The 230686-nt window shown below is 70.3% G+C and carries 193 protein-coding genes and 2 tRNA genes (2 of these 195 cut by a window edge); 112 read left to right on the top strand and 83 right to left on the bottom strand.

Going from position 1 to position 230686, the window contains the following annotated elements:
- Positions 1-388, bottom strand: partial view of a GAF and ANTAR domain-containing protein gene (locus tag ACX80L_RS06505; RefSeq protein WP_459288440.1) — the 5' portion only. It extends 329 nt beyond the left edge of the window; the window shows 388 of its 717 coding nt (coding positions 1-388); it begins with the start codon at positions 386-388; its stop codon lies beyond the left edge, outside the window.
- 265 nt (positions 389-653) lie between these two features.
- On the opposite strand from ACX80L_RS06505, the gene ACX80L_RS06500 reads away from it, so the two are divergent.
- Positions 654-1394 carry a GAF and ANTAR domain-containing protein gene (locus tag ACX80L_RS06500; protein ID WP_459288439.1) on the top strand — a complete coding sequence of 247 codons (741 nt, stop codon included), beginning with the start codon at positions 654-656 and terminating at the stop codon, positions 1392-1394.
- Positions 1395-1430: 36 nt separating this feature from the next.
- Here ACX80L_RS06500 and ACX80L_RS06495 read toward each other — a convergent pair whose 3' ends face one another.
- Both ACX80L_RS06495 and ACX80L_RS06490 read right to left on the bottom strand, forming a co-directional pair.
- Entirely contained in the window at positions 1431-2141 is a 711-nt protein-coding gene (locus ACX80L_RS06495; protein ID WP_459288438.1) for a GAF and ANTAR domain-containing protein, read from the bottom strand.
- Positions 2142-2219: 78 nt separating this feature from the next.
- Positions 2220-3125 (bottom strand): hypothetical protein, encoded by a 906-nt coding sequence (locus tag ACX80L_RS06490; RefSeq protein WP_459288437.1) that lies wholly within the window; start codon positions 3123-3125, stop codon positions 2220-2222.
- 265 nt (positions 3126-3390) lie between these two features.
- On the opposite strand from ACX80L_RS06490, the gene ACX80L_RS06485 reads away from it, so the two are divergent.
- Positions 3391-4200: a hemerythrin domain-containing protein gene (locus tag ACX80L_RS06485; protein ID WP_459288435.1), complete on the top strand. Its 810-nt coding sequence runs from the start codon at positions 3391-3393 to the stop codon at positions 4198-4200.
- Positions 4201-4336: 136 nt separating this feature from the next.
- Entirely contained in the window at positions 4337-4492 is a 156-nt protein-coding gene (locus ACX80L_RS06480) for a hypothetical protein (protein WP_208739579.1), read from the top strand.
- Between the two features lie 48 nt (positions 4493-4540).
- On the opposite strand, the gene ACX80L_RS06475 is transcribed toward ACX80L_RS06480, so the two are convergent.
- Together ACX80L_RS06475 and ACX80L_RS06470 are read right to left on the bottom strand one after the other, a co-directional pair.
- A complete protein-coding gene (locus tag ACX80L_RS06475; RefSeq protein ID WP_133082679.1) occupies positions 4541-4774 on the bottom strand; it encodes a hypothetical protein in 234 nt (77 codons plus the stop codon).
- A 102-nt stretch (positions 4775-4876) separates the two neighbouring features.
- Positions 4877-5323 (bottom strand): hypothetical protein, encoded by a 447-nt coding sequence (locus ACX80L_RS06470; protein WP_133082680.1) that lies wholly within the window; start codon positions 5321-5323, stop codon positions 4877-4879.
- A 75-nt stretch (positions 5324-5398) separates the two neighbouring features.
- On the opposite strand from ACX80L_RS06470, the gene ACX80L_RS06465 reads away from it, so the two are divergent.
- Positions 5399-6211: an SDR family oxidoreductase gene (locus ACX80L_RS06465; protein WP_459288433.1), complete on the top strand. Its 813-nt coding sequence runs from the start codon at positions 5399-5401 to the stop codon at positions 6209-6211.
- Positions 6212-6254: 43 nt separating this feature from the next.
- On the opposite strand, the gene ACX80L_RS06460 is transcribed toward ACX80L_RS06465, so the two are convergent.
- The 4 genes from ACX80L_RS06460 to ACX80L_RS06445 all read right to left on the bottom strand — a co-directional run bounded on the left by ACX80L_RS06460 (position 6255) and on the right by ACX80L_RS06445 (position 10738).
- A complete protein-coding gene (locus tag ACX80L_RS06460; protein ID WP_459288431.1) occupies positions 6255-7175 on the bottom strand; it encodes a carbohydrate ABC transporter permease in 921 nt (306 codons plus the stop codon).
- A 28-nt stretch (positions 7176-7203) separates the two neighbouring features.
- A complete protein-coding gene (locus ACX80L_RS06455; protein ID WP_459288430.1) occupies positions 7204-8172 on the bottom strand; it encodes a carbohydrate ABC transporter permease in 969 nt (322 codons plus the stop codon).
- Positions 8172-9482: an ABC transporter substrate-binding protein gene (locus ACX80L_RS06450; RefSeq protein ID WP_459288428.1), complete on the bottom strand. Its 1311-nt coding sequence runs from the start codon at positions 9480-9482 to the stop codon at positions 8172-8174. Before ACX80L_RS06450 ends, ACX80L_RS06455 begins: the two co-directional genes overlap by 1 nt.
- Before the next feature lie 281 nt (positions 9483-9763).
- Complete coding sequence (locus ACX80L_RS06445) at positions 9764-10738, bottom strand: aldo/keto reductase (RefSeq protein ID WP_459288426.1); 975 nt, start codon at positions 10736-10738, stop codon at positions 9764-9766.
- Positions 10739-10874: 136 nt separating this feature from the next.
- Here ACX80L_RS06445 and ACX80L_RS06440 point away from each other — a divergent pair, with 136 nt between their 5' ends.
- Both ACX80L_RS06440 and ACX80L_RS06435 read left to right on the top strand, forming a co-directional pair.
- On the top strand, positions 10875-12173 hold the full coding sequence (locus ACX80L_RS06440; protein WP_459288424.1) for an AI-2E family transporter: 1299 nt from the start codon (positions 10875-10877) through the stop codon (positions 12171-12173).
- Entirely contained in the window at positions 12170-13150 is a 981-nt protein-coding gene (locus ACX80L_RS06435) for an NAD(P)-dependent oxidoreductase (RefSeq protein WP_133082686.1), read from the top strand. The genes ACX80L_RS06440 and ACX80L_RS06435 overlap by 4 nt, the downstream gene beginning before the upstream one ends.
- Here the strand turns inward: ACX80L_RS06435 and ACX80L_RS06430 are convergent.
- Positions 13147-14088: an NAD-dependent epimerase/dehydratase family protein gene (locus tag ACX80L_RS06430; RefSeq protein WP_459288422.1), complete on the bottom strand. Its 942-nt coding sequence runs from the start codon at positions 14086-14088 to the stop codon at positions 13147-13149. The two genes, ACX80L_RS06435 and ACX80L_RS06430, sit on opposite strands and share 4 nt — an antisense overlap.
- Positions 14089-14220: 132 nt before the next feature.
- Here ACX80L_RS06430 and ACX80L_RS06425 point away from each other — a divergent pair, with 132 nt between their 5' ends.
- On the top strand, positions 14221-14943 hold the full coding sequence (locus ACX80L_RS06425; RefSeq protein ID WP_459288420.1) for a TetR/AcrR family transcriptional regulator: 723 nt from the start codon (positions 14221-14223) through the stop codon (positions 14941-14943).
- A 297-nt stretch (positions 14944-15240) separates the two neighbouring features.
- Positions 15241-16494 (top strand): glycosyltransferase 87 family protein, encoded by a 1254-nt coding sequence (locus ACX80L_RS06420; protein WP_459288418.1) that lies wholly within the window; start codon positions 15241-15243, stop codon positions 16492-16494.
- Here the strand turns inward: ACX80L_RS06420 and ACX80L_RS06415 are convergent.
- The 4 genes from ACX80L_RS06415 to ACX80L_RS06400 form a co-directional block, all read right to left on the bottom strand.
- Positions 16481-17326, bottom strand: a complete 846-nt coding sequence (locus ACX80L_RS06415; protein WP_459288416.1) for an SDR family oxidoreductase — start codon at positions 17324-17326, stop codon at positions 16481-16483. The genes ACX80L_RS06420 and ACX80L_RS06415 overlap by 14 nt on opposite strands.
- Positions 17327-17409: 83 nt before the next feature.
- Positions 17410-19224, bottom strand: coding sequence for a glutaminase A (gene glsA, locus ACX80L_RS06410; RefSeq protein WP_459288414.1), 1815 nt, complete (start codon positions 19222-19224; stop codon positions 17410-17412).
- A gap of 47 nt (positions 19225-19271) precedes the next feature.
- Entirely contained in the window at positions 19272-19733 is a 462-nt protein-coding gene (locus ACX80L_RS06405) for a hypothetical protein (protein WP_459288413.1), read from the bottom strand.
- Between the two features lie 55 nt (positions 19734-19788).
- Positions 19789-21240: an APC family permease gene (locus ACX80L_RS06400; protein ID WP_459288411.1), complete on the bottom strand. Its 1452-nt coding sequence runs from the start codon at positions 21238-21240 to the stop codon at positions 19789-19791.
- Between the two features lie 194 nt (positions 21241-21434).
- Between ACX80L_RS06400 and ACX80L_RS06395 the strand changes: the two genes are divergently transcribed.
- On the top strand, positions 21435-22106 hold the full coding sequence (locus ACX80L_RS06395; RefSeq protein WP_459288409.1) for a pentapeptide repeat-containing protein: 672 nt from the start codon (positions 21435-21437) through the stop codon (positions 22104-22106).
- A 32-nt stretch (positions 22107-22138) separates the two neighbouring features.
- Here the strand turns inward: ACX80L_RS06395 and ACX80L_RS06390 are convergent, their stop codons facing one another.
- Positions 22139-23557, bottom strand: coding sequence for a CPBP family intramembrane glutamic endopeptidase (locus tag ACX80L_RS06390; RefSeq protein ID WP_459288407.1), 1419 nt, complete (start codon positions 23555-23557; stop codon positions 22139-22141).
- 4 nt (positions 23558-23561) lie between these two features.
- Positions 23562-24290: a YoaK family protein gene (locus ACX80L_RS06385; protein ID WP_459288405.1), complete on the bottom strand. Its 729-nt coding sequence runs from the start codon at positions 24288-24290 to the stop codon at positions 23562-23564.
- A 123-nt stretch (positions 24291-24413) separates the two neighbouring features.
- Between ACX80L_RS06385 and ACX80L_RS06380 the strand changes: the two genes are divergently transcribed.
- The 6 genes from ACX80L_RS06380 to ACX80L_RS06355 are packed head-to-tail and all read left to right on the top strand — an operon-like array spanning position 24414 to position 32130.
- On the top strand, positions 24414-26081 hold the full coding sequence (locus ACX80L_RS06380) for an ABC transporter substrate-binding protein (RefSeq protein WP_459288403.1): 1668 nt from the start codon (positions 24414-24416) through the stop codon (positions 26079-26081).
- A gap of 1 nt (position 26082) precedes the next feature.
- Complete coding sequence (locus tag ACX80L_RS06375; RefSeq protein WP_459288401.1) at positions 26083-27036, top strand: ABC transporter permease; 954 nt, start codon at positions 26083-26085, stop codon at positions 27034-27036.
- Entirely contained in the window at positions 27036-27926 is an 891-nt protein-coding gene (locus ACX80L_RS06370) for an ABC transporter permease (protein ID WP_133082698.1), read from the top strand. Before ACX80L_RS06375 ends, ACX80L_RS06370 begins: the two co-directional genes overlap by 1 nt.
- Positions 27927-27931: 5 nt before the next feature.
- Positions 27932-29740 carry a gamma-glutamyltransferase family protein gene (locus tag ACX80L_RS06365; protein WP_459288399.1) on the top strand — a complete coding sequence of 603 codons (1809 nt, stop codon included), beginning with the start codon at positions 27932-27934 and terminating at the stop codon, positions 29738-29740.
- Positions 29724-31382: a dipeptide ABC transporter ATP-binding protein gene (locus ACX80L_RS06360; RefSeq protein WP_133082700.1), complete on the top strand. Its 1659-nt coding sequence runs from the start codon at positions 29724-29726 to the stop codon at positions 31380-31382. The genes ACX80L_RS06365 and ACX80L_RS06360 overlap by 17 nt, the downstream gene beginning before the upstream one ends.
- Complete coding sequence (locus ACX80L_RS06355) at positions 31372-32130, top strand: GntR family transcriptional regulator (protein WP_459267554.1); 759 nt, start codon at positions 31372-31374, stop codon at positions 32128-32130. Before ACX80L_RS06360 ends, ACX80L_RS06355 begins: the two co-directional genes overlap by 11 nt.
- Here the strand turns inward: ACX80L_RS06355 and ACX80L_RS06350 are convergent.
- Positions 32099-33355: a phospholipase D-like domain-containing protein gene (locus tag ACX80L_RS06350; protein ID WP_133082702.1), complete on the bottom strand. Its 1257-nt coding sequence runs from the start codon at positions 33353-33355 to the stop codon at positions 32099-32101. The two genes, ACX80L_RS06355 and ACX80L_RS06350, sit on opposite strands and share 32 nt — an antisense overlap.
- 54 nt (positions 33356-33409) lie before the next feature.
- The gene (locus ACX80L_RS06345; RefSeq protein WP_133082703.1) at positions 33410-34153 is read right to left on the bottom strand and encodes an MBL fold metallo-hydrolase; all 744 of its coding nucleotides are present in this window, start codon (positions 34151-34153) and stop codon (positions 33410-33412) included.
- A gap of 174 nt (positions 34154-34327) precedes the next feature.
- Between ACX80L_RS06345 and ACX80L_RS06340 the strand changes: the two genes are divergently transcribed.
- Positions 34328-34591, top strand: a complete 264-nt coding sequence (locus tag ACX80L_RS06340) for a hypothetical protein (protein WP_459267555.1) — start codon at positions 34328-34330, stop codon at positions 34589-34591.
- A gap of 52 nt (positions 34592-34643) precedes the next feature.
- On the opposite strand, the gene ACX80L_RS06335 is transcribed toward ACX80L_RS06340, so the two are convergent.
- Both ACX80L_RS06335 and ACX80L_RS06330 read right to left on the bottom strand, forming a co-directional pair.
- Entirely contained in the window at positions 34644-35399 is a 756-nt protein-coding gene (locus tag ACX80L_RS06335; RefSeq protein WP_459288397.1) for an SOS response-associated peptidase, read from the bottom strand.
- 106 nt (positions 35400-35505) lie between these two features.
- Complete coding sequence (locus ACX80L_RS06330; protein ID WP_133082706.1) at positions 35506-35916, bottom strand: hypothetical protein; 411 nt, start codon at positions 35914-35916, stop codon at positions 35506-35508.
- Positions 35917-36174: 258 nt separating this feature from the next.
- On the opposite strand from ACX80L_RS06330, the gene ACX80L_RS06325 reads away from it, so the two are divergent.
- Positions 36175-37095 carry a phosphodiesterase gene (locus tag ACX80L_RS06325; RefSeq protein WP_459288395.1) on the top strand — a complete coding sequence of 307 codons (921 nt, stop codon included), beginning with the start codon at positions 36175-36177 and terminating at the stop codon, positions 37093-37095.
- 12 nt (positions 37096-37107) lie between these two features.
- Here ACX80L_RS06325 and ACX80L_RS06320 read toward each other — a convergent pair whose 3' ends face one another.
- The 5 genes from ACX80L_RS06320 to ACX80L_RS06300 all read right to left on the bottom strand — a co-directional run bounded on the left by ACX80L_RS06320 (position 37108) and on the right by ACX80L_RS06300 (position 42429).
- Complete coding sequence (locus ACX80L_RS06320) at positions 37108-37908, bottom strand: MSMEG_6728 family protein (protein WP_459288393.1); 801 nt, start codon at positions 37906-37908, stop codon at positions 37108-37110.
- Positions 37909-37950: 42 nt separating this feature from the next.
- A complete protein-coding gene (locus ACX80L_RS06315; protein ID WP_432206147.1) occupies positions 37951-39480 on the bottom strand; it encodes a stealth family protein in 1530 nt (509 codons plus the stop codon).
- Positions 39481-39665: 185 nt separating this feature from the next.
- The gene (locus tag ACX80L_RS06310; protein ID WP_459288391.1) at positions 39666-40835 is read right to left on the bottom strand and encodes a glycosyltransferase family 4 protein; all 1170 of its coding nucleotides are present in this window, start codon (positions 40833-40835) and stop codon (positions 39666-39668) included.
- A gap of 87 nt (positions 40836-40922) precedes the next feature.
- The gene (locus ACX80L_RS06305) at positions 40923-41672 is read right to left on the bottom strand and encodes a potassium channel family protein (protein ID WP_133082711.1); all 750 of its coding nucleotides are present in this window, start codon (positions 41670-41672) and stop codon (positions 40923-40925) included.
- A gap of 121 nt (positions 41673-41793) precedes the next feature.
- On the bottom strand, positions 41794-42429 hold the full coding sequence (locus ACX80L_RS06300) for a DUF1684 domain-containing protein (RefSeq protein WP_459288389.1): 636 nt from the start codon (positions 42427-42429) through the stop codon (positions 41794-41796).
- An 81-nt stretch (positions 42430-42510) separates the two neighbouring features.
- On the opposite strand from ACX80L_RS06300, the gene ACX80L_RS06295 reads away from it, so the two are divergent.
- Together ACX80L_RS06295 and ACX80L_RS06290 are read left to right on the top strand one after the other, a co-directional pair.
- A complete protein-coding gene (locus ACX80L_RS06295; RefSeq protein WP_459288387.1) occupies positions 42511-43263 on the top strand; it encodes a TSUP family transporter in 753 nt (250 codons plus the stop codon).
- 79 nt (positions 43264-43342) lie between these two features.
- A complete protein-coding gene (locus tag ACX80L_RS06290; protein WP_459267561.1) occupies positions 43343-44623 on the top strand; it encodes a cell division protein PerM in 1281 nt (426 codons plus the stop codon).
- A gap of 245 nt (positions 44624-44868) precedes the next feature.
- On the opposite strand, the gene ACX80L_RS06285 is transcribed toward ACX80L_RS06290, so the two are convergent.
- Entirely contained in the window at positions 44869-45315 is a 447-nt protein-coding gene (locus ACX80L_RS06285) for a hypothetical protein (RefSeq protein ID WP_208740429.1), read from the bottom strand.
- A gap of 56 nt (positions 45316-45371) precedes the next feature.
- Here ACX80L_RS06285 and purN point away from each other — a divergent pair, with 56 nt between their 5' ends.
- Together purN and corA are read left to right on the top strand one after the other, a co-directional pair.
- Positions 45372-45953, top strand: a complete 582-nt coding sequence (purN, locus tag ACX80L_RS06280) for a phosphoribosylglycinamide formyltransferase (protein WP_459288385.1) — start codon at positions 45372-45374, stop codon at positions 45951-45953.
- 1 nt (position 45954) lies between these two features.
- The gene (gene corA, locus ACX80L_RS06275) at positions 45955-46971 is read left to right on the top strand and encodes a magnesium/cobalt transporter CorA (RefSeq protein ID WP_133082717.1); all 1017 of its coding nucleotides are present in this window, start codon (positions 45955-45957) and stop codon (positions 46969-46971) included.
- A 117-nt stretch (positions 46972-47088) separates the two neighbouring features.
- Here corA and ACX80L_RS06270 read toward each other — a convergent pair whose 3' ends face one another.
- A complete protein-coding gene (locus ACX80L_RS06270; RefSeq protein WP_459288383.1) occupies positions 47089-49806 on the bottom strand; it encodes an alpha-amylase family glycosyl hydrolase in 2718 nt (905 codons plus the stop codon).
- 150 nt (positions 49807-49956) lie between these two features.
- Between ACX80L_RS06270 and ACX80L_RS06265 the strand changes: the two genes are divergently transcribed.
- Positions 49957-50559: a DUF6318 family protein gene (locus tag ACX80L_RS06265; protein WP_459288381.1), complete on the top strand. Its 603-nt coding sequence runs from the start codon at positions 49957-49959 to the stop codon at positions 50557-50559.
- A gap of 74 nt (positions 50560-50633) precedes the next feature.
- Here the strand turns inward: ACX80L_RS06265 and ACX80L_RS06260 are convergent, their stop codons facing one another.
- Positions 50634-51986, bottom strand: a complete 1353-nt coding sequence (locus tag ACX80L_RS06260; protein ID WP_459288380.1) for an MFS transporter — start codon at positions 51984-51986, stop codon at positions 50634-50636.
- A gap of 141 nt (positions 51987-52127) precedes the next feature.
- On the opposite strand from ACX80L_RS06260, the gene purH reads away from it, so the two are divergent.
- Complete coding sequence (gene purH / locus ACX80L_RS06255) at positions 52128-53732, top strand: bifunctional phosphoribosylaminoimidazolecarboxamide formyltransferase/IMP cyclohydrolase (RefSeq protein WP_459267564.1); 1605 nt, start codon at positions 52128-52130, stop codon at positions 53730-53732.
- Between the two features lie 177 nt (positions 53733-53909).
- The gene (locus tag ACX80L_RS06250) at positions 53910-56132 is read left to right on the top strand and encodes an NADP-dependent isocitrate dehydrogenase (RefSeq protein WP_459288378.1); all 2223 of its coding nucleotides are present in this window, start codon (positions 53910-53912) and stop codon (positions 56130-56132) included.
- Between the two features lie 134 nt (positions 56133-56266).
- Here ACX80L_RS06250 and ACX80L_RS06245 read toward each other — a convergent pair whose 3' ends face one another.
- The 8 genes from ACX80L_RS06245 to ACX80L_RS06210 all read right to left on the bottom strand — a co-directional run bounded on the left by ACX80L_RS06245 (position 56267) and on the right by ACX80L_RS06210 (position 65529).
- Positions 56267-57346 carry a Gfo/Idh/MocA family protein gene (locus ACX80L_RS06245; protein WP_459288376.1) on the bottom strand — a complete coding sequence of 360 codons (1080 nt, stop codon included), beginning with the start codon at positions 57344-57346 and terminating at the stop codon, positions 56267-56269.
- 115 nt (positions 57347-57461) lie between these two features.
- A complete protein-coding gene (locus tag ACX80L_RS06240; protein ID WP_459267567.1) occupies positions 57462-58559 on the bottom strand; it encodes a substrate-binding domain-containing protein in 1098 nt (365 codons plus the stop codon).
- Between the two features lie 77 nt (positions 58560-58636).
- Positions 58637-59938, bottom strand: a complete 1302-nt coding sequence (mmsB, locus tag ACX80L_RS06235) for a multiple monosaccharide ABC transporter permease (protein WP_133082725.1) — start codon at positions 59936-59938, stop codon at positions 58637-58639.
- Positions 59939-59962: 24 nt separating this feature from the next.
- The gene (gene mmsA, locus ACX80L_RS06230) at positions 59963-61501 is read right to left on the bottom strand and encodes a multiple monosaccharide ABC transporter ATP-binding protein (RefSeq protein ID WP_133082726.1); all 1539 of its coding nucleotides are present in this window, start codon (positions 61499-61501) and stop codon (positions 59963-59965) included.
- A gap of 125 nt (positions 61502-61626) precedes the next feature.
- Positions 61627-62850 (bottom strand): ROK family transcriptional regulator, encoded by a 1224-nt coding sequence (locus tag ACX80L_RS06225; protein ID WP_459288374.1) that lies wholly within the window; start codon positions 62848-62850, stop codon positions 61627-61629.
- 32 nt (positions 62851-62882) lie between these two features.
- Entirely contained in the window at positions 62883-63404 is a 522-nt protein-coding gene (locus ACX80L_RS06220; RefSeq protein ID WP_133082728.1) for a DapH/DapD/GlmU-related protein, read from the bottom strand.
- Between the two features lie 91 nt (positions 63405-63495).
- A complete protein-coding gene (gene purU, locus ACX80L_RS06215; RefSeq protein WP_459288372.1) occupies positions 63496-64356 on the bottom strand; it encodes a formyltetrahydrofolate deformylase in 861 nt (286 codons plus the stop codon).
- Positions 64357-65529, bottom strand: a complete 1173-nt coding sequence (locus ACX80L_RS06210) for an FAD-dependent oxidoreductase (protein ID WP_459288808.1) — start codon at positions 65527-65529, stop codon at positions 64357-64359.
- A 433-nt stretch (positions 65530-65962) separates the two neighbouring features.
- Between ACX80L_RS06210 and glyA the strand changes: the two genes are divergently transcribed.
- From glyA to ACX80L_RS06185, 5 genes are all read left to right on the top strand, one after another.
- Positions 65963-67270 carry a serine hydroxymethyltransferase gene (gene glyA / locus ACX80L_RS06205; protein WP_459288370.1) on the top strand — a complete coding sequence of 436 codons (1308 nt, stop codon included), beginning with the start codon at positions 65963-65965 and terminating at the stop codon, positions 67268-67270.
- Between the two features lie 153 nt (positions 67271-67423).
- Positions 67424-68314 (top strand): bifunctional methylenetetrahydrofolate dehydrogenase/methenyltetrahydrofolate cyclohydrolase, encoded by an 891-nt coding sequence (locus ACX80L_RS06200; protein ID WP_208740646.1) that lies wholly within the window; start codon positions 67424-67426, stop codon positions 68312-68314.
- A gap of 59 nt (positions 68315-68373) precedes the next feature.
- A complete protein-coding gene (locus ACX80L_RS06195) occupies positions 68374-69315 on the top strand; it encodes an ABC transporter ATP-binding protein (RefSeq protein ID WP_208740647.1) in 942 nt (313 codons plus the stop codon).
- Positions 69308-70180: an ABC transporter permease gene (locus ACX80L_RS06190; RefSeq protein WP_459288368.1), complete on the top strand. Its 873-nt coding sequence runs from the start codon at positions 69308-69310 to the stop codon at positions 70178-70180. Before ACX80L_RS06195 ends, ACX80L_RS06190 begins: the two co-directional genes overlap by 8 nt.
- Positions 70177-71010, top strand: coding sequence for an ABC transporter permease (locus ACX80L_RS06185; RefSeq protein WP_208740648.1), 834 nt, complete (start codon positions 70177-70179; stop codon positions 71008-71010). Before ACX80L_RS06190 ends, ACX80L_RS06185 begins: the two co-directional genes overlap by 4 nt.
- A 3-nt stretch (positions 71011-71013) precedes the next feature.
- Here the strand turns inward: ACX80L_RS06185 and ACX80L_RS06180 are convergent, their stop codons facing one another.
- Both ACX80L_RS06180 and ACX80L_RS06175 read right to left on the bottom strand, forming a co-directional pair.
- Complete coding sequence (locus tag ACX80L_RS06180) at positions 71014-71709, bottom strand: sortase domain-containing protein (protein ID WP_133082735.1); 696 nt, start codon at positions 71707-71709, stop codon at positions 71014-71016.
- Positions 71710-71724: 15 nt separating this feature from the next.
- Entirely contained in the window at positions 71725-72501 is a 777-nt protein-coding gene (locus tag ACX80L_RS06175) for a hypothetical protein (RefSeq protein WP_459288366.1), read from the bottom strand.
- A 171-nt stretch (positions 72502-72672) separates the two neighbouring features.
- On the opposite strand from ACX80L_RS06175, the gene ACX80L_RS06170 reads away from it, so the two are divergent.
- Genes ACX80L_RS06170 through ACX80L_RS06150 form a run of 5 tightly spaced genes read left to right on the top strand, consistent with a single transcriptional unit; the run spans position 72673 to position 76759 of the window.
- Positions 72673-73155 (top strand): hypothetical protein, encoded by a 483-nt coding sequence (locus ACX80L_RS06170; RefSeq protein WP_133082737.1) that lies wholly within the window; start codon positions 72673-72675, stop codon positions 73153-73155.
- 16 nt (positions 73156-73171) lie between these two features.
- Complete coding sequence (locus ACX80L_RS06165) at positions 73172-74053, top strand: exodeoxyribonuclease III (RefSeq protein WP_459288364.1); 882 nt, start codon at positions 73172-73174, stop codon at positions 74051-74053.
- Positions 74050-75093 (top strand): tryptophan--tRNA ligase, encoded by a 1044-nt coding sequence (gene trpS / locus ACX80L_RS06160; RefSeq protein ID WP_459288362.1) that lies wholly within the window; start codon positions 74050-74052, stop codon positions 75091-75093. The genes ACX80L_RS06165 and trpS overlap by 4 nt, the downstream gene beginning before the upstream one ends.
- 3 nt (positions 75094-75096) lie before the next feature.
- Complete coding sequence (locus tag ACX80L_RS06155) at positions 75097-75696, top strand: 2'-5' RNA ligase family protein (RefSeq protein ID WP_133082740.1); 600 nt, start codon at positions 75097-75099, stop codon at positions 75694-75696.
- The gene (locus ACX80L_RS06150) at positions 75656-76759 is read left to right on the top strand and encodes a YihY/virulence factor BrkB family protein (RefSeq protein ID WP_459288360.1); all 1104 of its coding nucleotides are present in this window, start codon (positions 75656-75658) and stop codon (positions 76757-76759) included. The genes ACX80L_RS06155 and ACX80L_RS06150 overlap by 41 nt, the downstream gene beginning before the upstream one ends.
- A 172-nt stretch (positions 76760-76931) precedes the next feature.
- Here ACX80L_RS06150 and ACX80L_RS06145 read toward each other — a convergent pair whose 3' ends face one another.
- The 4 genes from ACX80L_RS06145 to sdhC all read right to left on the bottom strand — a co-directional run bounded on the left by ACX80L_RS06145 (position 76932) and on the right by sdhC (position 80443).
- Positions 76932-77720 (bottom strand): succinate dehydrogenase iron-sulfur subunit, encoded by a 789-nt coding sequence (locus ACX80L_RS06145; protein WP_133082742.1) that lies wholly within the window; start codon positions 77718-77720, stop codon positions 76932-76934.
- The gene (gene sdhA, locus ACX80L_RS06140; RefSeq protein WP_459267573.1) at positions 77720-79498 is read right to left on the bottom strand and encodes a succinate dehydrogenase flavoprotein subunit; all 1779 of its coding nucleotides are present in this window, start codon (positions 79496-79498) and stop codon (positions 77720-77722) included. Before sdhA ends, ACX80L_RS06145 begins: the two co-directional genes overlap by 1 nt.
- Before the next feature lie 88 nt (positions 79499-79586).
- Complete coding sequence (locus tag ACX80L_RS06135; protein ID WP_133082744.1) at positions 79587-80054, bottom strand: succinate dehydrogenase hydrophobic membrane anchor subunit; 468 nt, start codon at positions 80052-80054, stop codon at positions 79587-79589.
- 5 nt (positions 80055-80059) lie between these two features.
- Positions 80060-80443, bottom strand: coding sequence for a succinate dehydrogenase, cytochrome b556 subunit (gene sdhC / locus ACX80L_RS06130; RefSeq protein ID WP_133082745.1), 384 nt, complete (start codon positions 80441-80443; stop codon positions 80060-80062).
- Positions 80444-80786: 343 nt separating this feature from the next.
- On the opposite strand from sdhC, the gene ACX80L_RS06125 reads away from it, so the two are divergent.
- From ACX80L_RS06125 to ACX80L_RS06035, 19 genes are all read left to right on the top strand, one after another.
- Entirely contained in the window at positions 80787-81926 is a 1140-nt protein-coding gene (locus ACX80L_RS06125) for a sugar phosphate nucleotidyltransferase (protein ID WP_133082746.1), read from the top strand.
- 140 nt (positions 81927-82066) lie between these two features.
- Positions 82067-83212, top strand: a complete 1146-nt coding sequence (locus ACX80L_RS06120; protein WP_432206149.1) for an amidohydrolase — start codon at positions 82067-82069, stop codon at positions 83210-83212.
- Between the two features lie 271 nt (positions 83213-83483).
- Positions 83484-84596 carry a BMP family lipoprotein gene (locus ACX80L_RS06115; protein ID WP_459288357.1) on the top strand — a complete coding sequence of 371 codons (1113 nt, stop codon included), beginning with the start codon at positions 83484-83486 and terminating at the stop codon, positions 84594-84596.
- A 150-nt stretch (positions 84597-84746) separates the two neighbouring features.
- Entirely contained in the window at positions 84747-86291 is a 1545-nt protein-coding gene (locus ACX80L_RS06110) for an ABC transporter ATP-binding protein (RefSeq protein WP_133082748.1), read from the top strand.
- Complete coding sequence (locus ACX80L_RS06105; protein WP_459288354.1) at positions 86288-87679, top strand: ABC transporter permease; 1392 nt, start codon at positions 86288-86290, stop codon at positions 87677-87679. The genes ACX80L_RS06110 and ACX80L_RS06105 overlap by 4 nt, the downstream gene beginning before the upstream one ends.
- Positions 87676-88968, top strand: a complete 1293-nt coding sequence (locus ACX80L_RS06100; protein ID WP_459288352.1) for an ABC transporter permease — start codon at positions 87676-87678, stop codon at positions 88966-88968. Before ACX80L_RS06105 ends, ACX80L_RS06100 begins: the two co-directional genes overlap by 4 nt.
- A 13-nt stretch (positions 88969-88981) precedes the next feature.
- Positions 88982-89377, top strand: coding sequence for a cytidine deaminase (locus tag ACX80L_RS06095; RefSeq protein WP_459288350.1), 396 nt, complete (start codon positions 88982-88984; stop codon positions 89375-89377).
- 93 nt (positions 89378-89470) lie between these two features.
- Positions 89471-90757 carry a thymidine phosphorylase gene (locus ACX80L_RS06090; protein ID WP_459288348.1) on the top strand — a complete coding sequence of 429 codons (1287 nt, stop codon included), beginning with the start codon at positions 89471-89473 and terminating at the stop codon, positions 90755-90757.
- Positions 90758-91080: 323 nt separating this feature from the next.
- Entirely contained in the window at positions 91081-91764 is a 684-nt protein-coding gene (locus tag ACX80L_RS06085; protein ID WP_133082753.1) for a VTT domain-containing protein, read from the top strand.
- A 24-nt stretch (positions 91765-91788) separates the two neighbouring features.
- Positions 91789-92934, top strand: a complete 1146-nt coding sequence (locus ACX80L_RS06080; protein ID WP_133082754.1) for an adenosine deaminase — start codon at positions 91789-91791, stop codon at positions 92932-92934.
- Between the two features lie 8 nt (positions 92935-92942).
- Positions 92943-93641 carry a MazG nucleotide pyrophosphohydrolase domain-containing protein gene (locus ACX80L_RS06075; protein ID WP_459288346.1) on the top strand — a complete coding sequence of 233 codons (699 nt, stop codon included), beginning with the start codon at positions 92943-92945 and terminating at the stop codon, positions 93639-93641.
- Between the two features lie 153 nt (positions 93642-93794).
- Positions 93795-95075: a phosphopyruvate hydratase gene (gene eno / locus ACX80L_RS06070; RefSeq protein ID WP_133081978.1), complete on the top strand. Its 1281-nt coding sequence runs from the start codon at positions 93795-93797 to the stop codon at positions 95073-95075.
- Between the two features lie 97 nt (positions 95076-95172).
- Positions 95173-96012: an FtsB family cell division protein gene (locus ACX80L_RS06065; RefSeq protein WP_459288344.1), complete on the top strand. Its 840-nt coding sequence runs from the start codon at positions 95173-95175 to the stop codon at positions 96010-96012.
- 55 nt (positions 96013-96067) lie between these two features.
- Positions 96068-96859: a DUF501 domain-containing protein gene (locus tag ACX80L_RS06060; RefSeq protein ID WP_459288342.1), complete on the top strand. Its 792-nt coding sequence runs from the start codon at positions 96068-96070 to the stop codon at positions 96857-96859.
- Positions 96859-97803, top strand: coding sequence for a Ppx/GppA phosphatase family protein (locus tag ACX80L_RS06055; RefSeq protein ID WP_459288340.1), 945 nt, complete (start codon positions 96859-96861; stop codon positions 97801-97803). Before ACX80L_RS06060 ends, ACX80L_RS06055 begins: the two co-directional genes overlap by 1 nt.
- A gap of 4 nt (positions 97804-97807) precedes the next feature.
- Positions 97808-99256: a S8 family serine peptidase gene (locus tag ACX80L_RS06050; RefSeq protein WP_459288338.1), complete on the top strand. Its 1449-nt coding sequence runs from the start codon at positions 97808-97810 to the stop codon at positions 99254-99256.
- A gap of 35 nt (positions 99257-99291) precedes the next feature.
- Positions 99292-100731 (top strand): FAD-dependent oxidoreductase, encoded by a 1440-nt coding sequence (locus tag ACX80L_RS06045; protein ID WP_133081983.1) that lies wholly within the window; start codon positions 99292-99294, stop codon positions 100729-100731.
- Positions 100732-100847: 116 nt separating this feature from the next.
- A tRNA-Leu gene (locus ACX80L_RS06040) sits at positions 100848-100920 on the top strand.
- Between the two features lie 240 nt (positions 100921-101160).
- The gene (locus ACX80L_RS06035) at positions 101161-102558 is read left to right on the top strand and encodes an ABC transporter substrate-binding protein (protein WP_133081984.1); all 1398 of its coding nucleotides are present in this window, start codon (positions 101161-101163) and stop codon (positions 102556-102558) included.
- Positions 102559-102704: 146 nt separating this feature from the next.
- Here the strand turns inward: ACX80L_RS06035 and ACX80L_RS06030 are convergent, their stop codons facing one another.
- From ACX80L_RS06030 to ACX80L_RS06010, 5 genes are all read right to left on the bottom strand, one after another.
- Positions 102705-103415: a hypothetical protein gene (locus tag ACX80L_RS06030; protein ID WP_459288336.1), complete on the bottom strand. Its 711-nt coding sequence runs from the start codon at positions 103413-103415 to the stop codon at positions 102705-102707.
- 150 nt (positions 103416-103565) lie between these two features.
- A complete protein-coding gene (locus ACX80L_RS06025) occupies positions 103566-104309 on the bottom strand; it encodes an ABC transporter ATP-binding protein (protein WP_133081986.1) in 744 nt (247 codons plus the stop codon).
- A complete protein-coding gene (locus ACX80L_RS06020; RefSeq protein WP_459288806.1) occupies positions 104306-105286 on the bottom strand; it encodes an ABC transporter ATP-binding protein in 981 nt (326 codons plus the stop codon). The genes ACX80L_RS06025 and ACX80L_RS06020 overlap by 4 nt, the downstream gene beginning before the upstream one ends.
- 143 nt (positions 105287-105429) lie before the next feature.
- On the bottom strand, positions 105430-106410 hold the full coding sequence (locus ACX80L_RS06015) for a branched-chain amino acid ABC transporter permease (protein ID WP_133081987.1): 981 nt from the start codon (positions 106408-106410) through the stop codon (positions 105430-105432).
- Between the two features lie 9 nt (positions 106411-106419).
- Positions 106420-107760 carry an ABC transporter permease subunit gene (locus ACX80L_RS06010; RefSeq protein WP_459267587.1) on the bottom strand — a complete coding sequence of 447 codons (1341 nt, stop codon included), beginning with the start codon at positions 107758-107760 and terminating at the stop codon, positions 106420-106422.
- 294 nt (positions 107761-108054) lie between these two features.
- Here ACX80L_RS06010 and ACX80L_RS06005 point away from each other — a divergent pair, with 294 nt between their 5' ends.
- The gene (locus ACX80L_RS06005) at positions 108055-108909 is read left to right on the top strand and encodes a Bax inhibitor-1/YccA family membrane protein (RefSeq protein ID WP_133081989.1); all 855 of its coding nucleotides are present in this window, start codon (positions 108055-108057) and stop codon (positions 108907-108909) included.
- Positions 108910-109006: 97 nt separating this feature from the next.
- On the opposite strand, the gene galK is transcribed toward ACX80L_RS06005, so the two are convergent.
- Genes galK through ACX80L_RS05990 form a run of 3 tightly spaced genes read right to left on the bottom strand, consistent with a single transcriptional unit; the run spans position 109007 to position 112076 of the window.
- Positions 109007-110161: a galactokinase gene (gene galK, locus ACX80L_RS06000; protein WP_459288333.1), complete on the bottom strand. Its 1155-nt coding sequence runs from the start codon at positions 110159-110161 to the stop codon at positions 109007-109009.
- Positions 110158-111282 (bottom strand): galactose-1-phosphate uridylyltransferase, encoded by a 1125-nt coding sequence (galT, locus tag ACX80L_RS05995; protein WP_459288331.1) that lies wholly within the window; start codon positions 111280-111282, stop codon positions 110158-110160. The genes galK and galT overlap by 4 nt, the downstream gene beginning before the upstream one ends.
- The gene (locus tag ACX80L_RS05990) at positions 111279-112076 is read right to left on the bottom strand and encodes a DeoR/GlpR family DNA-binding transcription regulator (RefSeq protein ID WP_459288329.1); all 798 of its coding nucleotides are present in this window, start codon (positions 112074-112076) and stop codon (positions 111279-111281) included. Before ACX80L_RS05990 ends, galT begins: the two co-directional genes overlap by 4 nt.
- Before the next feature lie 126 nt (positions 112077-112202).
- Here ACX80L_RS05990 and ACX80L_RS05985 point away from each other — a divergent pair, with 126 nt between their 5' ends.
- From ACX80L_RS05985 to ACX80L_RS05970, 4 genes are read left to right on the top strand one after another with little or no spacing between them, the layout of a single operon-like run.
- Complete coding sequence (locus ACX80L_RS05985; protein WP_459288327.1) at positions 112203-113114, top strand: aldose 1-epimerase family protein; 912 nt, start codon at positions 112203-112205, stop codon at positions 113112-113114.
- Positions 113115-113148: 34 nt separating this feature from the next.
- Positions 113149-114480, top strand: a complete 1332-nt coding sequence (locus tag ACX80L_RS05980; protein WP_133081994.1) for an AI-2E family transporter — start codon at positions 113149-113151, stop codon at positions 114478-114480.
- Positions 114481-114521: 41 nt separating this feature from the next.
- On the top strand, positions 114522-115781 hold the full coding sequence (gene ilvA / locus ACX80L_RS05975) for a threonine ammonia-lyase (protein ID WP_459288804.1): 1260 nt from the start codon (positions 114522-114524) through the stop codon (positions 115779-115781).
- 12 nt (positions 115782-115793) lie between these two features.
- Entirely contained in the window at positions 115794-116396 is a 603-nt protein-coding gene (locus tag ACX80L_RS05970; RefSeq protein WP_459288325.1) for a rhomboid family intramembrane serine protease, read from the top strand.
- A 6-nt stretch (positions 116397-116402) separates the two neighbouring features.
- Here the strand turns inward: ACX80L_RS05970 and greA are convergent, their stop codons facing one another.
- Positions 116403-116894 carry a transcription elongation factor GreA gene (gene greA / locus ACX80L_RS05965; RefSeq protein WP_133081996.1) on the bottom strand — a complete coding sequence of 164 codons (492 nt, stop codon included), beginning with the start codon at positions 116892-116894 and terminating at the stop codon, positions 116403-116405.
- A 204-nt stretch (positions 116895-117098) separates the two neighbouring features.
- Positions 117099-117533, bottom strand: coding sequence for a DUF4307 domain-containing protein (locus ACX80L_RS05960; RefSeq protein WP_459288323.1), 435 nt, complete (start codon positions 117531-117533; stop codon positions 117099-117101).
- A gap of 70 nt (positions 117534-117603) precedes the next feature.
- Between ACX80L_RS05960 and mca the strand changes: the two genes are divergently transcribed.
- Entirely contained in the window at positions 117604-118527 is a 924-nt protein-coding gene (mca, locus tag ACX80L_RS05955; RefSeq protein ID WP_459267594.1) for a mycothiol conjugate amidase Mca, read from the top strand.
- 82 nt (positions 118528-118609) lie between these two features.
- The gene (locus tag ACX80L_RS05950; RefSeq protein ID WP_208740664.1) at positions 118610-118927 is read left to right on the top strand and encodes a hypothetical protein; all 318 of its coding nucleotides are present in this window, start codon (positions 118610-118612) and stop codon (positions 118925-118927) included.
- A 27-nt stretch (positions 118928-118954) separates the two neighbouring features.
- Here ACX80L_RS05950 and trhA read toward each other — a convergent pair whose 3' ends face one another.
- Positions 118955-119707: a PAQR family membrane homeostasis protein TrhA gene (gene trhA / locus ACX80L_RS05945; RefSeq protein ID WP_133081998.1), complete on the bottom strand. Its 753-nt coding sequence runs from the start codon at positions 119705-119707 to the stop codon at positions 118955-118957.
- Positions 119708-119889: 182 nt separating this feature from the next.
- Here trhA and ACX80L_RS05940 point away from each other — a divergent pair, with 182 nt between their 5' ends.
- Both ACX80L_RS05940 and ACX80L_RS05935 read left to right on the top strand, forming a co-directional pair.
- Positions 119890-120657: an isoprenyl transferase gene (locus tag ACX80L_RS05940; RefSeq protein WP_133081999.1), complete on the top strand. Its 768-nt coding sequence runs from the start codon at positions 119890-119892 to the stop codon at positions 120655-120657.
- Positions 120658-120936: 279 nt separating this feature from the next.
- Positions 120937-122247, top strand: coding sequence for a PhoH family protein (locus ACX80L_RS05935; RefSeq protein WP_459288802.1), 1311 nt, complete (start codon positions 120937-120939; stop codon positions 122245-122247).
- 91 nt (positions 122248-122338) lie between these two features.
- Here ACX80L_RS05935 and ACX80L_RS05930 read toward each other — a convergent pair whose 3' ends face one another.
- Positions 122339-123094 carry a hypothetical protein gene (locus ACX80L_RS05930; RefSeq protein WP_208740667.1) on the bottom strand — a complete coding sequence of 252 codons (756 nt, stop codon included), beginning with the start codon at positions 123092-123094 and terminating at the stop codon, positions 122339-122341.
- 57 nt (positions 123095-123151) lie between these two features.
- Here ACX80L_RS05930 and ACX80L_RS05925 point away from each other — a divergent pair, with 57 nt between their 5' ends.
- Entirely contained in the window at positions 123152-123658 is a 507-nt protein-coding gene (locus ACX80L_RS05925) for a prepilin peptidase (RefSeq protein ID WP_459267597.1), read from the top strand.
- 5 nt (positions 123659-123663) lie between these two features.
- On the top strand, positions 123664-124134 hold the full coding sequence (locus ACX80L_RS05920; RefSeq protein WP_459267598.1) for an NUDIX hydrolase: 471 nt from the start codon (positions 123664-123666) through the stop codon (positions 124132-124134).
- 71 nt (positions 124135-124205) lie between these two features.
- Here ACX80L_RS05920 and ACX80L_RS05915 read toward each other — a convergent pair whose 3' ends face one another.
- The 5 genes from ACX80L_RS05915 to ACX80L_RS05895 all read right to left on the bottom strand — a co-directional run bounded on the left by ACX80L_RS05915 (position 124206) and on the right by ACX80L_RS05895 (position 129548).
- Entirely contained in the window at positions 124206-125906 is a 1701-nt protein-coding gene (locus ACX80L_RS05915) for an MDR family MFS transporter (RefSeq protein ID WP_459288320.1), read from the bottom strand.
- Positions 125903-126586, bottom strand: a complete 684-nt coding sequence (locus ACX80L_RS05910; protein WP_459288318.1) for a TetR/AcrR family transcriptional regulator — start codon at positions 126584-126586, stop codon at positions 125903-125905. Before ACX80L_RS05910 ends, ACX80L_RS05915 begins: the two co-directional genes overlap by 4 nt.
- 85 nt (positions 126587-126671) lie before the next feature.
- Positions 126672-128108, bottom strand: a complete 1437-nt coding sequence (locus ACX80L_RS05905; RefSeq protein ID WP_459288800.1) for a class II fumarate hydratase — start codon at positions 128106-128108, stop codon at positions 126672-126674.
- A 61-nt stretch (positions 128109-128169) separates the two neighbouring features.
- Complete coding sequence (locus ACX80L_RS05900) at positions 128170-128784, bottom strand: carbonic anhydrase (RefSeq protein WP_133082007.1); 615 nt, start codon at positions 128782-128784, stop codon at positions 128170-128172.
- Between the two features lie 26 nt (positions 128785-128810).
- Positions 128811-129548, bottom strand: coding sequence for a DUF4245 domain-containing protein (locus tag ACX80L_RS05895; protein WP_459288316.1), 738 nt, complete (start codon positions 129546-129548; stop codon positions 128811-128813).
- A 154-nt stretch (positions 129549-129702) separates the two neighbouring features.
- Between ACX80L_RS05895 and glpX the strand changes: the two genes are divergently transcribed.
- Both glpX and ACX80L_RS05885 read left to right on the top strand, forming a co-directional pair.
- A complete protein-coding gene (gene glpX / locus ACX80L_RS05890) occupies positions 129703-130755 on the top strand; it encodes a class II fructose-bisphosphatase (RefSeq protein WP_133082009.1) in 1053 nt (350 codons plus the stop codon).
- A gap of 57 nt (positions 130756-130812) precedes the next feature.
- The gene (locus ACX80L_RS05885) at positions 130813-131856 is read left to right on the top strand and encodes a lipid II:glycine glycyltransferase FemX (protein WP_459288314.1); all 1044 of its coding nucleotides are present in this window, start codon (positions 130813-130815) and stop codon (positions 131854-131856) included.
- On the opposite strand, the gene manA is transcribed toward ACX80L_RS05885, so the two are convergent.
- The 4 genes from manA to ACX80L_RS05865 are packed head-to-tail and all read right to left on the bottom strand — an operon-like array spanning position 131853 to position 136588.
- Entirely contained in the window at positions 131853-133217 is a 1365-nt protein-coding gene (gene manA / locus ACX80L_RS05880; RefSeq protein ID WP_459288312.1) for a mannose-6-phosphate isomerase, class I, read from the bottom strand. The two genes, ACX80L_RS05885 and manA, sit on opposite strands and share 4 nt — an antisense overlap.
- A gap of 49 nt (positions 133218-133266) precedes the next feature.
- On the bottom strand, positions 133267-134871 hold the full coding sequence (locus tag ACX80L_RS05875) for an LCP family glycopolymer transferase (RefSeq protein ID WP_208740671.1): 1605 nt from the start codon (positions 134869-134871) through the stop codon (positions 133267-133269).
- The gene (gene purE / locus ACX80L_RS05870; protein WP_133082270.1) at positions 134868-135371 is read right to left on the bottom strand and encodes a 5-(carboxyamino)imidazole ribonucleotide mutase; all 504 of its coding nucleotides are present in this window, start codon (positions 135369-135371) and stop codon (positions 134868-134870) included. Before purE ends, ACX80L_RS05875 begins: the two co-directional genes overlap by 4 nt.
- Positions 135372-135394: 23 nt before the next feature.
- Complete coding sequence (locus tag ACX80L_RS05865) at positions 135395-136588, bottom strand: 5-(carboxyamino)imidazole ribonucleotide synthase (RefSeq protein WP_459288309.1); 1194 nt, start codon at positions 136586-136588, stop codon at positions 135395-135397.
- A gap of 317 nt (positions 136589-136905) precedes the next feature.
- Between ACX80L_RS05865 and ACX80L_RS05860 the strand changes: the two genes are divergently transcribed.
- The gene (locus tag ACX80L_RS05860; RefSeq protein WP_133082014.1) at positions 136906-137466 is read left to right on the top strand and encodes a GtrA family protein; all 561 of its coding nucleotides are present in this window, start codon (positions 136906-136908) and stop codon (positions 137464-137466) included.
- On the opposite strand, the gene ACX80L_RS05855 is transcribed toward ACX80L_RS05860, so the two are convergent.
- Positions 137441-138175: a TIGR03089 family protein gene (locus tag ACX80L_RS05855; protein WP_459288307.1), complete on the bottom strand. Its 735-nt coding sequence runs from the start codon at positions 138173-138175 to the stop codon at positions 137441-137443. The two genes, ACX80L_RS05860 and ACX80L_RS05855, sit on opposite strands and share 26 nt — an antisense overlap.
- A gap of 228 nt (positions 138176-138403) precedes the next feature.
- Between ACX80L_RS05855 and ACX80L_RS05850 the strand changes: the two genes are divergently transcribed.
- The 3 genes from ACX80L_RS05850 to ACX80L_RS05840 are packed head-to-tail and all read left to right on the top strand — an operon-like array spanning position 138404 to position 144266.
- On the top strand, positions 138404-138994 hold the full coding sequence (locus ACX80L_RS05850; protein ID WP_459288305.1) for a WhiB family transcriptional regulator: 591 nt from the start codon (positions 138404-138406) through the stop codon (positions 138992-138994).
- On the top strand, positions 138991-142413 hold the full coding sequence (locus tag ACX80L_RS05845) for a glycosyltransferase (RefSeq protein ID WP_459288798.1): 3423 nt from the start codon (positions 138991-138993) through the stop codon (positions 142411-142413). Before ACX80L_RS05850 ends, ACX80L_RS05845 begins: the two co-directional genes overlap by 4 nt.
- Positions 142410-144266: a DUF5719 family protein gene (locus tag ACX80L_RS05840; RefSeq protein WP_459288303.1), complete on the top strand. Its 1857-nt coding sequence runs from the start codon at positions 142410-142412 to the stop codon at positions 144264-144266. Before ACX80L_RS05845 ends, ACX80L_RS05840 begins: the two co-directional genes overlap by 4 nt.
- A gap of 15 nt (positions 144267-144281) precedes the next feature.
- Here ACX80L_RS05840 and ACX80L_RS05835 read toward each other — a convergent pair whose 3' ends face one another.
- A complete protein-coding gene (locus ACX80L_RS05835; protein WP_133082017.1) occupies positions 144282-144776 on the bottom strand; it encodes a metallopeptidase family protein in 495 nt (164 codons plus the stop codon).
- Positions 144777-144900: 124 nt separating this feature from the next.
- Here ACX80L_RS05835 and ACX80L_RS05830 point away from each other — a divergent pair, with 124 nt between their 5' ends.
- The 4 genes from ACX80L_RS05830 (at position 144901) to ACX80L_RS05815 (ending at position 148605) form a co-directional block, all read left to right on the top strand.
- Positions 144901-145287 (top strand): DUF3499 domain-containing protein, encoded by a 387-nt coding sequence (locus ACX80L_RS05830; RefSeq protein ID WP_459288301.1) that lies wholly within the window; start codon positions 144901-144903, stop codon positions 145285-145287.
- 108 nt (positions 145288-145395) lie between these two features.
- Positions 145396-145587: a Trm112 family protein gene (locus ACX80L_RS05825; protein ID WP_133082019.1), complete on the top strand. Its 192-nt coding sequence runs from the start codon at positions 145396-145398 to the stop codon at positions 145585-145587.
- 56 nt (positions 145588-145643) lie between these two features.
- Entirely contained in the window at positions 145644-147143 is a 1500-nt protein-coding gene (gene ahcY / locus ACX80L_RS05820; protein WP_133082020.1) for an adenosylhomocysteinase, read from the top strand.
- A gap of 157 nt (positions 147144-147300) precedes the next feature.
- A complete protein-coding gene (locus ACX80L_RS05815) occupies positions 147301-148605 on the top strand; it encodes a L,D-transpeptidase (RefSeq protein ID WP_459288299.1) in 1305 nt (434 codons plus the stop codon).
- Positions 148606-148636: 31 nt separating this feature from the next.
- Here ACX80L_RS05815 and ACX80L_RS05810 read toward each other — a convergent pair whose 3' ends face one another.
- On the bottom strand, positions 148637-149437 hold the full coding sequence (locus tag ACX80L_RS05810; RefSeq protein ID WP_459288297.1) for an RDD family protein: 801 nt from the start codon (positions 149435-149437) through the stop codon (positions 148637-148639).
- Between the two features lie 181 nt (positions 149438-149618).
- Between ACX80L_RS05810 and ACX80L_RS05805 the strand changes: the two genes are divergently transcribed.
- Positions 149619-150608 carry a stage II sporulation protein M gene (locus ACX80L_RS05805; RefSeq protein WP_459288295.1) on the top strand — a complete coding sequence of 330 codons (990 nt, stop codon included), beginning with the start codon at positions 149619-149621 and terminating at the stop codon, positions 150606-150608.
- Positions 150609-150714: 106 nt separating this feature from the next.
- Positions 150715-151890 carry a TIGR01906 family membrane protein gene (locus ACX80L_RS05800; protein WP_459288293.1) on the top strand — a complete coding sequence of 392 codons (1176 nt, stop codon included), beginning with the start codon at positions 150715-150717 and terminating at the stop codon, positions 151888-151890.
- 19 nt (positions 151891-151909) lie between these two features.
- Here the strand turns inward: ACX80L_RS05800 and ACX80L_RS05795 are convergent, their stop codons facing one another.
- Together ACX80L_RS05795 and ACX80L_RS05790 are read right to left on the bottom strand one after the other, a co-directional pair.
- Positions 151910-153745 carry an AMP-dependent synthetase/ligase gene (locus tag ACX80L_RS05795; RefSeq protein ID WP_459288796.1) on the bottom strand — a complete coding sequence of 612 codons (1836 nt, stop codon included), beginning with the start codon at positions 153743-153745 and terminating at the stop codon, positions 151910-151912.
- Between the two features lie 39 nt (positions 153746-153784).
- Positions 153785-155416 (bottom strand): dolichyl-phosphate-mannose--protein mannosyltransferase, encoded by a 1632-nt coding sequence (locus ACX80L_RS05790; RefSeq protein ID WP_459288291.1) that lies wholly within the window; start codon positions 155414-155416, stop codon positions 153785-153787.
- Positions 155417-155700: 284 nt separating this feature from the next.
- On the opposite strand from ACX80L_RS05790, the gene rsmI reads away from it, so the two are divergent.
- Both rsmI and ACX80L_RS05780 read left to right on the top strand, forming a co-directional pair.
- Positions 155701-156522 (top strand): 16S rRNA (cytidine(1402)-2'-O)-methyltransferase, encoded by an 822-nt coding sequence (gene rsmI / locus ACX80L_RS05785; protein ID WP_459288794.1) that lies wholly within the window; start codon positions 155701-155703, stop codon positions 156520-156522.
- 150 nt (positions 156523-156672) lie between these two features.
- Positions 156673-158154, top strand: a complete 1482-nt coding sequence (locus ACX80L_RS05780; protein ID WP_133082024.1) for an aldehyde dehydrogenase family protein — start codon at positions 156673-156675, stop codon at positions 158152-158154.
- Positions 158155-158242: 88 nt separating this feature from the next.
- Here ACX80L_RS05780 and ACX80L_RS05775 read toward each other — a convergent pair whose 3' ends face one another.
- From ACX80L_RS05775 to ACX80L_RS05765, 3 genes are all read right to left on the bottom strand, one after another.
- Positions 158243-160678: a transglutaminase family protein gene (locus ACX80L_RS05775; RefSeq protein ID WP_459288289.1), complete on the bottom strand. Its 2436-nt coding sequence runs from the start codon at positions 160676-160678 to the stop codon at positions 158243-158245.
- Positions 160675-162189: a DUF58 domain-containing protein gene (locus ACX80L_RS05770; RefSeq protein WP_459288287.1), complete on the bottom strand. Its 1515-nt coding sequence runs from the start codon at positions 162187-162189 to the stop codon at positions 160675-160677. Before ACX80L_RS05770 ends, ACX80L_RS05775 begins: the two co-directional genes overlap by 4 nt.
- Positions 162190-162255: 66 nt before the next feature.
- A complete protein-coding gene (locus tag ACX80L_RS05765; protein ID WP_133082027.1) occupies positions 162256-163275 on the bottom strand; it encodes an AAA family ATPase in 1020 nt (339 codons plus the stop codon).
- A gap of 186 nt (positions 163276-163461) precedes the next feature.
- On the opposite strand from ACX80L_RS05765, the gene ACX80L_RS05760 reads away from it, so the two are divergent.
- The 9 genes from ACX80L_RS05760 (at position 163462) to ACX80L_RS05720 (ending at position 175988) form a co-directional block, all read left to right on the top strand.
- Entirely contained in the window at positions 163462-164439 is a 978-nt protein-coding gene (locus ACX80L_RS05760; RefSeq protein ID WP_459288285.1) for a TatD family hydrolase, read from the top strand.
- A 401-nt stretch (positions 164440-164840) separates the two neighbouring features.
- On the top strand, positions 164841-165728 hold the full coding sequence (rsmA, locus tag ACX80L_RS05755; RefSeq protein ID WP_459288283.1) for a 16S rRNA (adenine(1518)-N(6)/adenine(1519)-N(6))-dimethyltransferase RsmA: 888 nt from the start codon (positions 164841-164843) through the stop codon (positions 165726-165728).
- Positions 165729-165756: 28 nt separating this feature from the next.
- Positions 165757-166728, top strand: a complete 972-nt coding sequence (locus tag ACX80L_RS05750; protein WP_459288281.1) for a 4-(cytidine 5'-diphospho)-2-C-methyl-D-erythritol kinase — start codon at positions 165757-165759, stop codon at positions 166726-166728.
- A 36-nt stretch (positions 166729-166764) separates the two neighbouring features.
- On the top strand, positions 166765-168585 hold the full coding sequence (locus ACX80L_RS05745) for an ABC-F family ATP-binding cassette domain-containing protein (RefSeq protein WP_459288279.1): 1821 nt from the start codon (positions 166765-166767) through the stop codon (positions 168583-168585).
- Between the two features lie 33 nt (positions 168586-168618).
- Positions 168619-169689 (top strand): glycoside hydrolase family 26 protein, encoded by a 1071-nt coding sequence (locus tag ACX80L_RS05740; protein WP_459288277.1) that lies wholly within the window; start codon positions 168619-168621, stop codon positions 169687-169689.
- Positions 169690-170245: 556 nt separating this feature from the next.
- On the top strand, positions 170246-171595 hold the full coding sequence (locus ACX80L_RS05735; protein ID WP_208740684.1) for a glycosyltransferase: 1350 nt from the start codon (positions 170246-170248) through the stop codon (positions 171593-171595).
- Positions 171592-173433 carry a right-handed parallel beta-helix repeat-containing protein gene (locus ACX80L_RS05730; RefSeq protein WP_133082034.1) on the top strand — a complete coding sequence of 614 codons (1842 nt, stop codon included), beginning with the start codon at positions 171592-171594 and terminating at the stop codon, positions 173431-173433. Before ACX80L_RS05735 ends, ACX80L_RS05730 begins: the two co-directional genes overlap by 4 nt.
- Positions 173430-174500, top strand: a complete 1071-nt coding sequence (locus tag ACX80L_RS05725) for a right-handed parallel beta-helix repeat-containing protein (RefSeq protein ID WP_459288274.1) — start codon at positions 173430-173432, stop codon at positions 174498-174500. The genes ACX80L_RS05730 and ACX80L_RS05725 overlap by 4 nt, the downstream gene beginning before the upstream one ends.
- Before the next feature lie 78 nt (positions 174501-174578).
- The gene (locus tag ACX80L_RS05720; RefSeq protein ID WP_208740686.1) at positions 174579-175988 is read left to right on the top strand and encodes a UDP-glucose dehydrogenase family protein; all 1410 of its coding nucleotides are present in this window, start codon (positions 174579-174581) and stop codon (positions 175986-175988) included.
- A gap of 111 nt (positions 175989-176099) precedes the next feature.
- Here ACX80L_RS05720 and ACX80L_RS05715 read toward each other — a convergent pair whose 3' ends face one another.
- Positions 176100-177239, bottom strand: coding sequence for a GNAT family N-acetyltransferase (locus ACX80L_RS05715; RefSeq protein ID WP_459288271.1), 1140 nt, complete (start codon positions 177237-177239; stop codon positions 176100-176102).
- A gap of 257 nt (positions 177240-177496) precedes the next feature.
- Positions 177497-178834, bottom strand: a complete 1338-nt coding sequence (locus ACX80L_RS05710; protein ID WP_459288269.1) for a right-handed parallel beta-helix repeat-containing protein — start codon at positions 178832-178834, stop codon at positions 177497-177499.
- A 291-nt stretch (positions 178835-179125) separates the two neighbouring features.
- On the opposite strand from ACX80L_RS05710, the gene ACX80L_RS05705 reads away from it, so the two are divergent.
- The 5 genes from ACX80L_RS05705 to ACX80L_RS05685 all read left to right on the top strand — a co-directional run bounded on the left by ACX80L_RS05705 (position 179126) and on the right by ACX80L_RS05685 (position 187499).
- Positions 179126-179197 (top strand) — tRNA-Gln (locus ACX80L_RS05705).
- 104 nt (positions 179198-179301) lie between these two features.
- The gene (gene glmU, locus ACX80L_RS05700; RefSeq protein WP_459288267.1) at positions 179302-180798 is read left to right on the top strand and encodes a bifunctional UDP-N-acetylglucosamine diphosphorylase/glucosamine-1-phosphate N-acetyltransferase GlmU; all 1497 of its coding nucleotides are present in this window, start codon (positions 179302-179304) and stop codon (positions 180796-180798) included.
- Positions 180795-181775, top strand: a complete 981-nt coding sequence (locus tag ACX80L_RS05695; protein ID WP_133082039.1) for a ribose-phosphate diphosphokinase — start codon at positions 180795-180797, stop codon at positions 181773-181775. The genes glmU and ACX80L_RS05695 overlap by 4 nt, the downstream gene beginning before the upstream one ends.
- A 256-nt stretch (positions 181776-182031) precedes the next feature.
- Positions 182032-184785 (top strand): LuxR C-terminal-related transcriptional regulator, encoded by a 2754-nt coding sequence (locus ACX80L_RS05690; protein WP_459288265.1) that lies wholly within the window; start codon positions 182032-182034, stop codon positions 184783-184785.
- The gene (locus tag ACX80L_RS05685) at positions 184785-187499 is read left to right on the top strand and encodes a LuxR C-terminal-related transcriptional regulator (RefSeq protein WP_459288264.1); all 2715 of its coding nucleotides are present in this window, start codon (positions 184785-184787) and stop codon (positions 187497-187499) included. The genes ACX80L_RS05690 and ACX80L_RS05685 overlap by 1 nt, the downstream gene beginning before the upstream one ends.
- Before the next feature lie 404 nt (positions 187500-187903).
- On the opposite strand, the gene ACX80L_RS05680 is transcribed toward ACX80L_RS05685, so the two are convergent.
- Complete coding sequence (locus ACX80L_RS05680) at positions 187904-188290, bottom strand: VanZ family protein (RefSeq protein ID WP_459288262.1); 387 nt, start codon at positions 188288-188290, stop codon at positions 187904-187906.
- A gap of 364 nt (positions 188291-188654) precedes the next feature.
- Between ACX80L_RS05680 and ACX80L_RS05675 the strand changes: the two genes are divergently transcribed.
- The 13 genes from ACX80L_RS05675 to ACX80L_RS05615 all read left to right on the top strand — a co-directional run bounded on the left by ACX80L_RS05675 (position 188655) and on the right by ACX80L_RS05615 (position 210065).
- Positions 188655-189305, top strand: coding sequence for a 50S ribosomal protein L25/general stress protein Ctc (locus ACX80L_RS05675; protein ID WP_133082043.1), 651 nt, complete (start codon positions 188655-188657; stop codon positions 189303-189305).
- Positions 189306-189319: 14 nt separating this feature from the next.
- Positions 189320-189907, top strand: a complete 588-nt coding sequence (pth, locus tag ACX80L_RS05670; RefSeq protein WP_133082044.1) for an aminoacyl-tRNA hydrolase — start codon at positions 189320-189322, stop codon at positions 189905-189907.
- 198 nt (positions 189908-190105) lie between these two features.
- A complete protein-coding gene (locus ACX80L_RS05665; RefSeq protein ID WP_459288259.1) occupies positions 190106-192745 on the top strand; it encodes a LuxR C-terminal-related transcriptional regulator in 2640 nt (879 codons plus the stop codon).
- Entirely contained in the window at positions 192742-195420 is a 2679-nt protein-coding gene (locus ACX80L_RS05660) for a helix-turn-helix transcriptional regulator (protein ID WP_459288257.1), read from the top strand. The genes ACX80L_RS05665 and ACX80L_RS05660 overlap by 4 nt, the downstream gene beginning before the upstream one ends.
- Before the next feature lie 460 nt (positions 195421-195880).
- Positions 195881-197371 carry a sugar transferase gene (locus tag ACX80L_RS05655; protein WP_459288255.1) on the top strand — a complete coding sequence of 497 codons (1491 nt, stop codon included), beginning with the start codon at positions 195881-195883 and terminating at the stop codon, positions 197369-197371.
- An 80-nt stretch (positions 197372-197451) separates the two neighbouring features.
- Positions 197452-197898 (top strand): adenylyltransferase/cytidyltransferase family protein, encoded by a 447-nt coding sequence (locus ACX80L_RS05650; protein ID WP_133082048.1) that lies wholly within the window; start codon positions 197452-197454, stop codon positions 197896-197898.
- Between the two features lie 56 nt (positions 197899-197954).
- Positions 197955-199133 (top strand): DUF1972 domain-containing protein, encoded by a 1179-nt coding sequence (locus ACX80L_RS05645; RefSeq protein ID WP_459269286.1) that lies wholly within the window; start codon positions 197955-197957, stop codon positions 199131-199133.
- Between the two features lie 160 nt (positions 199134-199293).
- A complete protein-coding gene (locus tag ACX80L_RS05640; protein ID WP_459288254.1) occupies positions 199294-199992 on the top strand; it encodes a DUF4352 domain-containing protein in 699 nt (232 codons plus the stop codon).
- Complete coding sequence (locus tag ACX80L_RS05635; protein WP_459288252.1) at positions 199989-201251, top strand: hypothetical protein; 1263 nt, start codon at positions 199989-199991, stop codon at positions 201249-201251. Before ACX80L_RS05640 ends, ACX80L_RS05635 begins: the two co-directional genes overlap by 4 nt.
- A complete protein-coding gene (locus tag ACX80L_RS05630; protein ID WP_459288250.1) occupies positions 201244-206694 on the top strand; it encodes a PKD domain-containing protein in 5451 nt (1816 codons plus the stop codon). The genes ACX80L_RS05635 and ACX80L_RS05630 overlap by 8 nt, the downstream gene beginning before the upstream one ends.
- A 74-nt stretch (positions 206695-206768) precedes the next feature.
- Positions 206769-207512, top strand: coding sequence for a CDP-alcohol phosphatidyltransferase family protein (locus tag ACX80L_RS05625; protein WP_133082052.1), 744 nt, complete (start codon positions 206769-206771; stop codon positions 207510-207512).
- The gene (locus ACX80L_RS05620; RefSeq protein WP_459288248.1) at positions 207503-208834 is read left to right on the top strand and encodes a Wzz/FepE/Etk N-terminal domain-containing protein; all 1332 of its coding nucleotides are present in this window, start codon (positions 207503-207505) and stop codon (positions 208832-208834) included. The genes ACX80L_RS05625 and ACX80L_RS05620 overlap by 10 nt, the downstream gene beginning before the upstream one ends.
- Positions 208827-210065, top strand: coding sequence for an O-antigen ligase family protein (locus tag ACX80L_RS05615; protein WP_133082054.1), 1239 nt, complete (start codon positions 208827-208829; stop codon positions 210063-210065). Before ACX80L_RS05620 ends, ACX80L_RS05615 begins: the two co-directional genes overlap by 8 nt.
- On the opposite strand, the gene ACX80L_RS05610 is transcribed toward ACX80L_RS05615, so the two are convergent.
- The gene (locus tag ACX80L_RS05610) at positions 210030-211883 is read right to left on the bottom strand and encodes a right-handed parallel beta-helix repeat-containing protein (protein WP_459288246.1); all 1854 of its coding nucleotides are present in this window, start codon (positions 211881-211883) and stop codon (positions 210030-210032) included. The two genes, ACX80L_RS05615 and ACX80L_RS05610, sit on opposite strands and share 36 nt — an antisense overlap.
- A 326-nt stretch (positions 211884-212209) precedes the next feature.
- On the opposite strand from ACX80L_RS05610, the gene ACX80L_RS05605 reads away from it, so the two are divergent.
- The 3 genes from ACX80L_RS05605 (at position 212210) to sufU (ending at position 215257) form a co-directional block, all read left to right on the top strand.
- A complete protein-coding gene (locus ACX80L_RS05605; RefSeq protein WP_459288244.1) occupies positions 212210-213358 on the top strand; it encodes a glycosyltransferase family 4 protein in 1149 nt (382 codons plus the stop codon).
- 129 nt (positions 213359-213487) lie between these two features.
- Positions 213488-214804 carry an aminotransferase class V-fold PLP-dependent enzyme gene (locus ACX80L_RS05600; RefSeq protein WP_459269258.1) on the top strand — a complete coding sequence of 439 codons (1317 nt, stop codon included), beginning with the start codon at positions 213488-213490 and terminating at the stop codon, positions 214802-214804.
- Entirely contained in the window at positions 214805-215257 is a 453-nt protein-coding gene (sufU, locus tag ACX80L_RS05595) for a Fe-S cluster assembly sulfur transfer protein SufU (protein WP_133082057.1), read from the top strand. It begins immediately after the preceding gene.
- Here sufU and ACX80L_RS05590 read toward each other — a convergent pair.
- Genes ACX80L_RS05590 through ACX80L_RS05575 form a run of 4 tightly spaced genes read right to left on the bottom strand, consistent with a single transcriptional unit; the run spans position 215254 to position 219142 of the window.
- Positions 215254-216951 carry a sensor histidine kinase gene (locus ACX80L_RS05590; protein ID WP_459288242.1) on the bottom strand — a complete coding sequence of 566 codons (1698 nt, stop codon included), beginning with the start codon at positions 216949-216951 and terminating at the stop codon, positions 215254-215256. The two genes, sufU and ACX80L_RS05590, sit on opposite strands and share 4 nt — an antisense overlap.
- 9 nt (positions 216952-216960) lie before the next feature.
- A complete protein-coding gene (nhaA, locus tag ACX80L_RS05585; protein ID WP_459288241.1) occupies positions 216961-218316 on the bottom strand; it encodes a Na+/H+ antiporter NhaA in 1356 nt (451 codons plus the stop codon).
- 42 nt (positions 218317-218358) lie between these two features.
- Positions 218359-218586 (bottom strand): SCO4848 family membrane protein, encoded by a 228-nt coding sequence (locus ACX80L_RS05580; RefSeq protein WP_133082060.1) that lies wholly within the window; start codon positions 218584-218586, stop codon positions 218359-218361.
- Positions 218587-218644: 58 nt separating this feature from the next.
- Positions 218645-219142, bottom strand: coding sequence for a DUF2505 family protein (locus ACX80L_RS05575; RefSeq protein ID WP_133082061.1), 498 nt, complete (start codon positions 219140-219142; stop codon positions 218645-218647).
- Positions 219143-219382: 240 nt separating this feature from the next.
- On the opposite strand from ACX80L_RS05575, the gene mfd reads away from it, so the two are divergent.
- Positions 219383-222982 carry a transcription-repair coupling factor gene (mfd, locus tag ACX80L_RS05570; protein WP_459288238.1) on the top strand — a complete coding sequence of 1200 codons (3600 nt, stop codon included), beginning with the start codon at positions 219383-219385 and terminating at the stop codon, positions 222980-222982.
- 112 nt (positions 222983-223094) lie between these two features.
- Here mfd and ACX80L_RS05565 read toward each other — a convergent pair whose 3' ends face one another.
- The 4 genes from ACX80L_RS05565 to ACX80L_RS05550 all read right to left on the bottom strand — a co-directional run bounded on the left by ACX80L_RS05565 (position 223095) and on the right by ACX80L_RS05550 (position 226802).
- Positions 223095-223382, bottom strand: a complete 288-nt coding sequence (locus ACX80L_RS05565) for a hypothetical protein (protein WP_133082063.1) — start codon at positions 223380-223382, stop codon at positions 223095-223097.
- A 33-nt stretch (positions 223383-223415) separates the two neighbouring features.
- Positions 223416-224096, bottom strand: coding sequence for a deoxyribose-phosphate aldolase (deoC, locus tag ACX80L_RS05560; protein WP_459288236.1), 681 nt, complete (start codon positions 224094-224096; stop codon positions 223416-223418).
- Positions 224097-224174: 78 nt separating this feature from the next.
- Entirely contained in the window at positions 224175-225911 is a 1737-nt protein-coding gene (locus ACX80L_RS05555) for a phospho-sugar mutase (RefSeq protein WP_459288234.1), read from the bottom strand.
- Positions 225912-226001: 90 nt separating this feature from the next.
- Positions 226002-226802: a purine-nucleoside phosphorylase gene (locus tag ACX80L_RS05550; RefSeq protein WP_459288232.1), complete on the bottom strand. Its 801-nt coding sequence runs from the start codon at positions 226800-226802 to the stop codon at positions 226002-226004.
- Between the two features lie 117 nt (positions 226803-226919).
- Between ACX80L_RS05550 and ACX80L_RS05545 the strand changes: the two genes are divergently transcribed.
- The 3 genes from ACX80L_RS05545 to ACX80L_RS05535 all read left to right on the top strand — a co-directional run.
- The gene (locus ACX80L_RS05545; protein WP_208740702.1) at positions 226920-228320 is read left to right on the top strand and encodes an NAD(P)H-quinone dehydrogenase; all 1401 of its coding nucleotides are present in this window, start codon (positions 226920-226922) and stop codon (positions 228318-228320) included.
- A gap of 160 nt (positions 228321-228480) precedes the next feature.
- Positions 228481-229893, top strand: a complete 1413-nt coding sequence (locus ACX80L_RS05540) for an MFS transporter (RefSeq protein ID WP_133082068.1) — start codon at positions 228481-228483, stop codon at positions 229891-229893.
- A 198-nt stretch (positions 229894-230091) separates the two neighbouring features.
- A protein-coding gene (locus ACX80L_RS05535) for a serine/threonine protein kinase (protein ID WP_459288230.1) crosses the window boundary here: on the top strand, positions 230092-230686 show its start. 779 nt of this gene lie beyond the right edge of the window; 595 of the gene's 1374 nt are visible here — the first part of the coding sequence; it begins with the start codon at positions 230092-230094; the stop codon falls past the right edge of the window.

Genomic DNA, 230686 nt, shown 5'->3' with positions numbered 1-230686 from the left:
TGCTGCCCTGGATCAGGGGCACGCTCTGGCAGGACCGCACCCCCATGGCGGCGGCGGCCTCGGCCCATCGCGGCCACAGCTGGTCGGCGGCGGTGGTGTCGTCCGCGCGGACGGGTGCGCTCCTGGACCAGGCGGTGAGGCAGGGACCCTCGGAGAACTCGTACTGCAGTTCGTCGGCGCGGCGGACCAGGGTATCGGTGGCGCCGGTGCTCGTGCGCTCCCCGCGGTGGATCAGGGACACGCCGGCCCCGACCGCGCCGGGGATGAGGTCGCGTGCAGCTTCGGCGAGCAGGTCGACAGCGTGCTGCACGGTCTCTTCGGTGAGGAGGAGGCCACGGACGCGGCCGAAGACCACGGCCAGTTCGTTGAGATTGGGCTCTGAGTGCAAGATAAGCCTCGGGATGTCCAGGTGCCGGCCATGCCGGCACTATGCCGTGCCCACTTCTGGACACGTCAAAGATAGTCAACGGGTGGAAGCGAGGCAAATTGCCCGGCCCCGATACCCGATGCTTCGTCGGTCAGGTCGATCTCGTCCTCTGCGTCTGTCCTCACGCCGCTCCACTCGCTAGCATTGTCGGTAGTTGTTCAGCAGCCAGCAGCTTCCTGATCGTCGCGCCCGCCTCAAGGGCGTTGCAGTGCAAGGGGGACATGTCATGGGCGAGGCGTTGGACTTCCTGCCCGGAACGGATGCAAGGAGCCTGCTCCAGGACCTGCTGGTGGTGAGCGCCGGCCTCGACGAGTTCCTCGACGGGCTCGTGGGTGCCGCGGCGGCCGTGCTCTCGGACGAGCATTCCGAGACCCTGACCAGCGTCACCCTCCTGCGTCCCCGGAGCAAGGCCACCATAGCGAGCAGCTGCCAGACGGCCCGCCGACTCGCGGACATCCAGTACCGGTTCGACGACGGCCCCTGCATGAGGGCGGCAGCCACGGGCCGGACCGTAGATGTGCTGGACTTCGCCGCTGACGGCACCTTCCCGCTCTACGCCTCCGCGGCCCTGCAGCGCGGCATCCGCTCCAGCCTCGGTGTCCCCGTCCCGCTGGACGGGCCGGAGAGTGTCGCGGTCACCTACTATTCCCGCGAGCCGGGTGCGTTCCCCGAGGAGAAGGTGGAGCGGGCGGAACACTTCGCCGCGGAGGCGTCCACGCCCCTGCGCCTCGCTCTCCGCCTCGCGCGGCTCACGGAGCGGGCGGAGCACCTCGCCGCGGCCATGGAGTCACGCACGACCATCGACCTGGCAGCGGGAATCATCATGGCGCAGAACCGGTGCGGCCAGGAGGAGGCGATCGAGATCCCGCGTGCAGCCTCGAGTTCCCGCAACATGAAGCTCCGCGATCTTGCCTCGAGTGTCCTCACGAGCACGGTCGATGCGCCGGTCAGCACGCACTTCGACTGAGCGCCGGGATCATCGACACGAGCGGTGCGTCTCCGGTCAGGGGTGTTGGGTGGCGGAATTCACGACGCGTTCGGCGACCAGTCGGAGCTTCATGTTCCGGCTGCTGGCGGCCCGTTGCAGGATCGCCATGGCGTCGGCCTGGGAGCACTTGTTCTGGAACATGATGATCCCGACCGCGGTGTTGATGGTCTGTCGGGAGGCGAGCGCCGCTTCCAGGTTGTGGTTCTCGTCGTCCGCCGACGCGGCGCGCACGGCGAACCGCAGCGACGACGACGCCGCCTCGGCCAGCGCTTCGGCGGCCTTGATGGCTGCCGATGGAAAGGCATCGGGCTGGGCGGCGTACAGATTGAGAGCCGCACGTCCGCTGTCCTCCAGGGCGAACGAGACACCCAGGATCGATCGGACCCGGCGGGTGTCGAGCCGCTCGAGGTACACGGGCCAGCGCGCATCCCGGACGGTGTCCGGGCAGTACACCGAGCGTTCCGTCATGGCGGCCTCGAGGCACGGGCCCTCGTGGAAACGGTTCTGGAACTCGTCGGCCTGCCGTGCGACGGCGTCGCTCGCTGCCAGGGTGCCGGCTTTCCGACGCCGGACGAGCGTGATGGCACAGGATACGGGAACCGCTCCGGAGAGCCGCTCCGCCGCCATGACGGCGAACTCGTCGAGGAACTCCTGGATACCCGCCGTCTCGGTCAGGAGGGAGAACAGCTCGTCATTGACGTCGCTCAGTACTTCCTGCTCGGTCACAGCTCTTCCCTCGGCCTGGCGGATACTCCTGATCTCGGTTCTAGCCTACGCCGTTGCCCGGGCCGGCGAGGGAGCCGTTCAGGGGCTCAGGGCGCGGACCTGAGCCGCGGCGGCCTCTTCCGCCTTCGTCGCCCGCGCGAGGGCGCGGTCGGCGGACGCCGCCTCCCGATCGAGGGCAGCCGCCTCGGCGTCGACGTCGGTGATCTCCCGGCGGAGTGCGTCGAGGCGTTCCTCGAGATCCTCGATGGAGGCCGTCAGCCCATCGCGCCGCACGACGAGCCGCCGGGATTTCTGCTGCAGCCCCGCCGCTGCCTCCTCGGCCTCCATCCGCTCGTGCTGAGCGGCCGCGAACCGCGCGTCGGCTTCCTTCCGCCGGCGTGCAGGGACCGCGGTCGGCTCCGGCGTCCGGTGACACGGGCCCGCGGCGCCCGTGTCGGTCGCGTCGTCCGTCGCCGTCGTCTCCCCGTCCGCGGGTGGAGTGAAGGGGCCGGCCACCGCGCCCTCGAGGTCCACGGGATCCCAGCCGGTGACCTCGAGCGTCCGGACGAGCCGGCCGGTGAGTACCGCCGCAGCCGCCGCAGGATCCGCGAGGGCGGCCCGCAGGGTCTGCTCGACGCCGGGCAGGGCTGCGGGGCCGATGGTGTGCCCGATCTCCGCGGCGGCATCGAGGGACTGCCGCGCGACGGCGGTGAGGAGGCGCTGTCGCTGCTGGCCCAACGCGTTCAGTTGGGCACGGTCGAGGCTGTCCTGCGCCTCCCTGAGCGAGGCACCGAGCTCGAGCACCTGCTCCACCTCGTTGCGCCGGCGATCGACGAGGACGTTGACGAGCCAGGCCGCCGCGGCCGGCTTGGGTAGCTTCCGCAGGGTCGCAGCGAGGTCCCTGGCGCCCTCCCCGGTTGCTTCCTTCGCCGCGGTGTTCCGGGCCTCCGTGAATCGATCGAGCGGCAGGACGTACAGGGCCTCTGCCTGTTCCACGAGGTCCATGGGGCTGCGGTGTCCTTTCGTGGTGCTCGTTACGGCCGCCCCGGGCGGGCCGGCCGCCGTCGTCGGGGGAGGGGCAGCGGCACCCGTGCGACCAGCGAGGGCCGGACCACGGGCCCGGACTCTCACCGGGGAGCACGCCCGATTATAGGCACCGGACATCGGCGGCGACAGGGGAGCGCGCTCCTGTTCCCGACGGCGGCGGGCGGGTAGAGATGGGAGGGGTGCCATCCCGGCACCGCCTTCCGTACGGCCCCAGGGAGACTCCGTGTACACCTCGGTTGCAGACCAGACCACCGAACAGCTCGGTGGGCCGCTCAGCGTGCTCGTCCGCCAGAAGCGGGACCACGTGAGGCTGAGCGCGTTGCTCGAGCAGCTGCGCGGGACGTCCGGCGAGACCCAGGCCGACGTGCTGCTCGACATCTACCGGCTGGTGTTCCCCCACGCGTTCGCGGAGGAATCCGTCCTGTGGCCCGTGATGCGCAGGGTCCTGCCCGACGGCGGCGAGCTCACGCTGGAGGTGGAGCGCGAGCACCAGGAGGTCAACGAGCTGGTGCAGAAGCTCGAAGGACTCCCGGACGGCTCCACCGAACGGGCGGATGTCCTCGGGCGGCTCGCCGAGGTGCTCGACGACGACGTCCGTGACGAGGAGGACTCCCTCTTCCCCCGGCTGCAGGCCCGGGTCTCCCGCCGGGAGCTGCAGGTGCTCGGCGTCCTGTGGGAGGTGGTGCGGCGCATCGCGCCGACGCGGGCCCACCCCGTGGTGGCACGGCGCCCGCCCGGCAACGTCGTCGCCGCCCTGCCGCTGTCCGTCCTCGACCGGGGACGTGATGCCGTGGACCACGCGCTCCTCGGCGCTCCCGGGAGCCTCGTCCCCGCGCTCCACCGGATCAGTTCGGCACTGGCGCGGGCCTCCCACGCCGTCGAGCTGCTGCCGATCATGCGCTCCGGCGAGGACCCCTCCACGCGGTACGTCGCCGGCAGGCCGCCGTTCCCCTGGGTTGCCGTCCTCGTCTGCCTCGCTGCGGCGGGGCTGGTCGGCGCCGGGGCCCGGCGCGTCCTCCGGCGGAACGGTTGAGCCCTGGCGTTGCCGGTGTCCATCCGGCGGAGTCGCGACGGCCGGTGGTGGCGCAGGACAGGCAAGCGGTGTGTACTGGGGTCTTCGCGGATGCGTGGGCATGTCGCGGACCTGATGCACGGAAAGGACCCGCCCTATGGAAGCACGATGCCCCAGCTGCGGATCGGCCCTGATCGAACTGAGCGAGGACCAATGGCCGGCGGAGGGGCCGGTGCCCGACGGGACCCTCGCCGTCTTCCAGTGTGAGCAGAACCACAGGATCCTCGTGGGGGAGACGCAGGTCCAGGCGTAGGCCGCACGATCCGATCGGGACGTGGCGGGCGCCCCTGGCCGCCCTGCCCTAGGCGCCGGTACCGCCGGCGTCCCGGATGATGCGCGTCAGCTCGTCCCGCAGGGCCACTGCCTCGTCGACCGTGAGCTGGAGGCGATCGCCCTGCTCCATCCAGCCCACGCTGATGGTCGGCCTGCCCTGGTCGTCGGGCGAGGGGGACAGCCCGACCGCCAGGGCCCGGCCCCCCGTCCGTGTCACGTCACCGACGATCAGTTCGCCGCCGTCGTCCTCTGCAACTGCCATGATTCCTCCTGCAGGTCCTGTGCTGTTCCTCCCATGCTGGCGGGACGCGGACGGCGGTGTCCACTCTTTGTTCCGCATCGGGGCGCCGGACGCCGTCGGTGCCTAGCCGGCATCCGCCGCACGGAGTGCGAGGTTGGGGTGCAGCAATTCGAAGCCCTCGTCGGTCAGCGCATTCCGATCGATGTCGTCCGGCAGCAGCACCACGGTGGCCCTGCTGTCGCGGATCGTGGCGCCTGCGCTCCCGGGTACGAGCGGCGCGCATTCCAGACCGACCCCGATGCCCTCCTCGACGAGGAGGCAGGCTATGTCGTCGCTGCCGGTGCCGGCCGTCGGCCTGGCTGCGAAGTACTCGACACCGTCGCGTTCGGCGAGGAAGCGGGTGGTCGAGAGGTCGATGCCGTCGAGATCCGTCCGGATGGTGAGGACGTCCTGGTCCGTCTGGTCCCGATCGAGGACGCCCAGCACCGGCCCCAGGCCGCATGCGGCCAGTCCGAGCAGCACGCTGCAGCATCCGGCGACCAGTGCCGGGCAGCGGGGGATGCGGCGCATTGATCTCCTGGGGGCGGAATCGGGGTGGATGATGCTCCCAGCCTAGCGAACGGGCGCACCCCTAGGCTGGGAGCCATGGAGTCCACCCGTGCCCTGTCCGGTCGTACCTTCGTCGTCACCGGGGTGAGCCGACGCAGGGGCATCGGCTACGCCGTCGCGTCCCGCCTCGCGGGCATGGGCGCGAGCCTGTTCCTGCATTCCTACGCTCCGCACGACGCCGAGCAGCCGTGGGGCGCGGACGACGTCGACCTCGTCGTCGCGGGGATCCGCGGCCTGCTGCAGGACGACGCGCGGCTCGCCCACGCGAGTATCGACCTCTCCCGGCCCGACGGCGGCGAACGGCTCATCGCCGAGGCACGGGACGCGCTCGGACACCTCGACGGGCTCGTGTGCAACCATGCGAGGAGCGGGGGCGACGGCCGGCTCGGTGACATCTCCTGGGAGGACCTCGACGCGCACTGGCAGGTCAACACACGCGCCACGATCCTGGCCACCAGGTACTTCGCGGACCAGCACGACGGCAGGGAGGGTGGCCGCGTTATCTGGCTGACGTCCGGGCAGGTCGCCGGTCCGATGCCCGGCGAGATCGCCTACGCCGCGTCCAAGGCGGCGCTCGCCGGGCTGACGGCGTCGGTCGCCGACGACCTCGTTGACCGGCGCATCCTGCTCAACACCGTCAACCCCGGCCCGGTCAACACCGGGTACCTCGACGAGAACACCGCGGACCGGCCTGCCGAGGTGCTGCAGCAGGTCCTCCGGCACTGCCCGTCCGGGCGCTTCGGCGAGCCCGACGATCCGGCACGGCTCATCGCCTGGCTGCTCGGGGACGAGGGCCGCTGGATGGTGGGCCAGGTCCTGAGTACGGAGGGCGGCTTCCGCCGCTGGTGACCCCGTGCGGACCTCGGCGCCCAGGCAGGCGGCGTCCGCACGACTAGCGGATGCCGCTCCGGGCCAGCCCCTGCACGAAGTACTTCTGGAACGCGAGGAACATGATGACGATCGGCGTGATGGAGACCAGCGCCAGCGCCATGATGGCGCCGTAGTCCGCCCCGTACTGGCCCCGCAGGTACAGGAGGCCGATGGGCAGCGTGAAGAGCTCGCTGTCCTTCAGTGCGATCAGCGGCCAGGCGAAGTCGTTCCACTGGTACATGACGGTGAGCAGGACCAGGACGGCGATGAGCGGCTTGCAGAGCGGCAGGACGATCTGCAGGAAGATCCGGAGGGTCCCGGCGCCGTCGACCTTCGCCGCTTCGATGAGCTCGTCCGGGATGGCGATGATGAACTGGCGTGCCAGGAAGATACCGAACGCCGACGCCGCCGACGGGAGGATGACGGCCCAGAAGGTCCCGTAGATGCCGAGCTGCGTCACGAGGCGGAACTGCGCCACCATCAGCACCTGGACCGGGATCATCATGGTGCTCAGGACGAGCAGGAAGATCGCGCCCTTGCCGCGGAAGTCCAGCTTGGCGAAGGCGTAGCCCGCGAGCAGGTTCACCGTGACGGTGAGGACCGTGACGAACGCGGTGATGACCACGGAGTTCCCGAACCAGGTTGCCGTGGGGAAGCTGCCGAAGACCGTGCGGAAGTTGTCGAGGCTCCACGAGGACGGCCAGATGTGCAGCTCCCTGCTGAAGACGTCGGCGTTCGGCGAGAAGGCGAGCGTGACCATCCAGTAGAGCGGGAACATCATCACCAGCCCGACGGCGACCGCCGTGACCAGGCGGGCGGCTGCGGCCACACGCTGGGCCGGCGGTACATGTCTGACACGCGGTACGAAGCCGCCCGGAGCGTCGTCGGTCCTCGCTGCGGCGGTGCGCGCGCCGTCGTCCTGGAGCGGGAGTGGTCGGGCCATGGGGGGGTCCTGTCCTGGTGGTCCGGGGCTATCCGGCAGTGTCGCGGGAGCGGTTGCCGCGCCACTGGATCGCCGTGAAGAGAAGGGTGAGCAGGAAGATGACGATGCCGATCGCCGCCGCGTAACTCTGGTCGCGCGTGACGAAGCCGTTCTCGTAGGCATAGGTGACCAGCACCGACGTCGAGCGTCCCGGGCCACCGCCGGTCATCACGAAGATCGTGTCGAAGACCTGGAAGGAGTAGATGACGTCCATGATCAGCAGGAAGAACGTGGACGGTCCCACGAGCGGCACCGTCAGGTAGCGGAACTGCTGCCACGGGCCCGCCCCCTCGAGGCGTGCGGCTTCGTAGAGCTCGGGCGAGATGCCCTGCAGGGCGGCCAGGTAGATGACCATGTTGAAGCCGACTCGGATCCACAGGGTCACGAGGATGATCGACGCGAACGCGGCCGACCCCTGCGACTGCCACGGGATGACGGCGAGCCCGCCGTCGCGCAGGAGCTTGTTGACGATCCCGGTGGCCTCGTCGAACAGCAGGACGCCCATCAGGGCCGTCGCCACGCCCGAGATGACCATGGGCAGGTAGATGAGGGTGCGGAACAGCCTCCGCCCGGGAAGGACGGAGTTCATGAGGACGGCGAGGCCCAGCCCGAGGGCGAGGCTGAGCGGCACCGTGATCAGCGTGAAGACCGCGGTGTTCAGGGCGGACTGCCAGAATGTGGGGTCCGCGATAAGGCGTTGGTAGTTCGCGAGCCCCACCCATCCGCTGGCGCCGAAACCGCTGGATTCCTGGAAGCTGATCAGGAAGGCCCAGCCCAGGGGGAGGAACAGGAAGATCCCGAGCAGGACGAGGTTCGGGCCAAGGAAGCCGTAGGAGGCCAGGGTGGCGCGCTGCCGCGACGACACCCGCCGGGTCCTCGCGGCATAGGTGGCGGCCGGGGAGGCGGGTGGATCGGTCCTGCCGGTCGACTCCTCGCGCGCCGACGTGCCGGCGGACATCAGCCGGCTGCCTCGTCGACTGCTGCCGCGATGTTCGCCAGCGTCTCCTCGACCGGCTGGCCCTGGACGAACGCGGCCTCCAGCTGGTCGCGGAGCTTCGGGTTGATGGTCGCCATGGCGGGGGAGGTGAGCTGCTGGACGTCACCCGGTTCGAGCGTCGTCGCCTGCTCCACGAAGATGCCCGCGATGTCGGGCCGCGTCTGGTAGTCGAGGTCGGCGTCCACCAGGCTGGTCAGGGTGGGCAGCTCCATCGCGCGGGCACAGAAATCGGACATCTGGTCCGGTTGCGTCATGAATTTCAGGAACTCCGCGGCGAGGTCGGGATTGCGTGCGTTCTTCGTGGCCACGAGGGCGTTGCCACCGAGATCGCAGGCGCCTCGCTGATCGCGTGGCAGGTAGGTGGCCCCCCACTCGAAGTCGGTGATGGCCTCGTCGAGGCTCGGGAGCACGAAGTTGCCGACGAAGGCCATGGCGGTGGTGCCGGCCGAGAACGCATTGTCGGCGTAGGTCGAGGACTTCACCGAGCTGCTCGGAGGCACCAGGCCGTCGGTGAAGAACCCCTGCGTGAACGCGAGGGCCTTCGCGCCGGCATCGGACTCGATCGCGGATCCGGTCAGGTTCTCGTCGAAGAGCCGTCCCCCCGCCTGGAACAGCCAGCTCAACCAGCGGGTGGACCCGCCCAGCTGCCAGTTGTAGACGAAGGGGAAGAGGTCGTCGGGGAGGGACCCGCGGAGCTGCTCCGCGACCTGGCGGAACTCGTCCCAGGTCCAGGCGGAGTCGAGGCTGTCCGGGACACTGCCGATGCCCGCCTGCTCGAAGAGGTCCGTGCGGTACACGACGGCCGAGGTGTCCGTCTGGTGGGGCACGCCGTAGGGCTTGCCGTCGAACTGGACGGCCTGCCACATCGCGGGGAGGAACTCCTCGCCGGCGGCGGTGTCGAAGTAGCTGCCGAGGTCGAGGAGCTGGTCCTGGCTGCTGTAGGCGCCGATGGTGCCGTAGTCCACGCGGAAGAGGTCCGGAGCCGTGCCGGCCTGCAGCTGGGCGTCGATGTTCGAGAAGATCTGCTCGTAGGGGACGAGGTCGAGCTCGACCTTCGTGCCCGAGTTCGCGGCCTCGAAGGCGGCGATGCCGCGGCGGAAACCCTCCTCCTCGGCGGGGCTGCCCCAGGTAGTGAACGTGAGGGTGTTCTCCCCGCCGTCGTCGCCGCCCTCCGACCCGCCGCCCCCCGAGAATCCCGCGCAGCCGTTGAGCGCTGCCGCCGCTGCGAGGAAGCCTGCACCACCGAGTATCTGCCGTCTGGAAATGGTCATCGATCTGCCTTCCGAGTGAGCGTGGTCACAACGTACAGCACAGCGCCGACAGCGCAACCACCCTTGCTCCCCGGGAGGAGGTGCGCTAGGGCCCGGCCGGTGGCGACCTACCGCTCGAAGACCGCGCGTCCGCCGACCGGGTCACCCCGCCCGAGCCGGCGGTGGAGGCACCGAGGCGGCCTCGGGGGTCGGCGCCTCCGAGGGCACGAGCGGTTCCATGCCGGCCGGGTCGGGGCGGGAGCGGTGAGGGACCACATCCGCTCACGGCGCGAGGACGGACCTCAGAACCCGACGAGGGGGTGGGGCACGTAGTGCTCCTCCAGCGCGCCGACCTCGTCCTCCGTGAGCTCGAGGTCCAGCGAGGCGAGGGCGTCCTCGAGGTGCCGCGGCTTGCCGACGCCGACGATCGGCGCGGAGACCACGGGATTGCGCGACACCCAGGCGAGGGCGACCTGGGCGCGGGTGACCCCGCGCGCCCCGGCGGCGGCCCCGACGGCGTCGGACACGCGCCGGTCCGCGTCCAGGGTGCCGTAGAGGGTCTTGCCGAAGGAGTCCGTCTCGGACCGCGACGTCGTCTCGTCCCACGGGCGCGCCAGCTTCCCGCGCGCGAGCGGGCTCCACGGCAGGACGCCGACGCCCTGGTCCGCGCACAGCCCGTACATCTCGCGCTCCTCCTCGCGATTGATCAGGTTGTAGTGGTCCTGCATCGTGACGAAGCGGGTCCAGCCGTTGATGCGCTGGAGGTAGAGGGCCTTCGAGAACTGCCACGCATACATGGAGGACGCCCCGAGATACCGCACCTTGCCGGCCCGAACGACGTCGTGCAGTGCTTCCAGGGTCTCCTCCAGCGGGGTTCCCGGGTCGAACCGGTGGATCTGGTAGAGATCCACGTAGTCGGTCCTAAGGCGCCGGAGGCTGTTGTCGAGCTCCGCGAAGATCGCCTTGCGGGACAGCCCGGCGCCGTTCGGCCCCTCATGCATGCGGCCGTGCACCTTGGTGGCGATGACGGTCTCCTCGCGGCGGGTGAACTCAGCCAGCGCGCGTCCGACGATCTCCTCGCTCGAGCCGTCGGAGTAGACGTTCGCCGTGTCGAAGAAGTTGATGCCCGCGTCGACCGCGGCACGGATCAGGGGGCGGCTCTCCTCCTCGGTCAGCGTCCAGGGGTGGTTGCCGCGGTCCGGTTCGCCGTAACTCATGCAGCCGAGGGCGAGGGGCGAGATGTCGAGGCCTGTGGAGCCGAGTTTCACGTAGCGCATGCGTTCCCTTTGCTGGCGTCGGAGGTGTTCCTCCACCCTAGCCCGGGCTCCTCCGTCGATCCGAGGGAGGAGCCCGGCGGGTGCAAGCGGCCGGCCCACCCGGCGCCGCCGGCCGGGACTAGGGCAGGATGGCTGTGTGACACCTGCAGACTCCGACAACCCGGCCGACCCGACCTCCGCGCGATCCCGCTCCCGCCGCTGGCGGCTCCCCGCGGCGCCCGCCCCGGCGGAACCGCACGGCTCCTCGGTGGCCCGGCGCTTCCGCCCCCACGCCTTCGCGGAGGGACTGAAGGCCAGTGCCGCCTGGACGGCGCGCAGCATCATCGTCCTGGCAGGACTGGTCATCCTCTGGTACATCACCGGGGCCCTGTGGTCGATCGTGCTGCCCACGCTGTTCGCACTGCTGCTCGCCTCGGTCCTCTGGCCGGTCAACCGGTTCCTGCGCAAGGGCCTCCCGAAGGTGCTCGCCGCCCTCGTGACGCTCTTCGGATTCCTCGGCCTCGTCGGCGGGATCGGAGCGCTGACCGTTCCCTCGATCGCCGGCGGGGTCGCAGACCTCTCGACGCTGGCCCGGGACAATGTCGCCGACCTCGCGGATTTCGTCGCCGGGCCGCCCCTGAACCTGGACGGTGCCAACCTGGACGGGATCGTGGACACCGGCCTGAGCCAGCTGCAGGCGAACGTCGGGAACATCGTCACCGGTATCACCACGGGGCTGAGCGAGCTGACCTCGGGCACCGTCGTCGTGCTGCTGGCGCTCGTCTTCACGTTCTTCTTCCTCAAGGACGGCGACCGCTTCCTGCCCTGGGCGGGGCGGTGGACCAACTCCGCGGCGTACGCCCACGCCGCGAGCATCGCCGGCGGGGCCTGGAAGACGCTGTCCTCCTACATCTTCGCGCAGGCCACCGTGGCGCTCGTGGACGCCGTGTTCATCGGGCTGGGCCTCGTGCTGCTCGACATCCCGCTCGCAGTCCCGCTGGCCGTGCTCGTGTTCTTCTCCGCGTTCATCCCGGTGGTCGGAGCTATCGTCTCCGGCCTCGTCGCGACCCTCGTGGCCTTTCTGGCCTACGGCTGGGTGACGGCACTGATCGTCCTCGGGCTGGTGGTGCTCGTGCAGCAGCTCGAGAGCAACTTCATCCAGCCCCTGCTGGTGGGCCGCACCCTCGAGATCCATCCCGCCGTGGTCCTCGCCTCCGTCACGGCGGGCGGCACGATCTTCGGTATCATCGGCGCCTTCCTCGCCGTCCCCACCACGGCCGTGGGGATCGTGGTGCTGCGGTACCTGCGTGACCTGTCGATCGAGCACCGCCCGGAGACGGGCGTCGCCTCCGGTGATCCCGCCGCCTCGCCGCCTGCCGGCGGGGCCGGCGAGCCTGTACCGGACACGGGCCCGCCCCCGGCCGGCCCCGTGGGGCACCGGTCGGAGCAGTCATGACCGGTCGTCCCGTGGTCGCGGTCCTCGAGGGTGCGACGCCGGTGCGCGGGCTCGAGCGCGTGGCCGAGGTGGCAGAGGTCCGGGTGGCGCAGGCGGCTGGCCTCCCCGGAGCCCTCGACGGCGCCGACGTCCTCTACCTCTGGGACTACTTCTCCGGAGCGCTCCCCGCGGCCTGGCACGCAGCCGGCTCCCTCCGCTGGCTGCACGTCGCGGCCGCCGGCGTGGACAAACTGCTCTTCCCGGGACTCGTGGCCTCCGACGTCGTCGTGACCAACGCCCACGGCATCTTCGACCAGCCGATGGCGGAGTACGTGCTGGGTGCCATGCTCCACGCCGCGAAGGGTTTCGGGCCCCTGCGGGACTCCCAGCGCGAGGCCCGCTGGGCCTGGCGGGAGGGCCGCAACATCGCCGGTTCCCGGGCACTGGTGGTGGGCACGGGCAGCATCGGCCGCCATACCGCACGACTGCTGCGGGCGGTCGGGGTGCGCGTCGAGGGCGCGGGCAGGGTCGCGCTGGAGCACGACGACGATTTCGGCCGCGTGCACGCCGCCGCGGACCTGGCCCGGGTGGTGCCCGGGTTCGACTGGGTCGTCCTGGTGGCCCCCCTGACCCCGTCCACCGAGAACATGATGGGCGCCGAGGCGATCGGGGCGATGAAACCGTCCGCCGTCCTCATCAACGTGGGACGGGGGCGGCTCGTGGACGAGGCGGCCCTCACCGGCCGACTGCGGGCCGGGACGCTCGCCGGAGCGGTCCTCGACACGTTCGCCGTCGAACCGCTGCCCCCGGAGAATCCGTTGTGGTCCCTGCCCACCGTGCTCGTCACGCCGCACATGGCGAGCAATGCCGATTCCTGGCTCGACGACCTCGCCGCGCAGTTCGAGCGGAACTTCCTGCTGTGGGTCGAGGGGCGGCCCCTGCCGGGTGTCGTCGACAAGGCCCTCGGGTACGTGCCCTCCGGGCGTCCGCCCGGCTAGGCCGGTGTGGCGGCCAGCTCTCCGCGCCACCACCGTACGGTCTCGTCGAGGGCGGCCTCCAGCGGCGTGGGTGCGATGCCCAGCAGCCGCTGCGACGACGTCGAGTCCATGACGAACGGCCGGTCGAACTGGTAGGACATCTCGGCCAGCTCCCGCACGGACGGCACGACCACGCCGAGTCCGCGGAACAGCCAGCCCGGTGTCCCCGTCAGGCGGGGTGCGGCGACTCCGGCCGTCGATGCGAAGGCCTCGACGAGCGCGCGCTGCGTGAGGGCGGGGAGGGTCGGGGCGTGCAGCACCCGATCGCGGACGCGCGGCAGTTCGGCCGCCGCGATCATCGCCGCGGCGAGGTCGGGGACGTAGGTGAACGAGTGTGCGGCGTCCGGACTGCCCACGAGCCGGATCGGGCTGCCGTCCAGCACGGCCGGCACCATCCGGTCACCGGCGTGCGCCATCCGCACCCTCGGCCCGAAGAAGTCCGACGCGACCACCGAGACGGTGTCCGTCGCGGACGCTGCCCGCGCCGCCAGCAGGGCCGTCCGGACACCGCGCTTGCCGCCTTCCGCAGCGCGCTCGCCCTGCTCCGTCATCACCTGGTCCGGTCTGCTGTAGGAATACAGGCTCTCGGGGAACACGACGACGGCGCCCTCCCGCCCTGCGGCCTCGAGCACCACGGACTCGGCCGCGGGTAGTTCCCGCTGCCAGGCCGCCGCGGAGTAGGTGCTGCCGTGGATGCAGGAGAAGACCGCGACCGCCCCGGTGATGGCGGTCACGAGGGCGGAGGCGTCGGACACGTCGACGACCAGCTTCTCGACGAGGGGGTGGTCCGGCCCGCTGCCGGACCGTGTCAGGATGCGCACGGAGTCCCCGCGCGCTGCGAGCTGTTCCGCGACGGTCCAGCCGACAGGTCCTGCTCCGGTGACGATGTACTGGCTCATGGTGTGCCTTTCGGGCCGTAGGAGAATGAGAGCAGTGCTCTCGCTTCCAAGGATGCACCCTCCTCCGGATTTGGTCAAGAGCACTGCTCTCAAAAGTTGACACTGCTCTCATCCGGCTGCCAGAGTGACCCCATGGCCGGAACACCGCGCGAACGCGCCCGCGAACAGACACTCAGCGACATCACCCTCATCGGCCGCCGTCAGCTCGGGGAGGTGGGCGCCGCGGCCCTCTCCCTGCGTGCCGTGGCGAGGGAACTCGGCGTCGTCTCCTCGGCCGTCTACCGCTACGTCGCCAACCGCGACGAACTGCTCACGCTCCTCGTGGTCGACGCCTACAGGGAGCTCGGTGACGAGGTCGACGCCGCCGTGGATTCCGCGCCGCAGGCTGCCCTCGGGCGCTTCACGGCACTCGCCGGCGCCGTCCGGGCATGGGCCGTGCGAGAACCGTCACGTTATGCGCTGCTCTACGGCAGCCCCGTCCCCGGCTACGAGGCGCCCGCGGAGCGGACCACGACCCAGGGGACCCGCGTCGTCACGCTGCTCGCGCACATCGTCGACGACGCCTGGCGCGCGGGGGACCTGCACGGCGCCGCCGGACCGGCACCCGCACGACTCGCGGGCGACTACGGCGTCATCCGCGACCAGCTGTCGCTCGCCGCGCCGGACGACGTCCTCGCCGCCACCGTGCAGGCCTGGTCCGCCCTCTTCGGTGCCGTCTCGTTCGAGGTCTTCGGTCAGTACGGCACCGATACGTTCAGCGATCCGGACGCGCTCCACGACTACACGGTCGCGCGACTCGCCGCGCAGCTCGGGCTCCGCGACGTAGGCGAGCAGGACGCCCAGGGAACCGCCTGACTGACGGGCAGCACGGCCGTGGGCCCTGGACCCCGGTCGCCCACCGAGCGGGTGCCGGCCGAGCTCCACCGGGCGGAACTCCTCACCCGCCCGGGGCGGCATGTGCCCGCCCGGGCCGCCCTCGCGCAGGCGGAGGCGCTCGTCGATGCGGCGGAGGGGAAGGGGCCGCGGAGTACCTCGCCTCCACCCGCGAGGTCGTGGCCGAGGGGAGTCCGGCGCGTCCCCGGGGGATTGGCGTCGGCAACGCGGCGGGTGAGACACTGGCGGCTGCCGCCACCCCGCTGATCAGGAGCCGCCGTGCGCATCCGCCTGCCCCGTCCGGAGACCCGCAACAGCGCGCGCCCGGTCTGGCTGTTCTTCGCCCTCGTCCACGCCGGTTTCCTCGCACGCCTGCTGCCGTTCGTCCTCGGGGGCGGAGTGCTCAGTGACATCCGTTTCTACCGTGAGTGGGCGTACCAGGGGCTGGACGACGGCGTCTGGCAGGGGATCGACACCGCCTGGGTGTACCCCGTCGGAGCCCTCGCGCCGATGGTCCTCGCCACCGTCCTCGGCCCGTACCTCTATCAGCTCGCCTGGTTCCTGCTCTTCGCCGCGCTCAACGCCGTCGGCACAGCTGCCCTGGTCCGGCGGCGCACACCGTCGTCGTTCACCGCCGCCTACTGGTGGCTGACGGCGACGGCACTGCTCGGGCCGGTCGCGGTCGGCCGGATCGACGGCCTGACGGCGCCCCTGGTGATCACCGCACTGCTCCTCGTCGCCGCGCGGCCCTTCGTGGCCTCGCTCGTCCTGAGTGCCGCCACCTGGATGAAGGTCTGGCCGGCCGCCGTCGTCCTCGCGGCGCTCGTCGCCGTGCGGAAGGGCCGGCTCCGCATCCTCGGCGCAGGCCTCGCCCTCACCGCCGGCATCGCCGCCGTCGTCGCGCTGACCGGTGACGTCCGCAACCTCACCGGCTTCCTCAGCGCGCAGGGTGCCCGCGGCATGCAGCTCGAGGCGCCGCTCAGCACGCCCGGCGTGTGGCAGGCGATCACGGGGACCTCGGGCGCCTACTTCTTCGAGGACGAGGTCATCAACACCATGGAGGTCCGGGGTGCGCTGAGCGGGGTCGTCGGGGACCTCATGACCCCGCTGATGGCGCTGACAGTCCTCCTGGTCGCCGTGTTCCTCGCGGTCGCCCTGCACCGCGGAGCCCCGGCCGATGCCCTGCTCGCCACGGGGGCGCTGGCGCTGGTGAGTACCCTCGTGGTGTTCAACAAGGTGGGCTCCCCGCAGTTCATGCTGTGGATCGCGGCCGTGATCGCCGGAGGACTCGTGCTCGACCGCGCGTCCGAGTGGCGCTACCCGGCCCTCGCCATGCTGGCTACGGCGGGCCTGACGACCCTCGTGTATCCGGTGTTCTACGACGCCCTGCGCTACGAGCTCGACCCGGCCGTCGCCGTCCTGCTCACGCTCCGGAACCTGCTCGTGGTGAGCATCCTGGTCTGGTCCCTCGTGCGGCTCGGACGCCTGACCGCCCGGGCGCGGATCCCCGCCGCCGCGGCTACGGGTGCCTGACGCCCTGCCCTGCCAGGACGGCGCGGTAGCCCTCCCGGTACGTCGGGTGGGTGAAGGAGAACCCCGTGGACCGGAGCAGGCTGCTGTCCACCCTGCGCGCGCCGCCGCGGGTCGGGGACACCTCGCCGCGGGGCGGCTCCGGCAGGCCGAGCTCTCCGGCGAGGAACTGCAGCACCTCACCGAGGTCCACGGGTAGTTCGTCACTGCCGAGGTAGATGGGTGCGGGAGCGTCGACCGCCGTGACCAGGTGCACGATCGCCGCCGCGGCGTCGTCGCGGTGGATCCGGTTCGTCCACTGCGGTTCCGCCGGCAGCACGGCCGCGCCGGTCCTCACCTGGTCGATCAGGCGGGTGCGGCCCGGCCCGTAGATCCCCGAGAGCCGGAGGACCGTGCCGCGGTCCGAGCGGCGGAGGAGCACCTGCTCGGCCTCGCGGACGAGGCGGGCCGTCGGGGCGGGGCTCTCCGCCGGTGACTCCTCGGTGACCCAGCCGCCGTCGAAATCCCCGTACACCGCGGTGGAGGACACGAAGAGGATGCGGTGCGGCCGGACGCCGTCGCGGTCGAGGGCGTCCAGGACGTTCCGGGTCGCGTCGACATAGGCGCTGCGGTACGCGGCCTCGCTGCGGTCCCCGGCCGCCGTGGCGATGACGACGACGTCGGTGTCGTGCGGGATCGCGGGCAGTGCCTGCGTCAGATCCGCCGCCACGCCCTCGATCCCCGCCGGGATGCGCCCGGGGGAGCGCCGCCACCCGACCACCTGTTCCCCGCGCGCGGCCAGCCGGAGGCCCACCTCGGTCCCGAGGTCTCCGCAGCCCGCTATCAGCACCGTCATCGCGCATCCGTCCTTCGTCTTCGGCCGAGCCCTGGCAGCCGGTCCGTCCGCCAGTCTAGGGCGGGCGGGACCGGCGTCGTCCACTAGTCCCGGATGCGTACCGCGGTCTCCCTCAGGTACAGGTCCACACGCGTGTAGGCGTCCCGCGTCAGGGCCTTCCAGAGTTCGACGGCGAGTCGGGGGTCCTCCTGCTCGATCGTCCGGATGGCCCGGGCCGTCAGCACCTTGACGTGCACCTCCTCCAGGGCCTTGACCGTCGTCTCCTGGCGGTCGTCGCTGCCGAGGGCCAGCTCCCCGAACGTCATCCCCGCGCTCAGGGTGGTCAGCCGGAGCCGCCCGCCGGAGGGGCCGGGGACCGAGGTGGAGATCCTGCCGGAGAGGATGAAGTAGACGCCGCCGAAGGTCTGGCCGACACGGCGAACCACATGGCCCTTCTCGTACGTGCGATCCTCCATCCGCCGGGCCAGGGCCTCGACGTCCTCGTCGCTCAGGGGGCTCAGCGCCGGGCACTGGGCCACCTCCACCTCGGCCGGGAGGACCAGGTCCCCGCCGTAGCGGGTGATCAGTTCGTTCTCGCACCACTCGACCGCGGCGGTGCGCGTGTCGAACGTGGGGACCGCGCGGTCCACGTCCCGGAAGGTCTCCGCGAGCGTGCCTTCGCCGTCGATCAGCACCAGCTCGCGGTTCACCGTCGCGAGGTTCTCACGCACCTCGCCGAGCAGCCGGAGGGAGACGTCCGCGACCTCGTCGACGCGGCGCAGATCGAGGATCACGAAGTCGACGTCGTCGTCCAGGCTGCTGAGCTCCCGGACCATCGATTCGGTGCCGGCGAAGAGCAGGTCACCGTTGAGTTCGATGACCATGGCGCGGTGGCCGTGGTCGCGGAGGACGTCCATCGCCTCGTCGGTCCGCCGGATGCCGGAGGGAGCCGCCGTGATGTCGTAGGTCGCGCGGATGGCCGATCGCCCCGCCCGCGCGGCCCGCACGAAGTGGAGCTCCATGTCGCGGGAGAGCCGCTGGCTGGTCGCCATGCCGCGCACACTGCTGCCGTGGTCGTCGAGGGGTGGCGAATAGACGGCGAGGCCCACCTGACCCGGGAGCACGGCGATGGTGCCGCCGCCCACCCCGCTCTTGGCCGGCATGCCCACCGTGCTGATCCACGAGCCGGCGTCGTCGTACATCCCGCACGTAGTCATGACGGACAGGACCCGCTCCACGGCGGACAGGTCCATCGCCTCGACGCCGGTCAGGGGATTGCGGCCCGAGTTGGCGAGGGTCGCCGCCATGACGGAGAGGTCCATGCAGGTGACCATCACGGAGCACTGGCGGAAGTAGTCCTCCAGAACGGGCGTCGGGTCCTCCTTGATGATGTCGAAGGACCGCAGCAGGTAGGCCAGGGCGCGGTTGCGGTGTCCGTGCTCGAGCTCGGACCGGAAGATCTCCTCGTCCACGCCCAGCTGGCGGCCCGCGAAGGCGGAGTAGGTGTTCACGATGCGGCGGAACCGGGTGTTGCCGCCCCGGGACCGGACGAGGGACGTCGCCGTGAGCGCACCGGCGTTGATCATCGCGTTCGACGGCCGGCCCGTGCCCGGCGCCAGCGAGATCTCGTTGAAGGAGTCGCCGGAGGGCTCAACGTCCACCTTCGCGTCGACGGCCTCCATGCCGAGATCGGAGAGCGCCAGCCCGTAGGTGAAGGGCTTGGAGATCGACTGGATGGTGAACTCCTCGCGGGTGTCACCGACCTCGTACATGTATCCGTCCACGGTGGTCAGGCAGATCCCGAAGTTGTCGGGATCGACGTTCGCCATCGCGGGGATGCTGCTGTACGGCTTGCCGTCCCGCAGTTCGGAGATCTCCCGGTGGATGGTCCTGAGGTAGCTCTCGATCGGCGATTCCATGCTGTCCACCCTACGGGGGCCGCGCCGGCAGGACGCCCGGGCGCCGGTCAGCGGGTGCGCAGGGTGTGGCGGATCGAGAGCACGAAGAGCTGGACGACGGCGGTGCCGCCGCCGAGGAGGATCAGCGGCGGCGCGGCCGTCACGGTGTACTGGAACCACGGGGGGCCGGTGGGGCCCGACGGCGCGAGCGCCATGCTCTCCAGGTACTGCTGGTCGTGCAGGATCGGCGCCACGAGGAGGTAGGTGCCCGCCGCCAGGAGGACGCCCGCGACCAGCCACACCCACACGTCGAAGGGATTGCGGGGCGTGTCGTGCGCCGGGCGCGCCACCGTCCCGGGTCCCACCTCGCGGATCTCCGACGGATCGGCCGTGCGCCCGATGACCTGCGGCAGGGCGGGTGCGAGCGGCGCGGGGGATGCCATCCGCGATGCCGCATCGCCGTCGCCGCCACGCTGGTAGATGTCTGCGTAGCGTGGATCGTAGGTGCCCTGCATGCGGTCGCTGCTCATCGGATTCCCCCCTGGACTGACGATCGCTCCAGAGTAGATCATCGGCCCACCGAGGTCATCGGCGGCCGGACAGCTGCTCGAGGAGGCGCTCCTCGGCGTCGTGCCCCGGTGCGATGCCGCGGGGGATCCGCAGCAGGAAGACGACGCCGAGCACCCACCAGAACCCGAACAGGATCCACGGAGGCGGAGTGAGCGCTGCCGGCATGCCGGGGAGGTAGAGGCTCAGCAGGCAGACGCAGAGTACGACGGCGATCCAGCCGATCACGGTGCCGCCGTTGCCCGCCCCGCCGATGCGCAGCGGCCGCTCCATGGCCGGTTCGCGCCGGCGCAGGATCACGAAGACGAGCGCCACGAGGATGTAGGCGAGGACGATGCTCGGGGCTCCGGAGTCTACGAGCCACCCGAGCATCTGCGTGCCGAAGAACGGCGCTGCGAAGGACAGTGCGCCGATGAAGATCAGCGCGTTGACGGGTGTCCGGTAGCGGGGATGGAGGACGCCGAACCACCGGGGGAGCATGCCCGATCGTGACATCGAGTACATGAGGCGGGAGGCGCCCAGGAGCAGGGAGTTCCACGAGGTGAGGATGCCGGCGATCCCGCCCGCGATCAGGACGTTCGCCATGATGTCGGACCCGAACATCGCGCCCATCGCATCCGCCGTCGCGATGTCCGCGCCCGCGAGTTCGTCGGCCGGCATGGCGGAGGACGTCGTCAGGATCGTCATCACGTACCAGATGGTGGCGAGGACGACGGCGACGACGACGAGCCGGCCGATCTGCCGCGCCGGGATGTTGACCTCCTCCGCGGACTGCGGGATGACATCGAAGCCCACGAACAGGAACGGCACGACGACGAGGACGGCGAAGAAGCCCGCCGAGCCGCCCGTGAGGAAGGGCTGCATGTTCGCCGTCGAGCCGCCGGTGAAGCTCCCGAGGACCAGGACCAATCCGATGACCAGGAGGAAGACGACGACGAACGTCTGCGCCGCGCCGGCGATCTTGACGCCACGGATGTTGATGAGCGTGATCACGACCGCGGCGATGGCGCCCACGAGGGCCCAGGTGAGGTGCACCTGGTCGCCCGCGACGGTCCAGAGCGGGATACGGCTGAGATCCGGGAAGATGTACTCCGCCGTGCGGGGGAGTGCCACGGCCTCGAAGGCGACGATCGTGACGTAGCCGCCCGTGATGGCCCACGACCCGACGAAGGACCAGCGGGGCCCCATGCCTCGTAGCAGGAAGTTGTGCTCGCCGCCCGCCTTCGGCATGGCTGCCGTGAGTTCGGCGTAGGTGAGGCCGACGACCCCCATGATGACGCCTCCCGTCACCATCGCCAGCACCGCTCCGCCGGTACCGGCCGAAGCGATCCAGCCGCCGGTGAGCACCACCCAGCCGAATCCGATCATCGCCCCGAAGCCCAGGGCGAGTGCGTCCCAGTTGCCGAGGACCTTCAGGAGCGAGGCATCCTGCCCGCTCGTCGTGCCTGCTGCGCTGTCCGGTGTGGGCATGGCTACTCTTCCTTGGCTGGCCTCGTGGTTCCGGGCCGGAACCGACCGTACAGCGCCCTCCGGCGCTGCGCTGTGGGGCTGTGGTGGGTCCACTGTAGGTGATCCGGGGAGCCGGGTGAACTGTTGCGACGGCGCGGGTGCTTTGATGGAGGACGAGCTGCAGCAGGTGCGGCACCGGGACGATCGGGGAAGCGATGACACCGCGGGCAACACACAACAGGACTCCCGCGCCGCGGCTTGCCCTGCGGGCGCCGCAGGGCGTCACCCGGGTGGCCGAGCCGCGGCTGCTCGACGGCGACCACCGGGAGGGCGAGCACTACGAGCGGACCTCGTTCGACGGTGGGGAGCTTGCCGGCATCACCCTGCAGGAGTGCCTGCTCGAGGGCGTCTGCCTGAACGACACGGACCTGCGCGGCGCCCGCTTCCTCGAATGCGCCCTCGAGGACACGTATGCGCCGGTCTTCCGCGCACCGCGGAGCAGCTGGCGGGAGACGTCCCTGCGGAGCACGCGGTGGGGTTCCGCCGAGCTGTACGACAGCCGGTTCGACGCGGTGCACCTCGACGGCGGGAAGCTGGACTACGTGAACCTCCGCAGCTCCCAGCTGACGGACGTCCTGGTGAGCGACTGCATCATCGGCGAACTGGATCTGACCGGGGTCCGGGCGACCCGGCTGGCCCTGCGGGACTGCACCATCGGAACCCTCACCCTCGACGGCGCACAACTGAAGGACGCCGACCTGCGCACGAGCACCTTCCGCAGCATCCACGGTCTCGACGGCCTGCGCGGCGCCACGATCGACGAGTACCAGCTGCAGCTGCTGGCGCCGTTCCTCGCCGAGAGCATGGGTCTGCGCATCGAGGGGTGAGCCCGGATCACCGCCGCGGGGGCACCAGGCCGTCAGGCGGATGCGGACGAGCCGGTGCCCGGGTAGCCGGGTCCGCCGGGGTGCGCCGTGCCGGAGGGATGGCCGGGGCCCGGCGGATGGGCCGGTCCGGACGGATGCCGGTCGGCGGTGTAGTCCCGGCCCGGAGCGGGTGATGGCGCTGCCACGGAACCCTGTGCTGCGGACGAGGAACCGGACGAGGAACCGGACGCGGTCCGAGGCACCGGTGAGCGTCCGGACGGGCCCCCTGCGGAGGCCGCCGGCGCATCGACCGACCGGGCCGAGGTCGGGGCGGCAGATGAGGCGGGGGCGGGTCCGGCGGCCGGTGCGTAGTGCGCGGCGTCGTACTGCGACGGGTCGTAGGCGTGTCCCGGCGACCGAGGCAGCGACCGTGACTGAGGCAGCGCCGGCCCCTGCGCCCAGGGTGTCGCGCCGACCGGTGCCTGTCCGGCATGGGCGAACGGCGCGGGCATCCCGGCCGGGACCGAGGAAGCGGGGTAGGGCGGGCGCTGGACGGCGGTCAGGGGGGCCGCGGTGCGCGTCCGGGCGATGCCGCGGCGGTCCGCGAGGCGGACGATGACGACCGTGGTCACCGCCATGGTCGCCACGGACACGACGAGTCCACTCACGGAGCCGTCGGTCGAGTTCACGTCGACCAGCCCGAACGCACCGAGCACGAAGATGGTCATGTTGTTGATCGCGTGGACGGCGATCGCCGCCTCCAGGCCGCCGGTCCGCCACGTGAGCCAGCCCGCGACGACAGCGAAGACCGCGACGTCGGCCTGGCCGAGCGGGTCGTAGCCGTGGCCGAGGACGAAGAGCGGGACGGGCAGCAGGATCGCGAAGGCCGGGTGCCGCAGCCAGCTCCCGATCGCCTGCATCAGGAAGCCCCGGAAGACGTACTCCTCCGCGGCGGCCTGGAACGGGACCGCGAACAGGGACAGGGCCAGCAGGACGAGCAGGATCGTCGTGTCCTGCTGCACGGGGGCGGCGGCGGCCTCCTCGGGGAAGAGGAAACCGATCCCCGTCGAGACGGCGAGGCTCACGAGGAAGACGGACAGCGCCGCGACGGCGCAGACCCCCAGCCAGCGCCAGCGGATGCGGCCGGCCACCGAGGAGAGCAGGCCGAGGGGCCGTGGCCCGACGATCAGCACAGCGAGTGCGAGGGCGGGGATCATGAGGATCAGCGAGGCCAGGGTGAAGGCGAAGATCACCGGATCGGCGAGGTCGATCGCCGCTGCGGCGTCGAGGTAGGGCCCGATATCCGCCGAGGAACTCAGTGCGAGGACCACTCCGACGATCAGCAGGAGTACCGTGAGGACCAGGTAGAAGGCGACTCCGAGCAGTGCGGTGAGGAGCGGTCTCCACCAGCGGTGCTGCGGCCACGAGTGGGCCAAACGGTGGAATTCGAACTGCCGGTCAACCTGTTCCATGCTTCTACCGTAGTGCGGATTCCTTGGCGTTCTCTGCGACGGATTCCTTGCGGTCCCGCCGGTGGCGCAGGTGCCCGAGGAGTGTGACGACGGCGGAGAGCAGCGCCGATACGGCGATGCCGAGCCAGAGATCCACCGTCAGGGTCAGGGCGCCGACCACGGCTCCGGCCATGATCAGCGCGATGGCGGAGAAGCGGCGCGCCCAGAAGGGACTCTTCCCGCCGGCGAGGCGGGAATCCGAGGCGAGGCCCGTGATGGTGGACGTGACGACCACCGTGGTGATCTCGGCGACCTTCAGGCGCTTCGCCGTCGCGGCCTGGACGCCCATCATCGTCGCCAGCACCGACGTCGTGATGCTCCCCAGCACCTCCTCGGCGTGCACGTCCACGAGGGCGACGTACACCGTGAGGGCCGTCAGGCCCACGGTCACGGCCAGGAGGGCGATCGACGTGCGGCCGGACCACCCCTCCGGGCCCTTCCGCAGGACACGCCCGGCGAGGGCGGCGCCGACCATGAAGAAGACGAGGGCCAGTGCGGGCCGGAGGATCGGCAGGTCCGCCCCGCCGGCGAAGGCCATGCCCAGCAGCACCACGTTGCCCGTCATGTTGCCCGTGAAAACCCGGTCCAGGCCGAGGTAGCCGACGGCGTCGATCACACCCGTGGAGAAGGTCAGGGCGAGCATGAGCCACAGGTGGAGCCGGTCGGTCGCTATACGCGGATTCTTCTTTCCCATGAATTCCCTCGGTAACAGCCTTGAAACGAATGTATACGAAGCTTATCGTCGTACAGGCGATTGTATTCAATCTTTCGATCTCCCTGCAGAAGCAGTTCCATCCTTCCGTTCGTGAGGAACCCCATGCAGCACTCCACCCCCACCCCGGCACCCCGCAGGAGATCCGCCCGGGCCGCCGGACTGCTGGCGGCCGCGGCCGTCGCCGTGACGGTCCTGACCGCATGCCAGCCGGTCCAGCCGTTGCCGGCCGCCCCCGTCCGTGAGGACGTCACCAGCGTGCCCATCGGGGACGCCGCAGTCCGTGAGGGAGGAGACCTCGTCATGGCACTCTCCGCCGAGCCGGACAAACTCGACCCGACGACGTCATCGTCCCTCTACACGCGCTACGTCATGCAGACCATGTGCCAGAAGCTCTACGACATCGACGCCGACGGGGAACTCGTACCGCAGCTCGCCACAGCGCTGCCGGAGATCTCGGACGACGGACTCACGGTCACGATCCCCGTGCGCACCGACGCCGTGTTCGCCGACGGTGTCCCCTTCGACGCCGATGCCGTGCGCGCCACCCTGGAGCGCCACCTCACGCTCGAGGGCTCGACCCGCAAGAGCGAGCTCGGGCCGATCACGGAGATCCGTGCCGTCGGCCCGGACCGTGTGCAGATCCGCTACGAGCGGCCCTTCGCGCCGCTGGCGGCCGCGCTCGCCGACCGCGCGGGCATGATGCTCTCGCCCGAGGCCATCGAGGAGAAGGGCGCGGACTTCGGGAGCAGCCCGGTCTGCGTCGGACCCTTCAAGTTCGTCGACCGCGTGCCGCAGACCTCCATCACCGTCGAGCGCGATCCGCTCTACTACGACGCCGCCAACGTGCACCTGGACACCATCACCTACCGGATCATCACCGACGCGAACATCAGGGCCGCGAACCTGCGCTCCGGCGACGTGCAGGTCGCCGACACCATCTCGCCGCAGGACATCGACGCCCTGCTCAAGGAGGACGGGCTCGGAGTGCTGCAGGTCGGCTCGCTGGGCTACCAGGGCCTCACCGTGAACGTCGGCAACACCGACGGCGTGGGGGAGCCCGTGGGCACCATCGCCACGCCGCTCGCCCAGGACAAGGCCATCCGCCTGGCGCTGTCCATGTCGATCGACCGGGAAGCCCTCGTCAACACGGTGTTCAACAGCTGGTTCGAACCCGCCTGCTCACCCGTCTCGCCCGACAGCCCCTACGCCTCCGAGGCCAGCGAGGCGTGCCCGCCGTACGACCCGGACGGCGCGAAGAAGCTGCTCGAGGACGCCGGCGTCGAGACGCCGTACCCGATCGAGATGCAGGTGACCAACACCCCGGACACCCTGCGCTACGGTCAGGCGCTGCAGGCCGCGGTCGCCGACGGCGGCTTCGACCTCACCGTGGTGCCGGTCGAGTACTCCACGCTCCTCGACGTGCAGTCCCAGGGCGACTTCGAGGCGCTGCAACTCGGCTGGTCCGGACGCATCGACCCCCACGGCAACATGTTCAACTTCCTCTCGACCGGCGGCGGCAACAACTACTCCGGCTACAGCAATCCCGAGGTGGACGACCTGCTCACCGACGCGGCCCAGATCAACGACGTCGCGGAACGCGCGGCACTGTACGGGGACGTCGTGGAGCGGCTGCACGAGGACAACCCCCTGATCTACCTGTACCGGCAGCGGAGCCTGACCGCGTACAGCACCGACATCGCCGGTGTGGAGACCTTCGCCGACGGCGTCGTGCACCTCAGCGGCGCGGCATTCATCGAGACGGAGAACTGACATGGGCCGTTACGTGTTCACGAAACTCTGGCAGTCGGTCCTCACCCTGGTCCTGGCCTCGATCGTGGTCTTCGTCGGGGTGCGCCAGCTTCCCGGCGACCCGGCCCTCGCCATGGCGGGGGAGGAGGCGACACCGGAACAACTCGCCGCGGTCCGCGCGGAGATGGGCCTCGACCAGCCGCTCGTGGCCCAGTACCTCGCCTTCGTGCGCAACATGTTCCGCGGCGACTTCGGCGAGTCCACCCGGACGGGGACACCCGTGACCGAGCTGATCGCCACCACGCTGCCCGTGACGCTCTGGCTCTCGGCGTACGCGATCGTCGTGGCGATCGTCGTCGGGATCCTCTTCGGCGTCATCGCCGAGCGGTTCCGCGGCCGCTGGCCTGAATGGGTGGCGAACGCCTTCGCACTGGTGGGCCTGTCCGTCCCCAACTTCTGGCTCGGTATCCTCGCCATCCTGTATCTCGCGGTGACGCTCGGCTGGTTCCCCGCCTCAGGCTATGTGGATGTCCTCTCGGATCCGCTGCGGGGCCTGTACTACCTCACGCTGCCCGCGCTGATCCTCGGGACCGGGCTCGCAGCGGTGATCATGCGGCAGACCCGCGCCTCGATGATCGAGACCATGACCACCGACTACGTCCGTACGGCCCGCGCGAAGGGGCTGGGACGGAGCCGTGTGCTGGTGCGCTACGGGCTCCGGAACTCGCTCATCGTCGTCGTCACCATCGTGGGCCTGCAGCTCGGTGGCCTCATCTCCGGGGCCGTGGTCACCGAGCGGATCTTCGCGCTGCCGGGCTTCGGCAAGCTCACCCTGGACGCCGTCTTCACCCGCGACTATCCCGTCATCCAGGCCGTGGTGCTGATCATCACCGTCAGCTACATCCTCATCAACCTCGCCGTGGACATCCTGTACTCGGTGGTCAATCCCAAGATCCGTGTCGGAGGAGCCAACTGATGGCCGTCGAAACACTGCCCCCCGGAACCGCCGGGGCAGGCCTGGGCTCCGGCCGCGGCCGCATCCTGTCCTCGCTCCGCTCCAACCCGCTGGGCATCACCGGCGGCGTGATGCTCGTCGCCGTCGTGCTGGCCGCGCTCCTCGCCCCCGTGCTCGCGCCCTATCCGCCCACCGAGGTGCACTTCGACACCCCGTTCCAGCGGCCCCTGACCGAGGGCTTCCTGCTCGGCACGGACGACCTCGGCCGTGACGTCCTCTCCCGTCTGCTCTTCGGGATCCAGACCTCGCTGCAGGTGGGTGTCCTCTCCGTGCTCCTCGCGGTCGTCATCGGGACGCCGCTCGGTCTCCTGGCCGGGTACTCCCGCGGATTCGACGCCGTCATCTCACGCCTGACCGACGTCACCCTCGCCTTCCCGTTCCTCATCATCGCCGTCGGACTGGCCGCGATCAGCGGGCCCAGTCTCGGCAACGCGGCGGTCGCGCTCGGCATCGCCCAGATCCCGACGATGATCCGGGTGGTGCGCGGCGAGACGCTGCGCATCAAGGAGAGCGACTTCGTGCTCGGCGCCCGCACCATGGACGCGTCGCCGACCTGGATCATGCTGCGGCACGTGCTCCCCAACGCGACGTCGGCCATCATCGTCCAGGCGACGGTCATCATGCCCGTCGCGGTGATCGGCGAGGCCCTGCTGTCCTTCCTCGGGCTCGGCATCCAGCCACCCACACCGAGCCTCGGCATCATGCTCTCGGACGCCCAGCAGTACATCTTCCGGGCACCCAGCGCGGCCATCTTCCCCGGCATCGCCATCGCCGCGATCTGCCTCGCCTTCAACCTGTTCGGGGACGCCCTCCGCGACGCCTTCGACCCGACGAACACCACCCGAAAGTGACGACGATGACGTACACACCCCCACCCTCCTTCACCACGCGGCCCACCCTCCAGGGCACCTTCGGCATGAGTGCGTCCACGCACTGGCTGGCCACCGCCTCCGCGCAGGCCGTGCTCGAGCGCGGTGGCAACGCCTTCGACGCCGCCGTCGCCGGCGCGTTCGTGCTGCACGTCGTCGAACCCCACCTCAACGGACCGGGCGGCGACATGACGGGTGTCTTCGCCACGGCCGACGAGCCGGGCCGGCCCGTGGTGCTCATGGGACAGGGCCCGGCACCGGCCGGTGCCACGCGTGAGCACTACCTCGCCGAAGGCCTCGAACTCGTCCCCGGCGCCGGAGCCCTCGCCGCCGCCGTCCCGGCCGCCGTCGACGCCTGGCTGGTCCTGCTGCGCGACCACGGGACGTGGGAACTGGAGGACGTGCTCGCCTTCGCGATCGGCTACGCCCGCGACGGCCACCCGGTCGTCGGACGCGTGGGGGCCACCATCGCCGCCGTCGCGGATCTCTTCACCGAGCACTGGCCCACCTCGGCGGCCCTCTGGATGCCCGAGGGCCGCCCCCCGCGCGAGGGCGAGGTCATCCGCAACGAGGCCTACGCCCGTGTCCTCGGGTCGCTCGTCAGCGCGGCCTCGGACGGCGCCACCCGCACCGAGCGGATCGACGCAGCACGCCTCGAATGGCGCACCGGCCTGGTCGCGCAGGCCGCCGCCAAGTTCGTCCGGACGCCGCACCGGCACTCCTCCGGCCTCGACCACGCCGGCGTCCTCACGGTCGACGACTTCGCCGGTTTCGAAGCCGGCTACGAGGAGGCGACCACCCTCGAGTTCCGCGGCTACACGATCGCGAAGACCGGACCGTGGGGCCAGGGCCCGGCCCTGCTGCAGACCCTCGCCATCCTCGACGGGTTCGACGACGAGCGCCTCGACCCGTCCACCGCGATCGGCGCGCACACCATCCTCGAGGCGCAGAAGCTCGCCATCGCCGACCGCGAGGCGTACTACGGCGACGCCGACGTGCCCCTGGACCACCTCCTCTCGGCGGGCTACGCCGCGGAGCGGCGGGCCCTCATCGGCGACGAGGCATCCCTCGAGTTCCGCCCCGGCACGGTGCCCGGCGTCGAGCCGTTCCTCCCGCCCCTGCGCACCGGCTACACCCCGCCGGCACTCGCCGACGGGAGCGGGTTCGCCGGGGTGGGCGAGCCGACCGTCTCGCGTGAGGGGGAGACGCGCGGCGACACCTGCCACATCGACGTCGTCGACTCGGCAGGCAACATGGTCTCCGCGACACCGAGCGGCGGCTGGCTGCAGTCCTCGCCCACCATCCCCGAACTCGGCTTCTGCCTCGGCTCACGGCTGCAGATGACCTGGCTCGAGGAGGGCGGCCCGTCCACGCTGCAGGCCGGGAAGCGGCCCCGCACCACGCTCACCCCGACGCTCGTCCTGAAGGACGGCCGGCCCGTGGTCGCCCTCGGGTCCCCCGGAGGCGACCAGCAGGACCAGTGGCAGCTGCTGTACCTCCTGCGCACGATCGTCGGCGGCTACTCGCCCCAGCAGGCCATCGACGCCCCGTCCCTCCACACGACATCCATCCCCGGCTCCTTCTGGCCGCGCACCTGGGAGCCGGGCGGTGCCGTCGTCGAGGACCGGCTCGGGGCGGACGTCATCGCCGACCTCGAACGGCGGGGCCACGTCATCACCCGGGCAGGGGACTGGTCGCTCGGCCGGCTCTCCTCCGTCACCAGGGACCACGAGACCGGCGTGCTGTCGGCCGCCGCCAATCCGCGAGGAGCACAGGGCTATGCTGCAGGACGCTGAGAACATCCTGGAAGTCACCGATCTCGAGGTCGCCTTCGGCGGAACACCCGTGCTGCACCGGGTCGGCTTCTCGATGCGGCGCGGCGAACGCGTCGCCATCGTCGGGCAGTCCGGGTCCGGCAAGTCGACCGCCATCGGGGCGATCCTGCGGCTGCTCCCGGGCAGCGGGCGGATCACGCACGGTTCCATCGTGCTGGGTGCCGGACGCACCCGGGGCGACGTCGTGGACCTCGCCACCGCCTCCGAACCCCTGATGCGGGGCATCCGCGGCCAGCGCGTGGGCCTCGTGCCGCAGGACCCCATGTCCAACCTCAATCCGGCCATGAAGATCGGTCCGCAGGTGGCCGACGCGATCGTCGCCAGCCGGCGCGACCTCGGGAAGCCGGATCGGGCCGACGTCAAGAAGCGGGCGATCGCCCTGCTCTCCGAGGCCGGGATCCCCGACGCCGGACGCCGCTACGGCCAGTACCCGCACGAATTCTCCGGGGGCATGCGCCAGCGCGTGCTCATCGCGATCGCCCTGGCGGGAGAGCCGGAGCTGCTGATCGCCGACGAGCCGACCTCGGCGCTCGACGTCACCGTGCAGCGGCAGATCCTCAACCACCTGCAGTCGCTCGTCGACGCGCGCGGGACCTCGCTGCTGTTCATCACGCACGACCTCGGGCTGGCGGCGGACCGCACGGACCGCATCATCGTGATGTCGGAGGGCCGCATCGTCGAAGTGGGGACGCCCCGCGAGATCCTGCTGGACCCCCGGGAGGAGTACACGAAACAGCTCGTCGCGGCGGCGCCCTCGGTGGCGGCGGTCCTCGACGCGGAACCCCTGGCCGAGCCGCCGGCACCGGCGGAGGTCCGCCCGCCGTCGATCCTCGTGGTCGACGGCCTCGTCAAGGAGTTCGCCCTCCGCGGGCAGCGCGGCGGCACCGTGCGGGCGGTCGGTGACGTGTCCTTCGAGGTGGCACGCGGGACGACGACGGCGGTGGTCGGGGAGTCCGGCTCGGGCAAGACGACGGTCGCGCGCATCATCCTCGGGCTCGAGACCGCATCATCGGGGGAGGCCCTGATCGACGGGGAGTCGCTCACCACCACGCGCGGGAGCCGGCGCCGGGCCCTGCGCCGGAAGGTGCAGCCCGTCTTCCAGGATCCCTACGGTTCCCTCGACCCGACCTACAGCATCGAGCGCCTGATCGACGAGCCGTTGCGCATCTTCGGCGTGGGCGACCGCTCGAGCCGGCAGGAGAGGGTCGCCGAACTCCTCGACCAGGTGGCCCTGCCGCGCAGCGTCGCCCAGCGCCGGCCGAACGAGCTCTCCGGCGGGCAGCGACAGCGCGTCGCCATCGCGAGGGCCCTAGCCCTCGAACCGGAGCTGCTCATCTGCGACGAGGCCGTCTCCGCACTGGACGTCCTCGTCCAGGACCAGATCCTGACGCTGCTGGCAGACCTGCAGGAGCGGCTCGGGCTCACATACCTGTTCATCACGCACGATCTCTCGGTGGTGCGCCAGATCGCCCACCAGGTGGTGGTCATGCGGTCGGGCGAGGTCGTGGAGAGCGGCCCGGTGGACGACGTGTTCAACCGCCCGCGGGCGGACTACACGAAGGAGCTCCTCGGAGCCATCCCCGGTGCGGCCTTTGCGGCCTGACCAGGACGCGGCGGCGCCGCAGCGCGTCCTCGACGCCATCCGCCGGGACATCATCTTCGGTGCGCTGCGCCCCGGCACGCGCGTGACGGAGGCGGCGCTCGCCGGGAGGTACGGTGTGTCACGCGTGCCGGTGCGGGAGGCGCTGCGGGCCCTCGAGGCGGAGGGTTTCGTCGAGTCGAGGCCCTACGCCGGGTCCACTGTCGCCGAGATACCGCTCGATGACGCCGAGGACCTCTTCGCGGTGCGCGGCGTCATCGAGTCGACGATCGCCCGCCGGGCGGCGCGCCGTGCTGCGGCGCAGTTCGCGGCGGACGCGCCGAGCGCCGCGTGGTGGTCGGCGCGGCGCGCCCTGACCGACATCCTCGACGACGGCGACCGCGCCGTGGCGGCCGACGCCCTCGTGGACCTGCCCGAGCTGAACATCCGGTTCCACCTCGGCGTCGCGGAGCTCAGCGGGAGCTCCTCGCTGGCCGCGCTCCTGCGGCAGATATCGGGGAAGATCGAGTGGCTCTACGCGGCCGACGTCGACAACCGTGGCAAGCAGTCCTGGGGCGAGCACCGCCTCGTGATGGCGGCGATCGACGCGGGGAACGAGGCCGAGGCGGAGCGGCTCATGGCCGCCCACGTGGGATCCTCCCAACGGGGCTACCTGGAGCGCTTCTCGGCGCCCTCCTCGGGAGCCGGGGCCGGGGCCGCCGGAAGTGCGGGACCCGGGACTACAGGAACGGGCGCAGCGGAGCGAGGATGAGTTCGCTGGCGCGGGCCACGACATGGCGGCCCTCCCACTCCTCCTTCGTGAGCACGCGGCTGTTGGAGGAGTCCACCTCGAAGATCTGCTCCATCGTGGCGGCGAGTGCGCGGTCGAAGATCTCCAGGTTGATCTCGTAGTTCCCGGTGAGGCTGAGGCGGTCGATGTTGGCCGTGCCCACGGTGCTCCACTCGCCGTCGATCGTCGCGGTCTTCGCATGGATCATCGAGTTCTGGTACAGCAGGATCTGCACGCCGGCCCCGATGAGCGACGAGTAGAACCCGCGGGACAGCCAGTCGGACACCACGTGGTTGGATTCCTCGGGCAGGATCACGCGCACATCCACACCGCGGCGGCTCGCCCGCAGGAGGGCGTCGAGGATCTGGCGGTCCGGGATGAAATAGGCCGTCGTGATGAAGATGTGCTTCTCGGCACGGTTGATCGCGTCCAGGTAGATCCCGCGGATGGGGAACACCAGGTACGCCGGGATGTTGTTGACCGCCCGGATGCGGGGCTCCCAGAAGGAGGCGCTGAGATCCGGCAGGAGGGGCCTGCGCGGGATGGCGCGGAGGTTCCAGAAGCTGACGAAGGCCTCCCGGAGCTCCCAGACGGACGGACCGCGGATCTCCAGGTGCGTGTCGCGCCACTTCGTCGCATAGTCCGCGCCGATGTTGTAGCCGCCCACGAAGCCGACCTCGTCGTCGACCACGAGGACCTTGCGGTGGTCGAAGCCGGTTCCGCGGATGTTCGTGAAGACGATGGACGGGCGGAGGACGGGGAAGCGGTAGGCGTTCACGAGGGGGTGGAACGAGTAGAAGAACGGATTCACCACGAGGTTCGCGAAGCCGTCGTAGATGACGAAGACCTTCACACCGCGCTCCGCTGCCCGGTTCACGGCATCGCGGAACCGCGCCCCGACGGCGTCGCCCTTCCAGATGTACGTCTCGAGGAGGACCTGGTGCTCGGCCTTGTCGATCGCCGCGATCATGGCGTCGTAGAGGTCCTCGCCGTAGGTGTAGACCGTCGTGTCCGTGTCGGCGATCGTCGTCCGGAAGGTGCCCGGCTGCGGGAAGCCCGGACGCCTGGTACGCCGGCGTTTCTGGTAGGCGTCCACCCCGACGAGCCCGGCGATGACCACGGCCTGTGCCGAGAACAGGGTGACGGCCGCGCGTTTCGCCGTGGTGCGTGCGAATCCGAATATCGTCTTCTGCTTCAGCCAGCCCATGCGCCCAGCGTATCCTCTCGCCGTTGCACCGATGCGCCCGACGACGGCACGCGCCTAGTGACCGCCGACCTCCAGCGCCTGGGCCACCGCCGACTCCACGCCGGCACGCCACGGGAAGCCGTGCCCCGGCAGGACGGTGCGGGCCGCCGTGGCGCGCAGCGCGTCGAGCGAACGCAGTGCCGTGGCGGTGTCCGCCGTCGCCGCTCGCGCCACGACCTGCGGACCCGGGTGTCCCGTGTACGGGTCGAGGGTCACGAGGGCGTCCCCGCTGATCACGGCGTCGCGGTCCGGGAAGTGCAGGCCGCAGTGGCCCCTGGTGTGGCCCGGGGTCGGGACCACGAGGGGGGCGCCGGGCAGCGCCGCCGCCGCCTCGGGGGTGAGCGGGAGGGTGTCGCGGATGCCCTTGACGGCCACGGCCCCCGCGACGGTCATCCGCAGCAGGCCCGGAACGGCCCGCGGATACCTCAGGGGGTAGAGGAACGGCGAGCTCTCGTGCTCGTAGCTGTAGGGGTGTGCGGCGATGTGCGCGTCGTCCGGGTGACAGTACACGGGGATCCCGTACCGGGACCGCAGGTGCTCGGCCGTGCCCACGTGGTCGAAGTGCCCGTGCGTCAGGACGACGGCGCGGATGTCCCCGACCGCCCTGCCGATGCGGCCCAGGGCCTCCAGCAGCACGGTCTTCGACCGGGGGAGCCCGGTGTCCACGAGCAGGATGCCGTCGTCGTCCTCCACCAGGTACACATTCGTCCTGGCGTGCTCGACGTAGTGGATGCCGGGCGCGATGTCCGTCCTGATCATGGTGTCTCCCTCTCTCCTCGCCTGACTCCGACCCTAGGCACCGCGGGGCAGGGCGACAAGCATGCGCGGAAGGGTTCTGCGGGCTTCCCATCCGAGGTGCGCGTCGCTACGTTGATGAACAGACCGACGACGGTGCGCACGGCGGCCGGTGGCGGTAGCCGGGAAGGTACGGGAATGAGCACGGGCATGAGCGAGGAGGAGCAGCAGCGCCGCACGTGCGCCGCGTTCCGGTCCACGAGCCTGAGCACCTACGACCTCTGGCTCCGGTACTTCAGCCTCGGCGGCAACGTCGGGGAGGAGGAGATCGACGCCTACCTGTACAGCTCGTTGCTGCTCCCCCCGTTCGAGCGGGACATGCTGGCACTCGCCGTCAACGAGTACATCGCGGACCTGCCGCCGGCCCCGCGGGCCACGTTCAGCGGGACGGACCGGTCCTGACCTCGGTGACCTGACGTCGGTGACCTGACGTCGGTGACCTGACGTCGGTGACCTACAGGAGCGTCTGCTGTTCCCCGTCGGCCGTGACATCACCGGGGAGGGGGTCGATGAGGTCCGGCCCGTTGTTCCGCACGGAGCCGACCCGGTCGCCCACCAGGCGCGGGACGAGGTGCGGGTCCGGGATGGCGTCGAGCAGTTCCTGGACGGCCGGGCGCGAGTCGTTCCGCGGATCGAGCCAGTCCCCGCGCAGCTGCGGCGGGACGATCACGGGCGTGCGGTCATGGATCTCGCCGAGGGCGTCGCTCGCCGGACGCGTGATGATCGAGCAGCTCACCACCCACGAACCCTGGGGATGCTCCGCCGACGCGGTCGAGGGGTCGCGCCAGAACTCGTACAGCCCGGCGAACCCCAGGTGCGAGCCGTCGGCGCTGTGCAGGTAGACGGGGGTCTTCGACCCGTCGTCGTTCTTCCTCCACTCGTAGTACCCGTCGGCGGGGACGAGTCCGCGGCGCTTGAGCGCAGCGGCACGGAAGGACGGCTTCTCCAGAACGGTCTCGCTGCGCGCGTTGATCATGCGTGCTCCGACCGCCGCGGACCGCGACCAGGAGGGGATGAGCCCCCAGCGCGCCGGCTCGAGCCGCCGCGTCAGTTCCCCGGTCTCCGGATCCAGCCGCTCGACGACGAGCTGCACGGTGTCCGTCGGCGCGACGTTCCACGAGGGTTCGACCTCGTCCACGAGCGCCTCGTCGACGTCGAAGGCGTCGATGAGGGCGGCCCTGTTGCCTGCGATCACGAAGCGCCCGCACATGCCGTTCCTCCCGTGTCCTGTGGGTCCTCCCGGAGCGAGCCCCAGGAGGGACCCGGCTGTGCCGATGCGCCCGGACCCTCCTGGCGCATCGGACGCCGCAGCCGGTCTACTTCTTCCTGCGGTCCAGGATGAGGGACAGGGCGATGCCCACCATCCAGACGTCCTTCGCGACGGCTGTGCCGTCCTGCGTGGGACGGATGCCGTCCTCCTGGGTGAGTTCGGGGGTCCGGAGGTACATCGTCATCATGCCCGACGAGAAGGCGAGCAGGCCCAGACCGGCCACCCTGCTCGGGACGAACGGCGCGAGCAGCACCGAGCCGAGGGTGATCTCCGCCGCCGCGAGGTACCTGCCGAACTTCTCCGCCTCGAGCCGGCTCAGCTGGGGGAAGGCCTTGGCGGCCATGGACTGGAGGTAACCCGCGGAGCCCTCGTCCAGGCCGGTCTTCCCGAGGCCCGAATTGAGGATGAAGGCGCCCGTGGCGAGACGGAGGGGGATGTGGCTGGGGCGGAGTCCCATGGTGATGCCTTTCGCTGCTGGAAGAATGCTTCGCTTGTGAAGCCTACGGCGCGTGCTGCCGCCCCGCCAGTACTCCCGCATTCCCTCCGGGCACCCGGGCGGCCGCCCGGCGCGGGAGGGTGCCTGCGGGATCGCCGCTGGTGCCCGCGCGCAGGAGTTTCCCCGATGTTCTCCGACGTGCCGCAGTGAGTTCATCGGGTGGGCCGGCACCTCTGCTGGAATGGTCGGACACGACGATCAGCTATCGGAGTAGGTTCCATGGTCCCCAGGACAGCAGAACACCCCCGGCCGCAGCACTTCCTCCTCCACCTGAGCGACACGCACCTCGTCGCCGGCGACGGTCCGCTGTACGGCGCGGTGGACAGCGAGCAGCGGCTGCGGGAGGTCTTCGACGACCTCGAGGCGTCAGGCGCGCGCCCGCAGGCCATCGTGTTCACGGGCGATCTCGCCGACAAGGGGGAGCCCGGCGCGTACTCGAAGCTCAGGGCCCTGGTGGATCCTGCGGCGGCCCGCCTCGGAGCCCGGGTCATCTGGGCGATGGGAAACCACGACGACCGGGCCGCCTTCCGGGCGGGCCTCCTCGACGAACGCTCGTCCGTCCGCGCGGACGCTCCGGTGGATGCGGTGCACTTCGTCGACGGACTGCGCATCATCACGATGGACTCGACCGTTCCCGGCCACCACCACGGCGAGTTCACCGCCGAGCAGCTCCGGTGGCTCGCGGGTGAGCTGGAGGTGCCCGCACCGCACGGGACCATCCTCGCCCTGCACCACCCTCCCGTTCCCAGCGTCCAGGACCTGGCCGTCCTGGTGGAACTGCGGGACCAGCGCTCCCTCGCCGGTGTCGTCCGCGGCTCGGACGTGCGGACCATCCTCGCCGGGCACCTGCACTACTCCACGACCGCGATGTTCGCCGGCGTCCCCGTCTCGGTGGCGAGTGCCACCTGCTACACGCAGGACCTGCTGTTCGACGGCGGCGGCACCCGCGGACGGGACGGCGCGCAGTCCTACAATCTCGTGCACGTGTTCGAGGAGACGATCGTCCACTCCGTGGTCCCGGCGGGCCGCCACACCCCGGTGGGCGAGGTGGTCCCCCGGGAGGAGGCCCGCCGCAGGCTGGACGCGCACGGCGTGACGATCACCGACGGGCGCCGGGTGCGCGAACTCGCCTCCGCCTGAGGCGCGGGCCGGTCAGTCGTCCAACGCGTCGGGCAGGCCGACGCTGAACAGCGTCCTCGGATCCTGCAGCAGCGCGGGTGGGTCGAAGTCCGAGCGCTCCAGCCAGCCATGGAGGCTGGCCGGGCGGAGGAGTCCGTCCTCGTGCATGAGGACGCGGCCGACGCGACCGGTACGGAAGTGCCGGCCGTCCGGATCGGCGATGGCCACGGCGTCGCCGTCCTCCAGTGCCTCCTCGAACGTGTGCAGCTGCCGCTCCCATTTCGGGGCTGCGCGCCCGCTGGGCGGGACCGGGGGCATGAGCAGCGTGGCATCGCCCTCCGGCGGATGCGACGCCGCACGCCACACCCACAGCCGGCGCCCCTCCGGCTCGGCCGGGACGAGCTCGTGCTCCGGTTCCGGCCAGACGTACGGCAGGTCCTCGGGGATGCCGGGGAACCTGCTCCGGTAGATCTCCGGAGCCTTCTGGATCAGGTTCGACTGGTGGCTGACGTGGAGGGCCGGGTCCCCGAGCCATGGCGGCATGGCCACGTCGGGGTCCTCGAGGACCCCGGGCGCGAACTCGAGGATCTGCCGGTGCGTCGTGTCGGCATGCCCGCGGGAGACCCACTCCGCGACCATGGCCAGCCCGTACACGGTCAGCGCCGGGACGTAGCCCATCCACATGCGGATCGCGGGGTGCTGGCGCCAGCCGTAATCAGGGATCACGAGTGCGCGCAGTGCCTGCAGGGTCTCCACCCGTTGCTTGCCGAGCCTCGCCTGGTCCAGCACCGCGGCGCTCGCGGCGAAGTCGGGGTACGGCAGGAAGGTCTGCATGCCGCCAGTCTCGCATGCGTCCCCGACGCCGGGACGGACGCCTCAGATCTCCCAGGGAGCCTTGACCGGGAAGTACTTCTCGAGGAAGTCCCGGACCAGGTGGGCCCGCTCCTCGGCGGGGACCTCGGGGAAGCTCCCGTCATTGAGGCAGAAGAAGTCCTGGTTGCGCTTGTCGAGCAGCTTGATGAGGCTGCTCAGCCCGGAGCGCATCGTGGTGTCGACGTACTTGACCTTCGCCATCTCCTGGGTCACGGCACGCCCGGTGAGCAGGGCGTAGTAGTGGTACAGGGAGTTGGTGACGGAGATGTTGTCCTTGGCGCGGAAACGCGACGCCGCCGTGGCCGCGAACTCGGCCGCGAACTCGTCCTCCATCTCGAGCAGCACGCTCTTCCGCAGGGGCGCTGCCGTGTGCTCGAGGTGCCGGGTCGTGATCCTGCCGAAGCGCTCGTGCAGCAGGCGCCGGTTGACGCGCGCCGCGTTCTCGAATCCGCTCCGGTCGGCGTCGTTCTCGCCGAGTCCGATGCGCGTGTCGGCCTCGATGAACTTCGTGATCCCGCCGGGCGAGAAGAACATGTCGGGAGCGACGGGACGTCCGAAGAACATGTCGTCGTTCGAGTACAGGAAGTACTCCGACAGTCCGGGGATGTGCTGCAGCTGTGCCTCGACGGCCTGGGAGTTGTGGGTTGGCAGCACGGACGGATCGCTGAAGTGCTCCTCGGAGCGGACGAGCGTCACCGACGGGTGGTCGGCGAGCCAGGCGGGCCGGTCCGAATCGGTGGCGATGAAGATGCGCCGCACCCATGGCGCGAACATGTAGACGGAGCGCAGCGCGTACTTGAGCTCGTCGATCTGGCGGAAGCGCGCCTCGTGGTCGTCGCCCTCGCCGACCACCACGCCCTGCATGCGGGCGGCGCGGGCCGCCTGGTACTCGGGGCTGCTGCCGTCCACCCAGGAGAAGACGAGGTCGACGTCGAAGTCGATGTCCGTCGCGTGGTCCGCGAACATGTTGTCGATCGTCGGCCAGGAGAGGCCGTGCCGTACCACCTCGCCACGCACCACCTCGGCAGCGGGCAGGGTGCGGCGGGTCAGGGAGTTCTCCACGGGCAGCTCGATCGTGGTCTCGCCCAGGGCCCAGAGCTCGATCTGCACCCCGGCGGACGGCCCGTAGGCGAGACCGCCGAGGGGCTCGATGCGCGGGCGGAACAGGCGGAAGATCCGGGCCCTGCCGCTCTTCGAGAGCTCGCCGTCACCGACGAGCAGGGTGGTGCGCCGCTTCGTGTCGACGGTGCGGGAGTAGAAGGGCTCGTCGCGGCACGCCTCGACGAGCGCTGCGCGGAGCTTCTCGCGGTCGTTCAGGTCGACGGCGATCACGGGCCGCTGGTCGTTGCCGCGCACCAGCAGGAACCCGATGCCGGCGTCGTCGAGGGCCGTGCGGATGAACAGCAGGTCCTCGACCATCGCCTGGTGCGGCGTGCGGTCGGAGTTGATCAGCGTGAAGCGCCGTTTGACCGTGGTGATGTCGGAGCGGCCGTCGAAACGGGCTACCGCCGCGCGAGACGCCGACTCGAGGATCTCGGCTTCATTCTCCGGCTCGGGTGCGCCGAAATAAATGTCGTGTTGGGCAGCGGTGTCTGTAATCGGAACCTCCGGGGGTGGGTGTGTCGAATCCCCATGATAGGGCCTGTGGGGGTGCCGCGATTGCGACGAGGCACGATACCGCTTCGGGTGGGTGCCGTCCAGCCTTCCGGCCGGCGGGTTCAGTGTTGCACGGGAGCCCTGCGGTGCTCGGCGACGTCCGCGCGTTTCCGCTGCACGGCGATGGCCTTCCCGTAGTAGGTGGTGAGCTGCTCGCAGAGGACGGGCCACGTGCGCCCCTGCACCGAGGCGTGGGCGGCCCGGCCGAACGCGCGGCGCTTGGCGTCGTCGCCCACCAGGTCGGCCACAGCGGCGCGGAGGCCCTGGAGGTCCCCGGGCCCGTAGATCCATCCGGTGCGCGACGGGTCCACGAGGTCCAGGGGGCCGCCCCGGCCCACCGCGACCACCGGCACCCCGGAGGCCATGGCCTCCTGGATGGTCTGGCAGAAGGTCTCGGACTCTCCCGGGTGGACGAAGAGGTCGAAGGTCGCCACCCTGCGCGCGAGGTCGAGGCCGGCCTGGAACCCGGCGAAGTGCGCGCGGGGCAGGCGTGTCCGCAGCTCCTCCTGCTGCGGACCCGATCCGATGATCACGAGGCGGGTCCCCGGCAGCGCGTCGAGCACCGCGAGGTCCTCCACCTGCTTCTCCGCGGCGAGCCGGCCCACGTAGCCGATGATGCGCTCGTGCGGCTCGGCGACGGTGGCCCGCCAGGCGGCGTCGAACCGGTCGGGTGAGAACCGTTCGGTGTCGACGCCGCGCCGCCACAGGTTCAGCCGCTGCACCCCGCGGGACCGCAGCTGATCCAGCGCGGCGGAGGACGGGACGAGCGTCAGCGTCGAGGCGTCATGGATGTTCTGCACGCGCTGCCACAGCAGCGGTTCCAGCCACGGGAAGCCGTAACGCGCCGCGTATGCGGGCACCTCGGTCTGGTAGACGGAGACGGTGGGCAGGCCGAGCTGCGCACTGGCCTGCACGGCACGCCAGCCGAGGACGAAGGGGGAGGCGACATGCACGACGTCGGGCCGGAAATCCGCGAGGAGCCGGCGCACCCGGGCCACGGTGCCGGCGGCGAGCCGCACGGTCGCGTACCCGGAGAGGGGTACGGAGGGCAGGGCGTGGACGGGGTAGCCCTCCACCCACGCCGGTGCCTCGTCGTCGGACCGGGACGACGACGGCGCGATCACCAGGACCTCGTCTCCCCGGCTGCGCAGGTGGGCGAGCACGTGGAGCAGCGACTGGGTGACCCCGTTCATCTGGGGCAGGAACGATTCTGCGACAACGGCGATCCTCACCGGCCCAGCGTCGCCCGCGCAGGCGGAGGGGTGGCCACGGAAGGATGGAGGCCGGGTGAACGTCGGGCGAAATCGCCGTCCCGGCGGTCACTCGGGGCCGGGGCGACCCTGGTGGGAGCCGTGGGTGAGCTGCCGGGTCAGGGTGTCGATCTGCAGGCTGACGCTCTTGAGCTGGTCCTGGACCTGGGTGTCGGACTCGGCGGTCCGGCCCTCCGCGGCCTGCGCGGCGGCGACGTTCTCCACCAGCCATGAGGCGAACGCCGCGGTGACGGCACTGAGGACCCCGATCCCGCCGATCATCAGGCCTGCCGCGATCAGGCGCCCGGGTCCGGTGACGGGGTAGTAGTCGCCGTAGCCCACGGAGGTGACGGTGGTCAGCGCCCACCAGAGCGCATCGGGGAGGGTCACGATGGTCGCCCCCGGGGCGTCCTGTTCGACGTCGAGTACCGCGAGTGCGCCCGCGTACCCGAGCACCGTCATAGCGGAGACGACGTAGAGCACGATATGGCCGCGCAGCGCGTCACCGCCGGAGCGGTTGAGGACGCGCAGGAGGGGGATCAGCCGCAGCAGCCGGAGGGGCCGCAGCATGGGCAGCAGCAGGATGACGAGTTCGTGCAGGTGACGGAGGAACCAGCGGCCGCGCGCGGGTGCCAGGGCGAGATTCACGAGGTAGTCGAGGAGGAAGAGCCCCCAGACACCCCAGACGACACCCTCGAGGAATCGCGCGGCGGCAGGTCCGGGATCTCCCGTGACCTGGATCGAGTAGGCCGCGAGGTAGAGGACGGCGGCGATGATGAGGGGCACCTCGGAGCGACGGCGCCACTGGTCCTGCTTCATCGGGTCGTGTTCATCGGGTCGTCCTCATCGTTCGGGCTCCTCGCCGGTGGACGGCGCCCACGTCGCCGTAGCTCCCAAGCCTACGGACTGCCGGGCCGTCGCGCAGTGCCGGCCCGACCGGTCAGTACGCGCGGTAGAGCTCGCCGACCGGGGCCTCGTCGAGCAGCCGGTTGCCCGGCCCGGGCAGGGGGCAGGCCCACTCCTCGTCGTAGGCGCAGGAGGGGTTGTAGGCGAAGTTGAGGTCGACGACCAGGCTGCCGGGTGCGCGCCCCTCACCGAGGTGCGCGCCCTTGATCGTGTCGAGGACGTAGCGTCCGCCGCCGTACGTGCCGCCGGGCCTGCCCGCGGTGGCGTCCCGCACCGGGAGGAAGAGCCCGCCGCCGTAGGATCCGAGCTTCCAGAGGGCCAGTCCACCGAGGCCCGGCAGCAGGAGGGTGCCGAGGCGGTGGAACGGCACGACGCCGTCCGTGCCGGTGGCGACCTCCATCAGTTCGCCCGCGCCGTCGTCGTCGAGGATCGCCTCGAAGCGGAAGGCGGGATCGTAGGGCGCGACGGCCAGGCCGCGGAAGGAGGACCTGGCCTGTTCCGACAGGGCCGACGCCGGATGGACCCGGAACAGCTCGTCGCGGCCCGTCCGCCACAGGGCGTGCGCCGCTTCGGGGGACTCCGCGACGGCGCGCTCGCGGACGTCGGCGTACAGGCCGAACACGCGCCGGCGCCAGTCGGCCGTGGCCAGTGCGGTGGTGGCTGCTGTCATACGGACAGGCTACCGTCGGGCGGTGCTCCACGGCAGGCGGACCGGGTGAGCGGGTGGTTGCCCCGGCGTACTGTAGCTGGGGTGACTCTCGGCATCTTCTGCATCGTGCTCGCCTCCGTCCTCGTGGGGGCCGTCGCGCAGCGCATCGCCGGACTCGGGTTCGCCCTGCTGATCGCACCCTTCCTCGTGATCATCCTCGGCCCGCACGCCGGTGTGCTCCTCGTCAACATCTGCGGTGTCGTGTCCTCGACGATCATCGTGGGCCGCGTGTGGAAGGACATCGACTGGAGCATGTTCCGCTGGCTGGTGGTGCCGTCCCTGTTCGGGTCGGTGCCCGGTTCCTTCCTCGCGGTGGCCGTGCCGTCGGCGCCCCTGTCCGTCACCGTCGGCGCCGTCGTCCTCGTGGCACTGACCATCTCCCTCGTGCTCCAGCGCTCCGACGTCGTCGTCCGCGGCAACGTGCCGAAAGTGGTCGCGGGCTTCACGGCGGGCCTCACCAATTCCATGGCCGGCGTGGGCGGCCCGGCGGTGAGCGCGTACGCCGTCCTCTCCCGCTGGCCGCAACGCCCGTTCGCCGCGACCCTCCAGCCCTTCTTCGTCTGCATCGGCACCGTGACGCTGGTCGCGAAGCTGATCCTCGACCCGTCCCAGGCTCCGGTGCTCGCGCCGTGGATGTGGATCGCGATCGGGCTGGCCATCGTCGCCGGCATCTTCGCCGGCGAGAAACTGGGACGCTTCGTCCGCGACCACCAGGCCCGGCTGTTCGTCCTCGTCATCGCGTTCGTCGGCGCGGGGCTGGCCGTCGTCAAGGGGCTCGTCGACCTCCTCGGGTGACAGGCGCCACCGGGCGGGCAGCGGTCGGCGCCCGCGTCGCTCGGCCCCGGCGGAGGCTCCCGGTGGCACCATGGAGGGGATGAAACTCCCCACCAAACCCCGTTCCCTTCCCATGCCCCTGTGGCTGCAGGGGGTGTTCGAGCTCGGCCAGGCCGCCCTGATCTCGGCGCTGCTCGTGGTCCTCCCCGTGGCCGCCGTCTGGCTGACGGGCGGATTCGCGGACCGCACGGCCGAGTCGGCGGCGCGGCTGGCCGGCCAGGGATGGCTCGTGATGCACGGGGTCCCGCTCGTCCTGCAGTTCCCGGCAGGCGTGGCCGGAGCCGAGGCGTCCGCGGGGCTGTTGCACGTGATCCCCTTCGGCCTCATCCTGGTGCCGTTGCTGCTCGCGTGGCGGGCAGGGCGGCGGCTCGCCCGCGCCTCCTACACGGATCAGCTCTGGCAGGCCCTGCTCGGGGCTTTGGTCACCTATGCCGCCATCGGCGCGGCCGTCGCCTACGTGTCCACGAGCGCCGACGCCTCCGCTCCGTTGGCCGCGGGAGCCCTGATACCGCCCGTCTCCGCCGGGATGGGCCTGATCACCGGTGCCTACCGTGAGGCCGGCGCCTGGAGCCGCCTGGTCGGTGTCGACTTCGCGGCGTGGGTGGGCCGTACGAGCCAGCACTCGCGCTGGGCGGGGTCCTACGCGTGGTCCGTCCTCCGCTCGGGGTTCCTCGCCGTGCTGGTCGCGGCGGGCCTGTCCGCGGTACTGCTCGCGGTGGCGATCGGCCTGAACTGGGCGGGGATCGCGGCGATCTACGAGCGGATCGACGGCGGGATCGCCGGTGCGTCGGTGGTGACCCTGCTCCAGCTCGGGCTCCTGCCCAACTTCGCGGCGTGGACGATGGCCTGGTCCACGGGGGCGGGATTCGCGCTCGGCACGGGCAGCTCCATCACCCCGCTCGCCAGTACCGTGGGTCCGCTGCCCGCCCTGCCCGTCCTCGGCGCGCTGCCGGCCGGCATCCTCGAGTACGGCTACGCCGCGCTGGCCATCCCGGTCGTCGCGGGACTCCTCGCCGGCTGGTGGTTCTTCCGCGAGGGCGAGAACCACTTCGACGAGTGGCTCGTCCTGCACAGCAAGCAGCGCTGGCTGACCGCGACGGCGTCCACCCTGGCCCTCGCGGGGCTCATCGGCATCGCGGCCGGGCTGGGCGGTGCCGCCGTCGCCGCCCTCTCGCGTGCCTCCCTCGGCCTCGGCCGTCTCACCGAGCTGGGGCCGGATCCGCTGACCGTCGGCCTGTGGTTCGCGATCGAGGTGGCCGTCGGCGCCCTCCTCGGGCACGCCGTCGGGCCCCTGCTCGAGCGGGAACCGCGGCGGCGCTGACGCGCCGGTGTCGGCCTGCGCTGTCGGGGCGCCGCTCCGCCCGACGCTTCTTCGGCCCGGGCGCCCCTCCGCCCGACGCCCCTCCGCCCGACGCCCCTTCGGTCTGGGCGCTACCAGTCCGGCCGCTACCAGTCCGGGCGCCACCAGTCCGGCCGCTACCGGCCCGGGCGCCACCAGTCCGGGCGCTACCGGCCCGGGCGCCACCAGTCCGGGCGCTACCGGCCCGGGCGCTACCAGTCCGGGCGCTACCGGCCCGGTGCGAAGCCCTCGAGCTTCCTGAGGCCTTCCTCGCAGTCCGCCTGCGCCTGCAACGTGAGGGCACGGGACATGCAGTCCTCATAGTTCTGCGTGACGGGCCACAGGAGGACCGAGGCCGTGGTCCCCGCCGTCAGGAACAGGGCGGCGGCGAGGCCGAGGGCCGTCGCGACGACCACGAACCGGGACAGTTTCGCGCTGATCGCCTTGACGAGCGCGACGACGCCGGCTCCGAGGGCGAACAGCGCCAGGACGAGCCCGAGGACCTTCCAGGGCAGGACCAGGCTGCTCGCGACCGCCCCGCCGAGCAGGGCCAGCAGGAACAGGCGCAGCCACAGCCCGGCCGACGCGGCGCGCGCGGCAGCGGCGTCGTCCGGACCTCCCCGCCCGCTCCCGACGCTGCGCGATCCGCTCGGTCTGGTGCCCTGCTCCGTCATCGTTCCTCCCTCGGCATGGTTCAACCCTAGGTGAGACGAGACCCTAAGGTTGAGCCATGCGCATCGTAGTACTCGTCTCCGGCAGCGGATCGAACCTCCAGGCCGTGATCGACGCCGTCGCCGACGGCAGCCTTCCCGTGACCATCGCCGCCGTGGGGGCGGACCGGCCCGGGACGGGCGGCGTGCAGCGGGCGCGCGACGCCGGCATCGCCACGTTCGAGGTGGACTTCCGGCAGTACGGGGACAGGGCGGCATGGAACCGGGACCTCACCGAGGCGGTCGCCTCCCACGCTCCGGACTACGTGGTTTCCTCGGGCTTCATGCGGATCGTCGACCAGCACTTCCTGGATGCGTTCCCCGACCGCTACCTGAACACCCATCCCGCCCTCCTGCCCAGCTTCCCGGGCGCCCACGGTGTCCGTGATGCCCTCGCCTACGGGGTCAAGGTGACGGGCTGCACCGTCATGATCGCGGACGCCGGGGTGGACACCGGCCCCATCCTCGCGCAGGCCCCGGTCGCCGTGCTGCCCGACGACACGGAGGACTCCCTGCACGGTCGCATCAAGGTCGAGGAGCGCCGGCTCCTGATCGAGACGCTCGCGGGGCTCGCGGCCGACTCCGCCGCAGCGGGAGCCTGAGATGCCCGTCGTCGCCAACGCCGTGTACGTCGGTGGGGAGACCCGCATCGATCCCGAGAACCTCGACAAGACGTTCGAGATCATGCGGGACAGCGGTGGTATGGGCTGGATCGGCCTGTACCGTCCCGAGCGCGAGGAGATCCACGCGGTCGAGGCCGAGTTCGGGCTGCACCCCCTCGCCGTCGAGGACGCCACCAACGGACACCAGCGGGCGAAGCTCGAACGCTACGGCGACACCCTCTTCCTCGTGCTGCGCCCCGCGCGCTACCTGGACGCCGAGGAGAAGGTGGAGTTCGGGGAGCTGCACCTCTTCGTCGGCCATGACTTCGTGGTGACCATCCGGCACGCCGAGTCACCGGACCTCGGCATCGTGCGGCGGAGGCTCGAGGCCGATCCGACGCTGCTCGCCGCCGGGCCCCAGGCCGTCCTGTACGCGCTGCTCGACCAGGTGGTCGACGAGTACGAGCCCGTGGTGCGGGGCCTCGAGAACGACATCGACGAGATCGAGGACGAGCTGTTCGGGGGAGCGCCGGATGTCTCGCGCCGGATCTACGAGCTGCATCGCGAGGTGATCGAGTTCCAGCGCGCCACGCAGCCCCTGGAGGCCATGATGGACGCCCTGCTGCGCGGGTCCGAGAAGTACCAGGTGGATTCCGAGCTCGGACGCAACCTGCGCGACGTCCAGGACCATGTGATCCGCGTCGTCGAGCGCGTGAACACGTTCCGCGCCCTGCTGCAGAATGCCCTCACGGTCCATTCGACGCTCGTGGCGCAGCGCCAGAACGAGGAGATGACGCGGCTGACGGAGACGTCGCTGAGCCAGGGGGAGGAGGTCAAGCGCATCTCGTCGTGGGCGGCCATCCTCTTCGCGCCGACCCTCATCGCCTCCGTCTACGGGATGAACTTCGACGTCATGCCGGAACTGCACTGGGCCCTGGGCTATCCGTTCGCCCTCCTGCTGATGGTGGCGATGGGCATCGGGCTGTGGTGGACGTTCAAGCGCAACGACTGGCTGTGACCCGCTCCGACGTCTCGAGGCACGCGGGAAGGACCACTGGTCAGGCCTGCATGACCAGCCCGTGACGGCGGCCGGGACCCGAGGGGGCCCGGCCGCCGTCGTGCCGTGCAGGCGGAGTCAGCGGGTGCTGATCACCTTGGTGCGGTGGTCGTAGACGAACGTGATCGGACCGCCCGGATGGGTCAGGGCGATATTGGTGCCGTTGAACGCGCCACCGGCTCCGTAGTTCTCCGTCCAGGACCGGTTCAGGGCGGCCTTGTACTCGTAGCTGCCGGCGGGCAGCTCCTCGATCCCGAGGAGCCAGGTCCGCGATGCGGCGTCGAACGTCATCTGCGCCTGGTCGCACGCCGGGTCCCAGTCGGCACCGCAGCCCAGTTCGGAGTCGAGGCTGCCGGCCACCGCCACCGTCCTGGGCTGCTCGATGACCGATCCGACGCGGACCGTCCTGGTATCGCTCACGGACGTACCGAGCACGGCCCGGTACTGCACCCGGGTGCCCTCCGCGAGGTCCAGGGAGGCGAGGTCGTCGACCGCCGTGTAGGTCGGCGACGAGTCGTCGGTGCCGATCGGGGTCCAGGCCCCACCCGCGATGCTGCGCTCGATCGTCACCGTGTACTCGGAGTCCCCGGGACTCGCCGTCGCGGTGACCTCGACGTCGCCCTGCACCTGCGTGCCCTCGGCGGGCAGGCCCATGGTGAGCCGGGGTGCGGGGACGACGGCCGACGCGGTCGGGCTCGTCCTCGTGTGCCGGCCGTTGTCGAGCACGACGGCGCGGTACTCGACGGCGGTCCCGGCGGGCAGGGCGCTGGTGTCGTGGTAGACGCTGTAGGGGGCGTTGTCGTCGGTGCCGATGCTCGTCCAGCCGCCGCCGGGCGTGCGTGCCTCGAACGTGACCTCGTAGAACGAGGAGCCGGCGACGTCGGCCGCCACCCGGGTCCGGCCGTTGTCCTCGGCGGCAGGGGTGGGCTGCTGCAGCGCGATCGCCGGCGCCTTGCTCGAGTGCGGGACCTTCCCGGAGAGCTCGTACACCACGGTGGACAGTGCGGGGACGGTCACGCTCAGGGTGCCGTCGGCGGCCGACCTCGCACGCTTCGGCGCATCCCCGTACACGAGGCCGAAGCTGCGCTTCGCCGCGTAGGTGGGGATAGCTGCGGTCTGCGGCTCGGTGCTGTTGTTCAGCGCCACGACGTACTCACGCTGCTCCTCGGCATCCGTCCGCGAGAACGCGTAGATGCCGGGGCCGTCCGCGGCGTAGCGGTGCTGGTGGGCGCCGTCGCGCAGGGCCGGGTGCTCCGCGGTGACCCCGGCGAGCGTGGCGATGCCGCGGTAGAGCGGGTGGCCGGTGTCGAAGTTGTCGGTCGCATGCGTCGCGGCGGTGCCGAGCAGGTCGTCGTCGAGGTACTCGGGCACCTGGCTCGCGAACAGCGTCTGGCGTGCGTCCTGGTCACCGCCGGGGCCGGTGAAGCCCTGCTCGTCGCCGTAGTAGATCACAGGGTTGCCGCGCGAGAAGTACATGAGCTCGTGCGCGAGGGTGTCCCGGGCCAGCAGCTCGTCCTCGGCGGCGCCCGGGTTGTCGGCGGTGAGGAAGCTGCCGATCCGCCCCATGTCGTGGTTCCCCAGGAACGTCGGAAGGCTGTACGCGTTGGAGTCCGCATCGGTGTACCAGTCGTCGCCGGCGAAGAAGGCCTGCAGGTCCGAGGCGGGAGCACCCTGGGACGCATAGCCCCGCGCCGCCGCCTGGAACGGGAAGTCGAGCACGGACTGCATGCGGTTGCGCGTGGTGAACTGCGAGGTGAAGGACTTGGTGGTGTCGAAGACCTCGCCGAACATGAAGAACTCGTCCTTGCCCTGCTCCTGGGCGTAGGAGAGCACCTCCGGACCGAAGGCCTGCCAGAACTCGTCGTTCACGTGCTTCATGGTGTCGATCCGGAAGCCGTCGACGCCGAAGTCCGCGATCCACGTCTTGTAGATGTCGATCATGCCGTCGACCACCCGGGGGTTCTCGGTGGAGAGGTCGTCGAGCCCGAAGAAGTCGCCGTAGTAGGCGTCCTCACCGGCGAAGGTCGTGTCGCCCCGGTTGTGGTAGAGCGTCGGGTCGTTCAGCCACTCGGGGACCTTCAGGTCGCGGTCGGCCTCCGGGACCACGGGGACGTACGGGAACGACGTCGCGGCGTCGAGTGCCGGGAAGGTGCCCGTGCCCGCGTAGTCGCGGTCGTCGAACGCGGCACCGTCGGCGTCGCGGTAGGGCTCCTCGTCCTTCGAGATGTACGGTGCCCGCTCTCCGGCGTCGTACCCGATCACGTCGGCCGTGTGGTTGGTGATGATGTCGAAGTAGACCTTCATGCCGCGCTCGTGGGCGGCGTCGATGAGGGCCTTCAGGTCCTCGTTGGAGCCGAGGTGCGGGTCGATCTGCGTGAAGTCGGTGATCCAGTAGCCGTGATAGCCGGCGGAGTCGTCCTCCGGCTGGACGGCACGGTTCTTGAAGCTCGGGGTGAGCCAGATGGACGTGGTCCCCATGCCCTGGATGTAGTCGAGCTCCTGCAGCAGGCCCTGGAGGTCTCCGCCGTTGTAGTAGCCCTTGCGGGTGGGGTCGAAGCCGGACACCGACGGATCGGGTCCCAGCCCGCCGTCGTCGTTGGCCGTGCTGCCGTTCCGGAAGCGGTCGGCCATGACGAAGTAGAAGTTCTCGTCGGTGACGGCGGAGCGGAGGGAGTGCCGGGCTTCGGCCGCCGGCGGGGAGCCTGGATCCTCGGGTGCGGCGGTGGCGGGCAGTGCCGTGACGGAGCCGGCAACGAGGGCGGTCAGCACGACGACGGTGGCGTGGCGAGGTTTCACATGTCTCCTTCGTGGGAAAGGACCAGCGTGTCCCACGTCACAGGAGGAGTCAATCCTGCGCGGCCCGGTCGGCCCCTGAAGTTGCCTGGGGCACCGGTAGGGTGGGGGAGGCCTCCGGCCACTCCGATCTCGAACACCGTTGGGACTCTCATGAACACCTCGCGCATCGCGGCCACCGCCGCCCTCACCCTGCTGGCGCTCACAGCCTGCGCCGGCACCCCCGAGTCCACGCCGGCGACCCCGGCCGGGACCCGGCCGTCCCCCGCCAGCTCCTCCGCCGCAGCCTCGAACATCCAGCGGCCCGCGACCAACGACCTCGTCGGGGAGGTGTCCGCCGAGGGCGCCCGGGCGTTCCTCTACTACTACTTCGACCTCAAGGCCTATGTCCTGCAGACCGGGGACGCGGCCGCCGTGCTCGAGGTCCTCGACGGAGCGGCGAGCGAGCAGGCCGAGGCGGAACGGCTGGAGGCCGTATACGACGGCGGCGGGTGGGTGCTCGGCGGCCAGCCCAAGGTGGAGAACGTCTACCTCACCACGCCGGAGGACGAGGTGGCGGAGGGCGCCGATGTCACCGCCCTGATCCCCGTCAACCCCGACGCCTACACCGAGTTCGCGGAGGACGGTGCCGTCGCCGAGCAGCGTCCGTTCTCGCCGGCCGGCACCATCTACACCGCCACCGTCCGCTACGCCGACGGCGCGTGGAAGGTCACCTCGCTCGAAGAGACCCCGGACGCGGTCCTGCCCGAGGCCTAGCCCGCACGGGTGGCCCGCGACGAGGAAGGGGTGCCACCGCTGCGACGGTGGCACCCCTCGTCGTCCCGGGCCGGTCAGCGCAGCGTGGCGTTCCGGGTCTCGGGGGCGTTGAAGGCCATGAACACGACGGCGAGGAGCACCAGTCCGCCGGTCAGGGCGAACGTGAGCGGCAGGCCGAGGTAGGGCCACAGGAGCGTCCCGAAGATCAGGGGGACCAGGCCCGCGCCGATCCGGGAGATGGTCGACGCCCAGCCGAACCCGCTGCCCCGCAGCTCCGTCGGGTACAGCTCCGAGACGTAGGTGTAGAGGACGGGGATGGCCACCTGCACCACGAAACCGAAGCCCAGCAGCCATGCCGTGGCGGCGGCGGGCAGGTCGAGCGTCAGTGCGAAGACGACCAGGAGCGCGGCGGAGCCGGGACCCGTGACGGCCAGGAGCCACTTGCGGCCCACGCGCTCCACCAGGAGGGCGGCCGCGATCACCCCCAGGAAACCGACGCCGGTCATGAACGTGGTCGTGATGAAGGCGACCGACTGCGCGTAGCCCGAGGCGATGAGGATCCGCGGCATCCACGTCAGGGCACCGTAGTAGACGAGCAGGATGGTCAGGAACAGGCTCCAGGCCGTGAGGGTGATGCGCCAGTCGTAGCGCCACAGCCCCGCCAGCTGGCCCGAGACACTGCCGAGCGAGAGTCGGGGCGTCTGCTCGGGCTCCGGCAGGCGCCATTCCCGCTGCTCCGCGCCGGTCCGGGCCACCAGGTCGTCGATGACCGTCCTGGCCTCCTCGCCCCGGCCGCGCTGCACGAGGTAGAGCGGCGATTCGGGGACGCCGCGCCGCACCCAGAAGACGAGGAGTGCCGGGAGCACCATGACGAGCATCGCGTAGCGCCAGCTGCCCGACTGGGCCACGACCACCGTCGTGACCACCCCGCACAGAAAGGCGCCGACAGGCCACCACGCATCCATCGCGGTGAGGACCCGGCCGCGCTGCCACCGGGGCGTGAACTCGCCGACCAGGGCGTAGTCCACGGGGATGCAGCCGCCGAGGCCGAAGCCCGCGAGGAACCGGAACACGCAGAACCAGACGATGTCCGGGGAGAACGCCCCCAGCACGGTGAAGACCGAGAAGACGAGCAGCGTGAGGGTGAAGGCCCGCTTGCGACCGATGATGTCGGCGACCGAGCCCCAGGCGAAGGCCCCGACCGCCATGCCGATGAGGTTCGACGTCGCGACCCAGGCCGCCTGGCCGGAGGACAGGCCCCAGTCGTCGATCAGGAGGGGGATCAGGTAGGCGTTGAGGGTCACGTCCCAGGCGTCGAACATGAAGCCGAGGCCGCCGATGAGGAAGATCTTCCCCTGGACCTTCCAGCGCCAGGGGAGGTCCTGCACCACCTGGTCACCGGTGGGGAGTTGCGTATGGGTGTTCATGATGCCTTCTCGGAGGGTGCTGTTCTGCCAGAACTGTACCGCCAGCCACCCGGGACCCCGTGCGGTCCCCTCGCAACCGGGCAGGGCCGCACCTATAGACTTGGTGCCGACCCCAGCGACGCTCTACTGACGGAGATCTGCGTGAGCCTGACCCACCTCGACCGTGTCCCCATCCGCCGAGCACTGATCTCGGTGTTCGACAAGACCGGCCTGGAGGAGCTGGCGCAGGGCCTGCACCGTGCGGGCGTCTCCATCGTCTCCACCGGCTCGACGGCGCAGCGCATCGCCGCCGCAGGTGTCCCCGTCACCGAGGTGTCCGAGGTGACCGGATTCGCCGAGACCCTCGACGGGCGCGTGAAGACCCTGCACCCCAAGGTCCACGCCGGCATCCTCGCGGACCGCCGCCGGCAGGAGCACGTCGACCAGCTCGCCGAGCTCGACATCGAGGCGTTCGACCTCGTGGTGGTGAACCTGTACCCCTTCGTCGAGACGGTGCGCTCGGGCGCGGAGCCCGACGCCGTCGTCGAGCAGATCGACATCGGTGGACCCGCCATGGTGCGGTCCGCCGCGAAGAACCACCCGTCGGTCGCCGTCGTTGTGGACCCCGCCCGCTACGGTGACGTGGTCACGGCGGCCGCGGAGGGCGGCTTCGACCTGAAGGCACGACGCCGGCTGGCCGCCCTCGCCTTCGCGCACACCGCCGCGTACGACACCGCCGTCGCGTCCTGGACCGCCGAGCAGTTCGAGACCGACGACGACGCCTTCACCTGGCCGGGCTACGCGGGCCTCGCGCTCGAGCGCTCCGAGGTGCTCCGCTACGGCGAGAACCCGCACCAGCAGGCGGCACTGTACGTGGAGAAGGGCGCCACGCCGGGCATCGCCCAGGCCGACCAGCTCCACGGCAAGGCCATGAGCTACAACAACTTCGTCGATGCCGACGCTGCCCTCCGTGCGGCCTTCGACTTCGAGGAGCCCGCGGTCGCGATCATCAAGCACGCCAACCCGTGCGGGGTCGCGGTCGGCTCGGCAGACGCCGAGGACCCCATCGCCGACGCCCACGCCAAGGCCCACGCCTGCGACCCGGTGTCGGCGTTCGGCGGGGTCATCGCCGCGAACCGCGAGGTGACCGCCGGCATGGCCGCCACGGTGAAGGACATCTTCACGGAGGTCGTGATCGCGCCGTCGTTCTCCGCCGGGGCCGTCGAGATCCTCTCGCAGAAGAAGAACATCCGGCTCCTGACCCTGCCCGAGGGCTACGGCCGGAACCCCGTGGAGTTCCGCCAGGTCTCCGGAGGGGTGCTCCTTCAGGTCGCGGACACGCTCGACGCCGACGGCGACGACCCCTCCGGCTGGACCCTGGCCGCCGGGAAGGCCGCCGACGACGCCACGCTCGCCGACCTCCGCTTCGCCTGGAAGGCCTGCCGGGCCGCGAAGTCCAACGCCATCCTGCTGGCGAAGGACGGCGCAGCCGTGGGTGTGGGCATGGGCCAGGTCAACCGCGTGGACTCCTGCAGGCTCGCCGTCGAGCGCGCCAACTCGCTCGCCGACGCCGAGCGTGCCCGCGGCTCGGTCGCGGCGTCCGACGCGTTCTTCCCCTTCGCGGACGGACTGCAGATCCTGCTCGACGCCGGTGTCCGCGCCGTCGTCCAGCCGGGCGGTTCGGTGCGCGACCAGGAGGTCATCGACGCGGCGGACGCGGCCGGCGTGACGCTGTACCTGACCGGCGCACGCCACTTCTTCCACTGACCTCCCCGCAGGCGCGCCGGCGGCTCCGGCCACCGGCGACCTGCGGGATACACCCGTCGACGCCGTCGTTCCATCGGGTCCGCCGTTAGGCGATGCCTCGGGGACCTCGGTAAGTTAGAGCCGATGGGCAAGCCCCAACCGACCGCACAACGCAAGAGCACCAGGGAGACGCCACCCATGGCCAAGATCATCTACACCCACACCGACGAGGCGCCGATGTTGGCCACCTACTCGTTCCTGCCGATCATCGAGGCGTTCGCCTCCACGGCGGGTGTCGAGGTGGAGACCCGCGACATCTCGCTCTCGGGCCGCATCATCGCCCTCTTCGGCGATCACCTCACCGAGGACCAGCGACAGGCGGACGCGCTCGCGGAACTCGGCGCACTGGCGAAGACGCCGGACGCCAACATCATCAAGCTGCCCAACATCAGCGCCTCCATCCCGCAGCTCAAGGCCGCCATCACCGAGCTCCAGGGACAGGGCTACGCGCTGCCGGACTATCCCGACCACCCCTCGACGGACGAGGAGAAGGAGGTCCGCGCGCGGTACGACAAGGTCAAGGGCAGCGCCGTGAACCCCGTCCTCCGCGAGGGGAACTCGGACCGCCGGGCTCCCGCGTCGGTCAAGAACTACGCACGCCAGAACCCGCACAGCATGGGTGCCTGGACGCCGGAGTCCAGGACGAACGTCGCGCACATGACGGGCGACGACTTCCGCTCCAACGAGCAGTCCGTCGTGATCCCCGCCGACGGCACGATCTCGATCCAGCACGTCGCCGCGGACGGTTCCGTGACGGTCCTCAAGGACTCCTTCCCGGTCCTCGCCGGCGAGGTCGTCGACGGAACGGTCATGCGGGCCGAAGCACTCAACAGCTTCCTGAAGGCCTCCGTCGCCCGCGCCAAGGAGGAGGGCGTGCTCTTCTCGGCACACCTCAAGGCCACCATGATGAAGGTCTCGGACCCCATCATCTTCGGCCACGTGGTCCGCGCCTTCCTGCCCGAGCTCTTCGAGACCTACGGTGAGCAGCTGACGGCTGCCGGCCTGAGCCCGAACAACGGCCTGGCGTCCATCCTCGGCGGCCTCGACAAGCTTCCCGAGGACGTGCGCGAGGGAGTGCAGCAGGCGATCTCGAAGGGCATGGAGGACGGCCCGGCGATCGCCATGGTCGATTCCGACAAGGGCATCACCAACCTCCACGTGCCGAGCGACGTCATCGTCGACGCCTCCATGCCGGCGATGATCCGCTCGTCGGGCCACATGTGGGGACCGGACGGCAAGGAAGCGGACACGCTGGCCGTCATCCCCGACAGCAGCTACGCCGGCATCTACCAGGTCGTCCTGGACGACTGCCGTGCCCACGGCGCCTTCGACCCGACCACCATGGGCACCGTCCCCAACGTCGGCCTCATGGCGCAGGCGGCCGAGGAGTACGGCAGCCACGACAAGACCTTTGAGATCCCTGCGGCCGGCACGGTCCAGATCCTCGACGCCGAGGGCACCGTGCTGATCGAGCACGACGTCGCGCCCGGTGACATCTGGCGCGCCTGCCAGACCAAGGACGCGCCCATCCTCGACTGGGTGAAGCTCGCCGTCACGCGTGCCCGTGCCTCGGCGACGCCCGCGGTGTTCTGGCTCGACGAGAGCCGGGCGCACGATGCGAACCTGATCGCCAAGGTCCAGGCCTACCTGGCGGAGCACGACACGGACGACGTCGAGCTGCAGATCATGACGCCCGTCGATGCGACGGCCTTCACGCTCGAGCGCATCCGCAGGGGCGAGGACACCATCTCGGTGACCGGCAACGTGCTGCGCGACTACCTGACGGACCTGTTCCCCATCCTCGAGCTCGGCACGAGCGCCAAGATGCTCTCCGTGGTCCCGCTGATGAACGGCGGTGGACTCTTCGAGACCGGCGCCGGCGGGTCCGCTCCGAAGCACGTGCAGCAGCTCGTGAAGGAGAACCACCTCCGGTGGGACAGCCTGGGTGAGTTCCTCGCCCTCGCGGTCAGCTTCGAGCACCTGGCGACGTCGACAGGTAACGCCCGCGCGCAGATCCTCGCCGACACGCTGGACCGCGCCACCGGCACGTTCCTGCTCGAGAACAAGTCGCCCAGCCGCCGCGTCGGTGAGATCGACAACCGCGGCAGCCACTACTTCCTCGCCCGCTACTGGGCCGAGGAGCTGGCCCGGCAGGAGCAGGACGCCGAACTCGCCGAGAGCTTCTCCCGCGTCGCGGAGGCGCTGACGGGCAACGAGGACACCATCGTGGCCGAGCTGCTCGCCGTGCAGGGCTCACCCGCCGACATCGGCGGTTACTTCCACCCCGACGTCACGAAGGTCACCGAGGTGATGCGTCCCTCCGCCAAGCTGTCGGAGGTCCTCGCGATCCTCGCCCGGTAGGCTCCGTCGCTCCAGCCGGTGGACAGGAGTCCACCGGCGCAGGCGACGTTCCGGGACACGGACGGGCCCCCGCGGTAGCGACCGCGGGGGCCCGTTCTTCGATGCCCGACTGCCGGGACGACGCGGGCGGACCCTCAGACGGCGTCGTTCGCGTAGCGCAGCCCGATCTGGGCCCGTACGCCGTCGAGCAGGCGCATGGTCCTTACCGTGTCACCGACGGGCATCGTGGGGCTCTCGGTCAGCCCCTGCTGGATGCAGCGCGTGACCTCGCGCAGTTCGTAGGTGTACCCGGCGCCGACCTGCTCGAAGTGCTCCACCCTCGGCTCCTCCTGACCGATCCGGACGGTCAGTTCCTTCGGGTTGTGGAGGTTTCCGCCACCGGTCTTCAGCCAGCCCTTCGATCCGGCGACCGTCGCCTGACCCGGGCAGGAGGCGACGAGCGACGACGACAGCTGGGCGTACGCCCCGTTCCCGTAGCTCAGGGTGACGGCGTTCTGCACGTCGACGCCGTCGCTGTTCAGCGTTCCGAGCGCGGAGACGGAGTCCGGGAAGCCGAGGGAGCCCAGGGCCCAGGTGAGCGGGTAGACCGTGAGGTCCATCAGGGCACCGCCCCCGGCCTTCGGGTCCCAGAGGCGGCTGCCGGGATCCTGCGGTGCGGGGAATCCGAGGTCTCCCTGTACCCACCGGATCTCGCCCAGCTCGCCGGAGGCGATGATCTCCCAGGCACGGTTGATGCTCGGCAGGAAGCGCGTCCAGACCGCCTCCATGAGGAAGAGCCCGCGCTCGGCCGCCAGTCCTGCCAGTTCCTCCGCCTCGGTGGCGTTGATGGTGAACGGCTTCTCGCACAGCACGTGCTTGCCGGCGGTCAGCGCGGCCTTCGCGACGTCGTAGTGCTGGGCGTGCGGCGTCGTGATGTAGACGACCTCCACCTCGGGATCGTCCATGAGCCGCTGGAATCCCGTGACCCCGCCGTCGTCACCGTAGCTGGTGGCGAACCCGAAGCGGTCGGCGAAGGCGGCGGCGCTGTCCGCACTGCGGGAACTGACGGCGTGCAGCACGGCGTCCTCGAGCAGCGCGATGTCCTGGGTGACCTTGCCGGCGATGCCGCCCGTGGCGACGACACCCCACGTGAGGGGACGGCCGGTGGCGTCGATCGGACTGGGGGCGCCTGCTTCGGCGCAGGGGGGAACGGCGATGCGGTTCTGGAGGTTCATGGACCTATCCTTGCCGCTGCGGTGGTCCCGCGTCCATCGCCGGGAGACGAACGAAGCGGACACGACCGGGGAGGGGGGCGTCGGGGGGCTGCTGCCGGACGGATCCGGATCGGTGCTACTTGGTGAGTGCCGACAGCGTGGGATCGTCGGCGTACGCCTCCGCGGCGTTGTCCTTGGTGACGATCTGCGGCTCGAGGAGGTAGGCGGGAACGGTCTTCACGCCGTTCTCGTAGGAGTCGGGATCGTTGATCTCGAGTTCCTCGCCGGCCTGCAGGCCGTTCACCATCTCGATGGCGTGCTCGACCAGGGCGCGGGTGTCCTTGTTGATCGTGGAGTACTGCTTGCCCTCCATGATGGACTTCACGGACTCGACCTCGGAGTCCTGGCCGGTCACGACGGGGAGCGTCTTGCCTGCACCCTCGACCGAGGTCAGGATGGCGCGGGCCAGCGTGTCGTTGGGGGAGAGGACGCCGTCGAGCTCCTCGGTCCCGTAGCTGCCCGAGAGCAGCGTGTCCATGCGCTTCTGGGCGTTCTCCGCCTTCCAGCCCTGGGTCACGGCCTGCTCGAAGGTCTCCTGACCCGATACGACGACGAGGTTGCCGTTGTCGATCTCGGGCTGGAGGACGCTCATGGCACCGTCGAAGAAGACCTTCGCGTTGGCGTCGTCGGGCGATCCGGCGAACAGCTCGACGTTGTAGGGGCCCTCGGGCTTGGCGGCCTTCATGCCGTCGAGGAGGGCCTGGCCCTGCAGCTCGCCGACCTTGAAGTTGTCGTAGGCCACGTAGTAGTCCACGGCGTCGGTGTTGAGGAGCAGGCGGTCGTAGGCGACGACCGTGATGCCGGCCTCCTTCGCCTGGGCGAGCTGGGTGCCGAGCTGCGCGCCGTCGATGGCGCCGACGACGAGGACCTTCACGCCGTTGGTGATCATGGAGCTGATCTGGTTCTGCTGCTCGGCGACGCCGCCGTTCGCGAACTGTACGTCCGGCTCGTAGCCGGCCTCGGTCAGGCCGTCGTTGAAGAGCTGCTCCGCGAGGACCCAGTTCTCCGACGTCTTCTGCGGGAGTGCGACGCCGATGGCGGACCCCGTCTCGAAACCGGCGGCTGCAGATTCGCCGCCCTCGGTCGCGGGGGCCGCCTCTTCGCGGCCGCATCCTGTCAGCGCCAGTGCTGATATCGCAGCGATGGCTGCGACGGATTTTGCGAATTTACGCATTTCCATTCTCTTTCTATTGCTCTTGCTGGGTGGACGGGTGGAGCGTTGTCGCCCGGGAAGCCGGTCCCATCCGGTTCCTAGACGTCGTGGGAGATGACTTCCTTCGTTCCGACGGCCTGTTCCGTGGGAGCAGGCCGGGGATCGGGGGTGCCGGCCTTCGCGCCGCCGCCACCTCCGCCGAAGTTCCTGGTGAGCAGGCCGATGATGGACGGCTTGCCCTGGCTCTTGTTGTAGACGTCGAAGGCGACGGCGACGAGGAGGACGATGCCCTTGATGATCTGGGTGTCGTCGGCGCCCGCGCCGAGCAGCTGGAGTCCGTTGTTGAGGACGGCCATGACGAGGCCGCCGATGATGGATCCGACCACGGTCCCCACGCCACCGGTGACGGCAGCGCCGCCGATGAACACGGCCGCGATGGCGTCGAGTTCCCAGCCGACGCCGTCGGACGGGCCGGACGCCGTGGAACGGCCGACGAAGATCATGCCGGCGAGGGCGGCGAGGATGGACATGTTCATCATGACCATGAAGTTCACGCGCTTGCTCTGCACACCGGAGAGTTCGGCCGCGTGGCGGTTGCCGCCGACGGCGTAGACGTGGCGGCCGAGGATCGTCTTGTTGGAGATGAAGGCGTAGATGATCACGAGGACGCCGAGAATCAGGCCGGGGACGGGGAAGGAGGTGCCGGGGCGACCGGTGGCGAACAGGTACGTCGCGTAGAGGATGACGGCGGAGAGCAGGACGACCTTGGTGACGGGGACCCACATGGGGGGGACGTCGGCCTTGATCCTCTCGAGCTTGCGGCGGCCGCGGAACTCGCTGTAGATCACGAATGCCACGAGGGCGAAGCCGATCAGGAGGGTCAGGTTGTTGTAGCCGGTGGTGGGGCCGACCTCCGGGAGGTAGCCCGCGCCGAGGTACCGGAAGCCCTCGGGCACCGGGACGGTGAGGGAGTTGCCGACCGACTGGTTGGCGCCACGGAACAGGAGCATGCCGGCGAGCGTGACGATGAACGCCGGTATGCCCACGTAGGCGACCCAGAAACCTTGCCAGATCCCGATCACCGCGCCGAGGACCAGGCCCAGGAGCACGCCGAGGTACCAGGGGATCCCCCAGTCCCGCATCGCGATCGCGACGACGATGCCGACGAACGCTGCGATGGACCCGACGGAGAGGTCGATGTGCCCGGCGATGATCACGAGGACCATGCCGATCGCCAGGATCAGGATGTAGGAGTTGCCGTTGAAGAGGTTCATCATGTTCACGGACGTGAGCGTCTTGCCGCCCGTGCGCCACTGGAAGAACACGACGAGCGCGACCAGGGCGAAGATCATCCCGAACTGGCGGGTGTTCCCGCCGAAGATTTGTTTGAGGGAATTCATGGTGTCTTTCCTAGGGAGCTACGGTCAGGCAGATTTCCTGCTGGCGGTCATGAGTTTCATCAGGGATTCCTGGTTCGCGTCCTCACGGGTCACTTCTCCCGTGATCGCGCCTTCGAAGATGGTGTAGATGCGGTCCGAGAGGCCGAGCAGTTCGGGCAGCTCCGAGGAGATGACAATCACGCCCTTGCCCTGGTCCGCGAGTTTCTGGATGATGCCGTAGATCTCGTACTTCGCCCCGACGTCGATCCCGCGGGTGGGTTCGTCGAGGATGAGCAGCTCGGGGTCGGTGAACATCCACTTCGCGAGGACCACCTTCTGCTGGTTGCCGCCCGAGAGCTTGGCGACGCCCTCGTTGACGCTCGGCGTCTTGGTGCGCAGCGACTTCCGGTACTCCTCGGCGACGCGGAACTCCTCGTCCTTGTCGACGACGAGGCCGTTGGTGATCTTCTTCAGGTCGGCGGACACCGTGGTGGTCTTGATGTCGTCGAGCAGGTTCAGGCCGAGGGACTTGCGGTCCTCGGTCACGTAGGCGAGCCCGGCGTCGATCGCCTGGGGGACCGAGCGCAGCGTGACCTCCCTGCCGTTGATGAGGATCTGCCCGGACTTGAAGTTGCCGTAGGAGCGTCCGAAGACGGAGCGGGCGAGCTCCGTGCGTCCTGCACCCATCAGGCCGGCGAAACCGACGATCTCGCCGCGGCGGACATGGAAGCTGGAGTTCTTGCACACCAGGCGGTCGGCCACCGAGGGGTGGCCGACGGTCCAGTTGCGGACCTCGAAGAAGGTCTCGCCGATCGTCGGGGTGTGGTCCGGGAAGCGGGATTCCAGGGACCGGCCCACCATGCCGCGGATGATGCGGTCCTCGTCGACGCCGTCGTCCTTGACGTGCAGCGTCTCGATCGACTTGCCGTCACGGATGATGGTGATCGAATCGGCGATCTGCTCGATCTCGTTGAGCTTGTGGGAGATCATGATGCACGAGATCCCCTTGGAGCGCAGGCCTGCCATGAGGTCGAGGAGGTGCTGCGAGTCGGACTCGTTCAGGGCCGCGGTGGGCTCGTCGAGGATGAGGAGCTTCACGGACTTGTTGAGGGCCTTGGCGATCTCGACCAGCTGCTGCTTGCCGACGCCGATGTCCTTGACCTTGGTGGTCGGGTCCTCGCTGAGGCCCACGCGGGCCATGAGCTCCAGCGTGGTCCGGTTGACGTAGTCCCAGTCGATCACGCCGAAGCGGGTGGGCTCGTTGCCGAGGAAGATGTTCTCGGCGATGGAGAGCTCGGGAATCAGGGCGAGTTCCTGGTGGATGATGACGATGCCCGCGGCCTCGCTGGAGCGGATGTCCTTGAACTGGACCTCCTCGCCCTGGAAGACGATGTCGCCCGAGTAGTCGCCGTAGGGGTAGAGCCCCGAGAGGACCTTCATGAGCGTGGACTTGCCGGCACCGTTCTCGCCGCAGATGGCGTGGATCTCGCCTGCGCGGACCGCCAGCGACACGTCGGAAAGGGCTTTGACTCCCGGGAATTCCTTGGTGATGGAACGCATCTCAAGGATGGTGTGGTTCTTCATGGAGCCTCCCGCAGTGACGGCGTTGTCTTGGTGCAGGCCCAACCTCGGCCCGAAAGAATTGAACACGGTAGGAGGCGTTGTCGTCAACTGTTGAACGCAACCTCCGGTGAAAACAGAGGAAAACTTTAGGCAGAACTCGCCAGGGCGGGGGTGAAACCCGGTTGGGCGAGGACGACGGCTGCCGCGCCCAGGGCCTCGGCGCGATCACCGAGGGAGGACATGCAGACGTTCGTGGTCTCGCCGACGATCGGCACGGCATGGCGGGCCAGGCCACGGCGGACCGGCTCGAGCAGGATGTCCCCGAGACTGGTCAGCGGTCCGCCGATGACGATCGTCTCCGGGTTGATGAGGTTGGCCGTATGGGCCAGTGCCCGGCCGATGGCGACACCGGCGTCGTCCATCACCCGCAGGGCCGCCGTGTCGCCGGCGAGTGCCCAGTCGATGATGCGCTGCGTGTCCACGGTCTCGTTGCTGCCCCGGCTGAGCAGTTCGATCATCGTCGAGGTGGAGGCGACCGTCTCGAGGCAGCCGCGGTTGCCGCAGCGGCAGATGACGCCGTGCTCGTTGATGGTGGTGTGGCCCAGTTCCCCCGTGACCCCGACGTTGCCGTAGTACAGGGATCCGTTGAGGACCAGACCTGAGCCGATGCCCGATCCGACCTTCATAAACATCAGGTTCTCGACGGCGCTGTGCGGACCCCAGGTGACCTGCGCGAGGGCACCGAGATTGGCGTCGTTGTCGATGAAGACGGGGACCTGCAGCCGTTCGCCGAAGGTCTCGTGGATGTTGATCCCCACCCACTCGGGCAGGATGGCGCCCTGCACCACCGTGCCCGTCCTGCGGTCGATGGGGCCCGGGATGCCGATGCCCGCGCCGAGGAGGGACCTGCGGCCGATCCCGCCGTTCTCGAGCAGGGTGTCGAGGAGGTCCGACGCCGCGGTCAGTCCGTCGACCGCGCTGTGGCCGAGGGGGAGGCTGACGGCCGCCTCCTGGACGACGCGGTAGTTCGGGCTGGCGAGCACGACGCGGAGGTGGCGCCGGCCGATGTCGATGCCCGCGGCCACCTGGCCGTTGTCGTTGAGGATCACCGACAGCGCCCGCCGGCCGGAACTGGTGGTCGGAGCCGTGCTGACGACGCCGGTCGCGGCCATCACCTTGACGATGTTGGAGACCGTCGCCGTGGACAGTCCGGTCTGCCGCGACAGCTCCGCCTGCGTCTGGGGCCCGCCGCTCATCAGGGCCGCGATGACCCGCTGCTGGTTCTGCTCGCGCAGGGCGGACTGCGAGCCCGGCTTCGGAAGCGGGGCGCTCAGGCTTGTCCTCGCCGTCGAGGGGGGATCTGCGGGCATGATCTCTAGGGTGCCGCAGGGCTCCCTTGTAGTCAAGAAGTTAACGCGGCGCGATGTTCCTGCGCGAGGGACCGGTAGCGATCGGCGTTGGCCTTCACGGCGTCGACCTCGGCGTCGTCGAGCTGCCGGCGCACCTTGCCCGGGACGCCGGCCACGAGGGAGCGCGGGGGGACGACCGTCCCCTCGAGCACCACGGCGCCCGCGGCGACGAGGGAGCCGGAGCCGATCACGGCACCGTTCAGGACCGTGGCTCCCATGCCGATGAGGCAGTCGTCCTCGATGGTGCAGCCGTGCACGACGGCGGCGTGCCCCACGCTCACGCCGGCGCCGATGTGCGCGGGGTACCCCGGATCGGCGTGGACCACCACGTTGTCCTGCAGGTTCGTGCCCTCGCCGATCCGGATGGCCGCGGTGTCGGCCCGCACGACGGCGCCGTAGAACACGCTCGCGAAGGGCCCCAGCACCACCTCGCCGATGAGGGAGGCCGTCGGGGCGGTGAATGCCGAATCGCTGACGTCAGGGGTCTTGCCGCGGAAGGGGATCAGGTGTGCCATGGCGCCAGCCTAGGCGACGCCCGGCCGGCCGGGGAGTGATCGGTGCCGGTCGGCGAAGGGCGGCCGGTGAAGGCGGGTTCGCTCGGATCCGTCAGTTGAAGACGATGGTGCGGCGCCCGTCGAGGAGGACGCGGCGCTCGGCGTGCCACTGCACCGCCTGGACGAGGGCCCTGCCCTCGAGTTCGCGCCCGATCGACGTGAGCTGCTCTGCCGTCCGCGCGTGGTCCACGCGGATGACCTCCTGCTCGATGATCGGCCCCTCGTCGAGGGCGCCGGTGACGTAGTGGGCTGTGGCGCCGATCAGTTTCACTCCTCGGGCGTGGGCCTGGTGGTACGGCCGAGCCCCCTTGAAGGACGGCAGGAACGAGTGGTGGATGTTGATGGCGCGCCCGAGCAGGTCCTCGCAGAGCTCGTCACTGAGGATCTGCATGTAGCGGGCGAGCACCACGAGTTCGATGTCGTGCCGGTCCATCAGGGCTCGCAGTTCGGCCTCGGCCTCCGCCTTGGTCGCGGATGTCACCGGGATGTGGTGGAACTCGACCCCGTAGAAGGCGGCGAGGTCCTCGAGGTCACGGTGGTTGGACACGATCACCGGGATGTCGATGGCCAGGGTGCCGGAGCGGTGCTGGAACAGGAGGTCGTTGAGGCAGTGCGCGGCCCTGGAGACCATGATGAGCGTGCGCGTCCGCCGCTCGGACTCCGCGAGCGCCCACTCCATCCCGAACTCCGCGGCGACGGGTTCGAGGGCCGAGCGGAGCTCCTGTTCCGGCGCGTCCGTGGCGAGTGCCACCCGCATGAAGAAGGTGCCCGTGTCCGGGCTCCCGTACTGCTGGGACTCGGTGATGTTGGCGCCCACGCCGACCAGGGCGCCGGACACGCCGTGGACGATGCCGGGCCTGTCGGGGCACGAGAGCGTCAGCGAATAGGAACGGGAGGTGTCGGGGGAGGTCACCTACGCCAGATTACCGGCAGGCCCCTCGTGTGACGCGATGCTTCGGAGGGCGCCGACCGCGGCTGCCGCCGCGGTGCGGCCCGCACGGGAGGCGCCGAGGGTCGATGCCGATGCCCCGTAGCCGACGAGCAGGAGTCGCGGCTCCCGTCGGACGTGGACGCCGTCCATCCGGATGCCGCCGCCAGGCTCGCGGAGGCGCAGCGGGGCCAGGTGGTCCAGCGCGGCCCGGAATCCGGTGGCCCACAGGACGACGTCGATCGGCTCCTCCGATCCGTCGGTGAACACGGCGGAGTGGTCCAGGAGCCGGGCCAGTGGTCCCCGCGACACGAGGATGCCGGCGTCGATCCCGGCCTGGTACTGGGCGGTGAGGGACAACCCGGTCACGGACACCACGCTGGCCGGTGGGAGCCCGGCGCTCGTGCGGGCGTCGACCTCGGCCTCGACCTCCCTGCCCCACTCCGGATCGAACGGCCGGCGGGTGAAGGCCGGCGGGCGGCGGGTGGACCACAGGGGATGGGCACCGGCCTCGTGGAGCTGGAGCAGGAACTGCACGGCGGACGTCCCTCCGCCGACCACGAGGACGCGCCGGCCCTCGAACTCGGCGGCCGACCGGTAGTCGTGCGTGTGCAGCTGGCGGCCCGTGAAGAGGTCCCGGCCGGGGTAGTAGGGCCAGTACGGGCGGTCCCAGGTGCCCGTCGCGTTGATGACGACGTCCGCGATCCATGCACCATCTGTCGTCCCGACCCTCAGCGGGCCGGCGCCGTCGTCCGCGCCACCGTCGTCCGCGCCACCGCTGGACGCGTCGTCGGCCGACTCGACGCGGAGCACGGTGACCGGTCGGACGACCGGCACGTCGAACTCCCGCTCGAAGGCCCCGTAGTAGCGATGGACCACCTGCGAGGCGGGCTCCTGGGGGTCGGGCGTGCCGAGCGGGAAGCCGGGCAGGTCGTGGAGGGCGTGGGCGGCATCGAAGGTCAGGGCGGGCCAGCGATGCAGCCAGGCACCACCCGGCGCGGGATTCGCATCGAGGACCACGAAGTCCCGGTGCGGCTCGAGCCCCCGGCGCCTCAGGTGGTACGCGCTGCTCAGCCCCGCCTGGCCCGCACCGATCACGACGACGCGCACCCGGCGCGGTTCCCCGCCCGCCGATACCTGCTGAACCGACCCGAGCATGACCAAGACCTCCCCGGCGGCGCCCGTCTGTCGGGACACCGTTCCACTCATCCCGAACGGGCCGGCATGATCCCGTATTCCGCGGGCTCCCGCCACGGGCCCGGGAGGGAGCCCGCCCCTTCGGGCGGATGCCGAGGAGGCGGAGCACGCGGGCCGGGCGCCCCGCACGGGAGTACGCAGGGAGCGGTGGCGGGGCACGCCGTCGTACGGCTAGCATGGGACCGTCGCGACTGGCGTAGGGTGGGCAACCACCAGGAAGCGGCATGGAGCCGGATCGATCCCCCCGGGAGGACCCGTGCTTCCAGTGCAGACCACGGATCGCACGCCTGGGCCGCGGGTCACGTTTCTGAGCGGCCGGGGCGCGGATGATCGATCCGCCGCCTCACCCGCGACTCAAGCTGACCTCTTGCGAGACCCACAGAAGGATCAACCGATGACCACTTCGCCCACGGCTCCATCCCAGGCTGCCGCAGATTCCGTCACCAACGCGCCCCTGTCCGAGGTGGACCCGGAGATCGCCGCCGTCCTGCGGGACGAACTCGCACGTCAGCGGGACACCCTCGAGATGATCGCCTCGGAGAACTTCGCGCCGCGCGCCGTCCTCGAGGCGCAGGGGAGCGTGCTCACCAACAAGTACGCGGAGGGTTACCCCGGGCGGCGGTACTACGGCGGCTGCGAGCACGTCGACGTCGCGGAGAACCTCGCGATCGAACGCGTCAAGGCCCTGTTCGGTGCGGAATTCGCGAACGTGCAGCCGCACTCCGGTGCCCAGGCCAACGCCGCGGCCCTCGCCGCCATGATCAAGCCGGGCGAGAAGATCATGGGCCTGTCCCTCGCGCACGGCGGACACCTGACGCACGGCATGAAGCTCAACTTCTCCGGCAAGCTGTACGAGGTCGCGGCCTACGGCGTCGAGGAGGACACCCACCGCCTCGACATGGAGCGTGTGCGCGAGCAGGCGCTCGCCGAGAAGCCCCAGGTCATCATCGCCGGCTGGTCCGCCTACCCGCGCCAGCTCGACTTCGCGGCCTTCCGCTCCATCGCCGACGAGGTCGGCGCGCTCCTGTGGACCGACATGGCGCACTTCGCCGGCCTCGTGGCCGCGGGCGTCCACCCCAGCCCGGTGCCGCACTCCGACGTCGTCACGTCCACCGTGCACAAGACCCTCGCCGGCCCGCGCTCCGGCGTGATCCTGGCCAAGCAGGAGTGGGCCAAGAAGCTCAACTCGAGCGTCTTCCCCGGCCAGCAGGGCGGCCCGCTCATGCACGTGATCGCCGGCAAGGCCACGGCCTTCAAGATCGCCGGCTCGCCCGAGTTCAGGGAGCGCCAGGAGCGCGTCCTCGAGGGTGCCCGGATCATCGCCGAGCGCCTCACCGGGGCGGACGTCGCCGAGCACGGCGTCTCGGTCCTCACCGGCGGGACCGACGTCCACCTCGTCCTCGTCGACCTCCGCAACTCCTCCCTCGACGGCCAGCAGGCGGAGGACGTCCTGCACTCCGTCGGCATCACGGTCAACCGCAACGCCGTGCCGTTCGATCCGCGCCCGCCGATGGTGACCTCCGGCCTGCGCATCGGCACCCCGGCGCTCGCGACCCGCGGCTTCGGCGCCGCCGAGTTCACCGAGGTCGGGGAGATCATCGCGGCCGCCCTGAAGCCGTCGCCCGACGTCGAGGCGCTGCGCGCCCGCGTCTCCGCACTCGCGGCGGACTTCCCGCTCTACCCGGGCCAGGAGGAGTGGTAGATCCGATCCTCCGCGCCGCCCTCTCCTCGAGGGCGGCGGCGTCACCGGACTTCGACATTCCCGCCGCAGAGTGCTGCTTCACCGGCTGCTGCGACCGCGGCAAGGCATTCCTGCTCGAACAGCTGGACGAGCGACTAGAGAAGGATCTTCCCCATGAACAACGCCCGCATCCTTGACGGCAAGGCGACAGCCGCACGCATCAAGGAGGAACTGACCGAGCGCGTGAGCGCGCTGCGCGAGCGCGGGGTGACTCCCGGCCTCGGCACCGTGCTCGTCGGCGACGATCCCGGAAGCTCCTCCTATGTGGCCGGCAAGCACCGCGACTGCGCCCAGGTCGGCATCACCTCGGTCCGTCGCGACCTGCCGGACACCATCACGCAGGAGGAGCTCGAAGCCGTCCTCGACGAGCTGAACGCCGACGACGCCACGACGGGCTACATCGTCCAGCTCCCCCTGCCCGCCCATATCGACACCAATGCCATCCTCGAGCGCATCGACCCGGCGAAGGACGCCGACGGCCTGCACCCGACCAACCTCGGCAGGCTCGTCCTCAACGTCAACGCGCCGATGGACTCCCCGTTGCCCTGCACCCCGCACGGCATCGTCGAGCTCCTGCTCCGCCACGACGTGGCGCTCACGGGGCTGAACGTCCTCGTCGTCGGACGCGGCGTGACGGTCGGCCGTCCACTGGGCCTGCTGCTGACGCGCAAGCAGGTCAACGCGACCGTGACCCTCGCGCACACCGGGACCGTCGACCTCGCCGACCACCTCGGACGGGCCGACGTCGTCGTCGCCGCGGCCGGCATCCCGCACATGATCCCGGCCGGGCAGCTCAAGCCCGGCGCCATCGTGCTCGACGTCGGCGTGAGCCGCGTCGAGGACCCGGACACCGGGAAGGCGACGCTGACCGGCGACGTCGACCCGGAGGCGGCGTCGGTGGCGAGCTGGCTCTCGCCGAACCCCGGGGGAGTGGGGCCGATGACCCGCGCGATGCTGCTCACGAACGTCGTCGAGGCCGCCGAGCGTCAGGCGGCCGGGGCCTAGGCCCGTGCGAGAACTCCCATTGGCTTCTGCCAATGGGAGTTCTCGCCTAGGCTGGGCAGGTGTCGACGACCCCCTCCGGACCACCGGTCATCTCCGCCCAGCAGCTCAGCAAGCACTACGGTGACTTCCGGGCGGTGGACGGCATCTCCTTCGACGTCCCCGCGGGCGAGTCGTTCGGCCTGCTGGGGCCGAACGGGGCCGGCAAGTCCACGACGATGCGGATGATCGGCGGTGTCTCGCAGCGGACCTCGGGCAGGCTCACCATCATGGGCCTCGACCCGGAGGAGCACGGTCCGGAGGTCCGCGCCCATCTCGGTGTGGTCCCGCAGCAGGACAACCTCGACGAGGAACTGCGGGTGCGCGACAACCTGCTCGTCTACGGCCGGTACTTCGGCCTGCCGATGAGCTACCTCAGGCCCAAGGCCGACGAACTGCTCGAGTTCGCGCAGCTCACGGACAAGGCCACGGCCAAGGTGGATGCGCTGTCGGGCGGCATGAAGCGGCGCCTGACCATCGCCCGCTCCCTGATCAACGAGCCGAAGATCCTGCTGCTCGACGAGCCCACCACCGGGCTGGACCCCCAGGCGCGCCACATCCTGTGGGACCGCCTGTTCCGGCTCAAGGAGTCGGGCGTGACACTGATCCTCACCACGCACTACATGGACGAGGCCGAGCAGCTCTGCGACCGCCTGGTCGTCGTCGACAAGGGCCGGATCATGGCCGAGGGGTCGCCGGCGCAGCTCATCCGCGACCATTCGACCCGGGAGGTCCTCGAACTGCGGTTCGGGTCCGAACGCAACACCACAGTGGCGGCGGAGCTGCAGGGTATCGGGGAACGCCTCGAGCCGCTGCCGGACCGGGTGCTCATCTACGCGGACGACGGCGAAGCGGCCCTGGAACAGGTGACCTCGCGCGGGCTCCGGCCGATCACGTCGCTCGTCCGGCGCTCGTCGCTCGAGGACGTCTTCCTGCGCCTGACCGGAAGGAGCCTCGTTGACTGACCCGACACCCGCCCGCGTGCAGGAAACGGCAGCACCGCCCTACCGACCCTCCGCCCACCCGCCGGCGGTGTCAGCGGCGCGCGCCCGGACGTTCGGCTCCTGGTACTACGCCGAACACGTGCTCCGGTCCATGAACAGCTACCGCTGGACGCTGCTCGCCTCGAGCGTGGGCACACCGGTCCTGTACCTGTTCGCCATGGGGGTGGGGCTCGCGACGCTCGTCGACCGCACCGCAGCGGGAGCGTTCGGCGGTGTCGGCTACCTCGCCTTCCTCGCCCCCGCCCTGCTGGCGTCGGCGACGATCATGACGGCGGCCACCGAGTTCACCTACCCGGTCATGGACGGATTCAAGTGGCGGCGCGTCTACTACGGCCCGCACGCATCGCCGCTCAGCACGGACCAGATCGTCAACGGGCACATCATCGCGATCATGGCGCGCCTGACGGCGACGACGATCATCTACTTCCTCATCGTCGCGGCGTTCGGCGCCTCCCCGTCCGCCGCCGGCGCGGCAGCCATCCCGGTCGCCGTCCTCAGCGGCCTCGCGTTCGGCCTCCCGCTGATGGCCTATTCGGCCGGCGTCGAGGAGGACAAGGGCCAGTTCGCCCTCGTGATGCGCTTCGTCGTGACCCCGATGTTCCTCTTCAGCGGCACCTTCTTCCCGCTCGACACGCTGCCCGTGTTCCTGCGGTGGATCGGCTGGATCTCGCCGCTGTGGCACGGCACCGAACTCGGCCGGGCACTCACGTACGGGTACGACGTACCGGCGTGGCTCGCCGTCGTGCACGTGCTGTTCCTGCTGGTCCTCGCCGTGATCGGCTGGCGCAGGGCCCGCACCGTGTACGCGAGGAGGCTCGGGAGATGAGCGCGCAGCTGACGGCCCGGGACTATGCCCTCAGTGGGTCGAAGCGGCCCCTGGCGGCGCTCTACTCGCGCAACGCGAAGGCGGTCATCGCGCGCGGCCTGCTGGCGACGCGCAGCAGCAACTGGCTGATCATGGTGTCCGGATTCTTCGAACCCGTGCTCTACCTCGTCTCGATGGGAGTGGGGCTCGGGGCACTCGTCGGCACCGTCGCCGGACCGAACGGCGAGCAGATCAGCTACGCGGCCTACATCGCGCCGGCGCTGCTGGCCGTCTCCGCGATGAACGGGGCCGTGTACGACAGCACGTGGAACGTGTTCTTCAAGATGAACTTCGCGAAGCTCTACCAGGGCATGCTCTACACCTCGCTGGGGCCGCTCGACGTCGCCATCGGTGAGATCTTCCTCGCCCTGCTCCGCGGAGCGATGTACGCCACAGGCTTCACCGCCGTGATGGCCGTGATGGGACTCGTCACCACACCCGTGGCCCTGCTCGTGATCCCCGCATCTGTCGTGATCGCGTTCGGGTTCGCGTCCTTCGGCATGGGGATCACGAGCTACATGAAGACCTTCCAGCAGATGGAGTGGATCAACTTCGTGATGCTCCCGATGTTCCTGTTCTCGGCCACCTTCTATCCGCTGAGCGTCTACCCGCAGGGCCTCCAGTGGTTCATCCAGGCCCTGCCGCTCTGGCACGGGGTCGAGCTGCTGCGCCAGATCAGCATCGCCTCGTTCACCCCGGCCGCCGTGCTCCACCTCTGCTACTTCCTCGTCATGATCGTGGTCGGCATGCTGCTGACCACGCTGCGCCTGCGGAAGCTGTTCCTGAGGTAGCCCTCACACCACCAGCGTCGCGTAGACCACGTAGTTGTCGTCGAAGGCGCCCGTCTCCGGGTTGTAGCCGTCGCAGGTGATCAGGCGCAGCTCCGAGCCGGGAGTGTTCCCGTACACCGTCAGGGTGGGGAACTCGTCCTTCTGGTAGGCCTCGCCGCGCTGGAACTCGAAGACCGCCGTGGTGCCGTCCTCGCGGACGACGTTCATGCGGTCGCCGGAGGAGAGGGAGCGCAGGTCGGCGAAGACGCCCTTGCCGCCGTCGGTCGCATTGACGTGCCCGAGCATCACGGCGGGTCCGCGTTCGCCCGGGGTGGGGGACCGGTCGTACCAGCTCGCCGGGGCGCCGGGGCCGTCCGGCGGAACCTCCAGGCTCCGGTTCTCCCGCAGGCCGAGGGTGAGCAGATCGGTCCGCACGCCGATAGACGGGATCTCCAGCGTGACCGGCGCCGAGGCGGCGAGCACGGCAGGCTGTGCCGTCGGTGGGGCCGCAGGAGCGGCCGGCTCCGTGGCAGCAGCCGCCGAGGGCACGGCCGGACCGGGTGCAGCGGACGCAGGACCGGCGGAGCTGCTCGCAGGGGCCGACGGGGAGTCCGGGGTCGCTGCGGGCGCGTCCCCGGTTCCGCAGCCGGCAAGGAGGAAAAGGGCGGCCACCGCCGGGGCGGTGAAGCCCCAGCGGCGGCCGGTTACCTTACTGATCACGGGAAGCGATCAGGATCATGCGTTGGTCGCGCGGCGGCGGACTGCGTAGGTTCCGCCGGCGGCTGCGGCCAGGACCAGGCCACTGCCGAGGGCGATCATGCCCGCGGAGTTGGAGGAGGACTCGGTGGCGACACCGGTGTCGGCTCCGCCGGACGGCATGGCGCCCATCTGGGTCGCGGCGAGGGTGCCGCACAGTGCGGGCGAGGTCGCGCCGAGCGGGAGCTCGGGAGCGATCTCGGACGGGCTGCCGAAGACCTCCGGGGACACGCCGGCCGTGGCGGGATCGAGACCGTGCACGACGACGACGGCGGTGCCGGCTTCGAGCGATGCCTTGGTGGCGGCATCGAGGGTGATCTCGCGCTGGATCGAGTAGGTCCCGCCCTGGCCACCGAGCTGCAGGTTCAGGCCCTCGGCAGGGGTGGTGGCGCCGGAGGTGGTGAGCGTGGTCTGGATGTCTCCGTAGCCCGGGACACCCTCGGCGACGTTGATGATCCCGTCGCCATTGGCGTCGTCGGCGGGCGTGGGGCAGACGCCCTTGGCGCCACCGTGGATGTGCTGCACGTGGGGGTACGGGGCGTCCATGAAGGTCTGGGCGAGACCGGAGACCTGCAGGTTGACCATCGCCTTGTCACCGGTGACGTCGAGCGTGATCGTGCCGGAGCCCGTGGTGCCGTTCAGCTGGCCGAGGGTGGACGAGTAGGAGCCGTCTGCGGCCATCGCGGGAGACCCGGCGAGGGCGACAGCGCTGATGGCGAGGGCCGGTACTGCGAGGAGACGCATCTTCTTGTTCATGGGTAAGTCCTCCGTAGTGCGAATGAAGCGCACCGTAGGGCGCGCACGACAGTACTTCGCGGTGACCCCGGTCACGGATGGGCGGAGATGGAAGAAACCTTGGGGAAGCCTGACAGTTCGCCCGCGGTGGAAGGAGCGGGAGGCGCCCGGACGATGCGGGAGAATGGTCGGATGCAGTCACTGGGAAGTAATGGCCGGCCCGCGGGCCGGGGTATGAGCATGCGCATGGGCAGCGCCGGGATGGCGATCATGCTCGTCGTGTTCCTGGTCGCCGTGGTCTTCGCCGCGAACCAGAACGACGTCGTCGGCTGGCTGGTGGTGATCATCTCCCTCGGCTGGCTCCTGGTCTTCAGCTTCGTCGTGTTCAGCCTCCGCTCGGCCGCGCGCAAGGCCGCGTCCCGCCTCCAGGGGCATGCGGGGTTCGGCGGGCAGGGGCAGGCCGCTCCGGTCGCCGTCGACAGGGCCCGGGACCTCAAGCTGGACCACAGCTTCAAGATCGTCCAGGTGCAGGTCGGAGTCGTGCGTGAATACCTCGGCCGGGACGAGGGAATGGTCGAGCGCGCACTCGAGACGATCGAGATCACCTCGCACAATGCCCGCTCCATGATGAAGGGGTCCACCGACGGCCCCGTGGAGGGCACCGTCGTCGACTGACGGGCCCCCGTCGGAGATGAATCGGAATATCGTGCGGGGTAAGGTTGATCGAGTGAGTCCGGCATCGAACCCTCCGCAGAATCCCCTCCGCATCGCCTCCGTCAATGTCAACGGAATACGTGCCGCCTACAAGCGGGGCATGCAGGAATGGCTGGACGGGCGGGACGTCGACATCCTCTGCCTGCAGGAGGTCCGGGCCCCCGACGCCGTGGTCCGCGACCTGCTCGGGGACGGGTGGCACATCCTCCACACCGAGGCCGACGCCAAGGGCCGTGCCGGGGTCGCCGTCGCCTCCCGCCGGGCGCCCACGGCGACGCGCACCACCATCGGCGACAGCTACTTCGAGACCGCCGGCCGGTGGGTCGAGGCGGACTTCGAGGTCGACGGCGCGAGCCTGACGGTCGTGAGCGCCTACGTGCACTCCGGCGAGGTCGGCACGCAGAAGCAGGACGACAAGTACCGCTTCCTCGACGCGATGACCACACGGCTGCCCCAGCTCAGGGACGGCGCCGACCATGCCGTGGTGATGGGCGACCTCAACGTCGGCCACACGGAGCTCGACATCCGGAACTGGAAGGGCAACGTCAGGAAGGCCGGTTTCCTGCCCGAGGAACGCGCCTACTTCGACCGCTTCTTCTCGGACGAGTGCGGTTTCGTGGACGTCGCACGGCTCCTGGCGGGCGAGGTCGAGGGTCCGTACACCTGGTGGTCATGGCGGGGCAAGGCGTTCGACAACGACACCGGCTGGCGCATCGACTACCAGCTGGCCACGCAGGCCCTTGCGAAGAGCGCACTGAGCGCCGACGTCGACAGGGCGCCGAGCTGGGACACGAGGTTCTCCGACCACGCCCCTCTCGTCGTCGACTACCAGATCCAGAGTGCAGGACAGCTTCCATGACGACACCCGCCCCCGCCCCGGCCCCGAACCGGCGGCAGCGCATCCTCTCCGGCATGCAGCCGTCCGCCGGCTCGCTGCACCTCGGCAACTACCTCGGTGCCCTCGTGCACTGGGTACGCCTGCAGGAGACCTACGACGCCGTCTTCTTCATCCCCGACCTCCATGCGATCACGGTGCCGCAGGACCCGCAGGAATTGGCGCACCGTACGCGCCTCACGGCCGCCCAGTACATCGCCGGAGGTGTGGACCCGGACCGGGCCACCCTCTTCGTCCAGTCCCACGTGCCGGAGCACGCCCAGCTGGCCTGGGTGCTCAACTGCTTCACCGGCTTCGGCGAGGCGTCGCGCATGACCCAGTTCAAGGACAAGGCGTCCAAGCAGGGCACGGATGCCGCCAGCGTGGGCCTCTTCACCTACCCCGTCCTGCAGGCCGCGGACATCCTCCTGTACCAGCCCGACGGCGTGCCGGTCGGCGAGGACCAGCGGCAGCACGTCGAACTGAGCAGGGACCTGGCGCAGCGCTTCAACTCCCGCTTCGGGGACACCTTCGTTGTCCCGAAGCCCTTCATCCAGAAGGAGTCGGCGAAGATCTACGACCTGCAGAACCCGACGGCGAAGATGTCGAAGTCCGCGTCCTCGGTGACCGGGCTGATCAACCTGCTGGACGATCCCAAGGTCACGGCCAAGCGCATCAGGTCGGCGGTGACCGACGCCGGAACGGAGATCCGCTTCGACACCGCGGAGAAGCCGGGCATCTCGAACCTGCTGTCCATCTACTCGGCGCTGTCCGGCAAGGGCATCGCCGAGCTGGAGGCGGAGTACGAGGGACGGATGTACGGGCACCTGAAGGTGGATCTCGCCGACGTCGTCGTCCAGGCGCTCGCGCCCGTGCGGACCCGGGCGGAGGAACTGCTGTCCGACCCCGCGGAACTCGACCGCCTGCTCGCGCAGGGTGCGGCGAAGGCCCGGGACCTCGCGGCCCCCACGCTCGCCGACGTCTACGCCCGCGTGGGCTTCCTCCCCGCCGCGGGAGTCCTCTGATCCATGTGCGCCTCGACCGGTCAGCCCAGCGGAGCGGTGACGACCATGGCCGGATCCGGCGTGGACGGTAGCTGCGTCGGGATCACCATCCCGATCCCCGAGCCCCTCGCCGGTGCCCTGGAATCGTGGCGGGCGTCGTTCGGGGACCCCATGGCGGCCGTCGTGCCCCCGCACATCACCCTCATCACGACGACGCCGGCGTCCGACTGGGACGCGACGATCGACCACGTGCGGGCGGTCGCCCGCGCGCAGCGGCCCTTCGAGGTGCGCCTGCGCAGCACCGGTTCCTTCCGGCCGGTCTCGCCCGTGGTGTTCCTGAAGCTCGTCGAGGGCTTCGACGAGTGCGTGGAGCTGCACGCGCGGCTCCAGACCGGACCGCTGGAACGGGACCTGGACTTCCCCTTCCATCCGCACGTCACGGTGGCGCATGATGTGTCCGAGGCCGGCATGGACGCCGCTGTCGAGGAGCTCCACGCCTTCGAGGCATCCTTCGAGGTGCGATCCATGGGACTCTACGAGCACGTGCCGTCGGGCCTGTGGAAGCTGAGGGAGGAGCTGCATTTTGGCGAAGTCGCTGACGGCTCCGAAGCCGCCGCAGGTTGACCAGCCCTCGCCCGCCAGCCTGCCGGACCTCCGCCGCAAGGTCCTCGACGCGCAGGTCCGTCTGGGCCGGCTGACCCGGTCCGGAAGCGGGGGCTCCGAGCTCCTGCTGGCGCGGCTCGACCTCGCGATCTGCCGGTTCTACACCCTGCGACCCGTGCGCGTCGTGCTGCTGTACAACGAGCGCCGGGGCCCACTGATGGCGGCCGGACTGGCGTACCGGTTGTTCTTCGCGATCGCGGCACTCCTGGTCGTGGGGTTCGCCGCGCTCGGCCTCGTCGTCGCGGGGGATGCGGACCTCCGGGATCTCTCCGTCGACGCCCTCGACCGGGCGGTGCCGGGACTGATCGACAGGGGCGAGGAGGGGCGGGGACTCGTGACCCCTGCCCGTCTCTTCGACGCGACCAGTGGCCTGGGCTGGACGATCGTCGTCTCCTCGGCCGTGATGCTCGTGACGGCGCTCGGCTGGATCGGGGGGATGCGCCAGGCGATGCGCGGGATCTTCGCCCTCCAGCCCGTCGCGGCACCCCCGATCGTGCTCTGGCTGAAGGATCTGGGCACGCTCGCGGTGCTCGGTGTCATCATGCTTGTGACGACGGGACTGGGTATCGTCGCCACCAACTCGCTGGGCGCACTCCTGGCGATCCTCAACCTGGCAGCAGTGAGCCAGGTGCTGACGCAGGCGGCAGGATTCGCCGTGATGATCCTGCTGGACATCCTCGTGGCCGTGGTGCTGTTCCACTCGGCGTCGGCGATCCAGATGCCGCGCCGGATCCTGCTCCAGGGGTCGGTCATCGCCGGGCTCGGGACGACACTGCTGCGGACCTTCTCGACGCAGATCCTGGGCACCTTCGGCAACAACCCGCTGCTGCTGTCCTTCGCCGTGATCCTGGCGCTGTTCATCTGGTTCTTCCTCCTCAGCCAGGTCTACCTGCTGGCGACGGCCTGGTGCGCGGTGGGGTCGGCCGACGCCCTGACCCGGGCGGAGCGCGAACACCACGCGAAGGGCGGCACGCTGCGGCAGCGGAGCCGCCGGAAGCCGGGGACCGGGAATCCTCCCACCTGACCCGCCCTGACCCGCCGTGACCCGCCCTGACCCGCCGTGACCTGAGCTGACCCGATCCGCCCGTCCTGCTCGCAGCGACGAGGTGCCCGGGAGACCTCGGGAACGACGAAGGGCGGCCCGCCGATGCGGGCCGCCCTTCTCGGCAGCTGGACTGCGTGATCGCCGGTGGCGGTCAGACCTTGCGGGTCAGGATCGCCTGCTTGACCTCGGAGATCGCCTTCGTGACCTGGATGCCGCGGGGGCATGCCTCCGAGCAGTTGAAGGTGGTGCGGCAACGCCACACGCCTTCCTTGTCGTTCAGGATCTCGAGGCGCATGTCCCCGGCGTCGTCGCGCGAGTCGAAGATGAAACGGTGCGCGTTCACGATCGCCGCGGGTCCGAAGTACTGGCCGTCGGTCCAGAAGACGGGGCAGGACGACGTGCACGCAGCGCACAGGATGCACTTGGTGGTGTCGTCGTAGCGGTCGCGCTCCTCGGCGGACTGCAGGCGCTCCTTCGCGGGCTCGTGGCCCTTGCTGATCAGGAACGGCATGATCTCGCGGTAGGACTGGAAGAACGGCTCCATGTCGACGATGAGGTCCTTCTCCACGGGCAGGCCCTTGATGGGCTCCACGAGGATGGGCTTCGACGTGTCGAGGTCCTTCAGCAGGGTCTTGCAGGCGAGGCGGTTACGTCCGTTGATGCGCATGGCGTCGGAGCCGCAGACGCCGTGCGCACACGAGCGGCGGAAGGAGACGGAGCCGTCATGCTCCCACTTCACCTTGTGCAGCGCGTCCAGCACGCGGTCCGTGCCGTACATGGTCAGCTTCCACTCGTCCCAGTGGGCGTCGTCGGAGACCTCGGGATTGTAGCGGCGGACCTTCAGGGTGATGTCGAACGTGGGGATCTCTCCACCGCCGCCGACGCCGGGCGCGAGCTCGACCTTGGAGGCCGGCTCCTTTTCCATCGTTTCGGTGCTCATCAGTACTTACGCTCCATGGGCTGGTATCGGGTGAAGATAACCGGTTTGGTCTCAAGGCGGACGCCACTCGTCTCGGTGGCGCTGGGATCCTTGTAGGCCATGGAATGGGTCATGAAATTCTCGTCGTCACGCTCCGGGTAGTCCTCGCGGAAGTGGCCACCACGGGACTCCTTGCGGTGCAGGGCCGCCGCCGTCATGACCTTCGCCATGTCGAGGAGGAACCCGAGCTCGACGGCTTCGAGGAGATCGAGGTTGAACCGCTTGCCCTTGTCCTGCACGGTGATCCGCGTGTACCGCTCCTCCAGCGTATCGATCACGCGGAGGGCCTCGATCAGGGTCTGCTCGGTGCGGAACACCTGGACATTCGCGTCCATGATGTCCTGCAGCTCCTTGCGGATCTGCGCCACACGCTCTCCGCCCTCCGAGCTGCGTGCGCGGTTGAGGAGCTCCTCGGTCTCGACCGTGGGGTTCTCGGGGATCTCGACGAAGTCGGCCGTCAGGGCGTACTCGGCCGCGGCCAGCCCTGCGCGCTTCCCGAAGACGTTGATGTCCAGGAGCGAATTGGTGCCGAGGCGGTTCGATCCGTGCACCGAGACGCACGCGACCTCGCCGGCGGCGTAGAGGCCCGGGACCACGGTGTCGTTGTCCGCCAGGACCTCGGCCTTGATGTTCGTCGGGATGCCGCCCATGGCGTAGTGCGCCGTCGGGAAGACCGGGACAGGCTCCGTGTAGGGCTCCACGCCGAGGTAGGTGCGGGCGAACTCGGTGATGTCCGGGAGCTTCGCGTCGATGTGCGCGGGCTCGAGGTGCGTCAGGTCGAGGAGGACGTAGTCCTTGTTCGGTCCGGCACCGCGGCCCTCGCGGACCTCGTTCGCCATGGACCGCGCGACGATGTCACGCGGGGCGAGGTCCTTGATGGTGGGGGCGTAGCGCTCCATGAAGCGCTCACCCTCCGAGTTGCGGAGGATGGCGCCCTCGCCGCGGGCGGCCTCGGAGAGCAGGATACCCAGTCCGGCGAGGCCGGTCGGGTGGAACTGGAAGAACTCCATGTCCTCGAGGGGGATCCCGCGGCGGAAGGCGATGCCCATGCCGTCACCGGTCAGGGTGTGGGCGTTCGACGTCGTCTTGTAGACCTTGCCGACTCCGCCCGAGGCGAAGACGACGGACTTGGCCTGGAAGATGTGCAGTTCACCCGAGGCCAGGTCGTAGGAGACGACGCCGGCGACGCGCTTCTGGATGCGCGTCACGCCGTCGACCGTGACCTCCTCGTCCACCATGAGCAGGTCGAGGACGTAGTACTCGTTGTAGAACTCGACGTTGTGCTTGACGCAGTTCTGGTAGAGCGTCTGCAGGATCATGTGTCCCGTACGGTCCGCCGCGTAGCAGGACCGGCGGACGGGGGCCTTTCCGTGGTCGCGGGTGTGGCCGCCGAACCGCCGCTGGTCGATGCGTCCCTCGGGGGTGCGGTTGAACGGGAGGCCCATCTTCTCGAGGTCGAGGACCGCCTCGATGGCTTCCTTGGCCATGACCTCGGCCGCGTCCTGGTCGACGAGGTAGTCGCCGCCCTTGACGGTGTCGAAGGTGTGCCACTCCCAGTTGTCCTCCTCGACGTTGGCGAGTGCAGCGCACATGCCGCCCTGCGCCGCACCCGTGTGGGACCGGGTGGGGTAGAGCTTCGTCAGGACGGCGGTGCGGGCGCGCTGCCCTGATTCGATGGCTGCGCGCATCCCCGCGCCACCGGCGCCGACGATGACGACGTCGTACTTGTGGACCTGCATGCTGGTCGCTCTTTCTGTTGAAACCGGTGTGTGTGCACGGGGGAGCCCCAGGAGGGCCGCCGTGCGGGAACTGCCGACGTGGGTAGGCTTACGGCGCGGGGCAGTAGTCCGCGACGTGGGCCACCCCATCGATGACGGGGCAGGGGTCGAACGTGAAGATCACGAGGGTGCCGAGCACCAGGATGACCACGGTCGCCGTGTACAGGACACCCTTGAGCCACATACGGGTGCTGTTCTTCTCGGCGTAGTCGTTGATGATCACGCGGATGCCGTTGGTGCCGTGCAGCATGGACAGCCACAGCAGCGTGAGGTCCCAGATCTGCCAGACGGGGTCCGCCCACTTGCCGGCGACGAAGCCGAAGTCGATCCCGGTGATGCCGTCACCGGCGACGAGGTTCACGTAGAGGTGGACGAGGATCAGCACCAGGAGGATGGCGCCGGAGAGGCGCATGAAGAGCCAGGCGGTCATCTCGAAGTTGCCGCGCGAGCCGGGGGTGCGTGAGTAGCCCGGGGCGACGCGTCCGGAGCGGGGGCTTTCGATGGTTGGGGTAGCCATGGGTACTAACCTCCGAAGACGTGCGAGAGATGGCGGATCGAGAAGGCGATCATGACGACCGCCCAGAGGCCTACGACGGCCCACAGCATCTGGCGGTGGTACCTCGGACCCTTCTTCCAGAAGTCCACGAGGATGACGCGGACCCCGTTGAAGGCGTGGAACAGGATGGCTGCGACGAGGCCGAGTTCCCCGAGACCCATGATCGGGTTCTTGTACGAGGCGATGACGGCGTCGTAGGCTTCCGGCGAAACGCGGACGAGCGACGTGTCCAGGACGTGCACGAGGAGGAAGAAGAAAATCACTACCCCGGTGATGCGGTGGGCCACCCAGGACCATTGGCCTTCCCGGCCACGGTAGAGGGTGCCTGCTGGTGTCAGTGTCTTCGGCATTGAAATTACCTCCCTGCATCGCATGGGCGTTAGCGCGTTATACGCAGGGATTACGCCGGTGCGACAGCACTCTTCAGATAAGAATAATGTAGGCCGGTGACACTTCCCGTTCAATTTAGGCACCCCTTCCCTGTGACCTTGTTAACACCCGTGCACACCGGGGCGGACAGGGCATCGGCAGAGCGCCGACCGGGAGCCGGCCGGGACGGTGGCGAGGGTGCGTGCCGGGGTCCATGTCGGGACTGATGGAGGTCCTCTCCCGAGTGCCGGAGGCGCGGCCGGGGCCGTCCCCGATGGGGGACGGATCGCCGCCGGGCACCGCCCGTCCGTTACCGTGGAACGGATGAGTACAGAGAGGGCCGCGGCCCAGACCCCCGAGAACGTGCTGGACCGCTTCCACGGCGTCATCCCCGCGGGAGGCACGGGCACACGCCTGTGGCCTCTCTCCCGGGCGGCCGCACCCAAGTTCCTGCACGACCTCACGGGGTCCGGCAGCACCCTGATCCGGGCGACGTACGACCGCCTCCGGCCGCTGTGCGACGGACGCATCATGGTGGTCACCGGGATGGTGCACCGCCGGGCCGTGCTCGAGCAGCTGCCCGAGATCGAGGACCTGAACCTGGTGCTCGAGGCCGAGCCGAAGGATTCCGGGGCGGCGATCGGGCTGGCGGCGGCCATCCTGCACCAGCGGGACCCGGACATCATCATGGGGTCCTTCGCCGCCGACCAGGTCATCGCGCCCGTGGACGTCTTCCAGGCTGCGGTGCGAGAGGCCATCCAGACCGCGGCACGGGGATACATCGTCACGATCGGCATCAAGCCGACCCACGCGTCCACCGGGTTCGGGTACATCCGCGCCGGTGAATCGCTCGCCTCGGCGGGAGCGCCCAGCGCGCGCGCCGTCATCGAGTTCGTCGAGAAGCCCTCGCAGGAGGTCGCCGACGGCTATATCGGGAGCGGCAACTACTCGTGGAACGCGGGCATGTTCGTGGCACCCGTCGACCTCATGCTGAAGCACCTCTCCGCCAACGAGCCCCAGCTCTACGCGGGACTGATGGAGATCGCCGAGGCGTGGGACACCCCACGCAGGGTGGAGGTGGCCCGCCGGGTCTGGCCGACCCTGCCGAAGATCGCGATCGACTACGCCGTGGCGGAGCCCGCCGCCGCCGCGGGCGACGTCGCCATGATCCCCGGGGAGTTCAACTGGGACGACGTCGGCGACTTCGCGGCCATCGGCCGCCTCAATCCTGCCGAGGAGAACAGCGAGCTCACGGTCATGGGGGAGGGGGCCCGCGTCTTCTCGGAGAACGCGTCCGGGATCGTGGTCTCCGACACCAAGCGGGTGATCGCCCTCATCGGCATCGACGACGTCGTCATCGTCGACACACCCGACGCGCTCCTCGTCACGACGAAGGAGCACGCGCAGGAGGTCAAGAAGGCCGTCGAGAGGTTGCGCGCCAGCGGCGACACGGACGTGCTGTAGGACGGGACCCCGATCCGTCCATGACACGGGCCAGTCCGATCGTGTGAGGGTGCCGGGCCGTCGGTCGGTAGGCTGATCCAGTGGAAACGTCCAGTACCCAGAGTCCGCCGATCTCCCGAGTAGGTGCCTCCCTCGAGCCGATGCTCGGCGAGCTGACCGAGATCCGGCGCGACATCCACCGGCATCCGGAGCTGTCCTACAAGGAGCACCGGACCACCGACCTGATCGTGGCCAGGCTGGCGCAGGCCGGGCTCGTGCCGCACCGGCTCGAGGGCACCGGAGCCTACGTGGACATCGGCCGGGGGCCCCTGCGGATTGCCCTGCGGGCGGACATCGACGCCCTGCCGATCGTCGAGGAGACGGGGCTGGACTACACGTCGGCCGCCACCGGTGTCACCCACGCGTGCGGGCACGACATCCACACCACGGTGATGCTGGGGGTCGCGCTCGTGCTCGCCGACCTGGATGCCGACGCGCCGCTGCCCGGTACGGTGCGCATCATCTTCCAGCCCGCGGAGGAGATGATGCCCGGCGGGGCGATCGACGTCATCGCCCAGGGCGTGCTCACCGGCGTCCCGCGGATCCTGGCGCTCCACTGCGATCCGAGGATCGACGTCGGCCTCGTCGGCACGCGTATCGGCGCCATCACCTCGGCGTCGGACACCATCCGCGTGGAGCTCAGCGGCCGCGGCGGCCACACCTCGCGCCCGCACCTCACCGAGGACCTCGTGTTCGCCCTCGCCTCCATCGCCGTGAACGTCCCGGCCGTCCTCTCGCGCCGCATCGACGTGCGCAGTGCGGTGTCCGTGGTGTGGGGGCAGATCCATGCGGGCTCCGCGCCCAATGCCATCCCGGCGCACGGCTTCATGTCCGGCACGCTCCGCTGCCTCGACGGGGAAGCCTGGGAATCGGCGGGCGAGCTGCTCGACCGTGCCGTGCGCGAGGTGGCCGCCCCGTTCGGGGTCGACGTGAGGCTCGAGCACATCCGCGGCGTCCCCCCGGTGGTGAACCAGGAGGCGGAGACCGGGTTACTGGAAGCCGCGGCCCGCGCCGAACTCGGTTCGGGCGCCGTCGTCCTCACCCCGCAGTCCATGGGCGGCGAGGATTTCGCCTGGATGACCCAGGAGGTGCCCGGTGCCATGATGCGGCTGGGCACGCGCACCCCCGGTGGCGAGACCTACGACCTCCACCGCGGGGACTACGCACCCGACGAAGGCGCGATCGCCTGCGGTATCCGCGTGATGGCCGTCGCCGCCCTCCAGGCCGTGCTCGGTCGAGACCACTGACGGCCGGGTCCTGCGTCCTGGAAGAACCGGGACCTCCTCCCGGCTGTCCTCAGCCGCCTGTGCATAACGAAAACCGAACGATCCTCCCGCGCCGACCGCCCGTGTAGTGTTCCCCATCACTTGGCGCTTAGGATATTCGCATACGTGCTGCACCGACGGTGTCGCGGCGCCACGGTCTCCCAGTGAAAACAGAGCCTCGGATCCAATCGTGGACCGTGATGGACACTCACTGGTATTCGTCCCGTGGCGCATTTCTCTCCTGGAGGCATTTTTGAAGAACTCACTGCGCTCATTCTCGCGTGGCACCGGCCTGTCCGCCGCCGTTCTCGGCGTCTCGGCCCTCGTCCTGTCCGGCTGCGGCGCGCCGCCCGCCGAGGACTCGGCCGGTGGCGGCTCGAGCGCCGAGGCCAACACCGACTACCTCGGCTGCATCGTCTCCGACTCCGGTGGATTCGACGACCGCTCGTTCAACCAGTCCAGCTACGAGGGCCTGAAGAAGGCCGAGACGGACCTCGGCATCACGATCAACCAGGCCGAATCGCAGGCCGAGACCGACTTCGGCCCCAACGTTGACCAGATGGTCCAGGCCGGGTGCAACCTCACCGTCACCGTCGGCTTCCTGCTCGCGGACACGACGAAGGCAGCGGCGGAAGCCAACACCGATGCCAACTTCGCGATCGTCGACGACAACTCGATCGACCTGCCGAACGTCAAGCCGATCATCTACGACACGGCGCAGGCCGCGTTCCTCGCCGGCTACGCAGCGGCGGCGACCAGCGAGTCCGGCAAGGTGGCCACCTACGGCGGCATCAACATCCCGACCGTGACCATCTTCATGGACGGCTTCGCCGAGGGCGTGGACTACTTCAACGAGGAGATCGGCGGAGACGTGCAGCTCCTCGGCTGGGACAAGGAGAGCCAGAACGGCACGTTCGTGGGTAACTTCGAGGATGCCGCCGCAGGCAAGACCAACACCCAGAACTTCATCAACGAGGGTGCCGACATCATCATGCCGGTCGCCGGTCCGGTCGGCTCGGGCACGCTCGACGCCGTCATCGAGGCGAACGCGGGCGGCAAGGACGTCAAGGCGATCTGGGTCGACTCGGACGGCTACGAGACCGCCGGCAAGGGCGAGGAGTTCATCCTCACCTCCGTCATGAAGCTCATGGGCGACGCCGTCGAGGACGTCATCAGCACCGATGTCGAGGGCAACTTCGACAACACCCCGTACGTCGGCACCCTGGAGAACGGTGGCGTGGCACTGGCGCCGTTCCACGACCAGGAGGCCAGCGTCCCCGCCGATCTGCAGGCCACGCTCGACGAGCTGAAGGAACAGATCATCTCCGGCGACATCGCGGTCGATTCGGCCGCCAGCCCGAAGTAACAGCGCACCGCACGAGAACCGCCTTCCTCCCGGGGCTTTCCGCCGGGAGGAGGGCGGTTTGCGTTCGCCGCGGGTGCATGCCCCGGAGCCGTGGCCGGTATCCTTTCCGGTGACGTCCACCGACGACAACAGAACAGAACAGGCTGGGTTGTGAAACTCGAACTGATCGGCATCACGAAGCGTTTCGGATCGCTCGTCGCCAACGACTCCATCGATCTCGTCGTGGAACCAGGACAGGTCCACAGCCTGCTCGGCGAGAACGGGGCCGGCAAGTCCACGCTCATGAACGTGCTGTACGGCCTCTACGACCCCACCGAGGGCGAGATCCGCGTCAATGACAAGCCGGTGACCTTCAAGGGACCGGGCGACGCGATGGCCGCGGGGATCGGCATGGTGCACCAGCACTTCATGCTGGTGCCGGTGTTCACCGTCGCGGAGAACGTGGCACTGGGCAACGAGGCCACCAAGGCCGGCGGGATGCTCAACCTGCAGGAGACCCGGACGCGCATCCGGCAGATCTCGGACCAGTACGGGTTCGACGTCGACCCCGACGCGGTCGTCGAGGACCTGCCGGTCGGCGTCCAGCAGCGCGTCGAGATCATCAAGGCGCTCGTCCGCGACGCCGAGGTCCTCATCCTCGACGAGCCGACAGCCGTCCTGACGCCCAAGGAGACCGACGAACTGCTCGGGATCATGGCGCAGCTCAAGGCGGACGGCACATCCATCGTCTTCATCTCGCACAAGCTCCGCGAGGTCAAGGCCGTCTCCGACGTGATCACCGTGGTCCGCCGCGGCAAGGTCGTCGGAACCGCCGACCCCAGCGCCCCGACCACGGAACTCGCGTCCCTCATGGTGGGCCGCGCCGTCAGCCTGACCCTGGACAAGAAGCCGGCCGCGCCGGGCGAGGTGACCTTCCGGGTCCGGGACCTCACCGTCCAGGCCCCCAACGGGCAGCGCGTGGTGGACGGCCTGAGCTTCGAGGTCGCCGAGGGCGAGATCCTCGCCGTCGCGGGTGTCCAGGGCAACGGCCAGACCGAACTCACGGAGGCGATCATGGGCCTCCAGGACCACGTCACCGGATCGATCACCCTCGGCGGGAACGAGCTCCTGGGCCGCAGCGTCAAGGACGTCATCCGCGCCGGCGTCGGCTTCGTCCCCGAGGACCGCAGCGTCGAGGGGCTCGTCGGGACGTTCTCCGTCGCCGAGAACCTCATCCTCAACCGGTACGACGACGCGCCCTTCGCGAAGGGACTCTCCATGTCCCCGTCGGCCATCGAGAAGAACGCCGACGAGAAGATCGCCGAGTACGACGTGCGCACGCAGTCCGCGTCCGCCGCCGCGGGCACCCTCTCCGGCGGCAACCAGCAGAAGGTCGTCATGGCCCGCGAGTTCTCGCGGCCCCTCAAGCTGTTCATCGCCTCGCAGCCCACGCGCGGCGTCGACGTCGGTTCCATCGAGTTCCTGCACCGCAGGATCGTCGCGGAGCGCGACGGCGGCACGCCCGTCATCATCGTCTCCACCGAACTCGACGAGGTCCTCGAGCTCGCCGACCGGATCGCGGTCCTCTACCGCGGCCGCCTCATGGGGATCGTCCCCGGGTCCGTGTCACGCGACGTGCTCGGCTTGATGATGGCCGGCATGCCCGCCGAGGAAGCCCTGGCGCAGACACACGACATCCAAGGAGGAAACCTGTGAGCCCGCAGGACGACCGGCCGGTATCCCCGGCTCCCGACGGCGGCGCCCCGCCGACCCGCCGGGAAGCGAAGGAGGCCGCGCGCCAGGACGAGGTGCGCCTCGAGAACGCCGTCGAGACGGCAGGCGGGGAGGTACCCCCTCCGGCGGTACCCGCGACGGCGGCGAGCCGCGGACCCGCGCCGGAGTCGCCCCTCCTGCAGCGCGTCATGACGGGGAACGCGCTCGTCGCCTTCCTGTCGGTGGTGCTGTCCCTGATCCTCGGTGGAGTGCTCATCGCGGTCACCGACCAGAACGTGGCGCGGGCGTCGTCGTACTTCTTCAGCCGCCCGCAGGCCACCCTCGGTGCTGCCTGGACGGCGGCGTCGAGCGCCTACATCGCGCTCTTCCAGGGCTCCGTCTTCAACTTCGGCGGAGATTCCTTCTCCCGCATGATCTACCCCCTGACGCAGACCCTGACCGTCGCGACCCCGCTGATCTGCGCGGGGCTCGGCGTGGCCCTCGCCTTCCGGGCCGGCCTCTTCAACATCGGTGCCCAGGGACAGATCCTGATCGGCGCCACGTTCGCGGGCTGGATCGGCTTCACGCTGCACCTGCCCGTCGGCCTCCACCTGCTGCTCGTGATCCTCGCGGGCATGGTCGGCGGCGCCGTCTGGGCCGGTCTCGTGGGCCTCCTGAAGGCTCGGACCGGCGCGCACGAGGTCATCCTGACGATCATGTTCAACTACATCGCGACGAACCTGGTGCTGTACTTCCTGAGCACCCCGGCGTTCCAGCGGCCAGGTTCCACGAACCCGATCAGCCCGCAGCTCGACGCGAGCGCCCTGTACCCGCCGCTGCTCGGTCCCGCGTTCCGCCTGCACTGGGGCTTCGTCGTCGCCGTCCTGGCCACCGTCTTCGTGTGGTGGCTGCTCAACCGGTCGACCGTCGGGTTCGAGCTCCGTGCCGTCGGCGCCAACGCGAGCGCGGCCCGCACCGCCGGCATCAACGTCAGCAGGGGCTACATCCTCGCGATGGCCATCGCCGGGGCCCTCGCCGGCCTGGCCGGCGTGGCCCAGGTCTCCGGGACCGAGAAGGTCCTCACCTCGGGCGTCGCCGCGAGCTTCGGCTTCGACGCGATCACGGTGGCACTCCTCGGCCGGTCCTCGCCGTGGGGCACCTTCGCGGCGGGCATCCTCTTCGGCGCCTTCCGCGCCGGGGGAGTGGCCATGCAGGCCTCGACGGGCACGAGCATCGACATCGTCCTCGTCGTGCAGTCGCTGATCGTCCTCTTCATCGCGGCGCCGCCACTCGTCCGTGCGCTCTTCCGCCTCCCGGCACCGGGCGCCGCGCGCACGGGCAAGGGCGGCACCCCTCACCGCACGCCAGCCTCGACCGGAGCAGCAGCATGAGCACAGCAACCACCGCTCGCGACGAGCGCCAGAACGCAGCCGGCGACGTGGCCGTGCGGAGCTGGAAGAACCCGATCATCCTCTCCGTCGTCGCCCTCTTCGCCCTCCTCGTCTTCGCACTCGGAGCGCCGGGCAACGACGTCACGTTCAGGCTGTCGGAGGAGAACGACCCGATCGTCCTGCCGTCCATCGTGGTGTCCGCCCCGGTGATCGGCTGGTTCGCGGCACTCGCGATGATCGCCCTCGCCGTCCTCGCGATCCTGCGCACGCGCTCGGGGCGGAAGATCCCCGCCTGGCTGCTGGCCGCCTTCGCCGTCCTGTTCCTCGTCGCGTTCCTGACGTGGGTCGTCGGCAGCGCCCGCACCCCCAACGTCGCCCTCTACGGTCTCCTCGCCGGATCCGTCACCCTGGCCGTGCCGCTGATCTTCGGTTCGCTCTCGGGCGTGCTGTGCGAGCGCTCCGGCGTCGTGAACATCGCGATCGAGGGCCAGCTGCTGTTCGGCGCGTTCGCGGCCGCGGTCGCGGCGTCGCTGTCCGGGAGTGCCTTCGTCGGCCTCCTCGCCGCGGCGGTAGCGGGCGTCCTCGTGTCCCTCGTCCTCGCCGTCTTCAGCATCCGCTACGTCGTGAACCAGGTGATCGTCGGCGTCGTGCTGAACGTCCTGGTCTCCGGGCTGACCGGCTTCCTGTTCTCCGCCGTGCTGAGCGAGGACGCGGAGCGGTGGAACTCGCCCCCGCGCCTGCCCGTGATCGAGATCCCGCTGCTCGCGGACATCCCGGTGATCGGCCCGATCCTCTTCCAGCAGACCATCGTGGGCTACCTCATGTACGTCGCGGTGGCCCTCGTCTACGTGGCGCTCTACCACTCGCGCTGGGGCCTGCGCACGCGCGCCGTCGGCGAGCACCCCAAGGCCGCCGACACCCTCGGCGTCAACGTCAACCGCATGCGCTTCACCAACGTGCTGCTCGCGGGCGTCGTCGCGGGCGTCGGAGGATCCTTCTTCACGCTCGTCGCCGTCTCGGGCTTCGGCCGTGACATGACCGCGGGCCAGGGCTACATCGCGCTCGCCGCCCTGATCTTCGGTCGCTGGAACCCGATCGGGGCCTTCTTCGCGGCGCTGCTGTTCGGCTTCGCCACGAACCTGTCCAACGTGCTCAGCCTGCTCGGCACGCCCGTGCCGGACCAGTTCCTGCGCATGCTGCCGTACGTGGTGACGGTCTTCGCGGTCGCGGGGCTCGTCGGCCGCTCGCGGGCACCGGGCGCCAGCGGTATCCCGTACATCAAGGGCTAGGAGGCTCAGCAGCATGACCGACGACGAGATCCCCTGGGACTCCCTGGCCGCCACGGCGAGGGACGCCATGGAACGCGCCTACGTCCCCTATTCGAAGTACCCCGTAGGGGCCGCGGCCCTGCTCCAGGACGGCCGGATCATCTCCGGCTGCAACGTGGAGAATGCCTCCTACGGCCTGACCCTGTGCGCGGAGTGTGCGCTCGTGAGCGCGCTGGCCATGAGCGGCGGCGGGCGCATCCGGGCGTTCAGCTGCGTGGACGGCGAGGGCAGCACCCTCATGCCGTGCGGGCGCTGCCGCCAGCTGCTGTACGAGTTCCGGGCGCCGGACATGGTGCTCATGACCGTCAGCGGCATCCGCACCATGGACGAGGTCCTGCCGGACGCCTTCGGGCCGCAGCACCTCGCCTGACCCAGGGGCGCGGCCGGACAGGCCGCGCCTCTCCTCTTCCCCTTCCCATTCCACGGCTCCTGCCAGGAGCCGCACCACGATCCGAGGATCCCCATGACCGAAGCCTTCGACGCCGTCGACATCATCCGTACCAAGCGCGACCGGGGCACGCTCTCGCCCGAGCAGATCGACTGGACCATCGACGCCTACACGCGCGGCGTCATCGCCGACGAGCAGATGGCCGCCCTCAACATGGCGATCCTGCTCAACGGCATGGACCGCGCCGAGATCTCGCGCTGGACCGCCGCGATGATCGCCTCCGGTGAGCGCATGGACTTCTCCTCGCTCGGCCGCCCCACCAGCGACAAGCACTCCACCGGGGGCGTCGGCGACAAGATCACCCTGCCGCTGGCCCCGCTCGTCGCCGTCTTCGGCGTCGCCGTGCCGCAGCTCTCCGGACGCGGCCTCGGCCACACGGGGGGCACCCTGGACAAGCTGGAATCCATTCCCGGCTGGCGTGCGCACCTCAGCAACGAGGACATGCTGCGCCAGCTCGCCGAGGTGGGCGCGGTCATCTGCGCCGCCGGGACGGGACTGGCCCCCGCGGACAAGAAGCTCTATGCCCTGCGCGACGTCACGGGGACCGTCGAGGCCATTCCCCTCATCGCGTCCTCGATCATGAGCAAGAAGATCGCCGAGGGGACCGGGTCGCTGGTCCTGGACGTGAAGGTGGGCAGCGGGGCCTTCATGAAGGACGTCGCCCAGGCACGCGAGCTCGCCGAGACCATGGTGGCCCTCGGCAGGGACGCCGGGGTGAATACCGTGGCGCTCCTCACCGACATGAGCACGCCCCTCGGACTGACGGCCGGCAACGCCATCGAGGTCGAGGAGTCGGTCGAGGTCCTCGCCGGCGGCGGACCGGCCGACGTCGTCGAGCTCACCGTGCGCCTCGCGGAGGAGATGCTCGTGTGCGCGGGCGTGCACGACGCCGACCCGGCGGCCGCGCTGAAGGACGGACGCGCGATGGACGTCTGGAACAGGATGATCGAGGCGCAGGGCGGAGACCCCCGCACGACCCTGCCCGTGGCGAAGGAGTCCGAGGTCGTCCTGGCGCCGGCCGACGGCGTGCTCGTGGGCCTCGACGCGCTCTCGGTGGGCGTCGCCGCTTGGCGGCTCGGAGCCGGCCGGGCCCGCAAGGAGGACCAGGTGCAGGCGGGGGCCGGCGTGCGGCTGCACGCGAAGCCGGGAGCCTCCGTGCGTGCGGGGGAGCCCCTGATGACGCTGCTCACGGACACCCCGGAGAAGTTCGACCGTGCACGGGACGCGCTGGCCGACGCCGTCGTGATCGCACCGGAGGGTTCCCGCCCGGCGCAGCAGCTCATCATCGACCGCATCGCCTGAGGTCCGGATCGGCTGGGTCCGGATCGGCTGGGTCCGGATCGCCTGAGTCCGGATCGTCTGAGGTCCGGATCGGGCCTCCTCCGGGGCGACCCCTAGGGGGAACGGGCGCCGGCCTCATCCCTGGGGGTGAGGCCGGCCGCGGGCCGGATCGCCCGCAAGGGCGACGACCCGGGACGGCTGCCGCGGGTAGCGTCGACGGCAGACGCGCGGCAGCGGTTCCCGGTTCCCCCGGCACCGCGACGGCGTCGTCCGGCCCCGTTCCGACGACCGCCTCCACCCCTGGTGGCGGGTCGCACGGGGTGTACCGGCGGAGGAGCCCCAGGATGGATGCGATCACCAGTGCCCTCGACGGCATCAGCGACGTCGTGCTGGCCGCCGCGGAGCAGCCCTGGGTGTACCTCCTGGTGCTGGTGTGCTGCGTCGTGGACGGTTTCTTCCCGCCGTTCCCCAGCGAGTCCGTTGTCGTCGGCCTCGCGTCGCTCGTCCTCACCCAGGGCGTGCCGAACCCCTGGCTGCTGATCCTGGTCGCGGCCGCGGGCGCGTTCCTCGGCGACAACATCGCCTTCCGCTTCGGCAGGGGGATCGGCACCACGCGCTTCCGGTGGATGAGGCGACCGCGCATGCAGCGGTCCTTCACCTGGGCGGGGAACGAACTCGCGAAGCGGGCCGCGTCACTGATCCTGGTGGCGCGCTTCATCCCGATCGGCCGCGTGGCGGTCAACCTCACGGCGGGGGCCACCGGGTACTCGCAGCGCCGGTTCGTCGCCCTCACGGCGCTCTCCGGTGTGGTGTGGGCCGGCTACTCCGTGGGTATCGGCGCGGTCGCGGGGACCTGGTTCCAGCACAACCACCTGCTGGGCGTCGCGGTGGCCGTCGGGATCGCCGTCGTCCTCGGGTTCCTCGTGGACCGCGTGATCGCCCTCGTCCGCGGCTCGACGCCGCTCCAGGCCGCCGTCGAGGAGCCCCAGGACTCTCCCGAGCCGGCCCGGGAGACGAGCCCTCCCTGAGGCGCATCGCGTAGGCTTGACGGCGTGACCCAGACCCAGAACGACGCTGCCATCGACATCCGGACCCTGCCGAAGGTCTCCCTCCACGACCACCTCGACGGCGGCCTGCGGCCGGCCACCATCCTCGAGCTCGCCGCCGACATCGGGCACGAGCTCCCGGCACCGGACGCCGAGTCCCTCGGGACCTGGTTCCGCGAGTCCGCGGACTCGGGATCGCTCGAGCGGTACCTCGAGACCTTCGACCACACCATCGCCGTCATGCAGACGCGGGAGGGGCTCACGCGGGTCGCCCGGGAGTTCGTCGAGGACCTGGCGCTCGACGGCGTGGTCTACGGGGAAGTGCGGTGGGCGCCGGAGCAGCACACGCAGAAGGGCCTAACGCTCGACGAGGCCGTCGAGGCGGTCCAGGAAGGCCTCGAGGCGGGTGCCGCGGCGGCCATCGCCGCGGGACGCGTCATCCAGGTGGGCCAGCTCATCACGGCGATGCGGCACGCGGACCGCGGCCAGGAGATCGCCGAGCTCGCCGTCCGCCACCGCGACCGCGGCGCCGTCGGCTTCGACATCGCCGGGGCGGAGAACGGCTTCCTGCCCTCGCGCTTCGCCGACGCCTTCACGTACCTCGCCTCCGAGCAGTTCCCCGCGACCGTGCACGCGGGCGAGGCGGCCGGGCTGGACAGCATCCAGGACGCCCTCGTCGCGGGACGTGCGCTGCGCCTCGGCCACGGCGTCCGCATCGCCGAGGACATCGAGATCGAGGAATCGGCGGACGACGACGCCGCCGACGGCGAGGAGGTCGGCATCGCCAACCTGGGCCGTATCGCCTCCTGGGTCCGTGACCGCGGCATCCCGCTCGAGCTGTGCCCGTCGTCGAACCTGCAGACAGGCGCCATCGCGGCCTTCGGCGACACGATCGACGCCCACCCCTTCGACCTGCTGTACCAGCTGGGCTTCAAGGTCACCGTGAACACCGACAACCGCCTGATGAGCGGCGTGACCCTGACGGGCGAGTTCGAACTCCTCGTCGGCACGTTCGGCTACGACCTCGGCGACCTGCTCGAACTGACCCTCAACGCGGTGGATGCCGCGTTCCTGCCGCTCGAGGACCGCGAAGCCCTGGCCGAGCACATCACCGCGAGCTTCGACAGGGCCGCGGGCCGGGCCGCAGCCTAGCCGCTCCGGTGACGGACGCAGCAGCGGCACGGCCAGGAGCCGCGCCCGGAAGGCCTCCGGGCGCGGCGGTCGGCCGCCTGGTGGAGGTGGTGGACCTCCTCCGCCGGTACTGCCCCTGGACGGCTGCGCTGGAGCCGGCGTCACTGCTCGAGTACCTCGTCGAGGAGACGTACGAGCTCTACGAGGCGGTCGACGACGTCGCCCGCGCCGAGCGGCCGTCGCAGGAGCTCCTGGACGAACTGCGCGGGGAACTGGGGGACGTGCTCTTCCAGGTGGTCCTCCACGCACAGCTGCAGGCCGAGGTCGGATCCTTCGGGCTCGCCGAGGTCGCGGAGGGGCTGACCGCCAAGCTCGTGCGGCGGAATCCCCACGTGTTCTCGCCCGACGGTGCCCTGCGCGGCGGAACGGCCGGATCGGTCGCGGACATCGTCGCCACGTGGCAGGCCGTCAAGCAGCAGGAACGCCCGGCCCGCACGTCGCCGTTCGACGGCATCCCGCACCACCTGCCGGCTCTCGCCTTCGCCGCCAAGACGCTCGCACGGGCGGGAGAGCGGGGCGACGGCGGGCCCGACCCTGCGGGAGAAGCCGGGCTGGGCCGGGAACTGCTGGAGCTGGTGCGGCGCGCCGTGGCGAGCGGCGTGGATCCCGAGCGCGCACTCCGCCGGGCCGTGCTGGACTACCAGCAGGACGTCGTCGGCGGTGCGTGAGCCCTGCGAGGGCGCCGCCCGCGTCACACGCGGGTGATCCACCCCACGTGCAGGACGGACGTGAACTAGGGTGGGAGCAACACCTCCGTTGCTCCGACAAAGACGTCCCAACATGATGTGAACCCCTACACTCCAACGAAGAGGAGCAAATCCATGGCCATCATCGACGCCATCCACGCGAGGGAGATCCTCGATTCCCGCGGCAACCCCACGGTCGAGGTCGAGGTCCTGCTCGACGACGACACCTTCGGCCGCGCGGCCGTCCCCTCCGGTGCCTCCACCGGCGCCTTCGAGGCCAACGAGCGCCGCGACGGCGAGAAGGACCGCTACCTCGGCAAGGGCGTCCTCCAGGCCGTCGAGGCCGTCATCGAGCAGATCCAGCCGGCACTCCTCGGGTTCGACGCCGCGGACCAGCGTGCCATCGACCAGGCGATGATCGACCTGGACGGTACGGAGAACAAGTCCAACCTGGGCGCCAACGCGATGCTGGGTGTCTCCCTCGCCATTGCCCGCGCCGCCGCCGAGTCCTCGGCCCTGCCGCTCTACCGCTACCTCGGCGGCCCGAACGCGCACGTCCTGCCGGTACCCCTGATGAACATCCTCAACGGCGGTTCGCACGCCGACTCGGACGTCGACATCCAGGAATTCATGATCGTCCCGCTCGGCGCGCAGTCCTACTCCGAGGGACTCCGCTGGGGCGTCGAGGTCTACCACGAACTGAAGTCCGTGCTGAAGGAGAAGGGCCTCGCCACCGGCCTCGGCGACGAGGGCGGGTTCGCCCCGAACCTGCCGTCCAACCGCGACGCACTGGATCTCATCACCACCGCCGTCGAGCGCGCGGGCTACACCCCGGGGACCGACATCGCGTTCGCCCTCGACGTCGCCGCCTCCGAGTTCTATAAGGACGGCGCCTACCAGTTCGAGGGCAAGGCCCTCAGCACGGAGGAGATGAGCGCCTACTACGTGGAGCTCGTCCGCGACTACCCGCTGGTCTCCATCGAGGACCCCCTCGACGAGGACGACTGGGAGGGCTGGAAGCACCTCACGGACTCGATCGGCGACAAGGTCCAGCTGGTCGGCGACGACCTGTTCGTCACGAACCCGGTGCGCCTGGCCAAGGGGATCTCGAACCAGACCGCCAACTCGCTGCTGGTGAAGGTCAACCAGATCGGCACCCTCACGGAGACGCTCGACGCGATCTCCATGGCGCAGCGTGCCGGCTACACGACGATCACCTCGCACCGTTCGGGTGAGACCGAGGACACCACGATCGCCGACATCTGCGTGGCCACCAATGCGGGCCAGATCAAGACGGGTGCTCCTGCACGCAGCGAGCGGGTGGCCAAGTACAACCAGCTGCTGCGCATCGAGGAGGAGCTCGACGACGCCGCCCGCTACGCCGGACGCAGCGCCTTCCCGCGTTTCACGGCCTAGTTGATCCGCAGTTGATCGGCAGGGCGGTTACCCTCGTTAAGCGGGTCCCGCGAGGGACCCGACGCGACCACACGCGAAAGCATTGACGAGGAGCTTCATGACTGCCCGCCGCCCCAACGTGCCGCGAGCCGGCCGTCCGACGCCTGTGGCGGAGGAACGGCCGGCTCCCGGGACGGCCAGGGGCCAGACCCCTGCCCACGGCCCGCGGACGTCCGCCTCCGCAACCCCGGCCGGTCCGGGATCGGCCGGTCGTGGCCATGTGCCGTCCCCGGGCCGGCCGCGATCCTCGGGATCCGCACTGCCCGGGACCGCCGCACCGCGGACCGCAGGACCCTCCGCGACGAAGGATCCCCGCGGGGCCGGCGGAACGGCGGGAACGACGCCTGCGCGCTCTGTGCGCCAGGCCGCGGCCTCCACTCCGCCCGGAGCCTCGAAGCCGTCGTCCCCGTCCGAGGCGCGGGCCGCCGAACGGTCCCAGCTCGCCGGCAGCATCCGCCGCGGCAGGCTCGGTGCCAGTCGTGCCGAGACCGCCATCCAGCCGGCGGAGGAGGCGACGCCGATCCCCGCGAAGTCCTTCTCCGGTCGCCTGCTGGCGCTCGCCGTCGTGCTCATCGCCGTGATCGTGCTGCTGGCGCCGTCCGTGAGCAGGTACCTGCAGCAGCAGGCGGAGCTCGACGCGCTCCGTGCGGACATCGCCCGGCAGCAGCAGGAGCAGGCGGACTACCGGTCGGAGCTCGCCCGCTGGGACGACCCGGCCTTCGTTCGGCAGCAGGCGCGCGAGCGCATCTTCCTCGTGATGCCGGGCGAGACCCGGTACCTGGTCAAGGGCGCCGACGGGATCGAGGACAGCACGGGCGAGGGCTCGGCCGCCGACCCGGCCGACCTGCCCTGGGTCGACTCCCTCTGGAGCTCGGTCGCCCGCGCAGCGACAGATTGAGCGGGCCGGGCGCCCCCGCGAACCGTACGCCCCGGAGCGTCCAGGAAGGAACAGCGTGACCCACCACGACCAGCATGACGAGCGCGACGAGCGCGGTCCCGAGGGACGAGATCCCCGGACCCCCAGCGCACGCGACCTCGACGTCCTCAGCCGCCAGCTCGGCCGCCCCGTGCGGGACGTCGTCGAGATCGGGGCGCGGTGCGTCTGCGGCAACCCGCTCGTCGCCACCACCGCACCCCGCCTCTCGAACGGCATCCCGTTCCCCACCACCTACTACCTCAGCCATCCCGTGGTCACCTCCGCCGTGTCGCGGCTCGAGGCCGACGGCGTCATGACCGAGATGAGCGACCGGCTGACCGCCGACGCCGGCCTCGCCGAGCGCTACCGGGCCGCCCACGAGGCGTACCTCGCCGCGCGCGACGCCGTCGGGCAGCGGGCCGGGACCGGCCCGGTCCCCGAGATCGACGGTGTCTCGGCCGGAGGTATGCCCACCCGCGTCAAGTGCCTGCACGTCCTCGTGGGCCACTCGCTCGCGGCGGGACCCGGGGTCAATCCGCTGGGCGACGAGGCGATCGCACGGATAGCGCCGTGGTGGACGCCGGAGCACTGCTCCTGCGACGGGGCCTGGGACACCACGGGGCAGGCACCCCACGCCGACCTCAGCCGGCACACCAGGACCCAGGGCCTGAGCCCCGAGGAGCTTGAGGCGAAGCGGGCGGCGCGCCGCCGCGGAGCGGAGCCTGACGGCACGGCAGACGCGAGCACGCCGGTCGCCGGGGCCCACGCCGCGTCCACCCCGGCTTCCACCACCGCTTCAGCCCCCAGCGGCGCCACCGAGGAGAAGTAATGCGTACAGCTGCCATCGACTGCGGCACCAATTCCATCCGACTCCTGATCGCGGACATCGCGGACGGGGTCCTCACCGACGTCGAACGACTCATGCGCGTGGTGCGCCTCGGCGAGGGGGTCGACGCGACCGGTCGCCTCTCGGAGGCGGCGCTCACGCGGACCTTCGCCGCGACCGAGGAGTATGCGGAGCTCATCGACCGGCACGGTAACCCGCCGGTGCGCTTCGTCGCGACGTCGGCGTCCCGCGACGCCGAGAACCGCCAGGACTTCGTCGACGGCATCCGGGCACGGCTGGGCGTCGAGCCGGAGGTCGTCTCTGGCGACGAGGAGGCGAGGCTGTCCTTCGCCGGCGCCGTGAGCGTCCTCGAAGCGGCCCGTGACGAGACGGTCCTGGTGATCGACCTCGGCGGCGGGAGCACGGAGTTCGTGGCCGGGACGACCGGCGGCCTCATCGCCGCGCGGAGCACCGACATGGGGTGCGTCCGCTACACGGAGCGCTTCCTGAAGGACAACCCGCCCACCCCGCACCAGATCGCGGCGATGGAGGCGGAGGTCGGCCGCATGATGGACAACGCCGCGGCGCAGGTCCCTCTGGACAGGATCACGAAGATCGTCGGCGTCGCCGGGAGCGTCACCACGGTCACCGCGCACGCCCTCGGTCTCCCGTCCTACCAGCCGGAGCGGATCCACGGCGCGGAGCTGCCGATCCCGGTGGTCTCGGCGGCGGCAGCGGACCTCCTGCACATGACGCGGCAGGACAGGGCCGCACTGCCCTACATGCACCCCGGCCGCGTCGACGTGATCGGTGCGGGAGCGCTCATCTGGAGGTCGATCGTGGAGCGCGTCGCCGACGTCACGGACGGCCGGGTCTCGACGGCGGTCACGAGCGAGCACGACATCCTCGACGGGATAGCCCTCGGCATCGCGGAGCGGGAACGGTGAGCTGATGCGCACCCGACGGCGCGTCGCCGTGCGGACGGGCGCCGCCGTCGTCGCCGGCCTGGTGGCCCTGCTGCCGGCCGCCGTGCCCGCCGCGGCGGACGAGGTGCGTGCCAAGGAGTACTGGCTCGAGGACTACGGCATCGCCGAGGCCTGGAGGAGCACGCAGGGGGAGGGCGTCACGGTGGCCGTGATCGACAGCGGGATCGACGGGAACCATCCGGATCTGGCCGGTGCCGTGGTGGGCGGCACGGACGCCTCCGGCGCGGGAGATCCGCGGGGGCAGCGCGGCATCGGGGAGGTACCCGGCCACGGCACCCTCGTCGGGACCCTCCTGGCCGGACGCGGGCACACCGACGGACCGGAGCAGGCGGGACCGTCGGCCCGGCCGTCCGGCGGCAGCACGGCGAAGGCCACGCCCGCGCGGGACCCCTTCGGCCAGTACGGCGAGGGGCCGGACGGCATCGTGGGGGTGGCCCCGAAGGCCGACCTGCTCGCCGTCTCGGTGTGGATCGAGGGGCAGAACAGCGGCCCCAACCCCGCAGGCGTGACGGTGGACGAGCAGGTACCGGCCGCCGTCCGCTGGGCCGTCGACAACGGCGCCGACGTCATCAACATGTCCCTCGGCAGTACCAGTACCGCCTGGCCGGAGAGCTGGGACGAGGCCTTCCTGTACGCGGAGCAGAACGACGTCGTCATCGTCGCCGCCGCAGGCAACCGGGCCGGGGGACTGACCCAGGTCGGCGCGCCCGCCACGATCCCCGGCGTCCTCGCGGTCGCAGGACTCGACCGGTCCGGCGTCGCAAGCGCCGAGGCGTCCTCGGAGGGCATCAGCATCGCGGTCGCCGCTCCGTCCGAGAATCTCGTCGGAGGCCTGCCCGGTGGGTTCTACGCCGACTGGTCCGGCACCTCCGGCGCGGCACCCCTCGTGTCCGGCGTCGCCGCGCTCATCCGGTCCAGGTACCCCGAGCTCTCGGCAGCGCAGGTCGTCAACCGCATCGTCGGCACCGCGCGCGATGCAGGCCGCCCGGGGTTCGACACGCTCTACGGCTACGGCGTGCTCGACGTCGCCGCCGCTGTCGGGGAGGACCTCGCGGTGCCGGAGGAGAACAGGCTCGGCAGCATGGCGGAGTGGATCCAGCTCTACCGCCGCGGGGGCACGGCGCCCACACCCCTGCCCACGCCGCCGGATCTCCCCGCGGCAGAGGTGATCCCTCCACCGCCGGTACCGACGGCCGAGGATCCGCTCGCGTCGGTCCACACCGTACCCGCCGTCGTCGTCCTCGGATCCGGCGCCCTGATGCTCGCCGTGCTGGCGGGCGGGGGGCTGCACGTGACCCGCGTGAGGAGGCGCCGGACCGCGTCCGCCGGGGACGAACCGGGCCCGGTCGTGGCGGTCCCGGGACGCGGGAACGAGCGGGGAGCGCCAGGGGTTCCGCGTCCGCCATGGAGTTAGTGAAGATTTTCACAAAGTCCGGTAGCATCGGGGACATGGCATCGAACCCACACTTCTCGGACCGCCCGCGCATCCTCGTCGTCGGCGGCGGTTACGTAGGCCTCTACGTCGCGCACAGGCTGCAGAAAAAGGTCAAGGACCACGGCGGGATCGTCACGCTGGTCGATCCGCTGCCCTACATGACCTACCAGCCGTTCCTCCCCGAGGTCGCCGCCGGCAGCATCGAACCGCGCCACGCGATCGTGTCCCACCGCAAGCACCTGCGGAAGACGGAGCTCATCTCGGGCAAGGTCACCTCGATCGACCACGCAGGCCGCAAGGCCACGATCGCCCCCACGGGCGGCGGTGACCCGTTCGACCTCGGCTACACCGACGTCGTCGTCGCTGCCGGTTCCATCACGCGCACCTTCCCGATCGACGGGCTCAAGGACCAGGGCATCGGCCTCAAGACCATCGAGGAGGCCGTGGCGCTCCGCGACCGGATGCTCGAGCGCATCGAGACGGCCTCCGTCCTGCCCGAGGGTCCCGAGCGCGATCGCGCCCTGACCTTCGTCGTCGTCGGCGGCGGATTCGCCGGGATCGAGACCATCACGGAGATGGAGGACGCGGCACGCGACGCCGTGAAGGCCAACGGACGCCTCAGCCGCTCCGATCTGCGCTTCGTCCTCGTCGAGGCCATGGGACGCATCATGCCCGAGGTCACCGCCGAGCAGGCCGAGTGGGTCGTCGGCCACCTCCGCTCCCGCCAGATCGAGGTCCTGCTGAACACGTCGCTCTCCAGCGCCGTCGACGGCACCCTCAAGCTCATCAACATGCCGGACAAGACGCCCGCCGACGAGTTCGAGACCGACACCCTCATCTGGACCGCCGGTGTGCAGGCCAACCCCGTGGTCCGCTCCACCGACTTCCCGGTCGACGAGCGCGGCCGCGTCCGTGCCACCCCCGAGCTGCGCATCACGGGTGACGACGGACCTGTCGAGCATGCCTGGACCGCCGGCGACGTCGCTGCCGTGCCGGACCTCACCGGTGGGGGAGTCGGCGGCTTCTGCGTCCCGAACGCCCAGCACGCTGTGCGCCAGGCCAAGCTCCTCGCCGCCAACATCCTGGCGGCGAACTACGGGCTGGGTGAGGTCAAGGAGTACCGCCACACCAACCTCGGCGCCGTGGCCGGATTCGGCCAGTTCAAGGGTGTCGCGAACATCATGGGCTTCGGCATGAAGGGCTTCCCGGCCTGGCTCGCACACCGCGGCTACCACGGCTTCGCGATGCCCATGTACGAGCGCAAGGCCCGTGTGATCGTCAACTGGAGCATGAGCTTCCTGTTCGGCCGCGACCTGGCCCCGATCTCGGACCTCCAGACGCCCCAGCGCCAGTTCCGCGAGGCGGCCACCCCGCCGCCGAAGAAGGACACGGCGCTGCAGAGCCAGCCGCCCACGCCGGCAGGCAAGGCCGCATCCGCGAAGGCTTCCGCCTGACGTAGCGCAGCACAGCACGAAGAACGACGGCGACCGCCTCCCCGGGGTCGCCGTCGTTCTTCGTGGAGCGTGTCCGGGAGGTCCGCGTGTCCGCGGTACGCTTGACCGGCCGGCCGGCCCCAGTAGCCCAATGGCAGAGGCAGCAGACTTAAAATCTGTTCAGTCAGGGTTCGAGTCCCTGCTGGGGCACTCCCCGTCCACGGCCCACCGTCCTGTTTCGAACCGCACGGCTGCCGTCCGTCGATAGGCAGTGGACTGAGTAGCGCCCGCTGTCAAGAGTGCGTTCCGCCTCCTGTGATGAGCGTTACAAGGATGTAACCCGATTCCCTTATCTCAGACACAAAATTGCATTAGTTTTTCCTACAAGCCAGGAACACCTGGCAATCGCGTCAAAGGCGGCAAGAGCCTTTCGGTCGAGGAGACTAATTAATGACTGCATCACGCAACTCCGCGCGGTTCGGCATCGGGGAGAATGCCCCGCGCGCGGCAAAGGTCGCTGCCCTGAGCCTGGGCATCGCGCTCTTTGCCTCCGGCTGCGGTGGCGGCGGGACCACGGGTTCCGAGGCCGAGGGTGGCGACACCGAGACCACCGCTGCTGCCGGCACTTCTGCACTGGCCTGTCCCGAGAGCGAGGGCGGCACCGGTGAGGAGCAGGGCGAGAAGGGTGATCCCGCAGCCGTACCGGCCAGCAAGACCACGAGCCCGGAGCCGCTCAAGATCGGCTCCATCCTGCCGACCACCGGCACCCTCGCGTTCCTCGGCCCGCCCGAGATCGCCGGCGTCAACCTCGCCGTCGAGGAAGTCAACGCCGCAGGCGGTGTGCTGGGCCAGGACATCTCGATCACGCACCGTGATTCCGGTGACACCACCACCGACATCGCGACCCAGTCCGTGACCGATCTGCTCTCGCAGAACGTCAGCGCCATCGTCGGTGCCGCATCGTCGGGCGTCTCGAAGACCGTCATCAACCAGATCACCGGTGCCGGCGTGGTGCAGTTCTCGCCCGCCAACACCGCCGCCGAGTTCACGACCTGGGACGACCAGGGACTGTACTTCCGCACCGCTCCCTCGGACGTCCTCCAGGGCCGCACGCTCGGCAACTACATCATGACCTGTGGCGCCCAGACCGTCGGCATGATCACCCTGAACGACGCGTACGGCACCGGCCTGCAGGGCACCATCCAGGAGACCGTCGAGTCGGCGGGCGGCCAGGTCGTCGCCAACGAGATGTTCAACACGGGTGACTCGCAGTTCTCGAGCCAGGTGGACGCGATCGCCGCGGCGAAGCCGGATGCGATCGTCCTCATCAGCTTCGACGAGGCCAAGAGCATCGTCCCGCTGCTCGTCGCCAAGGGCATCGATGCCAGCACGCTGTTCATGGTCGACGGCAACACCTCCGACTACAGCGCGGACCTCGACGCAGGAACCCTCGAAGGAGCCCAGGGCACCATCCCCGGCCCCTTCACCGGAACCGGCTTCCAGGAGAGCCTCGCGACGATCGACCCGAACCTCACCAGCTACGCCTACGCCGGCGAGAGCTACGACGCCGTGAACCTCATCTCGCTCGCCTCCGAGGCCGCGGGAAGCGTCGAGGGCACGGAGATCGCGAAGCAGCTCGAGTCCGTCTCGAAGGACGGTACCAAGTGCTTCGACTTCGCGGGGTGCGTCACGCTCCTGCGCGAGGGCGAGGACATCGACTACGACGGAGTGTCCGGTCCCGTGACCTTCGACGAGAACGGTGACCCCACCGAGGCCGCCATCGGTATCTACAAGTACGACGCCGAGAACAAGCCCCAGCCGAGCCGTTCCGAGGTCGGAAAGCTCTAGTCCGGGATTCCCTCCCGATCGGAAGACACACGCAGAAGGCCCCGGCCACCCTTCCCAGGAAGGCGTGGACGGGGCCTTCTCCGTGCACGGCGTGAGCCGAGGAGGCGCGGCGTCGACCGCGCGGCCTTGGGCAGGGCGGTGCGGGGTCAGGCGTCCCCCGGCCGGCGCCTGGAGAGGGCGTAGGAGGGCTCGCGGACCCGGCGGGCCCAGTCGTAGGTCCCGGCGCCGGCCAGGGGGTGCAGCACGGCGTCGAAGTGCAGGTCCTTCTCCTCACCCTGCAGGTCCAGGCGGAGCGTCAGGGTGCCGAAGTGCTGCCAGGGACCGCGCGGCGTCGCGAAGTATAGGCCGAGCTGCCACGGAGCAGCGCCCAGCGCCCGCTGGAACGCCCGCAGCGAGGAGGGCAGGCCCGAGGGGGTGAGCGTCCGGGCACCGAGCAGCACGGGGCCGTCCTCGCCGCGGTACGGCATCATCGTGGTCAGGGGAGCCCGTGAGGTGCGGAGCCGGGGGACCAGGGCGAAACGCGCAGGGAAGGACCACCCGGTCGAGGACAGCAGGACGTCCGAGAACGTCGACGGTGCCGGCGCGGTCTCCGGATGATGGATCCGCACCGCGAGGCCGACGATGTCCGGCAGCCCGTCCGGGGTCCCCACCGACCGCGAGAGGCGCGCCGTGGCCGGGCCCGTGCTCGGCTGGTCCATCCATGGGATCCCGCTGCGGAGGCCGTGGTCGTGCACCACGACGTCGCCGTCGAGCCTCAGACCGCGCGCATGGATGGGGCGGTGCCGGCGTACGTGCTTGATGCCGCGGAACAGGATCTCGAACCCTTTGCCGATCGTGGTGCTGGCCAGTCCTGCCATGTGTCCGGGGTCCCTCCGTCGTCCTGCCCGTCTCTTTTCCCCAACCTAGCGGCCATTAAACGGCGGTGGGCGGAGCCGCTGCCGGCTCCGCCCACCCCTTGCGCTCTGCGCCCGGATCACTCCCGTGCCCGGTGGATCACCGGACTTCGCTCAGGCGGTGTCCGCGAGCGTGCCGAGGTACAGCTGGATGACCTTCGGGTCCTTCATCAGTTCCCGGCCTGTCCCCGTGTACGCGTCCTTGCCCTGGTCCAGCACGTAGGCGCGGTCGCAGATCTGGAGGCAGCGGCGCGCGTTCTGCTCCACCATGATCACGGAGACCCCTGCACGGTTGATCTCGTGGACCCGGAGGAACGTCTCGTCCTGCTTGACGGGGGAGAGGCCCGCCGAGGGCTCGTCCAGCAGCAGGACGGCCGGGTCCATCATGAGCGCACGGCCCATGGCGACCATCTGGCGTTCGCCGCCCGACAGCGAGCCGGCCCGCTGCGCCTTGCGCTTGCCCAGTTCGGGGAAGAGTCCCGCCACGAAGTCGAAGCGTTCCTTGAAGTCCTTGGGCCGCTGGTACATGCCCATCTGGAGGTTCTCCTCGATGGTCAGCGTGCCGAAGACGTTGTTGTTCTGTGGCACGAAGCCGACGCCCCGGCTGACGAGCCGGTTCGCCTTCAGGCCCGTGAGGTCCTGTCCACGCACCACGACGGTGCCGGAGTGGACCTTCACGAGGCCGAACATCGCCTTCAGGAGTGTGGACTTGCCCGCTCCGTTGGGGCCGATGATGCCGATCAGCTCACCGCGCCGTGCCTCGATGCTGCAGCCGTTCAGGATGTTCACGCCGGGGATGTAGCCCGCGACGAGGTCGGTGACCTTGACCACCGAGTCGCCCTCGAATTCCTCTCTCACTTCGTCTCCTCATCCTTGTGCGAGCCCGCAGCGTGTGCGCCGCCGACCTCCGTGACGCCGTGGCCGAGGATTCCCTCGTCCTCCGTGCCGACGACCGACTCCTCGTCCTGCGCGAGCTCCTCCTCGAGGCGTTCGATGCCCGTGGAGTCCCCGAGGTCGACGTCGTGGTGGGCGCCGAGGTACGCGTCGATGACGGCCTGGTCCTTCATGACGATGTCCGGCGGACCCTCGGCGACGACCTTGCCCTCGGCCATGACCACGACCCAGTCGGCGATGTGGCGCACCATGTGCATGTCGTGCTCGACGAAGAGGACGGTCATCCCCTCCGACTTCAGGTTCTTGATGTGGTCGAGGAGCGACTGCGTGAGCGCCGGGTTGACGCCCGCCATCGGCTCGTCGAGCATCACGAGCCGAGGCCGGACCATGAGCGCCCGGGCCATCTCGAGGAGCTTGCGCTGCCCGCCGGAGAGCGAGGCGGCGTAGTCGTCCCGCTTCGTGTCGAGCTTGAACTTCGTGAGCAGCACCTCGGCCTGCTGGGTGATCTCGCGTTCACGCCCGCCCCAGATCCCCTTGAAGAGGGCGCGGGCCAGGCTCTCGCCCGGCTGGTCCGTCGCGCCGAGCCGCATGTTCTCCATGACGGTGAGCTTGCCCATGACCTTGGTGAGCTGGAACGTGCGGACCATGCCCATCCGTGCCACCTTGTGCGAGGCGACCTTCGCCAGGGGCTTCCCGTCGAACTCCCAGTCGCCGCTGTTCGGCACGTCGAAGCCCGTCAGCAGGTTGAACAGGGTGGTCTTCCCGGCGCCGTTGGGACCGATCAGGGCCGTGATCTTGTGCCGGGGGATCTCGAGGTGCTCGACGTCGACGGCGTTGATGCCGCCGAAGCTGCGCGTGACGTTCCGGGCGACGACGATGGGGTCGCGCTTGCGGCACCCGGGGCCGGCCGCCTCGCTGGTGATCGGCTCGGAGTCCGTCATGTGGTCGTGCGGCACTCCCGCCGCGGGGGCCGGACCGCCGCCGTCCGCCGGGACGCCTGCCGCGTGGGCACCGCCCGGACCGTCGGGGAGCCCGGCGGTGCTACCCGTCGCGCCGTTGCTGTTGCTGTCGCCGTGGTTGCCGGTCATGCGAACGCCAACTCCTTCTTGTTACCCAGGACGCCCTGCGGCCTGAAGACCATGAGCAGCATCAGTGCGACACCCACGAGGATGTAGCGCAGCTGACCCGCCTGCGAATTGGACAGGAACGTGATGGCGCCGACCTCGATCGCGCCGTACAGGAGTCCCTGCGTCAACGACAGCACCACCCAGAAGATCATCGCCCCGATGACCGGGCCGAGGACAGTGGCCATACCGCCGAGGAGGAGGCAGGTGTAGAGGAAGAACGTCAGCTCGGTCGCGTAGTTCGCGGGCTGGACGGCACCGCGGGGCAGGGTGAAGATGATGCCGGCGAGCGAACCGAGGACACCGCCGATCACGAGTGCCTGCATCTTGTAGGCGTAGACGTTCTTGCCGAGCGAGCGCACCGCGTTCTCGTCCTCGCGGATCCCCTTGAGGACGCGGCCCCAGGGGCTGCGCATCAGGAGCCAGACGACGAGGCACGCGAGGATCACGACGGCCCAGCCGACGACGCGGATCCAGAGGTCCCGTCCGCTCATGTCGAGGGGGCCGACCGCGTAGCTGTCGTTCCGGAACGGGTTGAGCGAGTAGAACCCGCCCTCGAACGCCGCGAGCCCGTTCGCGGATCCCGTGATGTCCGTGAGGCCGTTGGTCGTGACGATGTACCGGATGATCTCGGCCGCGGCGATGGTCACGATGGCCAGGTAGTCGGCGCGGAGGCGCAGGGTGGGGATGCCGAGCACGATCGCGAAGACGACCGATGCCAGCAGCGCCACCAGGACGGCCACGGGAAGCGGAGCGTTGAAGCTGAGCGTCGAGATGGCGTACCCGTAGGCTCCGACGGCCATGAAACCGGCCTGGCCGAAGTTCAGCAGACCCGAGTAGCCGAAGTGGACGGCGAGGCCGAGAGCGGCGAGCGCGTAGGCGGCCGTCGTCGGGCTGATCAGTTCGCCGAACGCGTTGATGAGGATGTTTCCGAAGTCCATGGGGAGCCCCTAACCTATGCGCTCTCGGCGGCCGAGGATACCCTGCGGCCGGAACAGGAGCACGAGAATCATGATCAGCAGTGCTCCCACGTATTTGAGGTCTGCCTCGAGCCAGATGGTGGAGATCTCCACGAACAGCCCGACGATGATGGAGCCGACCAGTGCACCGAAGACGGTGCCCAGGCCACCGAGCGTGACGCCGGCGAAGATGAGCAGCAGGATCTGCTGCCCCATGTTGTAGGAGACGCCGGGACGGTAGTAGGCCCAGAGGATCCCGCCGAGGGCGGCGAGCATGCCGCCCATGACCCACACGATCCGGATGACGCGGTCCACGTCGATGCCGGATGCGGCCGCGAGGGCGGGGTTGTCGGCGACCGCGCGGGTCGCCTTGCCGATGCGTGTCCGCAGGAGCAGGAACGCGACCGCCAGGATGATCACGAGGCTCACGATCAGCGACGTCAGGTTGTTGCGCGAGATCGAGATGGAGCCGAGATCGATGATCTGGCTCTGCGAGCCGGGCAGCTGCTGCGTGGCGCCACCGAAGAAGAACTGGATGATGTACCGCAGTGCCAGCGCGAAGCCGATGCTGACGATCATCATCGGGACGAGTCCCGTGCCGCGCCGGCGGAGGGGCTTCCACAGCCCGGCGTCCTGGACGTAGCCGAGGAGTCCACCGCCGAGGACCGCGAGGACGATGGCGACGGCGATCGGGAGGCCGGCGGCCGCGAAGGCGAAGGCCAGGACCGCGCCGAGGGTGACCATCTCGCCGTGGGCGAAGTTGGTGAGCCCCGTGGTACCGAAGATCAGGGACAGCCCGACGGCGCTCAGGGCGAGCAGCAGGCCGAAGCTGAACCCGGCGAGTGCGCGTTCGGCGAGTGTCTCGAGGAAGGAGGTCTGCTGGGCGACGATCCCCTCGCCGAAGAGGAACAGCGTGGTGGCGCTGGAGGTGTTGGCGAAGGTGACCTGGCGGGGGTTCTCCTGGCCCTCGGCCAGGGCGATGCCCTCGGGAAGGGTGTCCTCGTCGATGGCAACCTCGTAGGTGCCCTGCTCGGGCACCCCGATGCTCCAGGCGCCGTTGGGGCCCGATGTGGCCTCCCCTTCGAATCCGTTGCCGGTGGCGGTGACGGTGACGTCGGCGATCGGACCGTCGGCACCGCGGAGCACGCCGCCGATCCGGTTGTCGAACTCCTGGGCCTGGACGGTGCCGGCGGTCCGGACCTGGTGCAGTGCCTGGTCGGGCAGCTGGGGAGACGCCTGCGCCGCAGGGGCGCCGAGCAGCACGGTGGCCAGGAGTCCGAGCACCAGCAGCAGGGACCTCCTGATCCGTGCAGGCGTCGATAGGGGAATCAAAATGGGAACCTCCACGGTGGGGGCAGGCCCGGCGGCGAGCCGACGGGATCAAGAGTTGTGACGAGTGTCACGGGCGTGGGGATCATGTTACTAGCGGCATGTTTCGTGATTTCGCAAAAGCGTCGCGACGAGGTAGCGATTCGGTAACGAAAGTTTTACCAAGGGACCTTGGTGTTGTAATTCCGGCTGCCATTCCTCCGGTCCGGCCGGGTGCCCGGGAACAAAACCCCGGCCGGACCGTTGGAATTGGTAGGGTTTCAACAACACTCAGCCCCCTATTGGAGGACTACAGAAATGGCACTTGGCGGTAATCCGGTTTTCAACGGGAAGAATTTCCGTTCCGCTACCCGGGGCAACGCGGCTGCAGGCTTCGGCACCACGACCTACGCGGGTCAGACCGTCGCGAACCAGCAGCAGCTGGAGCACATGTACAACCAGCCGTCCGCCGGACCCGCGCAGACGGGCCGGATGACGTTCGACGACGTGATCGTCAAGACGCTCCTGTCCCTGGGAGTCGTCCTGGTGGGAGCCGCGATCCCTGCGTTCCTCGTTCCGGGCCTCGCCCTTCCCCTCATGGTGCTGGGTGCGCTCGGCGGTTTCGTTCTCGGCCTCGTCAACTCCTTCAAGCGTGAGCCGTCGCCCGCGCTGATCCTGGCCTACGCGGGTCTCGAGGGCCTCTTCCTCGGTGGCCTGACCATGTTCTTCGAGAGCATGTTCCCGGGCATCGCGCTGCAGGCGCTGCTCGGAACGCTGATCGTCTTCGGTGTCACCCTCGCCCTCTTCAAGAGCGGTAAGGTCCGTGCCACCCCGAAGGCCATGAAGTTCTTCATGATCGCGATCATCAGCTACGCGGCCTTCTCCCTGCTGAACCTCGGCCTGATGGTCTTCGGTGCCACCGATGGCATGTTCGGACTCCGCAGTGCTGACATCCCGGGGACCAACATCCCCTTCGGTCTGGTCATCGGGCTCCTCGCCATCGGGCTGGCTGCCTTCTCGCTCATCGTCGACTTCACCTCGATCAGCGAGGGTGTCCGGCAGGGTGCTCCCCAGAAGTACTCGTGGACGGCCGCTTTCGGCCTCACGGTCACGCTGGTGTGGCTCTACGTGGAGATCCTCCGACTCCTCGCGATCCTCCGGGGCGACGAGTAGCATCCGGACGCCCGGCCTGCCGGCCGGCTGAGGCGGATCACGAGCAGAGGGGCCCGCAACCGGGAGGTTGCGGGCCCCTCTGCATTCCTGGAAGCTCTCAGGCGATCCGGGCCGCACCCGCACCGGGCAGGACGCTGAAGATGACCGGTGCCCGGAAACCGGCCGCGGCGAAGGCGGCTTCGACGGCGTCCCGGATGGCCGGGACGTCACCGACCCGCGCCAGGGCGATCGCGGCACCGCCGAAACCACCGCCGGTCATGCGGGCACCGATGGCTCCCGCGTCGAGCGCCGCGTCCACCGCCGTGTCGAGTTCTGCACAGGAGATCTCGAAGTCGTCGCGCATCGAGGCGTGGCTCGCCACGAGGAGCGGGCCGATCTCCGCGGGTCCCTTCTCGGTGAGCACCTTCACGGTGTCCTCCACCCGGGCGTTCTCGGTCACGATGTGCCGGACGCGCCGGAACGTCTCCTCGTCCAGCACGCCCGCGGCCTCGGCCAGGTCCCCGACCGACAGGTCCCGGAGCGCCGGGACCCCCATGAGCTCGGCACCGAGTTCGCAGGAGCGGCGGCGCGCCGCGTATCCACCCGTGGAGTGGGAGTGGCTGACGCGCGTGTCGATGACCATGAGCTCCAGTCCGGCGCCCTCCAGGTCGAGCGGCACGAGCCTCGACTCCGTGGTGCGGCAGTCGAGGAAGACCGCGTGCCCGGCCTCGCCGAGCAGTGATGCGGACTGGTCCATGATGCCGGTGGGTGCGCCCACCATGCGGTTCTCGGCGAGCTGTCCGATCGCTGCGAGCTCACGCCGGGAGACCCCGGCATCCGACAGTTCGTTCGCGGCGACGGCGACGGAGCACTCGAGCGCGGCGGACGAGGAGAGCCCGGCGCCGACCGGCACGGACGAATCCACGAGCAGGTCCATCCCGGGGCAGCGGTGACCCGACTGCTCCAGTGCCCAGAGGACGCCGAGCGGATAGGCGGCCCAGCCCTGGACGCCACCCTCCTCCAGCGAGTCGAGATCGGCCGTCACCGGAGCGTCATCGGGCGCGAACGTCGACGCGACCCGCACGATCCGGTCCGGACGCACCGCGGCCGCGACCGTCGTCGAGTGCTTGATGGCGAACGGCAGCACGAAGCCGTCGTTATAGTCGGTGTGCTCGCCGATCACGTTCACGCGTCCCGGAGCGGACCAGAGGCCGTCCGGTTCGCCGCCGAAGCGGTCCGTGAAGGCTGCTGCGAGGTCGGTGGGGGAGTTCATGCGGGATCCTTCCGGGTGGCGGGAGTGGCGCTGCGCAGTGCTTCCGCGACCTTCTCCGGGGTGGTGTCGTTGATGAAAGCCCCCATGGCGGCTTCCGAGCCTGCCAGGAACTTCAGCTTGTCGGCGGCGCGCCGGGGCGAGGTCAGCTGGAGGTGCAGATAGCTCGCGGGCCGGAGGGCGTCGTCGATCGGAGCCTGCTGCCACGCCGCGATGTACGGCGTGGGGGTGGGATAGAGGGCGTCCAGCCTGCCCAGGAGCTCCAGGTAGACCGTGGTGAGCTCGTCCCGCTCCTCCCCGGTGAGGCCCGCGATGTCGGCCACCCGGCGGTGGGGGACCAAATGCACCTCGAGCGGCCAGCGCGCCGCGAAGGGGACGAAGGCGCTGAAGTGCTTCCCCTCGATCACCATGCGGTCCCCGGAGGCCCGCTCGGCGGCCAGGGCGTGGCCCAGGAGCGTCTGCTTCCCGCCGGAGGCCTCGAAGAACTCGGCCGCCCGGGCCGCGAGGGTCGCGGCGCGGGGCGGGATGAACGGGTAGGCGTAGATCTGGCCGTGGGGGTGCAGCAGGGTCACGCCGATGTCCGCGCCGCGGTTCTCGAAGCAGAAGACCTGCTTGATCCCGGGCATGGCGGACAGCGCCTCCGTGCGGTGGGCCCAGGCGTCGATGACGGTCCTGGCACGCTGGGGGCTGAGGGAACCGAAGGAGCCCTCGTGCGCGGAGTCGAAGGCGACCACCTCGCACCGGCCGTACGCCGGCGCCGTCGTACCCCACTCGGGCGTGGCCGGGAGGTCGCCGAGATCCGGGCCGAAGGAGGAGAAGCGGTTCTCGAACACCACGACCTCGTAGTCGGTGGGGATCTCCGACAGGTTCGAGGGCGTCGTGGGGCACAGCGGGCACTGGTCCGCCGGTGGCAGGTGCGTCCGGGACTGGCGGTGCGCCGCGACGGCGATCCACTCGCCGGTCAGGGCGTCGTAGCGCGCGGTCCCGGCCGGCCCCCGCGGCGGGAGCCCGCGGGTGTCATGGGTGGCCGCCGCGTCGCGGTGCAGGGCGGCGCTGCCCCCGAGCGCATCGAAGTAGATCAGCTCTCGCCCGTCGGACAGGCGAGTCGGGGTGATGGAGGTCATGGGCGCTCTTCCAGGTGGGGGTCGGGGACGGGATGGCAGAGGATGCGGGTCAGGGCGGCGTAGTCGTCGTCGGGCTGCCGATCGGTGACCAGCGCGGCAGCGGCATCGAGCGCGGAGACGCGGGCGAGGCTCACCACGCCGAGCTTGGTGGAGTCCGCGAGGATCACGAGCTTGCCGCAGGTGCGCGCGAACGCCCGGTTCGTGTCGGCTTCGGCGAGGTTGGGGGTGGTGATGCCGGCGGCGGTGTCGACGCCGTGGGCTCCCATGAAGCACAGGTCCGCGTGGAGGGACGCGATGGTGCTGGTGGCGAGGGGGCCGACGAGCGCCTTGGACGGGGTGAGCTGGCCGCCCGAGAGGAGGACCTGCGGGGCCTCGGCGGGCGAGGCCGCGTGCAGGCGGTGGAGCTCGTCCGCCAGGGGGAGCGAGTTGGTGATGACGGTCAGGCCCTGGACGCGCGACAGCAGGGGCGCCAGGGCATACGTGGTGGTCCCGCCCGTGATGGACACCGTCATATCGGGGACCAGGAGCGAGACCGCCGCCGCCGCGATCTGCTCCTTCGCCCGTCCGCCCCGCGTGCGGTTGACGTCGAAGCCGGCCTCGACCGAGCTCAGGCTGCCGGGCCGGACCGCGCCGCCATGGACGCGGATCAGGGCGCCGCGGGCCTCGAGGGTGTCGATGTCACGCCGGACCGTCATCTCCGAGACGCCGAGTGCGAGCGCGAGTCCGCTGACCCGGACCGCGGGCTGGTGCGTGAGGCGCTCGAGGATGGCTGCGTGCCGTTCCGCTGCGAGCATGGTCCTCCTGCCTCACCCCGAGGACTCGAACGAGTCCGAACTAAAACGAACAAAACTTATCATAGGGGGAGATGCCGGTGCCGGGAACCGATCGGAGGTCGCGACAACCGGCGGTAGCATCGCAGCATGACGCACTCCCGGCTCGCCAGCGGCACCAACCACATCCTGCGGGCCGGCTCCTCGACGGTCGTCGTCGCCAGCCTCGCCGCCGCCCTGCGGTCCTACGAGCGCGACGGCGTCGCCCTCACGGAGACCTGGGGCGACGGCGACATCCCGGCCGGGGGCGGAGGAATCCTCCTGGCGCCCTGGCCCAACCGCATCGCCGGAGGCCGCTGGACCCTCCACGGCAAGGAGCAGCAGCTCGACATCACCGAACCCTCGAAGGGCAACGCCAGCCATGGGCTCCTGCGCAACACGGGCTACCGGGCCGTCGATTCCGCTCCGTCGCGCGTGGTCCTGGAGGCGGAGGTGTTCCCCCAGCACGGCTACCCGTTCCACCTGGTGCACCGGGCCACCTACGAGCTCACCCAGGAGCAGCTCACCGTCACCCAGGAGCTCACCAACCTCTCGGACGACGCCGCCCCGTTCGCGCTCGGTGCCCATCCCTACCTCAGGATCTCCGGTGTCGCGACGGAGGAGCTCACCCTGACGGTGAAGGCGCACGAGATGTTCGAAGCGGACGACCGGTCCATCCCGACGGGGAAGGTCGCCGTCTCCGGGGACTCCGACCTGCGCGAGGGCCGGCGCGTCGGGGACCTCGGCATCGACACGGCCTTCACCGCCCTGGAGCAGGTCGGCGGCCGGCACGAGCATGTTCTCGCCGCGCCGGACGGCCGGCGCGTGACGCTGTGGGCCGACGCGTCGTTCGCCTACGCGCACATCTTCGTGAGCACGGTCTACCCGGGTGTGAGCACGGCCGTCGCGATCGAGCCGATGACGGCGCCGGCCGATGCCTTCAACTCGGGGGAGGGTCTTCGCTGGCTCGACCCGGGCGCGTCGTTCTCCGCCGAATGGGGCATACTGCCAGGTCTCGGATAGGGAGCGCCAGGGCCTTCTATGGAAAGATTGGCCCATGCAGCGTCTCCCCGGAGCGAATCCCCAGCGCGCCATCCAGCGCGCCGTGAGCCGCGGCGCCGCCGCGCTGCCCGACCCGCTGCCGCGGCAGCCTGCTGAGCTCCGGCAACGCCCGCGACCCGACGACCGCAACGACGTCCCCTTCGCGCTGCGCGTGGCCGCGTCCTGGTCCTGGCGGCTGGGGCTCGTCATCGTCATCGGGGGCGTGCTGATCTACCTGCTCGGCAGGGTCTCCCTGCTCGTCATCCCGCTCATGATCGCAGGGCTCCTCGCCGCGCTCCTCCTGCCGCTGAAGAAGGCGCTCCAACGACGACGGGTGCCGGACGGCCTGGCCGTGGCGATCACCCTCGTCGGCTTCTTCGGACTCATCACGGCCGCACTCCTCCTCGTCGGACGGCAGCTGGCGCTGGGGTTCGGCAGTCTGTGGGGCGAGGCCCGCGCCGGCATCCAGCAGATGCTGGACTGGCTGGCGCAGGGACCCCTGCAGCTCACGGCATCGCAGATCGACCGGTACCTGCAGGACCTCGGCGACGCAGCACAGAACAACAGCGCCTCGATCCTCAGCGGCGCGCTGTCCTTCGGGACCACGGCGGGCCACGTCGCCGCGGGCTCGCTGCTCACGGTGTTCGCCCTCATCTTCTTCCTGCTCGACGGCGGGCGCATCTGGCGCTTCGTCGTCGGACTCGCACCCGTCCGCGCCCGGGCGGCCGTCGACGGCGCGGGGCGCAGGGGCTGGACGTCCATGGCCGGCTACGTCCGGGTCCAGATGCTCGTGGCCGGCGTCGATGCGATCGGTATCGGCGTCGGTGCGGCGATCATCGGTGTCCCGCTGGCCCTGCCGCTCAGCGTCCTCGTGTTCCTCGGGTCCTTCATCCCCATCGTCGGCGCGCTCGCCACGGGGTCCGTCGCCGTCCTGCTCGCCCTGGTCGCGAACGGCTGGGTCAATGCCCTCGTGATGCTCGCGATCGTCCTCCTGGTCCAGCAGCTCGAGGGGCACGTCCTGCAGCCCCTGATCATGGGACCGGCCGTCGCACTGCACCCGCTCGCCGTCGTCCTCGCGGTGGCCGGCGGCACGCTCCTCGCGGGCATCCCGGGTGCCCTCTTCTCCGTCCCGATCCTCGCGGTCCTCAACACCTCGGTGCGCTACATCGCCCAGCGGGCGTGGGAGTACGATCCGGTCGTCGCCCCGGGTGCCCTGCCGCGCAGCGGAGGGTCCGGCATTAGCAGGCCGGCGACGACGGAGGACATGCTCCCGTCGTCACCGGCCAGCACCCCGGAACCTCCCGCCGCCCAGCCGGCGACAGCCCTCCAGGAAGAGATCTCCCAGTGACCGAGCAGACCGTAGCAACCACCCCCACCGCGACCACCGTGCTGGACTTCCCCGACGGCACCGACCTCCCGGTGACCCTCGCCGACGTCGAGGCCGCCGAGCGTACCCTCGAGGGCGTCATCGCCCGCACGCCCATCGAGCAGTCACGGGCACTCGGACGCATCACGGGATCCAGCGTCTCGTTCAAGTGCGAGAACCTCCAGCGGGCGGGGTCCTTCAAGGTCCGCGGTGCGTACAACCGGATGGCGCAACTCACCGAGGCGGAGCGCGCCCGCGGCGTCGTCGCCGCGTCCGCCGGCAACCACGCGCAGGGCGTCGCCGTGGCCGCCGCCCGGCTCGGCATCGCCGCCCGGATCTACATGCCCCTCGGGGTGGCCCTGCCCAAGCTCGCCGCGACGCGCGGGCACGGCGCAGAAGTGGTGCTGCACGGGCACAACGTCGACGAGGCGCTCGCCGAGGCCAAGAAGTACGCCGACGAGACCGGCGCCGTCTTCGTCCATCCGTTCGACAACGTGGATGTCGTGGCGGGTCAGGGGACGCTCGGTCTCGAGATCCTGGAGCAGGTGCCCGACGTCGACACCATCCTGATGGGTGTCGGCGGTGGCGGCCTCCTCGCCGGCGTCGCCGTGGCCGTCAAGGCGCGTGCGAAGGAGCTCGGCCGGGAGATCCGCATCATCGGCGTGCAGGCCGAGAACGCGGCGGCCTATCCGCCCTCCCTGGCCGCCGATGCCCTCGTCCCCCTGACCAAGGTCTCGACGATCGCGGACGGTATCGCGGTCGGCCGCCCCGGCCAGCTGCCCTTCTCGATCATCCGGGAACTCGTGGACGACGTCGTGACCGTCAGCGAGGACTCCCTCGCGCGGGCGCTGATCTTCCTGCTGGAGCGTTCGAAGATGGTCGTCGAGCCCGCGGGCGCCGTGGGGGTGGCGGCCCTGCTCGACGGGAAGCTCACCGAGAACGGCGCACGACCCGGCAACACCGTCGTCGTGCTCTCGGGCGGCAACATCGATCCGATGCTCATGCTGAAGGTGATCCAGCGCGGACTCGCCGCGGCGGGCCGCTACCTCGTGGTGCGCATGCTGCTCGACGATCGGCCCGGCTCCCTGGCCACCATCTCCCGGATCATCGCCGAGTCGGACGCCAACGTCACCGGTGTGGACCACACCCGGGTGGGCGGATCCATCAGCATGGGCGACGTCGCGATCACCATCAACATGGAGACCAAGGGCGACGAGCACTGCGAACAGGTCCTCAGCAACCTGCGCGCGGAAGGCTTCCAGCCCCAGGTCATCCAGGGCTGAGGAGCCTCGACGATGACACCCCTCGCCCGGCGGGCCCGGACGGGGCTGGTCACCGTGGCCGGCCTCGTCGCCGTGATGTGGGCGGCGCTCCTCCTGGACGCGGTCCTCGGGAACGGCCTCGTGCGCACCCTCGGGATCGCACCGCGGCGGCTGGAGGGTCTCGACGGCGTGGTGTTCGCTCCACTGCTGCACTCCGGCGCGGGGCACCTGGCCGGCAACACCCTCCCGCTGCTCGTCCTCGGGTTCCTGGCCTTCCTCGAGGGCGCACGCCGCTTCCTCGTGGCGATCGGCGTCAGCTGGGTGGCCTCGGGCCTCGGCACGTGGCTCTTCGGCGGAGGACTGACGATCGGGGCGTCGGGCGTCGTCTTCGGCCTCTTCACCTACCTCGTCACGCGCGGGTTCTACAACCGGGACTGGAAGCAGATCCTCCTCGCCGTCGTCCTGTTCGCCGCCTATGGATCCATCCTGTGGGGCATCCTGCCGGTCGTCGGTACGAACATCTCCTGGCAGGCGCACCTCTTCGGCGCGCTCGGCGGCGTACTGGCGGCGTTCCTGCTCAGACGGGAGCGGCCCGCCCCCGGAGGGACGGACCGCTCCTGGTCCGGGCAGGGCTAGCCGGCCTCAGCCGACGTACGGGGTCGCCGAGATGATCTCGACGGTGATCTGCTTGCCGTTGGGCGCGGTGTAGGTGACGGTGTCCCCGGCCTTCGTGCCCTGGATCGCGGCGCCCAGCGGGGACTTCTCGCTGTAGACGTCGATATCGGTGTCGCCGGCCACCTCGCGGCTGCCGAGGAGGAAGTTCTCGACGTCGCCCGCGATCTTCGCGGACACCATCATGCCGGGCTCGACGACGCCGTCGTCGGCGGGTGCCTCGCCCACGTGCGCGTTGTTCAGCAGATGGGTGAGCTGCCGGATGCGTGCCTCGGCCTTGCCCTGCTCCTCCTTGGCGGCGTGGTAGCCGCCGTTCTCCTTGAGGTCGCCCTCGGAGCGGGCCTGCTCGATGCGGGCCACGATCTCGGTGCGGCCGGGACCGGACAGGTGCTCCAGCTCGCTCTTGAGTCGGTTGTAGGACTCCTGTGTGAGCCAGGCGACGGGTGCGCTGTGAGTGGACACGGGATATCTCCTTCGGTACGGCCTCCACCGGTCGGGGCGGGGCGTGTGGTCGCTTCACCGGGGAAGGGCGGGGCCGTCACCACCGGCAAGCAAACACCCCGCCTCCTGGGACCGGAAGGCCGGTGCACCGGTGAAGCGGGGCGATACGTATCCCTCCAGTCTAGAGGGGGGAGGGCCATAACCCAAGAAGGTCGGCTTCCGGGCTCAGTCCCCGACGATCCAGCAGGCGTTGACGCCACCCGAGACGGCAGGCGAATCGGTGCGGACATCGACGCGATGAGCGGTGGTGCCGCCGTCGTTCACGCCCTCGTCGGCGTTGTTCGGACCGATGGTGACCACCTTCCAGCCGACCACCGCGTAGTTCTCGCTCAGCACCTGGACGGCGCACTGGGCCGTGTCCGAGCGGTCCTTCGTCACTTCGAAGTCGACGCCGGCCCGGCCCTCCGAGGAGAGGGAGAACCCGACGTCCTTGGAGGAGACGGCGGGGCTCCCAGAAGTCAGGGCGACGGCGGCGACCGCGGCCACGGCCGCCAGGACCGCCGCGACGACCAGCATCCGCACGCGGCCCATCGGCTTCTTCGGCTTGGGGGTGCCGTAGCGATTGGCTACTCTTGGTGTTGGCGTATCGGCGGAGCTCACGCTCCCATTTTACCGTCCCCACGGCGGCCCCTCCGGCCGTCCCCTTCCCGCATCGAGCCAGGAGCACGTGTTGTCGAGCCAGGACCATCCCCGCGTGTCCCAGAAGGGCTTCCGCCTCCTCGCGGTCCATGCCCACCCCGACGACGAGTCGAGCAAGGGCGCGGCCATGATGGCCCGCTACGTCGCGGCAGGAGCGGAGGTGCTGGTCGCGACCTGCACGGGAGGCGAGCGCGGCGACATCCTCAACGCGGCGATGGACGACGACCCGCATGGCAAGCGCGACCTCCCCGGCCTGCGCCGGATCGAGATGGCGCGGGCCGTCGCCGAGCTCGGCGTGCAGCAGCGGTGGCTCGGCTTCACCGACTCCGGGCTGCCCGAGGGCGATCCGCTGCCCGACCTGCCCTTCGGCTGCTTCGCGCTCCAGCCCCTCGAACGCGCGGCGGCTCCGCTCGTGAAGCTCGTCCGCGAGTTCCGTCCGCACGTGATCATCAGCTACGACGAGAACGGCGGCTACCCGCACCCCGACCACATCATGGCGCACCGCGTGGCCGTCGAGGCGTTCGACGCCGCGGGTGATCCGGAGCGGTATCCCGGGACGGGTGAGCCGTGGGCGCCGGCCAAGCTCTACTACGACCGCGCCTTCAACCCCGAGCGCTTCCGTGCGCTGCACTTCGCGCTCGAGGAGGCGGGCCTGCAGTCGCCGTACGCCGAGCGGCTCGCGCAGTGGCTGGAGGCGGACGCCGAGGGCCACCAGCCTCCCGCCCCCGTGCACCCCACCACCACCCAGATCGACTGCGGCGACTTCTTCGGGCACCGGGAGCGGGCGCTCCTCGCGCATCGGACGCAGGTCGACCCGGAGGGCTTCTTCTTCGCCGTGTCGGTCGAGCTGCAGCAGAAGGTGTGGCCGTGGGAGGACTACTCCCTCATCACGTCGCGGGTCGGGTCCTCCCTGCCCGAGGACGACTTCTTCGCGGGCATCACGCCGGAGTCCTAGGTCCGCGGTCGACTTCTATCCCGCGTAGAATTGCTGGCGGCGGGCTGCTCGGCCCGCTGCGAGCTCCGAAAGTGGTGGATGCGTGTTCCCTTCCCTCAGCCTGGCTGCAGCGACGACTCCGTCGGGCGACCCGACGCTGAAACCGGGGCTGGATCCGTCCTCGGTGACGCCCGGCACACTGGGTTTCCTGGCGACGCTGTTCGTCGTCGTCCTCGTGATCTTCCTGATCCGGGACATGGTCAAGCGCATCCGGCGCGTCCGCTACACCGCGGAGGTGGAGCAGGCCCGTGCGGAGCGCGGGAGGACGGACGGTACGCCCGACGGGGAGGGCCGGTTCCGGGGCCCGGACGACATCGGCCGCCCAGGGCCGGGCGGGACGCACGGCCCGGACAACCGCTGACGACGCTCGGGCAGGGCTGCGTGCCGGTCAGCCGCGGATCGGGTCCGTCACGGCGAGCATGATCGCGATGAAGTGGGCCGCGAAGGCCGCCACCGTGAAGGCATGGAAGAGTTCGTGGAAGCCGAAGACGCGCACCGAGAAGTTGGGGCGCTTGATCCCGTAGAACACCGCCCCGGCGATGTACAGGACGCCGCCGACGCAGATCAGGACGGCCGCGGGCACGTTCGCGGCGAAGAAATCGGGCATGTAGAACACGGACGCCAGGCCCAGGGCCACGTAGACCGGCACGTAGAGCCAGCGCGGTGCGTGGACCCACAGGTTGCGGAACAGGACGCCGGCGATCGCGCCGCTCCAGATGATCCACAGCAGCGTCCCGGCCTTGCCGCGCTCGAGCAGCGCCCAGGCCAGCGGCGTGTAGGAACCGGCGATCACGAGCATGATGTTCGTGTGGTCCAGCCGCTTCAGGACCACCTTGACGCCGGGACTCCAGCTGCCGCGGTGGTACACCGCGCTCACGCCGAAGAGCAGCACCCCGGTCAGCGCGTAGACGGCGGAGGCGATCCGGAGTCCCGGGGTCGGGGCCAGGACCACGAGGACGATCCCGGCCGCGACGGCCAGGGGGGTGGCGACGGCATGGATCCAGCCCCGCCAGAGCGGCTTGGTCGCGATCGCGTCCGCGAGGGGACCGGCCACCGCGTCCACCGCATTCCCGAGGGCCGTGTCAGGGCTGCCGGCGGGATCCGGCGGGCCCGGGACGGGGGCGGGACGGCGCGGGGTCATGCCTCGGATTCTAGCCGATCCGAAGCTATGTTACCCACGGGTAACCTCTGGTCCACGGGCACCGAACGTCCCTGGTCGGCCTGGTGTCAGGCAACTGCCGGTACGGTAGGAGGGGGCACAGGGAGCCCGCATCGAGAATCTCCTCCGGCCGGGCCGGAGCCGACCAGGGGAGGCAGCCGGGCGTGACGTGGAAGTTCCCCGAGGTCGGCTACAGCTTCTACGAGCGCAGGCTGCAGCGACACCTCGCGCCCGAGCGCATCCCGCACCACATCGGCGTCATGGTGGACGGCAACCGTCGGTGGGCGAAGCTCGCGGGTGCGCCGACGAGCCACGGGCACCAGGCCGGCGCGGACAAGATCCACGAGTTCCTGGGCTGGTGCGAGGAACTCGGCGTCGACGTCGTGACGCTGTACATGCTCTCGACGGACAACATGGGCAGGCCCCAGGAGGAAATCGACCAGCTCCTCGACATCATCGCGAACACCCTGGACCGGCTCGGCGAGAGCAACCGGGTGCGGGTGCAGCCCGTGGGCGCCCTCGACCTCCTGCCCGACGACCTCGCGGAAAAACTCGTGGGCCTCGCGGCATCGACCGAGAAGATCGACGGCCTCCACGTCAACGTCGCCGTGGGGTACGGGGGCCGGCGGGAGATCGTCGACGCCGTGAAGGAACTGATGCGCGACGCCGCGGCGAAGGGCATGTCCCTCGAGACCCTCGCCGAGGAGCTGACGGACCAGCACATCTCGTCCTTCCTCTACACGCGCGGCCAGCAGGATCCGGACCTGGTGATCCGGACGTCCGGCGAGCAGCGGCTCTCCGGGTTCCTGATGTGGCAGAGCGCGTACAGCGAGTTCTACTTCTGCGAGGCGCTGTGGCCCGATTTCAGGCGCGTCGACTTCCTGCGGGCGCTGCGGGACTTCGGCCGCCGCCAGCGCAGGTTCGGGTCCTGAGAGTTCACCGGACCGTAATGATCGACATGCCGGAGAGACCTGCGCCGCGTCTCCGGACGGCGTAGGGTCTAGCCATCGGGTGGCGTTCAGATCCCCCGATGGAAGGCCGCTGATGACGCCGACGGTGCTGACAGGCATCTCGTACGAGTCGGGGAGGCCGCGACCGGCCTCCGGGCCGGATCGTCCACCCCACCCTACGAATTCGGGGTGTGCGCACCCCGGAGCGGAGTTTCTGTGGCTACAACCACCACGTCCCGCCAGGACGCGACCACCGGGACCATCGACACGGCCGCGGCGGCCGGCCGTCACAGCTTCGTCCTCGATACATCGGTCCTGCTGTCCGACCCCCGTGCGATCCTGCGGTTCGCCGAACACGAGGTGATCCTGCCCGTCGTCGTCATCTCCGAACTGGAGGTGAAGCGCCACGACCCCGAGCTCGGGTACTTCGCACGGAAGGCCCTTCGGCTGCTGGACGACCTCCGGGTGGAGAACGACGGACTCGACAGGGCGATCCCCATCGGGGACGAGGGCGGGACGCTGCGCGTCGAACTCAACCACGTCTCGCCCGAGGTGCTGCCCGTGGGTTTCCGCAGCGGTGACAACGACTCGCGGATCCTCGCCGTGGCCAAGAACCTCGCCGTCGAGGGACGGGACGTCACGGTGGTCTCGAAGGACCTGCCGATGCGCGTCAAGGCGTCCGCGATGGGCCTGCGGGCCGACGAGTACCGCAACGAATTCGTGAAGGACTCCGGCTGGACGGGCGTGGCGGAACTCGAGGCGACGGTCGAGGAGGTCAACGCCCTGTACGACCACGCAGCCGTCTTCACCCCGGGAGCGGCCGAACAGCCGGTGAACACGGGCGTGATCATGCTCTCCCCGCGCGGCTCCGCGCTGGGACGGGTCGGGGCGGACAAGCAGGTACGGCTCGTCCGGGGCGACCGTGACGTCTTCGGGCTGCACGGGCGCTCCGCCGAGCAGCGCCTCGCGATCGACCTGCTGATGGACCCCGAGGTGGGGATCGTCTCCCTGGGCGGCCGGGCGGGTACCGGCAAGTCCGCCCTGGCCCTGTGCGCGGGCCTCGAAGCGGTCCTCGAACGGCGGGAGCACCGCAAGGTGGTGGTCTTCCGCCCCCTCTACGCCGTGGGCGGGCAGGAACTCGGGTACCTGCCGGGCAGCGAGAACGAGAAGATGAACCCCTGGGCGCAGGCGGTCTTCGACACGCTCGGGGCCCTGGTGTCGCAGGAGGTCGTCGAGGAGGTGATGGACCGCGGCATGCTCGAGGTGCTGCCGCTCACCCACATCCGGGGCCGCAGCCTGCACGACTCCTTCGTGATCGTCGACGAGGCGCAGTCCCTCGAGAAGAATGTGCTGCTCACGGTGATGAGCCGCATCGGGCAGAACTCGAAGATCGTCCTGACCCACGACGTCGCGCAGCGCGACAACCTGCGCGTGGGACGGCACGACGGCATCGCCGCCGTCGTCGAGATCCTCAAGGGCCACCCCCTCTTCGGGCACGTCACCCTGACGCGGTCCGAGCGTTCGCCGATCGCGGCCCTCGTCACCGAGCTGCTGGAGGGCGCGGAGATCTAGGCACGCAGGACCGGGCGTCCGCCGGCGTCGTCCCGCCGGCGGACGGAGGTCCGGTCCGGGCAGGGGAACCGGTGTGGACCCCGGAAGGGGTTCAGCCGACGACCCAGGGGACGTGCCGGCTCACGTCGCTGAGCTCCGGGGGCGCGGCGCGGAAGTAGTCGTCCGTCAGGTACTCGTCCACCCCGAGGATCTGGAGGTCGTGGCCGGCGCCCCGCGCCGGTCCGTCGAGGGCCGTCGTCGAGACGCAGACCGCCGTGCCGAGGTCGATGGCGACACGCGTCGCGCCCGGCCCCACGAGCGGCCTGCCCGGAGCGGCGGACACGTACGATGCGTTCGGCCGGACGGTCGCGGTGAGGACGGGCCGGCCGGCGAAGCTCCCCTCGGCGAGGTCCTCGACCTCCACGCGCTCGGCGCCGGGGAACGCCATGGCCACCGGGGCGTTGCCCGCGAGCTCGACGGGATCGAGCATCGACGACCAGCGCGGATCGGCGAACACCGCCTCGCCGTAGGCCGCCTCGGGCCGGCGCCGCACCAGCCCGGCGTCGTCGTACACGGGTGTCACGAGGCGCGGCGCCAGGAGCCACGACTTCCGGGTCGCGCTGACGTAGAGCGCGTCGCGGGAGGTCTCGTTGCCCGTCGTCGAATGCAGCAGCGAGCCGTCCGCGGCTTCCACGCGGAGCGCCGCGGGCCGGCGGAGCCAGGCCTTCAGGGGTGCGGGGGTGTCGAGGCCCTGCTCCGACGGCGCGCGCCACGTGATGGTGAACCGGAGGGTCTCCCAGCGCCAGGGGGAGGAGCGGCAGAGCGAGCGGAACGTCTCCTCGGAACTGGAACTGTGCTGGGCCGACATTGCCACAGTCTAACCGGCTGCCCCTCCCGGGATCAGGGGGTCGCGTAGCGTGGGGGCGTGATCGTCGTGCTCAGCGGATACCTGGGGGAGGAGCCCGTCGCCTTCGCGTTCCTGGCCCTCGCACTCGCGGCCTTCGTCGTCGTCGGCCTGCGGCTGGGCGTGATCGACTGGCGCACGCACAGGCTCCCGGACCGGATCGTCCTGCCCGCCTACCCCGCGGCCGTCGCCCTGCTCGGGGCAGCGGCGGGGACGGCAGGGGAGTGGTACCGGATCATCGGGATGGGAGCGGGCGGAGCCCTGCTGTGGGCCGCCTTCGCAGCGCTGCACCTGCTCTTCCGGCGGGGGCTGGGACTCGGCGACGTGAAGCTCGCCGGACTGCTGGGCCTCTACCTGGGGTTCGCGGGCTGGCCGGGACTGTGGTGGGGACCCGTCGTCGCCGTCGTGCTGGCCGGGGCCTGGAGCCTCGCGCTCGTGGCGTCGCGCCGGGCGACCCTCCGCAGCTCCGTGCCGTTCGGGCCCTTCCTCATCACGGGAGCGGCCCTGGCGCTCGCCGTACTACGCTGAAACCCGTGGCCACCCCGGAATTCGTCCTCGCCCTGCGCAGCAAGATCGGCCACGACCCGTTGTGGCTGCCCGGCGTCGGCGGCGTGGTGTTCGACGACGCAGGGCAGGTGCTCCTCGGCCGGCGCGCGGACAACGGCCGGTGGGCCATCATCACGGGCATGGTCGATCCGGGCGAGCAGCCGGCCGTCGCGCTGCGCCGGGAGGTGGAGGAGGAGACCGGCGTCGTGGTCGAGGTCGAGCACCTGCTCGCCACCGGCGTCGACGGTCCCGTCACCTTCCCCAACGGCGACGTGTGCACCTTCCTGACCCTCGACTTCCGGTGCCGGTGGGTGAGCGGCACCGCGCGCGTCAACGACGACGAGTCCCTCGACGTCCGCTGGTTCCCGCCGGACGCGCTGCCGCCCCTCACGCCACGGCACCTCGCGCTGATCCGGCAGGCGGAGGCGTTCGACGGGCTGACCCGCTTCGTCCGCTGACGACGCCGGCCCGGCAGCCCTCCCTCCGAGGGGCTGCCGGGCCGGTGAGGGGCTCGGGTGCGTGCGCGGGGTCAGGACCCGGGCCGCTCCGAGGAGGTGTCGCGAGGCACCCCGAACTGCGGGTCCGACGGCGTGGCGGCGACGGCCACCCCTGACGAGCGTCCAGCGGACGCCGCCGCGGCACGCTCCCGCTCCAGGCGGTCCGCTTCCTCCCCGCCGATCGCCTCCCCGCGGGCGACCATGCCCGAGGTCTCGGACAGCGGGATCTCCCGCAGCAGGAGCGCGAGCACCAGGGCGATCACGAGGAACGGCACGAGATAGAGGAACACGGGGGCCAGGGACTCCGCGTAGTCGCTCACGACGGCTTCCCGCAGCTGGGCGGGCAGTGCGTTCAGGGCCGCCGGGTCGAGGGTCGAGGTCGCCTCGCCGGCGGCCTCGGGGCTCGCGCCGGACGCCGCGAACGTCTCCCGCAGCCGCTCGGAGAGGCGGCTGGTGAAGATCGCCCCGAAGACGGCGACGCCGAGCGACGCACCGACCTCGCGGAAGTAGTTGTTGGTGCTCGTCGCGACACCGACCATGGTCGGCGCCACCGAGTTCTGCACCACGAGGACGATGACCTGCATGATGAGGCCGAGCCCCGCACCGAAGAAGAACAGCATGGTGCAGATGACCCAGATGGGGGTGTCGGCGGTGAGCGTGGACATCCAGAGCAGCGTTCCGAGCGTCAGCGAGACACCGATGATCGGGTACTTCCGGTACCGGCCGGTGCGGGAGATCGCGATGCCCGAGAAGATCGACGTTCCCATGAGACCGACGATCATCGGGACGAGGAGCAGGCCGGAGACGGCCGCCGAGGTGCCGGACGCCATCTGGAGGAAGGTCGGCATGAAGGCCAGGGCGGCGAACATGCCGAGGCCGAGGGTGAGCCCGATCCCGGTGCTGGTGACGAAGGTGCGGTTGCGGAAGAGCCCGAGCGGGATGATGGGATCCTCCGCGCGGCGTTCCACCAGGACGAAGCCGACCGCCGCGAGGACCATACCGGCGCCGAACGTCCACGTGAGCGGTGAGGTCCAGCCCTCGGCGGCGTCTCCGCCGAAGTCCGTGAAGAAGATGAGGCAGGTCGTGGCGACGGACAGCAGGACGACGCCGGGGATGTCGATCCGCCGGGTGGCCTTCTTCGACGGCAGTCGCAGGGTGAACCAGGCGATGGCGAAGGCGGCGATCCCGACCGGGATGTTGATGTAGAAGGCCCAGTTCCAGGTGAGGTGGTCCACGAAGTAGCCGCCGAGGAGGGGGCCGGCGACGGCGCTGAGGCCGAAGATGCCGCCGAGGGGTCCCATGTACTTGCCACGCTCGTTGGCGGGGACGATGTCGGCGATGATCGCCTGGGAGAGGATCATCAGGCCGCCACCGCCGAGGCCCTGGATGGCACGGAAGACCACGAAGGCCCAAAAATCGGTGGCGAAGGCGCATCCGACGGAGGCGATCGTGAAGAGTGCGATGGCGAAGAGGAAGAGGTTGCGCCGTCCGAGGACGTCGCCGAACTTCCCGTAGATCGGCATCACGATGGTGGTGGCCAGCAGGTACGCCGTCGTGATCCACGTCTGGTGCTCGACGCCGCCGAGCTGGCCCACGATGGTGGGCATGGCCGTGGAGACGATGGTCTGGTCGAGGCTGGAGAGCAGCATCCCGGCGATGAGCGCCGAGAAGATGATCCAGATGCGCTTCTGCGTCAGGAGGAGCGGGCCGTCCGGCGCCGTCGTTGTACTCATGCTGGTTCCTGGTTCTGCGAGAGATCGGGAGTGGGGTCAGGGGAGGGGAAGAGGTAGCGCAGGCCGTCGACCATGCGGGAGAACACCTGCGCGTAGGTCGACTCGTTGCCCTCGGCGAAGAACTCGTCGAGGGACCGGCGGGCGAGCTCGCCGAGGACGAAGGTCGCGACACGGGCGGTGGGATGACCGGCGGGCAGGCCCTCGCGCGTGGCGATGAGCTCGGTCAGGAGCTGGGACTTCGACTCCGCCCGCGCGAACATCCGCGCCAGGAGCTGTGGCTCCCGATGGAGCACGGCGGACATCGTCGCGTACTCCTCGCGCGAGATGCTGATGCGGCTGCCGAAATCGACGAACAGGGTGGTGAGGGCCTCGAGGAGGGGGACCGGCGGGGTGGTCCGGCCGGAGTCGACGAAGTCCGCCAGCAGCTCCTCCGACAAGCCCTCGTCCGCATGCCCGAGGACGGCGTCCTCCTTGGAGGGGAAGTAGTTGAAGAACGTCCGGCGGGAGATGCCGATCTCCTCGCACAGCTGTTCGACGGTGAACCCGTTGAGGCCGTGCTCGAGGGTCAGGCGGCGGGCGGTGGCGACGAGCGATGCCCGGGTCCGGCGGCGCTTGCGCTCCCGCAGTCCCATGCCGTCACTTCTTGCACTGACACTCATGGAGTACATATTTGCACTCATGCTTGCATGGTGCAAATTGACGGCGGGCGAGGAAAAGGGGCGCATCACTGCGTGGTACGCCCCCGGTCCTCCGACCTGCTGCGGGTCAGGCCTGCGGCGGCCGTGTCATCGACAGCACGTCGAGGGCCGAGTCCAGCTGCTCCTCGGTGAGCTCGCCGCGCTCCACGAAGCCGAGCGCGACCACGGCCTCACGCACCGTGAGCCCCTCGGCGACGGCCTTCTTCGCGATCTTGGCCGCGTTCTCGTACCCGATGTGCTTGTTGAGCGGTGTGACGATCGACGGCGACGCCTCGGCCAGGAAGCGGGCCCGCTCGACGTTCGCGGTGATGCCGTCGATCATGCGGTCGGCGGAGACCCGCGTCGAGTTGCTGAGCAGGCGGATGGACTCGAGCACGTTGCGGGCGATCACGGGGATGCCGACGTTGAGCTCGAAGGCGCCGTTGGTGCCGGACCAGGCCACCGTGGCGTCGTTGCCGACGACCTGGGCGCAGACCATGAGCACCGCTTCGGCGATGACCGGGTTGACCTTGCCGGGCATGATCGAGGACCCGGGCTGCAGGTCGGGGAGGGCGATCTCGCCAAGGCCCGTGTTGGGCCCGGACCCGAGCCAGCGCAGGTCGTTGTGGATCTTGGTGAGCGAGACGGCGATGGTCCGCAGCATGCCCGAGACCTCGACGAGGGCATCGCGGTTCGCCTGGGCCTCGAAGTGGTCGCGGGCCTCGGTGAGCGGCAGCCCGGTGTCCTCGGCGAGGAGCTCGATGACGCGCGCCGAGAACCCCGCGGGGGTGTTGATGCCGGTCCCGACGGCGGTGCCTCCCAGGGGCACCTCGGCGACGCGGGGCAGCGATGCCTGGATACGTTCGATCCCGTAGCGCACCTGCGCCGCGTAGCCGCCGAACTCCTGGCCGAGCGTGACCGGCGTGGCGTCCATGAGGTGCGTCCGGCCGGACTTCACGACGGTGCTGAACTCCTCGGCCTTGCGCTCCAGCGCTTCGGCGAGGTGCGCCAGGGACGGGATGAGGTCCTTGACCAGTGCGGAGGTCGCCGCGACGTGGACCGAGGTCGGGAAGACGTCGTTGGAGGACTGCGACGCGTTGACGTGGTCGTTCGGGTGGACCGACGTGGTGCTGCCGGCCGCTTCCAGCGCCCGGGTCGCAAGGGTCGCGATGACCTCGTTGGCATTCATGTTCGACGACGTGCCGGAACCGGTCTGGTAGATGTCGACCGGGAAGTCGCCGTCGTACCTGCCGGAGGCCACGTCCTCCGCTGCCGCCTCGATGGCCCGGGCGCGCTCCTCGTCGAGCACGCCGAGTTCGGCGTTCGCCGTCGCCGCGGCCTTCTTGATGCGGGCGAGGGCCTCGATGTGGGCCCGCTCGAGCGTGGTGCCGGAGATCGGGAAGTTCTCGACGGCACGCTGCGTCTGTGCGCGGTACAGGGCGTCGACCGGGACGCGCACCTCGCCCATCGTGTCGTGTTCGATGCGGTACTGCGCATCCTCCGTGCCGGGCGTCGCGCCGGTCATGGAGCTGGAATCAGGGCTGGCTGCAGGCGTTGGAGTCATGCGGCAATTCTCGCCTTCTCCGCTACAGTGCGCCAAATCCCGACACGAGCACGGCCTTGCCCTCGTCGAGGCGGTAGGAGACGCCGATGACGGCGACGGAACCGTTCTCCACGGCCTCCGCGATGACCCGCGAGCTGTCGACGAGCCGCCCCGAGGTCTGCTTCGTGTGCTCGATGACCGTCGCGTTGATGTCGGTGATGCCCTCCCTGCGCGCCGTGAGGACGGACGGCGTGATGCGCTCCACGAGGTCGCGGATGAACCCGACGGGCATGTCCCCGGTCTCGACGGCGTTCATGGTCGCCGTGACCGCTCCGCAGCTGTCGTGGCCGAGGATCACGATCAGCGGCACGCCCAGGACGCTGACGCTGTACTCGAGCGAACCGAGGACGGCGTCGTCGATCACCTGGCCGGCCGTCCGCACCACGAAGACGTCGCCGAGGCCGAGGTCGAAGATGATCTCCGCCGCCAGGCGCGAGTCCGAGCAGCCGAAGATGACGGCGAACGGGTTCTGGTCGTTCACGAGGGCCGTGCGGCGGGAGGCGTCCTGGTTGGGATGGGAGACGTCGGAGGCGACGAAGCGCGCGTTGCCCTCCTGGAGTCGGAGCCAGGCCGCGGCGGGCGTCAGTTGCTGAGTCACGCCGCCCACTGTACTGGTCCGGTCCGTCACGATCCGTCCGTGTCGGAAGATGACAGGCGCTCGGCCTCCTCGACCGCGTTCTGCCGCACGTCCTCGATCACCGCACCGCCGAGGGTGTCGAACTCGGTGAGGGACGCCTCGCCGTTCAGGACCACCGTGGCGCCGTCGACCTCGGACGTGAGCACGGTGTCGCCGTCCGGCGCGTCGAGGAGTTCCCACTCCAGCCCGCCGATGGACCGCGTGCCCGACACCTGGGCGTCGCCCACGCGCTGCGCCAGCCAGGTGGGGTTGGCGTCGTCGGTCTGGGTCAGCTGGATGAAGCCGCTGTCCGCCGTGAGGAAGCCGACCTCCCAGAAGTCGACACCGTCGCTGCGGCCGGTCACCCAGCGGGCGTAGTTCGAGGACCAGCCGTCCGGGAGCCCCGGCGAGGCCGGCAGGTAGCCGGCGTCACCCGCGGCCTGCCGCGCGACGGTCGCGACGTCGACGTCGCGCCGGTAGGTCTCGGCCGTGTAGGTCGGATTCAGGAAGTAGACGGGCAGGACGACGGCGATGGTCGCCCCGGTCGCGATCAGCATGCCGCGGGCCGTCGAGCTGGCACGCTTCGCCTGGTTCGGCGTCAGGGTGATCGGGGGAGCGTCGTCGTCCAGGTCGTCGACGGACCGCGCGTCGCCGCCGGGCCGCGGCCCGCCCGGTACGGCCGCCTGCGCGCCGGAGGGGCGGGTCTCGGGGTCCGGGGTCGTCCGCTCATCGCTCGAATCGCTCACCCGTCCATTTTCGCTGATGCCCGGCGCCCCGCCTAACCGGAAGGGCCCGCGCGGGCGCGTACGTATGCAGCGTCACAGGTCCGGGGGCGCCGGGCCAGCCTATGATGACAGCACGGAACTGATACGTCCGCGTACTGCCTGACCACCTTCGACGATGAGGATAGCCGTGTCCCAGAACGCAACGAATGCCCAGTACTCCACACTGTCTCCGGCGCTGGCCGTCGGGGACGACGAACCGGACCGGAACCTCGCGCTGGAACTCGTCCGCGTGACGGAGGCCGCGGCGATCGCGGGCGGCCACTGGGTCGGCTTCGGGGACAAGAACCTCGCCGACGGCGCGGCGGTGGACGCCATGCGCTCCCTGCTGCAGACCGTCCACTTCAACGGCGTCGTGGTGATCGGCGAGGGCGAGAAGGACGAGGCGCCCATGCTCTTCAACGGTGAGCGCGTGGGTGACGGCAGCGGACCCGAGTGCGACGTCGCCGTCGACCCCATCGACGGCACCCGCCTGACGGCGCTCGGCATCAACAATGCGCTGGCCGTGCTCGCGGTCGCCGAGCGTGGCTCGATGTTCGACCCCTCGGCCGTGTTCTACATGGAGAAGCTCGTCACCGGCCCGGAGGCCGCGGACATGGTGGACCTGCGCCTGCCGGTCAAGCAGAACCTGCACCTCATCGCGAAGGCGAACGGCAAGAAGGTCAGCCAGCTCAACGTCATGATCCTGGACCGGGACCGCCACAAGCCGCTCGTGGAGGAGATCCGCGCCGCCGGTGCGCGCACGAAGTTCATCATGGACGGCGACGTCGCCGGGGCCATCGCGGCCGCCCGGGAGGGCACCGACGTCGACGCCCTCATGGGCATCGGCGGCACTCCGGAGGGCATCGTGGCGGCGTGTGCCATCAAGTCCCTCGGCGGCGTCATCCAGGGCAGGCTCTGGCCCACCAGCGACGAGGAGAAGCAGAAGGCCCTCGACGCCGGCCACGACCTCGACCGGGTGCTCTCGACCAACGACCTCGTCACGAGCGACAACTGCTACTTCGCCGCCACCGGCATCACCGACGGCGACCTGCTGCGCGGCGTGCGCTACAGCAAGGACAAGGTCCTCACACAGTCCATGGTCATGCGCTCCAAGTCCGGCACCATCCGCGTGGTCGACGGCGAACACCAGGCCCACAAGTGGGAGACCTACGCCCGCATCAAGGACTAGCGCCGCGGGCGCGCGGCCGGAGCGGGAACCGCCCGTGCGCCCCTATAGGCTGGTCGGATGAGCCTTTCCGTAACGCCTTGCTCCGACCGCGCCCTGTGGGACACCACCGTCGAACGGCTGGGAGGCCATCCCCAGCAGCTGTGGGGCTGGGGCCAGACGAAGGCGGCGCACGGCTGGAGCGTCGACCGGGTGCTCGTCGCCGAGGACGGTGCGGTCATCGCTGCAGCGCAGATCGTCCTCAAGTCCCTGCCGCTCCCGCTGCGGAACCTGGCCTACATCCCGCGCGGTCCCCAGACCGATCCGGGGCGGGAGGTCGAGGTCCTCGAGGCCGTCGCCGGGTACGTGCGTGCTGCCCACCGTTCCGTCGCGCTCTCCATCGAACCGGACTGGGACGCCACGAGCGGCGCCGTCCTCGCCCTGCCCGCCGCAGGCTGGAGGCCGAGCACGAACACCATCCTCATCGGGCGCACGCTCATCCTCGACCTGCACCGGTCGGAGGAGGAGCTCCTGGCGGACATGAGCAAGAAGCACCGCCAGTACATCCGCAAGTCCGGGCGGGAGGGCCTCGGGATCCGGCGGGTCGTCCGCAGCGAGATCGCGGCCTGCCTCGACGTCTACCGGCTGACGGCGGAGCGCGCGGGGTTCGGGATCCACGAGGACTCCTACTACCTGGACATCTTCGACAATCTCGGCGACGCCTCGCCGGTGTACGCGGCCTTCCACGGCGAGGACGTCGTCGCGTTCCTGTGGCTCTCCTCGACGGACACCACGAGCTTCGAGCTCTACGGCGGCATGACGGACGAGGGCGAGCGGCTGCGCGCGAACTACGCGCTGAAGTGGTTCGCGATCTCCGAGATGAAGGCGCGCGGGGTCCGGCGCTACGACTTCAACGGACTGCTGAACGACGGCGTCTCCCGCTTCAAGATGGGCTGGGCGCACCACGAGGACCAGCTCGCCGGCACCTGGGACCTGCCGCTCTCGCCGTTCTACCCGCTGTTCAGCCGTGCGCTGCCGCTGGCGAAGCGCGGCATGCAGGTGGCGCGCCGGCAGGGCGGTCGCCTCCTCGGCAGGGTGCGGCAGGTGCGGGCGGGACGCTTCTAGCGGGCAGGCGTCCCGCCGGCCGTCACGGCGAAGGCCAGGACGGGGCCGCCGGTGGCCCCGTGGGCGTCGGCCGCAGGGCGGACGACGAGCGGCGCCTCCGATGCGGCGACGAAGGCGCTGCCCCCGCGGGGGACCGACAGGGTCGAGTTCGGGGTGTCCAGCAGGATCGGTCCACTGACAGCGAGGACCACCACGGGCCCGTTCTGGACCACCGGCACATGGGCGGGAGCGACACTCGCGCCGGCCGGCAGCGGGCTGTCCGCGCGGTCGTCGTCGCCCCCTGATCCGCCCGCGGGATCCGCAGCGGGGTCCGCCAGGACGATCCGCTGGAGCTGGAACTCGTCGAAGGGCGGGCGGTACAGCTCCTGGTCGAGCAGCGAGTACTCGGGGGACAGGGACGGCGGGGCGAGGGGCTCGAAGACCACGGTGGACAGCAGTTCCGCGGCGTCGACGTGCTTGGGCGTGAGTCCTCCGCGGAGGACGTTGTCCGACGACGCCATGACCTCGATGCCCAGTCCGCCGAGATAAGCGTGGATGTTGCCGGCCGGCAGGTAGAGGGCTTCCCCGGGCCGGAGCGCCACGCGGTTGAGCAGCAGCGCCACGAGCACACCCGGATCTCCGGGGTACTGGGCCGACAGCTCGCGGACGGTGGCGATGTCGCCGTCGAACCCATCGGCCCCGTCGGCCCCGGCCGGCCCTCCGCTCGCCCGGGCGGCCACCGCCGCCTCGACGTCCGCCACCACCTCCTGCGGCGCCTCGAGCAGCAGTGTGAAGGCCGTCCGCAGAGCCTCGCCGCTTCCTGCTGCTCCTGCTGCGAGCTGCGCGGCCACCGTGTCGAGCAGGTCCTGCGCGGCAGAGCCGGGTCCGACGGCCGAGGCCAGGAACGTGAAGATCCCCACCGCCTCCGGCAGGGGGCGGAAGCCGCAGAGCGCGTCGAAGGACGTCAGCGCGAAGATCAGCTCCGGCTTGTGGTTCCGGTCTCGGTAGTTGCGGTGCGGAGCATCCTGCGGGACGCCGGAGGCCTCCTCGGCGTCGTACCCCGCCGCAGCCTGCGCCAGACTCGGGTGCACCTGCAGGGACAGCGCGGAACCGGCCGCGAGCACCTTGAGGAGGAAGGGCAGCCGCCCGTCGAAGCGTGCGGCCACGGCCTCGCCCAGGAGCCTGTCCGGGTCGTCGGCGATGAGGTCGTGGAGGCTGGTCCGGCTCCCGTCGGGCTGTACCACCTGCGACGGCGAGTCCGGGTGGGCGCCGACCCAGAGCTCGGCCTCGGGTCCGCCCGAGGGTTCCCTGCCGAGCAGGTCCGCGATGGCGCGTTCCGAGCCCCAGGCATACGGGCGGAGGGTGTTCTCCAGGAGGTACATCGTCTTCCGTCCTTCGGCTGGGGGTGGTCGTCGGGCTCGCCGCAGTGGGTCAGGCGGGGGAGCACTCGCCGTTGTCCGACAGCAGCTCACCGAGGGTGAGGTCGTCGCCGATCGTCGCGAGTTCCTGCAGGTATTCCTCCGTGATGCCGTCGTCCGTGGTCTGCGCCGGGACCCGGGCCGGAGTGTGCGCGGTGCTGTGCACGGGGGTCCGCGAGACGACGCCGGCGCGGTCGAGCTGCAGCACGCCCGCTGCCGCGGGGTCCGCGGCGCCCTGGGCGAACATGTCCTGGACGCGGCTGTGGATGACGTCGAACTCCGGGTAGGTGACGAAGTTCTCGGCGGGCGTGCCGAAGTCCGGCGGGCCGATGGTCAGGCGCCGGGTCTCCTGGTCCTTCGCCTTCAGCCCGAGGTCCACGAAGCTCGCCAGCTGGTCCTGGGGGATGTCCGTCTCGACGATCTGCGTCCCCGCCGCGGCGATCGACTGGAAGCGGGTGAGCACGGTCGCGGGATCGAGCTGGGCGATCATGGCCTGCTGGACGCACTGCTGTCGAGCGATGCGGTCGTAGTCGGTGACGAATTCCCGCGACCTCGCGTACCAGAGGGCGTGGTACCCGTCGAGGGTCTGGACGCCGGGGCGGATCCAGCCGTCGGGCGGGTAGTGGCGGATGGGATCCGTCCCGGGGATCTCCGCAGCGGTGATCGGCACCCAGCCGCCGGCATCGATCCGGATGCCGCCCATGGCGTCCACGAGCTGCTCGAACCCGCCCATGTCGACGAGGAGGTAGGCCTGCACCTCGATGCCCAGGACCCCGCTCGCGGCATCCATCATCGCCTCGGCTCCTGGATCCTCGGCGTCGGGGTACAGATCCGCATAGTTCTGCGTCACGTCCGTGTACAGGCTGTTGATGATGCAGGGATCACCGCAGTTGTACCCGTCCGGGTAGACCTCCCAGAGCGGGGAGTCCTCGGAGAACAGGGCGTTCTGGAAGTTGCGCGGGATGCTGAACGTCACGGTCGCGCCGGTCTCGGCATCCACGCTGATCACGGAGATGCTGTCGGGCCGCCGGCCGGTGCGGTCCTCGCCGGCGTCGCCCCCCATGAGGAGGAAGTTGTAGCGCCCGTCCACGGGGTCGAAGGCCGGACCGGACTGGAAGATGGCCCCGACCGTGGAGCGGCCGACGCCGAGGACGTAGGCGCCGTAGGCGAGGGACCCGCTGGTGAGAACCATGAGGAGCGCCAGGGCGCCGGCGACCAGGGGACGGACGCCGCGATCCAGGAGGGGCATCCGGATCAGCCGCAGGGTGTTGACGAACAGCAGCGCCCAGGCGAGCGCGATACCGAGCAACGCCGCGATGAGGACGAGGGACCACCAGCGGTGGGTCAGGACGCCGACCACGAGGGTGCGGTTGGTCAGGGCCAGGACCAGGCCGGCGAGGACGAGCGCCCAGCAGGTGAAGGTGGTCCGCAGCGCACGGCGCCCGAGCCGGCGGTCACCCGCGACGACCTGCGCGGAACCCGGCAGGACGAGCGTCATGGCCAGCAGGACGAAGGCGCGCTTGGTGCGCACCGCGGGCGGCGCCACCTGCGGGTACCGCACCGGATCGGTGAGCTCGGGAGCCTGCCGGCCGCCGCGGACGTGCGCACCGGTCGTCATGCGTCGCCCGCCGTCGAGGCCGCGATCCGGGACCGGAGGGCGGCACCCTTGTCCTCGGCCGTCTCGCGGAGCGCGTCCGCGAACTCCACGAGCCGGCGGCGTAGTTCCTGCGCCTGCGGGTCGGTGCCCGCCGCGAGCATGCGGACCGCGAGGAGGCCCGCGTTCCGTGCGCCGCCGATGGACACGGTTGCGACCGGGACGCCCGCGGGCATCTGGACGATCGACAGCAGGGAGTCCATGCCGTCGAGGTAGCGCAGGGGCACCGGGACCCCGATCACGGGCAGGGGTGTGACCGATGCGAGCATCCCGGGGAGGTGCGCCGCACCGCCCGCGCCGGCGATGATGACCCGCAGGCCACGCTCGTGCGCGGTCCGCCCGTAGTCGATCATGGCCGCCGGCATCCGGTGGGCGGACACGACGTCGGCCTCGTAGGGGATGGAGAACTCGGCCAGGGCCGCAGCGGCGGCCTCCATGACCGGCCAGTCCGAGTCCGAGCCCATCACAAGGCCTACCTGGGCGTTCGTCACTGCGTTCCCTTCGGTGATTCCTGGTCGGCGGAGGGCTGGTCGGTGCCGTTCCGGAGTATCGCGGCAACCCTCGAGGCCCGGGCGCGGACGTCGGCGAGGAGCTCCCCCGGAGCTGCCAGCGCGTTCACGTGGCCGATCTTGCGGCCCGGACGCACGTCCTTGCCGTAGAAGTGCACTTTAGCCGATGGGCCTGAGGACAGCGCCGACCGGTAGGCGCCGTAGATGTCGGTGTTCGGGCCTCCGAGGACGTTCTTCATGACGGTGGAGCGGCTCACGGGGTCGGTGGCACCGAGGGGGAGGTCGAGGACGGCCCGCAGATGCTGCTCGAACTGGCCGGTGATGGCCCCGTCCATGGTCCAGTGCCCCGAGTTGTGAGGGCGCATCGCGAGTTCGTTGACAAGGTAGCCTGCTCCGGCTCCGGGGGTCTCGAACAGCTCCACCGCCATCACGCCGGTCACGCCCAGCGCCTCGGCGAGGCGCAGGGCCGCGGCGGTGACGGCGTCGGCGAGGTCGTCGGACAGCTCCGGCGCCGGCGCGATCACCTCGTCGCACACGCTGTCCACCTGGATGGACTCCACGACGGGCCACGCAGCGGCTTCCCCGGACGGGCGCCGGGCCACCAGCACCGAGAGCTCCCGGCTGAAGGGCACGAACTGCTCCACCAGCAGCTCCCCGCCCGTGAACCAGGTGTTCGCGGCGGCAAGAGCGGCGGCGTCGCGCAGGACCAGGACGCCCTTGCCGTCGTACCCGCCGCGGGGGGTCTTGAGCACCACGGGCCAGCCCGTGCCGGCCGCGAAGTCCTCGACCTCGGCAGGGTTCCTGACCGCCCGCCAGCGGGGATTGGGCAGGCCCAGGTCCTCGACGGCCCGCCGCATCACCAGCTTGTCCTGGGCGTGGCGGAGCGCCGCCGGTGCGGGATGGAGGGACACGCCCTCGCGGGCGAGCTCCTCGAGGAGCTCGCCCGGAACGTGCTCGTGGTCGAACGTGACGACGTCGACGCCCGCGGCGAAGGCGCGCAGCACCTGCGGGTCGCGGTAGTCACCCACCTGGGCATGGGCCACGGCGGCCACCGCGGAGACGTCGGGTCCCTCCGCCAGGACGCGGAGCTCGAGTCCGAGTTCCACTGCTGGTCCGGCCATCATGCGAGCGAGTTGGCCGCCGCCGACGACGCCTATCACGGGAAAAGTCACCATCACAGGGTACCTACGGCCCGGGCGGACCCGGTCATCGGTGTGCGGACGGGGCCCCGTCGACGGTGGTCCGGGGACCGGGGAGGGGCGGCGCGATCAGCCCGCGTCCAGGCGTCCTGCCAGCGGGCCACCAGGGGTTTAACAGGACGGCGTCGGTCCCGAGACCGTAAAATGGGTCGAAACACGCCATGCAAAGGTCAGCCGGGGTGGCTCGCTCTGCTGGCCGCTGTCGCGGTCGGTCCTGGAACCGCGGGGAATCCCGTCCCGCGGTGCACGGTGTCCATCCCCAGACCGCGGAGGTTGCAGTGGCAGGACTCATGGATCGGATTCGGGGCCTCGCATCCCTCTTCTGGCGCGAAGTCGCGAAGTTCGGCGCGGTCGGTGGAGTGGCGTTCGTCATAGACAACGGGCTGTACTGGTACCTGATCCACGGACCGATGAGCGGTAGCGAGGTCAAGGCACGCTTCGTCTCCGCCGGTATCGCCACGGTCTTCGCCTGGGTCGCCAACCGTTACTGGACCTTCCGGCACCGGCGGCAGCCGAATGCCGCCCGCGAACTCGTCATGTTCGTGTTCATCAACGTGATCGGCATGGGCATCGCGGCGGGCTGCGTCTGGGTCGCCAAGTACGTGTTCGACATCACCGAGCCGAGTCCGCTGTTCCTCGTCGGGATCTTCGGCACCGTGCTCGCCACCTTCGTCCGGTTCGTCGCCTACCGGTTCTGGGTGTTCAACGTGGAGCTCGACGACGAGCCCGAGTTCAGCCACGACCAGGAGCTCCTTCACCCGCGGAGCACTCCCGCAGAACCCGGCGGGCAGGGGAGCCGCATCTCCGGTGGGGGCGGCGAACCGGTCAGGCAGTCCCCAGCCGGCCCGTGACGCGCTCGCCGGCCAGCAGGCGCTCCGTCACCGGGACACCCTCCTCCACGAGGACCAGCGTGCCGTCCTGCTGCCAGACGGCAAGGGCAGCAGCGAGGGCGCGGAGGAGATCCGCTCCCGGTTCGAGCAGCACCGTCGGCGCCTGACCGGCAGCGGCGGGCAGGACCACCGACCGGTCCAGGTCGTCGCCCGTCAGGGCCCGCCCGTCGGCCCGCAGGAGAGGCGCGGCCGCGTCGGCGTCCGCGCCGAAGAAGGCATCACCCTGCGAGCGCACCTCCGCGGCGAAGTCGACGGCGCCACGCGGCAGCGGGCCGTCCCACCCGAGGGCGAGGGACCCGAGTGCCACGCACACGAGCTGTCGTGGCGGTTCCACCGGCGCGGAGGCGTCGGCGGACAGGACGATGTCGGCGTCGTCGGTGCCGAGGCCCGTCGCCGGGCCGCCCCCCGGCAGGACGACGAGGCAGCCGGTCCGCCAGCAGGCGAAGGCGAGGGCGAGCGACTTCCAGTGGACCGGCAGGTCGACGGCGACCGTGGTCCCGTCGGTCGCATCGAGTTCGTCCGCCAGCAGGTTGGCGCTCTTGGCCACCCAGTTGTCGAAGACACGGCCCGAGAGCTCGATCCGACCCTCCTGTCCGTGCCAGACGAGGCGGGGGGAGGAGGAGCTGACCGAGCGCATGCGGGCGAGGATCCCTGCAGGTGTCTGTGGCATGATGCTTCTTCCGGTTCCGGGGGCGGTACTCGCGACGCGCCGATGAAGACAGGTAGTCGGCGCGGCGTGGCGCACGTGATTGTGCGTCTCCGACTGTATAAGATTCCCGCCCCCGCTTGACGTTCCTCGACTTACACCGGTGTAATTAGGCATCGGATTTGTTCCAGCAGCGGGGCGCGAGGGTCGACCCATGCTGATGTTGGAACGGCAACACCGGGAAGGCTCACCATGGGGCAGGCAGAACGTATTCAGGAACAACCGGACATCGCAGCGCAGGCCTCGGCCCGCTACGGTTCGCGGGGCGTGCCCGCGGACTGGTTCCTGGATCCTGCCGACCCTCTCGCGGGGGAGCGGTATCGCGAGCGGACCTCCTCGGCCCTCGAGGACCAGGCGACCGCCTTCCTCGCCGCCCACGAGGCCCTCGCCGGTCTCCCCGATGTCGAGGAGCGCCCGAGCAGCCTCCTCGTCCTTCCCGCCCTGAACCCCGAGCTCCCGGGCGTCCTGCCGGACGTGCAGGACGATGGACGGCACCAGTCGGCGTCGACCCAGCCCGTGTGGATCGGTCTGCCGCTGGCGCCGGGGAACGTCGACGACGACGGCGAACTGTCCTGGCAGGCCGACGCACTCTGCGCCCAGACCGATCCCGAGGCCTTCTTCCCCGAGAAGGGCGGCTCCACCCGCGACGCGAAGAAGGTCTGCGGCGCGTGCATGGTGAAGTCGGAGTGCCTCGAGTACGCGCTGGAGAACGACGAGCGGTTCGGCATCTGGGGTGGGCTCTCCGAGCGCGAGCGGCGCAGGTTGCGGAAGCGAGCGGTCTGATTCCGCCCCACCTCCGCGTCACCGCCGTTGTCGTAGCCCACAACGGCGCCGAGTACCTTCCACGCACCCTCGAAGCCCTCGCACGCCAGACCCGCCCGGCTGATTCCTGCGTCGGTGTCGACACCGGCTCCTCCGACGACTCCGCATCCATCCTCCAGCTCCGGCTGCCGGCGGGAAGTCCCGTGGTGGGGGCTCCCGCCCGTGCCGGGTTCGGGGCGGCCGTGCGAGCCGCCGTGGCGGAGATCCCCGCCGTACGGGACCCCCGGGCCGGCAGCGGCCAGGACTGGCTGTGGCTGCTCCACGACGATTCCGCGCCCGAGCCGGAAGCGCTCGCCGAGCTGCTCCTCGCCGTCGAGCGTGCTCCCTCGGTCACCGTGGCGGGCACGAAGCAGGTGGCCTGGGACGACCGCCGCGAACTCGTGGACGTCGGGCTCTCCATCAGCAGGTGGGCCGAGCGGCTGACCCTCATCGACCTGGACGAGCACGACCAGGGCCAGTACGACGCCCGGAGCGACGTGTTCGCCGTCAACTCCGCCGGCATGCTCGTGCGCCGCGACGTGTGGGATGCCCTCGGCGGCTTCGACCCGGCCCTTCACGGCGTGGGCGACGACGTCGACCTGTGCTGGCGGAACCGCCTGGCCGGCCACCGCGTGGTGGTGGTCCCGGGCGCCGTCCTCCGCCACGCCGGATCGAGGCCGCATCCGCTCTCCACGCCGCATGCCGCGCGTGCCGCCGAGGTGTACCTGAGGCTCAAGCACGCCGCTCCATGGAACGTCCCCCTGCTCGCCGTCGGCGCGGTGCTGGGCGGATTCGCCCGCCTGCTCCTCGGACTCCTGGCGAAGGACCCCGGCCATGGCACCGGCCAGCTGCTCGGCAGCCTCGCCGGGGTGGCCCGCCCCCTGCAGCTGTGGCGCTCCCGCCGCTCCGTCGCGCGGAGCCGCCGGCGCCCGCGCTCGATCGTGCGGCCCCTCGTCACCTCCCGCCGCGAGGTCTGGTCCCACCGGAAGTCGGTGCTGGACGCCTTCACGTCGCGTGGCTCCGATCCGGAAGGGTTCCCGCCGGCGGAGGAGTACGTGCCGTCCGGGAACAGCGACGACGACTTCGCGGCCCTCGCCCCGCCCGCCCGTCCATGGGGCGGCGCCGGCGCCGTGGTCGCCCTGGTGCTGCTCCTCGCTGCAGCCCTCCTCGGGCTGCACCGGCTCGTCGGGGCAGCGGCGCTGGCAGGCGGCGCACTGGTACCGGTGGCCGAGACGCCACGGGCGGTCTGGGACAGTGCGACGGCCTGGTGGACAGGCCTCGGTACCGGATTCGCCGCCCACGGGTCGCCGTTCGCCTACGTCCTGTGGCTGCTCTCGCTCCTGGGGTTCGGTTCGGCGAACACCGCCGTCGTCGTCACCGTGGTCTGCGCCCTGCCCCTGGCAGGGCTCTCCGCATGGATCGCCGCGGGCGCCCTCACCCGGTCGCGCGGGCTGCGGCTGTGGGCCGCACTGTTCTGGGGAGCGGCGCCGGCCCTGCAGGTAGCCCTCGGCAGCGGGCGCCTCGGCGCGCTGATCGCCCACATCCTGCTGCCCCTGGCCCTGCTCGGAGTCGTCCGGGCGGTCGGAGGTGCCCTCCCGGCGCGCCCCCTGCCGGACGGCGTCATCGTTCCGGGCATCGACGGGACGCGCAGCTGGACGGCGGCGGCCGCCGCCGGCCTGGTGCTCGCGGTCGCCTGCGCGTCCGCGCCGTCCCTCCTCCCCGTCGTGATCCCCGGCGGGCTCCTCGCACTGGCCCTCGGCCGGCGGCGTACCCGTACGCTCTGGTGGACGCTGCTGCCGATCCTGGCGGTGCAGCTGCCCTACGCCCTGTCCGCACTGCAGGATCCGCGGGGATTCCTCGGCGATCCCGGAGTGCCTGCCCCCTTCGACCCCGGCGCTCCCTGGCAGCAGCTCCTCGGCTTCCCGGTGTCCTTCGATCCGTTCCTCCCGCCTGCCGCGGCCGGCTTCCTCGGCGCAGGTCCCTGGGCGCTCGTCGTCGCCGTCGTGATCGGCGGGCCGGTCCTCGTCCTTGCAGCGTTCGCGCTGTTCGTCCCGCGCGGGCGCGGACGGATGGTGCGATCGTCCTGGCTGGTGGCGGTCCTCGCCCTCGCCGTCGCAGCCGTTCTGCCGCTGATGCCCGTCGCGGTGGGCACGTCCGCCCTAATCCAGGTGTTCCCCGGCCCGCTCGTGTCCGCCGTGTCGCTGTGCCTGCTGGCCGCGGCCCTCTCGGGGATGCCCGGGGCGCAGCACGCCGGTATCGCGCCGGCCCCGCCGCGCCGGCGCCTCGCCGGGTTCGCCGGCGGCCTCGTCCTCGCGGTCGGCCCGCTGGTCGGCCTCGGACTGTGGCTCGTTCCCGACGTGGCGAGCCCGCCCCCAGCCTCGGCCGAGCCCGTGGTGATCCCGGGCGCTCCCGTCGAGGAGGCCGCGGATGCGCCCGCCACCACCGACCTCGGTACCGGTATCGGGTTGCGGCCCGTCGCCGAGCGGCCGCTGCCGGCCACGGCGGCCGACCGCGGCACGGGGCCGGAGCAGATCCGGACGCTCGTGATCACCGTCGACGACGAGGACGACGTCACCGCCGCACTCATGCGCGGATCCGGCACCACCCTCGACGACCTCAATCCGCTCTACGCCGCCCGCGTGGTGGGACCCGGTGGCGCGGTGCTGGACGACAGCGGATCCGCACGCACCCTGCGCACCACGGCCGCCGTCATCGTGGGCGCCACCGGTGCCGATCCACGGGCGGACCTGCGCGACCTCGGGGTCGCGTTCGTGGTCCTCCGGCAGCCCGAGACGGCCGGGGAGTTCCTCAGCAGCCGCATCGACTCCGTCCCCGGCCTCACCGCGGTCGGTGACACGGACGCAGGGCGGCTGTGGCGCGTGTCCTCCGCGACGCTCGACGACGGGACGGAGGACACCGGCGAGCGCACCGCCCGGGTCCGGGTGGTCGCCGCCGACGGTCGGACGGAGGCCGTCGTCGCGTCCGGAGCGGTGGACGCCGCCGGGAGCATCCCCCCGGGTGGCGAGGGCAGGACGCTCGTCCTCGCCGAGCAGGCGGATGCCGGCTGGCAGGCCACGCTGGACGGCCGCAGGCTCGAGGCGACGTCCGAGGGCTGGCGGCAGGCATTCGTGCTTCCCACGACAGGCGGCGCGGTGGCTGTCTCGTACGTCAGCCCGTACCGGCCCTGGGTGGAGGCGGTCCAGGCGGTCGTCCTCGTCCTGACGATGCTCCTGGCCATCCCCATCCCGTCCCGGCCCCGCGTCGTCCGTCCCCAGGGTGGCGGACGTTCGCAGCCGGGCGTCCGCCGTCGCCCGGACGGGACCGACGCGTGGGACGCCGGGACGGACGACGTACACGTCGACGACCCCCAGCCCGTGACGAGTGGAAGAGGCCCGATGTGATCCGGGGACGCAGGCGCGACACCACGGCGGAGGGCACGCAGGACCGGGCCCGCACGGGGAACGGAAAGTCGACGGACACCCCGGAAGCCGGCGAGCAGGGCGGGATCCGCCTTGACGGGAGCGGTACGCCGGTTCCCGGGACCGGCGACTTCGAGCGCCCGGCGGGCCCACCGGCGTCGGATGCCGCCCGGGCCGCCGTCGCCGCCCGGGCCGTCGCCCGCGACAGGGCTGCCGGGACCGGCACCGCCGCACGCCGCCGCGCCCGCCTGGGCACGGCAGCGGCCGCGGCCACGGGCGTCGTCCTGCTCGCGGCGACAGCCGCGATCGCCGCGGGCGTCGCCGACCCGCTGGTCGGGCAGCCGGGCGTGGCCGTCGCTGTCCCCCCGGCGGTCGTCCCTGCGGGGGATCTCACCGCGGTCTGCCCCGCACCGCCCCGCCTGCTCGCATCGGCCGCCGGAGAAGCCGACCCCGAGTTCGGCCCCGCCTCCGCGACCGCCAGGACGACCGTGAGTGCGATGGTCCTCAGCGACCTCGGCGCGACCCTCACCGGAAGCGGGCTCCTGCCGGTCGGTGGCGGTGCCCCGCTGGCGCTGATCGAGGACTTCGCCCCCGAGGTGTCGCTCGGTTCGAGCGGTCCGGCCAGCAGCAGCGAGGACGGCCTGACCAACCGCCTGGCGGGTGTCTCCCGCGGCGTACGGGTCGATGCCCCCTCCGTGTTCCGGGCGCAGCCGCAGGGCGGCCTCGTACCCGTCGCCGCCGCCACCTCCACCTACACGGCCACCGACGGCGACCTCCGCGGCCTCGCCGCGACGGGGTGCCAGGTGCCCTCCAGCGACTTCTGGCTCCTGGGGGCCTCGACGACCGCCGGGCAGTCCGCGATCCTCACCCTCACGAACCCGACCGGCACGGCGGCGACCGTCACCCTCGAGCTGTACGGGCAGGACGGTCCGATCGAGGCGGCCGGGACACGGGGGCAACTGGTGGCACCGGGTGAGACCCGCCAGATCGTCCTCGCCGCACTCGCCGCGAACCAGGAGCGCGTCGCCGTGCGGGTCCGCAGCGACGGGGGGCGCATCTCCGGCGTCGTCCAGCAGAGCGTCCTCAGGGGCCTCACGCCCGGAGGGGTAGAACTGCTCTCGCCGGCCGTCGCGGCCGGGACCACGCAGGTGGTGCCCGGCGTCGTCGTGCAGGACGCGGCGACGGCGCGCAGCATCCGCGAGCAGGAGGGGTACGGTGCCGCCGCACCCGAACTGCAGGTGCTCGTCCCCGGGTCGAGCGACGCCGTGCTGGGCATCACGGTCTACGGGCGGGACGGCGAGGTCGCGCTTCCCGGCGGGGGAGTCGTGACGGCCGCCGCCGGCTCGGTGACGGCGATCCCGCTGGACGCCCTGGCCGAGGGCAACTACACCGTCGCCGTGACCTCGGACGTCTCGGTGGTCGCGTCGGCACGCGTCGTCCGGGGGACCGACGACGGGAAGCCGGTCGACCTCGCCGGTGCGCCCGCCGCCGCCAGGCTGGGCAACGACTCGGCGATGGCCCTCGCGGAGGGCGTCGACACCTCCCTGGTCCTCGGTGCACCGAGCGGCAGGAGCGAGGTGACGCTGACACCCGTCGCGGCCGACGGCGCGCTCGGCGAGCCGGTGGTGATCGGCATCGCGGGAGGGACCTCCGTCACCGTGCCGTCGTCCTCCCTCGGGCGCAGCCCTGCGGCCGTCCTCGTCGATGCGACGGGGGATCCTGCCTACGGAGCGCAGGTCATGGTCCTGCCGGGAGCACGCGCCGGGATCTCCGTGGCGAGCATCCCGGCCGGTGTCACGGCCCCGCAGAGCATCGCGGTGGAGCTGGGCTACTAGGCCGGTCTGCCCGGACTAGGCCTGCGAGCGACCGTAGGCGGGGTCCACCGCCTCCGGGGCGAGTCCCATGAGTTCCGCGGTCTGCTCGACGACGACGTCGTGGATGAGTTCGTTCACCGGCATGAGAGCCCTGGCCGCCATGAGGATCGGGTGACGGTAGATCGTGATGACCGCCGGCCGGCCGGGCGCCGCGGGGGAGCAGGAACCGAGGAGACCCCGCAGGGTCTCCGGCGTCATGTCCTCCAGGCCGTCCGGGATCTCCTGCACCACGATCTGCAGGTCCTGGATCCGCTCACCCCACAGGCGCTCGAGCCGTTGCGCCGACTCCATCACCCAGTCGTCGAACTGCTCCGACCTGGACCGCGAACCGGGGAGGTGCTGCGGCAGCACCTCGCCACGCATCCCGCGTCCCCTGCGATTACGCCGGCGTTCGTAGAACGACCGCGCCGGGCGCCCCTCGGAGGACGTCGGATCGGTCAGCTCGACCGAAAAAGTGGAAGCATCCTGCATGTAAAGACTGTAAGCCTTCGACACCGCGCCCGCACGCCCGGAAGCCCGGATCCGAGGGGATGCACACGGGCGGGAAGCGCGTCCTGACGGCCGCCGCACCCAAACCCCGGTAGGCTTGCCGATCGTGGGATCACTCCGTCAATGCTCCAGATCAGCCTGCCAGCGGCCGGCGGTGGCCACACTCACCTATGTCTACGGGGATTCGACCGCGGTGCTGGGTCCCCTCGCGACCTACGCCGAACCCCACACCTACGATCTCTGCTTCGTCCACGCGGAGCGCCTGACGGTGCCCCGTGGCTGGGAGGTCGTCCGCCTCACGCTCCCGGACGCCGTGCCGGAACACAACTCCGACGATCTGCTGGCCCTGGCCGACGCGGTCCGCGAAGCGGCCGCCGAACCCGCTCCGGACCAGCCGACCCCCGGGCAGCGCGGCAGCAGGCCGCCCATGGAGCCCCCGGCCGGCGTCACCGGCCCCCGCCGAGGGCACCTGCGGATCCTGCGGGAGCCCTGACGCGGCGCCCTGACGCCGATCGTGCGGAGGCGCGTTCTTCCGGGCACGCCCCGCGGGCGCGGTAGACTCGTACCCACGATCCCCCTCCTCCCGAGCGAAAGCTTCCCCATGGCGAACCTTCCAGCACGGCTGCTCGACGTCCTCCGCTGCCCCGTCACCGGGTCGACGCTCGAACAGGACGGCGCGGTCCTCCGATCGACGGCCCCGGGACCCGGCGGCGAAACGCTCACGTACAGGCTCGACGAGGGCATCCCGGTGCTCCTCCCCGCCGAACTCCCCGGTGCCGCCTCCGCCCCGTAGGGCCGGAGCCGACGCCCTCCCCCGAACCTCCGAACTCCAGCTAGGAACAGCACACCATGACGTTCGACTACAAAGTTGCCGACCTCTCGCTCGCGGAGGCGGGCCGCCACCAGATCCGGCTCGCCGAGCACGAGATGCCCGGGCTCATGGCGTTGCGCCGCGAATACGCCGACGCGCAGCCCCTCGCCGGAGCCCGTATCGCCGGCTCGCTGCACATGACCGTCCAGACGGCCGTCCTCATCGAGACCCTGACATCCCTCGGGGCCGAGGTCCGCTGGGCGTCCTGCAACATCTTCTCCACGCAGGACGAGGCCGCGGCGGCCGTCGTCGTGGGCGACGGCACCGTCGAGGAGCCCGCCGGGGTCCCCGTCTTCGCCTGGAAGAACGAGACGCTCGAGGACTACTGGTGGACCGCCACCCAGATCCTGACGTGGCCGCGCCAGGCCGAGGGCCTCGGCCCCAACATGATCCTGGACGACGGCGGCGACGCCACGATGCTCGTCCACAAGGGTGCCGAGTTCGAGGCGCTCGGAGCGGTGCCGGCAAACCCGCAGGAGGGCGACGCCGACTACTCGCACGAGTACACGGTCTTCCTCGACACCCTCCGCTCCACGATCGGATCCGAGCCACTGAAGTGGACGACCATCGCCGCAGGGATCAAGGGCGTCACCGAGGAGACGACGACGGGCGTGCACCGCCTGTACCAGCTCGCCGCGCAGGGCAAGCTCCTTTTCCCGGCGATCAACGTGAACGACTCGGTCACGAAGTCGAAGTTCGACAACAAGTACGGCATCCGCCACTCGCTGCCCGACGGCCTGAACCGGGCCACGGATGTGCTGATCGGCGGCAAGGTCGCCGTGGTCTGCGGCTACGGCGACGTCGGCAAGGGTGCGGCGGAAGCCCTCCGTGGCCAGGGTGCCCGCGTGATCGTCACGGAGATCGATCCGATCTGCGCGCTGCAGGCCGCCATGGACGGCTACCAGGTCGCCACGCTCGAGACCGTGCTCGGCCAGGGCGACATCTTCATCACCACCACCGGGAACAAGGACGTCATCATGGCCCGTCACATGGCGGGCATGAAGCACCAGGCGATCGTCGGCAACATCGGCCACTTCGACAACGAGATCGACATCGCCGGGCTCGCGCGGATCCCCGGCGTCGAGAAGATCGAGATCAAGCCGCAGGTCCACGAGTGGGTCATCCCGGCCAGCGAGGCCGAGGGTGTGGAGAAGCACTCGATCATCATGCTGTCCGAAGGCCGCCTGCTGAACCTCGGCAACGCGACCGGTCACCCGTCCTTCGTCATGAGCAATTCCTTCGCGAACCAGACGATCGCCCAGATCGAACTCTTCACCAAGTTCGAGCAGGAGGACGCCGAGGGCAACCGCGAGTACGAGAACGAGGTCTACGTCCTGCCCAAGATCCTCGACGAGAAGGTCGCCCGCCTGCACCTCGACGCCCTCGGTGTCGAGCTCACCGAGCTGACCAAGGGGCAGGCCGAGTACCTCGACATCGATGTGGCCGGCCCGTACAAGTCCGAGCAGTACCGCTACTGAGGCCTGCGGACGCCCGATCTCCCGGCCGCTGCCGGCGCCCTGACGGGTACCGGCAGCGGCCGGATCGTTGTCGAACTGCATCCGGGGTACGCCGGGAAATCCGGCCTGTCGCGTAAAATCGCTTGGGGCAGCAACGTCGAGTGGCAGGGGCATGCGCATGAAGCAGGAGTCGAGCAGGGCCGGTGCGCACCGGAAGGGCTGGAAGATCGCAGCCATCGGTGCAGCGGCGGTCGTCGTCGTCGGAGGCGGTGTTGGCATCGCCACGGCATCCCCGTGGAACGATCCTGCCGCCGGGTCCACCCCTGCCCCGTCCTCCTCGTCCTCGTCGTCCCCGGCGGCGGCCCCGGCCGCTGATGCGACATCGTCCGCCGCCCCGCGGCCGACGGTCTCCGCCGCCCCGGACGGCGACCACACCGTCGGCGTCACCCCCACCGACAAGGCCTATGCGGTCAATCCCGCGACCGTCGCGGCCGTCAGCGTCGAGGGGGCGACGCTCGAGGCCGTCGAACTGGTGCCCCGGGAAGGCGGCACGCCGATCGCCGGAACCCTGTCCGACGACGGCACGCGCTGGACCGCCACCGAACGGCTCGCCTTCGACACCGAGTACGAGTTCTCCTACACCGTGCTCGACGCAGCGGGAGACCCACAGCGGGCGACATCGACGTTCGCCACCGTCGAACCTGCCAACGAGGCCGACGCCGCGATGTTCCCGCTCGACGGCAGCACCGTCGGCACGGGCCAGCCCCTCGAGTTCACCTTCAGCGAGCCGGTGACCAACCGGGACGCGGTGGAGAAGGCCGTCACCGTCACCAGCACGAGCAACCAGCCCGGAGCGTTCTACTGGTTGTCGGACACCAAGGTCCGCTACCGTCCCGAGGAGTTCTGGGCCCCGAACAGCACCATCACCGTCGAGCTGAACCTCTTCGGCGTCGACCTCGGCAACGGCATGATCGGGAACGCCGACAGGACATTGACGATGAGGACGCACAACACGCGCCTCGCCGTCGTCGACAACGACACCAAGATGATGAACGTCTACCTCGACGGCAGGCTGGACCGCACGTTCCCCATCACGCTCGGGACCGACGAGTGGCCCTCCACCGAGGGCTACATGGTGGTGATGGAGCACTACGAGTCCACCCAGTTCCGGGCCGAGTCCATCGGCCTGGAGCCCGGCGACCCCGCCTACTACCCGCCGACGGTCGTGAACCACGCGAGCCGGCTGAGCAACGGCGGTGCCTTCGTCCACGAGGCCCTGCCGGCGGCCCAGGTGGCGCTGGGCAGTTTCAACGTCTCGCACGGCTGCATCGGCATGTCGCCCGAGGGCGCGGAGTACTTCTACAACACCTTCGGCCCCGGCGACGTGGTGCAGATCCTGAACACCGGTTACGGTCCCATGTACGTCTGGGACGGCTTCGGCGACTGGAACGTGCCCTGGAACGAGTGGACCGACCAGCCGTAGGCACCGGCCGATCCCGGACAGGCTCCGCAGGCTAGCCGAAAGGCAGCGTGTGGAGCCTTTTCGCTGTCGCCTCGGTGCGTTCGCGCTGGCGCATCATCGCCGCATAGTCGCGGTCCCGCCGCGATGCGATGACGGCGTGCAGGAACTCCTCCGGAGAGGTGTCCGCGGGCGGAGGCGGTGAGACGTGCTGGCTCGCCTCGGACGCGAGGTCGACGGACAGCGCGTACCGCGCCTGGGGGGTGAGCTTCGGCGCCTGCGCGAGGAACGTCGACATCCGCCGGGCCAGGGCGTCGGGGAGGCGCCCGATGTCCGCCGTCCCGGACCAGGTACGGAGCCTCGGCGGCATGACGGCGAGTGCCCGCGGTTTCACGACCACGCGCTCGCGCATGGCGTAGGTGCCGGCGAGCAGATCGCCGAGCCGCTTGGACCTGTCGTTGAAGAGGGACACGAGGAAGGCGAGCGATCCGCCGAAAAGGTAGATCTCCAGGATCGCCAGCATGCCGCGGATGAAGGCGTGCCGGAAGCGGATGGCCCCACCGTCGTCGCGCACGATCCGCAGGCCCATCACGAGCCGTCCCAGCGACTTGCCGCGCGTGAGGGTCTCGACGGTCACCGGGACGACGACGAGCAGGAGCACCACGACGACGAGCAGGAGGGCCGTGGTGAGCGCCGGATCGAGGGCTCCGCCGAACACGTTGCCGATCAGCAGCGCGAGGAGGATCCCGATCCCGAACTGTGCGACGACGTCGATCAGGATGCTCAGCCCCCGGGCGGCGAACCCGGCCGGCCTGAGTTCGAGGACGACGGCCTCGCCGGTGACGATCGAACTCATGGTGACCCCCTGGACGCGTGCTGCTGGAGCGTTGCGGCGCACGCCGCGCTGCGGCGCCGCCGGGCCCAGCCTATCGCTGCGCCACCCCCGAGGGGCGTCGTCGGGCCGCGGAACCGGGAGGGTGTCCGCAGGGTGCGTCGGGGCGGGCGCTCCGGTCCGCGGGGACTATAGGGTTGGGCGCATGGACGTGGACGCATTCATCGCCGTGCACCGCGGCGACTGGCAACGCCTGGACGAACTCGTCGGTCGCCGCCGGCTCGACGGCGCCGAATCCGACGAGCTGCTGGTGCTCTACCAGCGCGTCTCCACGCACCTGTCCATCATCCGTTCCGTGGATCCCGAGAGCGCCCTGTCGGGGTCCCTGTCCACGCGCCTCTCACGGGCCCGCACGCGCTTCACCGGCGCGAGGTCCAACACGCTCGAGGACATCGCCACCTTCTTCGTGTTCGCCCTGCCGGCCGCGTTCTTCCGCATCCGGTGGCTCACGGTGGCGGTGGGGGTGCTGTTCCTCGCCGTGACCTCACTGTACGCCCTCTGGGTGGGGACGCCCGGGGTCATCCAGGCCCTGGGCCCGGAGGAGGACCTCCGGCGCTACGTGGAGGAGGACTTCGTCGACTACTACTCCGAGAACCCGGCGGCGTCCTTCGCGGGGCTCGTCTGGACGAACAACGCCTGGATCGCGCTCCAGGCCGTCGCCTTCGGGGTGACGGGCATCTGGCCGGCCTTCATCCTGTACCAGAACGCACAGGGCCTGGGTATCGCCGCGGGCACGATGGCGTCCTACGACAAGTTCGACGTGTTCCTGCTCTACATCCTGCCGCACGGCTTCATGGAACTCACCGCCATCTTCATCGCGGCGGCCGCCGGCCTGCGCATCTTCTGGTCCTGGGTGGCTCCCGGACGGCGCTCCCGGTCCGTGGCCCTGGCGCAGGAGGGGCGTGCCCTGATCACGGTGGCGCTCGGACTGGTCCTGGTGCTGCTCGTCTCCGGTCTCGTGGAGGGTTTCGTGACGCCGAGCGGGCTGCCCCCGTGGCTCCGGCTCACCATCGGCTTCCTGGTCCTCGCCGCCTACTGGGCCTACACCCTGATCCTCGGGCGGCGGGCGGTCGCGGCGGGGCACCGCGGCGACCTCGGCGCCGTCGACCGGGGGGACGCCGTCATCACGGCCTGAACCCGCGATCGCCGGCGTGCGGGGAGTCTCCCGGGCGGGCCCGCGTCCGGCCGGTAGTGTCGAAGGCGCCGGACCAGGGCCGGCGGCACCAACCGAGGAGACATCGATGGCCGAGACCGACAGCACCCGTTCAACCGCCTCCACCGGGCACGGCCCGGACCACGACGGAACGGCCCCGCGCCCTTCCGCTCCGGGCGCGGAGGACGCCGTGCGCGACGACGCGACGGCATCGGACGGTGCGGAACCGCCCACCCGGATGATCCCGGCGGTGCAGGACGGGCCCACCGGCCACGGGACCGGCTCGCATCCGGACGGCTCCGAGGCGGACCCCGAGGCGCACGGCCCCGAGGCCGCAGGCGGGACGGCCGGGGACGATGCCCCCGGGACGCCGTCCGGCGCCCACCCGTTCCGCGGTGCCGATCGGACCCCCGAGGACGGGAGCCGCGCGACCCCGGCCGCCGGGGAGCCGTCGACGGACACCGCGGCGCTCTCGGTGCGCCCCACCGACACGGAAGCGGCACGGCGTGCGGCCGTCCGCGACCAGGCGGTAGCGGCGAAGCCCGCCCTGGCGCGGTTCCTCCAGGTCGTCGTCGCCCTCTTCTTCCCCGTCATCGTCGTGGCGGCCGCAGTCCGCGCCGTCGCGTCGTCGTCCTTCCTGTGGCTCGAATACCACCGGCCGGGCTTCCCCGCGGACGCGTACGGCTTCTCGCTGGACGACCGCATGACCTACGGCTCCTACGCGCTCGACTACGTGCTGAACTTCGCTCCCGCGCGCTATCTCGGCGGCCTGGTGACGGCCGACGGCGAGCCCCTGTTCCTCGAGTCCGAAGTGGGCCACATGGCGGACGTGAAGGGCGTGCTGGGCCTGTCCTTCTTCGTGGCCCTTGTGCTCTTCGTCCTGGCCGTCCTGGCCTGCGTCTACCTCGCGCGGCGGTACCGGGGCGGAATCCGGCGCGCGCTGTTCTCCGGCGCCGTCCTCACGCTCGTCGGCATCGCGGTCCTGACGGTCCTCGCGGTCCTCGCATGGCAGACGTTCTTCACGCAGGTCCATGCCCTGTTCTTCGCCGACGGCTCGTGGACCTTCCGGGTCGACGACACCCTGATCAGGCTCTTCCCCGAACAGTTCTGGACGGACTCGGCGCTCACCGTCGCGGTACTCGTGCTGGCGGCGACCGTGCTCACCCTGGTCCTGACCTGGCCCACGAAGGCCCGGCGGGAGCGCTCGATGCTGGCGCAGGACGCCCTGCGGTCCCGCTACCAGGACGCCCTCGACGCCTCCTAGCGGGATCTGCGAGGCGCCGCTAGCGCTTGGCGTACAGCCCCTCCAACGCCTCCGCGTGGTCGGCGACGACGGCGGCCCGCTTCAGCTTGAGGGTGGGCGTGAGGTGGCCCGACTCCACGGTGAACTCCGCGTCCAGCACGGCGAACCGCCGGATCTGTTCGGCCTGCGACACCGTGGCGTTCGCGGCATCGACGGCCCCCTGCAGTTCGGCGAGGACATCGGCGTCGGTCACGGCCTGCCCGGCGGTGAGGTCCGGCTTGCCGTGGGCTGCCGCCCACGGACCGAGCGCCTCGCGGTCGAGGCTGAGGAGGGCGCCGATGAAGGGCCTGCCCTCGCCGACCACCACGGCCTGCGACACGAGCGGGTTCTCCCGCAGTGTCTCCTCGAGGGGGCCGGGCGCCACGTTCTTGCCGCCCGCCGTCACCAGCAGGTCCTTCTTGCGGCCCGTGATGGTGAGGAAGCCGTCCTCGTCGAGGGAGCCCAGGTCGCCCGTGCGGAAGTACCCGTCGGCGGTGAAGGCCTCCGCCGTCGCCTGCTCGTTGCGGTAGTACCCGGCGAAGATGCCGGCACCGCGGACCTGGACCTCGCCGTCGTCGTCCAGCCGGACGCTCGTGCCCGGCATGGGGATGCCCACCGAGCCCACCCGCGTGAGCGGAACGGTGTTGACCGTGCACGGCGCCGTGCTCTCCGTCAGGCCGTAGCCCTCCTGCACCAGGATGCCGGCACCGCGGAAGAAGTGCGTGAGGTGCTCGCTGAGCGGGCTGGCGCCGGAGACCGTGTAGGTGACCTCGCCGCCGAACACGCTGCGCAGCCGGGGGTAGAGGATGCGGTCGAACACGGCGTGCGACGCCCGCAGGACGGCCGAGGGCCCGCGGCCCCCGCGTGCGCGGGCATCGACGGCGCGGGAGTAGGCGACGGCGGTGCGCTCCGCCGCGGCGAAGAGCCGGCCCTTGCCCGCCTCGGCGGCACGCTGCCCGGCCGTCGCGTGGATCTTCTCGAAGATGCGGGGGACGGCGAGGAGGAACGTGGGTCGGAAGGTCGTCAGGTCCTCCAGCAACTGCGCGGCGGAGCCGGAGTGCGCCAGCTTGATGCCGCCGGTGAAGCAGACCACCTGCACGGCGCGCGCCAGCACGTGGGCGAGCGGCAGGAACATCAGCGTCCTCGCGTTCTCCTGCTGCAGGAACTCGGGCAGGAACTCCAGGGTGTTGACGGCGAAGAGCGCGAAGTTGCCGTGCGTGATCACACAGCCCTTGGGCCTACCGGTGGTCCCCGAGGTGTAGACGATCGACGCGGCGTCGGCGAGGCCCCGGGAGGAGCGTGCAGCCTCGAGCGCCCCGTCGGACACGGCCTGACCGGCGGCGCCGAACGATGCGAGGGTGGCCTCGTCGCCGAGGTCCTCGGTGGTCAGGCGCACCACCGTCGTCGCATCGGACCGGCCCGCCCGGGCTGCGGCCTCACGCACGATGTCCGCCTTGTGCCCGTCCTCGACGAAGACGACGGCGGGCCGGGCGTCCTCGAGGATCCACGCCACCTGATGCGCGGAGGACGTCTCGTAGATCGGCACGGTCACCGCTCCGGCGAACCAGATGGCGACGTCGGCGACGGTCCACTCGTAGCGGGTCTTCGACATCACGGCGACGGCGTCGCCGGGCTGGACGCCGCGCGCCATCAGCCCCTTGGCCAGCGCGGACACCTGCGCCAGGAACTCCGAGGCCGGGACGTCCCGCCACCGCCCGTCGGATCGCAGGGCGAACAGGGCCCTCGCCGGGTCGGCGTCGTGGGTCCTCAGGAGGAGGTCGGTGGTGTTGCTGGTGGCCGGGAGGTCGACCAGGAGTTCCGTGATGGCTTCGCGCACCATTGCTCGCTTTCGTTCCGGTGGACGGGAGGTCCCGGCCTAGATCCAGCTCGGCAGCCACATGCGCATGCGCCACTGGTCGTAGGGGATGATCTCTGCCGTCCAGATGGGCAGGAAGTACGCCGAGAGGGCCACGGCCGCAGCCAGGAACACCCCCACGAGCACGATACCGCGCCGTCGCCGGGCGGCATCCGCGGCAGGGCTCCCCAGCACGAGGCCGAGGCAGTAGACCAGCGCCAGCACGAGATAGGGCTCGAACGCCACCGCGTAGAAGTAGAAGGTGGTGCGTTCCGGGTACAGGAACCAGGGCAGGTAGCCGGCGGCCACGCCGGTGAGGATCGCGGCGGCACGCCAGTCGCGGCGGCCGAGCCAGAAGAACACGAGCACGAGCAGGGACAGGGCCGCGGCCCACCAGATCAGCGGGTTGCCGAGCACGGTGACGGCCTGCGAGCAGGCGTCCTCACCGCAGCCGGCCGGCTTCTCGTAGAAGAACGACGTCGGGCGTCCCATCACGAGCCAGGACCACGCGGACGCCTCGTAGGGATGGTCCGAGCCGAGGCCCTGGTGGAACGTGAACGCGCTGCGGTGGTACTCCGCGAGCGATCGCAGCGGGTCCGGCACCCAGCCCCACTGCTCCGACGGGTTGCGCTCGGCCCACCTGCGGTCGTACGCACCCTCCGAGAGGAACCAGCCCGTCCACGTGCCGAGGTACGTCAGCGCGGCCACCGGCACGAGGCAGGCGAAGGCGAGCAGTCCGTCCTTGACCGCGCCCCCGAGGAACCAGTGGTGCACTCCGGCGATGCGCCGGGCGCTCATGTCCCACGCGACGGTCATCAGGCCGAACGCCGCGATGTACGGCAGGGCCGACCACTTGGTGCCCAGGGCCAGCCCGAGGCAGATGCCGGCGGCGAGGCGCCAGGGCCGGAGGCCGAGGAAGGGGCCCCAGGACAGCTGGGCGGGGGTCGCCCTCCCGTCGTCGTTCCGCCCGACGATCGAGGCCAGGCGGCGGGCGAGGCGCCGTCGTCCGTCGTCCCGGTCCAGGAGGAGCGCCGCGAACGCGGCCAGGAGCCAGAAGCTCAGGAAGATGTCGAGCAGAGAGGTGCGTGATTCCACCAGGTGGTGGCCGTCGACGGCGAGGAGGAGGCCGGCGGCCGCACCGAGCAGCGCCGAGCCGAACATCCGCCGGGCCACGACGGCGAGCAGGAGGACGGACAGCGTTCCGACGGCGGCGGCGGAGAAGCGCCAGCCGAACGCGTTGTCGGAACCGAACAGCAGCATGCCGACGGCGATCATCCACTTGCCCACGGGCGGGTGCACCACGTAGTTCGGGGCGTCGAGGAGGACGCCGGGGTCGCCCGCGTTGAAGGAGTCGTCGGCGTTCTCCGGCCATTCCCGCTCGTAGCCCGACTGCAGCATCGAGTAGGCGTCCTTGACGTAGTAGGTCTCGTCGAACACGAGGGATCCCGGCTCACCGAGCCGGGCGAACCGCAGGACACCGCCGAGCAGGGCCATGGCGAGGGGAAGGATCCAGGCCACCGACCCGCCCGGGGCGGCTGCGCCGAGGAGGCGGGCGGCCAGGGCGTCCCGCGAGAAGGCGCGCGCCGGCGCGACCACCCGGGCTCCGCCGAACGTCGGACTGTCCCCTCGGGGGCGGACGGCGGTGTGGCTCACCCTGTCATGCTACCGGCGGTGCCCCCGCGTGCTCGGCAGGCCCGGCGGGCTGTCCAGGACGGCTCGGGTACTGCGGCGGCTAGGCTGGTCCGGTGAGCCAGCCACGCGACGACGCCCCCGACCTGACCGAGGAGGACCCCGCCGGGTCCGAGGACGGGTACCCGGAGGGGACCCCGGACGACCGGGGGTCCTCCGAGGTGCTGCCGGACAGCGCCGGCGAGGAACCGGCGCGTGCGTCCGCCGCCTACCGGGGCACGGCCGGGGACGGCAGCGGGCGCGGACGTATCGTCCTCGCGGCGACCCCGATCGGCAACATGGGGGATGCGACGGAGCGCCTGATCGGACTGCTCCGGTCGGCCGATGTCGTCGCGGCCGAGGACACCCGCCGCCTGCACCGCCTGGTGCATGCACTCGGAGTCACGGTCACGGGCCGGGTCATCAGCTACCACGAACACAACGAGGCGGAGCGCACGCCCGAACTCCTCGACCTGGTGCGGGACGGCGCCACGCTGCTGATGGTGACGGACGCGGGGATGCCCTCGGTGTCCGATCCGGGTTACCGGCTCGTCGAGGCGGCGGTCGGGGAGGGGCTCGACCTGACGGCTGTGCCCGGAGCCTCGGCCGTCCTCGCGGCCCTCGCCCTGTCCGGCCTGCCCACGGACCGGTTCTGCTTCGAGGGGTTCCTGCCGCGGAAGCCCGGCGTGCGCGCGGGGCGCCTGGCCGACCTGGCGTCGGAGCGCCGCACCATGGTGTTCTTCGAGGCGCCCCACCGCCTCGAACCGATGCTGCGCTCGCTGCAGCAGGCCTTCGGCTCGGACCGCCCGGCAGCAGTGGCCCGCGAGTTGACGAAGGTGCACGAACAGGTGGTCCGCGGTTCGCTCCTCGAGCTGCTGCAGTGGGCCCAGGACAGCGAGGTGCGGGGGGAGATCGCCGTCGTCGTCGCAGGTGCGCCGGAGGCGCCGCCGTCGCGCCCTGAGGACCACGTCGCGGAGGTCAACACGCTGATCGGGGGCGGGATGCGCCTGAAGGACGCCGTGGCCGCAGTGGCCTCCGACAGCCGGGTCAGCAAGCGGGAGCTGTACGCGGCGGTGATCGCCGCCCGCTGAGGATACCCGGACCGGGGTTTGTGCAGTCGACCAAAGCCGGTGGCACGTGGTCGTGCAGCCTTCACTGGACACCCTTTCTCCGCCGGGTCTAGCGTGAACGGGAATGTCCCCCTCGGGACGCGCCCCGAACACTTCGCGAAGGAGCTAGGTATGGCTGTCACCGCCGACCAGGAGAAGGCAGTACTCGACAAGGTGCCCACCGGGCTCTTCATCGGCGGGCAGTGGCGGGCGTCGTCGTCCGGTGCCACGTTCGACGTCGAGGACCCGGCCACCGGGCGCACCCTCCGGACCCTCGCGGATGCGACACCCGAGGACGGTATGGCCGCGCTCGACGCAGCAGCCGCGGCCCAGGCCGACTGGGCCCGGACCGCGCCGCGCGAGCGGGGGGAGATCCTGCGACGGGCCTTCGACCTGGTCACCGCGCGGGCCGACGAGTTCGCGCTGCTGATGACCCTCGAGATGGGGAAGCCGCTCGCCGAGGCCCGCGGCGAGGTGACCTACGGGGCCGAGTTCCTGCGCTGGTTCTCGGAGGAGTCCGTCCGCATGTCCGGCCGGTACTCGACCTCCCCCGACGGCAGGTCCCGGCTGCTCGTGAGCAAGAAGCCCGTGGGGCCGTGCCTGCTCATCACGCCGTGGAACTTCCCCCTGGCGATGGCCACCCGGAAGATCGCCCCCGCGATCGCCGCCGGGTGCACCATGGTGCTCAAGCCCGCGAACCTCACGCCCCTGACCTCGTCGCTGTTCGCCACCGTGCTGCAGGAGGCCGGCCTCCCCGCCGGAGTCCTCAACATTGTCAACACCACCACCGCGGGGGCCGTCACGGGTCCCCTCATCGAGGACCCGCGCCTGCGCAAGCTCTCCTTCACGGGTTCGACGCCGGTGGGCCGCAGCCTCCTCGCGGCCGCCTCGCAGAACGTGCTGAGGACCTCCATGGAACTCGGCGGCAACGCGCCGTTCCTGGTGTTCGAGGACGCCGACCTCGACGCGGCGGTCGACGGTGCGATGCTCGCGAAGCTGCGGAACATGGGCGAGGCCTGCACGGCGGCCAACCGGTTCATCGTGCACGAATCGGTCGCGGACCGCTTCGCAGCCGCGCTCGCCGAGCGCATGGAGGGCATGACCCCTGCACGCGGCACGGAGGAGGAATCCACGCTCGGCCCCCTGATCGACCAGAAGAGCCGGGACAAGGTGCACGAACTGGTGAGCGCAGCGGTCGGGGGCGGCGCACAGGCCGTCACGGGCGGATCGCCCGTGACCGGCGACGGCTACTTCTACCAGGCCACGGTGCTCACGAACGTGCCCCGGTCCTCGCGGATCCTGCAGGAGGAGATCTTCGGGCCGGTGGCCCCCATCATCACCTTCAGCACCGAGGACGAGGCCGTGGAGCTCGCCAATGACACCGAGTACGGGCTCGTGGCCTACGTCTTCACGCGCGACCTCAACCGCGGGCTGCGCATCGGGGAACGCCTCGACACGGGGATGCTGGGGCTCAACGCCGGTGTCGTGTCCAACGCCGCCGCCCCCTTCGGCGGCGTCAAGCAGTCCGGTCTCGGCCGTGAGGGCGGCGCCGAGGGGATCGAGGAATACCTGTACACGCAGTACGTCGGCATCGCCGATCCCTACGCCTCCTGATCCGGGAGGTCCCGGGCACGATCCGCACGAGAGCAGCGAGGGCCGGCACCCGTCGGGGTGCCGGCCCTTCGTGCGCCCGCGGCCCGGGTCAGCGGCGCACGGTGCCCCGGAAACGGTTCAGGAGCGACTGCGGGAACAGCCGTGCCCTGACCCTGGTGGGCCATGAGCTCCCGCTGCGGAGCGCGCGGGTGACGGTCTCGACGTCGTCCCACCGCGGAGCCGCCACGGGTCGGGCGAGCATCGCCACCGGGAGGGAATTCCCGCCGCGTCCTCCGGCGTACCCGTCGACAGGACGGATGACGTCGGCGTGCTCGGCGTACTCCTCGTACTCGTAGGCCGTCCGGAGCCTGGTGAGCGACGCCACGGGGGAGCCGGCCAGGCGGGCGTCCCGGCCGAGGCGGCCGGCGAAGGTCCGGGGGGTGTCCGTCGGCTCCAGCGGGTAGCCGTAGTCGCCCGCCAGCTCCGTCGTCTCGGCCCACGCCGCGGTGGCTGCCCCGGTGCCGTCCGGGGTGTCCGCGGCCACCGACCTGCGGCGGGAGCGGGTCCTCGCCGAGCGGAGGAGGAGCGGCAGGAGGGCGAACAGCGCGATGCCGGCGACGGCGAGCAGGCCTGCGACCGGCTGCGCCTCGTCCTGCGCCCCGCCGGCCTGCGTACCGTCCTCGGCGTCGGCGGTCTCCTCCGCGGAGCCGGTCCGTCCGCCGGCGGGAAGGCCGCCGGGGTTCAGGGCGTCCGTGTCGTCCGCACGCGGTCCCACCGGCGCGAAGGCCTGCTGGGCATAGGTGGGTACGACGCCGCGTGACGGCGTGGGTTCGAACTGGACCCAGCCCACACCCTCGAAGTACAGCTCCGGCCACGCGTGGGCGTTGCGGGAGTCGACCACGAATTCCCGGAGCTCGGTGCCGGCGGGGCCCTGCTCCGTGTCGCCCGTGGGACTTCCGGGCGTGTAGCCGACGGCCACCCGGCTCGGGATCCCTGCCGCCCGCGCCATGACGGCCATCGTTCCCGCGTAGTGGACGCAGTACCCGGATTTGGACTCGAGGAAGCGCGCCATCACGTCCATGCCGCTGCCGTCGTAGCCGCCGTCGACCGGCGCCTCCACGGAGTAGGTGAACTGGGGGCCGCGGAGGTAGTTCTGGATCGCGAGCGCCTTGTCGTACGGGTTCACGAAGTCACCGGCGACCTCGTCCGTGGTGGTGCGGACGATGTCCGGGGTGTCGTCCGGCAGCTCGGTGAACACCTCGGGCACGGAGTCGGACTCGGAGGGGCGGATGGAGCCCAGGCCCTCGCGCGTGAGGGCGGCCGATCGGCTCTGCACCAGGTAGCTCTGGCGTGCCGTCGAGCCCCCGTCCGTGGCGAGGATGGAGAGATTCGCCGGATCCCAGGCCCACCTGCCGGACAGGTCGGTGACGCCCTCGGGTGCGTAGGGGGACAGGAGCCATGGACTCGCATAGCTCTGCGTCGTGATCCTGGTGAAGACCGTGGTGCCGTCGGGGACGGATTCGGGTGCGCCCTGCTCCGCCCCGATGTCGCGGACACCGCTCTCGCGCCCGTCGAGCCTCTGGTCCGGCTCCCACCGCCGGCCGCTGAAGTCCTCGAGGGTCACCGCCCGGAGGTACAGGGGGGTGTCCGAGTTCGTCGAGTAGGCGATGCGCCCGAACCCTGTCGGGTTGCGCAGGTCGTTGCCGAGGGTCACCGCCGGGTTGAGCCCGGTGGCGTTGCCCCACACGTTCATGCGCGCACCCTGCGGGAAGGCCCCGGAGGTGAAGCCGGGCACGAACAGCGGCAGGACCACGGTCACGGCCAGGGCCGAGGCTCCAATGATCACGCTCCGCCCCGCGAACCCCGAGGACGCCCGCGCGCCGCCCGACGCGAGCCGGTTCTCACGCCACTGCGCGAGGGCCAGGAGCAGCAGGTACGCCAGTGCGGTCACGAGGAAGGCGGACATCCCGACGCCGTTCGGCTTCACGACGGCCGGTGCGATCAGGACGGTGAAGAGCGCGAGCCCGCTCGCGGCGGGCATGCGCAGGGTCGTGGCGCAGACGTCCACGAGGATCGCGATGAGCCCCAGGGCGGCGCACACGATGAGGAAGATACCGGCGCCGGGCAGCACCGGGGCCACCTGGGAGACGACGGTCTCCTCGGCCTGCGCGAGGAGGCGCTGGAGCTCGAGCGAGGTGCCGGGACCCGGGACGATCGCGAGGATGCTCTGCCGCGGGAAGAACTGGGCGGTGAGGGACCCGACGAGCGCCAGGACGCCCACGAGAGCCGACAGCACCCCGCTCAGGCGGAGCGTCCGGGTCAGCGCCATGGCGAGGAGTACCGGTACGAGCGTGCGCACCACGGGCAGGAACCAGGTCCACGCGTCCACGACCCCGTTGAGGCTCGTCGCCGCGGCGAGCACGGCCAGGAGGGAGGCGCCCGTCACGGCCCAGTGCCATGGATCGGGAAGGGACGGCCGTGCTGCGGCCGACGCCGTCGGAGCAGGCACGTCCGCGGCGGCGGGGCGGTCGAGTGTCGAGGTCATACTGGTCCCCTGGTGGTGTCGCGGGAAGATCGGTGCGGCGCGGGTGGACGGGTCGCGGTGGGGGAGGTCCCGGCCGGCGCAGGGCCGTCCGCGGTCCCGAGTCCGGCCCATACGGTCGGCAGCTGCGCCGCGGGGGAGGCCGCGGTCGCGTGCCAGCCGGCATCGCGCAGGATGGCGAGTTGCCGCTGCGCATCGGCGGGCCGTTCGGACGCGATGATGGCGTAGGACGCCGATCCGTAGTCCGACGCGGAGGCGAGTGCCCTCGCCTCCTCGATGGTGATGACGCCGAGGACCGCGACGAGCGGCCCGCGGTGGCGTGTGGCGGCGAGCTTGTCGAGCAGGTCGTCCCCGAAGGCGGAGTGCTGTGCGTGCTGGGGTGCTTCCGGTGCCGAGCGGCGGATCCGGCGCGCAGCATTGCGCGCCGCCTCGCCCGCGCGCACCACGCTGCTGCCGGCGCGCTCCTCCAGCTGCTGGCGGCGTCCGGCCTCCGGGGCGAGTTCGAGGGCCGCGAGTCCTTCCGCGATACCGGCGACCGCACCCGGTCCCTGGTGTTCCTCGTCGGTCGGGAACGGTGCGGACCGTGAGTGCAGCAACGCGGGCGCACCCTGGTGGTCGAGGAACCGCAGGGCGTAGTTGCGTTCGAGCAGGTGGGCGCTGACCGACATCGCGGCGGTGACGGCCCACTCGAAGGTCGGGGAGGTGGACAGCCCGTTGCCGGCGACCCCGTCGAAGACCGTGCTGAATCCGGTGCCGAAGCTCGAGTGCCGCTGGTCCAGGAGCAGTGTGGCCTGTGGTGTGGTCACCGATTCCTCCTGCCGCACCATGAGCTCGTTGTGGCGCGCCGTCGCGGCCCAGTGGACCCGGCGCAGGGAGTCCCCGTGCCGGTACTCGCGCGTCATGACGTCGTCGTCGCTCGGATTCGCCTGCCGGCGTGTGGCCGCCATGCCGTCGCTGCCGCGGGACCCGGCGAGGGTGGTGCCCAGCAGTTCGAGGGGTGCCGGTGTGACCACGAGGTCGTCCGCCCCGCCGAGGACGTGCCGCGACTTCCCCAGGCCGAAGGGATCGGTGAACTCCGCGGTCACGGGCCCGATGGGGTAGACGCCCCGCGACGCGGACCGGAGCCGGTACTCGTACACCGAGGTGCCCTCGCGCGTCGGGTTGCGCGAGGGGTAGGTGAACCGGGGGGCCTGGCCGAAACGGGCCGGGAGCAGCTCCTCCATCGCGATGCTCGCACCCCCCGCGACGGTCGCCGCGAGGGAGAGCGTGACCGTCGTCGTCGACCCGATCTCCATGGACTGCGGCTGGAAGCGGCGGCTCACCGTGAAGCGGGGCTTGACGAGCCGGAGCACGACGATCGACGCCAGCGGCAGCGCCAGCAGGAGCACCCCCACGTACAGGAGGTCGCGGCGTCCGAGGACCTGCGCGGCCAGCAGTGCGACGACGGCGGTGGCGACGAAGCCCCACCCGCGCACCGTCAGGATGCGTGAGGGGAGCTTGTCGAAGAGGGCCATCAGGATTCCGTCGGTGCTAGGAGGGGAGAAAGCGGGAGGAGGGCGGGATCGGCGACGTCGGCACGGTCACCGCCGCTGCACCTCGCGGGCCACCGGCACCCGCGCGAGGACGTCCTGCACGATCGTCGATGCCGTCTCCCCGGCGCTGGTGGCCTTGCGGTCGAGCAGGAGGCGGTGGGCCAGGACGGCGTCGGCGATCGCGGCGACGTCGTCGGGCAGGACGAAGTCGCGGCCCTCGAGCGCCGCTCCGGCCTTCGCGGCGCGCAGGAGCTGCAGCAGAGACCGGGGACTCGCGCCGAGCCGAAGCCGCGGGTGGTCCCGCGTGGCACGGCCGATCGCCACGGTGTAGTCCTTCACCGCGGGCGAGACGTACACACCCCGCACCTGGCGCATCATGCCGGCGATGTCCGTGACGCTCGCGACCGGGCGGATCGCCTCGAGCGGCGACACCGACTGGTGGGTCTCGAGCATGTCCGCCTCCGCGCGGGCGTCCGGGTAACCCATGGAGATCCGCGCCATGAAGCGGTCGCGCTGGGCCTCGGGAAGCGGATAGGTGCCCTCCATCTCGATGGGGTTCTGCGTCGCGACCACCATGAACGGCTCGCCGAGGGCATGGGTGTGCCCGTCCACGGTCACCTGGTGCTCCTCCATGCATTCGAGGAGCGAGGACTGCGTCTTGGCCGAGGCGCGATTGATCTCGTCGCCGATGACGATATTCGCGAACACGGGCCCCGGCCGGAACTCGAACCGCCGGGAATCCTGGTTGAAGATCGACACGCCGGTCACGTCGGAGGGCAGCAGGTCGGGCGTGAACTGGATGCGGTTCACCGTGCAGTCGATCGTCCGGGCGAGCGTCTTGGCGAGCAGGGTCTTGCCGACGCCCGGCACGTCCTCGAGGAGGAGGTGCCCCTGGGCGAGGAGGACGGTGAGGGCGAGCCGGGCGGCGTCGGGCTTGCCGTCGATGACCGTGTCGATGGAGGAGAGGATGCGGGTGCTGATGTCGTGGAAGGTCGCGCCGGGCACGTCCGCCGGTGCCGCCAATCGTGGATCCGCTGCTATCTCGGCGATGTTGTGCTGTACGTCCATGGGCACCTTCCATGCGTGCGGCTGCGGCGGCAGGCGGCGACCGGGACGGCCGGGCAATCGACACGCAGGTGACAGCCGTGGCCGGTCCGGCTCGGGGCAGGACAGACCCGGTTGAATGATTCAACAGATTACTAGCTCAACTTGCTCCCCGGGGGATAAGTTCCGCGCCGGAACTAGGCTTGAAGCATGTGTACCAGTGCAGCAGCCGTCCGTCACCCCTACGCGGCCGGGGAGACACCACCGGCCTATCGGGAACAGGACACCCCGGGCGCCTCGGCCGCCGCGGACGACGGCACGGCCGATCCGGACGCTCCGGCCGTCCGGCGGCGGCGCAAGGGCGGCTACCCGCCGCTGCCGGAGCCGCTGCCCGTCCCCGTCCTCGACAACCACACGCACTTCGACTTCCGCGAGGGGCCCGTGCAGGTGACGATCGCCGAAGCCCTGGACGCGGCCGAGGCCGCCGGGGTCAGGGGCGCGGTGCAGGTCGGCACCGACCTCGCGTCCTCCCGCTTCACCGCCGCCGTCGTCGAGCAGGACCGGCGGCTCCTCGGTGCCGTGGCCCTGCACCCCAACGATGCTCCGCTGCTCGCCGCGGAGGGGGCGCTCGATGCCGCGCTCGAGGAGATCGAGCACCTCGCCGCCGGCCCGCGCATCCGCGCCCTGGGGGAGACCGGGCTGGACTACTTCCGGACCGGCGAGGACGGGCGCGGCAGCCAGCTCGTGTCCTTCCGCAGCCACATCGACATCGCCAAGCGGCTCGGCAAGGCACTCCAGATCCACGACCGCGACGCACACGACGACGTCGTCCGGACGCTGCTCACCGACGGAGCCCCCGACCGGGTCGTCCTGCACTGCTTCTCGGGGGACGCGGACCTCGCGCGGACCTGCAACGAGCACGGCTGGTACATGTCCTTCGCCGGGACGGTGACCTTCAAGAACGCCGACACCCTGCGGGAGGCCCTGCTCGTCGCCGACCCGGCGCTCGTCCTGACCGAGACCGATGCGCCGTTCCTGACGCCCCACCCCTACCGCGGCCGGCCCAACGCCTCCTACGCGGTGCCCTACACGGTGAGGGCCATGGCGGACATCCTGGGGACCGACCTCGACGCCCTCTGCGCCCGGCTGACGGCGAACACCGAGGCCGTGTACGGCAGCTGGACCTGATCCGGCAGCCGGGTCAATCGGCCCCCCGTGTCGGTGCCAGGTAGCGGGAGCGGGTAGTACCGGGGCCGGTTTCCGAGTACCCCTTCCGCGAAGTCGGGTGGAGGGCACTCGTGCCCTGCGGCGTCCTTCTTCGTAATGTTCTCGACGGGGAGCATCGCCCGCCCGTCATCGCGCCGTGGCCGGCATGCCCTTCCAGCACCGTCCTTCTCGTGAGACCGGAAGACGGCGGTGTGCCCGACGGCTTCCCTCCCCAGCCGGGAAGCCGTGCCTCCGCGGGTCGGTGGCGCCGGAACCCTCCTGAGACCAGGGTTCGCACGAGGCGTCGCCGGCCCGCGGGGCGGACGACGCCGGCCGGGAGCCGCGCAGCGGGGACCGGGCTCCCGGACCGATACGATTGCAGGGTGACAACGCCCCCCGCCGCACACCAGCCCGCGCCCCTCTTCGGAGCCGCAGACATCCGGCGACTGGCGGCCGAGGTGGACATCCGTCCCACGAAGACCCTGGGGCAGAACTTCGTCATCGACGGCAACACCATCCGCCGTATCGTCGCGGCCGCGAACCTCGATGCGGGCGAGACCGTCCTCGAGGTGGGCCCGGGACTCGGGTCCCTGACGCTCGGCCTGCTCGACGCCGCCGAACGCGTCGTCGCCGTCGAGATCGATCCGGTCCTGGCCGGGAAACTGCCCGACACGATCGCCCGCTGGCGACCCGACCGCGCGGCTGCCCTCGACGTCGTCCTCCAGGACGCCCTGCGCGTGACGGAACTGCCGCACCCGCCCACGGCGCTCGTCGCCAACCTGCCGTACAACGTCGCCGTCCCCGTGGTCCTCAACCTCCTCGAGCGTTTCCCGTCCCTCCGGCACGGGCTCGTGATGGTGCAGGACGAGGTGGCCGACCGGCTCGCTGCTCCTCCCGGCTCGAAGACCTACGGCGTACCGTCCGTCAAGGCAGCCTGGTACTCCAGCATGGCGAAGGCCGGGGTCGTGGGCATGAACGTGTTCTGGCCCGCACCGAAGATCGCCTCGGGCCTCGTCCGCTTCACGCGCAGGGAGCCACCCGCGACGACCGCCACCCGGGAGCAGGTGTTCGCCGTCATCGACGCCGCGTTCGCCCAGCGCCGGAAGACCCTGCGGGCGGCGCTCGCGGGCTGGGCGGGCAGCCCCGTCCTCGCGGAGGAGGCGCTGCGCGCCGCCGGCGTGGACCCGACCGCCCGCGGCGAGGTCCTCGACATCGTGGCGTTCGCGCGCATCGCGGAAGCCCGCGCGATGGCCGCGGACTCCCCGGCATGAACTGAGCGGGTGGGTTAGGTTGGTGGGTATGGTCCCGGGCAGAACAGTCGACAAGCGCTCCGGTGCCCGCTCCGTCCGCGTGAAGGCCCCCGGGAAAATCAACGTCGCCCTCCGGGTCGGTCCTCCGCGCGAGGACGGGTACCACGGGATCGCCAGCGTCTTCCTCGCGGTCTCCCTGTACGAGGAGGTCACCGCCACGGAGGTCCCCGGCGACGGCATCAGCGTCACGGTGAACGCCGCGGGTACCCTCAACCTCCCCGCCGACTCGATCCCGCTCGACCGGACCAATCTCGCGGTCCGCGCCGCGGAGCTCCTGGCCGAGGTCAGTCCGGGCCGGTCGGGGGTCCACCTCGACATCACCAAGCGTGTCCCCATCTCCGGCGGGATGGGCGGTGGCTCCGCCGACGCCGCTGCTGCCCTCCTGGCCTGTGACGCCCTGTGGGGGAGCGGCTTCTCGCGCGACGAGCTGGCCAAGATCGCCGTCGACCTCGGCGCCGACGTGCCGTTCGCGCTCGTCGGCGGCACCGCCGTCGGACTCGGCGTGGGCGACCAGCTCACTCCCGCCATCTCGAAGACGCCCCTGCACTGGGTACTGGTGACCTCGGACTACGGGCTGTCCACACCCGAGGTCTACCGGCGGCTCGACGACATCCGGCTCCGGAACGGTGTGGAGCCCGATCCCCAGCCGTCCATCGATGCCGCGATCCTCGGGGCCATGCGCGCGGGGGACGCCCTCGGACTGGCCCCGCTGCTCCACAACGACCTCCAGCAGGCCTCCCTCGAACTCGCTCCCGGGCTGGGCGATATCCTTGAGAGGGGCAAGGCCGCGGGCGCGCTGGCCGGGATCGTCTCCGGCTCCGGACCGACGATCGCCTTCCTGACGCAGAGTTCCGGCCACGCGGCCGAACTCGAGTCCCTCCTCGGCACCGAGGGACTGCAGGCGTCGTCCGTGCACGGCCCGGCACACGGGGCGCGCATCGCCACAGATTTCGCGGCCTGACCGCGCCCTCCCGTTCCAACCGAAAGCAGCATCTCCTTGGCACACCTCCTCGGCGCGGAAAACCTCAGCGTCGCCTTCGTCACCCGCACCATCCTCGACAACGTGTCCCTCGGACTCGAGGACGGCGACCGCATCGGCATGGTGGGTCGCAACGGCGACGGCAAGTCCACCCTCATGCGCCTGCTCGCCCAGCGGAGCGCCCCCGATTCCGGCCGTGTGACCAAGCGGCGCGACGTCTCCGTCGGCTATCTGGACCAGTCGGACGTGCTCGACGGCGACCTCGAGGTGGGGCAGGCCATCGTCGGCGACCAGGCGGACCACGAGTGGGCCTCGAACCCGAAGATCCGCGACGTCATGGGCGGGCTCGTCTCCGAGGTCGACTGGCACGCCAAGGTGTCCTCGCTCTCCGGCGGGCAGAAGCGGCGTGTGGCCCTCGCCAAGCTCCTCATCGGCGACGACGACGTCATCATGCTCGACGAGCCCACCAACCACCTCGACGTCGAAGGCGTCGCCTGGCTGGCGCGGCATCTCCAGCAGCGCTGGCGGGCCACCGAGGGGGGCCTGCTCGTGGTGACCCACGACCGCTGGTTCCTCGACGAGGTCTGCAACCACACGTGGGAGGTGCACGACGCCATGGTCGACGATTTCGACGGGGGCTACGCCGCCTACGTCCTCGCGCGCGCCGAGCGTGACCGCATGGCCGCCGTCGTCGAGTCCAAGCGCGTGCAGCTCGTGAAGAAGGAGCTGGCCTGGCTGAGGCGTGGCGCCCCCGCCCGCACCGCGAAGCCGAAGTTCCGGATCGAGGCCGCGAACGAACTGATCGCCGACGTGCCGGAACCGCGGGACTCCCTCGCGCTCAGCAAGATGGCAATGTCCCGCCTCGGCAAAGACGTCCTCGACCTCGAGGACGTCAGCCTCACGATCGACGACGGCGAGGGTTCCGAACGGCGGCTGTTCGACAGGATCACGCTCCGGCTCGCCCCGGGCCAGCGCCTCGGACTGGTGGGCGTCAACGGGTCCGGCAAGACCACGCTGCTGCGGCTGCTCAACGGCGAGCTGCAGCCGAGCGCCGGCAAGGTCAAGAAGGGCAAGACCGTGCAGACGGCCGTGCTCTCGCAGGAGGTGCGCGAACTCGACGATGTCAACGACAGCCGGGTCATCGAGGTGATCGAGTCCGAGAAGCGCGTCTTCGCCGTCGGCGGCAAGGAGGTCTCGGCGAGCCAGCTCGTGGAGCAGCTCGGGTTCACCAACGAGAAGCAGTGGACGCGCGTCAGCGAACTCTCCGGCGGCGAGCGCCGCCGCCTGCAGCTGCTCCGGCTGCTCGTGGGGGAACCGAACGTCCTGATGCTCGACGAGCCGACCAACGACCTCGACACCGACACGCTCTCGGCGATCGAGGACGTGCTGGACGGCTGGCCCGGAACACTCGTGGTGGTCTCGCACGACCGCTATCTGCTCGAACGCGTGACCGACAGCCAGATGGCGCTGCTCGGCGACGGACGCCTGCGCGACCTGCCCGGCGGCGTGGACCAGTACCTCGACCTGCGCAACGCCGCCGGCCCGATGACCGCGACGGGAAGCGCCGCGTCCCCCGCCGTGAGCGGTGGTTCCTCCTCGGGATCCTCGGAGGCGGAGCTGCGGCAGGCCCGCAAGGACCTCGCCCGCATCGAACGGCAGATCACTAAGGTGGACGCGCAGAAGGGCAGGCTGCAGGAGCAGATGAACGACGCCGGGGCGAAGCCCGACGCCGATTTCGAGCACATCGCGGGACTCAACGCGCGCCTGCAGGAGCTGCAGTCGGAGATCGAGGACCTCGAGGGCCAGTGGATGGAAGCCGCCGAGGTCCTGGGGGAGTAGGGCTCCGCGGTGCGGACGACGGGAGGAACCACGATGGGTCGGAAGGCCGTCCTCGCCCTGGTGGCGGCGCTCGTCGTCTGCCTCGGCGTCGTGCTGTTCCTGCCTCGTCCGGCAGGCACGCAGGCCGGACACGGGCAGGACGACGTCCACGCGGATGCGTGCGGGAACGTGCGGTCGGGAGAGATCGCGCCGGCCGCCCGGTCCCTGCCGGCCTCCGGCGGCCCGGCCCCCGCCGGTCTTCCGCCCATCAGTGGCGAGCGTCCCGCCCTCGGCATCGCGACGGAGGGCGGATTCGGCTCGCCCGCGCAGTGGGACGAGGCCGCCCGGGCCCTGGGTGAGAGCCCGTCCCTGATCATGGCCTACTCCGATTTCACGGCGCCCCTACCGGTCGCGGGCCTGGAGGCCGTCGCCGCGCGAGGGGCCACGCCGGTGCTGACGTGGGAACCGTGGGAGCCCGCAGCCGGTCCAGGCCAGACGCGCTTCGCGCTGGCCGGCATCGCGGCCGGCCACCACGACGCCTACCTGCAGCAGTGGGCCGCGAGCATGCGTTCCTACGGGAGACCCGTCCTGCTCCGCTTCGCGCACGAGATGAACTCCCCCTGGTATCCGTGGGGGGCGGGTACCAACGGCAACACGCCCGCCGACTACGTCGCCGCGTGGCGCCACGTGCACGGCCTGTTCGACGCCGCCGGTGTGGACAACGTCTCGTGGGTCTGGAACCCCGAGGCCCCGGAGTGCGACTCGCCGCCCCTGTCGGCGTTCTACCCGGGGCACGACTATGTCGATGTCGTCGGCCTGGACGGGTACAACTGGGGCACCTCCCGCGAGAACGAGACGTGGCGGACCCCCGAGGAGATCTTCGCCGAAGGGCTGCACCAACTGCGCCGGCTGGCGCCCGGCAGCCCCGTTCTGATCGGGGAGACGGCCTCGACCGACGAGGGCGGTTCGAAGCCGGCCTGGACGGAGGAACTGGTGGAGTACCTCGCCGCCCAGCCCGATGTGCAGGCCTTCGTCTGGTTCGACCACGACAAGGAGTCCGACTGGCGCTTCGCCAGCAGCGACGCGTCACGCGAGGCTCTTCGCGCTGCTCTCGCCTCGCGGTGATGCCGCTGGTGGCGATCGCCCTGCTGTCCCCCGCCGTCGGCACACGCGCCCCGTGAACGTCGAGTTGATTCTGGTCACATCCGTGCCACGGAGCGTTGCCCCCAAGTAGCGGTCGCGCTTCGCGTGCCGGCTTCGTCCCCGGGACCCGAACACCACCTCCGTCCGGCGCTGCCGCGCAACCCGTCCCGGCGGCTCCTTGCAGCAAACGCGCAGGTCAGGCCGCGGATGACGGTCGGGGGCGGGGTGTCCCTCGACGCCGGGGGATCCTGACCCGGCCCTACCGGGCGTCGTCACCGGTGGTGGCGCACGGGTCCCGACAGGCGGACGGACTCGCAGGAAAACGCAGGTAGGACCAAGTAGGAGCGGCATTTTTTCGGGTAGCACCCGGGTAGCACAGGGGCTGTCAGATCGCCCTACCCTCGAAAGAGAAGGGTCCTGATGATTCGCCGGGACCAGGCGCCCCGTCTGCACGTGGTCCAGCTGCTGCAGGACGGAGGACGCCCCTCGCCCGATGACGTGCACTCCGCCAGCCGTCCGATCCTGCCCAAGGACACCCATGCACCTTCCGTATGCCGTCAGCACCGCCTCCGCCCCCGAGGTGGGTCTCGATGCCCTCCGCACCTCCTGGTCCGCCTGGACCGCCAGCCTCGACTGGACGGATGTCAGCGCCTTCTGGGCCGAGGTCTCCCCCTACTTCCCCGTCGCCGTCGCCGGGGCCATCGTCTGGGGCCTCTGGCTCTACCGGTTCATCCTGTCCCATCGGGCCAAGCCCATCGTCACCGACCACCGGGCGACGACGTCCGTGGTGGTGCCGTCCTTCCACGAGGACCCCGACATCCTCATGAGCGCCCTCGAGTCGTGGCGAGCACAGCACCCCGACGAGATCATCATCGTCCTCGACGTCGAGGATCTCGATGCCTACGCCCGCATCGAAGCCCTGCAGGACCCCACGATCACGCCGATCCTCTTCCACCACGTGGGCAAGCGGTCCGCCCTGGGCGCAGGGATCCGCCTCGCGAAGCACGACATCCTGGTGCTCACCGACTCGGACACCTGGTGGCAGCCGGATCTCCTGCGGAACGTCCAGATGCCCTTCATCGATCCGCTCGTCGGTGCGGTGGGCACCCACCAGACGGTCTACATGCGGGAGACGAGCGTCTGGAGGCGCATCGCCGACTGGCTCGTGAACCTCAGGTACCTCGACTACGTCCCCGCCATGGGTGCGGCCGGCGCCGTCCCGTGCATCTCCGGCAGGACGGCCGTCTACCGTCGATCCGCCGTCCTGCCCGTCCTCGAGCACCTCGAGAACGAGTACTTCCTCGGCAAGCGCTGCATCTCGGGCGACGACGGACGGCTCACCTGGCTCGTCCTCGCTTCCGGCTACAAGACCGTGCACCAGTCGACGGCTCGCGCGCTGTCCATGTTCCCCGCCAGCTTCCGGGCCTTCGTGAAGCAGCGCGTGCGGTGGAGCCGCAACTCCTACCGCTGCTACCTGACCGCCATCGGTACGGGCTGGCTCTGGCGGGTCCCCTTCATCACGAAGGTGACGGTCCTGCAGATCCTGCTGACGCCGGTGACCATGGGGCTGACCATGTTCTACCTGATCTTCAACCGCCTGGACTTCACCGTGCTCGGCGTCTCGGCCGCGGTGTGCTGGCTGCTCCTCGGCCGTGGGATCCGCGGCATCTCCCACCTCCGCCGCCACCCCCGCGACATCCTCATCCTGCCGGTGCTCGCCTTCGCGGTCATCCTCGTGGCCCTGCCCATCAAGCTCTACGCCTTCGCCACCATGAACAAGCAGGGCTGGCTGACGCGGCACGCGAACCAGATCGGCGGCGACGGCCAGGACGCCGTCAGCCTCGAGACCGGGACCGCCGCCAAGAGCGGACAGGAGATCGTGGCATGAGCAGCAGGAAACCCGTCCTCCTCAGCCTCCTCGCCCTCGTCTTCATCGCGCTCGTCGGCGCCGGCTTCATCGCGGCGGGCAACCTGTGGAAGAAGTCCGAGGCCGACGCCGTCGGGCGGAACGAGATCGCCGCCAACGGCAACATCCAGGGCGAACTGTATACGGGCGACCCGCGCAGCGAGGCCAGGATCGTCCAGAGCGAGGAGGAGCGCCTCGTCTACGTCCGGACCATCGCCTCCGCGGCGCGGTGGCGCGTCGACGGCCTCGAAGGGCCGTACCGCCTCCACACGGGAGCCACCAATACCCTCGTCCTGCCGGCCCGCACCATCCCGTACACCGCGGCGGACCTCCTGCAGCTCGCACCCGACACCTTCAAGCAACTGGCATCGTCCACGTACATGCTCACCGAGAACATCGTGGTGCTTCCCGGCGCGACGCTCTCGTTCAGCGGGGGAGAGGGCATCACGGTCCGCCTCGAGAGCAACAAGGACGCGTTCGTGTCGATCGTGGCGCTCGGCGGGTCGCTCGCGGTCGCGGGCACCGAGGAGTCGGACGTCGAGATCACCAGTTGGAACGGCGCCGGAGCGGACACCGACACGGCCGACGGGCGTGCCTACGTCCGCGTCATCGGCGGCCACGCCTCGTTCTCGCACGCCACCGTGTCCTCGCTCGGATTCTGGAGCGGCAACACGGGCGGCCTCGCCCTGACCGGGACGGACACGGCCGGCACCTTCCAGGACTCGCCGGCGACGGCGGAACCGGCCGCGCCCGCGGGTGCCCGCCTGCTGCCGGAGGAGGACCTCAAGTCCCTCGCCGACCAGACGGACCTCGACTACAGCGTGGTGACGGCGGGCATCGACAACCTGACCGTCCGGGACAACGCCTTCGGCCTCTTCGTCACCAACGCCCGCGACGTCGCCATCCGCGACACCACCATCAGCGGGAGCCTCGTCGACGGCCTGGTGCTCCACCGGTCCGTGACCGATGCGACCATCACCGGCACGACGTCCTCGGACAACGCGGTCGACGGCATCAGCGTGGGACGCTCCAGCACGCGCGTCCAGCTGCAGGACGTGACGGCGAGCGGCAACGGCCGGAACGGGGTCTCCCTCGACGGACAGCCGCTCGCGGACGGCCCGAACGCCGTCGGGACCGCCGTGGTCACCTACGGCGGGAACCGTGTGGTCAAGAGCACCGTCGTCGACAACGGCCGCTACGGCATCGAGGTCAGCGGCGGCAACAACCTGCGCGTGACGGGCAATGCCATCCGCGGCAACGAGGTCGGCGTGGTGGTGAACTACGGCGCCACGGGCGTGAGCATCATCGACAACGAGATCCGGGACCAGGAGCTGCAGGGCGTCGCCGTCCGCGACACGGGTGCGACCGCCGACATCCGCCGGAACACCATCTCGGGCGGCGACACCGGCGTGTACATCCGGGACGCGTCGGCCGCGGTCAGCGGCAACACCATGTCCTCGCTGTCCGGGCACGGCGTCTCCCTGGTCGGCAGCGTGCCGGACACCAAGGTCGCCGGGAACGACGTCGGCGGCTACGGCACGGTGGCGATCTGGGACGAGACCTCCACGGGCGCCGTCGTGGAGGAGAACGAGCTGCTGAACTGGCACCCGGCGCCCACCGTCCACAGCGTGGTGAACTCCGTCTTCCAGCCGCTCACCTTCGTCTGGCTGCTGCTCGGGGCCCTGCTCGTCGCGACGGCCTTCACCCGCAAGAGGCACCTGCGGGTCCGCACCATCCGCAATCCCTACGAAGAGCGGGTCCCGCTCACGGCCCTCAGCCGCGGGATCGTGCGCATCGACGACGTCCGGCGCACCCGGTGAACCGCCGGGGAAGGATCACCGCGCTAGTCCTCGCCGCCCTGGCGCTCGTCGTGGCCGCCGTCGTCGTGGTCGTGGGACTGAACGGGTCCGGTGGCAAGGGGGTCGGCCGCGACCAGGACCCGCGGCCCCAACCGACCGTAGATGCTCCTCCGGCGCCCGCGCCGATCGAGACACCGGCGGAATGCCCGGAGCCGACGGTGCGGGTGGCCAACTCGACGGATCTCGGGAACGCGCTCGACGCCGCGCGGCCGGGCGACGTCATCGGCCTCGCGGCCGGCGTCTACACCGGCAATTTCACGGCGACCGCCACCGGGACCGCCGAGGAGCCCATCACCCTGTGCGGTGACACCGAGAGCATCCTCGACGGCGGCACCACCGACGACGGCTACGTGTTCCACCTCGAGGACTCCGCCTACTGGGTGCTGCAGGGGTTCACGGTGCGCAACGGCCAGAAGGGGGTCATGGTGGACCAGAGCACCAACACCCTGATCACCGGACTCACGGTCACCACGACCGGGGACGAGGCGATCCACCTGCGGAAGTTCAGTACCGACAACCGCGTGATCGGCAACACGATCAGCGACACCGGTCTGCGGAAGCCCAAGTTCGGCGAGGGCGTCTATGTCGGCACCGCCGAGAGCAACTGGTGCGACATCAGCAACTGCGAACCGGACCGGAGCGACCGCAACGAGATTTCCGGGAATACGATCTCCGGCACGACCTCGGAGAACGTGGACATCAAGGAAGGCACGTCAGACGGGATCCTGCGGGCCAACAGCTTCGACGGCTCCGGGATCGTCGAGGCCGACTCCTGGGTGGACGTCAAGGGCCGGGGCTGGATCATCGCCGAGAACACCGGCGCCGACTCGCCCCAGGACGGGTTCCAGACCCACGAGATCGTGGACGGCTGGGGCACCGAGAACGTCTTCCGCGACAACGTGGCCCAGGTCAACGGGCCCGGCCTGGGCTACTCGCTGAAGCCCGTGCGCGACAACGTGGTCGAGTGCAGCAACACCGCCGCCGGTGCAGGAGAAGGGCTGTCCAACGAACCCTGCACATCCGGCTGACCCGGCTTCCATCCCGCACCGCTTCCCTCCCGTATCCACCGACAATCCGCGCTATTCCTACCGGAAAGAGGACCAACGATGAACAGTTCCCACGAGAACGACCAGCCCGCACCCCGCGTGACCGTGATCGGCACCGGCTACCTCGGGGCGACCCACGCCGTCTGCATGGCCATCATGGGCTTCGACGTCCTGGGCGTCGACGTGGACCAGCGCAAGATCGACATGCTGTCCGCCGGCAAGGTGCCGTTCTTCGAGCCGGGGCTGCCCGAGAAGCTCGAGGAGGCGCTCGCGTCCGGCCGCCTGCGCTTCAGCACCGACTTCGACGAGGCGGCGTCCTTCGGCGACGTGCACTTCGTCTGCGTCGGAACGCCGCAGGCGCCCGACTCCTCCGCAGCGGACCTCCGCTACGTCGATGCCGCGTTCACGGCGCTGGCCACGCGCATCGACCGGAAGGCCCTGCTCGTGGGCAAGTCGACGGTGCCGATCGGTACGGCCGCGCGCATCACGACGATGGTGCAGTCCATCTCACCGCTCGGCGCCGAACTCGAACTCGCCTGGAACCCCGAGTTCCTGCGCGAGGGCTTCGCCGTCCAGGACACGCTCTTCCCCGACCGCCTCGTCTTCGGCGTCAGCTCCGACTGGGCCGAGCAGCAGCTCCGCCGCGTCTTCGAGCCCATCCTCGACCTCGACACGCCGCTGATCGTCGCGGACCTGGCGACCTCCGAGCTGGTCAAGGTCGCGGCCAACTCCTTCCTCGCCACGAAGATCTCCTTCATCAACGCGATGGCGGAGATCTGCGAGGCCACCGGCGCCGACGTCAACCACCTCGCCAAGGCCCTCAGCCTGGACGACCGCATCGGCGGCCGCTTCCTCAAGCCGGGACTAGGATTCGGCGGAGGCTGCCTGCCCAAGGACATCCGGGCCTTCAAGCACCGCGCCGAAGAGCTGGGCGTCGGACAGGCCGTCAGCTTCCTGGGGGAGGTCGATTCGATCAACAACCGTCGCCGCGTGCGCACGGTGGACCTGATCCGCGAACTGGCCGGCGGATCCCTGGCGGGCGTCCGCGTCGCGGCCCTCGGTGCGGCGTTCAAGCCCAACTCCGACGACGTCCGTGACGCTCCCGCCCTGGACGTCGCCCGCCTGCTGTACCTCGAGGGCGCGATCGTCTCCGTCTACGACCCCGAGGCGAATGCGAACGCCCACCGTGCCTACCCCGACCTCAACTATGTCGGCTCCATGGCCGAAGCGGTGGACAAGGCAGACGTCGTCGCCCTGCTCACCGAGTGGTCGGAATTCCGCAACGCGGATCCGGACACCCTCGGCGCCCTCGTCAGCCACCGCCGGATCCTCGACGGGCGGCATGCGCTGAACGCCAACGACTACACGTCCAAGGGCTGGCAGTACCGGGCGCTCGGGCGCCCGGCGCAGGCCGCGACGGTGGAACTCGCGAGCGACGTGCGCGACGAGACGCCGACGCTGGCCGGCTAGGCGGATCCCTCGCGGTCGCTGCTCCCCCCGGACCGATCGGGTGTGGCAGCGACCGCCCCGTCGTGGGTGCAGGGAGCGCTCCGGGCGTCCCGCGCAGGAACACCGGCGAGCTCACGCAGGTGCGGTCGTCGGGACGTCCGCCTGTTTCCGGGCCTTCCGGGCCTTCCACGCCACCAGGGCCCGCTTGGCGACGCGTCGTGCCCCCAGCATGCCGTCAGCGCTGAGCATGGCCGCCCGCCCCTGCACCGTGCGCGGTACCCGCACCTGATGGAGGGGCGATGATCGAGCGGCGAAGTCGGACTTGTACGACTCGTCCCCCACGGTGAGGTCGAAGTAGGACAGCCCCCGGCCGATGGCCGCATGCACCAGGCCGTCGACGATGAGGAGGCCGAGCGAGTAGTTCCGTAGCCGTTCGACGTCGTAGCCCACGAGCAGGAAGAGCTCCCGATCGGCCTGCATGAGATCGAGGGCGATCGCGACCGGCTCACCCGCCAGCTCGAGAGCGACGAGCCGCCCCGGGCCACCCCGGAGAACGCTGTCGACGGCGACCGCCCGGTAAAACGAGAAGGTCGCGTCGTCGTGGACCAGGTCCACACCGCGGCGCTCCGAGAAACGGGCCGCCCTGAAGGCGCGCATCCGTTGCATCAGGGGTTCCACCTCGGCGACGTCCACCACGTCCCGCAGCACCCGCTCACCCCGGGGGCGCAGTCGCTTGTACTTCCGCTCCAGGTGGCGCACGAAGGCGGGATCCAGGGTCGCGCGCCATGCCTCAGGGGTGTCCGCCAGGGTCATCAGGTGCGTGTCGTAGTGGTGGCGTCGGAGGCCCGCGCCGCCGAGCAGCGCGGCCAGGGCCTCGGGGGAGGCGGCGACACGGTCCACGCGGAGGAGGTCGAAGCGCCCGAGCGCGCGACGGATCCCGGCGACGACCTCGGGACTGCTGACGAGCTCCTCCAGCGCAGATCGCGGAACGACCGCGGTGTTGTAGTCCGCCACGCCGAGGTCGGCGAAGGTCACCGTCCGGACGACCCGGCCCGTGCAGACCAAGGGCAGCACCAGCACCAGTGTCCGGTCGGTCGTCCGACGCACGGTCACCACGACCGGTCGGGCGCCTCGTGCCGGGGCCAGCGTCGTGTAGAGGCGGTGGAGCCAGATGCCGTGCTGGAACGCGGTGGCGTCGGAACGGGCGTACAGGGCGGAGTACTCGGCGGACAGGAAATCGAAGTCGTCCTCACGGTCGATGCTATAGCTCATAGCGATCCTGCCTCCTGGTACGCCGTCGTATCCGTGATGAAGGTGCCGTGCCGTCGATGGCGAGGAGCAGATCGATACGATCGACCTTCTCCTCGGCCGGGTGGCGACAGGATACCAGCCGCTTCTTCCCGGCGCGCCGGGCTTCCTGTCGGATGACATGGAGCAGGAGGACCTCCGGGGCCGGGAGGACCTCGACCGGGCCCAAAGGTCCTCCTCGACCACAGACCCGACGGCGGACGCCGTCGGGACCGATACGGTCAGCGGCAGGCGATGTTGCTCAGCCCGCGGGCCGCACCGCTCGACGCGCACGCGATCGTGGTGTTCAAAGACGCCGACTGGACCCAGACCTCGTAGCCCGGCACGCCACCCTGCACGGTGTTGCCCCTGAAGACGTTGCCGGTGCCCCAGCCCGCGAGGACCGAGTGCACCTGGAACGCGTCGAGCCTGGTACCGAGGCCGGAGTTGCCCTCAATGCGGTATCCGTTGCCCTTCACGTCGATCCAGGAGTCCGCGTAGTTCGCGCCGGACATGCCGGAGTTGGTGAACACGTTGCCGGCGATCACGCCACCCGTGGTCCCCTCCTTGATGTCGACGCCCTCGGCGGAGGTGTTGGTGATGCGGTTGCCGCGCACCGTGATGCGGTCCGACCGGTCGGGAGCGCCGGCGGTCCAGTTGCTCTTGGCGCTGCCCAGGTAGACGCCCTCGCCGTACTCGGGCTGCTTCAGGCCCGTGTCGTGGATGAAGGAGTCGACGATCGCGCCGTCGGCGCTGCCGGACCGGAAGTGCACTGCTTCGGCGCCGATGGTGCCGACGTCGACCCCACTGATCACCGTGTTCTTCGAGCCGTCGAGGACGATGCCCTTCGCCGAGGACGCGACCGAGATGCCGGTGATGCGCCAGTTCGAGCCGGTGACGTGCAGGCCGTAGCCGGACGCCGTCGAACCCGTGGAGAGGACCGCGTTGCGCGATCCGCGCAGCGTGATCGGGGCCGCCGCCGTACCCGAGGCCGACGCCGTGAAGGCGCCGATGTAGCGTCCGTCGCGCAGTTCGATGACCTGGCCGGGTTGCGCGGACGCGAGGGCGGACTTGAGGGCGGCTGCGGTCGAGACCTGCACGACGCCGGCCGGAGCGGCAGGCGCCGGCTTCGGTGCCGGCTTCGGGGCGGGCGCCGCGGGCTTCGCCGGCTTCGGGGCGGGCGTCGACACGACGGGCTTCGCCGGCTTCACGGGCTGGGCTGCGGCCGCGACGGAGAAGGACACGGTGGCCTCCTGTCGTCCGGCAGGCGTCTCCCACCGGGCATTGAGCTTATGCGTACCGGCTCCCGTGGTCACGGGCCAGGAGTAGGGCGCGGTCCTGTCCTGGCCGAGGTAGGTCCCGTCGAGCTTGAACTTGACGGTGGAGCCGGCCGGGGCGTCGACGGTCGCCGTGAAGCTCCCGTCCGGCTGGACGGTGCCGACCAGGGCGGCACCGTCGGCGAAGACCGTCGCCGGGGCGGCGTGCGCGGGAAGAGCGAGGACGGATGCGGCGATAGCGGCGATGGCTGCGCCGGCCGCGGTGCGCGCGCCGAGGGCGCGCAGCCTGGAGGAGGAGTTCATGCGGTTCTTTCTGGTGAGACCTACCCGCACTTCGCGGGCCAGTGCAGCGAGGCTATAACCCGCGGTCCGCAGCCCCTACCGTTCGGCGCCGGTCCTTGCAAGAAATTCCGCATCCTTCGCAAAAGCTTGCAATCCCTTGTGACCCGAGGGCGGAGGTCTTCGAGAAGCGGTCGATCCGGCCTCCGTGTCGGCCCCGGTGCGTGCCGTGGGGAGTCGCCCACGTCCCGGGAGCATGGCAAACTAGATAACCGTGCGCAGGTGCCCCTCCCCGGAGGTGTCACCTCCGCACGGTCCGCCCTGGTGTAACGGCAGCACCCCAGCCTTTGGAGCTGTGGAGTATAGGTTCGAATCCTATGGGCGGAACGGCGCAAGCCCCGGCACGGCGTTCCCCGAGGGGACGCGGCGCCGGCCACGAGACCACAGGTAGGAGTGCCCGCTTCGTGAGCCACCAGAACGAAGGAACCCCCGTGACGTCCCAGGACATCCTGAACCAACCGGCGGCGGTCATCGTCCTGGCGGCCGGGGCGGGAACGCGCATGAGATCGCGCACGCCGAAGATCCTCCACACCCTCGGCGGGCGCTCGATGGTGGGTCACGCCCTCGCCGCGGTCAGGGGCCTCGCTCCACGCGAACTGGCCGTCGTGGTACGCCACGAACGCGACCTCGTCGCAGGTCACGTCGCCGCCATCGATCCCGCAGCCCTGCTCGTCGACCAGGACGAGGTCCCCGGTACCGGACGCGCGGTACAGGTGGCGCTCGAGGCGCTCGACGCGAGCAGGGGGACCATCGAGGGCACCGTCGTCGTCACCTACGGGGACGTGCCGCTGCTGGAGGCGTCCACCCTGCGGGATCTGATCGGCGCCCACACGCAGGGCGGGAACGCCGTCACGGTCCTCACCGCCGAGCTCGACGACGCCACGGGGTACGGACGCATCGTCCGTGCCGAGGACGGCTCCGTGCTCGGGATCGTGGAGCACAAGGACGCCGACGACGCCCAGCGGTCGATCCGCGAGGTCAACTCCGGCATCTATGCCTTCGATGCCGCCGTGCTGAGGACCGCGCTGGGTCGGATCGATGCGAGCAACGCCCAGGGCGAGCTCTACCTGACGGACGTCCTCGGCGTCGCCCGCGCCGACGGCGGACGCGTCGCCGGCCTCCTCGTGCAGGACCGCTGGCAGGTCGAGGGCGCCAACGACCGCGTGCAGCTCGCCCACCTCGGGGCCGAGCTCAACCGAAGGACGCTCGAGCGGTGGATGCGTGCCGGCGTCAGCATCCTCGACCCGGCCACCACCTGGATCGACACGGCGGTCGAACTCGACGAGGACGTCACCGTGCTCCCCGGGACCCAACTGCATGGCGCCACCGTCATCGCACGCGACGCCGTCATCGGGCCCGACACCACGCTGACGGATGTGGTCGTGGGGGAGGGTGCCCACGTCGTCCGGACCCACGGCAGCGGCTCGCGGATCGGAGCGGGAGCGAGCGTCGGCCCCTTCACCTACCTGCGGCCCGGGACCATCCTCGGCGAGGACGGCAAGATCGGCGCGTTCTACGAGACCAAGAACGTCACGGTGGGCCGGGGCTCCAAGCTGTCCCATCTCGGCTACGCCGGTGATGCCGAGATCGGCGAGTACACGAATATCGGCTGCGGCAACATCACGGCGAACTACGACGGCGTGGACAAGCATCGGACCGTCATCGGATCCCACGTCCGGACGAGTTCCAACACCGTCTTCGTCGCCCCCGTCACGGTGGGTGACGGCGCCTACACGGGCGCCGGAGCGGTCGTCCGGAAGGACATACCGGCCGGAGCCCTCGGACTGAGCGTCGCCCCACAGCGCAACATCGAGGGTTGGACCGCAGCCAAGCGCCCCGGCACGGCAGCGGCGGAGGCAGCGGGCTCCACCACGTCGGGGACCCCCACACCAGACGCATACGAACCACAGGAAAGCGGTCAGGCATGAGCGAGATCACGGCACGCGGCGAGAAGAAACTGGTCCTGGCATCAGGGCGTGCGCACCCCGAGCTGGCGGAGGAGATCGCGTCATGGCTCGGCACCGAGCTCCTCCCGGTGTCGGCGTACGATTTCGCGAACGGCGAGATCTACGTGCGGTCGGGTGAGAGCGTCCGCGGTACCGACGTCTTCGTCATCCAGGCGCACCCGGCTCCCCTCAACAACTGGCTCATGGAGCAGCTCATCATGGTCGACTCCCTGAAGAGGGCGTCGGCAAAGCGCATCACCGTCGTCTCCCCGTTCTACCCCTACGCGCGCCAGGACAAGAAGGGCCGCGGCCGCGAGCCCATCTCCGCCCGCCTCGTCGCCGACCTCTACAAGACGGCCGGCGCCAACCGCCTGATGTCGGTGGACCTCCACACCTCCCAGATCCAGGGATTCTTCGACGGGCCCGTGGACCACCTCATGGCCATCCCCCTCCTCGCGGACTACATCCGTACGCGGGTCGACGCGGACAACGTCACGGTCGTCTCGCCGGACACGGGGCGCGTCCGTGTCGCCGAGCAGTGGGCCGAGCGGCTCGGCGGCGCGCCACTGGCCTTCGTCCACAAGAGCCGCGACCTCACGGTGCCGAACCAGGCGGTCTCCAAGCAGGTCGTCGGACAGGTCGAGGGGCGCACCTGTGTGCTCATCGACGACATGATCGACACGGGCGGGACGATCTCGGGTGCCGTCCAGGTCCTGAAGAACGCCGGCGCCAAGGACGTCATCATCGCCGCGACGCACGCGGTCTTCTCCGACCCGGCGGCACGGCGCCTGTCGGAGTCCGGCGCACGCGAAGTTGTGGTGACGAACACCCTGCCGATACCATCGGAAAAGCGTTTCCCGCAACTGACGGTCCTCTCGATCGCCCCCCTGATCGCCCGTGCCATACGCGAGGTGTTCGACGACGGATCGGTGACGAGCCTGTTCGACGGGAATGCCTGACCGGTTCGCCCGGGCCCTGATACCCGGGTCCCGCTACGCGGTCGGCGGCGCGCACGGGGGAGCGGAACACCCGCACGACCTCCCTGGTTCTCCAAGTATTCACGTGGAGGAAAGCGAGTAGTAAACCCGCACCGCAGGTACGAAATTCAAGTAGAAGCCCCCGTGAATCCGTAGCGGCCACTCGTGCCGCGTCCCCCTTCCCTTCCTAGGCTGACCTTCAGACACCTGTTCAAAGCTGGGAAGAAGTAGGTCCTCAATGCGGTCTCACAGTCTCGTCGAATCCCGTCCCGTCCCGCCTGTCGCGTCGCCGCTCCTCCCGGGGGCGTCCCGGTGGGGCCAGGCGGCAGCGCACACGGCCTTCATCGGCCGCGCCGGAGAGACGGCGAGCGTCCTGCGGGCCGTGCGGCAGCCGGGTTCGGCAGGGGCAGTGGTGGTAGGGGCCGCCGGCATCGGCAAGACAGCCCTGCTGCATCACGTGCAGCGCTCCCTCGCCGAGAACTACCTCGTCCGGGTCCGCGGGCTCCGCTCTGCCACATCCTCCCCCTTCCGGGCGCTGAGTTTCCTGCTGTCGGAGCTGCCCGGCACGGTCACCCACCCGGCGCTCGTGTTCACTGCGGTGTCGACGTACCTCCGCGCGGAGGCGGGCGGTCGCCGGGTGGTCTTCGCCGTCGACAACGCCGAGCACCTGGACAGATCGTCCTCGACGCTGATCGGACAGCTCGTCGCGGCGAACGTAGCCTCCGTGGTCCTGACGGTGACCGACTTCGCGCAGGCGGATCCCGTCTTCATGACGATGTGGCGCAATGCCTCACTGCGGCGACTGGACCTCGCCCCCTTCACCTTCGAGGAGACCCGGCTCTTCGTCGAGTCCGAGCTCGACGCCCCCGTCAGCAGGGAGGGCCTCGAGGTCCTCTGGGCCGTCGGCGGAGGCAACCTCCCGGCGACCCGTGCCGCCCTGAGGGGCTATGTGCAACGCGGGACGCTCGCACGGCGCGGTGCGGCATGGGTGCTCCTGCCGGGCCGGCCGGTGGTGGGCCAGGACCTCGTCGCCCACTCGCCACTGCTGCTCCAGCTCGCGCCCAATCAGCGGAGCGTGGTGAACCTCGTGGCCCTCGCAGGGGCGCTCGACTGGTCCGATCTCGCACGGGGTGCAGACTCCGCCGACCTCGACGCGCTGCAGGATGCCGGCATCCTCACCATCGACGCCGGGGCGGAGCCGCGTGCCCGCCTCGCCACGCCCGGATTGTCGGCAGCCGTGGCCGAAGCCGTCGGCGCCTCCGAGGCGAGCGACCTCTACCAGCATCTCCAGGGACTCCGGGCAGCGCCCCATCAGCTCGCCGCCGACCCGGCCCGCCTGGTGGCATGGTTGATGCGCGCCGCGCACCCGGTCAGCGAGGACCAGGCGGTGGCCGCTGCGGCTGCCCTGAACGACGACGGCCGCTATTCCCGCGCGGCAGAGCTCCTCGCGGCGCTGGATCTCCCCGACTCGGACCGCCTGGTGTACCAGGCCGTCCGGGCAGCGCTCGGCCAGGGATCCCTCAGGACTGCGACGCTCCACCTGTCGGCCCTCGCCGACCGGGAGGACCGGCTGGATCGCACCACGTGGACGCTGTCCAGGATCGCGGAGTCCAGGATGCGGCGCCTTCGGCCGGTCGTCGACGCCCCGGAACCGATCGCCGAGGCCTCGGAGCGGTTGGCCGCCTGGCAGCAGCAGGCGCTGGAAGCAGGAGACGACGGATCGGTGGCGGAGCTGGCGCGGCTCGAGCGCCGGCTGTTCGCCGAGCGTGCTGCGCTGGCTTCGTTCTCCGGGCGCTACAGCGACAACCTCGGAAGCCTGGCGGGTGTCGTCGACACCGACCTCGCAGCGTCCGCGGGTCGCGAGGAACTCGAGTTCCAGGTCGAGGTCCAGTCACTGCTCCTCGAGGCGCAGGTCGTCGTGGACGACCGGTCGCTGAGCCACGATCTGGCACGATCGCTGGCACGCCTCCTCGTGCATCCCGACGTACCCTACGGGCTCGCGGACGCCGCGCTGCTCCGCGTCGAGGTCGCCCTCCTCATGACCGGTGGCTGGAGCGACACGGCACGGCTCCTCGGGTCGATCAGGCACTCGAACGCCCGGTGGTCGTTCAGGAGCGGGTCACTCGCCCAGCTCTTCGAAGGCCTGACGATGATCGCCCTCGGCCGCGCCCGCGATGCCGGCCGCGCCCTCGAACCGGTGGTCGAGCAGCTGCGCATCGCGGATCCGCACGGGATCCTGCCGCTTGCAGCAGCAACGCTCACGTTCAGCCATGCGCTCGCCGGACCACTGGAGCAGGTCATCGCGCACCTGCCCCTGTCCGAGCCGGGCCGGGGCAGTTCATGGGTGGTGCGCCGTGCTGCCCGCCACTACCAGCTCCTGGCATCGGCGCGCACGGAGAATCGCGGGGAAGCCGCCCGCCGACTGCAGGATCGGGCCTCGAGCGACCTGCAGCAGGGGGCGCGCGTCTGGGCCCTCGTGAGCCTGGCCGCTGCCGTGCGCCTCGGCCGCCAGGAAGCCGTGGCCGATCTCGGCGCGCTCGCCGCCACGGTGCGTGGACCGCTGGCGCGAACGTGCTCCCTGTACTCGCGGGCACTCCTGGACTCCGACGTCGGGTTGCTCATCGAGGCGATGGAGTGCGCGGCCGCATCGGACGACTACCGGCTCGTGGCGGACATCGCGCAGTCCGGTATCAACGCCACGACCCGGAACCAGGACAGGACGGGACTGCGCGTCATCCAGCGGCGGCTGAGGGAGCTGTTGCCCGACGCGCCCCAGGCCGACGCCGGCGGGGTCGACCTCGACTCCCTCACCGCCCGCGAGCGTGAGGTCGCGGCACTGGCGGCGGCGGGCAGGAGCAACCGGGCGATCGCCCAGAAGTTGGTGGTATCCGTCCGGACGGTCGAGGGTCACCTGTACCAGGTGTACTCGAAGCTCAGCGTCAGCACGCGGGCGGAACTCGCAGAACTCGTCCCCGCGGAGAGCGGCCTCTGATGTTCTCCGCACTGTCCGGGGATGTTCCACTCGTCGGCCGCAGTGCACTGCTCTCCTCCATCGAGCGCGCGCTCGAGCGGGACGACGTCTATGGGACGTTCATCTACGGGGACACCGGGACCGGCAAGAGCGCCCTGGCACGACACCTCCTCAAGCATCTGCAGGGCGAGTCCGTCCCCTTCCTGGTATCACCCGCCCCCGCGCTGGGAGCCATCCCGTACGGCGCGCTCGCTCCCTTCCTCACGGACGCGACACCGGAGGACATGGGTTCCCCGCTCTCCGTCCTCCGCATGGTGATGTCCTTCTTCCGGAGCAGGGCCAACGGCCGCTCGATCGTCGTCGTCGTGGACGACGCGCACCTGCTCGACGACGACAGCAGCCACCTGCTGGCGCAGCTCGTCGCGTCGCGGACCGTAGGGCTCGCCGCGTTCTCGCGATCCGTCACCCCGGTGTCCGACGAGCTCGTCTCGCTGTGCCGTGACGGCCTGCTCGAGCGGTTCGACGTGGGCCCCCTGAACTACGCGGAAGCGCTGGACCTGTGCGAGCAGGTGCTCGGCTCGGGCATAGTCCGCGGGGCGAGTGACCGCCTGTGCGACGAGGCCTCCGGGAACCCGCTGTTCCTCAAGGCGATCCTCGACGAGGCGCTGATGAACGGGAGCCTGACCAGGCCCGACGGCGTGTGGACCCTGGCCGACGGTGAACTCAGCATCCCGGCCGCCCTGACCGACCTCGTGCGCGCCATCCTGATGGAGTTCGACGACGTCCAGCGCAAGGCGTTCGAGGTGCTCGCCCTGGGCGAGGTCGTCGCCTTCGCCGACCTCGTGAGCGTGACCAGCGAGGAGGCGGTGTCCGCGCTGCTGACGGAGGGCGTCATCCGGAGCCTCCCCGACGATCCGGCTTTCGCCGTCCACACCCACGGCCTGTACGCGCGCATTGCCCGCACGCTCATCCCGCTGGGCCGCAGCGCCGCGATGCACCGCGAACTGGGGTCGTCCAGCCACGGACTGCCTCTTCCGCCCCGGGCCAGGATCAGGAACGCCCTGTGGAGCCTGGACTGCGGCGAACCCGTCGAGGAGGATCGGCTGCTCGACCTGGCGCCCCTTGCGCTGACCCTGCTGGACCCCCGCTCGGCCCTGAGGATCGCGGACGCGATCCGGGGAGAGCACCTCGCCGCGGCCGCGCGGACGCACCGCGCGACGGCCCTGCTCGAGCTGTCCCGGATCGAGGATTCCCGGAACCTGTCCAAGGGGCTCCTCGAGGAGACCGGCACTCCCGAGCTGATCGCCGCCGCGGGTGTCCTCGAGGTGAGGCAGCTGCTCGCAGCAGGCGAGGACGTCGCAGGGACGGAGGCGATCGTCACGCGCTGGTCCGCTGCCCTGGCTGCCCTTGCGCCGGGCGGCAGCCGGACCTCCGACGCCGGACCGGGGACGGGGAGCGGAGGTGGCCCGGCTGCCGGCCTCGTCGACAGCGAGCAGTGCCGCGTCGTCGTCCAGGCTTTCGGGTGGAACCTCGCCGGGCGGTTCGGCGAGACGGTCCGTGTCCTCCGGCCCCTTCTCGGGACCAGCACGAATCCGCGCGTGACGGCACTGGGGCATGCCGTTTTGGCCGAAGCACTCGGTGCGCTCGGCCGGAGCTCGGAAGGACGGAGCCACAGTGCCGCCGCCCTCGCGCTGACGGGGTCGGAGGTGCATCCCATGCCGGACCTGCATCGGGTGGCAGTCCTCCGCCATGTGAGCCTGCTCGTGCACAGCGGAGAGTTCGAGGCGGCCGACCAGGCGACGGCTGCCTATGCGCCCCCGGCGGGCCGTGACTACTCGTTCACCAGTGGGAGCCTCGCCGTGCTCGACGCAGCGACCGATGTGCGCCGCGGACACTTCTCCAGCGGGCTGGCGAAGCTCCGCCCCGCCCTGGCCTCGCTGCGTGCGTACGATCCTGATGCTCTGCTGCCGTACGCCCTCGGTGTCACCGGCTGGGCTGCTGCCGCCCTGGGGGAGGCGGACCTCGTCGACCAGTGTTCCGGAGAGCTCATTGCCACGCAGCAGCGCGGGAGCCGCCCGTACGCACTCCTCGGCAGGGCCTTCGACGACGCTGCCCACACGCTCCTCCGCAGGGGTGCCAGGCATTCGGAGCTCCTGCAGTACGCCGCCGAGGCCCGGCGGAACGAGTGGTTCTGCTGCGAGAAGGACGTCCTCGAACTCGCGACGGCGCTCGCCGACGAGCAGTCGGCCGGGCTGCTGGCGCGCGCAGCCGACACGATGGAGGGAGCGGAGGCCGCCATCCTGCACGACTATGCCGCGGCCCTGATCGCCCATGATGCCGCCGCCATCGCGGAGGCAGGTGACCGTGCCGAATCCTTCCAGAAATACCTGCTTGCCACGGACGCCTGCCGCCGCGCGATGGAGGTCTATGCCGAAGCGGGGGATGCGAGGTCGCAGCGCGCCCTTGCGGCCGTCGTGCGCCGTCGCCGCGGCCTGATCGACGGGGGCCTGCTCGTGGAACCGGTCGAGCCCGAGGGCCTGTCCCCGCTCACGTCGAGGGAACGTGAGATCGCCACGCTCGCGCTGCAGGGGCTCTCCAACAAGGACATAGCGCGGAGCCTGACGGTCTCGACCCGGACCGTCGAGGGCCACCTCTACCGCATCTACGTGAAGCTGGGGATCGGCCGACGCGAGGAGCTCACCACCGAACTCGAGGCTCTCCTGCGAGCCACGTAGCCCCCATGCCAGGGCTAGGTAATCCTGGTACCGATCTAGGTAGTCCTGGGTCCGATTAGGGTCCGTACTACTCGTGATCGCCCCCGACGAGCAGCCTAGAGTTGTAGACGTCGGAGACGGTGCACCGGGAAATCCGGACACCATGCACGGCCCACGAGCTGGGTCGGCGGCGTAGGAGTTCTCTTGAGACCAGGACTTCGTCCCCAGCCGCCGCCGACCCTCACCCCTGGCAGCCCCCGGGATTCCGGGAGCAGGGACATCGGATCGGCCCTTCACCGCGAGGTGGGGGCCGATCTGCTTTTGACGGCACAGTGCGGCACGAGCCGGCCCACCCGCGGACAGCCCGGACGCCAGGGGCGGACAGCCCGGACGCCAGGCGCGGACAGCCCGCACGCCAGGCGCGGTCAGCGCCGGTGCCGCCGAACCCTCAGCATGGTCCACGCGAGGAGTGTCCCGGCAGTGGCGCCGATCGTATTGGCCGCCACATCGTAGGGGCTGGCGACACGCTGTGACAGCGCGACCAGCTGGACGGCCTCGATCAGCCCTGACAGACCGAAGGCCACGACCGGTCCGAGCCAGCGCCAGCCGCGCGGAGCGAGGAGGAAGAAGAACAGGCCCAGGGGGAGGAACATCAGGGCGTTCGCGGTGAATTCGACGAACCCGTAGTCGAACCACCCGGGCACGCCGTACCCCTGCACGAAAGCCAGGCCCCGGCGCAGGAGATCGCCCGCATGGCGGTCGACGGGCAGGGGCGAGAAGACGATGAAGCCGACCCCCAGGAGCCACAGCATGCACAGTGCGAGCGTGACGAGGCGGTAGCGCGGTGACGGCAGGGGTGCGGTGCTCAGGAGGGATCCTTGGGATGAGGACGGACGGCGACGGCTTCGACGCGGGCGACAACCCCAGTATCGTCGACGCGGCACCCCGTGCTGTAGGATGGACGGCGATGCCTAGGCGAGGGAGCGGCCTGGATCCCCAATGAATCGGGAATCCGTGGTGAACTCCGTGATCGACGGTGGCTAGCGAGGTTTCCCGGTCTGCCCTCCAGCAGCGAGGGCGGTTTCCTGGACCGGATCGTTACGCGTTCCTCCCGCCCCGGCGACGTTCCCGTCGTGGCCGCATCAGCGGCCGCTCACACGTTACCAAGGAGAAACCATGTCCGAGCAGAAGCTCGCCGCACACGTCCGCACCGAGTTCGGCAAGGGGGCGGCCCGTCAGGCCCGCCGCGCCAACATGATTCCCGCCGTCGTGTACGGCCACGGTGCCGACCCCATCCACGTCCTGCTGCCCGCCAAGGCCACGACGCTCGCGGTCCGCACCGCCAACGCCCTGCTCACCCTGGACATCGACGGTGAGGACCACCTTGCGCTCGTCAAGGACATCCAGCGCAATCCCCTCAAGCAGATCGTCGAGCACCTCGATCTCCTGACCGTCCGCCGCGGCGAGAAGGTCCAGGTGGACGTCGCCATCCACGTCGAGGGCGAGCCCGCCGCCGACGTCGTCTCCAACCTCGAGGCGAACACGGTCCTCGTGGAAGCCAACGCGACCGACCTTCCCGAGACGCTCACGGTCAGCATCGAAGGCCGCACGGTGGGTCAGCACGTCCACGCCTCGGACATCGTGCTGCCCTCCGGTGTCGTCCTCCTCGTGGACGCGGACACCCTCATCGTCAACCTGTCCGGCGAGACCGAGCAGGACCTCGGCGAGACCCCTGAGTCCGACGCCGACACCGAGGGCACCTCCGAAGGCGCGACGGCGGCTGACGCCGACGCCGACGCCGTCATCACCGACGCCGACGAGCAGTAAGCAGGCACTGCACGGTGTCCACTGACACCTGGCTCGTAGCCGGGCTCGGGAATCCCGGGCCCGGCTACAGCGGCAACCGGCACAACGTGGGACAGATGGTCCTGGATCTCCTCGCGGATCGTCTCCGTGGCCGGTTCACGACATCGAAGGCGCAGGCCGTCACGCTCGAGGGCCGGCTCGGGATCGGCGGGCCGCGGCTCGTGCTGGCCAAGCCGCTCACCTACATGAACACGACGGGCGGGCCGGTCTCGGCGCTCGCCCGTTTCCACGATGTGGCTCCCGACCACGTCATCGCCGTCCACGACGAGATCGACATCCCCTTCAACACCGTGAAGGTCAAGCTCGGCGGGGGAGAGGGCGGCCACAACGGACTCCGCGATATCAGCAAGGCCCTCGGCACCAAGGACTACCACCGCGTGCGTGTCGGCGTCGGTCGCCCGCCAGGACGTCAGGACCCGGCCGACTTCGTGCTGAAGGATTTCGGTACGGCGGAGAAGAAGGACCTGCCGTTCCTGCTCGACGACGCCGCCGACGCCGTGGAGCAACTCATCACGGAGGGTCTGCTCGCGGCACAGCAACGCTTCCACGCGCAGAGATCGTGACGAGCCGCGCAAATCTTGAGCAGACCCTGCCGATCACCGCGCCGGGATCGACGGGTTCGGAAGCGGCCTGCCTGTAAAGTGGGCCGCTAGGACAAGCGTCGTGGGGCGGAACTTCATGCAGGAGTGCAAACGTGGGTCCGGCCCCGGGCCGGCGCCGGAGGTCATCGAACCGGGACCGGGCGCGCTCGGGTGTACTCCATGACCGTGGTCGACGGTCGCTGGCCCTTCGCCGGTCGCGACACCGACGTCGCACGGATCCGTGCCGTCCTCGGCGAGGAGCCCGCGCGCGGCGTCGTCCTCGTGGGTCCGTCGGGCATCGGCAAGACGATGATCGCCCAGCAGGTCGTCGGAGGACTGGCGCGGAACGTCGACACCATCTACCTGCGCGGGTCGGCAGCCCACGCCACCACCCCGTACGGTGCCCTCAATGTGCTGCTCGCGGAGCTCGACGAGGACACCGCCCGGAACCCGCTGCTGGTTCTCAGCGCACTGCAACGCATGTTCGAGGAGCACCCGGCCCACCGTCGGACCCTCATGCACATCGACGGTGTCGAGGAGATCGACGAACTCTCGGCGACGGTGATCGCTCATCTGGCCCGCGTCGGGGCGGTTCGCCTCCTCGTCACCTGCGAGGACCTCTTGCGCGCTCCTGCAGAGCTCTTCGATCTGTGGAAGGACGAGTTCCTCGAGCGGTTCGACATCCAGCCCCTCACGCTCGATGACGCGACCGGGATGCTCACCACCGCCCTGGGCGCCCCCGTGTCACGGTCGGCCGCCCAGGAACTGTGGGCCTCCAGCGGCGGCAACCCGAAGTACCTCCAGATCGCGACGAAGACTGACGTCGCCTCCGGGCACCTGCTCCAGTGCGACGGCGTCTGGGTGACCCGCGACGTCCCGCGCTCGGACTCCGGCCGCTCCCTGACGGATTGGGCGGCCGCCAACCTCGCCGCGCTGCCGGCGGAGGACCGGGTGATCGTCGAGGTCCTCGCCGCGGCCGGCCGGGTGCCCCTGACCGTCCTGCTGAGCGCCGTCTCCGCGACGTCGCTCGACGCCCTGCAGAGCGACGGCGTCGTCACGCTCGACCGTGAAGGCGTCCCGCTGGCGAGGCTCACCCAGGAGGTGTTCGCGGACGTCGTGCGCGCACAGTTGCTCTCGGCCGGCGGCAGGGCGGCGTTGAGGTCCGTCAGCACCCTGCGCAACGACCCCGGCATGCCGGTGCAGGCACGTCTGGCCCTCGCGGCGTGGGCGCTCGAGGAGGGTGACTCCTTCGACGCAGCCGAACTCGTGGTGCTCGCACGCCTCGCGAACGACGCAGGGATCGACGGCGCCGCCGAGCGCTTCCTCGACGCCCTCCCGCCTTCGCAGGTCGACTGCACCGCACTCCTGGAACGCACCCGGCAACTCTCCATGGACGGCCGTGTGGCGGAGGCACTCGTCACCGTGGAGAACGCTCTCGCGTCCGGGCTGTCGGAGGATGCCCCGCTCGAGGACTGGGTCGATGCACGCCTTCTCGCCGCGCGGCTCAGGGCCCGCACGAACGGCCGGGAGAAGGACTCCGGGGAACTGCTCGACGCCGTCGCCGCGCGTCTCGCGGCCGAGCCCGCTTCCGAGGCCACGGCGGACCTGACGGGCAAGGCGGAGATGGCCCGGATGCAGGTGTATGTCTTCGAGGGGGAACTCGACCGGGTATGCGCGAGCGCCCCCGCGGTGCTCGCCGGGGGCAGGGATTCCACGCGCTGGAGTACCGGGATCAGGAGCCTCCTCAGCTTCGCCCAGGCGGTGATGGGCTCGCAGGAGCAAGCCGTCGCCGCCGCCAGGAATGTCGACGCTCGCGCGGCGAGTGCGCCCTCCGCTCCCTTCGAGCGGGAGCTCACCTCGACCCACCTGTACACGGTGCTCCTCCTGGCGGGCTACTGGACGGAGTGCCTGGACCGGGCGGGGGCGGACGGCGACCTCCCGCCGGTGCTCCCGGCCGGCGGGTCACGCTCGGAATTCGCCGAGGGCGTCCTGCTCGCGTACCTGGGTAGGAGCGGCGAGGCCCTCGAGAAGCTGCTTCCCGCCATCAGCCAGTTCCGGACCCGGGACAGGCACGGCTTCCTGCCGCTCGCCGAAGCGGCCGCTGCCTATGCGCAGGTCCTCGAGAACGCCCCGGATGCCGCCGAGGACCACCTGCGCGCCATCGACCTCTCCGGACAGCGCTATCCGTGGCACCTCCGGGAGGCGGTGCAGTACTTCCGGCTGCTGGCCGAAGCCTGGCTCGGGACCCCGGATGTCGTCGCGACGGAGTTCCTGGAGCATGCCCTCGTCCTCGGCAGCAGGGGGTACTACGGCGTCGAGCTCTTCTTCCTCAACCAGGCCGTCCAGCTCGGACAGCACGAAGCGGCCGATCTGCTGGCCACCTCCGCCGCCGCCGCCGACGGGCCGTACGCGCGGCTCAGCCGCGACTTCGCCCAGGGGCTGGTGGCACAGGACCCGGGCGGACTGAAGGAACTCGCCCGACGCGCACTCGACAGCGGGAACTACAACCTCGCCGGGGACATCGCGGCACTCAGCATCGAGCACCTCACCGAGACCGATGACCCGATGATCCGGGTGCATGCGGAACAGATCCTGCGCAAGACCTCCACACCGGCCCGGCGCCATGTGCGACGGAGGGTACTGAGCGAACGGGAGCGGGCCATCGCGCGCATGGTCGCGCAGGGAGTGCCGAACAAGGAGATCGCGCAGCAGGAGCACATCTCGCCGCGGACGGTGGAGGGCCACGTGCACCAGGTCATGTCCAAGCTCGGCCTGTCCACCCGCAAGCAGCTCGCCCTCATCTTCGGACAGCAGCAATGACCGACATGGGAACGGCCATCGACCTCGTCGGCCGTGCTCGGCTCGTCGAGGACATCGTTGCAGCACTCGACGAGTCGGGCGGATTCGGCGTGATGATCGTCGGCGCGGCCGGCATGGGGAAGACGGCCGTCGCGCGGTCCGTCCTGAAGCGCCTGAACTGGACAGCCCCGGTGCTGCGCATCACGGGAGGCCCCTCCCTGCGCAGCATCCCGTTCGGGGCGCTGGCACCCTACCTCCACACGCTGTCGGTGGCGGACGCGGAATCACCCGTCGCCGTCCTCCGCGCGGTGCTGGGGCACCTGACGGGTGAGAGCACGGGCCGGACGCAGCATCCGCCCCTCCTGGTGATCGACGACGCCCATGAACTCGACAGCAGTTCGAGTGCTCTCCTCGCCCAGCTGGTCAGTGCGCGGCGGGCCAAGGTGCTCGTCATGAGCCGCGATGTCACGACCGCCCCCGTCGAGTTCCGCAGTCTGGGCGCCGATGGTCTCCTGGCACGCTTCGACCTCACGCCACTGGATCCCGATGCGGTGAGTGCCCTGAGTTCGCAGCTGCTCGGCGGGCCGGTCCTGACGGGCACCGCGCACATGCTCGCCCTGACGACGGGCGGAAATCCGCTGTTCCTCCGCGCATTGCTGGAGCAGGGTCCCGGCGAGGGCTACCTCGGCCGGCACGACGGCGTCTGGCGTCAGGTCACCGAGCGGCCGATGCTCTCCCCGCGACTCCGGGACCTCGTCCGCTCGCAGCTCCGACTGCGCAGCGCAGCTGACCTCGAGGCACTGGAAACCGTCGCCCTTGCGGAACCCATCGCCCTCGACACCGTGGTCCGATGCGTGGACGCCGATGCTCTCAACCGTCTGAGGGACGATCGCCTGATTGCCGTCGGGCCCGGACCGGGCGCCCCCGTCTCGGTCGAACACCCGCTCCACGGCGAAGTCCTCCGCAGCCAGGTCCCTGCTGCACGCAGTACGGCGATCCGCCGGAAGGTGCTCGCTGCCGCCGAACCCGGATCGCAGTCCCTCGAAGGTTTCCTCCGGATGGTGGTCTGGGGACTCGACTGCGGTGTCCCGCCCGACGACCGGGAGCTCCTCGAGGCCGCCACCGTCGCCAACGGGCTCCGGGACTCCGACGTCGCCCTCCGGACCGCCCGCGCCGTGTCCGCGCCAGGACTCAGGGGGCGTGCCCTCATCGAGATCGCCCGGGTGCATGCCCGCAGGGGCGACCTGGCGTACGCACGGGAGGTCGTGGACAACGCACTGCGGCGCTGCACGGACCTGCGTCTCGCGAAGGACGCCACGCTGTTGTCCCAGGAGCTCAAGCTGAGCTCCCTGGCCTCCTACGAGGACCTGCGCGAGGACGTCGACCGCTGGAGGTCCCTCATCGCCCGGGTAGAGCTGCAGGAGGGCGCTCGCCTTCCTGCCGAGGAGGTCGCCCGGGCGCAGCTCGGCTGCAGGATCCTCGAGTGTCGCGTCCTCGTCCTGCAGGGGCGATTCGCCGGTATCGAGGACGAACTGCGCGATCTCATCGCTGGTTCCCGAGGCACGCCCGAGGCCCACGTGGGGGCGATGATCGTGCTCGCCGAACTGCTCGGCAGTATGGGCCGCCCGGTCGACGCCAGTGCCTTCTCGGCGGCTGCGCTGGACAGCATCGACGCCGCGGGAGCAGCCCTGCTGGGATACCGCGAGTTCGCCGCTGCGCAGCACGTCCTGGCGCTGTGCGGGCGTGGGCAGGAGGCAGAGGCGAAGACGGTCCTGCAGGCGTACTCGCGGGTCCAACCGTGCAGCATCGTGTATCTTGCAGGTTGGAGCGATGTCATCGACGGCCACACCGCACTCCGGGAGGGCCGGAACCGGGAAGCCCGGAGCAGGTTCCTCCTCGCGCTCCAGGCACTCCGGGGAAGCGATGCCACGCACGTGACGACACTGCTGACGGGCCTTGCGGCGTACGCCTGTGCGCTCGCCGGTGATACCGCCGGCGCCGCCGCACTCGTCGACGCTTTCGAGGGGACGCCGGAGCAGGGGTCCCGGGCGATGATCGTGGGTGGGCGCATCTTCGTGACGGCGACCGCGGCTCTCCTGGGAGATGTCCCTGGTGCCACCGCGGAGCTGGTCAGCATCGCCGCGGAGGCCGAGGCCGCCCAGATGAAGCAATGGGCGGTCACCGCACTTCGGCTCTCGCTCCTGCTGGGAAACACGGATTCCGTGGGCCCCCTCACCGATGCCCTCCAGGACTTCCAGGGCGCGTGCACCACAGGCCTGCTCGATTTCGCGGTGGCGGCCGGAACGAAGGACGCCGACGCCATGGTCGCCGCAGCCACCGCGGGGGGAGCGCACGGGGACGTGGCCTTCGAATATGCGGGTCTGTCCGTCGCCCTGCAACTGGCAGGGGAGCAGGGCTCGAGTCGTTCGGCCCGTGCGATCCAGCGACGGCTGGTGACGCTGGGCAAGCGGTGGGAGGGGCCCGTGCCGCCGGCGCTGGTCTCGGCATCTGCCGCGGAGACCACGTCCCGTCTCACGCCCACGGAGCGCACGATCGTCGCACTCGTCAACGAGGGCTATTCGAACCGTGAGATAGCGGACGCCAAGAATGTCTCGGTCCGGACGGTGGAGGGCCATCTGTACCGGATCTTCGCCAAGCTCGGCGTCAACCGCCGAGAGGATCTGCGGGAGTCCTGAGGCGCCACCACACGTAGGGCTAAGTGTCCTACGTACTGTTCACGAGTAGTTCACGCGTAGTCCTACGTAAGGACCCAGGACCGATCGCGTAGGTCCTACTCGTGTGCCGATAAACCCCTCTCTCTAAGATTTCGACAAGAGCTCGCAGGCAGGGCTGGGGAAATTCTTGAAGAATCGGGTCTCATTTATGGGTCGTTCATTTTGCGGCATTCGCCACCCGTCAGGGGAAGGCGCCCACTCTATATTTCCTCCGAGTTCCGGCCGACGGCATTCCACCGAATCCGTCGTCCTGAATCATTTGCAGACCGGTTGCCGCGCCAGCGGCACCCGAGTCGCATCCACGATCGGAGCCGGCGATGTCAGGACCTTCTGAGACCAAGGTCCGTCCCCAGCCGTCGTCGGCTCCCCAGTTCAACCCGTCGTGCAGCACTGGCGCTGCATCCTCGAAAGGGGGCACACGATGACGCAGATGCAGAGTTCACCCGGCAGATTCGCCACGGTCCCGAGAACCACAGCGGCCTCCAGGTCGATCGCCACCTCGGGCACGGCGTGGCGCCGCCGCTACCAGGTCTCGCTGATGGCCACCGATTCCGTGCTCATCCTCGGGATCCTGCTGCTGACCGTGAATGTCCTGACACTCGACGACAGCAGCCGGCGGCTGACGGAGGTCCTCCTCCTCGGCGGCGCGATCGCCGCCGGATGGGTGACGGCGATGTCGCTCTTCCGGACGCGGGACTCCCGCATCGTGGGCACCGGAGCCGGTGAGTACAAGAAGGTGGTGCGCGCGAGCCTCGCCACCTTCGCGGCCGCCGCCGTCGTCGTCGCTCTCCTGGATCTCGATCACTTCCGGAGCCTGCTCGTCCTCGCCCTGCCGTCGGGCACGGCGCTCCTGCTGTCGAGCCGGTGGTTGTGGCGCCAGTGGCTGCTGCACCAGAGCCACCTGGGACACTATCTCTCGAAGGTCGTCGTCGTCGGTCAGCCCGCCGACGTCCGCTATGTCGCCGCCCAGCTGGCCAAGAAGTCCGGTGCGGCGTACACCGTCGTCGGCGCCGTCTACGAGGGCAGGTCCAACCCGGCGGCCCTGCACACGGGCGAGCGGATCGTCCCTGTGGTCAGCGGTCTCCGGAAGATCGAGGACTTCGTGGCGTACACGGGGGCGGATGCGGTCATCGTGGCCGGTCATCTCCACAAGGGCAGTTCCTACATCCGGGAACTCGGGTGGCGCCTCGAGGAGTCCTCGACCGAACTGGTGCTCGCGTCGGCGCTCACCAATGTCGCCGGTCCGCGCATCACCATGCGGCCCGTCGAAGGGCTGCCCCTCATGCACGTCGAACTGCCGCAGTTCACCGGCGGGCGCCACATCCTGAAGAGGGCCCTGGACATCGTCGTCTCCGCCACGGCACTGCTCATCCTGGCGCCGGTGTTCCTCGTGCTGGTGATCGCCATCCGGCGGGACACCCCGGGAAACGCCTTCTTCGCGCAGGAGCGGGCAGGCAAGAACTCGGCGGTCTTCAGGATGTTCAAGTTCCGCTCCATGGTCGTCACGGCCGAGGACGAGCTCGAGGTCCTGCGGGAGCGGAACCAGGGCAACGGCGTGCTGTTCAAGCTGCGCGACGACCCACGGGTGACCCGGATCGGACGGATCATCAGGAAGTACTCCCTCGACGAGCTTCCCCAGTTCTGGAACGTCCTCCGCGGTGAGATGTCCCTCGTAGGACCCCGACCCCCGCTCGTCAGCGAGGTCTCCGGGTACGAGGAGCACACGCACCGCCGGCTCCTGATCAAGCCAGGGCTCACCGGCCTGTGGCAGGTCAGCGGACGGTCGGACCTCGACTGGGAGGAGAGCGTGCGACTCGACCTCTACTACGTCGAGAACTGGTCGGTCACCGGTGACCTCATCATCATCTGGCGCACCTTCAAGGTGATGCTCAAGCCCGTCGGTGCCTACTGATGCGCCCCTCTCCGCCGGCAACCGGGATCCCGGCACCGGCAGCCACGCCCGCGGTCGCGGCCACCAGCGAAGGAAGCCCCATGGGAATCAGGATCGGATATGCCGCCGGTGCGTTCGACCTCTTCCACGTCGGCCACCTCAATCTGCTCCGTCACGCCAAGAGCGAGTGCGACTTCCTCATCGCAGGCGTCGTCTCCGACGAACTGCTGGAGAAGAACAAGGGGAAGAGACCGGTCATCCCCCTGATCGAACGGCTCGAGATCGTCGAGAGCGTGCAGTTCGTCGACCGCGCGGTCGCCGAGACCGCTCCGACCAAGCTCGACATGTGGAAGCAGCTCGGCTTCAACGTCTTCTTCAAGGGCGACGACTGGAAGGGCACTCCCCAGGGGCTCGCCCTCGAGGAGTCCTTCGCCCGGGTCGGCGTCGAGGTCGTCTACTTCCCGTACACCGTCCACACCTCGAGCACCTTCCTGCGGCGGACCCTGGAGCTCCTCAACGCTCCAGAGGTCCAGCAAGCCGCCCTCTGACACAACGATCCGTGCACCCGCCCCTTCGAGCGGTGCGCAGCAACTGGGAGCCCATCATGTACCTGCCGTCGTCCCGCTCGACACCCCTTCGCATCGCCCTGGTCGGAACCCGCGGGGTGCCGGCCCGCTACGGGGGGTTCGAGACCTGCGTCGAGGAGGTCGGGCAGCGCCTGGCCGCGCGCGGCCATGACGTCGTCGTCTATTGCAGGACGTCGGACGACACGGATCCCGCCGAGAACGAGTACAGGGGGATGACCCTCGTCCACCTGCCCGCCCTCAAGCGACGGTCGCTCGAGACGCTCAGCCACACCGGGCTCTCGGCCGCGCATCTGTTCGTCAAGCGTGCCGACGCCGCCATCGTCTTCAATGCGGCCAACTCGCCGTGGCTGCCCGTCCTGCGCGCAGCAGGCATACCCGTCGCGACGCACGTCGACGGGCTCGAGTGGAAGCGTGCCAAGTGGGGACCCCTGGGCAAGAGGTACTACCGGGTCGCCGAATCGCTCGCGGTCCGCTGGTCCGACGCCCTCATCGCGGATGCCGCCGGAATCCAGGACTACTACCGCCAGGAATTCGGCGTCGACAGCACCTACCTGGCCTATGGTGCTCCGATCCTCGAAGGCGGAGCGTCGCACCGGCTCGCGGAACTGGACCTCACCCCCGGCGGCTACCACCTGGTGGTGGCCCGGTTCGAGCCGGAGAACCACGTCCATGTCATCGTCGAGGGGTACGTCCGCAGCAACGCGGAGCTGCCGCTGATCGTCGTCGGCTCCGCCCCCTACTCCGACGACTACACGCAGCACGTCACAGCGCTGGGCGACGAGCGGGTGCGCTTCATCGGCGGGGTGTGGGACCAGGAACTCCTCGACCAGCTGTATGCCAACGCACGGATCTACTGGCACGGCCATTCCGTCGGCGGCACCAACCCGTCGCTCCTCCGCGCGATGGGGGCCGGCGTCGCGACCAACGCCTTCGACGTGAACTTCAATCGCGAGGTGCTGGGGACCAACGGCGAGTACTTCGCCGACGCGGCCGCCATCCCGGCGCAGGTGCATGCAGCGGAGGCCTCGGCGTCGGACACCGTGCTCCGCGGCAAGAAGTCCCAGGTGGATGCCCTGGCGTACGACTGGGATCGCGTGGCGGAGGGTTACGAGCGGTTGTGCCTCGAGCTCGCCGGCCGCCGCGGTGGCCGCGGACGTCGTTCCGGCGCCTTCCCGCTCACCGAGACCGCTCCCTGAGGCGGCACGGCCGGACCACCCGCCGATGGGGATTCCGAGTGGTCCGGACAGCGGTTTCGGAAGGCTACAGGTAGTCGCTACTCGTGTTTTCCCATCCGCAGGATTCTACGGTTTACCCAGCTTATCCGTCCTCCCCGGACGTACTGACGATTGGTCTCATATGAACAACCGACACCTGACCCACGGACGTGCCAGGTCGCTCCCATGGCGGGCCGCGAGCGCGTCCCTCCTCGTCGCTGTCATCGTCTTCACGGCCGGTTGCAGCGACGCTGCCGGGACCAGCGGGACGGCGGTGGAATCGGCCGGTCCGAAGGCATCGGCGTCGGCGAGTCCGGCGGACCCGAAACCCGGCCCCGACCCCGGCGAATCCGGTGGGCCGGCCGGTGGACCGGCGTTCGAGCCGGCGTCCGCTGGTGCACCGGAGGTGAGCCGTGGAGGCGGGGCAGCGACCCGCGGAGCGGAGGTCGACCCCGTGTCCTTCGCGGAGGAGGCGTCCTGGGACGACGGGCTGGAGGCGACGACGGGGGGATTCTCCCGGGGGACCATCACGGCCACCGGAGCCGGCGCCATCGCCGGGGCAGCCTACGTCACCATCGAGGTCGAGCTCCGGAACGGGTCGGCGGACGCCGTGGACCTGAACACGGTGGTGGCCACCCTCATGACCGGCGAGGAGCCGGTCCCCGCTGCTCCGACCTACGACGTCGACGGCGTCTCGGATCTCTTCGGGACGCTTGCTCCGGGTGAGACGAGAACGGGGACCTACGCGTTCCAGGTCGGCGCCGACACCACCACGGGGACGTTCTACCTCGACGTCGACGACGAGCACGCGGTCGCCACGTTCGACGGCGCCTTCCAGTGAGAGCTCGCATCCGGCGCTTGCTGCCGGCGGGGCTGGCGGCGCTCGCCCCGTGCACCCAGGCCGTCGGCAGCATGCTGCTGATCCTGGTCGCCAGCAGGACCATGGACCTGGCCGACGTCGGTCTCTTCAGCCTCCTGTACGGCTTCTTCGTCCTCGGGTCCGGACTGGTCAGCGGCTTCGTCGGAGACAGCCTGACGGTCCTGGACCGCGGCGCGTCCAGCATCCGGGGAGCGCTCCAGGCGTGGTTCCTGCTCCTGGCCGGCCTCGCCGCAGGGCTCATCGCGGTGGCCGGTCTCCTCGTCGGCGTCACCGGTCCCGCACAATCGCTCGTCGTGGGCCTCGCAGGGTTCGCCTTCGTCAGCGAGGAGATCATCCGGCGCCTGCTGATGGTCGACCTCAGGTTCGGGCGCGTCACGCTGGTCGACCTCGCGATGATCCTCGGCACGGCCCTGAGTCTCCTCGCCGCTGCCGGCGACGGCCTGCACCTCCTCGATTTCGTCGTCTCGGTCCTGGTGGGACAAACGGCCGGAGCGCTCGCCGGGGTGCTCCTGCTCCCCAGGTCCGAGCGGTACCTCGTGTCGATGCGGAGATCCTCCCTCCGACAGGTGGCAGCATTCGGGAGCTGGCGGGCCGCGCAGCAGAGCCTGCGGCCCGCGTTGCTGGCGGGAATCCGGTTCGTGGTGATCCTGTTCGTCGGCCTTGCCGCAGCGGGCGAACTGGAGGTCGCGAGGGTGTACGCCGCCCCGGCCCTCCTCCTCATCGGCGGCCTGTCATCCTTCCTCTTCTCCTCCTACGCGCGGGATTCGTCCAAGCCGCTGCAGGAACTCGTCCACCGGGCCGACCGGGCGGTGACCGCACTCGTCGTCCTGGCCATCGTCGGTTCGGCCGGCGCACTGCTGCTGCTGCCCGTGGCCGGGCCCCTGCTCACGGGGCGGATGCCGGATCCACTCGCCGTGACCGGCTGGTTGTGCCTCTCCCTGGGTATCGGTGTGAGCATCCCCTACGGCTCACTGGCCGCGGTACGGGGCAAGGCAGCCACGGTGTTCGGCGTCCGTCTGGGCGAGAGCGCCCTGTCGCTGGCCCTCGCCGTCGTGGCCGTCGCGCTGTCGGACACCTTCGTCCTCGCACCCCTGTGCTGTGCCATCGGCTCCCTGATCGGCGCCGTCTGTCTTCGCCTGGTCGTCCTTCGACCCAGGCGCGTCACGTCCTCCACCCCATCCTCCGCTCCGCAGAAAAGGCGGTTTGAGACGCATGTCTGAACCCACGACAACACGCCCGAGTTCGTCCCGCCCCTGGCTCGTGTCCCGACTGGCGAGGGCGATCGCGACGATCTCCGTGACCGTGGTCCTCGCCGCGTCCTTCTCCGCGGCGCCCGCCCTGGCGGAGGAACCAGCGGGTGCCGCCACTCCTGCATCGCTTCCCGCGACGGTCAGTGCCGACCTCCTGGTGGCGCCGCAGATCAACGGAGTGGTCTGGTCGACCGCGGTCGACGGCAACACGGCGTACGCTGTCGGCAGCTTTACCCGGGCGCGCCCGGCGGGAGTGCCGGCCGGAGGTGCGGGAGAAGTGGTGCGCAACAACGCCATGGCCTTCAACATCGACACGGGAGCGATCCTGTCGTGGAACCCGAACCTGAACGCCCAGGCGCGCGTCATCGAACTGACGAGCGACCGCAGGCAGCTCTTCGTCGGAGGTGACTTCACCACGGTCAGCGGCCAGGCCCGGAGCAAGATCGCCTCCTTCACGACGGCCACGGGTGCACTCGACGCCACCTTCAGGTCGTCCGCCTCGGGAAGTGTGTACGGCATCGCGGTGACAGCGGACCGGGTCTTCTTCGGCGGCTCCTTCGCGACCGCCGGCGGGAGCGCACGATCGAACGTGGCAGCCGTCGCCCGGACCACCGGTGCGCTGCTGCCCTGGGCTCCTGCTGCGAATGGGATGGTGCAGTCGATCGTGGCGGCGCAGGACAACAGCCGCATCGTCCTGGGGGGACGGTTCCAGGAGCTGAACGGTGCACGCACGATCGGTATCGGAGCGGTCGACGGCGTCAGCGGAGCCAGCCAGGCGTGGTCCAGCACCCCCATCCCTGCGGCGGCAGGCACGAGTTCCTCCTGGGTGACGCAGATGATCCTCCGGGACGGCGTCGTCTACGCAGGAGCCAACGGAGACGGAGGGCACTGGTTCGACGGGCGCTTCGCCGCCGACTTCGCGACGGGTGACCTCGTCTGGCTCGACAACTGCTACGGGTCCACGAGTGACGTCTCGGTGATGGGCGAGATCATGTACTTCGTCTCCCACGCGCACGACTGCGCCTCCGTCGGGAGTTTCCCGGAGGAGAACCCGACGATCTGGCGCCGGCTCATGGGCAATACGATCTACGCGACGGGAACCGACCAGGCGCCGCCGGGCAGCAACAGCTCGTACTCGGGCCAGCCCGTGCCCACCCAGCTCCACTGGTACCCGTCGATCAACACGGGGTTCTACACCAACCAGTTCCAGGGTGGCTGGGCCATGGACAACAACGGGACGAAGATCGTCGTCGGCGGGGAATTCACCACCGTCAACGGCGTGGCCCAGCAGGGTCTCGCGGTCTTCGGGTCGAAGGCGGTAGCGCCGAACAAGGTCCGTCCGGAGTACACGACGGCCCTGAAGCCGACCGCCGTCTCCCTGGAAGCCGGTGCAGTACGCGTCGCGTGGCCCACCACCTGGGACTACGACGACGAGAAGCTCACCTACGAACTCCTGCGGGACAACAGCCTGACCGCGATTACGACGATCACCGAGGCCTCGAGCTGGTGGAAGGTCAAGACGCTGGGGTTCTTTGACACAACGCGCACCGCCGGAGCGACCCACACCTACCGGGTCCGGGTCAAGGATGCGGCCGGCAACGAGTACATCGGTCCGAGGTCGGATCCCGTGACGGTGGGAACGGGAACCCGCAGTGCCTATGCCGACCTCATCGCGAAGGACGGTGCTTCGGCGTACTTCCCGCTGAACGAACAGTCCGGCAGCTCCTTCGTCGACAACATCGGCTTCAACGATGCGGTCGCCGGCACGGGGCTGACCCGCGGGGTGGACGGCTCGATGCCGTCGACGACGGCCACCCGATTCGACGGGACCGCCGGCGCGTTCGGCGCGACCCGGACGGTCGAGGCGGGCCCGAACACCTTCACGGTCGAGGCGTGGGTCCGCACCGAGTCGACGACGGGAGGCAAGATCATCGGGTTCGGCAACGCGAAGACCGGTGATTCCGGCAGCTACGACCGGCACGTCTACATGTCGAACGACGGCCGCATCACGTTCGGCGTGTACAACGGTGCGACGTCGACCCTCCGCACCACCGGAGCGTACAACGACGGCAAGTGGCACCTGATCACGGCGTCGATGGGCACGGACGGCATGACGCTGTACGTCGACGGGCTGCGCGAGGCGGCACGGGCCGACGTCACCGCCGGGCAGGCCTACAAGGGTCAGTGGAGGATCGGCGGGGACACGGTGAACGGGTGGCCGAACGCGCCCAGCTCCAGCCGGTTCGCCGGTGACATCGACGAAGTGGCGCTCTACCCTGCCGTCCTGGACCGTCGCGTGGTGCTCGATCACTTCACCGCCAGCGGCAGGACCGCGGCAGTGCCTGCGCCGCCCACTGATGCCTACGGCAAAGCGGTCGATGCGGACGATCCGGCCCTGTTCTGGCGCCTCGACGACTCGGGTTCGGGGAACGCTGTCGATTCCTCCACCTCGCGGACCGACGGCCTGGTGAGCGGCAACGTCACCCGCGAGGCCGCGGGCGTCGTGAAGGGGGTCGCCACCAAGGCGTTCGCCTTCGACGGAACCAGCGGCATGACGGCTGCGACGAAGTCCGAGGCCAACCCGCGCGTCTACAGCATAGAGGCCTGGTTCAGGACGGACACCTCCCGCGGCGGGAAGATCATCGGCTTCGGCAATGCCGACACGGGCCTGTCCGGGAGCTACGACCGGCACGTCTACATGGAGGATTCGGGGAAGCTGATCTTCGGGACGTACACGGGCCAGACGAATTCGATCCAGACGCCGCTGGCCTACAACGACGACACGTGGCACCACGTCGTCGCCAGCCAGTCACCGCAGGGGATGAAGCTGTACGTCGACGGAGCACTGGTCGGGACGAATCCCCAGACGGGCGCGCAGTCCTACACCGGTTACTGGCGCATCGGGGGGGACAGGACCTGGGGCTCCAGCAGCGCCTTCTTCGAGGGCTCCATCGACGAGGTCGCGGTGTACTCCCGGGAGTTGACCCAGGAGCGGGTGAAGGCACACTACGACATCGTCGTCCCCGCGAACCAGCTCCCGGTGTCCGCCTTCACCTCGGAGGTCGACGACCTCAACGTCGTGCTCGACGGCGGTGGCAGCACCGACCCCGACGGCACGATCACCGGGTGGACCTGGTCCTTCGGGGACGGCACCACCGCGGAGGGGGCCCGGGTGCAGCACGCCTATCCGAAGGCCGGTGCGTACGAGGTGTCGCTGACCGTGACGGACAACCGCGGCGGGAAGGCGACCACCACCAGGACGGTGTCGGCCAGCGCGCCGAACGCCCTGCCCGTCGCGGACGTCCAGGCCACGCAGGCCGGTCTGTCCGTCGGGTTCGACGCCTCCGGCTCCACCGATGCCGACGGCTCGATCGCGTCGTACAGCTGGGACTTCGGTGACGGTGCGACGGCGGAGGGAGCGGCGGCGACCCACCTGTTCGGCCGGGACGGCACCTATCCCGTGACGCTGGTCGTCGTCGACGACCGCGGTGGCCGTACCAGCCTCGAGCGCCAGGTCCAGGTGAGCAACGCGGTGCCGACGGCCACGTTCGAGGGAACGAGTTCGGGACTGGACGCGCGCTTCGACGGAACCGGCTCGACGGATGTCGACGGGACGGTCCGCTCCTACAGCTGGGACTTCGGGGACGGTTCCACCGGATCCGGTGCGGTCGCCGATCATCGGTACGCCGCGGCCGGTTCGTACGATGTCACGCTGACCGTCACGGACGACAAGGGTGGGACGGGCGGCTTCGCATCGACGATCGACGTCACGAAGACCAACCAGTCACCGACGGCCGGTTTCCAGGTCACGACGGCGGACCTGCTCGTCCAGGTGGACGGTTCGGAAGCCGCCGACACGGACGGCACCATCACGGCCTACGCCTGGACGTTCGGGGACGGGGCGACCGCCACCGGACGCACCGCCCAGCACGGCTACGCCTCAGCGGGATCCTACGACGTGACGCTCACGGTGACGGACAGCGATGGTGCATCGGCAACGGTGACGAGGACGGTCACGGTGCAGGTCGCACCGCCGGCCAGCCCGACAGCCTCCTTCACGGCGCGGACCGACGATCTCACCGCGACGTTCAGCGGCGCGGGAAGCTCGAGCCCGAACGGGGCCGTGACCACCTACGCATGGTCCTTCGGTGACGGTACGACCGCCACGGGTGTCTCACCCTCCCACGCCTACCGGGCGGCAGGAACCTACGAGGTCGTGTTGACCGTGACCGACGTGCGAGGCGCCACGGCGTCGACGACCCAGACCGTGTCGGTATCGCCCCAGCTGGTCGCGGCCTTCGAGGCGACGACGCAGGGCAGGCTGCTCTCTGCCGACGCCGGCACCTCCGGCGGGACCGTCGTCGCCCACGCCTGGGACTTCGGCGACGGGACGACCGCGGCCGGCGCGACGGCCGGCCACCGGTACACCGAGGACGGCACGTTCGTCGTCGTCCTGACGGTGACCGACGCCGCGGGCCGCACGGCCTCCACCAGCAGGACGGTCACGGTCGCCAACAGCCTCCCGACCAGCTCCTTCACGCCGGTGGTGTCTGGGCTGGACCTGTCGGTGGACGCCACCGCGTCTAAGGACCTGGAATCGCCGGCGCTCACCTACAGCTGGGCGTTCGGGGACGGCACGACGGCGAGCGGCCGGACCGCCACCCACACCTATGCTGCTGCGGGTACCTACACGGTGGCGCTCGTCGTCCGCGACGAGGACGGCGGGGAGACCCGTTCCGAGCAGCGGCTCCTCGTCGAGAAAGCGGTCACGGAGCCACGCATCCTCGCCGGCGACGCCTTCTCACGGATCCTCGCCTCGGGCTGGGGAAGCGCGGACACCGGTGGGGCGTACTCCTACTCCGGCACCCTCTCCAACTTCTCCGTGGCGAACGGCAAGGGGCAGCTCCGGATGGGCTCCGCCGGAGCCGGCCCCTCGGCCTACCTGAACTCCGTCTCGTCCACCGACACCGAGGTCCGCGCGAGCATCTCGGTCGACAAGGCGGCCACCGGAGGAGGCGTGCACCAGTCGTTCCTGCTGCGCGATGTGACCGGCGCAGGTGCCTACACGGCGAAACTGCAGTTCCAGCCGAACGGATCGGTCACGGCCTTCCTGCTGCGGAAGGACACGATCCTCGTGAACCAGACCGTCATCTCCTCGCTGAACTACGCGCCGGGGAAGGAGCTGATGGTCCGGGCCCAGGCGGTCGGTACCGCGCCGACGGTCATCCGCATGAAGGTGTGGGCGGCGGGCACCGCCGAACCCGCGAGCTGGCAGCTCTCCACGAGCGATACGGCCGTCGATTTCCAGAAGGCGGGGCGGATCGGCTTCACGTCCTACCTCTCCGGATCGGCGACGAACGCTCCGGTGGTCGTCCGCTATGACGACCTGTGGGTGGGGGAGGCGCGCCAGTAGCGGCTGGGCCTAGTAGTATCCGGCACTAATCGATCGGACTGCATTTCGGAGTCCGCAGAATGAGAAGGACCGTCATGACAATGCGACCTGGGGCGCAATTGGATTTCCGAGAAGCACTGAACTCTCTCGCCAGTGCACAGAAGACGTCGAAGGGGGCACCTGCCTACTCGAGATACATCAACAGGAGACTGGGAAGGGTCTTTGCGGCGGCAGCGTACTCCCGCGGTCTCACCCCCAACCAGGTCACGCTCATCAGCGCCATCGCCACCTTCTCCGGGCTGGCGCTGCTGATCCTGACGGATCCGACGACAGGCACCGCCCTCCTGGTGACCACGCTGCTGGTCCTGGGCTACGCGCTGGACTCGGCGGACGGCCAGCTCGCGCGCCTGACCGGAACGGGATCCGCGGCCGGGGAGTGGCTGGACCACACCGTGGATGCCTTCAAGGAGGGGAGCCTGCACCTCTGCGTCCTCATCTGCTGGTGGCGCTACCTCGATCTCGAGACCGCATGGTTGATCGTGCCGATCGTGTTCCAGGTGCTCGCGACGGTGCACTTCTTCTCGTCGCTCCTGATGGACCAGTTGAGGCGGGCCCGCCGCACCAGCAGCAGCACGACGGTCGCGGAGCCGGCGACGTCCTCGGCCCTGTATTCCCTCGCCGTCCTGCCGACGGACTTCGGCCTGTTGTGCGTCCTGTTCGTCCTGTTGCTCTTCCCCGCCGTCTTCGTGGGTGCGTACAGCCTGCTCATGCTCGCGAACGCCGCGTTCCTGGTCCTGGCCCTGCCGAAGTGGTACCGGGAGGTGAAGACGTGGAGCTGAACGAATACGGGCGCATCTTCCGCCGCCGGTGGGTCCTGATCCTCGTCTCGACCCTGGTCGGCCTGCTGCTCGCGGGCATCGCCTCGGGACTCGCCGACCGCACCTACGAGGCGAAGGCGGACCTCTTCATCCGAGCCGATTCGGAGGCCAGCTCCAGCTTCGAGAACTCGCAGTTCGTCCTGCAGCGCGTGAAGTCCTACCCGGACCTGGTCAACAGTCCCCAGGTCCTCACGCCGGTCCTGCAGGAACTGGACTCGTCCATGACCCTGGCGGAGATCAGGGAGAAGGTCAGCGCGAGCAACCCGCCCGAGACGGTCTACGTGAACGTCACGGCCTCGGCCGGCACGGCGGAGGAGGCAGCCGCCCTCGCCAACTCGGTGGCCTCCAACCTGCGCGATGTCATCCGTCAGCTGGAGGGCGGGGACACGACGAGGAATGCGGCGGTGGAGGCCTTCGTCACCACGCCCGCCGACGCCCCCACTTCGGCCTCCACCCCCAACACCGTCCTCAACCTGGCGATGGGTCTGCTGGTCGGACTCACCGCGGGGCTCATCGCCGCGGTCGTCCTGGGGGCCGGGCACCGGAGGATCCGCAGCAGCGGGGATCTGCCCCGCTCGGTCGACGTGGAGGTGCTGGGAGCCGTCGCCGGAGGTGCATCCCGCAGCTCCGGCGTCCTCGCTCAGGAGACAGCGCTCCAGTACCGGGAGTTGATGACCTCACTCCTGATCAAGCGCGGTGGGCAGTTGCCCAAGCTCCTCATGGTGACGTCGGTGGGACAGCGCAACGATGCCCAGGAAGCGTTCGGGAAGCAGTTCGCCGGCCTCATCGGGGATTCCGGTGCACTCACCTGTGTCATCGATGCCACCCGGCCGAAGGTGCGGTCCGACGGCGCCGATGCCGAACTCGGCTTCTCGGACGTGCTCGTCGGTGAGGCCACACTGAACGACGTCCTCACCGCCACCGATGCCGGTACCTACCGGATCCCCATCGGTACCTCCTCCGACAGGATCAGCCGCTCGAGGGCGGCGCGGCAGGGTGCGAGTACCCTCAAGGAGCTGGACGATGCCTTCGATGTGACGCTCGTCAAGACCTCCTACGACTCGCACCCGCTGACCACGTGGACCGTCGCGCCCGTCGCCGAGGCAGTGCTGGTGCTGGTGTCGTGGGGCACCCCGGCCGCAGACCTGGAGGACTCCGTGCGGGAACTCCAGGCGGTGGGCGTCGAGCCGCTCGGCCTGGTGCTCCTCGGCGGACCGCGGCGGTCAGGGGGTCGCGCATCAGGGCGTGCCCACCTGAAGGTCCGGACCGCCGGCCGTGGGTGAGTCGAGGGCCCGCACAGCGAGCGCCGTCCTCATCTGGATCGTCCTGATCGTCAGTGTCACGGCGTGGCGGAAGGGAGTCTACTTCGAGGGGTCCTTCGACAGCGTCGTCATCGCCAAGGCAGCACTCCAGGGCGTGGCCCTCGGGATGGCGCTGCTCCTGAAGCGGGCGTCACCCGTGGCCCACCCCGTCGCCGGGGGACCGCTGCTGGCGGTCCTCGGCGTGCTGGCGGTGTCGATGATCGGGGCGCTCCAGGCCGGGGGCACCACCGCTTCCGCGGTCCTTGCCGTGCGGATCGTGCTCCTCGCCGTCACCATGGTGCTGATGGTGTCCGCTTTCCCGCGGGACGAGGTGCTCATGCACCTGGTCGTCGCCATCGGGATCGTTGGAGCGGTGCTCGCGATCACCGGTGTCGGTACCATCGCGTCCGGCGGTCGCCTGGAAGGTGCTCTCCTCCCGATCAGCCCGAACGGACTCATCGTCCTCTGCGCCATTCCCGCACTCGCCGCGATCCAGCGGGTCATCTCCGGTCGTGCCACGATCGGCGCCGTCATCGCGGCGTGCTTCTTCACTCTCGCATGCGTCGCGACCCAGTCCCGGACGGCGCTGCTCGGCCTCGCGATAGCCTGCGTCGTCCTCATCGTGAGCGTCCGCACGATCCAGCGGTACGTCGCCGTCGTCCTCGCCGCGGCCGTTCCGGCGCTGTTCGCCGTCGCCGTGTACACCACGTTCTTCGGCTCGCTGCTCAACAGGGAGGGAAGCGCCTCCAACTTCACCCTCAACTCACGCACGATCGCGTGGCAGGTCGTGCTGCAGACTCCCTTCGAGTCCCTCCAGAAGTGGGTCGGCGCAGGACTCTCGGTAAAGACCGTGCACGTGCAGGGCCAGTACTGGAACGACCAGGTCCTGGACTCCAGCTGGATTTCCGCCCTCGCCCAGACGGGACTCGTGGGCACTGCTGTCCTCGCCGTCCTCGTCACCGTGGTCCTGGTGACCAACATCAGGGGCGGACGGAGGAACGCGCTGCCCGTCGCACTCCTCGTCTTCATCCTCATCAGGTCGTTCCTGGAGACGGGACTGCTCGACGCCAGCGTCACCTTCATGGTGTTCATCGCTCTCGCGTCGACGTTCGTCCCGCAGCCGGGCGGGAGCGCAGAGGGTGAGGAGTCGCCGAGGGTCCCCGCAGTTCCAGGGACTTCAGTCGTCGACAGGTCCTACCAGCAGACTCCCTGAGGGGACGCGTAGCAGACCCGCGATCCGATCGGGGAGGGGCTGGGCGACGACGGCCGACCGCACGGTGTCGCTCACGCGGAACGTCATCGGATCCGCGATGGCGTCGCCGGTGAGTTCCATGTCGTGCTTCGCCTGTCCGGTCGCGTTCCTGAATCGCCCGAGGGTGGTGAAGACAGCCGGGTCCGCACTGCCGCGCGACCAGATCACGAGCCAGGCCGGACTCGACCCTGAGGATCGGTGGAAGACGTTGCCCGATGTCGTCACCGCCATGGCTTCTGCCGTCATCTGGTGCGCATAGTCCTCGACGCACAGCAGGCAGTTCGCCGTGGTGCCCGTGATCACGTTGTTCCGGACAGCGATCGGTCCGTTGATCCAGGTCATCGACGGATCGGGGAACGCCTGGCGCGGGTCGTGCCCGGGTGTGCTCCGGTCCGAGGCACGCCGTGTGTCCTGGACGATGTTGATGGGACGCCCGTTGCTGATGAACGAGTTGTTCCACACCTCGACATCGCTGGTGTTGTTGATCTTCAGGCCATGCCCCTCGTTCCGGGCGATGACGTTGTTCGCGAGGACGGCACGGGCGGAGATCTCGACGGACAGCCCATGCCCCCTGTTCCCCACGATCTCGTTCCCCGACGCCGTGAGGTCGAACACCGATTCGTCGAACCAGAGTCCCGTACCGTCATTGGCCGAGAAGATGCTGTCCTGGACCTCCACGGTCCGGGTCCTGCCGATCTTGACGCCGCCAGCGGCCGGAGAATGATTGAAGCCCTCGGTATTGTTCTCCGTCACCTTGAGGTTGATCGCTGACAGTCCGTCCGCATAGGTGGCGGACGCGCCCAGCATGCCGTTCTGCGTGAGTGTGATGCCCTCGAGACGGGCGTCCGTGCCGGACACTGCGAGTCCGGTCGTGGACGTCTGCTCGATGACGACGTTCTCGATCGAGATGTCACTGCTCTCGACGGTCACGGCGGCCATGTGCGGCACCGACTGGGAGAAGCGGCGGACACCGATGCCCTTGATCGCCGACCCCTCGGACTGGATGGAGATGGCCTTGGCGAGGGAACTCGCTCGGACATCCTTGCCGGCCGGGTCCGAGCCGAGGAACAGCCGATCACTGTCGTAGTCGACATAGAAGGAGTCAGCGCCCAGTTCGCCGAGGGACCCTACCTGGCGCTGCGCGGTACCGTCGATCCACACCTGGTCCGGATGGGAGGCCATGGGATGCTCGGCATCCACGAACGTCCAGCCCGGCGTCGTACCGTCCTCGTTGCCCCACGAATACGTCGGACTCGCGTCGAACTCGGCAGTCCAGCCGTCCGCCACGAACGCGGACCCGTCCTGCTCGAAGTCGAACACCGGGACACTCCCCTCGAGCCACACCTCTTCCTGGGGGAAGGCCTGGAGGATGATCTGCTTGGTCGTGGGGATCTTCACCGACTCGGGGTACGAACCGCCCCGGAGGACGATGGTCTGTCCGCTGCGGGCTTCGGAGATGGCGGCCTTGATCGTCTTCAGCGGGGCGTCCTGTGTCCCGCGGGCGTCGTCGTTGCCGTTGCCGGCAACGAAGAGTGCGCCGTCGGGCACGGCGTAGGAGGTTGTGCCCACAGGTGCGGCGCCCGCCGTGGAGCGGTCTTCGACCACCGCGGATGCCGACGCCACTGCAGGCGTCGATACACCTGGCCGGTCCCCGAGCGACTGCGCGAAGAAACTGTCGGATCGGGCTACCGTCCGCATGGTGGACGAGGAGGCGTTGCTGCCCGCCGCACCGGCGACGACCGGGCCGGTTCCCGACGGGTCCTGTGCCGATGGAGCCACGCACGCTGACACCAGCACGATCGAACCGAGAGCGACGGCTCGGTAACTGAGCCGGCGGCCACGGAGTGGGCCATTCTGCTCCATCATGAATTCCCTCTCGGCATCCGACGTGACGGATGGAACGGACCATGGTCGATGTGACCGCCGCCATCCCAGACTAGCCTGTGGAGCGGCTCAGGGGAACGCGGAGCCGGGTTCCCCTCCTGCTCGTCACCGGGAGGACCCCCTGCCCGCGCCGGTCAGTCGGCTTATCATGAGGACCACCGGCCGAGGGACCCGTTCCCGACGACGCCGGGTCGTCCCCGACACTGCTAGCGAAGGCTCCCATGGACTTGACCGGACAGAAGATCGTCATCGCTCATCCCTCGGCGGACCTCTACGGCTCGGACAGGATGATGCTCGAGACCCTCGAGGGGCTGTCCACCTCGGGTGCGGACGTCGTCGTCGTCGTGCCGAACGACGGACCGCTCCTGGCCCGTGTGAGTGCCCGACACGCGGTCCCGGTGATCGTGCCGAGCCTCGTGCTGCGGAAGAGTCTCCTCTCCGCGAGGGGGGTCCTGTCGCTGGTCGCGGGGAGTGCGCAGTCCATCGTCCGGATCTCCGTGTTCCTCGCCCGGAACCGGCCGGACATCGTCTACGTGAGCACGCTCAGCATTCCCTGGTGGCCCATCATCGCGCGCCTGGCCGGATGCCGGGTCCTGGTCCACATCCACGAGGCGGAGGGCCATGTGCGTCCGATCATCCGGCACCTCCTGGCCCTGCCGCTCCTCTTCTCGTCGGAACTGATCGCCAACAGCCGGTACACCGTGAAGGTCTTGGGCCAGTCCTTGCCGCGCACGGCCGCCCGGGCGCAGGTCGTGTACAACGGCGTCGCCGGACCCGCGTCCGTGAGGCGCCCCCGGGAGGAGCTCTCCGACCCCGTCCGGCTCATCTACTTCGGTCGGATCTCGCACCGCAAGGGCGTGGATGTCGCGATCGACGCCGTGGACGAACTGAGGCGCAGGGGGCGGGTGGCTCGCCTGGACGTCGTGGGGGCGGTGTTCGGCGGCAACGAGGACTACGCACGCGAGCTCGAGGACAGGATCCAGCGCACGGGACTGCAGGACTCCGTGCGGATGGTGGGCTTCCGCGAGGACGTCTGGGCATCGCTCGACGACGCCGACATCGTCCTGATCCCGGCGCGGCTCGACGAGTCGTTCGGGAACACCGTGGTCGAGGCCATGCTCGCGGCCCGTCCCGCTGTCGTCTCCGCGATGCCCGGACTGCTCGAGGCGGGGGACGGGTTCGGCAGCGTCCATTTCGTCGAACCGGACGACGTCGGTCGGCTCGCATCGGCCATCGAGGCGATCGTCGACGACTGGGCCCGGTGGAGCGGGCTCGCCGTCCTGGACAGGCTCCGAGCGCAGGAGCATCACGCGCCGGGCAAGTACCGGGACGAGGTCGTCGCGTCGATCGTGGAGTCGGGGGACTCCTGATGCCGCACACGTCAGGGGCTCCGTAGTTAGGTAGCACTGGGATGCCCCAACGGGCCCCGAGGTGGGACGATTAGGGCAGAGAATCCTTGCGTAATTGCCGCAGGAGATACCCGATCCGAGGAGCTCGACGTGCCCGTGGTTGAAACACCCGTCACACTCACCCCGTCCGATGCCGGGCTGACCGATGCCGAGGTCCACCGCATCCGCAACGACTTCCCGATCCTCGGCACCGAGGTCAACGGCCGGCCGCTCGTCTACCTCGACTCCGGCGCCACCTCCCAGAATCCCGTGAGCGTGATGGAGGCGGAGCAGGAGTTCTACGAGCAGCGCAACGCGGCTGTCCACCGCGGTGCCCACACCCTCGCGGTCGAGGCGACCGATGCCTACGAGGACGCCCGTGCCGCCGTCGCCCGGTTCGTCGGCGCCCGCGCCGGTGAGCTCGTCTGGACCTCGAACGCGACCGAGGGTATCAATCTCGTGGCCTACGCGATGTCCAATGCAGCCCTCGGACGGGGCGGCGCGGCGGCGCGGCGCTTCGCCGTGGGCCCGGGCGACCGCATCGTCGTCACCGAGATGGAGCACCACGCCAATCTCGTCCCGTGGCAGGAGCTCGCCGCCCGCACCGGGGCCGAGCTCCACTTCCTCCCGGTCGGTGACGACGGGACGCTCCGGCTGGAGGACGCCGCTGCGGTGATCACCCCCGCGACGAGGCTCGTCGCGTTCTCGCATGCCTCGAACGTCCTCGGCACCATCAATCCGGTCCGTGAGCTCGTCCAGCTCGCCCGGTCCGTGGGGGCGCTCACCCTGCTCGACGCGTGCCAGTCGGTGCCGCACCTGCCCGTGGACGTGAAGGCCCTCGACGTCGACTTCCTGGTGTTCTCCGGCCACAAGATGCTCGGGCCGACCGGGATCGGCGCGCTCTACGGGCGCGCCGAGCTGCTCGACGCCATGCCGCCCTTCCTGACCGGCGGCTCCATGATCACCACGGTGACGATGGAGCGGGCCGAATACCTCCCGTCGCCGAACCGCTTCGAGGCGGGTACGCAGCGCATCTCGCAGGCCATCGCCCTCGGTGCCGCGGCGAACTACCTCGCGGAGACCGGCATGCGACGGATCGAGGCATGGGAGGGAACCCTCGGAGCCAGGCTCGTCGAAGGCCTCGGCTCCATCGACGGCATCCGTGTGCTGGGTCCGGGCGCGGGCCTGCCGCGCATCGGACTGGCCGCGTTCGACGTCGACGGTGTGCACGCGCACGACGTCGGTCAGTTCCTCGACGACAAGGGCATCGCCGTCCGGGTGGGGCACCACTGTGCCCAACCGCTCCATCGGCGGTTCGGCCTCACGGCGACCACGCGCGCCAGCACGTACCTCTACAACACGACGGACGAGGTGGACGCGTTCCTGGACGCCGTCGCGCAGGTCCGTCCCTTCTTTGGAGCATCCTGAATGAGCACCGGCCTCGAACAGCTGTACCAGCAGATCATCCTCGACCACGCGAAGGCGCGGCACGGTTCCCCGCTCCGCGAGTACGACGGCGCGGGCCGGTCGGGGGAGTCCCACCAGCTGAATCCGGTGTGCGGTGACGAGATCACCCTCCGGGCAGGGGTGGCCGACGGCACGGTGATGTCCGTGAGCTGGGACGGGGCCGGCTGTGCCATCTCCATGGCCTCGGCCTCCGTCCTCACCGATCTGGCGCAGGGACTGCCGCGGGACGAGGTGATCTCCCTCGTGGACTCGTTCCGCGAGGTGATGCGCTCGCGTGGCCGGATCGAGGCCGACGAGGAGGTGCTCGGCGACGCCGCGGCATTCTCCGGTGTCTCCCGTTTCCCCGCGAGGGTCAAGTGCGCCATGCTCGCGTGGGTCGCGCTCGAGGAATCGCTCCTGGCCGCCAACGCCTAGCCCGGACTCCCGGCCGTTCCCTGACCGGGTTGGGGCAGGAGCATCGTGAAGCACGTCCCCTGTCCGGGTTCGCTCGTGACGGTGATGGATCCGCCGTGCTCGCTGACGATGCTCTTGGTGATCAGCAGGCCGAGTCCCACGCCCGGCACCGCCGAGGTACGGACCGAGGGCGAGCGGAAGAAGCGGTCGAACACCTGGTGCAGCTCCGCGGCCTCGATCCCGATGCCCGTGTCCGCGACCTCCACCCGCACGCCGTCGTCGTCCAGCGATGCGCCCAGTGTGATGCTGCCGCCCCGCCTGTTGTACTTGATGGCGTTGGTGAGCAGATTGTCCACGGCCTGGGCGAGCCGGATGGGATCCACCACGGCTTTCAGCGACGACGGCGCGTGGTTGACGAGATGCAGTCCCGCGCGGGAGGCGCGCACGTAGGCGGACGACGCCGCCTCGGCGAGGGTCCTGCCGATGTCGGTCGTCACGGGGTGGACCTCGAAGGTGCCCGCGTTGATGGCCAGCAGGTCCTCGACCAGCTGCTCGAGCCGCACGGCGTTGCGCCGCGCCACCTCGATGTACCCGGTGACATCCTCCGGCAGGGACTCGCCGAGTTCGAGGCTCAGCTCGAGGTACCCGAGGATGGAGGTCAGCGGAGTCCGGAACTCGTGCGAGACGTTCGAGAGGAAGTCGTCCTTCGCCTGGAGCGCGAGCACCAGTTCCGTCACGTCGTTGAAGGACACCACCGTCCCCGCGAACCCACCGTCGTCGTCGTACATGGAGTGCGAGAAGATGCTGAGGGCCCGCTGGGAGCGGGGAGGACCCACCCAGACCTGCTCGGATTCGAGATCCTCGCCCCTGATGGCGCGGGCCACGGGACGGTCCTCCGGCGGGATGGGCGTCACGCGGTCCGGACCGAAGATGAGGAGCTCCGCCTCGTTCGGATCGTCGTTGCCGTCGGGGGCCGCCCCGGAGTGTGCTTCCCGCTGCCGGGCGTTCATCAGGATGTCGTGGCCGTCCGCATCCACGGCGAGGAGTCCCACGCTGACGGTGTCCAGCACGGTTCCCAGCAGGCGCTCGCGCCGCCGGCCGGCCTCGACGCTCTCGCGCAGCGCTGCCTGCGACGCACGCAGTGCTTCCTGCCGCCGCCGGTTGTCCTTGGTGAGGGCACTGACGAACAGTGCCAGGCCCGTGAGCATGATGGGCAGCAGGATCGGCTGGATGAAGGAGTCGAGGGCCACCGGTGCGGGCTGGAGCAGCAGGGGGAGCCAGACGATCGCGAGGGAGGCGACGACGGTCACCGAGGCTGCCGTCACGGTCCGCACCCGGGAGGCCGCGATCCAGACCACGGGGAATGCTGCCAGGAGTCCCACGCCGGAGAGGCTCTCGCCGGCCGCTGCACGCGCGAGTCCGACCGCCACGAAGTCCGCCAGGGGGACGAGGATGACCCACCTGTTCGGGATACGGAACCAGGGCACAACGCAGCAGAGCACCAGGACGAGCACGTTGAGGGCCCAGCCGGCGAGGAAGGCCTCGGCCGATGCCAGATCGTCCCGCTCGAGGAGTCCGAGCGCCACGCAGAGCGTGAACGTGACGGTCAGCGCGAGTTCACTCAGGATGATGCGCTGGCCGTGCCGCTTCCGTACGGTGACCCGGCCGGACTCCGTCAGGTCCCCGCTCCGAGCTGCCTTCCCCCGATCGGCCATGGCAGGATCCTAGTCCTCGCGGTCCTCGAAGAGGTCGGGGACGCCGTCGTGGTCGGTGTCGACGGTCTCCTGTTCCTCGATGCGGCGGTAGTGGCGGTTGCGGGTCCTGAGCACCACGCTGGAGAGCAGGGCCGCGGTGAGGGACGCGGTGAGGATGGCGACCTTCGCATGGTCGTCGTGCTCCGTGCCGGAGCCGAAGCTGAGGTCGTTGACGAGCAGGGAGACGGTGAAGCCCACGCCCGCGAGGAGGCCGACGCCGAACAGGTCCCACCAACTCAGGCCAGGGTCGAGATTCGCCCTGGTGGTCTTGGTGACGAGGAACGTGGTCAGCATGATCCCGACGGGCTTGCCCAGGACCAGGCCCAGCACGATGCCGATGAGGACCGGGTCGGTGAGGGCCGACGCGAAACCCTCCGCCCCGCCGATCGCGACGCCCGCCGAGAAGAACGCGAAGACCGGCACGGCGAAACCGGTGGACAGGGGACGGAACCGATGCTCGAGGACCTCGGCGAGTCCGGGCTTGCCCGGTCGGGGCAGGGCCGGCTTACCGCCGGACTTCCGCAGCACGGGCACGCAGAAACCGAGCAGTACCCCGGCGACGGTGGCGTGGACACCGGAGGCATGCATCAGGGCCCAGGTGATGATGCCCAGCGGCAGGAGGACCAGCCACGGGCCACGCGTGGTGCTGCCGAAGAACCGGGGTCTGCGCTGGGCGAGGAGCGCGAACAGTCCCAGGGGGAGGATCATCCACAGCAGGAAGGTCAGGTGGACGTCCTCGGAGTAGAAGAACGCGATGATCGCGATCGCGATGAGGTCATCGACCACGGCGAGGGTCAGCAGGAAGATCCGCAGGGCGCCGGGCAGGTGGGAGCCGATGACGGCGAGGACGGCCAGGGCGAAGGCGATGTCCGTCGCGGTGGGGATCGCCCAGCCGCGCAGGGTGTCCGGCGAGGACAGGTTCACGACCGTGTAGACGAGGGCGGGGACGACGACCCCGCCGAATGCGGCGGCGACGGGCACGATGGCCCGGCTGATCCGGCGCAGGTCGCCGGCGACGAATTCGCGCTTGAGCTCGAGCCCGGTGAGGAAGAAGAACACGGCCAGGAGGCCGTCCGAGGCCCAGGCACCGACGGACAGCTTCAGGTGCCACGGCTCGTAGCCGAACTCCAGATCACGGACGGCGAAGTAGGACTCCGAGAACGGGGAGTTGGCCCAGACGATGGCGATGGCGCTCGCGATCAGCAGCAGGATCCCGCCCACCGTCTCCTTGCGGAGGATCTCGGTGATGCGCAGGTACTCCGGATAGCTGGAGCGCTGCAGGATCACGGGATGGGCGCCGGACGCCTTCGGGTTCTCGTGTGCCATCGGTCTCCTGGGTGGGGCGGATGTGGTGCGAGCGGCGGTGCCTCAGGCGAGAAGGGCCCGGACGCCGATCACCGCGGTGGCCGCTCCCAGGATCATCGACGTCGAGATGAGCATGATGTGCACGGTCAGGAACCGCGTGGCTGCGCCCTTCTCGTCCCGGGCCCTCGGATCCTTGAGGATGCGGCGCAGGAAGGGTGGCCAGACGATCAGGGTCCAGACGCCGGCGAGGATCAGGATCAGGGCGAGGGGTGTGGGCAGGTGCACGGTCATGTCTTTCGGTGGGCGGAACGGTGCTGCGGGGAGGACGACGTGTCCGGGGCTCGGGCGGTCAGCGGCTCTCGAGCCACTTACGGGCCTCGACCGCCTGCACGTTGAGTGCCTTGCCGATCATGGGCTCGGCCGCGCCGGCGATCTTCCCGCCCAGGAAGGGGATGGACGAGGTGACGTTGCCCTGGAGGTCCACTACGGTGTCCGTGCCCTGGGCGATCAGCCGCTGGACCGCGGCGACGTTCAGCGGGACTCCTGCGACCGTCATCTCGAGCGTCGCCCGGCGCGAGCCGTCGGCCGCCGGTGCATCCCAGTGCTCGGTCTGCGTGACGGAGAGGGTCTCTCCGACGAACTTCCGGGCCATGTCCGGCAGCCGGTGGGTGGGCATGGTGCGGACGGCGGTCAGCGTGAACGCCCCGGCGGTGTCGCCGTCGAGCGTGAGGGATTCCAGGGAGCCTCCGACGTACTCGCTCATGTGGCGCACGAAGCCCTCGTCGGTGAAGACTCCGAGCACGGTAGCGGTGTCGTAGGGGAGCGTGGTGGACGCGTTCAGTGCCAAGGTTCCTCCAGGAATGGTCGCGCGGGTGCGCAGGGCGGTGGGCAGGGTCTTCCGCAATCCTACGGCCTGGCCGGTCGGCCGTGCCGGGGCCCTCCCGGTCGTCGGGAAAGCGTCAGGACGGCTTGGTACTGTGGAATCATCCCGGGAACGATTCGTCTTTCCGGGCTTTTGTGCTGTCTCCGCCGCCGTCGAACCGCGGCAGGGGGCGGTGGAACCCATGCATGAGGAGCCTGGAACACCATGAGCCTGAACGGATTGCGCACGGCGCTTGCCGAGGATGCGTCCTACGCGCGCGTACGGACCAATGCCTCCCGGCCGGTGGAGCAGCGCAGCGCGGACCTGCAGATCGGGGCGCCCGCCGGCATGCGCGCCCCGCTGATCGCCGAGATGGTCGAGGGCCTCGCCTCGGTAAGCTCCGGTTCCACCGGCGACGCAGCGGTGCCGGTGGTCCTCGCGATCACGGCCACGGGGCGGGAGGCGGAGGACCTCGCTGCGGCGCTGCGCAGCTACCTGCCCGAGAGCGCCATCGAGGAGTTCCCCTCCTGGGAGACGCTGCCGCATGAACGGCTCTCGCCGCGCTCAGACACCGTCGGACGCCGCCTGTCCGTCCTGCGCCGGCTCGCCCACCCGGAGGGCTCGCCCGTTCTGGTCATCACCGCACCGATCCGCGCCGTCCTCCAGCCGCTCGTCGCCGGACTCGGCGACCTGGAGCCCGTGGCGCTGAAGGTCGGCGACGAGGTGGCCTTCTCCCACGTCGTGAAGGCCCTCTCCGACGCCGCGTACGCCCGGGTGGACATGGTCACGCACCGCGGCGAGTTCGCCGTGCGCGGCGGCATCATCGACGTCTTCCCGCCCACCGAGGACCACCCGATCCGCGTCGACTTCTTCGGTGACGAGGTGGACCAAATGCGCTGGTTCGCCGTCGCCGACCAGCGATCCCTCACCACGGGGGAGCCTCCTGCCGCCCTGTACGCCCCGCCGTGCCGCGAGATCCTCATCACCCCGTCCGTCATGTCGCGGGCCGCGACACTGCAGTCCGAGCTGCCGGCCGCGGCATCGATGCTCGAGAAGATCGCCGGCGGCATCGCCGTCGAGGGCATGGAATCCCTCGCTCCGGTGCTGGTCGATGCGATGGTGCCGTTCGCGGGCGAGCTGCCACCCGGGTCGATCGCCGTCGTCATGGAACCCGAGAAGGTCCGCGCCCGCGCCCACGACCTCGCCGCCACCAACGAGGAATTCCTCGCAGCCGCGTGGGCCACGGCATCCGACGGCGGCGCGGCCCCGCTGGACCTCGGCGGCCGCCTCGGCACCGACCTGCAGGAGGCGAGCTTCCGCTCCCTCACCGACACCCGCTCGACGGCGCTCGCGAACTCGGTCGCCTGGTGGGGCATCACGAGCTTCGGTGCGGACGAGGAGCTGAGCGATGTCGACAGCTTCTCCCTGCACGCGCGCGAACCGCGCGGCTACCAGGGTGACGTCGCCGAGATGATGGACTTCATCGGCGGCCGCGTGCGCGACCAGTGGCGCGTCGTCGTCGCCACGGAGGGCCCCGGCCCGGCCCAGCGCCTCGCCGAGCTCTTTCACGACAACGACATCCCGGCTAGCCGGGTCGATGCGCTCGACGGACCCCCGCAGGCGGGCATCATCGAGATCACCACGGCCTGCGCGGGCCGCGGCTTCGTGGTGGACGGGCTCAAGCTGGGCCTCCTCACCGAGGCCGACCTGCTCGGACGGACGAGCGCCGCGGGTACGCGCGACATGCGCAAGATGCCCTCGCGCCGCCGGAACGCCGTCGACCCCCTGCAGCTCAAGGAGGGTGACTTCGTCGTCCACGAGCAGCACGGCGTGGCGAAGTTCGTCGAACTCCTGCAGCGCTCCACGGGCGCCGGCCCCACCCGCACCACCCGCGAGTACCTCGTCCTCGAGTACGCGCCGTCCAAGCGCGGAGCACCGGGGGACCGCCTCTTCGTGCCCACGGACCAGCTCGACCAGGTGACGCGCTACGTCGGGGGCGACGCCCCGGCCCTCAGCAAGATGGGCGGCTCGGACTGGAGCAAGACCAAGAACCAGGCGCGCAAGGCGGTCAAGGAGATCGCCGGCGAGCTCATCCGCCTCTACTCGGCGCGCATGGCCTCACGGGGCCACGCGTTCGGACCCGACACGCCCTGGCAGCGCGAGCTCGAGGAGGCGTTCCCCTACGTCGAGACCCCCGACCAGCTGACCACGATCAACGAGGTCAAGGCCGACATGGAGCGCGAGGTCCCGATGGACCGTCTCGTCTCGGGTGACGTCGGCTACGGCAAGACCGAGATCGCGGTGCGCGCGGCGTTCAAGGCCGTGCAGGACGGCAAGCAGGTCGCCGTGCTCGTGCCCACGACGCTGCTGGTCCAGCAGCACTTCGAGACGTTCTCCGAGCGTTTCTCGGGCTTCCCGGTGCGGGTCCGCGCGCTGTCGCGGTTCCAGACCGCGAAGGAGTCGCGTGAGACGGCGGAGGGCCTGACCTCGGGTGCCGTCGACGTCGTGATCGGTACCCACCGGCTGCTGTCCAAGGAGGTCTCCTTCAAGGACCTCGGGCTCGTGATCGTCGACGAGGAGCAGCGGTTCGGCGTGGAGCACAAGGAAGCGCTGAAGAAGATGCGCACCAACGTGGACGTCCTGGCGATGAGCGCGACGCCGATCCCGCGCACGCTCGAGATGTCACTCACGGGCATCCGCGAGACCTCGACGCTCGCGACGCCGCCGGAGGAGCGCCACCCCGTGCTCACGTACGTGGGCCCCTACACGGACAAGCAGGCGTCGGCGGCCATCCGGCGCGAACTGATGCGGGAGGGCCAGGTGTTCTTCGTGCACAACCGCGTCTCCTCGATCGACCGCACGGCGGCACACCTCAAGGAGCTGGTGCCCGAGGCGCGCGTGGCCGTGGCGCACGGCCAGATGACGGAGTCGCGCCTCGAGCAGATCATCGTCGACTTCTGGGAGAAGCGGTTCGACGTCCTCGTCTGCACCACCATCATCGAGACCGGCCTGGACATCTCCAACGCCAACACCCTCATCGTCGATCGCGCCGACTCCTACGGGCTGTCGCAGCTCCATCAGCTCCGCGGCCGCGTGGGCCGTGGGCGCGAGCGGGCCTACGCGTACTTCCTGTACCCGTCCGAGAAGCCACTCGGTGAAGTGGCCCTCGAGCGGCTCAAGGCCGTCGCGGCCCACAACGAGCTCGGCGCGGGCATGCAGCTGGCCATGAAGGACCTCGAGATCCGCGGCGCGGGCAACCTGCTGGGGGGTGAGCAGTCCGGCCACATCCAGGGCGTCGGCTTCGACCTCTACATCCGCCTCGTCGGGGAGGCCGTCGCCAATTTCCGGGGCGAGGCCGAGGAGAAGGCGGCGGAGATGAAGATCGAGCTGCCGGTCAACGCGCACCTGCCGCACGACTACGTGCCGGGGGAGCGGCTGCGTCTGGAGGCGTACCGGAAGCTCGCCGCCGCCGTCACCGACGAGGCGATCGACGCCGTCGTCGCCGAGCTGAAGGACCGTTACGGGGAGCCGCCCGCAGCCGTCCAGAACCTGGTGTCCGTGGCCCGCTTCCGGGTTGCCGCCCGCGCGCTCGGCCTCACGGACGTGGCGCTGCAGGGGAACTTCATCAAGTTCGCCCCCGCCGAGCTGCCCGAGTCCAAGCAGATGCGCCTCACGCGGATGTACCCCGGGGCGGCGATCAAGCCGGCGCTGAACGCCGTGCTCGTGCCCAAGCCGAAGACCGCGCGGATCGGTGGCAGGGACCTCGTCGACGCCGAGATCCTCGACTGGGCGAAGAACGTCCTCGACGCGGTGTTCACGGCGTAGTCGCGGTCCGTGCTGCTGCCTGTTCTCCTGCCCGGAGACACGGAAGAGGCCGTCCCTGCGGGGACAGCCTCTTCCGTGTCCGGGGTGGCGCTGCCGGGCGCCCGGTACTACATCAGGAACTGACGCTCGTCGAGGTCTCCTTCTCGTCGGTCCGGTTGCCCTCGGCGAGGTTGAAGCCGGTGTCGGCGCGCCCGAGGATGCCCTGGGGGATGTAGAAGACGAGGAACGCGACGACGACGATCACGGCCATCGGCCAGACGTTCTGCGGCGTGAACCACGTCAGCAGGTACATGCTGAGCAGGAACGCACCGAAGATCAGCACGAACCACACGATGTTGCCGACGAGGTGGCCCTTGCCGGCGTGGGCGGGCTGGCTCTCGGCGTTTGTCGGGTGTGACATTGGATCTCCTTGCGTGATGGATCTGCTGCGCCGTCAGTAGCCTGCAGCGCCCTGTTCTCCCTTAACGATAGCGACTCCGGAGCTCGCGCCGATACGCGTTGCACCGGCGTCGATCATGGCGCGTGCATCCTCGAGCGAGCGCACGCCGCCGGAGGCCTTCACGCCCAGGTCGGGGCCCACCGTCCTCCGCATCAGCGCGACGTCCTCCACAGTGGCGCCGCCACCGTTGAAGCCGGTGGAGGTCTTGACGAAGTCGGCGCCTGCCTCGACAGCGGCCTCGCACGCAAGCACTTTCTGTTCGTCGGAGAGCAGCGACGTCTCGATGATGACCTTCAGGATGGCGCCGTGCTCGTGCACGGCGTCGGCGACGGCGAGGATGTCCTGGACGAGTGCGTCCCTGTCGCCCGCCCGCGCCGCGGCGATGTCGATGACCATGTCGATCTCGTCGGCGCCGTCGGCGACGGCGCCGCGGGCCTCGAGGACCTTGACCTCGGTCGTGGTGGCGCCGAGCGGGAAGCCGATGACGGAGCAGGTGAGGACGCCGCTGCCCTTCACCGCGGTGCGCACGGTGCTCACCCAGAGGGGATTCACGCAGACGGACTTGAACGAGTACTCGACGGCCTCGCGGCATACCGTGAGGATCTGCTCACGGCTGGCTTCGGGCTTCAGGAGCGTGTGGTCGATGTAGGAGGCAAGGGATGCATCGGTAGGCATGGCCTCCATCTTTCCATGTCGCCGCACCCGATTCCTCCGGTCCGGACCATCGGGTGCGAGCGGGTGCGAGCGGGAGGGTCAGAGGCCGAGGGCTTCCTCGACATCGCGTTTCACGGCGTCCAGGCGCACACGGGCGGCACCCTTGGCCGCGTCGAGCTCGGCGGCCGAGCCGACGGGCTCCACCACCTCGAGGTAGCACTTCAATTTCGGCTCGGTGCCGCTGGGGCGGATGATCACCCGCGTCTCGTCCTGGGTCAGGTACAGCAGTCCGTCCGTGGGCGGCAGGTGCGCCGAGCCCTGGGCGAGGTCGTCGGCGATGCTCACCGCCGATTCGGCGAACGACGACGGCGGGTTCTCGCGCAGCCTGTTCATCATCGCGCCGAGCAGACCCAGGCTGCCGACGCGCACCGAGAGCTGGTCGGAGGCGTGCAGGCCGTGGACCAGGAAGGCGTCGTCCAGCAGGTCGAAGAGTGTGCGGCCGGAGGTCTTGGTGGCGGCGGCGAGCTCGGCCAGCAGGAGGCCGGCGGAGATACCGTCCTTGTCGCGGACGAGTTCCGGTGCCACGCAGTAGCCCAGCGCCTCCTCGTAGCCGAAGGACAGGCCCCGCACTCGGGCGATCCACTTGAATCCGGTCAGCGTCTGCATGTGGTCGATGCCGGCCACGGCCGCGATCCGCCCGAGGAGGCGGGAGGACACGATCGAGTTCGCGAAGACGCGGTGGCGCGTCCCCTCGGCGCCCGTCCCGTCGCCGTCCGGGAGCCGGGCCGCGAGGTGCAGGCCGAGGAGCGTCCCGACCTCGTCGCCGCGCAGCATGCGCCAGGCGCCGGTGGAGGGTTCACGAGCCGCGAGTGCCACGCGGTCGGCATCGGGATCATTGGCGATCACGAGATCCGCACCGACCTCGGCAGCGGTCTCGAGTGCGAGGTCGAGGGCGCCGGGTTCCTCCGGGTTCGGGAAGGCGACGGTGGGGAAGTCGGGGTCCGGCTCGGCCTGGCGCTCGACGACGGTGACGTCGTCGAACCCGGCGGCGGCGAGGACCGCCCGCGCGGTGCGCCCGCCCACGCCGTGCAGGGGAGTGAGGACGATCCTGAGGTCGCGATCCGTCACCGCCGGGTCGGCGAGGCCGGCCACGGCGGCGACATAGTCCGTCTCGATGCTCTCGGGCAGCACGGTCCAGCCCCCGGAGGCGAGGTCGACGGTGTCCACCGCTGCGATGCGGGCGGCGATGCCGGCGTCGTGCGGTGCCACGATCTGGACGCCGCGGGCATCCTCCTCGACGGCCCGTCCACCCAGGTACACCTTGTACCCGTTGTCCTGCGGAGGGTTGTGGCTCGCGGTCACCATGATGCCCACCTCGCAGTGCAGCGCGCGGATGGCGTAGGCGAGCACCGGCGTGGGCAGTTCACGCGGCATCAGGAAGGTCTCGATGCCGGCCGCGGTGAAGATCGCCGCCGTCTCCTCGGCGAAGATCCGGGAGTTGTGGCGGGCATCGAATCCGACGACGGCACGGGGCGCGTAGGCACCGGCGGCGAGGCCGACGGCGTGGGCGGCGACCCCGGCAGCGGCCCTGCGGACCACCACGCGGTTCATGCGGTTGGGGCCGGCGCCGAGCGCCGCACGCAGGCCGGCCGTGCCGAAGGCGAGCGGACCCGAGAAGCGGTCCCGCAGCTCCTGCTCCGACACGGCGGCGGACGCGTCCGCGGACCGCACGGAGCCGACGAGCGTGCGGAGCTCCTCCGCCGTCCGGGGATCCGGGTCGGCAGCGGCCCAGGCGTCGGCGGTGTCGAGGAGGATGTCGAGTTCCGAGGTGCTCATGGTGGTCCCTAACGTGGATCGGCGGAGGCTGCCGTACGGGCGTGCCTGCGGTGCTGCTGGCGTACGGGGTCCGGTCGGAGCCCGTTCGATCTAGAGCGTGGCGACGATGTCGGCGAGCAGGCGTGAGATGCGCGGCCCTGCGGCCTGGCCGGCCTCGAGGACCTCGGTGTGGCTGAGGGGGACGGGGGAGATGCCGGCGGCGAGATTGGTCACCAGTGAGATGCCGAAGACCTCCATGCCCGCGTGCCGTGCCGCGATGGCCTCGAGCGCCGTCGACATGCCCACGAGGTCGGCGCCGATGCGCTTCGCGTACTGCACCTCGGCCGGCGTCTCGTAGTGGGGACCGGTGAACTGCGCGTACACGCCCTCGTCGAGTGTCGGGTCCACCTGGCGCGCGAGGGCGCGCAGGCGTGAGGAGTAGAGGTCGGTCAGGTCGACGAACGTGGCACCCTCGAGCGGCGAGGACGCCGTCAGGTTGATGTGGTCGCTGATGAGCACCGGGGTGCCCGGCTGCCAGTGCTCCTGCAGCCCACCGCACCCGTTGGTGAGGATCATCGTGGTCGCACCCGCGGCGGCTGCGGTCCGGACGCCATGGACCACGGCGCGGACGCCCCTGCCCTCGTAGAAGTGGGTGCGGGCGCCCAGGACGAGGGCGCGCTTGCCGTTCGGCGTGAGGACGGAGCGGATGGTGCCGGTGTGGCCGACGACGGCGGGTGCGGTGAACCCTGGGATGTCGGCGGCGTCGAGGGTGGCGGTGGTCTCGCCGATCAGTTCGGCCGCCTCTCCCCAGCCGGATCCGAGGACGAGAGCGGTGTCGTGCCGGTCGATGCCGGTAACGCGGGCGATATGGTCGGCAGCGTCGCGGGCCAGGTCAAAAGGATCAGAAGTCACCGATCCAACTTACCCTCTGGTGAAAGACCGGACCACCGGCCGAGGCACCCCACGAAGCCCCACGGCAGGGGCATCCGCCGTTTCGGGGTGTCGGTGGCATGGGCGATAATCGAACGCGTGACCAATCAACTCGATTTCAGCTCATTGCGCCTGGCCATCCTGGGCGGAGGGCCCGGCGGCTACGAAGCGGCCATGGTCGCTTCCTCGCTCGGAGCGAAGGTGACCATCGTCGAGCGCCAGGGCCTCGGCGGATCGGCGGTCCTCACGGACGTCGTGCCGTCCAAGACCCTCATCGCCACGGCGGACACGATGACGCGCTTCACCGACGCGAGCGGGCTCGGCGTCCACTTCTCCGCGGACAGCAAGGTCTTCGCGGATCTCGACAGGGTCAACCAGCGGCTGCTGAAGCTCGCCGTGGAACAGTCCTCCGACATCCGTGCCACGCTCGAGCGTCTCGGCGTCCGCGTCATCATCGGCACCGGCAAGCTGCTCGACAACCACCGGCTCGAGGTCGAGTCGGAGGGCGAGACCTCCGTCATCGAGGCGGACGCCGTCCTCCTCGCCGTGGGCTCGACGCCGCGCGAACTGCCGAGTGCCATGCCCGACGGCGAACGCATCTTCAACTGGACGCAGCTGTACAACCTCCGGCAGATCCCCGAGCACCTGATCGTGGTGGGTTCCGGGGTCACCGGAGCCGAGTTCGCCAGCGCCTACAACGGCCTCGGTTCCAAGGTCACCCTGATCTCGAGCCGTGATCGGGTGCTCCCCGGTGAGGACGCCGACGCCGCCGAGGTCCTCGAGGGCGTGTTCAAGGACCGCGGCATGACCGTCCTGTCCCGGTCACGCGCCGATGCCGTGAACCGGACGGACGACGGCGTGGTCGTCCACCTGTCGGACGGCCGGACGGTCGAGGGCAGCCACTGCCTCGTTGCCGTCGGTGCCGTGCCCAACACGGCGGGCATCGGCCTCGAGGATGCCGGCGTCGCGGTCGGGGAGTCCGGCCACATCCAGGTCGACGGCGTCTCCCGCACCACCGCGCCCAATGTCTACGCCGCCGGCGACTGCACGGGCGTCTTCGCCCTGGCTTCTGTCGCGGCGATGCAGGGCAGGATCGCGATCGCCCACCTCATGGGTGATTCGGTGAGCCCCATCAAGCTCAAGCAGGTCGCGTCGAACATCTTCACCTCGCCGGAGATCGCCACGGTGGGCGTGACCGAGGAGGACATCGCGTCCGGGCGGTACCAGGGGGACGTCGTGAAGCTCTCCCTGCACACCAACGCCCGCGCAAAGATGATGAACGTCAGGGACGGCTTCGTGAAGGTGATCTCGCGCAAGGGCTCCGGCACCGTGATCGGCGGCGTCGTCGTCGGTCCCCGCGCGTCCGAGCTGATCTTCCCGCTCGCGCTCGCCGTCACCAAGAAGCTGCACGTGGACGACGTCGCCAACACGTTCACGGTGTACCCCTCGCTGACCGGGTCCATCTCCGAGGCGGCGCGGCGCCTGCACGTGCACCTCTAGGCCCGCCGGCGGGAGGTTCCCGGCGTCCGCATGGTGGACACGCTTATCCACGTGCTGGACGCCGGTGATCTGATATTGGGGTTCAAACCGAAGCACGGGCGCCGTGCCGCGAGGGCTCCGTGCACCTGGCGGCGGCGCCTCGTCCGAGAAAGCCGCCGCCATGACCTCCTCCACTTCCGCTGGTGCCAGCGGGACAACCACGCCCCTGAACAGCAGGGGCCGGGTGATCTTCGCCAGCCTCATCGGCACGACGATCGAGTTCTACGACTTCTACATCTACGCCACGGCCGCCGTCCTGGTCTTCCCGGCGCTGTTCTTCCCCAACCAGAGCGACGCGAACCAGCTCCTCAGCTCGTTCGCCGTCTTCGGCGTCGCGTTCGTCGCGCGTCCGCTCGGCTCCATCGTCTTCGGCCACTTCGGCGACAAGATCGGGCGCAAGGCGACCCTGGTCGCCTCACTCCTGACCATGGGCATCGCCACCTTCCTCATCGGACTCCTGCCGGCCGCGACCAACCCGGGATGGGTCTTCCTCGCGCCGCTGCTCCTGGTGGTGCTCCGATTCCTCCAGGGCCTCGCGCTGGGCGGTGAGTGGAGCGGTGCTGCGCTGCTCGCCACCGAGAACGCTCCCGAGGGCAAGCGGGCCGTCTACGGCACCTTCCCGCAGCTCGGGGCGCCCATCGGCTTCATCCTGGCCAACCTGCTGTTCGTGCTGCTCAGCACCACGCTCAGCCCGGAGGAGTTCCTCGCCTGGGGCTGGCGTGTGCCGTTCCTGCTGAGTGCCGTCATGGTCATCATCGGCCTCTACGTGCGGCTCAAGCTGATCGAGAGCGCGTCCTTCCAGAAGGTCCAGAAGACCGGCAAGGTGGTGAAGGTCCCGCTCGGCACGACCTTCCGCCTCCACTGGCGCCGCCTGATCCTCGGCACCTTCATCATGTTCGCCACCTACGTCCTCTTCTACTTCATGACGGCGTTCACGCTGACCTACGGCACGGCACCGTCGAGCCTGGAGCAGGCCCGGGCGAAGGCCGAGGCCGCCGGCGGCACGTTCACCGAGGCCCAGGCCGCGGCGTTCGTCCCCGGTCTGGGGATGGCGCGCACCGACTTCCTGTGGATGCTGATCATCGGCGTCGTGTTCTTCGGTATCTTCACCGTCGTGTCCGGTCCGCTGGCCGAGCGCTTCGGACGCCGCAAGATGCTCCTCGCGACGACGGTCGGTATCGCAGTCTTCGGACTCCTCTGGGCTCCGCTCTTCGGGGCAGGGACGATCGGCGCCATGGCACTCCTGATCCTCGGATTCATCCTCATGGGGCTGACGTTCGGGCCGATGGCCGCCGTGCTGCCGGAGCTGTTCCCTGCGAACGTGCGCTACACGGGCTCCGCCGTGGCGTACAACGTCTCGAGCATGATCGGCGCCGCGCCGGCGTCGTTCATCGCCGTCGCTCTCTGGCAGGCGGCCGGGGGAAGCACCGTGCTGGTGGGCGCCTACCTGACCGTGGCCGCCGTCGCCACCTTCATCGCGCTCTACATCTCGCGTGAGACGCGTGATCACGACTACGAGAACAACGTGGCCTGATCTCCGCGCCTGCCGTAACCGACGGCGCCGTACCCACCGGGTGCGGCGCCGTCGTCGTTCCGCCGGAGCCGCGGTACCGCCGCATGCCCGTCGCCGGTGCCCGCCGTACACTGGATGGGAAGCCGGCTTATCAATCAGGGGTGCGTGGACTGCGCGCGCCCGGGAGCCGGACGATTCGGGGTAGCGGGAGCGGGTGGCATGGAGAAGCAGGCGCTGGCCGGGCGGTACGCCCTCGGGGAGCGGGTCGGTACGGGCGGCATGGCGGAGGTGTTCGCGGCGCGCGACACGCGCCTCGAACGGGACGTCGCCGTGAAGCTCTTCCGTCCCGGGACCGCCGACGGCCTCGAACGGGGATCCGCCGAGGCGCGGATGCTCGCAGGGCTCGACCACCCGGGGCTCGTGCGCGTACTCGACATGGACAACGGCGACGACGCAGGCGACAGCACCTACCTCGTGATGGAGCTCGTGAAGGGCCCGGATCTCGGGGTCCTCCTGAAGGCCTCCGGGAGCATGGGCCGCGAGCAGGTCCGGCTCATGGCGCTCGACCTCGCACGGACGCTGCACTACATCCACGGCCGCGGCATCGTGCACCGGGACATCAAGCCGTCGAACATCCTCACCCGCCCTGCCGACCCCCAGAGCGGCCTGTTCCGCTACCTCCTCACGGATTTCGGCATCGCCCGGTTCTTCGACGGCGGCCGGATGACCGCGACCGGCCAGGTGATCGGCAGCGCGGCCTACTTCAGCCCCGAGCAGGCCCGCGGCGACGGCGTAGGGCAGCCCTCCGACGTCT

The sequence above is a fragment of the Arthrobacter sp. MDT1-48-3 genome (assembly GCF_054511015.1).
Note: the sequence above shows the minus strand (reverse complement) of the source record. Positions and strands in the feature narration are given on the sequence as shown.

Coding starts and splice junctions, on each gene's coding strand:
- ACX80L_RS06385 (WP_459288405.1), bottom strand. CDS start 24,290: ATGGGAAAGAAGAATCCGCGTATAGCGACCGACCGGCTCCACCTGTGG.
- ACX80L_RS06055 (WP_459288340.1), top strand. CDS start 96,859: ATGCGTACAGCTGCCATCGACTGCGGCACCAATTCCATCCGACTCCTG.
- ACX80L_RS05660 (WP_459288257.1), top strand. CDS start 192,742: ATGACCGACATGGGAACGGCCATCGACCTCGTCGGCCGTGCTCGGCTC.
- ACX80L_RS06030 (WP_459288336.1), bottom strand. CDS start 103,415: ATGGCAGGACTGGCCAGCACCACGATCGGCAAAGGGTTCGAGATCCTG.
- ACX80L_RS05835 (WP_133082017.1), bottom strand. CDS start 144,776: ATGCAGGATGCTTCCACTTTTTCGGTCGAGCTGACCGATCCGACGTCC.
- trpS (WP_459288362.1), top strand. CDS start 74,050: ATGACGACACCCGCCCCCGCCCCGGCCCCGAACCGGCGGCAGCGCATC.
- ACX80L_RS05695 (WP_133082039.1), top strand. CDS start 180,795: ATGAGCGAGATCACGGCACGCGGCGAGAAGAAACTGGTCCTGGCATCA.
- sdhC (WP_133082745.1), bottom strand. CDS start 80,443: ATGCCGAAGACACTGACACCAGCAGGCACCCTCTACCGTGGCCGGGAA.
- ACX80L_RS05625 (WP_133082052.1), top strand. CDS start 206,769: ATGACAATGCGACCTGGGGCGCAATTGGATTTCCGAGAAGCACTGAAC.
- ACX80L_RS06305 (WP_133082711.1), bottom strand. CDS start 41,672: ATGAAGCAGGACCAGTGGCGCCGTCGCTCCGAGGTGCCCCTCATCATC.
- ACX80L_RS06405 (WP_459288413.1), bottom strand. CDS start 19,733: ATGAGCAGCGACCGCATGCAGGGCACCTACGATCCACGCTACGCAGAC.
- ACX80L_RS05910 (WP_459288318.1), bottom strand. CDS start 126,586: ATGAGTGCAAATATGTACTCCATGAGTGTCAGTGCAAGAAGTGACGGC.
- eno (WP_133081978.1), top strand. CDS start 93,795: ATGGCCATCATCGACGCCATCCACGCGAGGGAGATCCTCGATTCCCGC.
- ACX80L_RS05855 (WP_459288307.1), bottom strand. CDS start 138,175: ATGCCACAGACACCTGCAGGGATCCTCGCCCGCATGCGCTCGGTCAGC.
- ACX80L_RS06325 (WP_459288395.1), top strand. CDS start 36,175: ATGGTCCCCAGGACAGCAGAACACCCCCGGCCGCAGCACTTCCTCCTC.
- ACX80L_RS05770 (WP_459288287.1), bottom strand. CDS start 162,189: ATGGCCCTCTTCGACAAGCTCCCCTCACGCATCCTGACGGTGCGCGGG.
- ACX80L_RS06345 (WP_133082703.1), bottom strand. CDS start 34,153: ATGATCAGGACGGACATCGCGCCCGGCATCCACTACGTCGAGCACGCC.
- ACX80L_RS06145 (WP_133082742.1), bottom strand. CDS start 77,720: ATGAGCACCGAAACGATGGAAAAGGAGCCGGCCTCCAAGGTCGAGCTC.
- manA (WP_459288312.1), bottom strand. CDS start 133,217: ATGTACCTCCTGGAGAACACCCTCCGCCCGTATGCCTGGGGCTCGGAA.
- mmsA (WP_133082726.1), bottom strand. CDS start 61,501: ATGAAGAACCACACCATCCTTGAGATGCGTTCCATCACCAAGGAATTC.
- ACX80L_RS05850 (WP_459288305.1), top strand. CDS start 138,404: ATGGGGCAGGCAGAACGTATTCAGGAACAACCGGACATCGCAGCGCAG.
- galK (WP_459288333.1), bottom strand. CDS start 110,161: ATGAACTCCCCCACCGACCTCGCAGCAGCCTTCACGGACCGCTTCGGC.
- ACX80L_RS06035 (WP_133081984.1), top strand. CDS start 101,161: ATGACTGCATCACGCAACTCCGCGCGGTTCGGCATCGGGGAGAATGCC.
- ACX80L_RS06220 (WP_133082728.1), bottom strand. CDS start 63,404: ATGGCACACCTGATCCCCTTCCGCGGCAAGACCCCTGACGTCAGCGAT.
- ACX80L_RS05760 (WP_459288285.1), top strand. CDS start 163,462: ATGTGTACCAGTGCAGCAGCCGTCCGTCACCCCTACGCGGCCGGGGAG.
- ACX80L_RS06170 (WP_133082737.1), top strand. CDS start 72,673: ATGCAGTCACTGGGAAGTAATGGCCGGCCCGCGGGCCGGGGTATGAGC.
- ACX80L_RS06155 (WP_133082740.1), top strand. CDS start 75,097: ATGTGCGCCTCGACCGGTCAGCCCAGCGGAGCGGTGACGACCATGGCC.
- ACX80L_RS06465 (WP_459288433.1), top strand. CDS start 5,399: ATGGAGTCCACCCGTGCCCTGTCCGGTCGTACCTTCGTCGTCACCGGG.
- ACX80L_RS06470 (WP_133082680.1), bottom strand. CDS start 5,323: ATGCGCCGCATCCCCCGCTGCCCGGCACTGGTCGCCGGATGCTGCAGC.
- ACX80L_RS06135 (WP_133082744.1), bottom strand. CDS start 80,054: ATGGCTACCCCAACCATCGAAAGCCCCCGCTCCGGACGCGTCGCCCCG.
- ACX80L_RS06210 (WP_459288808.1), bottom strand. CDS start 65,529: ATGCTCGGGTCGGTTCAGCAGGTATCGGCGGGCGGGGAACCGCGCCGG.
- ACX80L_RS05825 (WP_133082019.1), top strand. CDS start 145,396: ATGGCGAACCTTCCAGCACGGCTGCTCGACGTCCTCCGCTGCCCCGTC.
- ACX80L_RS05800 (WP_459288293.1), top strand. CDS start 150,715: ATGGCCGAGACCGACAGCACCCGTTCAACCGCCTCCACCGGGCACGGC.
- ACX80L_RS06375 (WP_459288401.1), top strand. CDS start 26,083: ATGGGCCGTTACGTGTTCACGAAACTCTGGCAGTCGGTCCTCACCCTG.
- ACX80L_RS06365 (WP_459288399.1), top strand. CDS start 27,932: ATGACGTACACACCCCCACCCTCCTTCACCACGCGGCCCACCCTCCAG.
- corA (WP_133082717.1), top strand. CDS start 45,955: ATGCCCGTCGTCGCCAACGCCGTGTACGTCGGTGGGGAGACCCGCATC.
- ACX80L_RS06250 (WP_459288378.1), top strand. CDS start 53,910: ATGGCCAAGATCATCTACACCCACACCGACGAGGCGCCGATGTTGGCC.
- ACX80L_RS05680 (WP_459288262.1), bottom strand. CDS start 188,290: ATGCTGTGGCTCCTGGGGGTCGGCTTCATCGTCTTCTCGCCCCTGCCC.
- ACX80L_RS05665 (WP_459288259.1), top strand. CDS start 190,106: ATGACCGTGGTCGACGGTCGCTGGCCCTTCGCCGGTCGCGACACCGAC.
- ACX80L_RS05675 (WP_133082043.1), top strand. CDS start 188,655: ATGTCCGAGCAGAAGCTCGCCGCACACGTCCGCACCGAGTTCGGCAAG.
- ACX80L_RS05740 (WP_459288277.1), top strand. CDS start 168,619: ATGGGTCGGAAGGCCGTCCTCGCCCTGGTGGCGGCGCTCGTCGTCTGC.
- ACX80L_RS06225 (WP_459288374.1), bottom strand. CDS start 62,850: ATGCCCGCAGATCCCCCCTCGACGGCGAGGACAAGCCTGAGCGCCCCG.
- ACX80L_RS06165 (WP_459288364.1), top strand. CDS start 73,172: ATGAATCGGAATATCGTGCGGGGTAAGGTTGATCGAGTGAGTCCGGCA.
- ACX80L_RS05630 (WP_459288250.1), top strand. CDS start 201,244: ATGTCTGAACCCACGACAACACGCCCGAGTTCGTCCCGCCCCTGGCTC.
- ACX80L_RS06085 (WP_133082753.1), top strand. CDS start 91,081: ATGGATGCGATCACCAGTGCCCTCGACGGCATCAGCGACGTCGTGCTG.
- ACX80L_RS06005 (WP_133081989.1), top strand. CDS start 108,055: ATGGCACTTGGCGGTAATCCGGTTTTCAACGGGAAGAATTTCCGTTCC.
- ACX80L_RS05715 (WP_459288271.1), bottom strand. CDS start 177,239: ATGAGCTATAGCATCGACCGTGAGGACGACTTCGATTTCCTGTCCGCC.
- ACX80L_RS06380 (WP_459288403.1), top strand. CDS start 24,414: ATGCAGCACTCCACCCCCACCCCGGCACCCCGCAGGAGATCCGCCCGG.
- ACX80L_RS06400 (WP_459288411.1), bottom strand. CDS start 21,240: ATGCCCACACCGGACAGCGCAGCAGGCACGACGAGCGGGCAGGATGCC.
- ACX80L_RS05875 (WP_208740671.1), bottom strand. CDS start 134,871: ATGACGACCGGTGCGCACGTCCGCGGCGGCCGGCAGGCTCCCGAGCTC.
- ACX80L_RS06015 (WP_133081987.1), bottom strand. CDS start 106,410: ATGGACTTCGGAAACATCCTCATCAACGCGTTCGGCGAACTGATCAGC.
- ACX80L_RS05775 (WP_459288289.1), bottom strand. CDS start 160,678: ATGACCTCGACACTCGACCGCCCCGCCGCCGCGGACGTGCCTGCTCCG.
- ACX80L_RS05815 (WP_459288299.1), top strand. CDS start 147,301: ATGAAGCAGGAGTCGAGCAGGGCCGGTGCGCACCGGAAGGGCTGGAAG.
- ACX80L_RS06120 (WP_432206149.1), top strand. CDS start 82,067: ATGCTCGGCGAGCTGACCGAGATCCGGCGCGACATCCACCGGCATCCG.
- ACX80L_RS06285 (WP_208740429.1), bottom strand. CDS start 45,315: ATGACGGAGCAGGGCACCAGACCGAGCGGATCGCGCAGCGTCGGGAGC.
- ACX80L_RS05860 (WP_133082014.1), top strand. CDS start 136,906: ATGGATCGGATTCGGGGCCTCGCATCCCTCTTCTGGCGCGAAGTCGCG.
- ACX80L_RS05580 (WP_133082060.1), bottom strand. CDS start 218,586: ATGACCGTGCACCTGCCCACACCCCTCGCCCTGATCCTGATCCTCGCC.
- ACX80L_RS06450 (WP_459288428.1), bottom strand. CDS start 9,482: ATGACCATTTCCAGACGGCAGATACTCGGTGGTGCAGGCTTCCTCGCA.
- ACX80L_RS05540 (WP_133082068.1), top strand. CDS start 228,481: ATGACCTCCTCCACTTCCGCTGGTGCCAGCGGGACAACCACGCCCCTG.
- ACX80L_RS06320 (WP_459288393.1), bottom strand. CDS start 37,908: ATGCAGACCTTCCTGCCGTACCCCGACTTCGCCGCGAGCGCCGCGGTG.
- ACX80L_RS05690 (WP_459288265.1), top strand. CDS start 182,032: ATGCGGTCTCACAGTCTCGTCGAATCCCGTCCCGTCCCGCCTGTCGCG.
- ACX80L_RS05750 (WP_459288281.1), top strand. CDS start 165,757: ATGGTCCCGGGCAGAACAGTCGACAAGCGCTCCGGTGCCCGCTCCGTC.
- ACX80L_RS06360 (WP_133082700.1), top strand. CDS start 29,724: ATGCTGCAGGACGCTGAGAACATCCTGGAAGTCACCGATCTCGAGGTC.
- ACX80L_RS06260 (WP_459288380.1), bottom strand. CDS start 51,986: ATGAACACCCATACGCAACTCCCCACCGGTGACCAGGTGGTGCAGGAC.
- ACX80L_RS06185 (WP_208740648.1), top strand. CDS start 70,177: ATGAGCGCGCAGCTGACGGCCCGGGACTATGCCCTCAGTGGGTCGAAG.
- ahcY (WP_133082020.1), top strand. CDS start 145,644: ATGACGTTCGACTACAAAGTTGCCGACCTCTCGCTCGCGGAGGCGGGC.
- ACX80L_RS05805 (WP_459288295.1), top strand. CDS start 149,619: ATGGACGTGGACGCATTCATCGCCGTGCACCGCGGCGACTGGCAACGC.
- ACX80L_RS06490 (WP_459288437.1), bottom strand. CDS start 3,125: ATGGACCTCGTGGAACAGGCAGAGGCCCTGTACGTCCTGCCGCTCGAT.
- ACX80L_RS06300 (WP_459288389.1), bottom strand. CDS start 42,429: ATGACAGCAGCCACCACCGCACTGGCCACGGCCGACTGGCGCCGGCGC.
- ACX80L_RS06435 (WP_133082686.1), top strand. CDS start 12,170: ATGACCGGTCGTCCCGTGGTCGCGGTCCTCGAGGGTGCGACGCCGGTG.
- ACX80L_RS06125 (WP_133082746.1), top strand. CDS start 80,787: ATGAGTACAGAGAGGGCCGCGGCCCAGACCCCCGAGAACGTGCTGGAC.
- ACX80L_RS06350 (WP_133082702.1), bottom strand. CDS start 33,355: ATGGGCTGGCTGAAGCAGAAGACGATATTCGGATTCGCACGCACCACG.
- deoC (WP_459288236.1), bottom strand. CDS start 224,096: ATGCCTACCGATGCATCCCTTGCCTCCTACATCGACCACACGCTCCTG.
- ACX80L_RS05565 (WP_133082063.1), bottom strand. CDS start 223,382: ATGTCACACCCGACAAACGCCGAGAGCCAGCCCGCCCACGCCGGCAAG.
- ACX80L_RS05645 (WP_459269286.1), top strand. CDS start 197,955: ATGTACCTGCCGTCGTCCCGCTCGACACCCCTTCGCATCGCCCTGGTC.
- ACX80L_RS06265 (WP_459288381.1), top strand. CDS start 49,957: ATGAACACCTCGCGCATCGCGGCCACCGCCGCCCTCACCCTGCTGGCG.
- ACX80L_RS06500 (WP_459288439.1), top strand. CDS start 654: ATGGGCGAGGCGTTGGACTTCCTGCCCGGAACGGATGCAAGGAGCCTG.
- nhaA (WP_459288241.1), bottom strand. CDS start 218,316: ATGGCACACGAGAACCCGAAGGCGTCCGGCGCCCATCCCGTGATCCTG.
- trhA (WP_133081998.1), bottom strand. CDS start 119,707: ATGACCCCGCGCCGTCCCGCCCCCGTCCCGGGCCCGCCGGATCCCGCC.
- mmsB (WP_133082725.1), bottom strand. CDS start 59,938: ATGAATTCCCTCAAACAAATCTTCGGCGGGAACACCCGCCAGTTCGGG.
- ACX80L_RS05605 (WP_459288244.1), top strand. CDS start 212,210: ATGGACTTGACCGGACAGAAGATCGTCATCGCTCATCCCTCGGCGGAC.
- ACX80L_RS05980 (WP_133081994.1), top strand. CDS start 113,149: ATGCAGCGTCTCCCCGGAGCGAATCCCCAGCGCGCCATCCAGCGCGCC.
- mfd (WP_459288238.1), top strand. CDS start 219,383: ATGAGCCTGAACGGATTGCGCACGGCGCTTGCCGAGGATGCGTCCTAC.
- ACX80L_RS05710 (WP_459288269.1), bottom strand. CDS start 178,834: ATGAACTCCTCCTCCAGGCTGCGCGCCCTCGGCGCGCGCACCGCGGCC.
- ACX80L_RS06045 (WP_133081983.1), top strand. CDS start 99,292: ATGGCATCGAACCCACACTTCTCGGACCGCCCGCGCATCCTCGTCGTC.
- ACX80L_RS06430 (WP_459288422.1), bottom strand. CDS start 14,088: ATGAGCCAGTACATCGTCACCGGAGCAGGACCTGTCGGCTGGACCGTC.
- ACX80L_RS05930 (WP_208740667.1), bottom strand. CDS start 123,094: ATGTCGGCCCAGCACAGTTCCAGTTCCGAGGAGACGTTCCGCTCGCTC.
- ACX80L_RS05730 (WP_133082034.1), top strand. CDS start 171,592: ATGAGCAGCAGGAAACCCGTCCTCCTCAGCCTCCTCGCCCTCGTCTTC.
- glyA (WP_459288370.1), top strand. CDS start 65,963: ATGACCACTTCGCCCACGGCTCCATCCCAGGCTGCCGCAGATTCCGTC.
- ACX80L_RS05970 (WP_459288325.1), top strand. CDS start 115,794: ATGACACCCCTCGCCCGGCGGGCCCGGACGGGGCTGGTCACCGTGGCC.
- ACX80L_RS06245 (WP_459288376.1), bottom strand. CDS start 57,346: ATGAACCTCCAGAACCGCATCGCCGTTCCCCCCTGCGCCGAAGCAGGC.
- ACX80L_RS05590 (WP_459288242.1), bottom strand. CDS start 216,951: ATGGCCGATCGGGGGAAGGCAGCTCGGAGCGGGGACCTGACGGAGTCC.
- ACX80L_RS05810 (WP_459288297.1), bottom strand. CDS start 149,437: ATGAGTTCGATCGTCACCGGCGAGGCCGTCGTCCTCGAACTCAGGCCG.
- sdhA (WP_459267573.1), bottom strand. CDS start 79,498: ATGCAGGTCCACAAGTACGACGTCGTCATCGTCGGCGCCGGTGGCGCG.
- ACX80L_RS06335 (WP_459288397.1), bottom strand. CDS start 35,399: ATGTGCGGGCGCTTCGTGATCGCAGGCAACAGGGCCGCCCTCATCGAC.
- glpX (WP_133082009.1), top strand. CDS start 129,703: ATGAGGATAGCCGTGTCCCAGAACGCAACGAATGCCCAGTACTCCACA.
- ACX80L_RS06340 (WP_459267555.1), top strand. CDS start 34,328: ATGAGCACGGGCATGAGCGAGGAGGAGCAGCAGCGCCGCACGTGCGCC.
- ACX80L_RS06095 (WP_459288350.1), top strand. CDS start 88,982: ATGACCGACGACGAGATCCCCTGGGACTCCCTGGCCGCCACGGCGAGG.
- ACX80L_RS06200 (WP_208740646.1), top strand. CDS start 67,424: ATGAACAACGCCCGCATCCTTGACGGCAAGGCGACAGCCGCACGCATC.
- ACX80L_RS06175 (WP_459288366.1), bottom strand. CDS start 72,501: ATGAACAAGAAGATGCGTCTCCTCGCAGTACCGGCCCTCGCCATCAGC.
- ACX80L_RS05735 (WP_208740684.1), top strand. CDS start 170,246: ATGCACCTTCCGTATGCCGTCAGCACCGCCTCCGCCCCCGAGGTGGGT.
- purN (WP_459288385.1), top strand. CDS start 45,372: ATGCGCATCGTAGTACTCGTCTCCGGCAGCGGATCGAACCTCCAGGCC.
- ACX80L_RS06100 (WP_459288352.1), top strand. CDS start 87,676: ATGAGCACAGCAACCACCGCTCGCGACGAGCGCCAGAACGCAGCCGGC.
- ACX80L_RS06065 (WP_459288344.1), top strand. CDS start 95,173: ATGACTGCCCGCCGCCCCAACGTGCCGCGAGCCGGCCGTCCGACGCCT.
- ACX80L_RS06425 (WP_459288420.1), top strand. CDS start 14,221: ATGGCCGGAACACCGCGCGAACGCGCCCGCGAACAGACACTCAGCGAC.
- ACX80L_RS06020 (WP_459288806.1), bottom strand. CDS start 105,286: ATGACGGACTCCGAGCCGATCACCAGCGAGGCGGCCGGCCCCGGGTGC.
- sufU (WP_133082057.1), top strand. CDS start 214,805: ATGAGCACCGGCCTCGAACAGCTGTACCAGCAGATCATCCTCGACCAC.
- glsA (WP_459288414.1), bottom strand. CDS start 19,224: ATGGAATCGCCGATCGAGAGCTACCTCAGGACCATCCACCGGGAGATC.
- ACX80L_RS06395 (WP_459288409.1), top strand. CDS start 21,435: ATGACACCGCGGGCAACACACAACAGGACTCCCGCGCCGCGGCTTGCC.
- ACX80L_RS05780 (WP_133082024.1), top strand. CDS start 156,673: ATGGCTGTCACCGCCGACCAGGAGAAGGCAGTACTCGACAAGGTGCCC.
- ACX80L_RS06240 (WP_459267567.1), bottom strand. CDS start 58,559: ATGCGTAAATTCGCAAAATCCGTCGCAGCCATCGCTGCGATATCAGCA.
- ACX80L_RS05985 (WP_459288327.1), top strand. CDS start 112,203: ATGACGCACTCCCGGCTCGCCAGCGGCACCAACCACATCCTGCGGGCC.
- ACX80L_RS06460 (WP_459288431.1), bottom strand. CDS start 7,175: ATGGCCCGACCACTCCCGCTCCAGGACGACGGCGCGCGCACCGCCGCA.
- ACX80L_RS05885 (WP_459288314.1), top strand. CDS start 130,813: ATGAGCCTTTCCGTAACGCCTTGCTCCGACCGCGCCCTGTGGGACACC.
- ACX80L_RS06445 (WP_459288426.1), bottom strand. CDS start 10,738: ATGCGCTACGTGAAACTCGGCTCCACAGGCCTCGACATCTCGCCCCTC.
- ACX80L_RS06290 (WP_459267561.1), top strand. CDS start 43,343: ATGAAACTCCCCACCAAACCCCGTTCCCTTCCCATGCCCCTGTGGCTG.
- ACX80L_RS05905 (WP_459288800.1), bottom strand. CDS start 128,108: ATGACCGGCGCGACGCCCGGCACGGAGGATGCGCAGTACCGCATCGAA.
- ACX80L_RS05685 (WP_459288264.1), top strand. CDS start 184,785: ATGTTCTCCGCACTGTCCGGGGATGTTCCACTCGTCGGCCGCAGTGCA.
- ACX80L_RS06415 (WP_459288416.1), bottom strand. CDS start 17,326: ATGACGGTGCTGATAGCGGGCTGCGGAGACCTCGGGACCGAGGTGGGC.
- ACX80L_RS06050 (WP_459288338.1), top strand. CDS start 97,808: ATGCGCACCCGACGGCGCGTCGCCGTGCGGACGGGCGCCGCCGTCGTC.
- purE (WP_133082270.1), bottom strand. CDS start 135,371: ATGGGCTCGGACTCGGACTGGCCGGTCATGGAGGCCGCCGCTGCGGCC.
- ACX80L_RS05720 (WP_208740686.1), top strand. CDS start 174,579: ATGAACAGTTCCCACGAGAACGACCAGCCCGCACCCCGCGTGACCGTG.
- ACX80L_RS05555 (WP_459288234.1), bottom strand. CDS start 225,911: ATGAGCACCTCGGAACTCGACATCCTCCTCGACACCGCCGACGCCTGG.
- ACX80L_RS05655 (WP_459288255.1), top strand. CDS start 195,881: ATGACGCAGATGCAGAGTTCACCCGGCAGATTCGCCACGGTCCCGAGA.
- ACX80L_RS06475 (WP_133082679.1), bottom strand. CDS start 4,774: ATGGCAGTTGCAGAGGACGACGGCGGCGAACTGATCGTCGGTGACGTG.
- ACX80L_RS06455 (WP_459288430.1), bottom strand. CDS start 8,172: ATGTCCGCCGGCACGTCGGCGCGCGAGGAGTCGACCGGCAGGACCGAT.
- ACX80L_RS06370 (WP_133082698.1), top strand. CDS start 27,036: ATGGCCGTCGAAACACTGCCCCCCGGAACCGCCGGGGCAGGCCTGGGC.
- ACX80L_RS05915 (WP_459288320.1), bottom strand. CDS start 125,906: ATGAGTACAACGACGGCGCCGGACGGCCCGCTCCTCCTGACGCAGAAG.
- ACX80L_RS06330 (WP_133082706.1), bottom strand. CDS start 35,916: ATGGGACTCCGCCCCAGCCACATCCCCCTCCGTCTCGCCACGGGCGCC.
- ACX80L_RS05650 (WP_133082048.1), top strand. CDS start 197,452: ATGGGAATCAGGATCGGATATGCCGCCGGTGCGTTCGACCTCTTCCAC.
- ACX80L_RS06390 (WP_459288407.1), bottom strand. CDS start 23,557: ATGGAACAGGTTGACCGGCAGTTCGAATTCCACCGTTTGGCCCACTCG.
- ACX80L_RS06480 (WP_208739579.1), top strand. CDS start 4,337: ATGGAAGCACGATGCCCCAGCTGCGGATCGGCCCTGATCGAACTGAGC.
- galT (WP_459288331.1), bottom strand. CDS start 111,282: ATGACCTCCATCACCCCGACTCGCCTGTCCGACGGGCGAGAGCTGATC.
- ACX80L_RS05765 (WP_133082027.1), bottom strand. CDS start 163,275: ATGGACGTACAGCACAACATCGCCGAGATAGCAGCGGATCCACGATTG.
- ACX80L_RS06090 (WP_459288348.1), top strand. CDS start 89,471: ATGACCGAAGCCTTCGACGCCGTCGACATCATCCGTACCAAGCGCGAC.
- ACX80L_RS05640 (WP_459288254.1), top strand. CDS start 199,294: ATGAACAACCGACACCTGACCCACGGACGTGCCAGGTCGCTCCCATGG.
- ACX80L_RS05990 (WP_459288329.1), bottom strand. CDS start 112,076: ATGCTCGCAGCGGAACGGCACGCAGCCATCCTCGAGCGCCTCACGCAC.